Source organism: Agromyces molybdatiresistens (assembly GCF_052748445.2).
The window spans coordinates 2,949,637-3,175,355 of sequence record NZ_CM188258.1 but is presented as its reverse complement, the minus strand read 5'-3'; the positions used below and the strand labels follow the sequence as shown (position 1 = coordinate 3,175,355).

Here is a 225,719-nt window from a genome sequence, read left to right as displayed (position 1 = left end):
TGCCGAACGGCACCTACGAGGTCACGACCTGGGCCGGCGACCTCATCGCCGGCAACACCACGAACTGGGACGTCGAGGGCACCACGTTCTCCGGCCCGCGCACGAGCTCCGGCGCCATCCACGAGCAGTTCTTCGAGGCGGTCCAGGTCGCCGACGGACAGCTGAACATCCGCGTCCCCGGCGGTGACGGCCGCATCAACGGCATCCGCGTCCAGACCCCGCTCGCCGCCCCGGCCGGCCTCACCGCATCCGAGATCGACGCCGACGGCGACCTCTCGGTGACGCTCGAGTGGCAGTCGGTGCCGGATGCCACGGGGTACGCGATCTTCCGGGCGACCCCGGGCGGCGTGCTCGCCGAGCTCTCCCGGGTGACGGACGGCGCGACCACGACGTTCACCGACGACACCGTCGCGCTGGGCGAGACGTACGAGTACGCGGTCGCCACCGTGAAGGGCGAGCGCGTCTCCCGGGCGAGCGAGCCGATCGAGGCATCCGTCGTCGACCCGGATGTCGCGGCGCCCGCGACCCCGACCGGCATCGAGACCAGCGCGATCGGTCGCGACGAGCTGACGCTCGAGTGGACCGACCCGGGCGACGCCGTGCTGTGGAAGGTGTACCGCTCGACGCGCGAGGACATCCCGTTCGACCTCGTCGCGACGGTCGAGGAGCCGACGTTCACCGACACCGACGTGCTCACGACGCGGCCGTACCTCTACCGGCTGGTCGCACTGAACGCGGGCGGTACCTCCGAGACGTCCGAGACGTACGCGACCGAGGTCGCGACGACGCTCGTGCGCCAGGCCGAATACCTCGACCGCGCTCCGGTCGCGGTCGAGCTCGGCGACGGCGAGGGCGTGTACCTCGGCTGGCGCCTGCTCGGCCTCGACGCGCGCGACCTCGGCTTCACGGTCCACCGCGACGGCGAGCGGATCACCGACGAGCCGGTGACGGGTGCGACGAACCTCGTCGACCCCGACGGCACCGCCGAGTCGACGTACCTCGTGACGGTCGACGTCGACGGACGCGAGGTCTCGGTCACCGACGACTTCGGCGTGTGGAGCGACCAGTTCCTCGACGTGCCGCTCGACCGGCCGGCCGGCGGCACCACCCCGACCGGGCAGGAGTACACCTACTCGCCCGGCGATGCGAGCGTCGGCGACCTCGACGGCGACGGCGAGTACGAGCTCGTCTTCCAGTGGTACCCGTCGAACGCGAAGGACAACTCCCAGTCGGGCTACACCGGCAACGTCTACCTCGACGCGATCGAGCTCGACGGCACGAAGCTGTGGCGCATGGACCTCGGCGTGAACATCCGCGCGGGTGCCCACTACACGCAGTTCCAGGTGTACGACCTCGACGGCGACGGCCGCGCCGAGGTGTCGTTCAAGACGGCGGATGGCACGACCGACGGCGTCGGCACGGTCATCGGAGACCCGTCGGCCGACCACCGCAACTCGAGCGGCTACATCCTGAGCGGGCCCGAGTACCTCACGGTGTTCGACGGCGCCACGGGCGCGGCGCTCGACACCGTCGACTACCTGCCGGGCCGCGGCAACGTGTCGTCGTGGGGCGACGGCTACGGCAATCGGGTCGACCGGTTCCTCGCCGGGGTCGGAACCTTCGACGGCGAGCGGCCGAGCCTGCTGTTCACGCGCGGCTACTACACGCGATCGGTGCTCGTCGCGTGGGACTTCCGCGAGGGCGAGCTCGTCGAGCGCTGGACGTTCGACTCGAACGACGCCGGCTCGCAGTACGAGGGGCAGGGCAACCACCAGCTCGTCACCGCCGACGTCGACCGCGACGGCCTCGACGAGGTCGTGTTCGGTGCCATGACGATCGACGACGACGGCACGCCGCTCTACAACACGCGCCTGTTCCACGGCGACGCGCTGCACGTCGGCGACCTCGACCCGGCGCGACCCGGCCAGGAGGTGTTCGGCGTGCACGAGTCGCCGAGCGGCAACGGCGGCGTCATCGCGTCGTTCCGCGACGCGGAGACCGGCGAGATCGTCTGGAAGACCGACGGCAGCCGCGACACGGGTCGCGGTGCAGCCGCCGACATCGACCCGACGAGCCCCGGCGCCGAGGCGTGGAGCATCGGCGGCGACGCCGCGTGGAACTCGCCGGTCGGCTCGCTGAAGTCGGCCACGGGCGAGGAGCTCTCGACCGACATCCCGGCCGCGAACTTCGTCACCTGGTGGGACGGCGACCTCACGCGCGAGATCACCGACCACGACTACGACGCGACGACCTCGACCGGCGTGCCGACCGTCTCGAAGTGGAACCCCGAGACCTCGAGCGCGGGGCGACTGCTCACGGCCGAGGGCATGTCGACGAACAACACGACCAAGGGCACCCCGATGCTCCAGGCCGACCTGTTCGGCGACTGGCGCGAGGAGCTCGTCGTGCGGCATGCGTCCAACGACGCGCTGCGCATCTACACGACGACGGATGCCACGGAGCACCGCATCCCGACGCTCATGCACGACCCGCAGTACCGGCAGGCGGTCGCGTGGCAGAACACGTCGTACAACCAGCCGCCGCACCCGTCGTACTTCATCGGCGAGGGGATGGCGGAGCCGCCCATGCCGTCCATCGCATACGCGGGCGAGCCCGCCGCCGATGTGACGGCGCCCGAGATCACGGGACTTCCGGAGGGGACGGTCGTGGACAGCGAGCCGCTCCAGCTCGCGATCGGCGCGACGGATGCCGAGAGCGGCATCCGCTCGGTGTCGGTGACGATCGGCGGCGAGGAGGTCGCGCCCGACGCGACCGTCGATCTCGCCGAGCTCGGGCTCGCGGGCGAGGTGACGGTCGTGGCGACCGCGACGAACCACGCCGGCCTGACGGCCGAGGCGTCGTCGACGCTGCTCGTCGTGCCCGACACCGGGGCGACCTCGGCGCCGGGACGCGCGAACCTCTCGAACACGAGCGGCTGGGAGTACGGCCTGCACGACGGGAACTACGACGTCGTGATGAACCTGTGGTCGGGCACGCCCGGCAGCATCTTCCGGCTGTACGAGAACGACGAGCTCGTGCTCACCCGGGTGCTCGACGCCACGGGGGCGCTGCCGCAGACCGCCGGCCTCACGATCGAGGGCAAGCCGAACGGCACGTACGTCTATACGGGCGAGCTCATCAACTCGGTGGGCGCCACGGCGACGACGTCGACGACCGTGAAGGTGACGGATGCCGCGCCGGGCACGCCGGTCGTCAGCCACGACAACGCCAACGGCAAGGCGTCGTCGTTCACGGCGACCGCGAACCTGTGGTGGGGCACGAACGCGACCTCGTACCGGTTCGAGCTCGACGGCGTCGTCGTCGGCTCGGGCTCGCTCGTCGCGTCGACGCCGAACGCGCAGTCGGCGTCGGTCCAGCTCACGGATGTCGCGCCGGGCACGCACACGCTCGTCGCGGTGTTCGCGAACGCGAACGGCGAGACGGCGTCGAAGCCCGTCAAGGTCACCGTGAAGTAGGCGGGATCGCCGCGCGAGGGGTCGGGGGCGGATGCCTCCGGCCCCTCGTCGTCTGCGGTGCTGAGGCGAGTACGCAGGATGAGCGGCGACAGGTCGCCGGTGCACCGACCTCGGCGCGGCTGATCCTGCGAACTCTCGTCGCCCGGTGGACGACGGTCGCCATCGCGACGGTCACGTCCGATTCCCGCCGACGGATGCCGCGCGGCGGGCGCCCCGACGCGCGAGAATCGAGGCATGACCCGTCGGCACGCCACGCTGCGCACGTCGCTCGGCGACCTGCTCGTGGTCGGCGGCGACGAGGGGCTCGCCGGGCTGTACTTCCCGGGCCACTGGCATCCGCCCGCAGCCGACTCGATCGGCACCGAGGTCGATGCACGCGGCGACGAGCTGTTCGGCCGGCTCGGCACGGAGCTCGACGAGTACCTCGCGGGACGCCGCATCCGCTTCGACCTGCCCCTCGCGCCCGCTGGCGACGACTTCCAGCACGCGGTGTGGGCGATGCTGCGCGAGATCCCGTACGGCTCGACCGTCACGTACGGCGAGCTCGCCGTACGGCTCGGCGACCGGAACCTCGCCCGGCGCGTCGGCGGGGCGGTCGGGCGCAATCCGATCAGCATCCTCGTGCCCTGCCATCGCGTGGTCGGCGCCGACGGGTCGCTCACCGGCTACGCCGGCGGCCTCGACCGCAAGCGTCGGCTGCTCGAACTCGAAGGCGCCGAGGTCGTCGCGCAGCGGCAGCTGTTCTGAGGGGCGCGGCGGCGAGGGCCGCAACGCAGTCGGCGAGATCGGCGGGGGACCCAGGTCGGAGTGCCGCTCGTTCGGCGACGATCGCAGGATGAGCGGGATCACACGTCCCGGTGCCGGCCTCTGCATCACCTCATCCTGCGAACTCGCGGCCGGTGGCGCGGGAGCCGGTGCGAATTCGCAGGATGAGACGGGCGCAGCGTCTCGAGAGGCGCCCGTGCGTCTCCTGATCCTGCGAACTCGCGGGGCTGGGGTGCCGGTGCAGGCGCGGGGACGGATGCCGCGGCTCAGCCTGCCGTGACGGCCGCCGCGGCGAGCAGCAGGCCGGCCGCGCACGCCCAGACCCGCAGGCGCGCCCCGCGACGCCACAGCTTCTCGGCCGCGAGCAGGCTCGCCACCACGATCGACGCGACGAGCGGATGCCCCGCCAGTGCCAGCACCGTCATCGCCGGGCCGCACGCGACCACGCACACGAGCCCGTTGCGAAGCCCGAACGCGCCTGCCGACCGATACGCCGCGGCGCCGCGCAGGCGGATCGGCGCGGTGCGGCAGCAGCGTGCGAGGGCGACCCGCTTGGCGGGCGCGAGCTCCCAGAGGGCGGCGGCCACCGTCGCGGCGACGAGCACCGCGCGGGTCGGCGCTCCGAGCACCGCGATCGCGGCGGCCGTCGCCGCGAGGACGACGGCGCCGAGCGCCAGCCATGCCGCGAGGTAGGCGCCCGCGAACGTCGCGACCATCGCGGCCCGTCGCGCCGGCCGGCTCACGTCGGCCACGTACCGCACCGATGGCAACGCGGTGGGCAGCATCATGGCCGCCGCCATGAACGCCCACATGGCGAGGCCCGCGCCGAGGCCGGCCGCGCTCGCGGCGGAGCCGAGCGTCGGCGCCGCGGCATCCGAGGCCGCCTCGAGCGTCCCCGCTGCGGTGAGCGGATGCCGGTGCCCCGCCGCCCCGGGCCCACCCCAGGTCGCGCCGCTCGCGACCGAGAGCGCCAGCCACGCCGACCACGCGGCGACCGCGACGCCGAGAAGTGCGATCTCCTCGCGCCGTCGTGTCGCGAGCCAGGCGCCGATGCCGAGGGCGCGCGCGGCCACCACGACGGACCAGCCCGCCCGGCCGTCCGCGCCCCGCGCGGCAGGCACGGGCCGACCCGGCGGAGCGGGTACGGCCCGACCCGGCGGAGCGGGCTCGGCCCGACCCCGCGGAGCGGGTACGGCCCGACCCGGCGGAGCGGGCACGGCCCGACCTGGCGGAGCGGGCACGGCTCGACCCCGCCGAGCAGGGCCGTTCGTGACCAGGGCGTTCGCCGACATCCGTCACCCCGCGAAGACGTCGATGCTGCCGATCGTGAGGTCGGGATCGGGGGAGCGGTCCGACGGCTGCCCGCCGAGGCGGAGCGCGACCCGCGCGACGGACGGGTTCCACGTGCTCGCCGCGATGAGGTCCTCGACGATCTCCGTGATCTCGAACGTGAACGACAGGCCGTGCTCGGAGTCCGGCTCGTCGGCCCGCTCGGCGCCGAACGTCGGCAGCGTCGCGACGAAGCGCGCCGCCTCGGGGTCGTCGCCGTCGGGGTCGAGGTAGAGCGCGTAGATGCGGTCGGAGTTCTGCGTGACCGACACGTGCTCGACGCGGATGAAGTACCGCGTGGGCGGCTCCGCCGCGCCCGCCTCCTCGTCGGCGACACCGAACGGGCCGCGCTCGGCCGGCTCGCGTCGCGCCGGCGGCGGAGGGGCGTCGAGCGGCAGCTCGAGCGTCGGCGACTCGCCTCCGGAGAGGCGGAGCGTGCGATCCAGGGCGCCGATGCGCTCGACCCTCCGCTGCTGCCGCTCGGGAAGGGGCTCGGGCGGCGGTCCGGCGGGCTCGTCGGCCCCGGCAGCACCGGCCCCGGGCGGGCGACGCCGCGCCGCGGCATCCGCCTCGCCCCCGTCGACGCCGAAACCGCCCCCGGCGACCGGCGCAGGCGGCTCGGGCACGCCGCCGGGACCGGCGGGCACGGGAACCGGCACCGGCGCGAAGACCCCGGCGAGCGCACCCACCCACTCGGGCTGCAGCACGCCCAGCACGAACACCGGTGCGGGCTTCGACAGGTCGTCGTAGGCGTACCCGAGGGGCCCGGTGTCGACGACGTCCGACGGATGCCACGGCTCGACGGTGGCGTCGAGCTGGAGGAACGGGAACGGCTCGTCGAGGTACGCGGTCGCGGTCTCGTCTCGTCCGACGCCCTGCGTGACCCGCCACACCTCCCAGAGGCGGTCGATGTTCGCGTGGTGCAGCCAGAACACCGGGTCGCGCCCCGCCACCGCCGGGTCGAGCATGTTGCCGCCGACGGAGTTGTGCACCGCGTTGTGCGGGGATCGTTCGAGCTGGCCGGTGCCGCCCGCCGCCTGATGGGTCGCGAGCGTGCGCTCGCCGCCGAAGGTCGTGTTCGCGAAGCGGTCGAAGACGCCGCTGAACGGCAGGTTGCGGTCGAGCCAGCCGGAGGTGTCGAGCGACGCGGGATCGATGAGGGTGTCGACGAGCGTGCGCTCAGGATCGAACAGCGCGTTCGGTGCGCCGTCCGGACGCTGCGGCGACCGGAACGGGTGCGGCAGGAACGCGGTGGCGGGCCGATGGTAGTTCCAGTACGGCAGCGCCCACGTCGCCTTCGTGTCGTCGTCGACGTCGGGCAGGCCCGCGATCACGTCGATCAGGATCCGCTCGAAGTGCGCCAGGTAGATGCGGTGCCACGGCAGGAAGTACCACGTGCCGTGCTGGCAGTTCGCGAGCAGCGGGTCGGCGACCGCGAACGGGGTGCCGTGCAGCGCGGCCTGGTAGTCCCACCGAGCCGGCGCCGTCCGGGCCGGATCCTGCAGGGCGGCGACCGCGCGCTCGTACGCATCGACGAACGGATGCCACGGGGCATCCGCCGTCGGCTGCAGCGCCCAGATGTCGTGCCGCACCCGCACCGTCGCGGGCGCCGGCCGCTCGACGGCCGCGGCGATCTCGTCGAGGCGCTGCACGGTGAGCGGCCCGACGTCGGGGAACGGGTTCGCGACGCCGAGTTCCTCCACCTTGAAGCGCACGACCGCGCTCTCGGTCTCGTCGCCGTATTCGCTGTCGACGCCGTGCACCGGCAGCAGGTCGGGCTGCCAGAGGAGCAGCGCCTCCTGCACCCTGCCGACCGCCGGACCGACCCGGTTCTGCGTCTTCGAGATGCGCTCCGGCGCGCCGCCGGCGATGAGCTCGAGCAGGTTGTCGCCTGCGAACAGCTGCGAGGTCAGCATGATGGGCCCCCGTTCCCTCATGCGGAGGCGGCCCGCGGCGCCCGGCGCGCCGCGGCGCGCTCCGATCGGCTGCAGGCTACTCCCGTGCGGGGATCGATTCCCTCCGGGCTGGCCCGGAGACGGCAGGGGATGGGCGGGGCACCGATCGAACCGGCAAGCGATGGGTTCGACGCGTCACGGCTCGCGGAATCACGCGGGCACGAACGCGTCGAGGTGCCGCTGGAGCGCCGACCCGATCGGATCATCGATGGCCGCCCCGGCGGCCCGGGTCGGTCGACGGGTCGTCGGGCGGGGCGATCACCGACTGGGGTCGGACCGCGGCGGTTGGCGCCCCGTACATGCGAAAGCAGGACGAGCCGCGCCATCCCGTCGCCTGGATGGGCCATGAAGCGGCTCATCCTGCGAACTCGATCGGGCAACCCGGTGCGGCGTCGGTCAGAGGTGATGCGAAAGCAGGATGAGGTGCGTCACATGCTCCGAGGAGGTGCCTGTCGAGCGGCTCATCCTGCGAGTTCGCCTGAGCGGGTCGAGGGCAGCTACGGGGTGATCGCCCAGGGCGAACGCGAGGACGAAACGCTTAGCACTCGATGATGGAGAGTGCTAATCTCATACCAAGTTGAGTCGAGGTGACTCAACTCCTGAACCGACGAAGAACATCCACGTGAGGAGACGCTCATGGCAATGACCTGGGACCCGTTCCGCGACCTCGACCGTCTCGCGGCGAGCATGATCGACTCGAGCCGCGGGCCGCGCATGATGCCGATCGACCTGCACCGCGACGGCGACCACTACGTCCTGTCCGCCGACCTGCCCGGGGTCGACCCCGGCTCGATCGACATCGACGTCGACGGCCAGCTGCTCTCCATCCGCGCCGAGCGCACGCTGCGCAACGACGAGAACGTCCGCTGGCTCGTCCACGAGCGCCCGAGCGGCTCGTTCCTGCGTCAGCTCACCCTCGGCGAGGGCATCGACACCGCCGGCATCAGCGCGCACTACGACAACGGCGTGCTGAGCGTGATCATCCCCGTGTCCGAGCGTGCGAAGCCGCGCAAGGTCGAGGTGCGCTCCGCGGCCGGCGACGTCGTGACCCCCGAGGTCACCTCCGGCGGCAACTGATCGGACCGGGCCGGCTCGCGGGCGCGAGTCGACCGATGAACCCAGGCGGGGCGGATGCGCGGCATCCGCCCCGCCTCGTCGTGCACGGATGACACGCGCCGCGGCCCGGCGCGCGACGATTCGGGCATGCCGGGCGCAACGGGCAGCGGAGAACCGGTCGAAGCCGTACGATCGGCGTACGCGCGAGCCCCGCGCGCCAGCCGAAATCCGCACAGCGCCAACCCCGCGGCACCCCGCCGTCCGCCGACACGACGCCCCCGATCCCCCTCGGAGCCCCCCGTTGAGAGCCCCCGCCGATGACGAGCCAACGCCGGACTTCGACGCGCCCGGCCGGGAATCCCGCCGTGCGGGCACGGGAGATCAGCTGCGGGTGCGGCGACGCGAGCGCAGCGCCGACGACCGTGAGCTCGACCACGACGACGACGTCGACGACGATGCGGCCGCACTCGAGCGCGACCGCTGGGCCATGCGTGCGAGCGCACACCCGGGGCGCCGCCCCCGTCGCCGGGCGGCAACCCTCACCCTCGATCCGGACGAGCACCACGACCCGGACCGACGCCGGTACTTCCTGAGTTCGATCCAGCCCAGCGGCGACTACGAGGCCGTCATCGTCGCGATCACCGACGGCGCGCGCCGCCGCTACTTCAGCTCGCGCGACGGCTCGCACTTCATCGAGGTCGACGAGCTCTCGTTCGAGCAGCGACGCAAGAGCGGCTCGCGTTCGATGCTCGAGATCGGCGAGCACGAGTTGCGCGAGCTCGAGGGCGCGCTCATCTTCGTGCGGCCGCTCGACGGGCGCGACCCGATCGCCGAGGTCGCCGCCGCGAAGAAGGCGTCGCTCGAGGCGACGCGTCCGATGGCGATCGTGCCGGAGGCGCCGGTCGATCGCGGCCCCGCTCCCAGGGCGGCGGGCGAGGCGATGACGGATGGCGCAGCCGGCGCCCCACGCGACCCGGACGCGGTCGTGGCGGACGTGCCGTCCGAGGTCGAGGAGGCCGAGACCGACCCCGAGGCGAGCGAGCCGGGCGTGCGGCGACGCTCGACGTTCGAGCCCGTGCGCGAGCCCGTCGAACCGGCTGAACCGGCTGAACCGGCCGAATCGCCCGAACTCACCGAATCGCCCGAACTCACCGAATCGCCCGAATCGCCCGAATCGCCCGAATCTCGCGAGCCGACCGAGCCGACCGAACCGACCGAACCGACCGAGCCGGCCGAGCCGGCCGAGTGGGCGGAGTCCGCGGCAGCCCGCCCGGATCTCGGCGCAGGAACGGAGCAGGACGCGGCGGAGTCCGCCCCGGCAGCTGCAGCGGGCGGAGCGCCCGCAGCCGCCGAGCCGGATGAGGCCGCCGGATCCCCGTCATCCGCCTCGACGGCGGTCGCGCCGCCCGGCCCGGTCGAGCCGGCACCCCCGGCCCACCCCGTGGTGGCGCCTCCCGCGCCGCCCGTCGCCTCCGCACCGCGCCGTGGGCCCCTCACGGCGCTCGAGGCCGTCGCCCAGGTCGCGCTCGCGAAGGGCATCGCATTCGCCGCGCATCGCGGTCAGCTCGACAAGAGCGGCACCCCGTACATCGACCATCCCGGACGCATCGCCGAGCGCTTCGACCCGGCGACCGATCCGATCGCGGCAGCCGCCGCCTGGCTGCACGACGTGCTCGAGGACACGCCGATGACCTCGCGCGAGCTCTTCGAGGCGGGCATCCTGCTCGAGATCGTCGGCGTCGTCGAACTGCTCACCCGTCGGCCCGAGGTCACGCCCGACGAGTACTACGCGCGCATCCGGCGCCATCCGGTCGCGCTTCGCGTGAAGCTCGCCGACATCGACGACAACACCGCGCCGTGGCGGCTGCGCCGCCTCGACTTCGCCAAGCAGCAGCGCCTCGCCGAGAAGTACCGCCACGCGCGTCGCGCGCTCGGCGTGGAGTGACGCGCCGGGTCGGACGGCGCGTCCCTCACCTCGGGACCTTCGCCCCGTGCGGCGAGCGGTCGCCGGCGGGTACCGTGTGGCCCGCGGCCGGCCGAGCCGTGAGACAAGAGCGGGAGCACCGGGTTTCAGGCGGCCTTCCCTTCGGGGCTGCGCCAAGCAGAGCACGGCTGGTCCCACCCGCCGCCGGACGCCCGTGAGCGCTGCGGGGCGCGTGCGCGACCGCCGAGGGTCCCGAACCGCGCGGACCCCGGGCGGCCCGCGCTACTCCTCGACGCCCGGATCGCCGCCCTCGAGGCCGCCGTCGGTCGACTCGGTCATGGGCTCGTCGCTCTCGGGGTCGCCGGGGGTCTCCTCGGCGGGCATCGGCTCGTCGCGGACCTCCTCGTGCTCCTCGTCGGCGCGTCCGGTGCCGCCGGGGTTCGTCGATTCGCTCACGGTGTCCTCCTCGTCTCGCTGGGCATCCTGCGAGCAGGCTACGTGCGGGCCGGGCCGTCCGCACGGGGTTGACGACGCTCGAAGACGAGCACGCGCAGCAGCAGTTCGAGCGAGTGCTGCACGCGATCGTCGGGCCAGCCCTCCGGGTCCTCGACCGACTTGATCTCGTACCCGCGGCAGTAGAGATAGAGGATGTCGGCGATGCGCGCCGCCTCGTCGCGGTCGGCGTCACGGGCGCCGTCGAGGAAGCTCTCGTACGTGGCATCCGTCACCGACCGCAGCAGTTCGTAGGCGCTGTCGTGGCCGGCGCGGACGTCGGCGATGACCTCGATCCAGAGGCTCCGGAACACGGACTCCTCGGGGGAGGAGGTGCACATCCAGCGCGTGAGCGCCGCGAGACGCTCGACCCCGAGGAGCCCGCCCAGCTCGTCGCGGCGCTCGGCATCCCACTGCGCGCGGGCGTGCTCGAGCGCGTTGGCCATGAGCTCGGCGCGGCTCGGGACGAAGTGGGTGATGAACGCGGTCGAGCGGCCGAGTCGCTCGGCGACCGCGCGCAGCGTGACCGCGTGCGTGCCGCGCTCCTGTGCGACCTCGACCGTGGCGCGCGCGATGTCGGCCAGACGCTCGGTCGTGTCGACTTCGGCCGGCAACGGCGGCTCCCTTCGGCCTGGTCGGATGCCGCGTGCCGGCAGGCCGCGCAGCGACCGGACGGTGCCCGGCTCGGGTGACGGGCGAGAGACGGACGCCGCGGCATCCGCTCGTTGACATCCCGCCGCGCACCACACTAACGTCACTGCAGGCGTTGTCAAACACTGTTTGAAAAAGATGGAGGGTCGCGTGGCGGCGAGCAGCGGAGTCGCGAAGGACGGGGTCGAGGGCGGTGCCGTGAACGGGGGCGTCTCGTTCTGGATGCAGCAGGTCGGCGTGCCGGCGGAGCGCCCGCCGCTCGCCGGCGACCTCGATGTCGACGTCGCGATCGTCGGCGGCGGCTACACCGGGCTCTGGACCGCGTACTACCTGAAGCGCGAGCAGCCCGACCTCCGCATCGCGGTGCTCGAGCAGCGCTTCGCCGGGTTCGGCGCATCGGGGCGCAACGGCGGATGGCTCACCAACTCGGTCACGGGCGGGCGCGAGCAGTACGCGAGGAGCCACGGTCGCGACGCGGCGATCGCGCAGCAGCGCGCGCTCAACGAGACCGTCGACGAGGTGATCCGGGTCGCGGCGGCCGAGGGCATCGACGCCGGCATCCACAAGGGCGGCGAGCTCGAGATCGCCACCGCCCCGGCGCAGCTCGCGCGCCTGCGCACCGCGGCGGCGGCGGAGCGCGAATGGCCCGCGACCGACGTCGTCGAGCTCGATGCGCGCGAGGCCGCCGCCCGCGTGAACGTGGCGGGCGTGCTCGGCGGGCTGTGGCATCCGCACTGCGCCCGGGTGCACCCCGCGAAGCTCGCGCTCGGGCTCGCCGCTGCGGTCGAGCGGCTCGGCGTCGCCATCTACGAGGGCACGCGGGTCACCGGGCTCGCGCCCGGCGAGGCTCGCACCGAGCACGGCACCGTGCGCGCGCAGCACGTGCTCCGTGCGACCGAGGGCTTCACGCCGAACCTGGCGGGCGAGCACCGCACGTGGCTCCCCATGAACTCGTCGATGATCGTGACCGAGCCGCTCGCGGCATCCGTCTGGGATGAGATCGGCTGGGACGGCCGGGAGACCCTCGGCGACTTCGCGCACGTCTACATGTACGCCCAGCGCACCGCCGACGACCGCATCGCGTTCGGCGGTCGCGGCGTGCCCTACCGCTACGGCTCGCGCGTCGACGTCGACGGCGCGACCCAGCCGCGCACGATCGAGAGCCTCACGGCCCTGCTGCACCGGTACTTCCCGGCCGCGGCGGATGCCGCGATCGATCACGCCTGGGCCGGGGTGCTCGGCGTCCCGCGCGACTGGGCCGCGACCGTCGGGCTCGACCGCGCGACCGGCCTCGGCTGGGCCGGCGGATACGTCGGAACGGGCGTCACCGCGACGAACCTCGCCGGGCGCACGCTCCGCGACCTCGTGCTCGGCCGCGACACCGACCTCACGCGGCTGCCGTGGGTGAACCACCGGGCCAGGCGCTGGGAGGTGGAGCCGCTCCGCTGGCTCGCCGTGCAGGCGATCTACACCGCGTACCACGCCGCCGACCGCGCCGAGCTGCGCGGGCGGGCCTCGACGTCGCCGATCGCGAAGGTCGCCGACCTCGTGGCCGGGCGCTGACCCGGCCCGCCCGCAGCTCGCGTGGGATGTGCAGGCGACCGTGCGCACGCTCGACGTGATCGTCGACGACTGACGCTCGCCGCCGACCCGTGCATGACGATCCGGAGGACGGCGTGCTGGGCGGCCGCGTCGCCCGGGTTCTCATGCGCGAACCACTCCGGTCGGAGCATGCGAGCGGTTGTGGCGCCGGAGTGTGCCGGGGGAGTACCGTGCGGATCAGCGGAGCGGACCTTCGCTCCGAGGCGGGAGCGTCGAACATGGAACTCGCTGCGTCGTCATCCGGGAGCGGACTCGGAACCGCCCTGCTGCCCGTCGTCGCCCTCGTCGCATCCCTCGTCGCCGCCGGCGCAGTCGGCTCGCTCATCGTGTCGTGGCTCGGCCGCCCACGCGACGACGTGATCCCGTCCACCACCGATCCCGAGACGGTCGGCCTGCTCCCCGTCGGATACGTGTCGGGCCGCGCGTCGAATCGCTGGCTGCCGGCGACGGTCGTGGAGCTCGCGCTCGCCGGGGCGATCACGATCGAGGACCGCCGCGACGGGGCGCGCGAGGGGAGCGCCCGCGACATCCGCCTCGTGTTCGGGGCCGACCTGCCCGCGGTGCATACCAGCGAGTCGGCGGACGACACGGCCGACCTCGTCATCGCGATGTTCGCGCCCGGGCTGACGGGCGGCACGGGCGTCGTCGCGCACGGAGCGAGCATCCCGGCGGACCGGGTCGTCGTCCGGAACGGGGAACTCGTGTCGACGACGCGCCGTCGATTCGGCGCCGCGGCCGACGTGTACCGGGACCCCCGCCCGGTCGGACGCTTCCGGGCAGCGACGATCGGCGGGGCCCTGGCGGTCGGGCTCGGGCTGCTCGCCGTGCTCCTCGGCGAGGGCGGCGCCGACTCGATCGCGTGGATCGCGATCGCGATCGGCGCCGTCGCGCTCGGGGTGCGGGCATTGATGCCGCGGTGGATCCCGTTGAACGCGGCCGGCCTCGCGCTGCGCGCGAACGCCGCGCGCCGTCGCGACGAGCTCGCCGCGCTCGACGTGCGCGATCCTGCGACGGCCGAAGCCGTGCTCCCCTGGGCCGTCCTGTTCGACCAGGCCGACGTGGTCGCGCGGATCGCGGACGTGCTCGGCAGCCGCGAGATCGCGCCGCGGTGGTACTCCGCCCCGGAGGGGTACCGACCCGATCGGGTCGCGTCGTGCCTCGCCCTGACGAGCGCCGCGCTCGTGCAGCCGATCACCGTCGGCGTCGGGTCGGGCGACGGCCGGTTCGGCGTGCCGCTCACCGAGGAGTACTGGGTGAAGCAGCTCCGCGGCGGGTACTTCTGGGATCACGGCCGGTTCGGCGGCTTCGCCTACGACAGCTCCGGCAACTTCGACGGGCTCGGCGGCGGCTTCGACGGCGGCGGGTTCGACGGCGGCGGGTTCGACGGCGGCGGCGGCGGTGGCGACGGCGGAGGCGGCGGCGGCCCGTGATACCAGCGCTCGCCGTTGCGGGCGCGGTGATGTCACGAGCCTCGCCCGGAGCGCCGAGCGCGACGGCCCGAGGTGATCAGGCCGGCGACACCGACGGGAACGTCCAGCTCCCGTCGACGACCTCCGGGCGCGGGCGGTACATCCGCACGATGTAGTTCCAGCCGTCCATGATCCCGATGCGGTTCGGGCGCCCGTCGTCGGGGCCGCCGAAGTTCACCGTGACGCTGCCGTCGTCGTTCGGCGTCGCCGTCACGCTGTTCACGCTGACCAGACCGTCGGTCTCCTCCATGAAGCCGTCGGGGTTGTACACCGTGATCGACCAGAACGCGTCGACGGGCACGTCGCCGACGGTCAGCGACGTGGCACCCACCGGCAGCCCCGGCTCGACGTTGAGGTAGAACGCCTCGGAGGTCGGCAGGCCGCCCCAGCCGGCGGCAGTGCCGAGGAGGTGGTGGACGGGATCGACCTCGTCCTGGCGTCCGAACGAGCGGGTGAATCCGCCGACGCCGCGCGCGAGCGTGAGGAGCGCGGTCCGGGTCTCGGTGAGCGAAGCCTGGTCGTAGTCGGGCGTCGGGAACGGGTCGGCGGATGGCGCGTCGAGCGCGAACGCGTCCTGCAGGGCGTTCACTGCGGCCACGTCCGCCTCGTCCTCGGGATCCACGAGGATGCGCGGGACCACGACGACCCAGCGCGTCCCGAGGTCGTCGGCGTGGAGGCGGTGCGTTCCGGGCTCGTGGAACACGACGGGGATGTAATGGTCCTCGTTCACGACCATGACCGAGAGGTAGCGGTCGCCCGCGTCCGGGATGGTCAGGCTCGCGCCGTCCGAGACGTCGACGACGGCCATGCTGTAGAGCGTGTCGCGGTTCTGCCGGATGACCGGCTGGTTGTCGAGCGGCGTCGGCACGCGGTTGTGCATCCACTTCGCCGTCCCGCCCGCCTGCCCCGCGAGCTCCGCGAAGGTGCGGTTCGTCTCCGCTCGCGCGAAGTTGTCGACGTTCACGTGTTCCGCCATCGTCATCCCCCTGATCGGCTGCCGGTCGGGCTCAGCCTAGGCGGCGGGCGGATGCTTCGGGGGAACCCGACGCGAACGCCGGCGGAGTCGGCCGCGCCGTTCGCGGCCGTGCGCGGCGGCGCGACGCCGGCCCGGTCTCATGCCTCGACGAACCTCCGGCCGTAGAGCCGCTCGGCGTTCCGCCACGCGACCCCTTCGGCGATCCGGGTGGCCTCGTCGACCGGCCAGCCGTGATCCGCGACGTATCCGCCGAGCACCCGCGCCGCGGCATCCCGCCACAGGCGCGCCCCCAGCAGCACGCGCTCGGGCACGCCCCACGCGTCGCTCGAGAACAGCACCCGCGAGAACGGCGCGAGGTCGAACGCCTCGCGCACCACCGAATCGGCGTTCGCCCCGAGGAAGCCGACCGCGAGCCCGACGTCGACGAACACGTGCGGGAACACATGGGCGAGCCAGCCCGCCTCGCGCACGAACGGGGAGCAATGCAGGAACGCGATCCGCCCGCCGGTGCCGGCGGTCGCCGCGACGAGTGCCTGCATGCGCGCCGGGTTCGACGCCTCGAGCACGAGGTCGGCGTCGCCGAACCCGGCGTGGACCTGCAGCACCGCGCCGCGCTCGAGCGCCCACCAGATGAGGTGGCGGATGATGGTCGGGTCGGTCAGGCGAGGGCGAGCGGATGCCGCGGGGCCGGCGTCGCCCGCGCCCGCGCGCTCGGAGGCGGACCAGACGTCCGCGGCCGAGCGCACCTCGACGGCGGTCGGACGCGCGGGGTCGAGCCCGAGCCCGCACCGGTGAGCGGCGACGGTCTTGAACGCGACCGCCTCGGCCGCCGCCGCCTCGAGCGCCGGCCCGAGCCGTGCGACGAACTCGCCGCCCGAGGAGCTCTCCGCGAGCACCCGCTCGGCGATGGTCTCGAGCCGGGCCACCCGGTGGACGCGCGCGTCGGCGAGCCGCGCCATCCGCTCGTCTGCCATCAGCAGGTCGGGCCGATGGCCGTCGTCGACGAGGTACGCGGCGATGCCCGACGCGCGGAGCAGCCGGCGCGCGACCTCGTCGGCGCCGAGCGTGCGGCGTGCCGCGAGGTAGGCTGCCGGGCTCGCGAAGCTCGGCAGCCCGAGGAGCGGTGCGCAGTGCCGACGCAGCGCGAATCCCTGGCCGCTGTCGAAGACGTCGGCGACCGAGGCGGCGTGCTCGGCCTGCGTCAGCGCGTCGAGCAGGTCCGCCTCGGTCGGGTCGGGCAGCAGGCCGTGCGCGTGGTGGTCGACGAGCGGCATCCGCTCGATCGCCTCGGCCAGGCGCTGCTCGGCATCCGCGCTCATGTCGCGATCCTCTCGCGAACGAGCGGTCGCGACTACCCGAGTCGCTTCTCGAACCAGAAGTCGGCGTACGGCTCGCCGTTGAAGTCCGGGATCTCGTCGTACCCGTGCGTGCGGTACATCGCGATCGCCTCGGTGAGCGTGCGGTTCGTGTCGAGCCGCACGACGCGCGCGCCGAGCCGCAGCGCGGCCTGCTCGATCTCGCGGAGCAGCCGGCCGCCGAGCCCGAGCCCGCGCGTGCTCGACGCGACCCAGAGCCGCTTGATCTCGGCCGGCTCGTCGCCGTGCAGCTTGAGGCCGACGCAGCCGACCGGTTCGCCATGGAGGAACGCGACGAGGAACGTGCCGTGCGGCTCGCGGAACTCGTCGTCGGGCGTGGGGCGAGTGTGCCCGGGGTCGAAGCCGAGGTCGAAGCGCTCGGCGAGCTCGGCGAAGTACGCGGCGACGCTCGCACGCGCCGCCGGATCGGACGGATCGACGACGCGCACCTCCACGGCCGACGCCGTCATGAGCCGCTCCACCTCGTCCATCGCCGCGAGCAACCGGTCCCGCTGCCGATCGGTGAGCGGGTCGAGGATGCCGTCGACGAGCGCGTCGGACGACCGGTCGAGCTCGGCGCGCTCCACCACGCCCTCGCCCGTGAGGTGCGCGACGCGCACCCGTGAATCGGATGCCGCGGCCTCGACTCGCACGAGTCCATCGGCCTCGAGCGCGCGCAGCTGCCGGCTGAGGTACCCGGAGTCGAGGTCGAGTCGCTCCCGCAGTTCGCGGAGCTCGGCACCAGTGCCGCCTGCCGCGCCGATCTCCCACAGCAGTCGCGACTGGCCGAGCGGGCGGCCGCGGGCGAGGTACCCCTCGTCGAGAGCGCCGATGCGCTCGGTCACCGTGCGGTTGAAGCGGCGCACCCGGGCGATCGCCTCGCCGTGAGCTGGAGCCGTACCATTCATATCTCTGACTCTAGTCAGAGAACGTCGACGCGCGCACCCGCTGGGAACGCCGTCCGCATGAATATCCGGCCGATGCCCGCCTCCGGCGCTGCATCCGGGATCTTCAAGCACGAATGCATCGGCAGGCATGACGGATCCGCACGAAAACCTGCGACCTTTCCGCCGGTGTCTTGACGGAAAAATCGAGGCTCCGTTTGATGAACGCGAAGCACAAACGGGGAACCCGGCGCCGCGTCGAGACGATCGACCGAGCAGGCGGCCGGGCGACGCCCCATGGTCGCGCGCACCCTCGGTGCGCGGACCCTGCTGCGCGCCCGCGCGGCGACTTCGATGGAGAAGGAGCACACCTGATGCGATGGAGATCAGCCAGCCTCGGGGCTGCGGCGGCGCTCGCCGCGGCCGGCCTCGTCGGCGGGGGCCTGCCGGCCTTCGCCGGACCCCCGGTCGCGGCGGAAGCGGCCACGGCGGCCACGGCAAGCGCGGTGACCGACCCCGGCACCTACACGAACCCGGTCACGGCCGGCGTCGTCGACACGTTCCCCGACCCGGCGATGATCCGCGGCAAGGACGGCGCCTGGTACGCCTACGGCACCACCAACCCGATCTTCAACAGTGTCGGCGAAGCGGGCGAGCACATCCTCCCGGTGCTCCGCTCGACCGACCTGGTCGACTGGGAGTACGTCGGCGACGTCTACCCGGCGGACGAGCTGAAGCCCGGGTACTGGGCGTCCGGCACGCGGCCGTGGGCTCCCGACATCCGCTACATCGACGGGCTCTACCACCTGACGTACTCGCTCTCGAACGGCGGCGTCGCGCTCCTGACCTCCGAGACGCCCACCGGCCCGTGGACCGATCACGGCCTGTACTTCGGCGGCGCGCAGGTCGCGGGCTGCCCGACGGGCAACATCGACCAGGCGATCTTCACCGACTCCGACGGCACGCACTACCTCTACTGGGGCAGCTACGACGTCATCTGCGTCTCCGAGCTGACCGCCGACGCGACCGAGCTCACCGGCGAGGTCACGCAGATCGCGCAGGGTCGACGGATGGAGGGCGGCTACGTCGTGCAGCGCGACGGCTGGTACTACCTCATGTACTCCGACGCCGGGTGCTGCGACGGCGCCTTCAGCGGATACACCGTCAAGGTCGGGCGCGCCGACAACCCGAGGGGCCCGTTCGTCGACGACCACGGCGTGGATCTCATGGCCCTCAGCAGCAAGGGCGGCTACGTGCTCGCCTCGAACGGAAACGGCTTCGCGGGACCCGGGCACAACGCCATCCAGACCGACCTGTCGGGCCAGGACTGGATGGTTTACCACGCCATCCCGACCGACGATCCCGACTTCCCGACCGTGCAGACGCGGGCGGGCAACCTGAACCTCTCGAAGCGGCCGCTCATGATCGACCGCCTCGACTGGATCGACGGATGGCCCGTGGTGAACGCCGGCGCCGGACCCTCGAGCGGCGAGCAGGTCGCGCCCGCCACCGAGCCCGTGCTCGGCACCGACTTCGACGGCGGCGTGCCGAGCGCCTGGCCGCTGCGGGGTGACGGCTCAGTGGCGACGGCGAGTGAGACCGACTCGGGCGACTTCGCACACGTGATGCCGGCCGCCGGCACGACCGAGGTCGTGACCGACGACGAGGTGAGCGGCGACCTGCGCGTGCAGGCCGACCTCCGATTCGGCGAAGCGGATGAGGCCGGCTCCGCCGGCACCGCCGCACTCCGCGTCGGCGCCCGCGGGCAGAACGGCGCCTCGGCCACGATCGACCGCGAGTCCGGCGAACTCCGCCTCGAGGTCCGGCAGGGCGCTCGCACGACGGTCGACTCCGCGCCGCTCCCGGCCGACTTCGCGTACGACGCCTGGCACGTCGTCGGCGTCGAGTGGCGCGGCGACTCGGTCACGGCGGACGTGTCCGGCGACGCGTTGCGCGAACCGCTCGCCGAGGTCGCGGTCACCGTGCCGAAGAACGCCGTCTCGGAGGGGCCGATCGGCATCGCGGCGTCCGGTGCATCCGTCGACGCCGACAACCTCAGCGCTGCGGCGCTGTACGCGCCCGTCACCGAGCGGGTCGCCGACCCGGAGCTCGGCGAGCTGCTGCCCGAGTACTCCGACGAGTTCGGCACGGCGGGAGCGCCCGCCGAAGCGGATGACGCGTGGGGCTGGGTCCGCAAGCCGGCCTCTGGGCCGACGGTGACGGACGGCTCGCTCGTCTGGCCGACGCAGTCGGCCGAGCTGCACACCGGCAACAACACGGCCTCGGTGCTGCTCCGGGACGCGCCCGAGGGCGACTTCGTCGTGGAGACGAAGCTCACCTTCGACGGCACGCGCGGCAACCAGCAGGCGGGACTCGTGCTCTACGAGCACGACGACCGGTACGTGAAGCTCGCCCACTCGATCCTGCCGCTGAACCGCAAGCCGGGGCAGTTCCTGCACGAGGTCGAGTTCGGCAAGGAGGCGGAGCGTCCGACCACGCCCACGCCGACCGCGGTCGCGAACGCACCCATGTTCGGAGCCGCGCCCGCCGAGACGACCTGGCTGCGCGTGTACGCGCAGGTCGACGAGGATGCCGGCGAGTGGGAGTTCCGCATGGCGTCGAGCACCGACGGCGAGGACTGGCAGTGGGGCGGCGTCTGGACGTTCCCGGTGCAGGGCGACATCCGGATCGGCCTGATCTCGATGAACGCCACGGGTGCGACGGCGGAGTTCGACTACGTGCGGACCTACGGCATGGGCGGCGACGATCGGGTGTTCCCGGTCAGCTGGCCCGTGGCGATGCCCTACGGCACGGCCGATGCGCGCGAGGAGCTCATGCCCGACGACGAGAACTCGATGGTGCTCGACCTCGAACTGCGCCCGCACGACGAGGAGCTCGGCCGGGTGTGGATGCGGGACACGTACGTGAACCGCTTCGAGGTCGACGGCGAGACGATGTACGTCGCGACCGGCACGACGCGCGCGGAGGGCCTCGAGAAGGCGGGCCCGTGGAACGACGGCATCTACGTCTGGACGGCGCCCGCGCTCGACGGGCCGTGGACGCTCGCCGACACGACGGGCCTCCGGCCCGACCAGCCGAAGGGCAAGGTCTGGTCGCCCGAGTTCGTCGACGAGAACACTGCCGACCGGGTCGTCGTCGCCGACTGGCAGGCGTACAAGAACCCCGACGACCCGGCCGCCAAGGCAGGCAACGCGTGGGCGCCCGAGCTTCACTTCATCGACGGCAAGTGGTACCTCGTCGCGTGCATGGGCGACAAGTCGACGCTCACGGGCTCGTTCATGCTCGTCAGCGACGGCGGCCCCGAGGGGCCGTACCGGAACATCGAGGGCAGCGTCGAGCACCCGCTCGGCGAACCCGTGCGGGCGAGCAACCCGCAGTACTACCACATCGATGGCGGGCTCTTCGACGATGGCGACGCGACGTACCTGGTGCTCCACAACGACCTGTACGCGAAGATGACGCCGGACATGGAGAACCTGGAGACGCCGACGAGCCTGCCGACGTTCACGCAGCGGAAGTACTCGCCCGAGCCTTACCTCGAAGGCGCGACCGTCACGAAGGTGGGGGAGACGTACTACCTGATGCACGCGGCATGGGCGCTGAAGGGCGGCACGGCGGATGATCCGACCTGGTCCTACCTGCCGAACACGGGCGCGAAGGACCAGTACGACGCGATCGTGGCGACCTCCGACTCGTTCGAGGGCCCGTACTCGGTGCGGCGAACCCTCGGCGTCGGGGCCGGCCACAACAACATGTTCGTCGACGACGACGGCACCGTCTGGGCGACATTCTTCCGGAACCCGAACTTCGGGCACTGGGCGGATCCGTCGCGCATCGACGACGCCGCGGTGCCGGGCGTGGTGCGCCTCGAGCAGTCCGGGCCGACCGGGGAGGTGCTCACAGTCGCCCGGTCGGCCGACTGAGACGCGCGCACGGCCGGGGCGTCCACCTTCGGGTGGGCGCCCCGTTCGCGTGGCGCGAGCGGACGCGGCATCCGTTCTGCAAGGACCGCAACCGATATCGGAAGTTTTTCTGCCGGGTTGTTGACGGAAAAATTCGCAGTTGAGAGTCTTGCACGCATGTCGACGACGACCGGAGTCCACGCCCTCGTGAGGCGGACCCACGAGGAGCGCGTGCTCGCCGCCCTCCGGGCCCACGGTGCGCTCAGCCGCGGCGAGCTCGCGAAGCGCGTCGGGCTCAGCCGCACGACGCTCTCCGAAATCACGGCGAACCTCCTCCAGCGGGGTGCGATCATCGTCGCCGACACGGATGCCGCGACTCGCGCCGGCAGCGGCCGCCCCGCCGAGCGGCTCGCCCTCGACCCCGACTCCGGCCAGTTCCTCGGCGTCGACTTCGGCCACCGCCGGGTCCACGTCGCGGTCGCCGATGCGTCGCACGAGATCATCGCCCAGGGCGTCGAACGCTACGACGACGACCCGCCGTGGGCCGAGCGCCTCGAGATCGCGTTCGACCTCATCGACCGCCTGAGCCGCGACACGGGCGTCCACTTCGGCGCCCTGCAGTCGATCGGCATCGGCGTACCCGGACCGTACACGGGCGCTCGGGCCGGCATGCCCGCGGTGAGCTGGAAGAACCAGCTCGCGCCCGACGGCGTCGACCTCGCGTTCGCCGAGCGCTTCGGCGCCCCGGTCGTCGTCGACAACAACACGAGGCTGGCCGCGCTCGCCGAGGCGATCAGCCGCCCCGACGCGGTCGACAACCTCATCTACCTCCGCCTCTCCGACGGCGTGGGCGGCGGCCTCGTGGTGTCGGGCCGGCTCGTGACGGGCTCGCGCGGCTTCGCCGGCGAGCTCGGGCATGTGACCGCGAACCCGTCCGGTGCGGCGTGCCGATGCGGCAAGCGCGGATGCCTCGAGACCATCGCCTCGGTCCCCTCGATCCTCCGGGCGTGCGGCGAGGCCGGCGCCGACGTCGAGACGCTCGACGACCTCGCGGAGGCCGTCGCCAAGGGGGATCCGGCGGTCGACGCGGTGCTCCGCGAGGTCGGCTCGTCGGTCGGGCGCGTGCTCGGCGCCGCCGCCATGACCCTCAACCCGCGCGAGGTCGTGATCGGCGGCGAGATCGTCCGCATCGCGCCCGTGCTCGTCGAGCAGGCCGCGGCGACCCTCCGCTACGAGCTCTACTCGATCCCCTCCGACCAGCCGCACATCGTGCGGGCCGCGCAACTGCGCGACAGCGACGGCGCCCTGGGCGCGATCGCCGCGATCTTCCACCAGTCCCCCCTCCTCGCCGGATACCCCGACCCCGCGGCATCCGCCGAACCCGTTCAGCAGCAAAGGAGCGCACTGTGAACGCCACGCACACCCCCACCCGGTGGGAGGTCGCGCCATGACGGAGGTCCGCATGTCCGAGGCACCGTCGCGCGCCGACATCCAGCCGTACACGATGAGCTCCTCCGCCGTGCACGAGCACCTCCCGGCCGACGGGCCCCACCCGCAGAAGCCGGCCCGCGCGTCGCGTCGCCGGATGAGCACGCGCACCAAACTGCTCATCCTCAACGCCGTCTCGATCGTCGGCGGTATCGCCATCTGGTGGGCCCTCGCCCTGAACGGCTTCCAGCTGCCGACGCCGCCCGAGGTCGTCGAGAAGGCGATCCAGCTCTGGAACGCCGGCATCCTCCAGGAGGACATTCTCGCGAGCCTCGGCCGCGTGCTCGCCGGTTTTCTGCTCGGCTCGGCGGCGGCCATCCCGGTCGGCTTCCTGATGGGCTGGTACACCGTGGCGCGGGGTCTCTTCGAGCCGTGGATCCAGTTCTTCCGCACCATCCCGCCGCTCGCGCTGCTGCCGCTCGTACTGGTGCTCCTCGGCATCGGCGAGGTGCCGAAGATCGTCGTCATCTTCCTCGCCGCCTTCCTCGCGTGCGTCATCTCGACGTACCAGGGCGTCGTGAGCGTCGACAAGACGCTCATCAACGCGGCCCGGGTGCTCGGCGCGAAGGACGGCACGATCTTCGCCCGGGTCGTCGTCCCGGCGTCGACGCCGTTCATCCTCGTCGGCATGCGCGTCGGCCTCGGCTCCGCATGGGCCACGCTCGTCGCCGCCGAGCTGCTGGCCGCGCAGGCCGGCCTCGGGCGACGGATGCAGGAGGCGCAGATCTACTACGACCTGGCGACCATCTTCGTGGGCATCGTCCTGATCGGCATCCTCGGCCTCGTCATGGACCGCCTGCTCCTCTTCGCCGAAACCAAGCTGACCGGATGGCAGGAACGCCGATGACCACCATGAACCCGGCGACGGCCACCGCCGCCAAGATCTCCGTCCGCGAGGTCACGAAGACCTTCCCGCTGAATGGCGAGGAGTTCACCGCCCTCGACCGCGTCTCGATCGACATCGCCGACAACGAGTTCGTCACCGTAGTCGGGCCCTCGGGCTGCGGCAAGTCGACGCTCATGAACGTGCTCGCCGGACTCGAGACGCCCACCGCGGGCGAGGCGCTCGTCGACGGGCGATCGGTCTCCGGGCCCGGCCCCGAGCGCGGTGTGATCTTCCAGCAGTACGCGCTCTTCCCCTGGCTGTCGGTCCGCAAGAACGTCGAGTTCGGCCTCAAGGTGAACGGCGTGCCTCGAGCCGAGCGCCGCGAACGAGCAGAGCACTTCATCGAGATGGTCGGACTCCAGCAGTTCGCCGACGCGCTCCCGAAGATGCTCTCGGGCGGCATGAAGCAGCGGTGCGCGATCGCCCGCGCCTACGCGGTGAACCCCTCGATCCTCCTGATGGACGAGCCGTTCGGCGCACTCGACGCCCTCACCCGCGTGAAGCTGCAGGAGCAGCTGCTCGAGACGTGGAGCCGAGAGAAGCGCACCGTGATGTTCATCACGCACGATGTCGACGAGGCCGTGTTCCTCGCCAACCGCGTCGTCGTGATGGCTGCCCGGCCGGGCCGGATCTACGACGTCATCGAGGTCGACCTTCCATACCCCCGCACGGAGGACGTGCGGCTCAGCCCGGAGTTCGGCGAGCTGCGCAACCGCGTCTGGCACGCGGTCTACCACCAGGAGCCCGGCACCGCTGCCGGAACGGCGTCGCACTGACGCCGGTCGCCTCCGGCCGCGCCCCCACGCCTGACCGCGTCGACCGACCCCCCACCGATCCGCACCACCCCCAACCCCAACCGCATCACCCCCAACCCCACGAAGGGAAGCACAGCCATGCGAATTTCCAGGAAGCTCCTCGGCACCGCCGCCGTCGGCGCCGCCGTCGCACTCCTCGCGACCGGATGCGCCTCGGGCGACGGCTCGAACGACTCGGCCGCCGCCGAGAGCGAGTACGACGACGTCCTCGAAGTGAAGTTCGGGTACATCCCCGACTTCAACGGCACGAGCCTCCTCGCGATCGCCGAGGACCAGGGCTACTGGGAGAAGTACGGCCTCGACGTCGAGACGCCGTCGTTCACCAACGGTCCGCTCCAGATCCAGGCGCTCGGCACGGGCGACCTCGACTTCGGCTACATCGGGCCGGGTGCCTTCTGGCTGCCCGCCAGCGGCGAGGCGAAGATCATCGCCATGAACACGCTCGGCCAGTCCGACCGTGTCGTCGGCCAGCCCGGCAACGAGTCGATGGAGGACCTGCGCGGCAAGACCGTCGCGGTGCCCGAGGGCACGTCCGGTGACATGATCCTGACGCTCGCCCTCGAGGACGCGGGAATGACCAAGGACGACGTCGAGCTCGTGCCCATGGAGCCGTCCGCAATCGTCTCGGCACTGGCATCCGGCCAGGTCGAGGGCGCCGGCTTCTGGTACCCGGCCCTCGCCACCGTGAAGGAGCAGGTGCCCGACCTCGTCGAGATCGCGCAGAACTCCGACTTCGAGGACACCGTCGCCTTCCCGACTGCGTTCGTGGCCGGCAACGACGTCGTCGAGAACGAGCCCGAGAAGGTCGACCGCGTGCTGAAGGCACTGCGCGACGCGATCACCTTCCGCTACGAGAACCCCGACGAGGCCGTCGAGCTGACCGCGGCGTACAACGCCCTGGACGCCGAGGCGGTGGCCGCGGATGCCGCGAACAACAAGGTGCTCTCGCTCGAGGAGCTCGACACCCTCACCGAGGACGGCAGCGTCGACTCGTGGCTGAACGGCATGCAGGACTACTTCGTGGCAGCCGGCAAGCTGACCGAGGTCGCCGAGCCGTCGTCCTTCTACACCGGCGACCTGTTCCTGCAGGCGGGCGAGTAGTCACGCCATGGAGCCGAGCAACATCCTCTTCCTCATGACCGACCAGCACCGGGCGGACACGCTCGGGGCGTACGGCAACGCGATGGCGGCGACGCCGGTGCTCGACGAGCTGGCCCGCACGGGCACGCGCTTCGACCGCTGGTACACGCCGACCGCGATCTGCACGCCGGCTCGCGCGAGCCTGCTGACCGGCCAGGCCCCCTTCCGCCACCGCGTGCTCGCGAATCACGAACGCAACGTCGGCTATCTGGAGGACCTCGCCGAGGGCAGCTTCACCTTCGTGGAGGCGCTCCGCGAAAGGGGCTACAACACGGGACTCGTCGGCAAGTGGCACGCCGGCACCGAGAAGAACGCCGCGGACTTCGGCTTCGACGGCCCCGACCTTCCCGGATGGCACAACCCCGTGGAGAACGAGGACTACCTCGGCTACCTGGCGGAGCACCACCTGCCGCCGTACGCGATCAGCGACCGCATCCGCGGCACCCTGCCGAACGGTGGGCCGGGCAACCTGTTGGCTGCCCGGCTCCACCAGCCGGTGGAGGCGACGTTCGAGTACTACCTCGCGACGCGCACGATCGAGCTGCTCGAGCGGTACGCGGCCGACGGTGAGCGCGATGGCACGCCGTTCTTCCTCGAGCTGAATTTCTTCGGTCCGCACCTGCCGTACATCGTGCCGAACGAGTACTTCGACAAGTTCGACCCGGCAGAAATCGAGCTGCCGAAGTCGATCGCCGAGACCTTCGAGGGCAAGCCGCCGGTGCAGCGCAACTACAGTGCGCACTGGACGTTCGACACCATGCCGATCGAGGTGACACGCAAGCTCATCGCGGTCTACTGGGGGTACGTCGCCCTCATCGACGAGCAGATCGGCCGCGTCATGGAGGCGCTCGAGCGGCTCGGACTGGTCGACGACACGGCCGTGTTCTTCACGTGCGACCACGGCGAGTTCACGGGCGCGCATCGGTTGCACGACAAGGGTCCGGCGATGTACGAGGACATCTACCGCACGCCCGGTCTCCTCCGCATCCCCGGCGGACCGGCCGGGCAGGTGCGCACCGAGTTCGTGAGCCTGCTCGACTGCACGGCGACGATCCTCGAGCTCGCGGGCATCGACCCGTCGCCGGCGGTCGACTCGCGCAGCCTCGTTCCGTTGGCCGCGGGCGAGCAACCCGAGTGGGCCGACGACATCGTCTGCGAGTTCCACGGGCACCACTTCCCGTACCCGCAGCGGATGCTCCGGAACGACCGCTACAAGCTGGTCGTCAACCCCGACTCGGTCAACGAGCTGTACGACCTGCACGTCGACCCCGACGAACTGCTCAACGTCTACGAGCACCCCGAGCAGCGCGGCATCCGCAACACCATGATGCAGCGCCTCTACGGGCTGCTCCGCGATCGCGGCGACAACTTCTACCACTGGATGACCACGATGTACGACGTCGGCGAGGTCGACTACGACCCGACGCAGAGCGGGCTCGACGAGACGACGTACCAGGCGGGAGAACGAGCGGATGCCGCGGCATCGGTCGCCGTCGCGCCCGTCGAGCCGGCGGGCAGCGAGCGGCGGTCCGCATGACGGCGCAGCGCCGGCCGAACATCGTCATGATCCTCACCGACGACCACGGATCGCAGGCGATCGGCGCGTACGGGTCGGTGCTCAACGCGACGCCGCGCATCGACGAGATCGCCGCGAGCGGATGGCGCTTCGACCACTGCTTCGCGACGAATGCGCTCTGCTCGCCGAGCCGCGCGTCGATCCTCACGGGCACGTACAGCCACGTGAACGGGGTGTCGACGCTCGTGACGCCGATCGATGCGAGCCAGCCGACGTTCGTCTCGCAGCTGAAGTCCGCCGGGTACCGCACCGCGATGGTCGGCAAGTGGCACATGGGCGAGCACGAGGGCTCGACGCCCGAGGGGTTCGACTACTGGGACATCCTCATCGGGCACGACGGGCAGGGGGAGTACTGGGACCCGCTGTTCCTCTCGGCCGACGGCGAGCGGATCGTCGAGGGCTACGCGACGGACCGCATCACCGACCTCGCGTTCGACTGGCTCGACTCCCTCGAGGGCGACGACCCGTGGTGCGTGCTGATCTACCACAAGGCGCCGCACCGACCGTGGGAGCCGAAGCCCGAGGACGCCTCGCGCTTCCGCGACCGCGTGCCCGTGCCGTCCACGTTCTGGGACGACTACGACACGCGGTCGTCGTCCACCCGGCGCGCACTCATGCGCCTCGCCGACAACCTGAACGAGGAGGACCTCAAGGTCGCGCCGCCCGAGGGGCTCTCGTACGAGGAGCTCGCGCTGTGGAAGTACCAGCGGTTCATGGAGGACTACCTCGCGTGCGTGGCATCCGTCGACGACAACGTGGGCCGCGTGATCGACCGGCTCCGTGAGCGCGGCGAGTTCGACGACACGCTGCTCATGTACGCCTCGGACCAGGGGTTCTTCCTCGGCGAGCACGGCTGGTTCGACAAGCGGTTCATGTACGAGGAGTCGCTGCGGATGCCGCTCGTGCTGAGCTGTCCGCGGGCGCTCGAGGGCGGGCGGGTGTTCGAGGGCATCGTCACGAACGTCGACTTCGCGCAGACGATTCTGGATGCCGCCGGTGTCGCGCCGCATGATCGGATGCAGGGTCGCAGCTTCTGGCCGGACCTGCTCGGCTCGCCGGAGTCCCCGGCCGCCGAGGGAATGTACTACCGGTACTGGGAGCACGACGACACGTTCCACCACGCGCCCGCGCACTACGGCTACCGCACGCATCGGTACAAGCTCATCTACTACTACAACGACGGGCTCGGGCTGCCCGGCACCGGGCCGTTCACGTATCCGCCCGAGTGGGAGCTGTACGACCTCGAGCGCGACCCGGAGGAGATGCGGAACGTCGCGCACGATCCGGCCTACGCGGAGGTGCGCGCCGAGCTCGAGCGCGCGATGTGGCTCGAGCAGGGGCGCCTCGGGGACACCCCGCACCCCAGCCAGCCGCGACCCGCGGGCGTCCCCGCCGCCGCGAGCGGCACCGCTGCCGCGAGCGGCACGGCCGCCCTCCATTCCGCATGAGGATCCGGGCGATGCCCGCCTCCGGCGGCCCGACGCCCGGATCCTCATGCGCGGAGGTGGCCGAGGCGACGCCTGAGGTACCTCAGACGCGGCTGCGAGGAGGCCGGGGGCGAAGATACGACACCCGCCCGATACATCCGACCCACCTCAGCGAGGACCCTCAGTGCAGGTGGTCATCACCACCACGCACGAAGGGATCGGGTCATGGACCTCGCACACGGCTTCCTCGCACAGCAGATGACCGAGCACGACCAGCGCGACGCCGAGCGCCGCGCCGAGCGGGACGTGCGGCGCGCCGAGCGCCGGGCGGTCCGCGTCGAGCGGCGCCACGCGCGCCGGGCCGCGCACCTCGCCCTCGCGCGATGACGTCCGACCCGGTGACCGGCGTGCCGGCTCAGTCGCCGGCGTTCACCCGCACCGACGGGATCCACTCGACGTCGACGCTCGACGGGTCGATGCCCGCCGCCGTGAGGCGATCGGTGAAGGCCGAGACATCCGGAGCCTCATCGCCGCCCGTGATGCGCACGAGGTAGGACAGCGCGGAGACGTAGTCGACCGAGATCACGTCGAGGTCGTTCGTGAGCGCCCACGCCTCGGCCGCCTGCGAGATGTTCGACTGCTGGGTGTTCAAGGTCGTCGTCACCAGCGTCGACAGCGACAGCGGGATGGCGACGAGCACGAGCATGCCCGCGATCGCGAGGTTCGACCGCTTGCGGTTGACGGCCTTCACGCCCGGCTGCGGCGCCTGGTGACCGATCCGGCCCCAGCGCTGCACCCGGTAGACCGCCATGATCACGACGCCGGTGCCGAGGATCGCCGCGACGTTCGCGACGAACAGGATGAGCGAGCCGACCGAGCTGCCCCAATCTCCCGACTCGGCCGCGATGCCGACCACGACGAGCGGCGGCACGAGCGAGATCGCGATCGCGACGCCGGGGAGCGTGTCGGAGATGTCCTTGCGGACGAGCGCGATCGATCCGACGGCGCCGGTCGCGAGCGCGGCGAGCAGGTCGATGAGCCCGGGGGTGGCGCGCGCGGCGACCTGCGAGTTCGTCTGCTCGGTGAGCGGCGTGGCGGCGAGGAGGCCGACCCCGTAGCCGATCGCGATCGCCGCTGCGGCCCCGCCGATCATCAGGAGCAGGGACAGGGTGAGGTTGCGGCGGTCGCCGAGCACGGTCGCGAGCATCGTGCCCTGGATGGGCAGCATCATCGGGGCGACGATCATCGCGCCGATGACGGTGGCGGTCGAGTCGCCGACGACGCCGGCCGCGGCGATCACCGACGAGAGCGTGAGCAGGATCCAGAACCGCTGGATCTTCCGCGTGCGCTTCGGGCCGTCGAAGAACACCGAGTCCCGCATGTCCTCGATGCGGTTCAGCGCATCGGACGGCGGCGGCGGGTAGATCGGCTCGGGTTCCGCCGGCGATGGCTGCGACATGGGTGGGCTCCTCGGCTCGGACCGGGACCGTCACGGTCTTCGAGCCGAGCGTACGACGAGGGGCGACGGATGCCACGGCACCGCCGCGCGCGACCGGTCGTGTCGCGGCATCCGCCCCATCCATTCGCTCGCCGCACGCGCGAAGCGGGCCCGCCCCCGAGGGGACGGGCCCGCCTGCGTCATCCGATCCGGATGGTGGAGCGTCGGCTCACGGGTTGACGACGTGGACCGTCATCGTGCCGGCCTCGTTCTGCTCGGTCACCGTGACCTCCACACCGGCGCCCGCGACGATGACGCCGCCGAGCGGGTTCGACGAGTGGAAGAACGCGTTCACGTCGGCGTCGGTGAACGTCGGCTTCTGCATCGTCGTCCCGTCGGAGCCGACCGCGGCGATGTAGTCCACCTCCTGGCTCTTGCCCTTGCCCACGAGGACCTCCTTGTGCAGGGAGACGGCGTCGATCGTGTCGAGGCCGAAGGTCGCGTCGAACGGCTGGCGGCGGTTGCTCGGCGCCGTGCCGTCCGCCCAGGTGAACTTCGCCGGGTTCGCGTCCACCGGGAGCGCGAGGCCGTGGCCCTGGTGCTCGATGGTGTTGTTGTCGCTGTACGCCTCGTCGATCGCCCACACGAGCATGCCGTCCTGGAACGGGAAGTGCTCGACGTGGTCGGGTGCCGTGTAGCCCTTGTCGAACTGGTAGGGACCGTGCTCGAGCGTCGCGTCGTAGTCGACGTAGGTGCGGTTCTCGACGAGGTAGTAGCGGTCGCCCTCGCTCGTCTCCGTGCCGGTCGACCGCTTGAAGCCGCCGCCCGCCGCGGTCCAGCCGTTGTCGCCCGACTCGACGTCGTCGGTGAGCAGCGTGGTGCCGCCGCTCTTGATGACGATGTCGTCGAGGAACGCGCCGGCGTAGTGCACGCCGCCGTCGGTCTGGTAGCGGAAGCGGAACTGCGTCTCGGCACCACCGGGAACGCTGTAGCGGAGCGTCGACCAGCGGCCGTTCGACGAGCCGTCGAGCGGCTTGCCGACCTGGGTCCAGTTCGCGCCGCCGTCGGTCGAGACCTCGGCGTAGAGGTAGTCGTAGCCGGCCTCGATGTCGTACCAAGCCTTGGCCGTGACCGTCGCCGAGCGCACGCCGGTGAGGTCGAGCGTGCGGGTCAGCGTCGTGTTGAGGTCGTCGGCGCTGCCGGTCCACCACGCGTAGGAACCCGAGTTCGGGGCGGTGTAGGTGCTCTCGATGCCCGCGTCGGCGACGTCGATGACGAGCGCCTGCTCCTGGTCAGCCACCTGGCGGGCGGCCGGGCTGAGCGTGAACTCGCCGGCGTCGCCGGCGCCCTCGTCGACGACCGCGTAGTCGAGCCAGCCGAGCTGGAGCTTCTCCCACGGGCCCATGTAGTTCGGCTTGGTCCCGATGTCGTCGGTGCCGTCGCCGAGCCACGACCCGCTCGACATGAGCGTCCAGAACGACGTCGAGTTCTCGCCGCCCGCGGTGTCGTAGAAGTCGGGCAGGCCGAGGTCGTGCGCGTACTCGTGCGCGAAGACGCCGAGGCCGCCGTTCTCGGGCTCGACCGTGTAGTCGCCGATCCAGAAGCCGGAGTCGCCGATCTCGGTTCCGCCGAACTTCACCTGGGTGCCGTCGACGGTCGGGCCGGTCTGCCCGAAGTCCGTCGAGTTGACGTACCAGCGGTGCGACCAGATCGCGTCCTCGCCCTGGGCGCCGCCGCCGGCATCCTCGCCCTCGCCGGCGTGCACGGCCTGGAAGTGATCGAGGTAGCCGTCGGGCTCGTCGAAGTTCCCGTCGCCGTCGAAGTCGTAGCGGTCCCACACGTCGAAGCTCTCGAGCTCGGCCTGGATCTCGGCCATCGTCGCGCCGTCCGCGACGCGCGACTCGTACCACGCGTCGGCCGAGTCGGCGATGAACTGCCACGCCCCGCCGTAGTCCTCCACGCTGTTGTCGCCGTACGTCGAGGCGTTGCCGGGCACCTGCACCCAGTCGCTCACCTCACCGTCGACGGTGTAGTTCCCCGCCGACTGCTTCGAGTAGAAGTCGGCCATCGACTCGCCGTCGCCGAAGAAGAGGTCGTCGTAGTACGCCTGGTCGAAGTCGGCGCGCCAGTGCGTGCTGTTGTTCACCGTGCGGTCGGGCTCGGCGATCTCGTTGTGCAGCGGGCCGGGCGTCGTGCCGAGCTTGCCGCTGCCCTGGTCGCCGAACTCGGCGAGGATCGTGAACAGGCGCCCCGTGCCGGAGACGGCGGCCTGGTAGTACTTGTCCTCGGCGAGCTGCACGACGCCGTCCTCGCCGGGCGAGGCCTGGCCCGACAGGATGAGCTCCTGCGCGGCCTTGCGGCGCTCGTCCTGGCGTTGCGTGAGCGGGCCGGGGCGGTTGTCGGGTCGGGCGGCGACCGCGGAGGTCGACTCGGTAGGGGAATCGTTCGCGGGAACGGCGATCGCGGCCGGGCCGAAGGCGGCCCCGGCGACCATCGTCGCGCTCGCTGCGGACACAGCGAGCCATCCGCGCGTGCGTTGCTTCACATGCGCTCCTAACAGGGAATTCGCCCGGGATTCCCGGGCAAGTGAAAGGGACGCTAACACGCACCCCCGACCGGGGGGAAGAGTGCCGAGGGGTCTTGACGATCCCTCGGAAATGGGGCACTCGGATGTCGCAGCATCCGCCGCCCGTTGCGGCGCGTGCGCACGAATCGGGCGCCTGCTCCCGACGCAGGCGTCGATTCGTGCGCACCCGGCCGCGATCGCGAACGCGGTCAGGCGGCCGCGCGCTGCCCCTCGACGAGGTCGCGGAGCGCGTCGACGAGCGGCGTCGTGGGCCGCCCGATGAGGCGTGCGAGGGTGTCGTCCGACCCGGCGAGGTCTCCGCGTGCGATGCCCTCGTCGATCGACGCGACGAAGCCCGCGGTTCCCTCGTCGAGGCCCGCGGCCACCAGCGACGCGATCCGCTCCGCGGGGGCCTGGTCGACGAACGCGACGTCGCGCTCGAGCACCTCGGATGCCGCGGCCGCGAGCTCAGCGAAGCTCCACGGTGCGTCGCCGCCGAGCTCGTACACCTCGCCGACGTGCCCGTCCTCGAGGAGCACGACCGCGGCCGCCTCGGCGTAGTCGCGGCGCGCGGCCGACGCGACCCGGCCCGAGCCCGTCGCGGCGGCGATCACGCCCGTCGATGCGGCGACCGCGACATCCTGCGCGTAGTTCTCGGTGTACCAGTTGTTGCGGAGGATCACGGCCGGGACGCCGACCTCGGTGATGACCTCCTCGGTCCCGCGATGCTCGGCCATGAGCGCGAGCTCGCTCGTCGCCGCCTTCGGTCCGCTCGTGTAGGCGAGCTTGCCGATGCCGGCCGCCTTCGCGGCCTCGATGACGTTGCGGTGCTGCGCGACGCGCTCGCCGAAGGCCGTGCCCGAGACGAGCAGCACGGCGTCGACGCCCTCGAGCGCCGGCGCGATGGTCTCGGGGCGGGCGTAGTCGAGTTCGACGGTGCGGATGCCGCGTGCCGCGAGGTCCGCGATCTTCGCCGTGTCGCGTGCGCCCGCGATGACGTCGGCGGTGGCGGCGCCGCGCTCGAGCAGGGCCTCGACGACGAGGCGGCCGAGGTGGCCGGAGGCGGCGGTGACGAGGATGGTCATGGGAACTCCCTTTCGATCGGTTCACCGTGGCGCAACCGCACCGAGCTGCCATACCTTCCCTTTCGGCGGTACCCACTTTGAAGTAAGGTACCCACGTGACGGTGAGTCTTGCGCAGATCCGGGAGACATCCGGCGACGTCTTCACGGACGGCTGCCCCACTCGCGTCGTGCTCGACCACATCATGAGCAAGTGGGGCGTGCTCGTGCTGCTCGCGCTGACCGACGGCACCCTCCGCTGGGGCGAGCTGCGCCGCGAGGTGGAGGGCATCAGCGAGAAGATGCTCGCCTCGACGCTGCGCACGCTCGAGGCCGACGGGCTCGTCGCGCGCACGTCCTACCCCGAGGTGCCGCCTCGCGTCGAGTACGCGCTCACCGACCTCGGCCGGGACCTCATGGACCGCATGCTCCCGCTCGTCGAGTGGGTCGCGGCGCACGCCGACGGCATCGTCGCGCGCTGACCGGGGGCGGCCGCCCGCCCTCGCCCTCCCGCCCTCGCCCACCCGGCGGACGCGGGGGCGGCGAGGTCACGCGAATCGACCCTGGGCGGCGGCTCCACGTCGATTCGCGTCACGTCACCGGGACGGGCGTCAGCCGACGTCGACCTCGATCGTGTCGCCGACCGCGATGCGGTGCCCGCCCGAGGCGGCGCCCTCCGCGCCGCCGTCCTCCAGTTCGGGAATGATCCGGATCCCGAACCACGTCGCGCCGTCCCACTTCCGGTGCCGCGCGAGCGTCCGGATCGGCTCCTTGCCGCGGGCGAGCGTCACCGGGTCGATCGTCGTCATCACGCAGCGATCGCAGATCTCGCCGAAGCGGAAGCGCACGCCGCCGATGCGGACGTGCGTCCACGAGTCCTCGGCGAACGGGATCTCCCCGTCGATGACGACGTTCGGGCGGAAGCGCACGACGTCGAGCGGCGGCACGTCCTCCGGCGTCCAGGCGTTCAGCTGCGCGAGCGACGCCTCGCTGACGAGCAGCAGCGGGCCCGCGTCGGCGAGCGAGAGCCCCTCGCCGGGGCGGCCGCCGTGCGCCGGGTTCACCGGGCGCTGCACCGGGTCGGGCTGCCAGACGAGCCGCAGCGGCATCCGCATGCGATCGCTCAGCCACGCGTCGGCCTCGTCACCCGCGGGCAGCGCCTCGTGCTGGCGCGAGTGCCCGACCGGGATCGGCGCCGCTCCGATCGGCGGGTCGACGCGCAGTGGCTCGCCGGCGCCCGGTGCGGCGAGGAGCAGGCCGCCGTCGGCGAGCGGTTCGGCCGTGAGGCCGAGCAGCGCCTTCGCCTCGCGCGCGGTCACGGGCGCGCCAGCCGGATCGACCACGCCCCACCGCCGGTCGCCCTCGAGCCCCCACGGGCGCACGATCGCCGAGCCGACGTCGAGGCCCGCGAACGACTTCACCGGGTGGAGACGGAGGCGGGTCACGCGCATCCGCTCACGCTAGCCGACGTGTCGGCCGCGCGTGCGAGCATGGACCACATGCCCGCCGACCGACCGCACGACTGGCGCGCGGCGCTCGCCGGGCTCGATGCGGCCTCGAGCTCCGACGCGGCCGATTCGACGACGGATGCCGCGGCCGCGCGCGGCACGGGCGACCTCCGCCCGCTCGGGCTCCAGTTCGAGCTGCGCCGCCGGATCACCAGGCGCAGCGGCGAGTGGCGCGGACCGCGCGACGAACCCGCACGCCGGGCGTCGGCGGTCGACCGGCTCGCCGTCCGCCCGGTCGCGCAGGGCGCCCGCGGCGCCTGGATCAAGAACGGCCTCACCTGGCAGAACATCGCCTACCAGGCCTCATCGGCGGGCGTCGACCCGGCGCAGTCGCGGTGGTTCGCGCAGTTCGCGCTGCTCAAGGGCACGACGCCGTCGGTGCACGTCTACGGCTCCGAGTGGATCACGGTCGACGAGTTCGAGAGCCCGCTGCTGTGGCCGCTGCTCGTCGAGGCGGGGCGGCTCGGCATCGCGCTCGTCGGGTCGGATGTCACGCCCTCGGTCGTGCTGCACGGCGCGGCCGGGATCGGGCTCGACGCGAGCCGCGCCGACGGCGACCTCGCGCTGACGCCGACGCTCACGCTCGACGGTGAGGCGCGGCCGCTCGCCGGGGCGGCCGTCGGAATCCGCTCCGTCGCCGCGCACGGCCTGTACCGCTTCGACCTCGATGCCGGCCGCATCGAGCTCGCACCGGTCCTGTCCGGCCTGGGCGCCGCCGAGCTCGCGCTGCTCGCCGCGCCCGAGGCGATCCGCGTCCCCGCCGCCGAGGTGCCGGAGTTCCTGACGATGCACGTGCATCCGCTCGCCCGCACGCTCGCGATCACGAGCCGCGACGACACGTTCGAACTGCCGCCCGCGCCGCCCGCGACGCTCGTGCTCGACGCCCGCTACGAGCCCGACGACGTGCTGCGCCTGGCCTGGCGGTGGGAGCACGCCGACGGCCGGACCTCCGAGGTCGACCCCGCGGCCGAGCTCGATCCCGAGATCGACGACGACCTCGTCGCACGCGTCGCGGACGAGCTCGGCTGGGTGCCGTTCGAGGCGGTCCTCCTCCGCGGCATCGACGCCGCCGAGTTCGCGGTCGAGCGGATGCCGCGGCTCGAGGAGCTCGCAGCGCGCAGCCCCAGTCCGTTCCGCATCGACGTGCGCGGCGAACGCCCCGACTACCGCGAGGCGACGGAACGGCCCGAACTCGCGGTCTCCCTCGTCGAGAGCCGCAAGCGCGACTGGTTCGACCTCGGCGTCGTCGTGACGGTCGCCGGCCGGAAGGTGCCGTTCATGCCGCTGTTCCGCGCGCTCGCGACGGGCCGCAAGCGGCTGCTGCTCGTCGACAAGAGCTACCTCTCGCTCGACCTCCCCGTCTTCGACGAGCTCCGCGACCTCATCGAGGAGGCCGGCACGCTCGACGAGTGGGAGACCGGCGTCCGCATCCACCGCAGCCGCTCGAGCCTCTGGGCCGACTTCGAAGACCTGGCGGATGTCGCCGAACCTGCGCTCGAATGGCGCGAGACGGTCGCCGGGCTCGAGCGCGGCGCCGTCCCCGAACTCCCGCCTCCGGCGGGGCTCGCGCTCCCGCTCCGGCCCTACCAGCTCGACGGGTTCCGATGGCTGGCGTTCCTGCACGCCAACCGCCTCGGCGGCGTGCTCGCCGACGACATGGGCCTCGGCAAGACCGTCCAGTGCCTCGCGCTCGTGCAGCACGCGCTCGAGGGCCGAGCGGCCGCCCGCGACGGCGAAGCACCCGAACGCCCGTTCCTCGTCGTCGCCCCCACCTCCGTCGCGTCGAACTGGGTGCGCGAGGCGGCGCGGTTCACGCCCGGGCTGCGCGTGGCATCCGTCACCGCGACGACCGCCAAACGGCGCACCGGCCTCGCCGAGATCGCGGCCGACGCCGACCTCGTCGTCACGACCTACGCCGTGCTCCGGCTCGAGGCGGAGGAGTTCGGTGAGCTCGAGTGGGACGGGCTGATCCTCGACGAGGCGCAGTTCGTGAAGAACGCGGCGACGCGCGTGCACGAGGCGGCACGCGGCATCCGGGCGCCCTTCCGCATCGCCGTCACCGGCACGCCGCTCGAGAACCACCTCGGCGAACTGTGGGCGATCCTCCGGATCGTCGCGCCCGGGCTGTTCCCGTCGCGTCGCGCGTTCGACGAGCGCTACCGCCGCCCCATCGAGGAGGACGGCAACGGCGAGCGCCTCGACCGGCTGCGTCGGCGCATCCGCCCGCTCGTGCTGCGCCGCACGAAGGAGGCCGTCGCCCCCGAGCTGCCGCCGAAGCAGGAGCAGGTGCTCGAGGTCGACCTCGCGCCCGAGCACCGGCGGCTGTACGACCTCGTGCTGCAGCGCGAGCGGCAGAAGCTCCTCGGGCTCGTCGACGACCTCGACCGGCAGCGGTTCATCGTCTACCGCTCGCTCACGCTGCTCCGGCTGCTCGCCCTCGATGCGAGCCTCGTCGACGCCGACCGCCACGCCGGCATGCCGTCGGCGAAGCTCGACGCGCTCTTCGAGCAGCTCGACGACGTGCTCGCCGAGGGGCACCGCGCGCTCGTGTTCAGCCAGTTCACGTCGTTCCTCGACCGGGTGACCGAACGGCTGGATGCTGCTGGCGTGCCGTACGCGCACCTCGACGGGTCGACGCCCGCGCGCCGCCGCGACGCGGAGGTGGCGCGCTTCCGCGCCGGCGAGGCATCCGTCTTCTGCATCAGCCTGAAGGCCGGCGGCTTCGGCCTGAACCTCACCGAGGCCGACTACGTGTTCCTCATGGACCCGTGGTGGAACCCGGCGAGCGAAGACCAGGCGGTCGACCGCGCGCACCGCATCGGGCAGGACAAGCAGGTCATGGTCTACCGGCTCGTCGCCGCGGGCACGATCGAGCAGAAGGTCATGGAGCTCAAGGCGAAGAAGGGCGAGCTCGCGGCATCCGTGCTCGACGACGGGGAGAGCCTCAGCGTCGCGAGCCTCGACGCCGACGACCTGCGGGGCCTGCTCGAGGGGTAGCCGGAGCTCCGGACGCGTGACGCCTCAGGCCACCGGCGGTGCGTGCGTCGTTGCGCGCTGCTCGGCCATCCGCACGCGCTCCGCCGCCCGGAGCCGCCGGATCCACTTGTCGCCCTCGACGGCGACGACGACGAAGAGCAGCAGGACGAGGCACTCGAGCCACTGCCATCCGGTGAGCGACACCGTGCCGAGCAGGCGCTGCAGGAATCCGAGCTCGGTCGAGAGGATGATGATCAGCACCGGCCAGACGAGGAGCTTCGCGACCGCCGCGATCGGCGCGACGAGGCCCGACTCGGGGGAGCGGCGCATCATGAGCGCGCTGAGCACCGTGCCGAAGCCGACGATGACGTACGCCATCGTCATGGACGCGCTGGGCTCGTCGGGACTCGGCGCATCCGGTCCCCACACGAGCGGCACCAGCGAGACGAGGAAGACCACGAGGCCGTACCCGAGCCACTCCGCGACGGCGTGCGGGTTCACGATCCCGAGCCGCGGGTCGCGCGGCGGATGGGACATGGTCGCCGGCGGCGGGGCGTCGGCGGCGATCGCGAGCACCGAGAAGAGCGTCACGAAGAAGTTGAGGAAGAGCACCTGCGCGGGGAAGAGCGCGACGCCGTCGGCGATCTGGAACGCGCTCGCGGCGAGGAACAACAGGATGAGGCTGATCAGCTGCGTCATCTGGAAGCGCAGGAACGCGGTGATCTTCGCGTAGACGATGCGGCCGAGCTCGACGGCATGGACGAGCGTGGCGAAGTTGTCGTCGGTGAGCACGAGCTTCGCGGCCTGCTTGGTAACCTCCGAGCCCGAACCCATCGCGACGCCGACGTCGGCCTGCTTGATGGCCGCGGCGTCGTTCACGGCGTCGCCCGTCATCGCGACGATCGCGCCCTGCGCCTGGAGCAGCCGGACGAGCCGGAGCTTGTCGTCGGGCGTGACCCGCCCGAACACGTGCAGGTCGGGCAGCCGTTCGGTCAGCTCCTCGTCGCTCATCCCCTGCAGCTCGGCGCCGCTCACGGCACCGCGGCCGAGGCCGAGCTCGCGGCCGATCGCACCGGCGGTGACCGCGTGGTCGCCGGTGATCATGCGCACCTCGATGCCCGCCGACGCGGCGACCTCGACGGCCGTCTTCGCCTCGGGCCGCAGCGGATCGACGATGCCGACGAGCCCGATGAGCGTGAGCTCGCCGACCCACGACATCGGGTCGGCCGCGACGCGGCCCTCGTCGGCGTCGTCGAGGAACCGTGCCGCGAACGCGAGCGTCCGCAGGCCCTGGGCCGACATGCCCTCGAGCTCGCGCGTCGCGGCGTCGGCGTCGACCGGCTCGACCTCGCGGTCGGTCGTGAGCATCGACGTGCAGCGCCCGAGGACGACATCCGGCGCCCCCTTCACGAGCAGCACGAGGCGCGTCTCGCCGCGCACCGGCATGCGCTGCAGCGTCGCCATGAACTTGTAGTCGGAGTCGAACGGCACCTCGGCCAGGCGGGGGAAGTCGCGGCGCGCGGCATCCGCGTCGATGCCGAGCTTCGCGCCGAGCACGATGAGCGCGGCCTCGGTCGGGTCGCCCACGACGACGCCCTCGGTCGACACCGTGGCGTCGTTCGGCAGGCTGATCGCGAGCCCGAGCGTCTTCGCCTCGACGGGCTCGTCGGTCGCACCGAGCATCTGCCCGGTGAACGAGTAGCCCTCGCCGGTCACGCGGAAGTGGTCGCCGCCCATCCACGCCGTGCGCACGGTCATCTCGTTCATGGTGAGCGTGCCGGTCTTGTCGGAGCAGATCGCGCTCGTGGCGCCGAGCGTCTCGACGTCGTTGAGGGATGCGACGATCGCGCGCTCCGCGGCGAGCTTGGACGCACCCCATGACAAGAGCCCCTGGACGAACACCGGCAGGCCCGTCGGGATCGCCGAGATCGCGACCGCCGTGCCGAGGAAGAGCAGCTCCTCGACGCTCTGCCCGCGCACCGCGCCGATCACGATGATCACGAGCACGGCTCCCCACGCGATGAGCCCGAGCACCTTCGTCAGCCCGTCGAGTTCGCGCTGGAGCGGCGACTTCCCCGAGTCGACCTCGGTGAGCAGCGACGCGATGCGGCCCATCTGGGTGCGCATGCCCGTCTCCGCGACGACGATCCGCGCCGTGCCACGGGTCACGGAGGTGTTCTGGAACACCATCGCGGTGCGGTCGGCGAGCGCCGTGTCGGCCTCGTTCGCGGTCGGGCCCTTCGGGATCGGCAGCGACTCGCCCGTCAGCGCCGCCTCCTGCGTCTCGAGGTTCGCCGCGCGCAGGATGCGCCCGTCGGCGGGAACGAGGTCGCCCGCCTCGAGGTCGACGATGTCGCCCGGCACGAGCCCCGTGGCATCCACCAGCCGGATCGAGCCGTCGCGGAGCACGCGCGCCCGCGGGGTCTGCAGCTTCGCGAGCGCGTCGACGCTGCGGCGGGCCTTCAGCTCCTGCCGGGTGCCGCTGATCACGTTGTAGAGCACGAGGATCGCCACGATGATCGCGGTCGAGACCTGCCCGATGAGCAGTGACACGATCGCCACGGCGATGAGCATCAGCGTCATCAGCTGGCCGACCTGGCCGAGGGCGATGCGCCAGGCGTTCGGCGGCGGGGCGCTCACGAGGGCGTTCGGCCCGACGTCGGCGAGCCGGGCCGCCGCGTCGGCGTCGGCGAGCCCGCGGGCGGCGTCGCTCCTCGCCTCCGCGACGGCGTCGTCGGGCGGGAGCGACCACCAGGCGGTGCCCGGCTCCTCCGGCGACGGCGACTGCGGCGATTGCGGTGACTGCGGCGTGGTGTCGATGCTCACCGGACCCCCTCGGGAACTCGTCTGGGCACACCCTAGCGGCGGCGGGGGCCGGGCACACCAGAATGGACGGCGGAGGTCGACGATGATCACGCACGAGGTCCTGAACCAGGCTCCGCCCCGCGAGGGCGTCGACGAGTTCGCGGCGAACGCCCCACTCGTCGAGGCGGTCGCGCGGTGGGGGACGGCGGCGCACTCCGGCGGTGCGGCGGGCTCGACGGGCGGTGAGGCCGGCTCCGCCGGCGAGGCGACGGATGCCGCGTCCCGCGCGCTGCACGACCTCGGCCGCCTGGTCGGCTCGGCGGCCTTCCAGCGCGATGCCGAGCTCGCGAACGCGAACCCGCCGCGGCTCGTCGCGCACGACCGCTGGGGCGAGCGCATCGACGAGGTCGAGTACGACGAGTCGTACCACCGCATCATGTCGGCGGCGACCGCCGCGGGCGCGCACACGTCGGCGTGGGCCGACCCGCGGCCGGGCGCGAGCGTCGATCGGGCGGCGGCGTTCCTCCTCCTCGCGCAGGTCGAGCCCGGGCACGCGTGCCCGATCTCGATGACCCACGCCGCCGTCCCGACGCTCGAGCGCGCGGCCGACGGGTTGCAGGCCGAGTGGATGCCGCGGCTGCTGAACCGCGAGTACGAGCCCGGGCTCGGCGGCGCGGCAGCCGCGCCCAAGCGCTCCGCGCTCGTCGGCATGGCGATGACCGAGAAGCAGGGCGGGTCCGACGTGCGCGCGAACACGACCCGCGCCGTGCCGCGCGCGGGAGGCGGCATCCGCTCGGACTGGGGCGCCGAGTACGGCCTGACCGGGCACAAGTGGTTCTGCAGTGCACCCATGAGCGACGCATTCCTCGTGCTCGCGCAGGCGCCGGGCGGGCTCTCGTGCCTCTTCGTGCCGCGGGTGCTCCCCGACGGCACGCGCAACGTGTTCCGCATCCAGCGCCTGAAGGACAAGCTCGGCAACCGCTCGAACGCGTCGAGCGAGATCGAACTCGACGACACGAGCGCCTGGCTCGTCGGCGACGAGGGTCGCGGCGTGGCCACGATCGTGCAGATGGTCACGCGCACGCGGCTCGACTGCGTGCTCGGCACCGCGGCCGGCATGCGGCAGGCCGTCGCCGAGGCCGCATGGCACGTGAGGCACCGCCGCGCCTTCGGCGCGCTCCTCGTCGACCAGCCCGCGATGGCCGCGGTCGTCGCCGACCTCGCGCTCGAGTCGGAGGCGGCGACGATCACGGCCGTGCGGCTCGCCCGGGCGTACGACATCGACGCATCGGAGTCCGGGCAGGCGTTCCGGCGCCTCGCGACCGCCGTCGCCAAGTTCTGGATCTGCAAGCGGGGCCCCGACCACGCGGCCGAGGCGCTCGAGTGCCTCGGCGGCAACGGCTACACCGAGGGCTTCCCGCTCGCGCGGCGTTATCGCGAGCAGCCGCTGCTCGCGATCTGGGAGGGTTCCGGCAACGTGATCGCGCTCGACGTCCTGCGTGTGCTCGCCCGCGAGCCCGAGGCGTTCATGGCGTTCTTCGACGTCGTCGGCGAGGCGGCGGGGGAGCATCCCGCGTTCGACCTCGCGCTCGCCGAGGCGCGCGCCGTCGTCGGCGAACTGAGCGGGGCGGATGCCGCGACCGCGGCGTTCCGCGGGAGGGAACTCGCCGAACGACTGGGGCTCGTGCTCCAGGCGTCGCTGCTCCTGCAGCACTCGCCGGGGCCCGTGGCCGACGCGTTCGTGCGCTCGCGGCTCGAGGGCGACGGCGGGTCGATGTACGGCGCGCTGCCGCCCGGCGTCGACGTCCGCGCCATCCTCGCCCGCGCATGACCGTCGCGACCGTGCGTGGCGTCGCGTTCGGCCGACGCGAGAGGATGGCCGCATGAAGGATCGCGCGAACTGGCTCGTCGTCGCGCAGTTCGTCCTGCTCGCCCTCCTGCTGCTCCCGGGCGACCCGCTCTGGGCAGGGCAGCAGGCGACCGTGCTCGCGGTGCTCCTCGTGATCACGGGGCTCGTGCTCTCGGGGGCCGGCGTGATCGCGCTCGGCCGCGACCTCGTGCCCTGGGTCGAACCGCGCGAGGGCGCCGCGCTCCGGACCGACGGCGTGTTCCGGCTCACGAGGAACCCGATCTACGTCGGGCTCCTCATCGCGACCGCCGGCTGGGTGATCTGGCGGGCGCGCGTCGAGCTCATCGTGGTGTGGGTGCTCCTCGCCGTCGTGCTCATCGTCAAGGCCCACCTCGAACAGCGCCGGCTCCTCGAGCGCTTCGGCGACGAGTACCGCGAGTACGCCGACCGGACGCCGCTGCTGCTCTGGGCCCGCGGCATCCGCTGATCGCGCGCTACGGAACCGGTTCGCCGGCCCCCGCCGTCGCGGCATCCGTCGCCGACTCGGGCGTCGCCCGCATCGGACCGGCTTCGAGCAGCCCCTCGATCGCCCGCAGCGGGATCGGAGCCCAGTCCGGGCGGTTCCGCGTCTCGTAGATCGCCTCGTAGACCGCCTTGTCGAGCTCGAACGCCGCGAGCAGGTCGCGGTAGACGCTGAGGTCGATCCCGGATGCCGCGACGTACCCGTCGAGGAAGGCCTGCCGAGCGGATGCCGCCCACGCGCGCGCGTCGGCCGCCTGTTCCGGTCTCGCGAGCCCCGTCGCGCCGGCGACGTAGTCGAACGAGCGCAGCATGCCCGCGACGTCGCGGACCGGCAGGTCCGGTCGTCGGCGCTCGGCCATCGGCCGCATCGGCTCGCCCTCGAAGTCGAGCAGGAACCATCCGCGCCCGGGCGCGAGGATCACCTGGCCGAGGTGGAGGTCGCCGTGCACGCGCTGCAGGTCGGGCCAGGCGCCGGCCTCGGCGCGCGCGTAGAACGAGGCGATCGCGGCGCGGTGGGGCTCGAGCGCCGGCACCTCCGCGACGGCGATGGTCAGCCGCCGGTTCCAGGCGGCCGCGACGGCCGCGATCAGTTCGGGCGCGGCGGGCTCGCGGCCGAAGCTCGCGCCGAGCGCGGCGTGCACCTCGGAGACGGCGACGCCGAGCGCACGCGCCTCAGCGGAGAAGTCCCGACCGGATGCCGCGGCGAGCAGCGCCACGCGCCAGGCGTCCTCCACGCCGGGCAGGAACTCCTGCGCGAACGCGAGGTGCCCGCGGGCGCGGCCCTCCGGGCGGCCGACGTCGTCCCATTCGCCGATGACGTCGCCCACGACCGGCGGGATGTGCGGCGAGCCCGAGGCCGCCAGCGCGGACTGGAGGGTCACGTCCGGGTTCTCGCCGTGGTGCAGCTGCCGGAACACCTTGCAGATGACGGGCGCCGCGCCGTCGGGGCGGTACACGATCGACGTGTTCGACTGCTCTCCGCCGAGCACGGTCGCGGGCACCTCGTCCGCCCGACCGGGCAGCCCGTCGGCGTCGGGACCGGAGGCCGGGTGACCGACCGCGGACGCGCCGTGGGCGACCGCCCTCGCGCCCGTGCGGATGAGCGACAGCAGCCCGCCCGTGAACGCGGGGTCATGGGGTCCGTCGTAGACGTGCGTGCCGTCCGCGAGCACGCCGACCAGGTGCGCCTCGGCGCCGGCGACGGACCCGGGTCTCTCGACGATCGGGACCTGGTAGAGCACCGGCGGCTCCGCGGCGTCGTCCATCACGAGGAGCGACAGCGCCCGGACGCCCGGCTCGGTCGCCGGCAGCTCCCATGCGCCGATCCTCCGGAGGATCGGGGCGCGACCCTTGCCGCCGAACCACCGTTGCTCCGGCATCCAGGCCGCGATCGCCCCCAGCGCGCCGTCCATGCCTGAACACTAGGGCGGCGCGGTGCCGTGCGCGAGGCGCCACGCGTCGGTCGTCCCCCGGACTGGGTGGTTCGGCCGCGGAGCGCGGTGTCCGGCGCGTGGAAGCCGTGCCGCGGCATCCGCTCGGCCCGTGGGTCGGTCAGGTGAAGCGGTCAGGCGAGGCGGTCGGTGCCGCGGTCGCGTCGTCGCCTGCGCGGCTCGTCGAGGCCGAGGTGCACGCGCGTGTTGCGGCGCTCGATGACGATGAACAGCGAACCGACGAGCCACAGCGGAACCTGCGTGAGGAAGGCCGTGCGGAACGCCTCGAGCGTGTAGGTGTCTGGCGTGCCGGCGCCCTGCGCGTCCATCGCGATGCCGATGAGCAGGATCGCGAGGAGCGCCGCGAGGAACCCGCCGACGTTCGTGATGCCCGTCGCCGTGCTGAGTCGGTGACTCGGGTTGAAGGTGCGCGCGTGGTCGAAGCCGATCATCGACCCCGGTCCGCCGGTGCTCATCGCGAACGCCAGCACGAACAGCAGCCAGAGCGGCGCGGGCCCCGGCCAGAGGATGACGGCGAGCCACGCCACGAGCTGGATGCCGATCACGGGCAGGACCAGCAGGCGCGATCGGTTCGTGGGGTGTCGGATCGACAGCGCGCCGATGACCGGGCCGACGAGGATGCCGAACACGACGTACACCGTGAACAGCAGCGACGCCATCGCGGGCGTCAGGCCCTCCCCGACCGTGAGGAACGGGAAACCCCAGAGCAGCACGAACGCCGTGCCCGAGAACGGGGTCGTGAAGTGCGACCAGAACGCCAGCCGCGTGCCCGGGTGCGCCCACGACTCGCGGAAGCCCTGGCGGAGGTCGGCCGACGAGCGCACGACGTGGATGGCGCCGGTGACCGTGTCGACCGAGACGTCCTCGACCCGCCCGGGCGGCCGGTTGCGGATCACCGCGAACGTGAGCACCGTGAACAGCGCGCCGAGTCCGGCGAGCGAACCGAACGCGATCGTCCAGCTCGTCGCGTGCAGCAGCGCCGCGAGCGGCAGCACGGCGAGGATCTGCCCCGACTGGCCGACGAGGCCGGTCAGCTGCACCATGAGCGGCGCCTGCCGTTCCGGGAACCACACGGCGATGACGCGCAGCACGCTCGGGAACACCGCGGCGTCACCCGCGCCGAGCAGCATGCGCGCGAAGATCGCCCAGCCCACGTCGGGCGCGAACGCGAGGACCAGCTGGCCGATCCCCATGAGCGCCATGCCGATCGTGATGATCGGGCGTGCACCGAACCGGTCGAGCAGCAGGCCGACGGGGATCTGCATGCCGCCGTACACGGCGAGCTGGATCACCGCGAACATCGACAACGTCGAGGCGTCGGCGTCGAACCGGAGCGCGGCGTCCACGCCGACCGCCGACAGCGACGAGCGGTTCGTGACCGAGACGATGTACGCCGCGACGCCGACACCCCACACCAGCCACAGGCGCCACGTCGGGGCGATGGGGAGCGGAGTGGGGATCGTCACGGCCCTTCGAGGCTACCCCGCCGCGTGCCGGGAGACGGCGGAGCCCGGGTCGGATCGTCTCCGGCCCGGGCTCCCGTCGAGTCGTTCAGCTCAGGGGTGCGTCGGCGGCCGCGTCAGCGGCGCCCTCCAACCCGAGGAGCGCCTCACCGGGCGTGCCGCCTGCGGCCTCGGCCTCCATCGCGAGCTCGGCGTCGACGTCGTAGGCCGCCTGCTCGAACTGCGAGTTGTAGAGGCGGTAGTACGCGCCCTGCGCGGCGATGAGCTCGTCGTGCGTGCCCTGCTCGACGATGTCGCCGTGCTCCATCACGAGGATGAGGTCGGCGTCGCGGATCGTCGACAGGCGGTGCGCGATGACGAACGACGTGCGCCCCTCGCGGAGCGCCGCCATCGCATGCTGCAGCAGCAGCTCGGTGCGCGTGTCGACCGAGCTCGTCGCCTCGTCGAGGATGAGCACGCTCGGTCGGGCCACGAACGCCCGCGCGATGGTGATGAGCTGCTTCTCGCCGGCCGAGACGTTGGAGGCGTCCTCGTCGAGCACGGTGTCGTACCCGTCGGGCAGCGAGTGCACGAACCGGTCGACGTAGGTCGCTCGCGCCGCGGCGACGATCTCGTCGTCGGTCGCGTCCTGCCGGCCGTACCGGATGTTCTCGCGGATCGTGCCGCCGAACAGCCACGGGTCCTGCAGCACCATGCCGGTGCGGGCGCGGACATCGTGACGCGTGAGCTCGGCGATGTCCTGGCCGTCGATGAGGATGCGACCGCCGTCGAGCTCGTAGAACCGCATGACGAGGTTGACGAGCGTGGTCTTGCCGGCGCCCGTGGGACCGACGATCGCCACCGTCTGCCCGGGCTCGACGCGGAACGACAGGTCGCGGATCAGCGGCCGGTCGGGCGTGTACGAGAAGGCCACGTGGTCGAACTCGATCACGCCGCGCCCCTCGACGGCCGCGGGAGCGTCGGCGGCGTCGGCCTCCTCCTCGTCGGCGTCGAGCAGCTCGAAGACGCGCTCGGCCGAGGCGGTGCCGGACTGCACGACCGCGGCCATGCCGCCGAGCTGCGAGAGCGGCTGGGTGAACTGCTGCGAGTACTGGATGAACGCCTGCACGTCGCCGAGCCGGAGCTGGCCGCCGGCGACCATGAGGCCGCCGAGGACCGCGATGCCGACGTAGGTGAGGTTCCCGATGAACATCATGCCGGGCATGATGATGCCGGCGAGGAACTGCGCCTTGAACGCGGCCTCGTAGAGCTCCTCGTTCTCCGCGCGGAACTTCTCGCTCGCGTCGCGCTCGCGGCCGAAGACCTTCACGAGCGCGTGACCCGAGAACGACTCCTCGACCCGCGCGTTCAGGCGCCCGACCTTCCTCCACTGGATGCCGAAGGCCGCCTGCGACTTCGGGCCGATGACGCCGAAGATGACCGCCATGAGCGGCAGCGCGACGAGTGCGACGAGCGAGAGCTGCCACGAGATCGAGAACATCATGACGAGCACGCCGATCACCGTGAGGATGCTCGTCAGCGCGCTCGAGAGCGACTGCTGCATCGTCTGGGTGATGTTGTCGATGTCGTTCGTGACGCGCGAGATGAGCTCGCCGCGCTGGGTGCGGTCGAAGTAGCTGAGCGGCAGGCGGTGGACCTTCGCCTCCACCTGCTCGCGCAGCCCGTACATCGCCCGCACCATGATCACGTTGATCACGTAGCCCTGGATCCAGGACAGGATCGACGCCACCACGTAGAGCAGCAGCACGATCACCACGAGCTGGCTGAGGCGCACGAAGTCGATGCCCTCGCCGGGTGTGAGCGTCGCGGCGGAGACGATGTTCGCCAGGTCCTCCTGGCCGGTCGCGCGCAGCTGCTCGACGACCTGCTCCTGCGTGACGCCTGCGGGCAGCTGCAGTGAGATCCAGCCCTCGAAGATGACGTTCGTCGCCTCGCCGAGCACCCTCGGCGCGATGACCGTGAGCACGACGCCGATCGCGCCGAGCAGCGAGACGAACGCGAACGACCACTTCCAGGGGGCGAGGAGGCCGAGCATCCGGCGGAAGCTGCGGCCGAAGTCCTGCGCCTTGCCCGGGGCCACCGAGTCCCACGAGCCGGAGTTGATGCGCGCCTCCTCGGCGAGCTGCTGCTCCTCGAGCTGCTCGAGCGTCGGCTGGCTCGCCTCGGCGAGCGCCACCTCGGCGCGACCGCGCGCGCCGCGGCGCTTCGGGGTTCCGTTGTCGCGGCTCATGCCTGGGTCTCCACTCCGAGCTGGGATTCGACGATCTCGCGGTAGGTCTGGCAGGTCTCGACGAGTTCGTCGTGGCGGCCGAGGCCGACCACGCGGCCGTCCTCGAGCACGACGATACGATCGGCGTCGGTGATGGTCGACACGCGCTGCGCGACGACGACCTTCGTCACCTCCGGGAGCTCGCGCCACAGCGCCTGCCTGAGCCTCGCATCGGTCGTGAGGTCGAGCGCGGAGAACGAGTCGTCGAACACGAGGATGTCGGGGCGGTGCACGATCGCGCGTGCGATCGCGAGGCGCTGGCGCTGCCCGCCTGAGACGTTCGTGCCTCCCTGCGAGATGCGGCCGTCGAGCCCGCCCTCCATCGCGGCGACGAAGTCGCGGCCCTGGGCGATCTCGAGCGCGTGCCAGAGATCGTCGTCGGTGGCCTCCTCCCGCCCGAAGCGCAGGTTGGACGCCACCGTGCCGGCGAACAGGAACGGTCGTTGGGGCACGAGTCCGATCGTCTTCCAGAGCTCGTCGAGGTCGGCCTCGCGCACGTCGGCGCCGTTCACGAGGACGGCACCCCCGGTCACGTCGAAGAGTCGCGGGATGAGCGAGACGAGCGTGGTCTTGCCGGCACCGGTCGAGCCCACGATCGCGATCGTCTCTCCCCGCTCGGCGCGGAAGGACACGCCCTCGACGACCGCGTGCTCGGCGCCCGGGTACGCGAACGCGACATCCCGGAACTCGACCGTGCCCGGCGTCGGGAACTCGGAGACCGGCCGCTCGGGTCGCGGCAGGGTGGTCTCGGTGGCGAGCACCTCGCCGATGCGCTCGGCGGAGACCGCGGCGCGCGGGATCATGATCGTGGTGAACGCGGCCATGAGCACGCCGCCGAGGATCACGCCGACGTACTGCATGAACGCGAAGAGCGTGCCGACCTGCACGTTCCCGGCGTCGACCTCGGCCGCGCCGAACCAGATCACGCCGATCACGGTGAGGTTCAGGACCAGCATGAACAGCGGGAACAGCGTGATGAACAGCGTGCCGACGCGGCGCCCGACGTCCATGATGTCGTGGTTCGCGACCTCGAACCGCTGCTGCTCGATGGGCTCGCGGACGAACGCGCGGACCACCCGGATGCCGGTGAGCTGCTCGCGCATCACCCGGTTGACCGCGTCGAGGCGCTGCTGGAAGCTCCGGAACAGCGGCACCATCCGGCTGATCACGAGCGCCGCGACCACGAGGATCGTGAGCACCGAGGTCCAGATCAGCCAGCTGAGCCCGACATCCTGCTGGAGGGCCATGATGATGCCGCCGACCGCCATCAGGGGCGCGCTCACCAGCATGGTCGCGCCCGTCATGGCGAGCATCTGCACCTGCTGCACGTCGTTGGTGTTGCGGGTGATGAGCGAGCCCGGCCCGTAGTGCGAGACCTCGCGCTCGCTGAAGCCGCTCACCTTGTCGAAGACGTCGTTGCGGATGTCGCGGCCCACGCGCATCGCGGCCTTGGCGGCGAAGTACGTCGCGATGATCGCCGCGATGATCTGCCCGAGCGAGATCAGCAGCATGAAGGTGCCGGTCGACCAGATGAAGCCGGTGTCGCCCTTCGACACGCCCTCGTCGATGATGTCGGCGTTCAGGCTCGGCAGGTAGAGCGTGGCGAGCACCGACAGGAACTGGAACAGGAGCACGCCGGCGATGAGCCACCGGTAGGGCTTGAGGTAGCGGATGAGGAGTCGTCCGAGCATGGTTCTCCGCGAGGTGCGTACAGGGTCTGCGAGCGCGGGATTCCGCGTCGTCGGGCTCGGGCCGTCGCCCGAGTCGCATCGTCAATACTGCATCCAAGCGGATGCCGCCGACATAGGTCGGACGGCCGATATCGCTGACGGCTGAATCGAACCGGAGACTCCCACCCGGTCCGATCCCGTTCTCCGGACGCCCCCGCCGATCGGTGCGCTTCTCAGGAGGAGACGCCGAGGGAGCTGCGACACGCCGGGACACTCCTGAGAAGAGCAGGCCCGGAGCGCGGCGCGCGGCGCCGCACATGATGATGGGACGCGCACCCCCGCGATGCGCGCCCCATCAGTCCACGGCCGTTACGAGCGGAAGGCGTCCTTCACGTTCTCGCCGGCCTGCTTGAGGTTGGCCGAGGTCTGCTCGCCCCGGCCCTCTGCTTCGAGTCGCTCGTCGTCGGTCGCCTTGCCGGCGGCCTCCTTGGCCTTGCCCTTGAGCTCCTCGGCCTTGTTGCCGATCTTGTCGGACTCACCCATTCGGGGCCCCCTTCCGATCGTGCGCCGCGTTCGGGTGCGACGTCGACGGCAACGTTACGAGGACCGCCGGACCGTTCCCAGCCCTTGTCACCGGCGGACGCCTCTGCTAGCGGAGCAGGGCGCCGGGTCGGGTCGCGGATCGCACGCACCGTATCGAGGACGCGGGCTCGGCCTCAGGGTACGGATGCGGACGATCCTCGCCCCCGCCCCCGCCCCCGCCCCCGCCCCCGCCCCCGCCCCCGCGCACCGAGGCACGGCGCGCGACGAGCCGGCGCAGTGACGACCGCACCCGGCGGCCTCCGCACCCGGCGCGGCCTCCGCTACAGCGGCCGCGTGAATCCGACCCGATGCTCGCCCGGTCCGTCGTAGTCCCGCCACGCGGGGACGCCGTCGACCATCGTGTCGCCCGTGAGCTCGAAACCCATCGCGAGGTGGAACCGCTGCGAGCGGACGTTCGGCGGACCGGTGATGGCGTCCACCCGAACGCAGCCGCGCTCCCGCATGGCCTCGAAGAAGCGCTCGTAGAGGGTGCGGGCGAGGCCGGTGCGGCGCTGGTCGGGGCGTACGCCGACGAAGTGGATGTACGCGACCTCGGGCTGCGACTGGGATCGGAATCCGACGAGGAACCCCGCGAGCTCGCCGTTCCCGTCCTCGACGATCGTCGAGGTGTCGGCGAAGTGCTGGAAGAAGAGGCGCGGGAGCAGCATCGCGAGCCGTTCGCCGCCCGGCCGCTCCCACCACGGGCCGATGACGGCGACGACGCGGGCGTGGTCGCGGACCTCGGCGCGGCGGAACGAGAGCGACGGATGCCGCGGGTCTGCGTCGAGGCGGGGGGCGGGCGCGTCGCTCATCCCTCGATGATGCTCCACGCGAGCCGCCGCGGCACGCGCGGTGGTCCGGCGACCCCGGCCGGGCTGTCTACCCTTGACGGGTGACCCGAGCCCTCCTCGCCCGCCCGCGTCGGGCCACCGCCTCGCGGCGCACGCTCGGGTTCGGCGTCGGCGCGGCGGCGCTGCTCGTGCTCCTGTCGGTGCGGGTGCTCGCGCCGGCCGGGACCGGCGATGCGCTCTCCGACGGCGTGCGCGACGGCATCACCCTCGCGATCAGCGTCGTGATCGAGTCCCTCCCGTTCGTCTTCCTCGGCATCGTGCTCTCGATCGCGGTGCAGCTCTTCCTGCCGGCCGACCTCCTGATGCGCCGCCTTCCGCGCACGCCGTGGCTGCGGCGGGCGGTCGTCTCGCTGTTCGGCGTGCTCCTGCCGGTCTGCGAGTGCGGCAACATGCCGCTCGCTCGCGGCCTGATGCTGCGCGGCCTGTCGGTCGGGGAGTCCATGACCTTCCTCCTCGCGGCGCCGATCCTGAACCCGGTGACCATCGTGGTCACCTACCAGGCGTTCGGCTGGGAGGACGGGATCCTCGCGTGGCGCATCGTCGGCGGGTTCCTGATCGCGAACCTGGTCGGGTGGCTCTTCAGCCGCCATCCCGATCCGATGCAGCTCCTGACGCCGGGCTTCCAGGCCGCGTGCGCGCACGCCGCCGACGAGGCGCACGACCACTCCGGCCCCGGCTCCGGCCCCTCCGTGTCGTCGGTGCGTGCCCGCCGCGCGGTGCGCATGTTCGCCGAGGAGAGCTCGGCCATGCTCCCGGCGCTGTTCGTCGGCTCCGCGATCGCCGGCGCCGTGCAGATCGTGATCTCGCGCGAGGTGCTCACGAGCGTCGGACAGGACGCGGTGTGGTCGGTCGTCGCCCTCATGCTGCTCGCGTTCGTGATCTCGATCTGCTCCAACGTCGACGCGTTCTTCGCGCTCGCCTTCGGCTCGACGTTCCTCCCGGGCGCCATCATCGCGTTCCTCGTGTTCGGCCCGATGGTCGACATCAAGATGCTCGCCCTCATGCGCACGACCTTCACCGCGCGCACCCTCGTCCAGCTGACGACGGTGGTCGCGCTCGGATCCCTCGCCATCGGCCTGGGGGTGAACGCGCTTGCGTGAGTTCCCCGACCGCTGGCAGGGCGTGATCCTCGCCGCGATCGGCGTGGTCGCGACCGGATGGCTCGCCGCCACCGGGCGACTCGGGCTCTACATCCACCCCCGCTACTTCGTGTTCACCGTGGTGATGGCGGTCGTCGCGACGGCGTTCGTCGTCGCGGCGTTCGCCGTGCTCGCGGTCGGTCGTCGACGGGCGACGGATGCCGCGGGCACGCTCGATGCCGAGGACCCGGCCCCGCTCGGCGCCGACGACGAGCACGACCACGAGCACGGCCCCACCGCCCGGAGCAGGTCGGCGTCCGTCCGCCGACGCGCGGCGAGCCTCGCCGGCGCGGCCGTCGTCCTCGCCGCCGGGGTCGCGCTGCTCGTCCTGCCGCCCGCGACGCTCTCGACCGCGACCGCCGAGAATCGCGAGCTCAACTCGGTCGCCGCCGTCGGCGACGCGCCCACGGAGCTCGTCGGCGGCGACACGTCCGCGTTCACGGTGAAGGACTGGGCGCTCGTGCTCCGGCAGGGTCCCGACCCGGCCGACTTCCCCGGCGCCGTCGAGCTGACCGGGTTCGTGCTCCCGTCGCCGGACAGCGACGACGTCTTCTACGTGACCCGCTTCACGGTCACCTGCTGTGCGGTGGACGCGCAGCCCGTCGGCGTGCCCGTGCACCTGCCCGGCTGGCAGGAGCGGTTCGCGGCCGACGACTGGGTCGCCGTGGAGGGCCGGATCGCCGCGGCCCCGGCGGATGCCGCCGTGCCGACGGTCCTCGTGCCGGAGACGATCGAGCCCACCGGCGAACCGGAGACGCCGTATGTCCACTGACGCCGCCCGCCGGCGCTTCACCCGGCTCGTCGTCGCGATCGTGACGGCGCTCGGCCTGCTCGTCGTGGCGCTCGGCGCGGCGAACGCGTTCCGCGGACCGCGGGTCCTCGAGACCCTCGCCGCGGTCGACGACGCCGCGAGCGTGGCCGGCGCGGTCGTGGAGTTCCGCCTGAACCAGCCCGTCGCCGCGCCCGATGCCGGTGCGCTCGAGGTGAGCCCGGCCGCCGGCGCCGAGGTGAGCGTCGACGACCGCGTCGTCCGCGTCGTCTTCGATGCGCCGCTCCTGCCGTCCACCGACTACGTCGTCGAGGTCGCGGGCGTCCGCTCGAGCTCGGGCGGTCCGGAGTCCACGCTGCGGCACGGGTTCCGCACGGACGACGAGGCCATGCACGTGCTGCAGCGCGTCGACGGCGGCGACGACCGGGTGGTCCGTCGAGCGACCGGGGGCGGCGAGACGGAGGTCGTGCTCGCGCTGCCCGTCATCGAGGAGTTCGCGCACGCGGGCGACGTGGTCGCGGCGATCGAGGAGCGACCGGATGGGACCGAGGGCCTGCGATTCGCCGTCGCCGGCCAGTCGACCGCTCCCGCCGAGCTCGTGCTCCCGCGCTCGGGCGGGCTCCGCTCGCTGCAGGCGTCGTCGACGAGCGGTTGGATGGGGGTCCTCCTGGAGGACGACCGGGGATCGGGCACGCTCCACCTGGTGGATGTCTCCGACACGGCGGCCGGCTCGCCGGCGCCGGTCCTCGGCCTGGACGGCGAGCCCGTCGAGGTCTCCGAGTACGCCTTCGTGCCCGGCGCGGCCTCGGTCGTGGTGCTCGATCGGAGCGGGGCGATGCTCCTCGTCGACGCGACCGGCCTGCGGCCGGCGGCGCCGCTCGGCTCGCACGCCCGGATCCTGGGGTTCGTCCCCGGCACCAGCACCGTCGTGGTCTCCGACCCGGACCGCGTCGCCGCGATCGACCTCGCCTCGGGCGAGACCGTCACGCTCGACCTGCTGCTTCCCGACCTTCCGGAGGGCGCCTACCCCGGACGCGTGAGCCCGCTCGACGACGGCGGCGCCCACCTGCTCGAGGTGCTCCTGGGCGACGGCGGCGCGGGGTTCGCGTCGCTGCTCGCCCGGGTGGACGCCGACGGCACGGCGATGCTCTTCCCGCCGCCGGAGGGCAGCCGCGTGATCGGCCACTGCCCGGCCCCCGGCGGCGCGCTCGTCGCCGTGGAGACGGCGCCGGTCGCGAGCGCCGGCGGGGAGACCGGGTCATCGGACGCCGACGCCATGACCACGCTCGTCGAGGTCGGCACCGGGCGGGTCGTCCTCAGCCTCCCGGGCGGCGAGTCGGACTGGTGCCGCTGACGGGGTTCAGCCCCCGAGTGCCACACCGAGGGCCGCGCATGCCACGACGAGGGATGCGACGGCCGTCAGCACGCTCGCGGCCGTGAGCACGCGAACCCGCGGGTCGGCGACCGGTCCGCCCCATGGCCGTTCCGTCCGCAGGGGCACCGTCGCAGTGTCGGGGAGTCGCTCGGGCAACCGCATCGTCGCATGCATCGCGGGCTCCTCGGCCGTGCGCGCCGCCTGGGCACGGGGGTCGCGGGCCGACACCTCGGCGGCCGACGTGTGGGGCGTCCATCCCGTGCCGTCCCAGTACCTGAGCGTGTTCGGCTCGGTCGGGTCGCGGTGCCACCCCGCCGACGCGGGATCGGAGGCGGTCACGCCGCTCCGGCGCGGCGCGCCCGCACGGCGCGCACCGAGAGCTGGGCCGCGGCGGCGACGAGCAGCGCGGCGAAGAGCCATCCGCCCACCGCAGGGGGGATGAGGAAGGCGAGCGCGACGCCCGGAAGCGACGCGACCGTCGCGGCGATGCCGACGACGAGCGCCACGCGCAGGTCGACGAGCCCGCCGCGGAGGTTCTTCGCCGAGCCGCTCACCGCGGTCGGGATCATCGCGACGAGCGACGTGCCGCGGGCGATGAGGTCGCCGAGGCCGAAGATCGTCATGAACGCGGGGACCATGATGAGCCCGCCGCCGACGCCGAAGAGCCCCGAGGCGATGCCGACGACGAGGCCGAGCGCCACGAGCCCGAGGGCGGGACCGGGCTCGAGCGGCACCGGGTCGGCGGCGCGGTCGGGGGTGCCGAGCGCGAGGCGGACGGCGACCACGACGAGCAGTGCGATGAACATCCACCGCAGCCACTCGAGCGGGAGCCGAGCGAGCAGCGTCGCGCCGATCCATCCGCCGGCGATGCCGCCGACCGCCACGAGCCCCGCGGCCACGAGGTCGACCTGGCCGTTCACGAGGTACGCGATCGAACCGGCGACGGCCGTCGGCACGATCGCGGCGAGCGAGGCCGCCGAGGCGCGGCGCTGGTCCATCCCGGCGAGCAGCATCAGGAGCGGCACCATCACGATGCCGCCGCCCACGCCGAAGAGCCCCGAGAGCAGGCCGCCGAGCACTCCGACGACCGCCAGGCGCCAGGCGGCCGGGCGGGCGGGCGCGGCGTCGGCGGGATCGGGTCCGGGGGTCGGCACCCGGTCACTCTAGCGGCGGCGCGGGCCGACGACCGACGGGGACCGGTGCCCATCCCGGGTCGCGATATGACGCGCGCCCCTGTGCTCGGGCGTGGTCGATGCGATACGCTCGGAGTTCCTCCACATACGCGGGCGCCCGCCCGTATCACGATCGATTGCCCGGAGGCGGCACGTTCCGCAGGCATGACCCGAGACCGAGGGCAACGCGTGCGACGCACGGCCGGTCCCTCGGACCCACCGCCCGTCGGCATCCGTCGTCGGGCCTGCGGACGGCCGAACGGCCGAACGTGACGGGCCGAACCGTTCGGCCCGGTTCGAACGAAGGACACAGCAGCATGGCAACCGGAACCGTCAAGTGGTTCAACGCCGAAAAGGGCTTCGGCTTCATCGCTCCCGCCGATGGGAGCCCCGACGTCTTCGCCCACTTCAGCGCCATCACGGGCAGCGGCTACCGCTCGCTCGAGGAGGGCCAGAACGTCGAGTTCGACGTGGTCCAGGGCCAGAAGGGCCTCCAGGCGGAGAACATCCGCGCGATCTGATCGCGCGCGGGCGATGCCGCCCGCACTTCCCGGACGCCGGGTCGGACACGTTCCGGCCCGGCGTCCGGCGTCTCCGCGGTACCCGCGCGCCGCCGACGGACCGCGTCCGCCCGGGACTCGTGCGGAGGCCGGCGTGTGACGAGGTGCGGCGGCGGTTCGCCGTCTCCTCCCAGCGTGCGCCGATAGATTCGACATCCCGGATGAAGGAGTCAACATGCAGTGCCCCACCGACGGCGCCGTGCTCGTGATGAGCGAGCGCAGCGGCATCGAGATCGACTACTGCCCGACGTGCCGCGGCGTGTGGCTCGATCGCGGCGAACTCGACAAGATCATCGAGCGCGCGGCGCGGGAGTTCGCATCGCCCGGCGGTGCCGCAGCGGTCCCGCCGGCGCCGCAGGCCGCACCGCAGCAGCCGGCGCCGCAGCAGCAGGGGTATCCGGCGGACCCGATGGACGCGCTCCGGCAGGCCCCGGGCGGCTACGACGACCGTCGGTACGACCGCGGCTACGACCAGGGGTATCCGCGGCGCAAGAAGAAGGACAACTGGCTCTCCGAGCTCTTCGACTGACGAACTCGCACGCCCGCACGAGGGCGCCCGGCCCTCCGGTCGGGTGCCCTCGTCGTTTCCGGTCAGCCGGCGGGCGCCGCCTCGCCGTCGCCCGCGGCCGACCCGCCGCCCGCAGGTGTCGGCTGACCGATGTTCACCATCCACTGAACTCCGAAGCGGTCGGTGAGCATGCCGAACGCGTCGCCCCATGGCGACGTCTCGAGCGGCAGCACGACGTCGCCGCCCTCGGCGAGGCCCTCCCAGTAGCCGCGCAGCGTCTCCTCGTCCTCCGGGCCGCCGCTCAGCGACACCGCGAAGTTGGTGCCCGCCTCGTAGGGCATCTCGTTGGGGGTGTCGGCGCCCATGAGCGTGAGGTGCTCGGCGACGAGTTGTCCGTGCATGATCTTGTCGGCCTCGGCGGCCTCGTCGCCCTGGCCGAAGTCGGCGAACGTGCTGAGCGTCAGCTCGCCCCCGAGCACCGATCGGTAGAACTCCATCGCCTCGCGAGCCTGGTCGCGGAAGCTGAGGTACGGGTTGAGCGTGACGGACATGGCGTCTCCTTCAGCGTCGAGGGCGGGGCGCAACGCACCCGCACGGCAGATCATGCACCTCACGGCCGACATCCGCGAGAGGTGTTGACGGGCCGGGTGGACGAGCGTACGTTAACAACCACTGAGTTGATAAAGCGATTGGTTGAATAATGGATGCCGCAGCCGCCGACGAACGGCTCGACCGCGCCTTCATGGCGCTGGCCGATCCGGTGCGGCGCAGCATCGTCGCCCGGCTCAGCCGTGGGCCGGCGACCGTGACCGAACTCGCCGAACCGTTCGACATCACCACCCAGGCGGTGTCGAAGCACATCCAGGTGCTCGAGACCGCCGGCCTCGTCACCCGGAGCCGCGACGCCCAGCGTCGCCCCGTGCACCTCGACGCGGCCGCGCTCGAGACGCTCACCGAGTGGATCGACCGCTACCGCCTCATCCACGAGCAGCGATTCCGTCGCCTCGACGCGCTGCTCGCCTCCGCCGACGGCTCCGACGCCGCGGCATCCGCCGAACAGGATTGAGATCATGACCACCGAGACCACCAACCCCGTCACCATCGACGCACCCGAGGGCCTGCCCTACGTCGACATCGAGCGCGTGTTCGACGCGCCCGTCGCGGCCGTCTTCGACGCCCACCGCGACCCCGAGAAGGTCCGGCAGTGGCTCGGGCCGCGCGGCTACGAGATGCAGGTCGAGCGCTGGGACTTCCGGCCGCAGGGCGGCTACCGCTACGTCCACGTCGACCCCGACGGCAACCGCTGGGCGTTCAACGGCACGTTCCACTCCGTCCGCGAGAACGAGTTCGCCGTGCAGACGTTCGAGTTCGAGGGCGCTCCGGATGTCGTCAGCCTCGAGTCGATGACCTTCGAGGACCTGGGCGACGGCCGCACGCGCCTGCGCGGCCACTCCGTCTACCCGACCGTCGAAGCCCGCGACGCCATGGTCGAGCACGGCATGGCCAAGGGCGTGACCGAGGGCTACGAGCGACTCGACGGCCTGCTGGCCGGGTGAGCCGCGGCATCCGCCACCGCACCAACGGAAGGAGCACCCCATGGACTGGACCCTCGAGGTCGTCATCGTCCCGGTCGCCGACCTGGATCGCGCGATCGAGTTCTACCGCGACCGCGTCGGCTTCGCGCTCGACCACGACACCCGGGCGGGCGAGCACCGGTTCGCGCAGCTCACGCCGGCCGGCTCGGGCTGCTCGATCGTGATCGGCACGCTGCCGGCCCAGAGCGAGATGGCGCCCGGGTCGCTGAAGGGCCTCCAGCTGGTCGTCGCCGATGCCGAGGCGGCGCGCGCCGAGCTCGTCGCCCGCGGGGTCGACGCGGGCCCCGTCCAGGTCATCGACCCGCGCGACGGCGGCACGTTCTTCGGATTCGCCGACCCCGACGGCAACACCTGGGCCGTCCAGCAGATCCGCGCGCGCGGCGAGCGACCGCTCATCCCGGTCGAGGCGCGCGGTCGGTTCGGCGACGAGCAGGGCGCCGACGGGCCGACCGCCTGAACGCGGCACGTCTGCTCGGGTGCAGGCCACCGGTCCGGAATCGGACCTCGACGGACCGGTGGCCCGCGCCGCACGATGGGAGCATGCCCTCGCCCGAGATCCTGCGGTACGCCGCGTTCACGACCGACCCCGCCGGCGGCAACCCCGCCGGCATCGTGCTCGACGCCGGCGGCCTCGACGAGCCCGCCATGCTGCGCATCGCGGCCGAGGTCGACTACGCCGAGACGGCGTTCCTGACGAGCACGGCCGAGGGCGCCGTCGCACCCCGCGGCATCCGCTACTTCTCGCCCGTCGCCGAGGTGCCGTTCTGCGGACACGCGACGGTCGCGACCGCGATCGCCCTCGCCGAGCGCGAGGGCGTCGGCACGGTGCGCTTCGCCACGCCGGTCGGCGAGGTGCGGATCGACACCGAAGAGGTCGACGGACGCCTCGTCGCGTCGTTCACGAGCGTCGAACCGTCGGTCGAGGCCATGCCCGGCGACGTCCTCGCCGAACTGCTCGACCTGCTCGGGCTCGATCGTGCGGCGCTCGACGAGCGTCACCGGCCCGCGATCGCGTACGCCGGCAACCGTCACCCGGTCCTGGTGGTCGCGGATGGCGCGGCCTTCGACGCGTTCACGTTCGACCCGGTCGTGGCGCGCACCCTGATGGACGCGCGCGGCTGGCCCGCGACGATCACGGTGCTCCACCGCGAGCCGGACGCTCCCGACGGCGGGCTGCGCTTCGAGGCCCGCAACGTGTTCCCCGTCGGGCGTATCACCGAGGACCCGGCGACCGGCGCCGCGGCCGCCGCCGTCGGCGGGTACCTGCGGGAGTCCGGCGCCGTGCGGCCGCCGGCCCGGGTGCGCATCGCCCAGGGTCGTCACGTCGGTCGGCCGAGCGAGCTCGTCGTCGACATCCCGGAGCACGGCGGCATCGTCGTGAGCGGGTCGGCGGTGCCGATCGCGGCGCCGTGACCGTCCTCGCCGTCACGACCACGCCCACCACCCTGCGCCCGCGATTAGGCTCGGACGGGACATCCGTCGAAGAGGAGCAACGCATGCAGACCCGCACCCTCGGCCGCACGGGCCGCACCGTCTCGGTCATCGGACTCGGCACCTGGCAGCTCGGCGCCGACTGGGGTGAGGTCGACGAGGCCGACGCGCTCGCCGTGCTCGACGCGTCGCACGAGGCGGGAGTCACCGTGTTCGACACGGCCGATGTCTACGGCGACGGGCGATCCGAGACGCTCATCGGCCGCTGGCTCGCGGCGAACCCCGACGCCGGCGTCGCCGTGGCGACGAAGATGGGGCGACGCATGCCTCAGGAGCACGACAACTACGTCCTCGACCACTTCCGCGCCTGGACCGATCGGTCCCGCCGCAACCTCGGCGTCGAGACGCTCGACCTCGTGCAGCTGCACTGCCCGCCGACCTCCGTATACTCCGACGACGCGGTGTACGACGCGCTCGACACGCTGGTCGCCGAGGGCGCCGTCGCGGCGTACGGCGTGAGCGTCGAGAAGGTCGACGAGGCGCTCGCCGCCATCGCGCGCCCGAACGTGGCCACGGTGCAGATCATCCTCAACGCGTTCCGGTTGAAGCCGGTCGAGGAGGTCCTGCCGGTCGCGACGCAGTACGGCGTCGGCATCATCGCGCGCGTCCCCCTCGCGAGCGGGCTGCTCTCGGGCCGCTACACCATGGACACGGAGTTCGCGGCGAACGACCACCGCTCGTACAACCGGCACGGCGAGTCCTTCGACGTCGGCGAGACGTTCTCTGGCGTCGACTACGCGACCGGCGTGCGCGCGGCGTCCGAGTTCTCGGCGCTCGCGCGCGAGGCGGCACCGGAGGCCACGCCGGCGCAGGTCGCGCTCGCGTGGGTGGCCGGGCAGGACGGCGTCTCGACCGTCATCCCGGGCGCGCGCAACCCCGAGCAGGCCCGCGCGAACGCGGCCTCCGGCTCGCTCGGGTTGCCCGAGTCGTTCGACGCGGCCGTGCGCGAGCTGTACGACCGCGAGATCCGCGCCTCGGTGCACCACCGTTGGTGATCGGGCGGAACCCCCGGGACGGATCGACGTCGTTCCCCTCGGGTTCCGCCGCTCGGCCGGCCGGCGGTGACGCATGATCGACATCCTCACCGGGTTCGCGGTCATCGCGCTCGCCGTGGTCGTCGGCTGGATCGCCGCCCGCACCGGCGTGCTCGGCCCGAACGCGCGGCCGGTGCTCGCGCGCCTCAACTTCAACGTCCTCTCGCCCTTCCTGCTGTTCTCGGTGCTGTCGACCGCCGACGTGCAGGCGCTGTTCTCGGCGCTGCTGCCGGTGTCGGCGATCGCCGCGGTCTCGGTCATGCTCGTGTTCGTCGCGGTGTCGATGCTCGTCCTGCGGCGCGGAATCGCGCGCACGACGATCGGCGCGCTCGCGAGCGGCTACGTCAACGGCAACAACATCGGCATCCCGATCGCGCTGTACCTGCTCGGCGACGCGGCGTACTCGGCGCCGATCGTGCTGCTGCAGCTGCTGCTCTTCGCGCCGGTGGCGCTCGCGGTGCTCGGCGCGGCCGTCGAGGGCCGGACCTCCGTCCGCGGCATCCTGCGCTCGACCTTCACGAACCCGATCATCATCGGCTCGCTCCTCGGTGTGCTCGTATCGGTGTCGGGCCTCGAACTGCCGCCCATCGTGCAGGATCCGATCCACCTCATCGGGCAGGCGGCCGTGCCGCTCATGCTCATCGCGTACGGCATCTCGCTGCACGGCACGCGGCTCCTCGAGCCCGGCACGGGGCTGCGCGACGTCGTGATCGCCGCGACGCTGAAGCTCGCGATGATGCCCGTGGTGGCGTGGGCCGTGGGGGCCTTCGTGTTCGGCCTCGACGGGCGGGACCTCTCCGCGGTCACGGTGCTCGCGGCGCTGCCGACCGCGCAGAACGTGTTCACCTTCGCACAGCGCTACGAGACCGCAGAGGTGGTGGCGCGCGACACGGTGTTCGTCACGACGGTCGGGTCGGTGCCCGTGCTGCTGCTCGTGACGGTGCTGCTCGGCTGACCGGCCCGCCACGCGGCATCCGCTCGCACCGCGTCGGCGCGACCGCCGCGCCCCAGCACGCGGCATCCGCCTCTCGTCGATGTGCCCGGTTCCGTCGTGACGGTCGGAGGCGCGAGGATGGTGCAACGCACCGAGGCGAGGAGACCCGAATGCCCTTCCTGCGCGATGGCGGCGCCCCGCTCGTCGAACTGCCGCTCGCCCAGCGGCCGGCCGACGGCTACCGGTTCGCGCTGCGCGAGCCCGTCGTCTACCTCGACGAGCCGAGCGGACGCCGCTACCGCGCCCCGGCCGCCGGCGAGGCACCGCCGCCCGCCGGCATCACCGACCTCGCGTCCGTGCCGACGCCCCTGTGGGGGCTCATCGCGAGCTACGGACGCCAGTCGGCCCCGGCGATCCTGCACGACGCGCAGTCGCTCGCGGCGGCCGCGCTCGACGACCCGGCCGCCGCGCTCGCGCAGCGCCGGGAGGACGACGACGTGTTCCATCGGGCGCTCCGCGAGCAGGGCGTGCCCGTGCTCCGTGCGCGCCTGATGTGGGCGTGGGTCTCGGCCGACCGCGAGCGCACGTACGCCGGATGGCGCGGATGGCTCCTGCTCGGCCAGGTCGCGCTCGGCGTGATCGCGGTCGTGGCCGCGGTCGTGCTCGCGATCATCGCCCATCCGGCATGGCTCCTGCTCGCCGTCGCGCCGGCGCTCGCCGCGTTCGCCTGGGGCGGGCTCGCGCGCCTCGTCATCGCGCTCACCTACCCGCTCGCGCTCCTCGGGCCCGTGCTCGCGGCGCAGCTGCTCGCCGTCGGCGTGTTCCGTGTGGTCGAGGCCATCGTCGAGCTCATCGCGGGCGGCGACGTGCGCTCGGTCGTCCGGCCGACCGCGGTCCCCGGGCCGGAGGGCCGCGAGGGGGGCGCGGCATGACGCGCGAACCCGGCCCCGTCGTCGTGATGGGCGTCTCCGCCTCCGGGAAGTCGACGATCGGGGAGCGGCTCGCCGATCGCCTCGGCGTGCCCTTCGTCGACGCCGACGACGTGCACCCGACGGCGAACGTCGAGAAGATGCGCGCCGGCATCCCGCTCGACGACGCCGACCGTCGACCGTGGCTCGACCGGGTCGGCGAGGTGCTCGCCGGGTCCGCACGGCCGGGGATCGTCGTCGCCTGCTCGTCGCTGCGACGCGCGTACCGCGACCGCATCCTCGAGGCGGCGCCCGCGACGCGGTTCGTGCACCTCGATCTCTCGCGGGAGGAGCTCGCCGCGCGGGCCGGCGCCCGACCGGACCACTTCATGCCGCCCACGCTCCTGGCGTCGCAGCTCGCGACGCTCGAGCTCCCCGCCGGCGACGAGCCCGCGCTCGTGGTCGACGCGTCGGCCCCGATCGACGAGGTCGTCGAGGCCGCCGCCGCGTGGGTCGCAGGCGGCGGCGACGGCGAGGCCGGCGGGCGGCCTCGCGCCTGAGGGGCGTCGCGGCACCTTCAGGGCTACCCCTGATGCCCGCGACCAGCCCGCTCCGTAGCGTTGCTCCTGGTCGAGCACCGCGGACATGCAGGGGGAACTGTCTCCTCGGCGCCGACCGGAGAGCCGGCCGCGCCGAGCCCGACCCGAGCGGGCGGCGCGGGCCGGCTCCCCCCGGATCCGACCGTGCGGCGAGCGCCTTGGGGGAGGCGCCGCCGCACGGCGTCGGTCCGACGGCCGGCACCCGGCCGCCCGGGCGGCCGTGCGCGCGGGCGCCCGCGACCGCCCCGCATGCGGCAGACTCGAACGGGTGACCCCCACCCTCCTCGACGCCGCCCCGCGCCCGTACGACGCCGATGCCATGTACGACGCGTTCGTCGAGTGGGCCGAGGGTCGAGGTTTCGCCCTCTACACCGCGCAGGACGAGGCGGTGATCGAGCTCGTCTCGGGCGCGAACGTGATCCTGTCGACGCCCACGGGCACGGGCAAGTCGCTCGTCGCGGTCGCCGCCCACGCGGCATCCGTCGCGCGCACCGCCGCCGACCGCGATGCGGGCCGACCGTGGGGCCGCACCTACTACACGGCGCCGATCAAGGCGCTCGTCAGCGAGAAGTTCTTCCAGCTCGTCGACATCTTCGGCGCCGCGAACGTCGGCATGGTCACGGGCGACAGCTCGGTGAACGCCGAGGCGCCGATCATCTGCTGCACGGCCGAGATCCTCGCCAACCTGGCGCTCCGCCAGGGCGCGGATGCCGCGGTCGACCAGGTCGTGATGGACGAGTTCCACTACTACGGCGACCCCGACCGGGGCTGGGCGTGGCAGGTGCCGCTCATCACGCTGCCTCGCGCGCAGTTCGTGCTCATGTCGGCCACGCTCGGCGACGTCACGGCGATCGCCGACGACCTCGCGCGACGCACCGGCCGCGACACCGCCCGGGTGACGGGGGTGGAGCGGCCCGTGCCGCTGCACTTCTCGTACGCGAAGACGCCCGTGCAGGAGACCGTCGAGGACCTCCTCGCGACGAAGCAGGCGCCCGTCTACATCGTGCACTTCTCGCAGGCGGCCGCGATGGAGCGCGCGCAGGCGCTCTCGTCGATCCGCGTCGTGACGCGCGAGCAGCGCGACGAGATCGCCGAGGCGATCGGCGGGTTCCGGTTCACGACCGGATTCGGCAAGATCCTCTCGCGTCTCGTGCGCGCCGGCATCGGCGTGCACCACGCGGGCATGCTGCCGCGCTACCGCCGACTCGTCGAGACGCTCGCCCAGCGGGGCCTGCTGCGCGTGATCTGCGGCACCGACACGCTCGGCGTGGGCATCAACGTGCCGATCCGGTCGGTCCTGATCACCGCGCTGTCGAAGTACGACGGGCAGCGGATGCGCCAGCTCTCCGCGCGCGAGTTCCACCAGATCGCGGGGCGCGCGGGTCGTGCGGGCTACGACACCGCGGGCACGGTCGTGGTGCTCGCGCCCGACCACGAGATCGAGAACGAGACGGCCGTCCGCAAGGCGGGCGACGACCCGAAGAAGCTGAGGAAGATCGTCCGCAAGAAGCCGCAGGCCGGGTTCGTCACGTGGGGCGAGGGCTCGTTCGAGCGCCTCGTCGCCGCGGAGCCCGAGCCGCTCGTGCCGCAGCTCTCGCTGAGCGCGGCCATGCTCATCAACGTCGTCGGCCGCGGCGGCGACGTGGCCGGCGCCATCCGCTCGCTCGTCTTCGACAACCACGAGCCGCGCCCCAGGCAGGTCGAGCTCGCGCGCCGCGCACTCGGCATCCTGCGCACGCTGCGCGATGCGGAGGTCGTCCGCATCACGCCGGCCGTGGAGGCCGGACGCGCCTACGGCGTCGACCTCAGGCTCACGGTCGACCTGCAGCCGAACTTCGCGCTCAACCAGCCGCTGTCGCCGTTCGCGCTCGCCGCGATCGAGCTCCTCGACCCGGAGACGAGCGAGCAGGGCACCGGCCACTACTCGCTCGACGTCGTGTCGATCATCGAGTCGACGCTCGACGACCCGCGCCCGATCCTCTCGCAGCAGCAGTACAGGGCCCGCGGCGAGGCGGTCGCCGCCATGAAGCGCGACGGCGTCGAGTACGACGAGCGGATGGCGCTGCTCGAGGAGGTCACCTGGCCGAAGCCGCTCGACGAGCTGCTCGCGCACGCGTTCGAGACGTTCGCGTCGAGCCAGCCGTGGGTGCGCGACTTCGAGCTCAGCCCGAAGTCGGTCGTGCGCGACATGTTCGAGCGGAGCATGTCGTTCGGCGAGTACGTGTCGTTCTACCAGCTCGCCCGGAGCGAGGGGCTCGTGCTGCGCTACCTCTCCGATGCGTTCCGCGCGATCCGCCAGACGGTGCCCGACGAGCACAAGGACGAGGAGCTGCTCGACCTCATCGAGTGGCTCGGCGAGCTCGTGCGGCAGGTCGACTCGAGCCTCGTCGACGAGTGGGCCGAGCTCGTCGACCCGCGCTCGCACCTGCCCGAGGACGAGGCGCCGGTCGTGCCGCCCGCGCCGCCGTCGGTGGTGACGAACCGCCGCGCGTTCACGGTGCTCGTGCGCAACGAGCTGTTCCGCCGCGTGCAGCTCGCCGCGCTCGAGCGCGACGAGGAACTCGCCGAGCTCGACCCCGACGTCGGCTGGCCCGACGTGCTCGACCGCTACTACGGCGAGCACGACGACATCCTCACCGGCGGCCCGGCGCGATCGCCGCGGCTCGTCACGATCGACGAGACGGATGCCGCGGCCGGCACCTGGCGCGTCGAGCAGGTGATCGACGACCCGGCCGGCCACCACGACTGGCGCATCCGCGGCGAGGTCGACCTCGAGGCGTCGGCCGAGGAAGGGTTCGCGGTCGTGCGGATCGCCGAGGTCGTCCGGCTCTGAGGGCCGCGCTCGGCGCCGGTCCGCCGGCTCGGAACATCGCGGTCCGCGTGTACGCGGTGGAACCGATCGCGACGGCGGGGCGTCAGGCCAGCGCGAGGAGCCCCGCGGCGACGAGGGCGAGTGCGAGGCCGGCCCACTGCACGGGCGCGATGCGCTCGCGCAGCACGAAGGCCGCGAGCAGGATCGTGCCGGCCGGGTACATCGCGCCGAGCACGGCGGCCACGGCGAGGTCGCCCGCCCGGATGCCGAGGAGCAGCAGGACGTTCGCCGTGGCGTCCACGACGCCGCACGCGAGCGCGAGGGCGAGCGCGGTGCGCAGCGCGCTCGAGCCCCGCGGCGCGCGCGGCGCCGCCTCGGGCGGCGCGGGCGGCATCGCACGGGGCGCCGCGACCCGGAGGGCTGCCGAGCGTGCGCGCACCGTTGCGAGCAGCGCGACGGTTCCGAACGCCGCGAACAGCAGGATCGCCGAGACGACGCGGTTGGCGACGAGCGGCACGACGCCCGAGGCATCCGCGGTGCGGGAGATGACGATGTAGTAGCCGCCGATGGCGAGGCCGGATCCGACCGCGAGCAGCAGGCCGTGCGCGCTCGGCCGCACGGCGCCGCGCTCGGGCACGAACCCGACGAGCACCACCGCGACGAGTGCGATGCCGATGCCCCACACGCCGAGCGGGCCGAACCGCTCGTCACCGACGAGCGTTCCCCAGAGCATCGGCGTGATCGCCGACATGAGTGCGGTCAGCGGCGAGAGGATGCTCATCGGGCCGATCGCGAGGCAGGCGTAGAGCAACGCGATCGCCACCGCGCCGACCACGCCCGAGAGCGCACCCCAGCCGACGTCGGCCGCCGTCCACTCGCCGCCGAGCACGGGCAGCGCCGCGAGCATCGTCACGAGACCGGCGACCGCCGCGACGGCGGTCGCGAGCAGCGCCCCGAGGCGACGTGCGGCCAGGCCGCCGAGGAAGTCCGCCGCGCCGTAGACGATCGCACCGGTGAGCGAGAGGACGGCGGTGAGCATCGGGGATCAGCCTAGACGCGACCGCCGATCCTGCTCATCTGAGCGACGACCTCTGCTCATCCGAGCAAAATCGGCCCGATCCGTTGAACGCCGGATGACGAACGGGTCAAGTCCCTTCCCACCGTCGCGACCGCGCCTTAGGCTGCGGATCAGTGCCTGCCATACCCGGGGCGGGCACGTGCGACGCCGGGGGAGCGCAACGGCAGGTCTCCCGCATCCGTCCTTGCAGAGGAGATCACGCAATGCAGCAACGTTCCCCCGGTGCGGCCCGAAACCGCGCCACGTCCACCCGCGGCCGTCGCGCCGCCGGCGTCCTCGCCGGCGCCACCGCGCTCGCGCTGGCCCTCGGTGGTGCCGTGTCGGCGCAGGCCGCACCGTCGCCGAAGGGCTTCGAGTCCCGGTCGGTCGACATCAACCTCTTCACCATCAACGACTTCCACGGTCGCATCGAGCAGGCGGGCACTGCCGCCGGCATCGCCCGGCTCTCGAGCGCCGTCGATCACTTCCGTTCGCAGAACTCGAACACCGTCTTCGCCGCCGCCGGCGACATGATCGGCGCGTCGACGTTCACCTCCTTCATCCAGGACGACGTGCCCACGATCGAGGCGCTCAACGCCGCGGGACTCGACGTCAGCTCCGTCGGCAACCACGAGTTCGACAAGGGCTTCGCCGACCTCACCGACCGCGTGATGCCGCTCGCCGACTTCGAGTACCTCGGCGCCAACATCTACGACAAGGCCACGGGCGAGGTGGCGCTGCCCGAGTACTGGCTCCAGAAGTTCCAGGGCGTGACCATCGGCTTCGTCGGCGCCGTCACCGACGAGCTCCCCTCGCTCGTGAGCCCCTCGGGCATCGAGGACATCACGGTGGGCAGCCCGGTCGAGGCAGCCAACCGCGTCGCCGACGAGCTCAGCGACGGGAAGAAGGGCAACGGCGAGGCCGACATCGTCATCATGCTCGTGCACGAGGGTGCGGCCACGACGAGCATCGAGTCGGCGACCGACCCGAACAGCCGGTTCGGCGACATCGTCCTGAACGCGAACGACAACATCGACGCGATCGTCTCGGGCCACACGCACCTGCCGTACAACCACGTGATCGACGGTCGCCCCGTCATCTCGAGCGGCCAGTACGGCGAGCGCTTCAGCAACATGGAGATCAGCTACGACCGCGCGACGAAGTCCATCACCAAGATGGAGAACACCCTCTACACGATGGCGACCGCGTTCGACGCGAACAACAACGTGACGGCGTGGCTCTACGAGCCCGACCCCGAGATCGTCCCGATCGTGACCGCGGCCACCGAGATCGCGAACGAACTCGGCAGCGTGGTCATCGGCGAGACGTCGGCCGCACTCAACCGGGCGCAGCGTCCGGGCGTCGTGAACGGTCAGCCTGCGCTGGTCGAGAACCGCGGCGGCGAGTCGACGCTCGGCAACCTCGTGGCGGATGTGCAGCTCTGGGCTCTCGAAGCCGATGGGACGCGGGACGTGGACATCACCTTCATGAACCCGGGTGGCCTCCGCGCCGACATCGACGCGGGTGAGACGACCTACCGCGAGGTCGCCAACGTGCAGTCGTTCGCGAACACGCTCGTCACGCTCGACCTCACCGGTGCGCAGATCAAGGGCATCCTCGAGGAGCAGTGGCAGCCCGCGGGTGCGTCGCGACCCTTCCTGAAGCTCGGCGTCAACGAGGGTCTGACCTACACGTACGACCCGACCGCCGCGCAGGGCTCGCGCATCAGCGAGATCTTCCTCGACGGCGTGGCGCTCGACCCGGCGGCGACGTACTCGGTCGGTGCCAACTCGTTCCTCGCCTCGGGCGGCGACAACTTCGTCACCTTCCGCGACGGCGTGAACAAGGCCGACAGCGGCAAGATCGACCTCGAGGCCATGGTCGACTACTTCGAGACGTTCGGCACCGTCACGCCCGACTACGCGCAGCGCGCGGTCGGCGTCGACGTCGTCAGCGTCGCGGGCGGCCAGGCCACGGTCGACCTCTCGTCGCTCGACTTCAGCACGACCGAGCCGAAGGCGGGCACGGTGACCGTCTGGCTCGACGACGTCGAGGTCACGACGGTCGCGGTCGACCCGTCCTTCCCGAACCCGGCCACGTTCGATGAGATCGGCCGCGCCTCGGTGACCTTCGCCATCCCGGCGGGTGCCACCGCGGACTCGCGGTTCATGATCACGACGCCGACCGGCACGACGAGCTCGTTCACGCTCCCGCTGTGACCTGAGCGCGATCGACGCGAACGGCCCCGGGCGACTCGCCCGGGGCCGTTCCCGTGCCCGACGGGCGGTTAGGCTGGTCGGGTGACTTCACGGGGTGCACGCGCGGCGCGCGGCGCGGCCATCGCCGCGTTCGCGGTGCTCGCCGCATCCCTCGCGCACACCGTCGGGGGCGGCACCCCGCCGGGCCCGATCGCCCTGGCGCTCGCGCTCGCGTTCTCGATCCCCGTCGCGATGGTCGTCGTCGGCGGGCGGATGCCGCTGATCCGCGCCTCGGTCGCGGCGCTCGTCGCGCAGACCGCCCTGCACCTGCTCTACTCGGTGGGCGCGGCCGGGACCGCCGGGCCGGCGGCATCCGTCGACCCCCACGCGCTGCACGCGAGCGGCGCCATCCCACTCGACGCGTTCGTCGCGGTCGACCACGGCCACGCGGCGATGCCCGTCGCGCACGTGGCGGCGGCCGCCCTCACCGTGGCGTTCCTCGCGGTCCTCGGCCGGGCCCTCGCCGTCGTCGTCGCGGTGGCCGGCGCGCTCGCGCGCGGCATCCGCCTGCTCGTCGCCGCCATCACGGGCGCGCCCGCGCCGGCCGGTCACGACCTCCGCCCACCGGTCGAGCGTCGAGCCGGTCCGCCGCGTCTCGGCATCCTGCTCCTCTCCATGCTCCGGCACCGCGGCCCGCCCGCGACGGTCGCGGCCGCCTGAGCGGTCACGCACCCGGAATCCGTTCGCGCCGACGCGCCGAACCACTGCCGACGAACACGGCACCGCGTCCGCGCACCCCATTGGAGAAGAAGCACACCCATGCGATCCATCACCCGCACCACCGCCGCCGCCGCGACCGCCCTCGGCGCCGGCACCCTCCTCGCCCTGGCCGCGCCCGTCGCGGCGCAGGCGCACGTCGTCGTCACCCCGAGCTCGACCGCCGCGGGCTCGTACGCCGTCCTCGAGTTCGCCTCGGGGCACGGCTGCGACGGCTCGCCCACGACCTCGTACGCCGTCGAGATCCCCGAGTCGATCCTCTCGGTGACGCCCACGATCAAGCCCGGCTGGGAGGTCGAGAAGGTCATGGTCGAGCTCGACGAGCCCGTCGAGGGCGCACACGGCGACGTCGTCGCCGAGCGCGTCGGCCAGGTCGTGTACACGGCCGGGACGCCGCAGCCCGACGGCTACCGCGAGACCTTCGAGATCCAGGTGCTGCTGCCCGAGGATGCCGCGGGCGAGCTCCTCGAGTTCCCGGTGCTGCAGTCCTGCGTCGAGGGCGAGAACGACTGGAGCGAGTCGGCCGGCTCCGACGGCGCGGAGCCCGAGAGCCCCGCGCCGGCGATCGAGGTGACCGAGGCGACGGGCGACGCGCACGGCCACGCCGAGAACGAGTCGGAGGAGGCTTCCGACGAGCACGAGGCCGAGGAGACCGCGGCGACGCAGGGCTCGGTCGACGTGGTCGGACGCGTGCTCGGAATCACCGGCCTCGCGGTCGGCGCGGCCGGGCTCGTCGTCGCGATCGCCGCGACGCGACGGAAGAAGGCCTGACGACCATGTCGCGCCGGAGCATTCGGCTCGCCACGGCCGGGGCGGCGCTCGCCGCCCTGGCCGGGGTGGCCGGCCCCGTCTCGCCGGCATCGGCCCACAACACGGTCATCGCGATCTCGCCAGACGGCGAGGAGACCGTCGTCGAGCAGCCCGGGACCGTCTGGCTCGAGACGAACGACGCCCTGATCGACACCGAGGGTGCCGCGGCGATGGACGTCGTCGGGCCCGACGGCCGCCACTACGCGACCGGGTGCGCGGCGGTCGACGGTCCGATCGCGAGCGTGGCGGCCGAGCTCGGCGAGCCGGGCGAGTACACGGTCGTGTGGCGCGTCGTGTCGGCCGACGGCCACCCGATCTCGGGCGACTTCTCCTTCGACTGGGAGCCCGCCGACGGGCAGGCGCTCGCCGAGGGGGCGGCGGAGTCGCCCTGCGCCTCGACGACCGGATCGGGCGATGCGGAGGGCACGGACGCCGAGGTCGACGACGAGGCGAGCACGACCGGCTCGGGTGCGACGACCGATCTCATCTGGATCGGCGCCGGCGCCGTCGCGGTGATCGCGGCGGCGCTCGTCGCGTTCCTCTTCGTGCGACGCCGGCCCGGACACGATGCCGCGACGGAGGCCGCCCCGTCGGACGAGACATCGACGGAACCGGCCGAGGCCCACGACGCCCCCGACGGCGACGTCCCAACGGCCGACCGAGCGGACCTTCCCGAGGACGACGGCCGGACCCGCTGACGCGTGGACCGGCGCCGACGTGATCGTCGGCGCCGGCCCGCGCGTGCGCCGACCCGAGGCGGCAGCGCAGCCCGCAGCGCGGGCCGTCCTCGCTGCGCCGCACCTCCGCCCGCTGCCTCAGGCGCCGGAGAAGGCGTCCGGCGGCAGCGCGGTCGCGCCGTCCTCGATGGCCCGGACGAGGCGGTCCGCGACGGCGGCCGGCTCGTGCCCGGGTGGGAATCGCGGCGCCGTGCCGAACAGCGGCCGCCCGGCGAGGCCGGTCTCGGTGTGGCCGGGACGCGCGTCGACCAGGCGGATGCCGCTGCGCCGCAGTTCCCGACCTGCGGCCGTCATGTACGCCGCGAGTGCGGCCTTCGACGCCGAGTAGCTGGCGAGCCCGGCGGTCGGCAGCTCCGAGACGATCCCGCTGAGCGTGAGCACCACGGGTTCGCGGCCCTCGGCGGCCGCCTCCCGCAGCGCGGGCAACGCGGCCGAGACGATCCGCATCGGCGCGAGCGCGTTCACGGTGAACAGCGTCTCGAGGTCCTGCGCGGCCGTGGCGGCGACGTCGTCGAACGCGACGACGCCGGCCGCCACGACGATCACGTCGAGGCCGCCGAGCGCGTCCCGCGCCCGGCCGACGATCTGCTCGGGGGCGTCCTCCTCCACGAGGTCCATGGCGATCGTCGCGCCGAGGTCCGAGCGCTCGCGAAGGCGCTCCTCGTCGCGCCCGTGCAGCGCGAGCCGTGCCCCGCGTTCCGCGAGCCGGTCCGAGATCAGCGTGCCCAGTGCGCCCGTCGCACCGACGACGAGGACGCGGGCGTGCTCGAGGGTGGTCATGGCGCGAGCCTAGGTCGGCCGGTACCGGTCGGCGCCGACTTCACAGGACTCTCGCACCGCACCCGTCCTCCCCAGCCGTCGCCGACGGTCCGGACCGATCGGCAGGACCTGCCGGTCGGTGCCGCCGGGTAGGGTCGTCGGGTGAGCTGGAGCGAGCACCCCGACCCCGCCGACGCGGCGCCGTGGGCCGACGAGGTCCCGTGGGACCCGGACGAGCTCGCGCCGCCCGACGACGAGTGGGCGCCTCCGCCTCCGTCCGAGACGGCGGGCCGTGCCGTCGACGACGACCGGATGCCGCGGGGCGGCGCCCCGGCCGCGGCACCGGTCCGCTTCGACTCGGCCGTCGATGCGCTCCGCACGGTGTACGGCTACGACGCGTTCCGCGGCGAGCAGGCGGCGATCATCGACCACGTCGCGGGCGGCGGCGACGCCGTGGTGCTCATGCCCACGGGCGGCGGCAAGAGCCTCTGCTACCAGGTCCCGGCGCTCCTCCGCGAGGGCACGGGAGTCGTGGTCTCGCCGCTCATCGCCCTCATGCACGACCAGGTCGACGCGCTCGTGCGCAACGGCGTCCGCGCGGGCTACCTCAACTCGTCGCAGTCGCCCGCCGAGCGCGCCGCCGTCGAGCGCGCGTACCTCGCGGGCGAGCTCGACCTGCTCTACGTCGCGCCCGAGCGCCTCGGCTCCGAGCAGACGAAGCGGTTCCTCGAACGCGGCACGATCGCGCTCTTCGCGATCGACGAGGCGCACTGCGTCGCCCAATGGGGCCACGACTTCCGCCCCGACTACCTGGCGCTCGCCGAGCTCGCGGAACGCTGGCCCGACGTGCCGCGCATCGCCCTGACCGCGACCGCGACCGAGGCGACCCACCGCGAGATCACGGAGCGGCTCTCGCTCCGCGACGCCCGGCACTTCGTCTCGAGCTTCGACCGGCCGAACATCCAGTACCGGATCGCGCCGAAGCTCGACGTGCGCCGGCAGTTGCTCGACTTCGTGCGCACGGAGGGCCGCGACGCCGACGGCACCCCGGTCGCGGGCATCGTCTACGCGCTGTCGCGGGCGAGCACCGAGAAGTTCGCGGCCTTCCTCGCCGCGAACGGCGTCGACGCGATGCCGTACCACGCGGGCCTCGACGCCGCGACGCGTCGCCGCACACAGGAGCGCTTCCTCCGGGAGGACGGGGTGGTCGTCGTCGCCACCATCGCGTTCGGCATGGGCATCGACAAGCCCGACGTGCGCTTCGTCGCCCACGTCGACCTCCCGAAGTCGGTCGAGGGCTATTACCAGGAGACCGGGCGTGCCGGTCGCGACGGCCTGCCGTCGACGACCTGGCTCGCGTACGGCCTGCAGGATGTCGTGCAGCAGCGCCGGATGATCGACGAGAGCCCCGGCGACCTCGCGCACCGCCGCCGCCTCGCCGCCCACCTCGACGCCATGCTCGCGCTCTGCGAGACGGTGCAGTGCCGCCGGCAGAACCTGCTCGCCTACTTCGGGCAGCAGAGCGCGCCCTGCGGCAACTGCGACACGTGCCTCGAGCCGCCCGCCTCGTGGGACGGCACGGTGGCATCCCAGAAGCTCATGTCGACGATCGTCCGGCTGCAGCGCGAGCGCGGGCAGCGCTTCGGTGCCGGGCACCTCGTCGACATCCTGCGCGGCAAGCGCACCGCCCGCGTCGAGCAGTACGGCCACGATGCGCTCGCGACGTGGGCCATCGGCGCCGATCTCTCGCAGGCCCAGTGGCGTGGCGTCGTCCGCCAACTGCTCGCGCAGGGCCTCCTGCAGTCGGTCGGCGAGTACGGCGTGCTCACGTTGACGGATGCCTCGGCCGACGTGCTGTCGGGCGAGCGCGAGGTCGCCTTCCGCACCGAGCCCGAGCGTCCGACGCGCTCGTCGCGCTCGTCGCGTGCCGCGGCGCCCGCGGCAGCCGATCTCGAGCCGCGCGACGCCGAGCTGTTCGAGGCGCTGCGCGCCTGGCGTGCGGGTGAGGCGCGCGAGCAGGGCGTGCCCGCCTACATCGTGTTCGGCGACGCGACGCTGCGCGCCGTCGCGGTGCGGCGTCCAGGCGGCGTGGCCGAACTCGACGGCATCTCGGGCATCGGCGCGAAGAAGCTCGACGCGTACGGCGAGGCCCTCGTGCGGGTCGTCGCGGAGCACGCCGGGTGAGCGAGGTCCCGGGTCGCACGTGCGGCGATCCGCCCGAGAGAGGCTCCGCGGCACCGGAGCCGTCGACGACTCGAGCGCCGCGATGCTCGCGCTCGCATGCCCGCCGTCGCTAGCATCGGCCCCAGGGGTCGCCACCGGGGCGGCGCGGATTCGGGGGAACGCAGATGTCGACAGCACAGGGCAGCCGGCCCACCACGATCACGATCATCGGCGTCCTCGCGTTCGTCGCGGGCGCGATCGACATGATCTCGGGCGTCATCCTCTTCTTCCTCCTGCCCAATCAAGAGGTCGTCGACGGCTTCGGCGGGACCGGGCCGCTCATCACGGCGGCGATCGGCTCGATCATCGTCGGCCTGATCACCGCCGTCCTCGCGGGCGGCCTGCTGCGGGGCAGCCAGCCGGCCCGGCTCATCGTCACGGTGCTCCAGGTGTTCTCGCTCATCGGTTCGCTGTTCATGGCCGTCGCGTACCTCGGCTTCCCGGTCGGCGAGTGGATCGGCCTCGCCGTCTCGGCGATCGTCCTGATCCTGCTCTGGACCCCCAAGGCGAGCGCGTTCTTCACGCGGTGACGCGGCCGACACGATGAACCGATCACCGGATCGACGGAACGAGGAGCGGACATGACCGGACAGGGCATCGAGGGCGTTCGGCGCCCGGCGGCGGTGACGGTGGTGGGCGCCCTCGTGTGGGTGAACGCCGCACTCGATCTCGTGGCGGGCTTCTTCCTGCTCACCCTCGCGACCATCGGCGGCGACGACGCCGCGACCCGAACGACGTGGGCGATCATGGGGTCGGTCTCGTTGATCCTCGGCGCGATCGCGGCCGTCGTCGCCTTCGGGCTGATGCGCGGCAACCCGGTCGCTCGGATCGCGATCACCGTGATCGAGGTCTTCTCGATCGTCGCGTCGGTGGGCGCCGCGGTCGCGAACCCGTCGGGAGCGGTGAACGAGGTGGTGAGCGCCCTGGTCGCGGTCGCCATCCTGCTCCTGCTGTGGTCGGGGGAGTCGACGCGCTTCTTCCGCGGACTGGCGCCCGACCAGCCCGCGGACGGCTGAGCCGCCGAGATACTTGTCGATCATCCAAGGTCGAGACCTCCTCGGTTTGTAGGGTTCTGCAATCGCGCTCGGATGCCGCGAAGCGGCGTTTGTAGGCGACGGACGCAGTTCTCACGCCATCCGGCGCGCCGCCGTACCGTGAAATCCAGCCCTATTCCGCGTACGAAGGACGAACCGACGATGGTCGACACGGCATCCCGAACCGACGCTGCTCCTGTTCCCAGCACCGAGCGCCCCGGCACGCCCGAGCGCGCCGCGGCCGCGACCCCGGCGAACACCCCGATCGACGCCAGCGCGGCTCCGGTCGTCGACGTCGACGCGCTCGCCCGGCAGCTGCTCGGAACCTGGCCCGAGGCGCGCCTCGCCGCGCGCGAGCGCGCCGCGCGGTCCGAGTTCCAGCGCGTCGACGGGCAGGACATGGCCGCGCACCGCGAGCGGGTCCTCGGCCAACTGAGGCTCCTCGTCGAGTCCGGTGCCGTGCACAAGGCGTTCCCGACCTCACTCGGCGGCGCGGACGACCACGGCGGCAACATCGCCGCATTCGAGGAGCTCGTGCTCGCCGACCCCAGCTTGCAGATCAAGTCGGGCGTGCAGTGGGGCCTCTTCGGGGCCGCGGTGCTCCACCTCGGCACCGCGAAGCATCACGAGAAGTACCTCCCCGGCATCATGAGCCTCGAGGTGCCCGGTGCGTTCGCCATGACCGAGACCGGCCACGGCTCGGATGTGGCGGCCATCGGCACGACGGCCACCTACGATCCGGAGACCGAGGAGTTCGTCCTGAACACGCCGTTCCGCGGCGCGTGGAAGGACTACCTCGGCAACGCGGCGCTGCACGGGATCGCAGCGGTCGTCTTCGCCCAGCTGATCACGAAGGGCGTGAACCACGGCGTGCACGCCTTCTACGTGCCGCTCCGCGACGAGGCCGGCGAGTTCCTGCCGGGCATCGGGGGCGAGGACGACGGGCTCAAGGGGGGACTCAACGGGATCGACAACGGCCGTCTGCACTTCACCGACGTCCGCGTGCCGCGCGAGGACCTGCTGAACCGCTACGGCGACGTCGCCGCCGACGGCACGTACTCGAGCCCGATCTCGAGCCCGGGCCGCCGGTTCTTCACGATGCTCGGCACCCTCGTGCAGGGTCGCGTCTCGCTCGACGGCGCCGCGACGATCGCGAGCGCGATGGGCCTCGCGATCGCGATCACGTACGGCACGCAGCGACGGCAGTTCAACGCCGGAAGCGACACCGACGAGGAGGTGCTGCTCGACTACCAGCGGCACCAGCGTCGCCTGCTGCCGAAGCTCGCCACGACCTACGCGCAGTTCTTCGCGCACGACGAGTTCCTCGTGAAGTTCGACGCGGTCTTCTCGGGCGCGGCCGACACCGACGACGACCGCCAGGACCTCGAGACGATCGCCGCGGCGCTCAAGCCGCTGTCGACCTGGCACGCGCTCGAGACCCTGCAGGAGGCGCGCGAGGCCTGCGGCGGCGCGGGCTTCCTCGCCGAGAACCGCCTCGTCGGACTCCGCCAGGACCTCGACATCTACGTCACGTTCGAGGGCGACAACAACGTGCTGCTGCAGCTCGTCGCGAAGCGACTGCTCACCGACTTCTCGAAGCAGTTCGCGAAGGCGGACGCCGGCGCCATGGCGCGCTACGTCGTGGCTCAGGCCGCCGACCGCGCCTACCACGGCACGGGCCTCCGCCGGCTCGCCCAGACCGTCGCCGACTTCGGCTCGACCGCCCGCTCGGTGCACGAGCTCCGCGACGAGGAGACCCAGCGCGAGCTGCTGACGGACCGCGTCGAGGCGATGATCAGCGAGATCGCCGGCCGCCTGCGCGATGCCCGCAGGCTGTCGAAGCCCGAGCAGGCGGCGCTCTTCAACCGCAACCAGAACGAGCTCATCGAGGCTGCTCGCGCCCACGCCGAGCTGCTGCAGTGGGAGGCGTTCACGCGCGGGCTCGCCCGCACGGAGGACCCGGGCACGAAGCAGGTGCTCACCTGGCTCCGCGACCTGTTCGGCCTCGGCCTCCTCGAGAAGCACCTCTCGTGGTACCTCATCCACGGGCGCCTGTCGCCGCAGCGTGCGCAGGCCGTGTCGGCCTACATCGACCGGCTCGTCGAACGTCTGCGTCCGTACGCGCTCGACCTCGTCGACGCCTTCGGCTTCGCACCCGAGCACCTGCGCGCGTCGATCGCCTCGGGCGCCGAGCAGCAGCGACAGGACGAGGCCCGCGCCCACTACGCCGCGCAGCGCGCGGCCGGCACGCTGCCGACCCCCGAGAAGTCGGAGAAGGCCAAGCGGTAGCGGATGCCGCGTGAGGCGGGCCGGGCGCGCAGCGCCCGGCCCGCCTCACGTGCAACGGGGTCAGCGTCGCGGCGTGCGCGGCGAGTCCTCGTCCTCCCCGGGCGGCTTCATGATCGCGCCGGCGGCGAGCCCGACGGCGAGGCCCGCGGCGAGCCACAGCCAGAACCCGGTCCAGAGGCTCACGACGAGTCCGATGATGAGCCCCACGACGAGCCCGACGATCAGCTGGCGTCGGCGAGCGGGGGAGAGCGGTGCGCGTTCGGGCATGGTGCCAGCGTAGGCGGCGCGGTCAGATCAGGCCGAGCGCGCGCACGGCCTCGCGTTCGTCGACGAGTTCGGCCACCGAGGCGTCGATGCGCTCGCGCGCGAACGCGTCGATGCCGAGCCCCTCGACGACCCGCCACGCGCCGTCATCGGCGACGACCGGGAACGACGAGATCAGCCCCTCCGCGACGCCGTATTCGCCGTTCGACCAGATCGCCGCACTCGTGCGACCGCGATCGCCCGTGCCGAGCATCCAGTCGCGCATGTGGTCGATCGTCGCCGACGCCGCCGACGCCACCGACGACGAGCCGCGCACCGCGATGATCTCCGCGCCGCGCTTGGCCACGCGGGGGATGAACTCGTCCGCGAGCCACTCGTGCGCGGCATCCGTGCCGCCGAGCCGGGCGGCGAGGAGCGCGGGCACGGGGTCGCCGTCGGCCGTCGCGTGCGCGACATCCGGGAACTGGGTCGCCGAGTGGTTGCCCCAGATCGTCACGCCGCGCACCCCGCCGACCGGCGTGCCGACCGCGGCGGCGAGCTGGCCGAGAGCCCGGTTGTGGTCGAGGCGGGTGAGCGCCGTGAATCGGTCGTTCGGCACGTCGGGCGCGTGCGACGCCGCGATCAGCGCGTTGGTGTTGGCGGGGTTGCCGACCACGACGACCTTCACGTCGTCGGCGGCGTGGTCGTTGATCGCGCGGCCCTGCGGCCCGAAGATGCCGCCGTTGGCCTCGAGGAGGTCGCCGCGTTCCATCCCGGCCGTGCGCGGCCGGGCGCCGACGAGCAGCGCGGCGTTCGCGCCCTCGAACGCGACTGCCGGATCGGCCGTGACCTCGACGTGCGACAGCAGCGGAAACGCGGAGTCCTGCAGTTCGAGGGCCGCACCCTCGGCGGCGCGCAGCCCCTGCGGGATCTCGAGGAGATTCAGGCGCACGGCGGTGTCGGGCCCGAGCAGTGCGCCCGAGGCGATGCGGAAGAGCAGCGCGTAGCCGATCTGCCCCCCGGCGCCGGTGATCGTGATCGTGACCGGTCTGCGGCTCATGGCTCCGAGCCTACGCCGTGGCGGTCACCACCCCATCGAGCCGGGACCGCCCTTGAACGGGCCCGCCACTCGGGCGGTGATCCAGCCGCCGTAGAAGCCGCCGGGCTGCGGGCTGACCCGTTCGCCGTCGACCGTGCAGGCGTCCATCGGGGCCGCGTAGACGGCGACGCGATCGCGGAGCGCCTCGAATCCCCGCGACGGGGTCGGGTAGTTCCACGCGGCGCGGCCTGCAGTGCGCTCGCCGCCGACGACGTCGAAGTACCTCGCCGCGCCCTTGAACTCGCAGAACGACGCGCCCGCCGCCGGCACCAGCGCACCCGGCGCGAACGCGTCCATCGGCAGGTAGTAGACGGGCGGATGGCTCGTCTCGAGCACGCGGACGACGTCGCGGGTGTCCACCACGCGTTCGCCGCCGAGGTCGATCGTGACGCGCACGTCGAGGTGCTCGGCCCGCGGCGGCCTGGGGTAGTCCCACACGGACTCCTGGCCGGGGCCGACCGGATCGGGGACGGGGCGCATGACCGCACGGTAGGCGGCGACGCTGGGAGGGCGCCGACACCGTCGCGCCCGGATGCCGGGGCGGCGCGCCGCGAGCGCGCCATCCGCTCGTCCACTACCGTGAGCGGACAAGGGGGAACGATGAGGGAACTGTATCCGGAGATCGAGCCGCTCGAGACGGGGATGCTCGACGTCGGCGACGGCCAGCACATCTACTGGGAGGTGTCGGGCAATCGCGACGGCAAGCCGGTGGTGTTCCTCCACGGCGGCCCCGGCGGCGGCACGAGTCCCGCGCACCGTCGCCTCTTCGACCCCGCGAAGTACCGCATCGTGCTGTTCGACCAGCGCGGGTGCGGCCTCTCGATCCCGCACGCCTCGGAGCCCGGCGCCGTGCTGTCCGCGAACACGACCTGGCACCTCATCGCCGACCTGGAGCGCCTGCGCGCGCACCTCGGCATCGATCGCTGGCAGGTGCTCGGCGGATCGTGGGGCAGCGCGCTCGCACTCGCGTACGCGGAGACGCACCCCGAGCGCGTGACCGAGCTCGTGCTGCGCGGCATCTTCACGCTGCGCCGGCAGGAGCTCGACTGGTTCTACGAGGGCGGGGCGTCCGCGATCTTCCCGGACCTGTGGGAGGACTTCCTCGCGCCGGTGCCGATCGGCGAGCGCATGCACCTCATCGAGGCCTACCATCGGCTGCTGACCGATCCCGATCCGGCGGTGCACCAGCCCGCCGCGATCGCCTGGTCGCGCTGGGAATCCTCCACCATCACACTGCTGCCGCAGGCCGACACCATCGCGCGGTTCACGTCGCCCGAGTACGCCACCGCATTCGCGCGCATCGAGAACCACTACTTCCGCCACGGCGGCTGGTGGGCCGAGGGCCAGCTCATCCGCGACGCGCACCGGCTGCGCGGCATCCCCGCCGTGATCATCCAGGGGCGGTACGACATGTGCACGCCCGTGATGACCGCCTGGGACCTGCATCGCGTCTGGCCCGAGGCCGAGTTCCGGATCATCGACGATGCGGGCCACGCCTTCGACGAGCCGGGGATCCTCGACGCGCTCATCGCGGCGACGGATCGCTTCGCCGGCGACGGAGAGGAGCCGGGCGGCGGGTTCGGTGGCCCGGGCGACGGGCACGTCGAGGGCGGCGAGCCCGAGGGCGACGGCGCGGAAGGCGAGCACGGGGAAGTCGCGCAGGACGTCGAGGACGACGAACGCGAGGAGCTCGACGACGGTGGCGTCGACGCGTCAGATGACGACGGCACGGACGACGACGTCGATGACCATCACGACGACGACACCGACGACGTCGACGACGTCGACGACGTCGATGACGATGACGACGACGATGACGATGACGATGACGACGATGACGACACCGACGATGACGACGACACCGACGATGACGACGACACCGACGATGACGACGATGACGATGACGACGGCACCGACGACGATGTCGGGGACGACACCGACGACGATGACGATGACGACGGCACCGACGACGATGACACCGACGACACCGACGAGGATCGGCCGTCGAGCGTAGCGCCCGACGACGCCGAGCGGAAGGCGCAGGCCGTCGACGAGCCCGAGCGGTAGTTTCGTGCCATGACGTTCAATCCCAAGGCGGACATCGGCGGCGGCAAGACCTCGCGCCGCGGACGCAACACCGGGATCGCCGTCGGCGGCGGCCTCGGAGTGCTCGCCGTCGTGCTCATCGGATCGTTCCTCGGTGTCGACCTCACGGGCTTCCTCGGCGGTGGGACGGGAGGCTCGACGGGCGAGGACTCGTCGCTCGAGCAGTGCCAGACCGGCCAGGACGCCAACGAGCAGATCGACTGCCGCATGAAGGGCGCGGATGCCTCGCTGGACGCGTACTGGTCGGAGGTGTCGCCGAGCATCGGCGTCGACTACGTGCGGCCGCAGGGCTTCGTGCTCTTCAGCGACGCGGTCGCGACCGGCTGCGGCAACGCCTCATCGGCCACGGGCCCGTTCTACTGCCCGCCCGACCAGACGATCTACATCGACACCTCGTTCTACGACCAGCTCGAGCAGCGGTTCGGCGCCGAGGGCGGCCCGCTCGCCGAGATGTACGTCGTCGCGCACGAGTACGGCCACCACATCCAGAACATCGCGGGCGTGCTGGACTCGACGCGCGACGGGCAGACCGGGCCGACCTCGAATGCGGTGCGCGTCGAGCTGCAGGCCGATTGCTTCGCCGGAGCCTGGGCCGGCGCAGCGGCGACGACGGAGGATGCGAACGGCGAGACGTTCCTCCAGCCGATCAGCCGCGACGAGTACCAGCAGGCCATCGATGCCGCGGCCGCAGTCGGCGACGACCGGATCCAGGAGGCGACCCAGGGTCAGGTGACCCCGCACACCTTCTCGCACGGCACGAGCGAGCAGCGCGTGCGCTGGTTCGCGGCGGGGTACGACGAGGGCGTCGGCGTCTGCAACACGTTCGAGGTCGACGGTTCCGAACTCTGACCCCGGCGGGCCCGGTCAGCGACCGACGGCGTCGACGAGGATGCGGCCCAGCTCGGCCGGTCGCGTGAACTGCGGCCAGTGGCCGGTCGGCAGGTCCACGTAGTCGACGTCGCGCATCGCGGCGAGCTCGCGGACGAACGGTGCGCCCTCCGCCACCCAGGCGAGGATCTGCGAACTGGGGTACTCGCACGTGATGATCGTCGTCGGCACGTCGAGCCGGCGCTCGTCGGCCAGCCGCAGCGGGTCGGTCGCGACGGCGGCCGGCTCGGGGATCGCCCGATCGCGGAACCGGCGGCGGAGCTCGTCGTCGAGATCGGCGAGCATGCCCTCGCCGAACGCCGACCAGTCGGGCAACGGGATCTCGTCGCCGACGACGGGCAGCTCGTCGTTGATCGGATCGCCGTCGCTCATGGGCGCCGCATCGACGTAGACCACGCGGGCGACGCGATCGGGCCGGGCGTCGGCGACCGCCTGCGCGACCGTGCCCCCGCCCGAATGCCCGACGAGCACCACGCGCCCCTCGAGCTCGTCGACGAGGCCGAGCACGGCGTCGACGTGGTCGGCGAGGCCGATGCCGGCGCGCGCCGCGTCGGGCCGCTCGAGGCCGGGAAGGGTCACCGCACGGACGCGATGCCCCGCCTCCTCGAGGGCGGGGGTCACCTCGTTCCACGAACTCGCATCGAGCCAGAAACCGGGGATGAGGATGACGTCCATACCCCGGACGTTACCGGGTGCCGCCGACGCCGGCCGTGACCTCGACCTCCGGAGCGCGCACCGGACGTGCGGCGCCGCGCCGCGGCATCCGTCGACTGCTCGCGAGAGCGAGGAGCACGATGCCGGAGGCCAGGACGGCGAGCCCGAGCACGGCCGTCGTGGGCAGGCGCTCCTGGAGCACGAGCACGCCGAGCAGTGTCGCGGTGAGCGGTTCGGCGAGCGTGAGCGTGGCGACGGTCGCGGGCGTCAGGCGCTTCAGCCCCGCGCCGAAGAGCAGGTAGGCCGCGGTCGTCGTCACGAGCCCGAGCCAGAGCGCCATCGCGAGGCCCTCGCCGGTGGCGAGCCAGGCCGTCTCGGTCGCGAGCAGCACGGGAAGGCTCACCGCCGCGGCGGCGCCGAACATGGCGCCCATGCTCGCGGGCGACGTCCACCCGCGGTCCAGGAGCGACTTGCCCGCGAGCGTGTACACCGCGTACGAGGCCCCGGCGCCGACGGACGACGCGACGCCGAGCGGGTCGGCGGCGGTGGGTCCGGTGCCCGAGGCCGACGCCAGCACCGCGACCCCGACGGTCGCGAGCGCGGTGGCGAGGACCCAGGTCGGCCCGGGGAACCGCCGGCGCAGGACCCAGTCGAGCACGCCCGTGAGGACCGGAGCGGAGCCGAGCGCGACCACGGTGCCGATCGCGACGCCGTTGGCGGCCGTGCCCGCGAAGAACGCGGGCTGGTACGCGAGCACGCCCGCGGCGCCGATCAGGACGACGACCCAGGCGGGGCCGCGGGGGACGCGGTCACCGGACGTCGGCGCGACGGATGTCCCGGTCGCGTCGCGCCGACGTCCGGCGACGTGCATGGCGAGCGCCACTGCCGCGAGGGCGCCACCGCCGATCAGGATGCGCGCCGCGCCGACCGAGAGCGGATCGGCCTCGGGGCCGAGCGCCTGCGCGGTGCCGGTCGTGCCGAAGCAGACGGCGGCCGCGAGCACGAGCAGCACGGAACGCATGGGCTCGATTGTTCCACAATCCCCGTCGCCCGTGAAGATCACCGCACGATCGGATCGGGCCGCCGCCGGGCCCGATAGGATTCCGGGGGTCGCCTCGCCGCGGCATCCGTCACGTCATCGCCGAGGGGGCGCGCGACCCGGCGCACGGTGCCCGCACCGCGAGCGGCCTGCCACCACCCGGAGGAGGACCAGTGCGCGCCGTCATGTACCGCGGATTCGGCGACGAGCCCGAACTCGTCGAGGTCGACCGACCCGCCTGCCCGCCGCGCGGCGCCGTGGTGCGCGTGCGCGCGACCGGGCTCTGCCGCAGCGACTGGCACGCGTGGATGGGCCACGACGCCGGCATCGCGCTGCCGCACGTCCCCGGCCACGAGTTCGCCGGCGAGATCGCCGAGCTGGGTTCCGAGGTGACGGATGCCTCGGGCTGGGCCGTCGGCGACCGCGTCACCGCGCCGTTCATCTGCGCGTGCGGGCGATGCCGCGAGTGCCTCGCCGGAAACGAGCAGGTCTGCGACGCGCAGCGCCAGCCCGGCTTCACGCACTGGGGCTCGTTCGCCGAGTACGTCGTCGTCGACGAGGCCGAGCTCAACCTCATCCCGCTGCCCGACTCGCTCGGCTTCGTCGAGGCCGCCTCCCTCGGCTGCCGGTTCGCGACCGCCTACCGTGCGATCATCACCCGGGGTCGCCTGCACCCCGGCGAGCAGGTGGCGGTGCACGGATGCGGCGGGGTCGGCCTCTCGGCGATCATGATCGCCGTCGCGGCCGGCGTCCCGGTCTACGGCGTCGACGTCTCGGACGCCGCGCTCGCCGCGGCCGCGGAACTCGGCGCGACGCCGATCCGCGGCGGCGAGGGCGCGGCGGAGCGCGTGCGGGAGGCGAGCGGCGGCGGCGTCGACCTCTCGGTCGACGCGTTCGGCAGCCCCGCGACCTCGTTCGCCTCGGTCCGCAGCCTGAGGAAGCGCGGACGGCACGTGCAGATCGGCCTCATGCTCGCCGGCGACGCGACCGCGGCGATGCCCATGGACGCCGTGATCGACGGCGAGCTCGAGATCCTCGGGAGCCACGGCATGGCCGCGCACGAGTACCCCGACATGCTCGGCGCGGTCGCCTCCGAGGCCTTCCGCCCCATCGAGCTCGTCGGTCGCACGATCGCGCTCGAGGCGGTTCCCGAGGCGCTCGCCGCGATGGGGCGGGCCGGGGGAGCGGGCTCGGGCATGACCGTCGTGGAGCTGTAGCCCGTCGGCGGAGTGGCCGGCGCGGGCTCGCGTCTCAGGCGACGTCGGGCAGACGGCGGGGCCGCGGCGCTCGGGCCGGCGTCGCCGGTGCCGGGATGGGCACGGGCGCTGTCCGCCGGATCGGCGCCGCCGCGGGCACCTCGACCGGCTCGGCAACGATCACGAGCCCGTCGCGCGAGGACGCGGCATCCGCCAGCAGCACGAGCCACGCCCGGTTCATCGCCGGTCTCCCCCGTTCCGAGTAGCGGAACTCGAGCGCGACCGACGGGCCGAGCCAGAGTCCGACCTCGCGTCCGTCGACGGTCGCGGTGAAGGCGAACGACTCCCGGCGGCGAAGCTTGCCGAGCACGACGACCTGGAGATGCGCGAGCGTGCGGTCATCCAGGGGAACCGACAGGCGGCTGTCGTAGACGAGTGAACCCATCTCGGCCGGACTCCTTCCGACGGCGGGGGTGGTGCGGGGTACGCGGGCGGCGCCGACCTCGCGGTCCCCCTCCGTCGAGTTCGCGCCGCCCGCAATGCAGACGCTAGGTCGTGCCTCGACCGGCGCGAGGACGCGGTGGTGAACTGTTCCGATTCCGGATATCCATCGCGCGTGTCACGACGTACACTTGCCGAACCCGGCACACCCCCGACGCCGGTCAAGAGGATGGTCATGGTCGGACTCGCCCGGTCCGCGTTCGACACGCGCGACCCCGAAACCGCATGTCGCGCGTTCGAGCCGATGGTGCCGCGCCTCGCGTTCGGTCGCGCCGACCCGGGCCGATTCCGGGTGCGGCTGCGATTCGACGCCGCGCCGTCGTTCACCGTGATCGAGTACGCGTTCGCCGCCCCCGCCGCATCCGTCGCCGGTTCCGACGACCTCGTCGTCATCTCCGCCAAGGGACGCGACTTCGCGCTGCAGCACGGGCGATCGACGGTCGACACGACCCTGCCGTACCTGCAGCCGCCGGAGGGGCTCGCCGCCCGGTGGGATGGCGTCGCCGCCCGGGCGATCATGCTGGACCGGGCGGGCGTCGCGGCGGTGGCGCGCACCATCACGGGCGAGCCGTCGACCGAGCCGGGCTTCGTCGACGTGGCGCCGCGCAGCCCGGACCTCGGGCGCCACTGGGAACGGATCGCGCATCGAGTCCGGTCGGCGATGCTCGCCGCGCCCGAGGCGTTCGCGGAGCCGGTCGTGGCGCAGGCCGCGTTCGCGCGCCTCGCGGTCGCGTACGTGTACGCGTTCCAGGCCGTCCGGCTCGACCTCGAGGGGCGACGGATGCCGGTGGGCCCGCGGTCCGCGATCGTGCGGGCCGCCGTCGACCACATGCACGCGCATGCGGCGGAGCCCATCACCGTACAGGCCGTCGCCGACGCCGTGCACATCTCGTCGCGAGGACTGCACGCCGCGTTCGTCGCGGAGTTCGGCCGGTCGCCGTCGGAGTACCTCCGCGACATCCGCCTCGCGGGCGTTCGCGACGAGCTGCGTTTCGCGCCGCCGGCCGACGGCGTCGCCGCCGTGGCGCGCCGCTGGGGGTTCGTGCACCTCTCGCGCTTCGCCGAGGCGTACGCCAGGGAATTCGGCGAGCTGCCCTCGGCGACGGCGGGCGCGACGGCGGGTGCGCGGCGGCGGCCGCCTACAACCGCTCGAGGATGAAGTCGACCCGCGCTTCGGGATCGAGTGCGGGGACGCGGACCACCGGGATCGGCAGCGACAGGTAGACCTCGAGCAGGAGCTCGTGGATGCGGTGCTGCGCCGCGGCATCCTCGGTCCTGGCGTAATCGCGATGCAGCGGCAGCAGGTCCATGACGAACGCCTTCCGGTATGGCACGTGGGCGAGCGCCTCGAGGAGCGCCGGCGACGGTTCGAGGCCGAGCAGGCGGTGGTACGCGAGCGAGTCGGGGACCGCGCGGTCGAGGAAGACGAGCTCCTCGGGGTCGAGCTCGGACTCCTGCGCGAGCTGGAGGGCGAGGACGTTGAGCTGGAACTCGCCCTGACGGGAGCGGATCTCCTCGACCGAGTGCCCGCCGAGCCGCATCAGGTCGATGTAGTGACGGCTCTCCTCGATCGTGGTGCGGTAGCCGCGCTGCCGGAGCAGGTCGACCGTCGTGGTCTTGCCCGAGCTCGGACCTCCCGTGATCACGTACCAGCGCGTCATGCCGACCCCCACTCGGATGTCCCGTGAACGGATCGTATCGCCGAGCGAACTTCCCATGTGGATTCCGCGATTGCCGCCGCCGCGGCACCGGAGTAACATTCGCGCCGGGCGGGGCGGAAGCCGGTTCGGGGGATCGGGGCATTCCGCGCCACGGCAGTCGGGGGAAGGCATGCCGAACACCGTCGATCAGGCGATCGCCTTCGCGAAGGCGCACCCGACCAAGGACGTCGGGGATGGCGGGCCGTCGTGGGCGGCATGGTGCGCGGCACTCGTGTACTGGGCCGGCGGATTCGGGCGGTCGTTCGAGACTGCGATGATCGCCGGTTCGAATTCGGGAACGCTCAACGGGGACTGGCGGAAGGCGCCGCGCGGCGCCATCCACTATTGGGCCGGCGTCTTCATGAACGGTGTCGAGTGCGGCCATACGGCGATCGATATCGGCGGGGGCAACCACACCCTGCTCATGGCATCGTCCCGCGTCGACAACTTCGGCACCGCGATCGGGACGATCACCTTCGAGGACTACAACCAGCCGAGCTACCGCGGCTGGTCGATGAGGTGGGGCTCCGAGACGCTGGCGGGAGTGGACCTCCTCGGGCGTCCGAGACCCGACGATGAAAGGGACGACGACATGACCTTCCGCATCGTGAACCCGACCGACCCGGGAGACAACGCGCTCTACGCGCTCTCCGACTCGGGGCGCTGGGTGAAGATCAGCAACCCGGCGGATCTCGTGCTCCTGCAGAAGTTCCGCGATGGCGATATCGGCGACATCACCAAGGGCCAGGTGAGCATCATCAGGCAGTACCTGAGCAAGTTGTCGCCGACCGCGCCGCCGTTCGACGCGCAGGCGTTCGCCGCGGCGGTCGCGAAGCGACTCGTCGGACGGATGAACGATTCGATGGACGTCGAGCAGGCCGTGAACGAGGCCATCGAGGAGCAGGTGCCGCCGCTGGAGGAGGAACCGCTGATCGTGCGGCCGGGATGACTCGGGCCGTCACGCTCGTCATGAAGCGCGCACCGCACCGAGAAACAGAAGAACCCCCGGTCTCCCGGGGGTTCTGACTGTGGCTCCGACCGGCATCGATCCGGTGACCTTTCGATTTTCAGTGAGCCTGGGCGGTTTTCGCTCAGTTCTTGTGGTTGCGATATCGCGCTGATCAGGGATTCCTCCAACCGGTCGCAGTTAGTTTCAGTTCGTCTTCGCGCATTCAATGGCACATTAATGGCACAAGAATCGCGGGTTCACCCGGTCGAGCAATCCGGCCGCGGTGTTCGATTTTTTCGATTTATCCGCGTAGTATGAGCGGCATGAGCACCTCGACCGACGTGCCGCGCGGGGCACGCAAGGCACACACCTACCTCCCTGAGGCGGACGCCCGCGAGGAACTTCTCGACTTCGCCGAGCTGCTGCGCGAGCTCGAGGTGTACATCGGGCAGAGCTCGTCGAACGCCGCCCTCGTGGATCCGCATGGCAATGCTCGTCCCATCCCGGACGAAATCTTCCGCATCCTCGACCAGGTCACGAACGCACTCGCGGCGGGCGATGGCATCACGATCGTCCCGCAGGGCATGACCATGACGACACAGCAGGCCGCGGACTTCCTCGGGATCAGCCGGCCGACGCTGGTCAGGCTGCTGGAGGCCGGTGACATCCCGTTCGACCAGCCCGGCCGTCATCGCCGCGTCAGGCTTGAGGACCTCGTCGCCTACCAGGCGAACTTCCGCGCCGAGCGGCGCGCGGCGCTGCGCGAACTGCAGCGTGCGAACGTGGGAGCGAAGGTTCAGGTCGGCAACCCCGCCGACGTGAAGCGCCTCTCGGAGCTCGACGGGGAGTGAGCTTCCCGGCCTTCTTCGATACCAACGTCCTCTACGGGGCGCTCCTCAACGATTTCATCCTGGAACTCGCGGACCGCGGACTCTATCGCCCGCTGTGGTCGAAGGACGTTCTGTTCGAACTCGCGAAGAACCTGGTGAAGAACGGTGAGGACCCGGCGCTCGTCGCTAAGCGGGTCGGAACCATGGAGCGCTACTTCGCCGACGCGATGGTCACCGGATACGACGACATGGTGCCGGCGATGACCAACGACCCGAAGGACCGTCACGTCCTCGCGGCCGCCGTCCGCGGTGGTGCCGAGCTGCTCGTGACCTTCAACACAGGGGACTTCCCGGCGGACTCCGTCGAGCCTTTCGATCTCGACGTCGTCCATCCGGATGACTTCCTCCTCGACCAGCTCGACCTGTATCACGCGCCCACGCTCCGCGCTCTAGTCGAACTCGTCGAGGGTTACGACTCCCCAGCCATGACCGTCGACGATTTCCTGCTCGCGCTCACCCGCGCTGGCGTTCCGAAATTCGTGGAGGCTGCGCGCGCGAAGCTCTATTGATCCGATTGGGTTGAATGAGTAGGAGTTCGAAGGCCGTCGCTCGGGCTGAGCCCGCAACTTCGGGGAGCACTCCGAATTAGTCGGACACAGCGGACCCCGCGACACTCATCCGCGATGGCAGTAGGTCGAGAATCCAGTGGCGCGTCGTTGTCCAACCCAGGAACATCCGCGAGTCGCTGCCTCGATCACCAACGGCAGCGAGTCGCAAGCCGTCCAGGAGGGTGCTCATGGCAAGCGAACTGCCATGCGCGTGGCGGGCGGCGCTCACTGCCTCGAGCATCTCGTGCGTTGAGACGAGGCTGAGGTAGAAGACTGCTTGCCGCCATGCGTAGGCGGCATCCTTGATGGTCGCCAACGGCCGATGCTGCTGTCCTGCGAGTGCGAGGAGTCGTGCAACGCGTTCGAACGCGGCGCTGGCAAGAGCGTCCCATGGGTGAGTCGGCAGGATGCCGGCTTCGACGAGCGCCGCCAGGTTATGCGTGGTCAGAATCTGCGCTTGCTCGATCACGGCCCCGTTGTGCGCCACGGACCATCGATCGTGGGTCGCCGCGCCCGCCCGCGCGAAGCACAGGTCGCCGAAAGTCGGTCCAATCGGCGGCTGGACGCGTGCACGCGGCCAATCTGGACGCGACCATGCTCGACGGGGCCGCGTGGATGGCTGCGTCGGTTCGGCGAGCGCGACAATCTGTGCCCAATCAATCGCGTAATAGCGTTCGTACAGCGAGCCTGACAGCGTTCGCGCAGCGACCTGCGCGGACCGCCGGAACTTGTCCGAGAACCGACCCATGAAGATGTCGGCGGCCAGTTCCTCGACGAGTGGAATGTCTCGACCAGCGGTCGCCATCAGCTGCTGAAGCTCTTGGATCAGCGGATTCGGGAGGATAGTTGCAGGGAATGCGTCGAGCGCGAGAGCACCGACACGCCTGAGGACTGCCGTCGCTTCGTCTGCCGCGCCACGGCCGTGCCCAAGCGTGACCTTGACCCACGGCAGCTCTGTGAGCTGCACCTGCTTCTCCAGGTTCACGAGGAGGAGCGACCGCCGCCGGCGGAACGCTCGATAGTTCGCGGCAGACAGGCGCGCGAGGGCAGGGTCGCCGAACGTTGACGCCACGACGGTGCCGCTGATCTGCGGAACCAGGTCCGCGAGCACCTCTGCCGAGGGAATGACACCCTCGCTCACGAGTTGTTCCACCGGGGCGGAATGGGCCCGAGCAAGGACGCGGTCCACGACCGGAGGCATCGGACTTCCGCCGGGGATCCCGGACGCGGCGGCCTCGGACGGGCCAACGGGCAAACTGAATGCGCTCGGATTTGCAATGCCCCGCATCGGATCGAGGCCCTCGAGCCGCGATGAGGCAAGCCGCGCGAGCTGGGCATGGCTTGGGGTAGCCGCTACTTGGTTCTGAGCAGCGCGGACGGCTGCGTGCTCGGAACTGCCGGGGATGCCCCGCTTGGCAACCATTGAAGTGATGACGTGATGCAGGAGCCCGAGTCGGCGAGAACTCAGAGTCCGGCCCTCGACGAGGTCCCGCGTAGACGCGAGCAGGATCGCAAGGTTGTCCTTCGGCCTGCGGTGCTTGGTGCAACGCGTGTGGACCGTTGCGAGGCGGTCATACTCGGCGAGAATGCTGGCCGCATCGCTCAACCAGTCGGTGGCCGGCCGCGTGTTGAGGCGTTGGCCGTCGAGCAGTTCCAGCATGTGCGTGAGCACCCGGTCGGCGAGTGGATTCCAGACTGCAAGGGCCTCGCGCTGGGTCTCGACTCGCTCGCGATCTCGCCTGCTGACGAGTGCTTGGCGTGCATCGCCCGCCGAAAGTCGGAAGACGTGATCCGGGGGCGACTGCGTCGCCGCCGCACGCTTGGGCGCGAAGCGGAGTTTCTCGGAGTACGGCGCGATCGCTTCGAGGAGTTCGAGGGCACCGGCACGGTCACCCGAACGCACGAGCCACGCGACTGTCAGCAATGCAGCGTCTTCAGGAACCTCGACTGTGTACGTGCCACTGTCGAGCAATTCGTACAGCTCCTTGAGGCCGGCGTCGGTCAAGTAGTGACCGAACAGCAGCCGACGCGCGGGGTCCAACCCAAGGCGCCGTGCCTCGGCTATCTCGTCCGCGGCGATCGGACCTGCAGCGACGGCGTTGCCTGTTGCGAATCCACCACGGAGAACCTCGAGTGTGACCCACGCGGGGAGTCCCGACACAGGCGTCCGCGACCCGACCATGACGTCGGCGTTGGCCATCGCACTGATGGCGTGTGACCAACGAGCGGCCCGATTGTCGGCGCGCCGACGAACGTCCGGGTCCTCGTGAGTCGTTGCCGTCAGGAAGGCGTTGCTCAATTGGCCGATTGCGTAGCCGTTCATCTCGTCCAAACTTCGTCGTTCCGCCGACGTGGCAGGTTCTGCCCCTGCGCCCTCCGGGTCCAGAGCCCGGTGCTCTACTACTGAGCTACACGCCGCAACGAAGCAACCTTAGCTGGAGAACTCCGTTCGCCCGTTTGCCCGCGATCGCGCCGCGGCTATAGACCGAGACCGCGGCGCTGCGGTGTTCGGCCGCGATCGGCGGCATCGGGCGGCGGATGAATCCTCCGGTGTGATGGTTCACCGCTCCTCGACAGCCCAGCCACCGACTCTCGCGCTGCGGCCGTCGCGCTCACGAGTCCCCGATCCGAGCGGTCCCGCTCGAGCGCGAGCGTGAACTGCTCACGAGCGTCATCCAGATCGGATGCCACGACATGCAGCCGATTGGCATCCCGCCCCCGCGTCATCCCCACATACACGCTCGCCGCATCCATGCTGTCGCTCAGCACAGTGTGCGATTCGAGCAGGCTGGCGCCTTGTATCCCAAAAGCGGTCGAGGCATACGCGAGATGGGTGTGCTCTGTTACGTACTCCGCCGGCAGTCGCACAGTCCGCGGCCTCGTACCGGCGCCCGACTCCTTCGCCCAAATCGCTCCGTCGTCGGTCACGCTGTGAACGACCCACGTTTGCCGATTCGCCACTCGTGCTGTCGAGTCGTTCTTACGCGTCTGAATCACGTCGCCGGGCCCGATGCTCAACCCGTCCTTGCCGGTCGCCGTGCGGGCGTCGTCGACCTCACCATCGCGCACGCGCTGGCTACGAACGCGCTCGTTCAGCTCTCGCGCCTCTTCGTTCGTCGCAACCGTGATCGCGTCATCGTCCCGTCTCTCGCGAGCGAGCGTATCGAGCAGCTCATCCGGGCTTCGATGCATGACGACGAGTCCACGTGCCTGCAACTCCTCGAACAGCGACGAAGGATCATCCCCTCGACGCATCCGGATGGTGAGCACGGCGTACCCGGGGTCGGTGAATCGGTGCACGGTCGTCATGCTGTGCACGCGGGGGAGGAGTTGTGCGGCGATGTCGAGCACGCCGCCGCGGCCGACCGCGGCGAGCTGCGCCCGATCGCCGACGAGCGCCAGCGTTGCGCCGTACTCGTCGGCGACGGCCAGGAGCGCGAGCGCTGTGTCCTGGTCGAGCATGCCGGCTTCGTCGACGACGATGCGCTCACCACGGGCGAGTCGAGCGGATGCCGCGGGGCCGGCGTATGGGGCATCCGTCTCTGGGTCGCGATCACCGACGGCGAGCCGAGTCCAGACGCCGTCGCGATTCCACCGCCAGCCGTACGCGTGCACCAGCTTCGCGACGCTGTCGGCCGTGATCCCGAGTTCCTGGTGCGCGACATCCGCCGCCTTCTTCGTCGGAGTGACCACCCGTGTCGCGCGACCCTGTGAGGCAGCCGTCGCGACCGCGGCCGCCAGCATCGTGGTCTTGCCCGCGCCCGCGGCGCCCTCCACGACAACGAGCGGGTCGGCGGACGCGACCGCGGCGGCGGCCCTCGCCTGCGCCGGATCCAGCCCCAATCGGCGTGCGATGCGGCCCACGTCCGGCGGACGGTTTCGGGATTTGGTTGCGCGCGCACCGAGGAGATCGCGTAGCCGGGTCTCGCAGGCGATGACGCGCACGCTGGTCAGGTGAGCGACGTGCTCGGGCGCAGGGCCATCCGGCGGAAGGACGGACAAGCAGTCCTCACTCGCCAACCGAGTCGCAAGCATGATCAGCTCGCGCAACGGCCGCGGGGCGGTTCGCACGCCGGCCTTTGTGATGATCCGCGTGGCTTGGTCTTGAATGTCGTGCACCGTCCAGGTCGATGCGGCTGCCGCGCACCGGTCGAGTGCTCGGGATGCGACATCCTGAACTCGAAGTTCATCGAGCGCAATCGGCATGTGCGCCGACTCGCGCTCGAGATCGGAGCGATAGCCGGCATCCTCAAGCTCCGCCTGCCAAGCCGACTCGCACCCGAGCGTGGTTGGCCTCTTGTGCGGCCGTTCGTGGTCCCAGGCCATCGCCGCGAGTCGCGACAACGCGGCCGGTCCAGGCTCCTCATCGGGATGCTCGAGACGCCAGTCCTTCTCGAAACGCGACAGGTTGCGCGCAACCTGCTCGGCGCGTTTGCTCATCACCGCGTTGAACGGCCGCAACTCGGCCACTTCGCCGGTCACGGGATCGAGCGTGAGGCCGTGCGCGTCGAGGGCGGCCGCGAGTTGCGGATGAGCAGCGATGACGGCCGTGCCGAGCGAGCGGATCGCACCCTGCTGCCGGAACAGCGCCGCCGTGTCGAGGGCCCGCCACGCATCGTCGGCCCACACTCTCGTGCCCACCTGGAAATGGATGTGGCGGTGCGGGTCTCCGGCGCGCGATGTCTTGTGCGAGACGGCTACGGTCTCGAGTTGTTCGACCGGCACCACCCGCTGCGCGCCGCGCGGTCCGACTCGGGTGACAGAGTGCTGACCGAGCCAAGCGCGGATCTCTGCGACCGCATCGCGCTGGGCAGCGTCGAGCGCTTCGGAAACCTCGGGGTGCAATGCTGCCGCGATCGACAGGGACTTGGGCGCGTTCACGACCATCTCCGCGAAACGCGGCGAGCCATGGCGGCCGTCGCCGGGCAAACGGGGCTTGCCCATCGCCTCACCGGTCAGCGGGTTGACCCAGTCGACCCACTGCGCGTACTCGTCGGGCGTCAGGGCGCCCTCGCCAATCACCTCGCCGGCGCTATCGACGACAGAGAACTCGGCGAGGGATGGCCCGCCCTCGAGGTAGTACTCGTCCGCGCGCGATCGATCCGACTCGAGGTAGCGGCGCGCGTCTGCTCCGGAACTCCGGTACAGGATCACGCCGCCCTTCATTGCCGCCTCCGAGCTAGCTCAGGTTCTTGCAACTACCTACGGTAGCATACGTCCATTCAGAACTGGAGCGAGTGCATACGTTGTTGCGGTGGAGTCGATCTAGCATCCGGGGCGGGCGGTCGCGGGGTCTGGATGCGATCCGACTAGCATCTAGCCGATGGATGTTTCTGAGGACGTCGATGCGCTAGGTTCAAGGTCTCGGCCACCTGTAGGCATCCCTATCCACGAGATCGTGCTGTATGAGGCGCTGGACCGGCACGCTGCCCGGCTCTTCCCGCCAGGTGCTGGCCGGAGTACCTACATCATCACTGAGCCGGAGCTTGGATTCGGTCGACCGGACGCAATATTGCTAACCATCTCGTCCGTGTCCCTGAGTGCGTTCCGTCGTCGAGGGCTTCGTTTGCCGAGCTTGAACGCGGCGAAGAGTCTGAGCGGCGAAGGAAGCAGCCTCACTGAGCGGCATGCACGAACGCTCTCGCGTGATCTGGAGCGCGCCGGATGGTCCGAGCATGACCTGCGCATGGCCAGTGGCATGGTGGCCGATGCGCTTGCGGTCGAGGCCAAGTTGGGTGAGTGGCGACGTGCAATCCGTCAGGCAGCTGCCTACCGCGTGGGTACAGGACGTTCGGCGGTGTTGCTCCCTGGCCACGTGGGAGATCGAGTTGACGTTCGGAACCTGGAGACCCACTCCGTCGGGCTGCTTCTCGAAGAAGACAGGTCGATCAGATGGAAGCTGGCCGCACCCAGGTCGGAAGTCAGTGTCAGTCGCCGGGCATGGTTGACGGAGCTATTGCTTCGCGGCCTCGATTCAGACGCAGCTCACAGGGTCACCTGATCGGCGAACATAGTGAGCGCTTCCCGATACGCTACGACACGATTTCTGTAGCTCGGGTCAGGCAGAAGACCGGCCGCGCCAATCGAGTCCCATAGCTCAATGGCCCTCTCCAAGCTATTCATAACCGCGCCGACTCGAGCTGCTGCATCGGATTCGCCACTCAGGATCGCTGCGCGTGACGATAATGCCACCATGTGTTCCACTTGAGCGTCAACTCGGCCCAGCTCATCGAATGGAGTCGCTTCGAAGCGAGCGATCTCTGACGCCGTGAAGATTGCATCGCGCAGCCGCGACTCAAAGAGCAGCGCTGTCTCGGTCTCGGCTCGGGGAACCGACCAAAGTCGCTTCAAGTGTGTCCGGACGGCCGGGGCCCGCCCGCCGCTAGCAGGTGACATCCATTTGGAAGAACTGAACTGGCGCAGAGTGTATGACCACCCGGCTCCCATCGCGTCCGCACCAACCGCCAGTCCGAGCAGTCCCTCGAAATCCGTGAATCCCCAAGTGACTTCGAAGTCGTTGAGTTCACCGAGCGCGTGAATCAGCCGGAGTAGATTGCTAAGTTTTGTGGGCGCCCACGGCGTGGGTGGGTAGTTCGTCGAGCCTCGACTAATGAGCAGGTAGAAGCCGCGTACCGGAAGTGAAGTGGCGACGTTCAGCCAGCGCTCGATCGACAGCCAATCAGAAAGTCCGGCCTCATCAACTGCGAGCGTTGCGACTGTCCGATCTGCACCCCATGCTTGGCTTGCCGTGCGCGCGAACTGAACCGAGAGCGGAGTCCAGATGTCTGCGAACGAGTCTTGTAGAGGGCCCGGAGCGATCCAACGACCTTCTGGGTTGACGGAACCATTCAGCCGTCCAACCTGATCGACGTGGGCTGCGATTGACTGCGCGTCTTGCGCCCACGAAAGCCCGTCGAATGCCAGCCCGTGACTCTCGTGATTGCGGCCCCGACCTCCAGGTTGGGTCGAATAGAGGTATGTCTGCGGATCGATTAGGACATTGAGGCCGTTGTCCCGAGTCCACTGAGCCGTATCCGCAAGCGCACGAGAGTCCTCGTCGCCGGGGCTGAGAATCACACCGCCTAGGTGGCCACCGCTGAGGACGGCAGGCAGCTTCATTCCCTTTCCGTATCCCTGTTGAATGTAGAAGGTCATTTGATACCCAGCTTCTCCATTGGCAGTTCGGGCGTGCGGTAGCGGCCGTAAATGGCCGGCGATAGTAGCCGTCCCAGGACCTCACGGACGTCGTCATCGAGGTCATCGTTCGCAAGGTCAGCCGGGGTGAAGCCAACCAGCGCCTGCAGGTACGCGCCTGCGGAAATGCCCGGGCGATAGAAGGGGTGCGTACCTCTGACGGCCTCGAGAACCGTCAGCCCGATCAGGTACTGGTCCGTTCGAAAGTCGATCTGCGCGTTACGTCGTTGTTCGAACTGCTCGGGCGCTGCGTAACGTGGGGTTTTCGGTGAGGCAAGTTCGGAATCGGTGAGCGCCGACATCTCGGTGACGAGTACAAGGCCGAGGTCTAGGAGGACTGGGGTTCCATCGCCGTCGTACGCGATGTTGCCTGGCTTGATGTCGCGATGCACGATCTTCTCAGTACCCCACAGCGCGGCCGAGGCCTTTAGAAGTGAGATCAGGAGGCTCCGAATCTCTGCGCGATCGAGTGGGCCATCCACGAGGCGGTCCTCGAGGGTGCCACCGCTGTAGAAGGGTTCTTCAAAGCAGAGGTAGCTGGACTCACCGATCCTCACGACGGTTGGTGCGGAGATCAGCGAGACGACGTGGGGGCTATCCACGGACCCCATACTCGAAATCTCGCGAGCCGTTCGATCAGGCATCTGGTCAAGGTCGAACTCGTCTGGTTCATCGCTGATCGGAGAGCTATAGATCACCTTCAGGACGTGTGTGCCCTGATCAGTTGACGCGCGGTATGCCACCTTGAACGAGCCCTGCCCGAGCGCTGGGGTCGTGAGGTTGAGGCCCGGGAAGGACGCGCGCACTTCGTCGTCAGTAAATGGGAGTGGGGGAAGCTGGGGCACCTTCGACTCCTTTTGGCGTGCAGGGCGCTGTAATTGGGACGCGGCAGTCGAGCTTCAACCGTTTGTGTCAGGGCCAGACATGATCCTAGAGGGACGGAATGTTTCCGCTCGCTGTACGGTGCACGTGTGTCGGGCCCGGTTATTCAGAAGGGCGCTGGTCGCCGCTCCAACTTGAGCTTCTAGCCGGCGCGGCCCCGACGCCCGGGTGGCAGCAGACCGCGCTCGCGGGCTCTTGTGACCCAACCCTGTGCGGTGGAGAGGGCGACGCCGTTGACCTTCGCCATCGTCGAGCTCGGGTTGGCGTCGCCTTGCTGCGTCAGCCGGCCGTGCTGCAGCGCGACCAGTTCGTAGAAGTCCGGCACCTTCTTCGGGTCGCCCAGCGGCTTGAGCAGGTCGCGCTCGCTGACTTTGCGGCCAGACGGCAGCACGATCTTGCCGCCGGTGATCGTCTCGGTGCGCTTCATCGCGAAGAGGCGCTTGTTGATCGCGGCCTCGATGCGCGCGGTTGGCAGCTCGCGGAGCAGTTGGCTCGTGATCGGGTCGCCCGGGCGCCAGGGGAGATAGATCACGCCGGTGATTCGGATCTCCTCGGGCACGGCGAAGAGCTGGCGCTGAAGGCGGATCATCACGCGAGTATGTGTGGCCTCATGCTCGAGGTAGCGCCACCGCCCGTCGATCGTCTCGTTCTCGGTCGAGGTGCGCTGGGCGTTCAGCTGCGACTCGGTTGTCGCGCTGTCGTCGTATCTGAGCACCGCATCGATCTGCGCACTCGCATCGTCGTCGCGCTCGCCCGGGAAGGGGCTGGGCAGGTGCCAGCCTTCGGGCAGGTCTTCGGCGAGCAGCAGGCCGTCGTGCGGCACATTGCCTGGGCGGTGCGGGGAGTCCGGCATGCGACGAGTCTAGCCACACAACTCAGATACTTGCCGAAACCCGTGCGCGGAGATAATCTCAGGTACTTGCAAATAGCCGCGCATGGGTCGGCATGCACGAGATGCCAGCAGGCGGCCGATGAGTCGAGGGGGAGCGTTATGGCCGATACCGCGTGGAGGGTCGAGTATCTGAGCCGAGTCGAGGCGGCCGAGCGGTGTCGCATCCCGGTCTCGAGCTTCGACAAGCTGCGCCACGACGGGCTCATCCCCGAGCCCGACGCCCGCATGGGCAAGCACCTGCTCTGGAGCGCCGACACGATCGACGAGCTGCTCGCGCGGGGTGGAACGGATCACTGATGGCCGGGCGGCCGACGAAGGACACCCCGTCGCGGGTCGATCCGCGCACGGGCCGGCCGCTGCCCGAGGGCATCCGCTGGCGCGCCGACCGGCAGCGCTACCAGATCCGCGTCGTCGGCCCGAGTGTCGAGGGCGGCGCCGCCGAGCGCTCCCGAACCTTCCTGACGCTCGCCGAAGCCAAGCGCGAGCTGGCCAAGATGGTCGCCGGTCGCAACCCGAACGGCTCGATGACGCTCGACCAGTGGCACGAGAAGTATTGGCCGGCGATCGAGGCGTCCATCCGACCGGCTACGGCCCGCAGCTACGGCGTGGCCTGGCGCCTTCGCGTGAAGCCGAGCCTCGGCCGCCATCGGCTCGAGGACATCACCTCGCCGATGATCGAGTCGGCGATGGTCGCGTGGTCGGGCGGGGCATCCGCCAAGAACGATGCACTCGCGGTGCTCTCGCGGCTGCTCGATGGCGCCCGCCGCTCTCGGTTCATCGACTACAACCCGGCGCGCGAGGTGAAACGGCCGAGTATGCGCGAGTCGATTTCGCCGGTCTCGCGTGCGCTGACCTTCGACCAGATCCGCATCATGCTCGAGCTGGTGCCCGATGGCGTCTACCGACGCTACCTCGCGGCGCTGGTCTACACGGGCATGCGGGCGGGGGAGGCCACCGCTCTTCGGGTCGGCGACATCGACTTCGGCCGCGGTGTCATCCGTGTCAGCCGGTCGTTGAGCCCGGGCATGCGTGGCGAGCTCATCGAGCAATCACCGAAGAGTCACAAATCGCGGGACGTCCCGCTGATCGACGCGCTGCGTCCGTATGCCGAGGCTGCGGCACGCGGAAAGCGTGCGAGCGACCTGCTCTTCGACGGCGCCGACGGTGGGCGCCTCACGAGCCACAACGTGCGCCGAGCCGTCGACTGGGACGAGTTGCGCGTCGCGATCGGCAGACCGGACCTGCGCATCCATGACCTGCGCCACACGTTCGCGACGATCCTCTTCGACGCCGGCGCGAGTGCACCTGACGTGCAAGCTACGCTCGGCCACTCGAGCCTCCAAGTCACCGAGCGCTACTCACGCGCGCGAGAGGGAGTCGCGCTCCGCGCCGGCGCCGCACTCAACGAGGCGATCAGAGCCGACGGTCTCAAGCCCAGCGGCGACCCGGGTATGGCACACGAGGATGCCCCGGCCCGGCGTTAATGGCACAACAATGGCACACGCTCACCGCAGGCCAGGCCCGACTGCCTCGTGAAACGACGAAACCCCCGGTCGCCCGGGGGTTTCACTTGTGGCTCCGACCGGCATCGATCCGGTGACCTTTCGATTTTCAGTCGAACGCTCTACCAACTGAGCTACAGAGCCTCGGGGTGCCGAAGCACCTCGATGATAAGGAGAAAGCCCCTTCTCTCGAAAGGGAAAGGGCTCGTCGCCTGAGCGACCCTGACGGGACTTGAACCCGCGACCTCCGCCGTGACAGGGCGGCACGCTAACCAACTGCGCCACAGGGCCTCGTAAAGAAGCTGTTCAATTGTAAACCCATCGTCTGGGTGACCCCAACGGGATTCGAACCCGTGCTGCCGCCGTGAAAGGGCGGTGTCCTAGGCCGCTAAACGATGGGGCCGGAAGGTCTCGCCCGAGGGCTCGACCGCCGAGAAGAAAGCATACGCATACCTCGCCCAGAATCCAAAACGGGCCCGACGAGACACGCCACTCGCCGCGGAAATGCCCGATCCGCGGTCGATCCGAACCTAGTGTGGCAGGGCCACTGCCCGCATGGCGGGTACGCGAGCGCGGTGCCGGCCGGCCCGCGCGGATGGGGAGTCATGCCGCGGAACGATGCACGCCGAGCCCCCAGGGGGTCGCGGATGCGCGCGCTCGCGGGCGCGCTCGTGATCGTCTTCGCCGCGACCGCCGGCGTGGTCGCGAACCCGATCGCCGCGACCGCGGCCGACTACCCCACGTGGGAGGAAGTGCAGAAGGCCAAGGCGAACACCAGGGCTGCGGCGCAGGCGGTCGACGAGATCATCGGCCTCATCGCCGACCTCGAGGCCAACGTCGAGGCGACCCGCGCCGAAGCCCAGCGCCGCACCGAGGAGCTCCTCGTCGCGCAGCAGGAGTACGACGACGCCGTGCGCCGCGCCGACGAGATCCAGGCGCAGGCCGACGAGGCGAGGATCGAGGCCGAGGAGGCCGAGACGAACGCCGGACAGCTCGCGGCGCAGCTCTACCGGACCGGCGGCTCCGACCTCGGCGTGAACCTCATGTTCGACGCCGGCGACGCCGCCCGCACCGACGAGCTGCTCGCCAAGCTCGGATCGATGGAGAAGCTGGTCGAGCGAACCGCGGACATCTACGAGCAGGCCAGGGAGGCCGGCAACACCGCGCAGTCGCTCGCCGACCAGGCCGAGGTGGCGCGGGCCGAGCGCGAGAAGCTCCGGATCGCGGCCGAGCAGGCGCTCGCCGCCGCGCAGGCCGCGCAGGCCGCGGCCGAGGAGGCGCTGGCCGAGTCCGAGGAGAAGAAGATCGAACTCGACCAGCAGCTCAAGTTCCTCAAGGACAAGGAGGCGAAGACCGCCGCCGCGTACCAGGAGGGTGAGCGCAAGCGGAAGGAAGAGGAGGAGCGTCGACGGCGCGCAGCGGCGGCCGCGGCCGCAGCTGCGGCGGCAGCAGCTGCCGCAGCCGCAGCGGCCGGCGGTGGCGGCAGCAGCAGCGGAGGCGGCGGCGGCGGCCAGACCGTGTCCTCCGGCTGGTCCAAGCCCGCCTACGGCTGGATCTCCGGCAGCTACGGCCCGCGCCAGGTCATCTGCAGCGGCGGCTACTGCTCGAACTCGTTCCACTACGCGACCGACCTGGCGACCGGGTGCTCGGCGCCGATCTACGCGGCGAACTCCGGCACCGTGGTCTACGCGGGCTGGTCGGGCAGCTACGGCAACTTCATCAAGATCGACCACGGCGGCGGCATCTCCACCGGGTACGCGCACATCCGCGAGGGCGGCCTGTTCGTCGGCTACGGCCAGCGGGTGAGCTCCGGGCAGGTGATCGCCTCGAGCGGCACGACGGGTGCGTCCACCGGATGCCACCTGCACTTCGAGGTCTACAGCGGCTGGAGTCGGATCGACCCGGTCCCGTTCATGGCCGCGCGCGGCATCTCCCTCGGCTGAGGCCGGCGCCCGGCCGGCGCGGCGCGACGAGGGGGCGAGCCGTCAGGCTCGCCCCCTCGGTGCGTGCGGGCGGATGCCGCGGCATCCGCTCGGGCTCAGTGGCCCGGGTAGGCCTCGATCGCCTTCGCGATGAGCGACTCGGCCTCGGCGGCGTTCGCCCAGCCCTCGGTCCTGACCCACTTGCCGGGCTCGAGGTCCTTGTAGTGCTCGAAGAAGTGCTCGATCTCCTTGCGCGTGAACTCGGGGATCGTGTCGACGTCCTGGATGTGGTCCCAGCGGGGGTCGCCGGCGGGCACCGCGATGACCTTCGCGTCGCCGCCGCCGTCGTCGACCATGTTGAAGACGCCGACCGGGCGCACCTTCACCCCGACGCCGGGGAACAGCGGGTACTGGGTGAGCACGAGCACGTCGAGCGGGTCGCCGTCGTCGCCGAGCGTGTTCTCGAAGAAGCCGTAGTCGGTCGGGTACACGAAGTTCGTGTAGAGCACGCGGTCGAGGAACACCCGGCCGGTCTCGTGGTCGACCTCGTACTTGTTGCGGCTCCCCTTGGGGATCTCGATGACGGCGGCGTACTCGCCCATGTGCTCTCCTCGTTTCGGATGGTGGAGTCGTGGAAGTCTCGGGAGCCGGAGCGGCTCCGGGTCGACGCGCGCCCGGATCGGCGCCGCGAGCGACGGAATAAGGTTACGTGATGCCCTCGGAGCGCCGACCCCGACTGACGCCGCCGATCGCCGACGTGCGACGCGCGGTGCGTGCGGTGCTCGCGCCGAGCGACGATTCGCCGCTCGCCCTCGTCGCGCTCTCGGGCGGTCCCGACTCGCTGGCGCTCGCTGCTGCGGCGGCCTTCGAGGCGCCGAGATCCGGATGGCGCGCCGGCGCCGTCGTCGTCGACCACGGGCTTCAGCCGGGTTCCGCCGAGACCGCGGATGCCGCGGCAGCCGTCGTCCGCGACCTCGGCCTCGATCCGGTGCTGGTCGAGCGGGTCGTGGTTGGCGCCGCACCCGGTGGCGACGGTCCCGAGGGCGCCGCCCGCTCCGCCCGGTACGCCGCATTGGACGGCGCCGCCAGCACGACCGGCGCCGAGGTCGTGCTGCTCGGCCACACGCTCGACGACCAGGCCGAGACGGTGCTGCTCGGGCTCGCGCGCGGCTCGGGGGCGGCGAGCCTCGGCGGCATGTCCGCGCGCTCGGGCCGATACGTGCGGCCGCTCCTCGGAATCCGTCGCGCGACGACACGGCAGGCGTGCCTCGACGCAGGCCTCGCGCCGTGGGACGACCCGCACAACCTCGACCCCGCGTACGCGCGCGTGCGCGTCCGGGAACGGGTGCTGCCCGTGCTCGAGGCCGAGCTCGGCCCCGGCGTCGCCGACGCGCTCGCCCGCACCGCGGAACAGCTCCGCGAGGACGAGCAGGCGTTCGCCGACCAGATCGAGGAGTTCATCGAGGAGGTCTGCGAGCCCGCGGAGGCGGGCATCGCGATCTCGGCGCCCGTGCTCGCGGCGAATCCGGCCGCGCTGCGGCAGCGCATCATCCGGCACGTCGTGGACAGCGAGTTCGGGGTGTCGCTGAGTCGCGTCCAGACGCTCGAGGTGGCCCGGCTGGTCACCGACTGGCACGGGCAGGGGCCGATCGACCTGCCCCGCGGCATCCGGGCCACCCGGGCCGGCTCGCACGTCGTCATCTCGGCCACCGGATCGACCGAGGTGCTGCCGCACGATCACTGACCGCCACGGCGTAGGCTCGTGACATCCGTTCGCCCAGACGCACGAAAGAGGAGCACGGGATGGATTCGCGCGAGATCGAGGCCGACCTGACCGAGGTGCTCGTCACCGAGCAGCAGATCCACGACAAGCTCGCCGAACTCGCGCGCGTCATCGAGGTGGACTACGAGGGCAAGGACCTGCTCCTCGTCGGCGTGCTGAAGGGTGCGGTCATGGTCATGGCCGACCTCGCGCGCGAGCTGCGGTCGCACGTGACCATGGACTGGATGGCCGTCTCCTCCTACGGGGCCGGCACGCAGTCCTCGGGCGTGGTGAAGATCCTCAAGGACCTCGACTCCGACCTCTCCGGGCGGCACGTGCTCATCGTCGAGGACATCATCGACTCGGGCCTCACGCTCAGCTGGCTCACCGGCAACCTCGCCTCGCGCGGTGCGGCCTCGATCGAGATCTGCGCGCTGCTGCGCAAGCCGGATGCCGCCAAGGTCGAGATCGACGTGAAGTACCTCGGCTTCGACATCCCCAACCGGTTCGTCGTCGGCTACGGGCTCGACTTCGCGGAGCGGTACCGCAACCTGCGGGACGTCGCGATCCTCGCCCCGCACGTCTACAGCTGAGGCCCGACCGGCGCGCCGATCGGAGTCGTCCATGGCTGAGGCGGAACGCCGCACCAGGGTGAAGGACGCGGGGGCCGCCTTCGCGAGCAACTGGCGCAACCGCGACCTGCGCCGCGCCCAGCTCAGCTTCCTCGGCGCATGGACGGCGGAGTGGGCGTTCACGGTCGCCCTCGGGATCGTCGCGTATCGCGACGGCGGCGCCGCAGCCGTCGGGCTCGTGGGCCTGCTCCGGATGCTTCCGTCAGCACTGCTCGCGCCGCTGCTCTCGCCGATCGCCGATCGCGGGCGCAGGGAGCGCGTGCTGATCCTGGTGTCGGTGGTCCGAGGAGCCGCGACCGCGGCCGCGGCCGTCGTCGTCGCCGTGTCGGGTCCCGCATCCGTCGTCTACGCGCTCGCCGTGGTCTCCACGATCGCGGCGACGCTGTACCGGCCGGCGCACTCCGCGCTGCTTCCGTCGCTGTGCCGCACGGGATACGAGCTCGCGAGCGCCAACATGGTGCGCGGGCTGCTGGACTCGGCGGCGACGGTCGCCGGGCCCCTGCTGGCGGCGGTGCTGCTCCAGTTCACGGGGGTCGACGTCGTGTTCGCCGTCGCCGCCGCCGCGTCGTTCGCGGCCGCCGCCCTGCTCGTGCGGCTCCGCTACGACGCTCCGCCTCGCCCGTCGGCGCCGGAGCGCCCGAACATCGGCCGGGAGGCGCTCGAGGGGCTCCGCGCGGTCGGACGGGACCGGGACCTCGTCCTGATCCTCGGCCTCGCGGCGGCGCAGTCCCTCACGCGTGGCGCGCTGACGGTCCTGTCGGTGGTCGTCGCCATCGAGCTCATCGGCACGGGCGAGCCCGGCGTCGGCGCCCTCATGACCTCGGTCGGGGTGGGCGCCGTGCTCGGGTCGCTCGGTGCATCGCTGCTGATCGGGACCGGGCGGCTCGGCGGATGGTTCGCCGTCGGCGTGGCGCTCTGGGGACTCCCGATCGCGCTCGTCGGCGTCTTCCCCCAGCAGGCGGTCGCGCTCGTGCTGCTCTCGTTCGTCGGCGTCGGCAACGCCCTCATCGACATCGCCGGCTTCACGCTCATCGGCCGGATCGCGCCCGACGAAGTGCTGGCACGCGTGTTCGGCGTGCTCGAGAGCACGGTCGCGGTGTTCGTCGGGATCGGGGGCGTCGTCGCGTCGGCGCTGATCGGATGGTTCGGGATCCAGCCCGCGCTCGTCGCGATCGGGCTCCTCTGCCCGGTGCTCGCGGCGGCGTCCTGGTGGCGCCTCCGCGGGCTCGACCGGGTCGTGGCCGCACTCGACCGCGAGATCGGGCTGCTGCGACGCGTCGACATGCTGTGCATGCTGCCCCTCCCCTCCGTCGAGCAGCTCGCACGCGGCCTCGAGCCCGTGTCCGTGGCATCCGGGACGACGGTGTTCGCACAGGGCGACCCCGGCGACCGCTACTACGTCATCGAGTCGGGCGAGGTCGACGTCGTGCGCGACGGACGCCGCGTGGCCGAGCTCGGGCCGGGGGAGGGCTTCGGCGAGATCGCGCTCATGCGCCCGACGGGGCGGATGGCGACCGTTGTCGCGCGGAGCGACCTCCGGCTGCAGGCGCTCACGTCCGACCGGTTCCTGCCGGTGGTGATGGGATACACGCCGAGCGCTGAAGAGGCGACGGCGACGGTCGACGACATCCTGTCGCAGTACGAACCGGGGGACACGCCGGGCGAGGGGTGAGGGCGCGGCGCGCTTTCAGCGGCTGTGCCCGTGGTCCGCTTCGCGCGCTGCGCGCTTTCAGCGGCTGTGCCCGTGGTCCGCTTCGCGCGCTGCGCGCTTTCAGCGAACAGGCAGCAGGTGTCCAGTGGCCAGAGGGTAGCCTGCTAGCACCATGAACATGAAGAAGATCCTGCGCGGGCCGGTCCTCTACATCCTGCTGGCCATCGTCGCGGTCTGGATCGGGTCGACGCTCATCACCCAGTCGGGCTTCCGCGAGGTGTCGACCCAGAAGGGGCTCGAGCTCCTCGACGACGGCAAGGTCGCGGCCGTCAAGATCGTCGACGTCGAGAATCGCGTCGACCTCACGCTCGCCGAGGCCGAGGACGACCTCGGCACGCAGGTGCAGTTCTACTACGTGACCCCGCGCGGCGACGACGTCATCGCGGCGGTCGACGCGGCGAACCCGGCCGACGGATTCGACGACGAGGTCCCGCAGCCGAACTGGTTCCTCTCGATGCTCGGCATCCTGCTGCCGCTCGTGCTCATCGGCCTGTTCTTCTGGATCATCCTCTCGGGCATGCAGGGCGGCGGCAATCGCGTCATGCAGTTCGGCAAGTCGAAGGCGAAGCTCGTCTCGAAGGAGAGCCCCAAGGTCACCTTCGCCGACGTCGCCGGGGCCGACGAGGCCATCGAGGAGCTCCACGAGATCAAGGAGTTCCTGAAGGAGCCTGCGAAGTTCCAGGCCGTGGGCGCGCGGATCCCCAAGGGCGTCCTGCTCTACGGGCCGCCCGGAACGGGCAAGACCCTGCTGGCGCGCGCGGTCGCCGGCGAGGCGGGCGTGCCGTTCTACTCGATCTCGGGTTCCGACTTCGTCGAGATGTTCGTCGGCGTCGGCGCGAGCCGCGTCCGCGACCTCTTCGACCAGGCCAAGCAGAACGCGCCGGCGATCATCTTCGTCGACGAGATCGACGCGGTCGGTCGCCACCGCGGCGCCGGGCTCGGCGGCGGGCACGACGAGCGCGAGCAGACGCTGAACCAGCTGCTCGTCGAGATGGACGGCTTCGACCCGAAGACCAACGTCATCCTCATCGCGGCCACCAACCGACCCGACATCCTCGACCCGGCCCTGCTGCGCCCCGGCCGCTTCGACCGCCAGATCGGCGTCGATGCGCCCGACCTCAAGGGCCGGCAGAAGATCCTCGAGGTGCACTCGAAGGGCAAGCCCCTCGCCAACGGCGTCGACCTCGAGGTGCTCGCGCGCAAGACGCCGGGCTTCACGGGCGCCGACCTCGCGAACGTCCTCAACGAGGCCGCGCTGCTCACCGCCCGCTCGAACGCGCAGCTCATCGACAACCGCGCGCTCGACGAGGCCGTCGACCGCGTGATCGCCGGTCCGCAGCGTCGCACGCGGGTGATGAAGGACAAGGAGAAGCTCATCACGGCTTATCACGAGGGCGGCCACGCCCTCGCGGCGGCGGCGATGAACCACACCGACCCCGTGACGAAGATCACGATCCTCCCGCGCGGCCGCGCGCTCGGCTACACGATGGTGCTCCCGCTGGAGGACAAGTACTCCGTGACGCGCAACGAGCTGCTCGACCAGCTCACCTACGCGATGGGGGGCCGCGTCGCCGAGGAGATCGTGTTCCACGACCCGTCGACCGGCGCGTCCAACGACATCGAGAAGGCGACCGCGACCGCGCGGAAGATGGTCACCGAGTACGGCATGTCGGCCAACGTCGGCGCCGTGAAGCTCGGCCAGTCGCAGGGCGAGGTCTTCCTCGGCCGCGACATGGGCCACCAGCGCGACTACTCGGAGGAGATCGCCGAGACGGTCGACGTCGAGGTGCGCACGCTCATCGAGCAGGCGCACGACGAGGCCTGGCAGGTGCTCAACGACAACCGCGACATCCTCGACCGGCTGGCGGCCGAGCTGCTCGAGAACGAGACGCTCGACCACAACCAGATCGCCGAGATCTTCAAGGATGTGCGGAAGCTCCCCGAGCGCCCGCTCTGGCTCTCGAGCGACCGGCGACCGGTCTCCGACCGCCCGCCGATCCCGTTCCCCAGCCAGAAGGCGCCGATCGACCAGGGCGCCGTCGACGGCGGAGTCGACTCGGGCACGCCGGTCGAGGAGGCCAAGGCGTCGCGCACGCCGAGCACGAAGCCGCGTCCCGCCACGGCGTGAGCCGCGGTCCGGGCGCAGAGGAGGGTGCCATGACGGGGTTCGATGCCGACCGCATCGAGCGCGCCGTGCGCGAGCTGCTGTTCGCCATCGGCGAGGACCCGGACCGGCCGGGACTCGAGCGCACGCCGCAGCGCGTCGCCGAGGCGTACGCGGAGTACTTCAGCGGCATCGGCGCAGACCCGCTGGCGCATCTCGCCGACACGGTCGCCTCGGGTGACACGGCCGCGGGCGTTCCCGCGACCTCCGACGCGGTGGTGCTGCGCGACCTCGCCTTCCGCTCGGTGTGCGAGCACCACCTGCTGCCCTTCACCGGCACGGCGCACGTCGCGTACGTCCCGGGCGACCGGATCGTCGGGCTCGGCCGGATCCCCGCGGTGATCGACACGATCGCCAGCCGCCCGCAACTGCAGGAGCGCATCGCCGAGGAGGTCGCCGATGCCCTGGTCGCCGGGCTCGACCCGCGCGGCGTGCTCGTCGTGATCGACGCGGTCCACGGGTGCGTCACGTCGCGCGGCGCGCGCCAGGAGCGCAGTTCGACGGTGACGGTCGCGAGTCGCGGCGAACTCGCCGAGCCCGCGGCGAGGGCCGAGATCATCGCGCTGATCGGATCGGGACGCGGTGCCTGAGCCGGTCGCCCGCGACGAGCGCGGCGCGGGCGCGCCGGTCCACCGGGCGTCCGGACCGCTCATCATGGGCGTCGTCAACGTGACGCCCGACTCGTTCAGCGACGGCGGGCGCTGGTTCGACGCCGACGCGGCGATCGCGCACGCGACCGAACTCGCCGCGCAGGGCGCCGACGTGCTCGACGTGGGCGGCGAGTCCACGCGGCCCGGCGCCGCGCGCGTCGACCCCGAGGAGGAACTGCGCCGGGTCATCCCGGTCATCCGCGGTCTCGCGGCTCGCGGGTTCCGGGTGAGCGTCGACACCATGCGCGGCTCGACCGCCGCGGCCGCCGTCGACGCGGGGGCCGAGATCATCAACGACGTCTCGGCAGGGCTCGCCGACCACGACATGGCCCGGATCGCGGCCGACTCCGGCGCGACCTACGTGGCGATGCACTGGCGCGGCCACTCCGACCGGATGGACGACCTGGCCGAGTACGGCGACGTCGCCCGCGACGTGCGCGACGAGCTCTCCCGGCGCGTCGACGAGCTCGTCGCGGCGGGCGTCGCGGTCGAACGGCTCATCCTCGACCCCGGACTCGGCTTCTCCAAGCGCGCCGAGCAGAACTGGGAGCTGCTGGCGAACCTCGACGTCCTCGCCGAGCTCGGCCTGCCGGTGCTCGTCGGGGCCTCGCGCAAGCGGTTCCTCGGCGCGCTGCTGCCCGACGGGGCGCCCGTCGAGGACCGCGACCTCCCGACCGCGGTCGTCAGCGTGCTGGCGGCGCAGGCGGGCGCCTGGGGGGTCCGCGTGCACGACGTCGCCGGAACGCGCGTCGCACTCGACGTCGCCCGCGCATGGCAGAGTGGACGACGTGGCCAGCACTCGTGATCGGATCGCCGTCACCGGCATCCGCGTGCGCGCGAACCACGGCGTCTTCGACTTCGAGCGCGAGCAGGGGCAGGAGTTCGTGATCGACGTCGAGGTCGCCGTCGACCTCGCCGCTGCGGCATCCGGCGACGAACTCGCCCGCACCGTCCACTACGGCGAGCTCGCGGTCGCGGTGGCCCGCGCCGTCGAGCGCGACCCGGTCGACCTCATCGAGACCGTCGCCGAGCGCGTCGCCGTCGTCGTCCTCGGGTTCGAGGGCGTCGAGGAGGCGACCGTCACCGTGCACAAGCCGCAGGCGCCCATCGAGGTGCCCTTCGACGACGTCGCCGTCACCGTCGTGCGGAGCCGCGCGTGACCCGGGCCGTGATCGCGTTCGGCGCCAACCTCGGCGACCGCGAGGCCGCCATCGCCTCGGCCACGCGGGAGATCGCCGAGGCGGAGGGCAACCGCCTCGTCGCCGTCTCGCCCGTCTACGAGAGCGCGGCCGTCCGGCTCGACGGCGTCGACCCGGACGCCCCGCGGTACCTCAACGGGGTGATCGTCATCGAGACCGACCTCGAGCCGCATGCGCTGCTCGACCTGCTCCAGCGCGTCGAGACCGAGCACGGCCGCACGCGTGAGACGCGCTGGGGCGACCGCACGCTCGACCTCGACCTCATCGACCTGGGCGGCCTCCGGCTCTCCGACGATCGGCTCGAGCTCCCGCACCCCCGGGCGTGGGAGCGGGCCTTCGTGCTGCAGCCGTGGCTCGACGTCGAGCCCGACGCCGAGATCGCCGGGCGCGGGCCCATCGCGGCGCTGCGAGCCGAGGCGACCGACGAGGTGGTGCGCCGGTGAAGCGCACGCACGCCTCCACCCTCGTCGTGTTCACGGTGGTCGGCCTCGCGGTCGGCTACCTCGGCGAGCTCGCGCTCGTCTCGGGCGGCGCGACCGCGCTCGTGCCCCCGATCTCGCTCGCGGTCACGCTCTTCGGCATCGGAGCCATCGTCGTGCTCGTCGCCTGGCCGATCCGCCAGGCGGTGCGCGGCGAGGCGAAGCGCCGGGTCGACCCGTTCCGCGCCGCCCGCATCGCGGTCCTCGCCAAGGCGAGCAGCGTCACGGGCGCACTCGTGCTCGGCGTCGGCGTCGGCATCACCCTCTTCCTGCTCTCGCGCAGCGTCCTGCCGCCGTCCGGGACGATCTGGATGGCGCTCGCGACCGCGATCGGCGCGGCACTGCTGCTCGCCGGCGGCCTCATCGCCGAGTACTTCTGCACGCTTCCGCCCGACGACCCCGAAGAGGAGGGTTCGGCGCATGCCTGACCCCGACGACACCGCATCCGACGCCCCGGAGCACGGCGGGGCGCTCGCCGACGACCCGTCGGCCGCGCACGTCGACGACGACTGGCGACGCGTCTCGCCGAAGCACGTCGTCGTCGAGGTCGTCGGCTCGTTCATCGGAGCGGGCCTCACCGTCGCGGTGCTCCTCGTCGTCGGCGCGTGGTTCGAACTGCCGTGGGCGACGTGGGCGGGCGTCGCGATCGGCGTGATCGCGCTCGTGTCGATCGCGTTCGAGCCGCGTCGCGTGAGGTCGATCGGGTACCGCCGGCGCGCCGACGACCTCGTCTTCCGCCGGGGGATCATGTTCCAGCGCCAGGTCGCGGTGCCGTACGGGCGGATGCAGCTCGTCGACATCACGCGCGGCCCGGTGTCGCGCGCGCTCGGCCTCGCCGACCTCAAGTTCGTGACCGCCGCCGCGGCGACCGCCGTGACCCTGCCCGGCCTGCCGATCGACGATGCCGAGCAGCTCCGCGACGAGCTCGTCGCCCTCGCCGAGACCCGCAGGGCGGGCCTGTGACCGAGCCCGCGGTGCGCGCACCGATCGGCCCGCTCGCCGACGGCGAGTGGCATCGGCTGCATCCGTCGAGCCCGCTGCTGCGCGGCGGGCTCGTGTTCCTCGCCGTGCTCGGCTTCGTGATCGCGAACCTCAGGGAACGCGTGGTCGAGGTGTTCGTCCTGCTGTTCGCCCCCGGCGCCGAGGCGCCGGGCGGATCCCCCGAGTTCGGCGGCGACTGGGGCGAGGACCCGATCACGGGCATCGTCACGCACGGGCTCGTCGGCTGGGCGCTGCTCGGCCTCGCCGTGGTCATCGTGCTCGTCGTCCTCGGCTTCTGGCTCGCCTGGCGCATGCACACCTTCCGGGTCACCGAGGAGGCGCTCGAGGTGCGCAGCGGCATCCTGTTCCGGTCGCACCGGAGTGCGCGACTCGACCGCATCCAGGGCATCAACGTGGCCCGTCCCGTCTTCGCGCGACTCTTCGGCGCTGCCAAGCTCGACGTCTCGGTGGCCGGGCAGTCGGGCAACGTCGACCTGTCGTACCTCGGCTCGGCGCAGGCCGATCGCCTGCGCGGCGACCTGTTGCGCCTGGCGTCCGGCGCTCGCCGGACCGATCAGGCGGGGCCCGGTGCAACGGACGGCGCGGGCGCGGAGGCCCCGGCTCCGGCGACGACGGATGCCGCGGCCGACCTCGACCACCTGCCCGGCGCGCCGACCGCCGTCGGTCGGGCGGGGGCGGTCGTCGGCCGTCGCGTCGACGAGTTCCTGGCCCCGGAGCTCGATCCCGACCTCGCCCCGCCGGAGTCCGTCGTGCGGCTGCCGCTGCCCCGGGTGATCGCTTCGGCGTTGCTCGGCGGCTCGATGATCTGGCTCGTCGCGATCGTGGCGATCATCGTCATCGCGTTCGCCACGGGTGCGGTGTGGATGCTCTTCACGTTCATCCCGGCCGCGATCGGCGTGATCAGCTACCTCTGGTCGCGGATCACGGGATCGCTGCGCTACTCGATCGCCGGGACCCCGGACGGCGTCCGCATCGGATCGGGCCTGCTCTCGACCGCCAACCAGACCATCCCGCCGGGTCGCGTCCACGCCATCGAGGCGTCGCAGTGGCTGCTCTGGCGGGCGTTCGGCTGGTGGACCGTCCGCGTCAACGTCGCCGGGCAGTCGATCTCGCAGGCGGCCGAGTCGGCCCGCCGCACGCTCGTCCTCCCCGTCGGCACGGCCGACGACGTGCGCCGCGTCATCGGCCTGCTCGCGCCCGATGCGCTCGACGAGCTCGCGCCGCTGCTGGATGCGGGACTCGCGGGCACCGGACCGGCGCAGGGGTTCACCTCGGCGCCGCGACGCGCGGCCTGGATCCGCCCGTTCTCCTGGCGGCGGATCGGCATCGCGGTCGAGGGCGGCACGGCGGTGCTCCGCAGCGGATGGCTGCTCCGCCGCCTGGTGCTCGTGCCGCTGGCGCGCATGCAGTCGGTCGCCGTCGCAGCCGGTCCCGTGCGTCGCGGCCTCGGGCTGGAGTCGCTGCGCATCCACACCGTCGTCGGCCCGATCACGCCCGAGGTCCCCGCGCTGAGCCGCGACGACGCGGCAGCGGCGTTCGGCGCGATCGCATCGGAGGCGGTCGACCGCGCGCTCCGCGACCGCAGCGACCGGTGGGGGGCCGAGCATGCGTCCTGACCAGCGCGCCGGACGACTGGGCGTCGGCACGATCGGCGCCGGGCGGGTCGGGGCCGTCCTCGCATCGGCTCTGGGCGGCGCGGGCCACGCGCTCACGGGCATCGCGGCGGTGTCCGACGCGAGCCGCGAGCGGGCGGCCGCCATGCTGCCCGAGGTGCCGGTCCTCCCGCTTCCCGAGATCGTCGAGCGCAGCGAACTCGTGCTCCTGGCCGTGCCCGGCGACGAGCTCGGCTCCCTCGTCGACGGCCTCGCGACGGCGGGCGCCTGGCGACCCGGCCAGCTCGTGGTCCACACCGCGGCCGCGCACGGGGTCGGCGTGCTCGAACCCGCGATGCGAGCCGGCGCGATCCCGCTCGCCATCCACCCCGCGATGTCGTTCACCGGCACGAGCGTCGACCTCGGTCGGCTCGCGGGCACGTGGTTCGCGGTGACCGCCCCGGCCCCGGTGCTGCCGATCGCGCAGGCGCTCGTCGTCGAGATGGGCGGCGAGCCCTTCGTCGTCGCCGAGGCCGACCGGCCGGCGTACGCCGAGGCCATCGACACGGCGGTCTCGTTCTCCACCGCGATCGTCGACCAGGCCACGGGCATCCTCGAGGGCATCGGGATGCGGCGGGCCGGCGCCGTGCTCGCGCCGCTCGTGCGCAGCTCCGTCGAGAACGCGCTCGCGCGCCACGACCCGGGGCCGCTGGTCGACGGGGCGGCTACGATCGACGGGGCCGACGACGAGCGGCCGTCGGGAGGTACGGCGTGACGGGCGACGACGAGCGGGCACCCCGCGCCGGCGGCACCGCGACGGCCGCGGGCGGAGCGACCGGCACCGGCGCGACGGTCGGCGCCCCAGAGGTGCACGCCACGATCGGCGGGGTCCGCGACGCGGTCGCCGCGCTCCGCGCCGCAGGGTGCACGGTCGCGTTCGTGCCGACCATGGGCGCGCTCCACGAGGGCCACCTCACCCTGGTGCGCCGCGCACGCGCGATCGCGGACGCCGTCGTCGTGTCCATCTTCGTGAACCCGCTGCAGTTCGGCGCCGGCGAGGACCTCGACCGCTATCCGCGCACGCTCGACTCCGACCTCGGCGCGCTCGCGCGCGAGGGCGCCGACCTCGTGTTCGCACCGACCGCCGACGAGATGTACCCCTACGGCGCGGTCGAGACGAACGTCACCGCCGGCCACGTCGGCACGCTGTACGAGGGCGCGTCGCGGCCGGGCCACTTCGACGGCATGCTCACCGTCGTCGCGAAGCTGTTCCACATCGTGCGGCCCGACATCGCGGTCTTCGGGCAGAAGGACGCGCAGCAGGTCTTCCTCGTCCGGCGGATGGTCGCCGACCTCAACGTGCCGCTCGCGATCGAGATCGTGCCGACGGTCCGTGAACCCGACGGCCTCGCGATGTCCAGCCGCAACCGCTACCTCGACGCCGACGGCCGGCGCACCGCGCTCGCCCTGTCCGAGGCGCTCGCCGCCGCCGGGGCGGCCGCCGGCGACGGGCTCGACGAGGTGCTCGCCGAGGCGGCGGGAGCGTTCGGCGACCACGACGGGATCGAGCTCGACTACCTCGTCGTCGTCGACCCGACGACCTTCCTGCCCGTCGACGACGGCGCGACCGGCCGGGCCACCGTGCTCGTCGCGGCGCGGGTGGGCGGCACGCGGCTCATCGACAACGCCGACATCGAGCTCGGCTGAGCCGCGGCATCCGGCTGCCCTTCAGGTCGGCGCGACGCGGCGGGATACGCTGGTGGCTGGCATCCCCTCGGATGCGCACCCCACCGACCACCCCCACACCGGAGACGCCATGGCCGACGAGACCACGCACGAGCCGACCGCCGAGGAGATCTCGGAGCAGAAGGCCGTGCGACTGGCCAAGCGCGAGCGGCTCATCGCCGACGCCGCCGACCTCGGCGACGGCGCCTATCCGGTCTCGGTCCCGGTCACCACGACGATCCCCGAGGTTCGCGCGCGCTTCGTCGGCCTCGGCGTCGACGAGCGGAGCGGCGAGACGGTGGGCGTCTCCGGTCGCGTCGTGCACCTCCGCAACACCGGCAAGCTGTGCTTCGCGGCGCTGCAGTCGGGCGACGGCAGCCGCATCCAGGCCATGGTCTCGCTCGGCGAGGTGGGCGAGGAGGCGCTCGCGGCCTGGAAGGACCTCGTCGACCTCGGCGACCACGTCTTCGTCGCGGGCGAGGTGATCACGAGCCGCCGCGGCGAGCTGTCGATCATGGCGACCGAGTGGCGGATGGCGGCGAAGGCCATCAACCCGCTGCCGAACCTGCACAACGAGCTCTCAGAGGAGACGCGCGTGCGCAGCCGTTACCTCGACCTGATCGCCCGCGAGCAGGCGCGGCGCAACGTGATCGACCGCGCCACGGTCAACGCGAGCCTGCGCTCGACGTTCGCGAACCTCGGCTTCATCGAGGTCGAGACGCCCATGCTGCAGGTCATGCACGGCGGCGCATCGGCGCGCCCCTTCGTCACGCACTCGAACGCGTTCGACACCGAGCTCTACCTGCGCATCGCGCCCGAACTGTACCTCAAGCGCGCGGTGGTCGGCGGCATCGAGCGGGTGTTCGAGATCAACCGCAACTTCCGCAACGAGGGCGCCGACTCGACGCACAGCCCGGAGTTCGCGATGCTCGAGGCGTACCAGGCGTACGGCGACTACCACTCGATCGCCGACCTCACGCAGAAGCTCATCCAGGATGCCGCGTACGCGATCGCCGGCTCGCACGTGGTCACCTGGGCCGACGGCACCGAGTACGACCTCGGCGGCGAGTGGGACCGCCTGTCGATGTACGGCTCGCTCTCCGAGGCCATCGGCGAGGAGATCACGCCCGAGACGCCGATGTCGCGCCTGAAGGAGCTCGCCGACGCGGTCGAGATCGAGGTCGACCACCCCCTTCCCGGCAAGTACGTGGAGGAGCTCTGGGAGCACCACGTGAAGTCGGGCCTCACCCGGCCGACGTTCGTCATGGACTTCCCGCTCGACACCTCGCCCCTGGTGCGCCAGCACCGCTCGATCCCCGGCGTCGTCGAGAAATGGGACCTCTACGTGCGCGGCTTCGAGCTCGCGACCGGCTACTCGGAGCTCGTCGATCCCGTCGTGCAGCGCGACCGCTTCGTCGAGCAGGCCCGGCTCGCCGCGGGGGGCGACCCCGAGGCGATGCGCCTCGACGAGGAGTTCCTGCGTGCGCTCGAGTTCGGCATGCCCCCGACGGGCGGCATGGGCATGGGCATCGACCGCCTGCTCATGGCGGTCACGGGGCTCGGCATCCGCGAGACGATCCTGTTCCCCCTGGTCAAGTGAGGCGGATGCCACGATGAACGACTACCTTCCCAAGAACGAGCTCGAGCCCGAGCGCGACCCGAAGCAGCCGTCCTTCGCGCGGATCGCGATCTGGGTGATCGTCGGCGCCGTGGGCCTCTACCTCCTCGGTTCCGGCATCTGGGGCATCGTCACCGCCGGCTGAGGATTCCGCGGGTATTCTGGAACGGCTATGGACGATTTCTGGCTGAACGCGATCTGGTCGCTCGCGCCGACCGTGCTGATCGGACTCATCTTCTGGTTCGTGATGCGCTCCCTGCTCCGCGCCGACCGGACGGAGCGCGACGCGTACGCCAAGATCGAGGCCGAGGAGCGTGCGAAGCTCGCCGACGAGCAGCACCGAACCGCGTAGCCGGGCATGACGGCAGCGCAGATCACGGCGATCGTCGCCCTGCTGGTGCTCGTCGTCGACATCGTCGTGCGCGTCGTCGCGATCATCGTCGTCCCGCGCAATCGCCGGCCCACGGCGGGCATGGCGTGGTTGCTCGCGATCTTCTTCATCCCCTACCTCGGGGTGCTCTTCTTCCTCCTGATCGGCAACCCGAAGCTTCCGAAGGCCCGGCGGGAGAAGCAGGCCGAGGTCGATCGGTTCATCCGCGAGAGCACGCACGGCGTCGAGCAGATCAGCGACCAGACCGATTGGCCCGACTGGTTCGAGGGCGTCGTGCGCCTGAACCGCAACCTCGGGGCGATGCCGCTCATCGGTCACAACAGCGCGCGGCTGATCGGCGACTACCGGGCGTCGCTCGACGCGATGACCGAGGCCATCGCCCGGGCGCGCCGGTACGTGCACGTCGAGTTCTACATCCTCGCGTACGACGCGACGACGGCCGGCTTCTTCGACGCGCTCGGCGACGCCGTGGAGCGCGGGGTCGAGGTGAAGGTGCTCCTCGACCACATCGCCTCGCGGCGGTCGAAGGGGTACCGGCGCACCATCCGTCGACTCACCGACATGGGCGTCGACTGGCGCCTCATGCTCCCGGTGCAGCCGTTCCGCGGCAAGTACCAGCGCCCCGACCTGCGCAACCACCGCAAGATCCTCGTCGTCGACGGCGAGGTCGCGTTCATGGGCTCGCAGAACATCATCGATCGCAGCTACAACAAGCGCACGAACATCCGGCGGGGACTCAAGTGGCAGGAACTCGTGGCCCAGGTCGAAGGGCCGATCGTGTCGGGCCTCGACGCGATCTTCGCGACCGACTGGTACCTCGAGACCGGCGAGGCGCCGTCGCGCGAGGAGCTGATCCCCTTCGCGCAGCCGCCGGCCGAGCAGAACCTCGACTGCCAGGTCGTGCCGAGCGGTCCCGGGTACCAGAACGAGAACAACCTCAAGCTCTTCCTCGCGCTGCTCTACGCCGCGCGCGAGCGCATCATCATCACCTCGCCCTACTTCGTGCCCGACGAGGCGATGCTCCGTGCGATCAGCGGCGCCACGCAGCGCGGCGTCCACGTCGAGCTCTTCGTCTCCGAGATCGGCGACCAGGCGCTCGTCTACCACGCGCAGCGCTCGTACTACGAGGCCCTGCTGCGGGCGGGCGTGCGGATCTACATGTACCGGGCGCCGTTCATCCTGCATGCGAAGCACTTCACGATCGACGACGACGTCGCCGTGATCGGCTCGAGCAACATGGACATCCGGTCCTTCGAACTCAACATGGAGGTGTCGCTCCTCGTCCGCGGCGCGTCGTTCGTCCGCGAGATGCGCGCGGTCGAGGACGGCTACCGACGCGACAGCCGTGAACTCGGCCTCGAGGAGTGGATGCGGCAGCCCCTCCGGTCGACCGTGCTCGACAACCTCGCGCGACTCACGTCCGCGCTGCAGTAGGTCGACGGAATGGCCGGGCGCGCGCGTCTCCTCCTCCCGGTCGTCGTCGCCGCAGGTGCGACCCTCGCGGCGGCGTTGCATGCTCCCGGATGGGTCCCTCCCCCCGGGAGCGCGGCCGGTGCCCCGGCCGCGGATGACCGCGTCTCGCCGCTGCTCGCCTCGCCGCTCGTCGCGCCGCCGACGAGCTACCCCTTCCAGCCCGAGCTTGCGACGGTCGCCGACGATCCGACCGATGCGTCGATCGACCGCGGCGTCATCCCGTACGACGAGATCGCGCCGAAGCTCAACGGCCTGACCGCTGTCAGCGACCGGATCTCGGTGCAGGTCGTGGGGGAGTCGGCGCTCGGCCGCGACATCCACCTGGTCACCCTCACGGCGCCCGAGGACGCCGACGAGACGAAGCGCCAGACGACCTACCGCGAGATGATCACGCACGACCCGGCGGCCGCGGCGAAGAGCGCGTCGCTGCTGGCGGACTACAAGGTGCCGATCTGGTTCAACGCGAACATCCACGGCGACGAGTGGGAGGGCACCGACGCCCTGCTCGAGTACATCGAGCACCTCTCGACCGCGCCGTACGCCGAGGTGGCGGACGTGCTCGAGCACCACCGGCTCTACTTCACCGTCGCCAACAACCCCGACGGCCGGGCGCTCGGCCGGCGCGCGACGGCCGACGGGTTCGACGCCAACCGCGACATGATCACGGGCGCGACCAGCGAGGCGCGCATCATCCGCGACCTGTCGCGCGTCATCCGGCCGACGTTCTACGTCGACCTGCACGGCTACACGAACGTGCTGCAGGTCGAGCCCTGCGGTCCGCCGCACGGTGAGAACTACGAGTACGACCTCTTCCTCCCGCACGCGTACGCCGCGGCGCTCGAGGTCGAGGAGGCCGTGACCATGGCCGACATCCCCGGCAACACGTACCTCGACCGCACCACGAACCGCGTGACGACCGAGAACACCGGCAACATCCGGATCCCCTACCGCGACCTCCGCGCGGGCTGGGACGACTGGCCGCCGATCTTCACGCCGCAGTACGTGGCCTACCACGGCGCCGTCGCCAACACGGTCGAGCTGCCGCTCGGGCGTGTGAGCCCGTCGAGCGATCCGAGGAACGCGGCGAACTCGGCCGTCAATATCGACGTCGCGGGGGTCGTGATCGCCGCCTCCGTCGACTACGCGCTGGAGCACTCCGCCGCGCTGCTGTCCAACCAGATCGAGATCTTCCGCCGTGGGCTCGCGGGCGAGCCGCTCGTCGAGATCGCGGCCGACGTCGATCCGGCCGAGGTGGCCGAGCCGAGCCAGTGGGCCCGGATCTGGGATGGGACCGACGTGAACTCGGCCGAGTTCCCGCGCGCGTACGTCATCCCGGCCGGCGCCGCGCAGCGATCGGCGACGGACGCCGCGAACCTCGTCGACCAGCTCATCGCGAACGGCATCGAGGTGCAGCGGGCCTCCGCGGCCTTCACGGCCGACGGCACCAGGTACGAGAGCGGCTCATACCTGGTCGACATGCACCAGCCGCTCCGCGGCATGGCCAACGTGCTGCTCGCGGACGGCTCGGACGTCTCGGACCGCGTTCCCGAGACGTACGACATCTCCGCCTGGAGCCTGGCTCTCCTGTGGGGCGCCGACGTCGACGCGGTCGGTTCGACGGGCGATCCCGCCCCGGAGGCCGAACTCGAGGACGTCGCCGAGGCGGCTCCCACCGGCTCGGTCCCGGTCGACGGCGCGTACCTCGAGCTCGCCACGCCCGGCGTGGCCGAGTACCGGGCGGTCAACGCATTGCTCGAGTCGGACGTCCCGGTGTCGGCCTTCGCCGACGGCTCGGTCGTCATCGAGGCGGATGCCGCGGGGCGGGCCGCCGCCGTGGAGGTCGCCGACCTCACCGGCGTCGCGTTCACGGCGTCCGACGGATCACGGCTGGGCGTCGAGGAGAGCACCGGGCTCGACGACCTCACGATCGCGTACTCGGGCGGCGTCGACGAGCTGAAGACGCTGCGGGAGCTCGGGTTCGAGGATCCGATCGCGATCTCGTCGGCCACGCTGGCGAACGGCACGGCGGGCCTCGACGCGGTCGACGTCCTCTGGATCGGCGGCGCCCTGGTCTTCTCGTCGTCGCATGCCGTCGGCCGGGCCGAGGTCGAGGAGTACCTGGCGGCCGGCGGCGGCGTGGTCGGCGAGGGAACGGCGATCGCGGGCTTCGCGAACGCGTTCGGCCTCGTGACCTCGACGGCGAGTTCCGGAACGAGGGGGTCGAACGGCATCGCGTCGGTCGACCCCGTCGACGGCGGTCTCCTCGGCACGTACCCGCAGGACACGGCGTTCGTCTCCCCGGCGGTCTGGTACTCGAACCTCGGCGCGAACGCCGTGGTCGAGCAGACCTACGCGGCCGACCCGTTCATCTCGGGTCACTGGCGCGACTCGACGGGTCGTTCGACGGCGGACGCCGCGGGGCGTGCCTCGGCCGTGTCCGCCGAGACCGAGGCGGGCAACCGCGTGCTGATGTTCGGCACGTCGATGAACTTCCGGACCCACCCGGTGGGGCAGTTCGGCCAGATCGCGCGCGGGCTGTTCTGGGCCGGCAGCGAGGGCGCAGAGGTCCCCGCTCCGTAGTTCGACGGATGCCACGGGAGGCGTCGCTCGGGACGCGTTCCCGGCCGGGGCGGTCGCATGTCCGGACCGGAAGCTTCTTCGCTTCTGTGGGAATTTCTGCGAATGTCTTGCTTTCTATGGGAACAGCGAGGTAAGCTCACACAAACGCAGGTTGAACGACGAGCTGGCACGGAGGCCGCATGTACGCGATGGAGCGACACGAGCACATCCTCGACGCACTCGCCCGGACCGGGCGGGTCTCGGTCGCCGGCCTCGCCGACGAACTCGACGTCACCGCCGAGACCATCCGCCGCGACCTCGACGCGCTCGAGCAGGCCGGGCACCTCCGACGCGTGCACGGCGGCGCCGTCGGCACCGGCCGAGCCAGCCTCGCCGAGACCACGGTCCTCGAGCGCACGGGCCAGCGGGCCGAGGCCAAGCGCGCGATCGCGCGCGAGGCGATGGCCCTCGTGCCGCCGACCTTCACCGGGTCGATCCTGCTCGACGCGGGCACGACCACCGGCGCGCTCGCCGACGCGCTCGCGGGCTGGCAGCCCGCGTCCGGCACGCCGCCGCTCACGGTGTACACGAACTCCGTCCCGATCGCGGCGCTCCTGCACGGCAGTCGCGACCTCGTCGTCCGGATCATCGGGGGCACGATCCGCGGCATCACGAGCGCCGCGGTCGGACCGTCGGCGATGGCGCAGCTCGCCGAGATCCGCCCCGACATCGCGTTCATCGGCACGAACGGCGTGAGCGCCGACTTCGGCCTCTCGACGCCCGACGAGCTCGAGGCCCAGGTCAAGCAGGCGATGGTCGACCGCGCCAGGCTCGCCGTCGTCCTCGTCGACTCGTCGAAGCACGACGACGAGGCGCTGCAGCGCTTCGCCGCCCTCGACGAGGTCGACGTGCTCATCACCGACGCGCCGCCCGGTCCCGCGCTCGCCGTCGCACTCGACGAGGCCGAGGTGGAGGTGCGGGTCGCATGATCGTCACGCTGACCGCCAACCCGTCGCTCGATCGCACCGTCGAGCTCGACCGGGTACTCGCCCGTGGCGAGGTGCAGCGCGTCGCCCGCAGCGTCGAGGAGCCCGGCGGCAAGGGCGTCAACGTCACCCGCGCACTCGTCGCGGCCGGCGCCGACTCGGTCGCCGTGCTGCCCGGCCGGTCCGACGATCCGCTGATCCTCGCGCTCGCCGCGGCCGCCCTCCCGGTCGTCACCGTTCCCATCGCCGGGCGACTGCGCTCGAACATCACGATCACCGAGCCCGACGGCGTCACCACGAAGCTCAACGAGCCCGGCCCCGCGCTCGACGACGACGAGCAACGCGCCCTCATCCGCGCCGTGGTCGAGCGGTCGGCGGATGCCTCGTGGCTCGTGCTCGCCGGCTCGCTCCCGCCGTCGCTGCCCGACGACTTCTACGTCCGGGTCGTCCGCGACGTGCGCGCCGCGGGTGCGTCCGCACGCATCGCCGTCGACACGTCCGGCGCCCCGCTCGCCGCCCTCGTCGACTCCGGCGAGGAGATCGACCTGATCAAGCCGAACGGCGAGGAACTCGCCGAGCTGACCGGCGAGATCGACCCCGACGCCCTCGAAGCCGACCCCGAGCGGGTCGCCGGGCTTGCGGCGGGGCTCGCGCCCCGCGGCATCCGCTCGGCCCTCGTCACGCTCGGCTCACGGGGCGCCGTCCACGTCGCGGCCGGGGGCGCCTGGTTCGCCCCCGCGCCGCGGATCGATGCGCGCAGCACGGTCGGCGCGGGCGACAGCTCGCTCGCCGGCTTCCTGCTCGCCGTGACCGAGGGGGTGGGGCCCGACCGGGCGCTCGCCCAGGCGGTCGCACACGGAGCGGCCGCCGCGTCGCTTCCCGGGTCGGCCGTGCCCAGCCGGGCGCAGGCCGACGCGTCCGCCATCACCGTCACCAGAATCCGGGGCGCCGTCGCCCCGGCCGTCCACTAGGAGGAATCGATGTCCACCGTCATCGACCAGCGACTCGTCAGCCTCGACGAGCCGATCGGCGCCGACAAGGCCGCCGTCATCCGGGCCCTCGCCGACGCCGTCGTCGCCGCGGGCCGCGCCACCGACACCGACGCGCTCTTCGCCGACGCGTGGGCTCGCGAGGAGAAGGACTCCACGGGCGTGCCCGGCGGCATCGCCATCCCGCACGCGAAGTCCGACGCCGTGACCGAGCCCACGCTCGCGGCGGCCCGGCTGCCCGAGGGCGTCGACTTCGGCTCGTTCGACGGGCCGGCCGACCTCGTGTTCCTCATCGCCGTGCCGACGGCCTCGACGCAGGACCACCTCGCAGTGCTCTCGACGCTCGCCCGCTCGCTCATCCGCGAGGACTTCGTGGCGTCGCTGCGCTCCGCACCCGACACGGCGGCCTTCGTCGCGCTCGTCGACGAGGCGCTCGCGCCCGAGCCCGAGGCGGCGCCCGCCGCAGCGCCCGCCGCGACGGCGGGTGCGCCGGCCGGCGCTGCCGGTGCTGCGGCCGGCACCGCGGCCTCCGCATCCGCCGAGCCCGCGGCATCCGCCCACGGCAGCGGCGCGCCGGTGCTGATCGCCGTCACCGCGTGCCCCACCGGCATCGCCCACACCTACATGGCCGCCGACGCGCTCGCCGCGGCCGCCAAGCGCGAGGGCGTCGAACTGCACGTCGAGACCCAGGGCTCGTCGGGCTCGACGCCGCTGGCGCCCGAGGTCATCGCACGGGCCGATGCGGTGATCTTCGCCGTCGACGTCGACGTGCGCGACAAGAGCCGCTTCGCCGGCAAGCCGGTCGTCCAGGGCCCCGTGAAGCGCGGCATCGACCACCCGACCGAGATGATCGACGAGGCCCTGGCCGCCATCGCCGACCCCTCGGCACCGCGCGTCACCGGCGAGGCGACCGCGACCGCGACCGCCGCGGCCGCGAACGAGCACTTCGGGCAGAAGGTGAAGCGCGTGCTCCTCACGGGCGTCAGCTACATGATCCCGTTCGTCGCCGGCGGCGGCCTGCTCATCGCGCTCGGCTTCCTCTTCGGCGGGTACGACATCACCGAGACGGCGGGCGAGATCGTCACGACGAACAGCCTGTTCGACCTTCCCGAGGGCGGCCTCCTCGTCTACCTGGGTGCCGTGTTCTTCCAGATCGGCGCGATCTCGATGAGCTTCCTGGTTCCGGCGCTCGCGGGCTACATCGCCTACGCGATCGCCGACCGGCCCGGCATCGCGCCGGGCTTCGTGGCCGGATCGGTGGCGGGCCTGATGGGGGCCGGCTTCATCGGCGGCCTAGTCGGCGGCCTGCTCGCCGGATGGGTGGCCCTGATGTTCGCCCGGCTCGACGTACCGCGCTGGCTCCGCGGACTCATGCCGGTCGTGATCATCCCGCTCGTCGCGTCGATCGTGGCCTCGGGGCTGATGATCGTCGTGCTGGGCGGTCCCATCGCCGCGTTCTCCACCGCGCTGAACGACTGGCTCGCCGGCCTGTCCGGTGCCGCCGCGGTCGTGCTCGGCCTGATCCTCGGCGCCATGATGGGCTTCGACCTCGGCGGCCCGGTGAACAAGGTCGCGTACTCCTTCGCCGTCGCCGGACTCGGCGCCGCGACGGTCGAGAACCAGGCGCCGCTCATGGTGATGGCCGCCGTCATGGCGGCGGGCATGGTCCCGCCCCTCGCGATGGCGCTCGCCACCGTGCTCGACCGCAAGCTGTTCACCCCGGTCGAGCGCGAGAACGGCAAGGCCGCCTGGCTGCTCGGCGCGGCGTTCATCTCCGAGGGCGCGATCCCGTTCGCCGCGGCCGACCTGTTCCGCGTCATCCCCGCGATGATCCTCGGCGGCGCGGTCGCCGGCGCGATCTGCATGGGAATGGGCGTCACCTCGCAGGCCCCGCACGGCGGCATCTTCGTGTTCTTCGCGATCGGCAACCTGCTGTGGTTCGTGCTCGCGATCATCGCCGGATCGGTCGTCGGAGCGCTCGTCGTCATCGCGCTCAAGCGCTGGGCGCACCGCCGCACCGTCCGCGAGGAGGTCGCGGAGGGCGAGCCCTCGATCGTCGCGGCCTGAGCGGCACGGCATCCCGGCGGCCGGCACCCATCGCGGTGCCGGCCGTCGGTCGTGCGTGCGGTGCGACGCCGCTGCCGAGGGTTGCCCTCGGGGTCGCGCGGCGCCCGCGACCGAGACGAGCGGATGCCGCGGCTCAGCGCCGCGGCTTGAGCCGCACGGTCGGGAGCTCGGGCGCCGGCAGCGGGTCTCCGTCGTAGCCGCCGACGACGCCGAACGGGCCGTCGGGGTCGTTGCGCGCGATCACGTCGGACTGCCACCGGCGACGGAACTCGACGATCTCGTCGTGCGAGCGGCCGATGAAGTTCCACCACATGACGAGCTCCTCGCCGAAGGGCACGCCGCCGAGGAGGACCACCCGCACGGGGTCGGCGTCGGCACGCAGGCGCACCCGCTCGTGCCCGCGCTCGAGGTGCGCGAGCTGCGCCCACGGCACCTCGGTCGCGGCATCCGTGCCGGGCACCTCGACGAACGCCGGACCGGCGTCGACCAGCAGGCCGTGCTCGAACGTCGGGTCGAGCGCGAGCTCGACCGTGCCGCCCGCCGGGAGATCGACCTGCGCGCCGAGGAGCGGGGAGAACACCGTGACCGGGGCGGCCGCGGCATCCGTGGTGGTTCCGTCGCCCGCCAGCTCGCCGACGAAGACGCGCACGGTCGCATCGCCGACCCGGAACGGGGTCGTGTCGGCGTGTTCGAAGAACGGCGCGATCGAGCGCGCATCGTCGGGCAGCACGACCCAGAGCTGCACCCCGTGCAGGCGCGTCGTGCCCGGCGTCGACACCTCGGAGTGCGAGATGCCCCGGCCGGCCGTCATCAGGTTCACGCCGCCCGGTCGGACCAGCTCGTGGCTGCCCGTCGAATCGCGGTGCTCGATCTCGCCCTCGAACAGCCAGCTCACGGTCTGGAGCCCCGTGTGCGGATGCGGCGGGACCACCATGCCGCCCGTCTCGGCGACCTCGTCGGGGCCGTAGTGGTCGGCGAAGCACCAGGCGCCGATCGTCGTGCGCCCGCGCTGCGGGAGGGTGCGGCGGACGGGCATCGCGCGCGGTCCGCCGAGGGGGACCTCGCGGTACTCGTACACGTCGACGCCGGGGCCCGTGGCCTCGTCGGGCGGGCAGAGCAGTTCGACGGGATCGCGCTCGAGGTTGCTCATGCCCGAATCCTACGCGCGGGGCGGTAGGGCCGGAGGTCCCGATCCCGGCGTCGTGTCCGTGGAAGCATGACCGCCATGACCGTGCTCACCGACGTCCGCCGCACCCGTCGCCTCGCGCTCGCCGGGGCGGCGATCGCCTCGGTGCTCCTGCTCACCGCGTGCAATCCCGGCTCGGGAGCGGTCGAGGACTTCCCCGGGCTGCCCGTCGCCGAGGAGGAGGCCGAGGCGGAGGCCGGCGGGGAGGAGACCGACCTCGGCGGATCCACCGAGGACCAGACCGATGAGGAGGACACCGTCGAGGTGCCGGAGCCGACGGGCGACGAGCCGTACGTGCAGTACCTCGACGACGGCGGCAAGCTCGCGATCACGATCTGGGGCTCGTCGACCTGCCCGGTCGTGCCGACCGAGCTGAAGGTCGTCGCAGAGGCCGGCGAGGGCAACGCGGTCGAGGCGGTGCTGCCGGAGCCCGAGACCGGTCCGTGCACCGCGGACTTCGTCCCGCACACCACCGTCTTCTGGACCCCCGTGTTCACCACGACGACCGAGCCGCTCGAGGTCACGATCGGCGACCAGGTCGTGACGGTGCCGATCAAGTAGCGGCCGATCCGTCGGGCCGGCCGACCGCGCGGACCGGGCGCTCCGGGTCGCCGGCCCCTCAGCCGTGCCCGAGCGTGAGGTCGACGAACAGCTCGCTCGCGACGCGTTCGAGGTCGTCGCGCACGTCGGCGGGGTCGCCGCCCGGCGGAACACGCACCACGATGTGCGCCTCGAAGAGCCGCCCGCCGGCCATGGGCGCGTCGCGCTGGCCCGTCGTCATGGTCTCGATGCTCAGCCCGTGCCGAGCGAGCACCGCGGAGACGTCGCGCACGATGCCCGGGTGGTCGTTGCCGATCAGGTCGATCCGGAAGGGCGTCCACGCGGCGGATGCCTCGGCCGCAGTCCGCGCGTCGACGCCCGGGTGCGCCGAGACCTCCATGAGCCCGTCGAGCCCGTCGAGCGCGGTGCGCAGCGCGGCCTCCTGCTCCTCGGGGACCTCGACGACGACGATGCCGGCGAACTGCCCCGCGAGCTCGGCCATCTGGCTCTGCTCCCAGTTGCCGCCGTGCTCGCCGACGACGTCGGCGAGCGCCTCGACGAGTCCGGCGCGGTCGTCTCCGATGACGGTCAGCACGAGTCTGGGCATGCGTGCATCCAACCATGCGCCGGATCGCGCGTCGAGGGTGTCAGCGGCCGGTCGCCGGCGCCGGCGGGCCTGCGTCGGCGGCGGGCCCCGCGGCATCCGCTCGACGCAGCACCAGCAGTTCGCCGATCTCGCAGTCGAGCACGCGACAGATCGCCTGCAGCGTCGAGAAGCGGATGGCGCGCGCCCGGTCGTTCTTCAGCACGCTGAGGTTCACGACGCTGACTCCGACGAGCTCGGCGAGCCGAGTGAGCGTCAGGCCGCGGTCCGCGAGCAGCTCGTCGAGCCGGCAGTGGACGTCGTGCGCCTCGTCGACCTCGGCCGGCGCCATCAGACGAGCCCCTCGGTGTCGCGCTGCAGGCGCTCGCCGACGGCGAAGGCGGTCGCGATGATCGCGACGACGAACGCCCCGAGGACGTACGGCATGAGGTCGACGCTCATGATCACGTTGTCGAACTCGCGGTCGGAGATGCGCGCGAACGCCCCGTTGGCGGACATATTGCGGAAGAACGGCACCGCGGCGGCCCCGAGCAGCCCGACGGTGCCCGCGGTGCCGACGAGCCGGGTGTTGCGCCGGCTGAACACCCGGCCCCTGAGGGTCGAGGCGCTGAGCAGGACCAGGCAGGCCACGACCGCCGCGACGGTGACGGCGAAGAGCACCTCGGCCACGACGAGGGCGACGAGCGACGCACCGGGCAGCTCGTCGGTGAAGAGGTACGCGCGGTCGAGCTCGACGGTGACGGGCGCGCCGCCCGGGCCGATCGGCGCCTCGGCGGGCGTGCCGGCGAACTCGGCGAGCACGCGGACGTCGCGGGAGGTGAGTGCATCGACGATTCGCAGGACGGCCCCGACGACGGCCCAGGCGACGATCCCCACTCCGGCGACGATGAAGGCCCGGATGCCGATCGTGTCGGCGCGCGAGGGGGTCTGGGGTGCGGTGCGGAGGTTCAGGTCCACGGCGAGGCCTTTCATATCGAGGAACGATAATAACGATATTCGATATGGTACGGATGCCGCGCGACACTGTCAACCGGCCCGAGCCGCCACGAGGCATCCGATCGGCTCGTCGCGACGAACCACGTCACGGGGCGTGCGCCCATGGCGAACACCGGCCCACCACGCAGCGACGGTCGTTACCGTTGAACGTAACGACGCCCCTACCCGGCGTCGGCGAGGAGTTGAGATGTTCGAGAGATTCACGGACCGAGCCCGTCGTGTCGTCGTCCTGGCCCAAGAAGAGGCCAAGATGCTGAACCACAACTACATCGGCACCGAGCACATCCTGCTCGGCCTCATCCACGAGGGTGAGGGCGTGGCCGCCAAGGCGCTCGAGTCCCTGGGGATCTCCCTCGATGCCGTCCGCGAGCAGGTGCAGGACATCATCGGGCAGGGCCAGCAGCAGCCGACGGGGCACATCCCGTTCACCCCGCGCGCCAAGAAGGTGCTCGAGCTGAGCCTGCGCGAGGCGCTGCAGCTCGGCCACAACTACATCGGCACCGAGCACATCCTCCTCGGCCTCATCCGCGAGGGCGAGGGCGTCGCCGCCCAGGTGCTCGTGAAGCTCGGCGCCGACCTCAACCGCGTGCGCCAGCAGGTCATCCAGCTCCTCTCCGGGTACCAGGGCAAGGAGCAGGTGCAGGTCGGCGCGAACGAGCAGCAGCAGCCGCAGGGCGGCTCGCAGATCCTCGACCAGTTCGGCCGCAACCTCACGCAGGCCGCGCGCGAGTCGAAGCTCGACCCGGTCATCGGCCGCGAGAAGGAGATCGAGCGGGTCATGCAGATCCTCTCGCGCCGCTCCAAGAACAACCCCGTGCTCATCGGCGAGCCCGGCGTCGGCAAGACGGCGGTCGTCGAGGGCCTCGCCCAGGCGATCGTCAAGGGCGAGGTGCCCGAGACGCTGAAGGACAAGCAGCTCTACTCGCTCGACCTCGGCTCGCTCATCGCCGGTTCCCGCTACCGCGGCGACTTCGAGGAGCGCCTCAAGAAGGTCACCAAGGAGATCCGCACGCGCGGCGACATCATCGTCTTCATCGACGAGATCCACACCCTCGTGGGTGCAGGCGCCGCCGAGGGCGCGATCGACGCCGCGTCGATCCTCAAGCCGCTGCTCGCCCGCGGCGAGCTCCAGACCATCGGCGCGACGACGCTCGACGAGTACCGCAAGCACTTCGAGAAGGATGCCGCGCTCGAGCGCCGCTTCCAGCCGATCCAGGTCGCCGAGCCCTCGCTCCCGCACGCGATCAACATCCTCAAGGGCCTGCGCGACCGCTACGAGGCGCACCACAAGGTGTCGATCACGGATGGCGCGATCGTCGCGGCGGCGAATCTCGCCGACCGCTACATCAGCGACCGGTTCCTGCCCGACAAGGCCATCGACCTCATCGACGAGGCCGGCGCCCGCCTGCGCCTGTCGATCCTGTCGTCGCCGCCCGAGCTGCGCGAGTTCGACGAGAAGATCGCCGTGGTCCGCGCCGCGAAGGAGACCGCGATCGAGGAGCAGGACTTCGAGAAGGCCGCGTCGCTGCGCGACGAGGAGAAGAACCTGCTCGGCGAGCGGCTCCGCCTCGAGAAGCAGTGGAAGTCGGGCGAGGTCAAGACGACCGCGGTCGTCGACGAGGGCCTGATCGCCGAGGTGCTCGCCCAGGCCACCGGCATCCCCGTCTTCAAGCTCACGGAAGAGGAGTCGTCGCGACTGGTCTTCATGGAGAAGGCGCTGCACGAGCGCGTCATCGGGCAGGAGGAGGCGATCTCCGCACTCTCGAAGACGATCCGCCGCACGCGCGCCGGCCTCAAGGACCCGAAGCGCCCCTCGGGGTCGTTCATCTTCGCGGGTCCGACGGGCGTCGGCAAGACCGAGCTCGCCAAGGCGCTCGCCGAGTTCCTCTTCGACGACGAGTCGGCGATGATCTCGCTCGACATGTCGGAGTACGGCGAGAAGCACACGGTCTCGCGACTGTTCGGCGCCCCTCCCGGCTTCGTCGGCTTCGAGGAGGGCGGTCAGCTCACCGAGAAGGTGCGCCGCAAGCCGTTCTCGGTCGTCCTGTTCGACGAGATCGAGAAGGCCCACCCCGACATCTTCAACTCGCTCCTGCAGATCCTTGAGGAGGGCCGCCTCACCGATGGCCAGGGCCGCGTGGTGGACTTCAAGAACACCGTCATCATCATGACGACGAACCTCGGCACGAAGGACATCTCGGGCGGCCCCGTCGGCTTCCAGGTCGAGGGCGACACCCGCACGGGCTACGACCTCATGCGTGCGAAGGTCAACGAGGAGCTGAAGAAGCACTTCAAGCCCGAGTTCCTGAACCGCGTCGACGAGATCATCGTGTTCCCGCAGCTCAGCAAGGAGGAGCTGCTGCAGATCGTCGACCTGTTCATCAAGCGTCTGGGTGAGCGCATGCTCGACCGCGACATGACCGTCGAGCTCACCACCGCGGCGAAGGAGCGTCTCATCGAGGTCGGGTTCGACCCGACGCTCGGCGCCCGTCCGCTGCGTCGCGCGGTGCAGCACGAGGTCGAGGACCGCCTGTCCGAGAAGATCCTGCACGGCGAGCTCAATTCGGGCGACCACGTGCACGTCGACTTCCGCGACGGCGAGTTCGTCTTCACCACCACCCAGCGGGCCCTGCCCGTCGGCGTCGGCGTGAACACGGGCGCGGCCCTCGGCACCGGACCGGCGACGCCCGACCTGGCGGCCGGCCAGTAACCCGGGTTCCATCACGACGGGGCGGATGCTGCGGCATCCGCCCCATCGTCGTCTCCGGGGGCCGACGTGGGAACCACCTCCCCGTCAACGGGTGCCTCGTCGTGCGCGACGGGGATATCGTCGAAGGATCGTTCCCCGGGCGAGGACTGCGAGGCGATCGACGATGAGCCACCAGCTGCTGGACTGGGCCGAGGCGAGCCTGCCGGAGATGCTCGCCGACCTCGAGCGGCTGATCCGGGTCGAGTCTCCGTCGGCCGATATCGAGGCCGTCGCGCGCTCGGCCGACGCGGTCGCCGCGATCGGCGAGCATCGGCTCGGCTTCGCACCCGAGCGGATCGTGATCCACGGGTGCACGCACCTCCGCTGGCACCTCGGGTCGCCGGAACCCGACGCCCCGCGCGTCCTGCTGCTGGCGCACCACGACACCGTGTGGCCGATCGGCTCCCTCGAGACCCATCCGTTCTCCCTGCAGGACGGCGTGATCCGGGGGCCGGGCTGCTTCGACATGCTGACCGGCCTGGTCATGGCCGTCCACGCGGCCGCGCACCTCGGGCACCTGCCCGACGCGGCCGTCACGCTGCTCGTCACCGGCGACGAGGAGCTCGGATCGCCGTCCTCGCGCGAGCTGATCGAGCAGGAGGCGGACGGCTGCGTCGCCGCGCTGGTGCTCGAGGCGAGCGGCGACGGCGGTGCGCTGAAGATCGGACGGAAGGGCACGTCGAACTACCGCGTCGACATCACCGGTCGAGCCGCGCACGCGGGCCTGGAGCCGGAGAAGGGCCTGAACGCGACGGTCGAGCTCGCGCACCAGGTCGGCGTCGTCGTGGGGTTCGCCGACGCCTCGGTCGGAACGTCGGTCACACCGACCCTCGCACGCGGCGGCACGACCGTGAACACCGTGCCCGCGCACGCGTCGTTCGACGTCGACGTGCGGGCGCTCACCGCGTCCGAGCAGCATCGCGTCGACGCGGCGTTCCGCTCGCTCGCGTCGGCCACCGGAGCGCGCATCACGGTGCACGGCGGGGTCAACCGTCCGCCCCTCGAGGTCGCCGCCACCGAAGGCGTGTGGAACCGTGCGCGCGCCGTGGCGAACGAACTCGGCCTCGACCTGCCCGACGCGATCGTCGTGGGCGGGGCATCCGACGGGAACTTCACCGCCGGGGTCGGCGTGCCCACGCTCGACGGCCTCGGTGCCGTCGGCGGCGGGGCGCATGCCGACCACGAGCACGTGATGGTCGCCGACATCCCGATCCGCAGCGCACTGCTCGTCGGGCTCATCCGCGACCTGCTCGGGATCGACGCGCACGCGAGGGACGCCTAGGCCGACCGCCCGTCATGCCGCGCCCCGCGCGCGCAATACGATGAGCGGATGACGCAAGCCTCCATCACCGTGCGCCGAGCGCGCACGCCAGACGTGCCGAAGATCGTGGACCTCGTCGAGCCGCTCGTGGCCCGTCGGATCCTGCTCGGCAAGGAGCGCGTCGACCTGTACGGCGCGGTCCAGGAGTTCCGCGTCGCGGAGACCGCGGACGGCGTGGTGGTCGGCTGCGGAGCGCTGCACGTCATGTGGGAGGACCTCGGGGAGGTCCGCACGCTCGCGGTGCACGACGAGTGGCTGGGTCACGGCGTCGGCCACGCGCTCCTGTCCGCACTCGAGGAGGACGCACGCGAACTCGGCCTCAGCCGGCTGTTCTGCCTCACGTTCGAGGTCGCGTTCTTCGGCCGGCACGGGTTCGAGGACATGGGCGCCGAGACGGTAGATCCGACGCTGTACGCCGAACTCGTGCGCTCGCACGACGAGGGCGTCGCGGAGTTCCTCGACCTCGCACGCGTCAAGCAGAACACCCTCGGCAACACGAGGATGCTGAAAGTCCTCTGAGCGTTCCTCACCCGCATCCGGGCACGCCGCACGACCGCGTCGGCGGGCCCGCCGAGCCGCCGTAGCCTGAGCCCATGTCGACCAACCGTCCCGCGCCAGGGCGCCTGCCCGCCTCCGTGTACCGACGTCGTCGGCTCATGGTGCTCCTGGGGCTCGTCGCGGTGATCGTCGCGGTCGTGCTCGTCTTCGTCCGGCCGGGCGCGAGCCAGGGCGACGACGTCGGAGCGACGACGCCCCCGAGCACCCCGGCCACTTCGGGCCCGGCCACCGACGAGGCGGCGGCGACGGATGCCGCGGAGCCGCCGGCGACGGAGGCCGCCGAGCCCGCGGCCGATGGCGACCCCTGCCGTGCCGAGCAGGTCACGGTCGAGGCGGTGACCGACAAGGCCGTCTACGCCGCGGGCGAGCAACCGAAGCTCTCGGTCACCATCACGAACACCGGGTCGAACGTCTGCGTCCTGAACGTCGGAACCGCGGCCCAGGTGTTCACGATCACGAGCGGTGCGGACACGTACTGGACCTCGACCCACTGCCAGGTCGACCCCGTCGACGCCGAGGTCTCGATCGAGCCCGGCACGCCGGTGTCCTCGAGCGAGCCCATCACGTGGGACCGCACCCGGTCGAGCGCCGACACGTGCGGCGGCGAGCGGGCGACGGTTCCCGCGGGCGGGGCCTCGTACCACCTGAGCGTGGCGGTCGACGGGTTCGAGTCGTCGACGTCGAAGCAGTTCCTCGTCTACTGACGCGACCGCCGGCGGATGTGTCCGCGTGTGACGCGCTGCCGTTGATCCGGCGAGGAATCCTCAGCAGGATCGGACCGGACCAACCACCCTCCGGTCCACGGGGTCCGCGGTGTCACCTCGCGCCGCGGGCCCCCGACCGCGAGCGGATGCGCGGCGGCCGCCTCGGTAGGCTGGGGTGATGGCCGGTGCGAAGCGTTCGAAGCCCAAGCAGCCCGTCGAGTTCCGCTCGCAGGCGCTCGCCGAGGCCCTCGAACGTCAGGACATGGCGGCGGTGGCACTCGCGCTGCGGAACGGCAACACGATCGTGCCGCTCATCAAGCCCGGGCCGCGCGACACCCCGCTCGACGGCGGCGAGGTGTGGACCTACCGCGACCCGAACACGGGCGAGGTCGCGCTGCTGCTCTTCAGCGACGCCGAGCACAAGCCGGCGAACCTGCCGCCCGCGGTCGGCCTGCAGAGTCCGGCCTGGCTGAAGACGTTCCTCACGCGGTACCAGTCGACGATCACGACCGTCTTCCTCGACATCGCCGGACCGCACCCGATGCAGGCGTCGCCCGCCGAACTGCTGAAGGCGCTCGAGGTCTAGCCGCCCCGCCCCGGATCAGAACGCCGCGTCGAGCTCGCGCTCGCGCGCGCCCGAGGCGGCCATCATCGCCCGTTCGACGGCCGCGCGCACGCTCCCGAGCTCGTCGTCGAGGAGCGCCCGGTAGCCGAGCCGCGCGGCCTCGGCCGCACGCTGCCGTGCCGACGCGACCGGTCGCACCTCGCCGGCGAGGCTGATCTCGCCGACCGCGGCGAGGTCGTGGGGCACCGCGCGGTCGCGCATCGCGCTCGCGATCGCGACGGCGATCGCGAGGTCGGCCGCGGGTTCGACGAGTCGCACGCCGCCCACCGTGGAGACGTAGACGTCGTGTTCGCCCAGCTGGCGGAGGCCGGCTCGGCGTTCCAGCACGGCGATGATCATCGCGACGCGCGACGGGTCGACCCCGTTCACCACGCGCCGCGGCTGCGGGGCCTTGGTGCCGACGACGAGCGCCTGCACCTCGACGGGGAGCGCGCGACGGCCCTCGAGCGCGACGGTCACGCACGTGCCGCTCACGGCGTTCCGCGAGCGGCTGAGGAAGAGCCCGGACGGATCGGGCACCTCGGCGATGCCGTCGCCCGTCATCTCGAAGCAGCCCACCTCGTCGGTCGGCCCGAAGCGGTTCTTGAGCGCCCGGACGAACCGCAGCGCGGTCTGCCGGTCGCCCTCGAACTGGCAGACGACATCGACGAGGTGCTCGAGCAGGCGCGGGCCGGCGATCGTGCCGTCCTTCGTGACGTGGCCGACGAGCAGCACGGGCAGCTGCCGCTCCTTGGCGACCCGGATGAGCGTGGAGGCGACCTCGCGGACCTGGCTCGGCTGGCCCGGGAGCCCGTCGGAGAGCGCGCTCGAGACGGTCTGCACCGAGTCGACGACGAGCAGCTCGGGGGAGACCTGGTCGACCTGGCCGAGGATCGTGGCCAGGTCGGTCTCGGACGCGAGGTAGAGCTCGTCGTGCAGCGCACCCGTGCGCCCGGCTCGCAGGCGGACCTGCGCCGTCGACTCCTCGGCGCTGACGTAGAGCACGCGGCGGCCGGTCGCGGCGACGCGGGCGGCGACCTCGAGCAGCAGCGTCGACTTGCCGACACCGGGCTCGCCGGACAGCAGGATGGCGGCGCCCGCGACGATGCCCCCGCCGAGCACCCGGTCGAACTCGCCCACCCCGCTCGGTCGGTGCGTCGCATCGTCGCTCTCGACGATCGCCGAGATCGGCCGGGCGGCGCGACCCGCGCTCGGCACCACGGCCTGCAGGCCCCGGACGATACCCGTCTCGGTGCCCGCCTCGACGACCGTGCCCCACTGCTGGCACTCGGCGCACCGGCCGACCCACTTGACGGTGCTCCAACCGCATTCGGTGCATCGGAACGCGGTGGTGGGTTTCGCCATGCCCTGAGACTAGGGCCGGCCCCCGACATCCGCCGGGACATCCGCCGCCGTGGCCGGGGCGGGCCCTGGGGCATCCGTCACCGCCCGCACCGACGCCGCGGGCGCGAGAGAGTCATCGACGGGGAACCGGGCCTCGAGCGACGCCAGTACGGCGGGCCGGAAGGCGTCGGCCCACACCTGGTACCCGTGGTCGTTGGGGTGGAACCAGTCGTTCGCGAAGTGCGTGAAGATGCGCCGCCACCCGCGGACCCGGGTCTCGCGGTGGAGGCGCACGACCTCGAGGCCGCGCTCGGCGGCCACGCGCCGGAGGATGAGGTTCGCGACCGCCACCTTCCGCTCGTTGTGCGGGAAGTAGAAGAACGGCAGGTCGGCCACGAGCGCGTGCGACGGGACCGCGGCGAAGATCTCGCGGAGATTCCGCTCGAAGGCCTCCTGATCCCACTTCGCGATGTCGTTCGCGCCGATCGAGACGGTCATCACGTCGGGTCGGAACTTCGCGAGCTTCGGCAGCTGGTCCTGCACCGCCAGCGAGGTCGTCGCGCCGGAGACGCTGAGGTTCACGACCCTGACGGTCCGCCCCGTCGTGTCGCGCATGAGCCGTGCGAGCAGGCCCACGTAGCTGTGATCGGGGCGGCTCGCTCCGATGCCCTGCGCCGCGCTGTCGCCGAGCGCGACGTAGAGGATCTCGCCGCGGACCTTGGCGTGATCGCGCCACCACTTCGAGTGCACCGGCAGGGTCTCGTTCAGGATGAGGCTGTTCTCGGTGATCCGCGCCCGGAAGCGCCGCCACGTCGCGCGCACGGCGAGCGCCACTCCCGCGATGAGCGCGATCGGCACGAGCGCAGCGATGACGGATGCCGCGGGCGGACGTTCGTCGACCATGGCGCGACGCTATGGCCGGTGTCTGAACGGGCGCTGAACGAGGACCGAGCGGGCGGAACCGTCGCGGCCGGGCGGGGACCGCCGCGACATCCGCTCGTTTTGGCACCTCGCGCCGGGGCCGCTATCATCGATCTCGGTACCGTGTCCGAGCGGCCGAAGGTGCAACTCTCGAAAAGTTGTGTGCGTGAAAGCGCACCGTGGGTTCAAATCCCACCGGTACCGCCGACCGAACGCCCCGCATCCGAGTGATGCGGGGCGTTCGTCGTTCCGGCCCGGAGTGCGCTCCGCCGGCCTCACCACCCGCTCCGCGTGGGCGTGTGCCCCTCGCGCGCCTCGTCCGGCATCGGCATCTCGGCGCGGAGGCCGAGCAGGCGGACGGCGCGGCCGGTGTCGCGTTTCGCTGCGAGGTCGAGCACGTGCGCGAGGACCTCGTCGTGGTCGCTGGTCGGCGGTCGCACGCGGCGGCTGAAGGTCTTCGTCGTGAACGGCACGTAGCGCACCTTGAGCGTCAGCCCGATCACGGGCCGGCCCTCGGCGGCGACGTCGTCGAGCACGTGCGCGACCAGCTCGCGCAGGGCGGCCTCGACCTCGGCGGGTTCCGTGAGGTCCTGCTGGTACGTCGTCTCGCGGCTGTGGCCGCGTGCGACCCAAGGGGTGTCGTCGACCACGCGCGAGCCCTCGCCCCGGCCGACGAGTCGGTACCAGGGACCCATGCGCGGGCCGAACTCCCCGACGAGCACGTCGAGATCGGCGCCGGCGAGCTGCGCCACGGTCTCGATGCCGTGCGCGGCGAGCCGCCGGGCGACGCGAGAGCCGACACCCCACAGGGCGGTGACCGGCCGCTCGCCCATGACCGGCATCCAGTTGGCGGCGGTGAGCCGGAACACGCCCTGCGGCTTGCCGAACCCGGTCGCGACCTTCGCTCGCAGCAGCGTGTCGCCGATGCCGACGCTGCAGTGCAGGCCGGTGCTCTCGAGCACCTCGCGTTGGAGGTCGCGAGCGGTCGCCTCGGGGAAGGCGGCGGTCACCCCGACGAACGCCTCGTCCCAGCCGAGCACCTGCACGACGGCGCCCGGGTGCCCGCGAAGCGTCTCCATGACCCGCGCGGATGCCGCGGTGTAGGCGCCGGCGTCGACCGGGAGGATCACGGCGTCGGGCGCCTTCCGGGCGGCGATGCGCAGCGGCATCCCCGACCCGACGCCGAACTCGCGCGCCTCGTACGACGCGGTGGAGACCACGGCGCGCTCGGTCGGGTCGCCGCGTCCGCCCACGATCACCGGCCGGCCCGCGAGTTCCGGATGCCGCAGCACCTCGACCGCGGCGATGAACTGGTCGAGGTCGACGTGCAGCACCCAGGCGTCGGTGCGTTGCCCCATGCGGCCAGACTCCACGGCGCGCGAGCGTCGCGCAAGCGACCCGCGGGCGCGCACGCCACGCTCGCCTCGGCTCGCGCGGGATACCGCCCCGGAACACACCCGTGCAACCTCTTGCACTCAGGAAGCATTCAGGAGGACAGTTGGCACCAAACGGAAGGAGAATCGATGAGTTTCCTCGCATTCCTGCTCCTCGGCCTCATCGCCGGAGCGATCGCCAAGCTGATCCTGCCCGGCAAGCAGGGCGGCGGCTGGTTCATCACCCTCCTGCTCGGCGTCATCGGCGCCCTGCTCGGCGGGTGGCTCGGCAGCGTGCTCTTCGGGGTCGGCCTGGAGGAGTTCTGGGACCTCAGCACGTGGCTGCTCGCCATCGGCGGTGCCATCGTCGTGCTGCTGATCTACGGACTCATCGTCGGTCGACGCAAGACCGCCTGATCCACGAAGCTCCACCCGAACGGCCCGGTCGACCTCGCGTCGGCCGGGCCGTCGGCCGTCCGGGCCCGTTGCGGCGTCCGGGCCCGATCGCCCACTCGGAACGAGTGCTCAGGCTGCGGCGCGCGCCTCGGCGAGCTCGACGAAGCGACGCAGCATGCGCTGCGGTTCGGTGACGGATGCCGCGCGCACGCGCTCGCTGAGGGCGTCGAGCTCGTGCGCCGGGAAGTACCCGTGGTGCCGGTACACGCCCGCCCGGGCGATGAAGTCGGCCGCGGAGACCTCGGGGTGGAACTGCGTCGCGTACACGTTCGCGCCGACCCGGTACACCTGCACCGGGCAGCCCGCGGAGCGGGCGAGGTGCACGGCGCCGTCGGGCAGGCGGCTCGTCGCCTCCTTGTGGCCGACGAGGGCGTCGAAGCGGGCGGGCAGGCCCGCGAGCAGCGGGTCGGTCCGGCCGGTGTCCGTGAGCGTGATCTCGACGGGCGCCGCCTCCTCGCCGTGGAGCGTCCCCACCTCGCCGCCGAGCACGCGGGTCAGGATCCCGATGCCGTAGCAGGTGAAGAGGACCGGATGGTCGGTGGCGACCGCGCGTTCGGCGAGGCGTGCCAGGTCGGCCTCGACGCGGAGCTGCGTCGCGTGCTTGCCGTCCTCGGCCGTCGTCACGTTGTACGGGCTGCCGCCGACGATGATCCCCGAGTAGCGACGCGGGTCGAGGTCGCCGATCGACTCGACGTCGAGCCGGATGTGGTCGAGCCGGCCGGCGTCGAGCCCGGAGGCGCGGCGCACGGACTCGTACTCGGGGCCGACCGCCTCGATCTCGGGTCGCGCGGACAGGAAGAGGAAGTCGTTCGGCAGGGTCATCGGCGCTTCCCGCCCTTCTTCCGGGCCTGGCCCCCGGTGCGTCGGCCGCCGCCCGAGCCGCCTCCGCGGCCGCGGGTGCGCACGGGCCGACCCGACGCGGCTCGACCGCGCGGACCTCCGTCGCGTCGTTCGGTACGCGCGTCGCGAGCATCGTCGGCCTCGGCCGGCGCGCCGCTCCGCGAGCTCCGCGCCGTCCGGCCGCGGACCACGCCCACGAACTCCTGGATGTCGTCGTCGTCGCGCTCGACGCGCCACACCAGCGCGATGCGCGTGGCCGCGGCATCCGTCACCGGGACCGCGACGACGTCGCGGCGGTGGTGCAGCCGTGCGACGCCGTGCGGGAGCATCGCCCACCCCGTGCCCGCCGCGACGAGTTCGACGGTCATCGCGGGGTCCGCCTGCTCGGGCGCCCGCGGTTCGTCGGCGAGGTCGGCGAGCACGAGCCCCTCGGCGTCGGCGAACGCGTGGTCCTTGGGGAGCACGGCGACCGCGATCTCCTCCCAGAGCGGGATGACGTGCAGGCCCTCCTCCTCGACGGGCAGGCGCACGAACGCGAGGTCGGCCTCGCCCGCGTGCACGTCGGCGAGCTGCTCGGGCTCATCGACCCGCGTCGCCTCGAGCGGCAGGTCGGGCCGTCGTTCCGCCCACGCACGGAGCCACTTCGCAGGGCTCACCCCCGCGACGTACCTCAGCCGCAGCGACACGTCCGTCCTCATTCCCGCCGCGCGCGCGGCGCTCTCAGGGTAACGCGGGGCGACCCGGTCAACCGGTCCGATGCGCGCCGAGCCGCCGACGCGACTAGCGTGGAGGGGTGAACGCCGACAAGCCCCGCCAGTCCCAGTCGATGAAGCCGGAGACGGCGGCCAAGAAGCTCGGCGTCCTGCTCGACGCGACGCCCGAGGAGTTCCGTTCCTCATCCGTCACGCGCGACCAGCTCGCCGCACTGCAGGCCGACCCGCCCGAATGGCTGGCGACCCTGCGCCGCGAGGGCCCGCACCCGCGGACCGTCGTCGCCGCGAAGCTCGGCGTCTCGAACTCCGGTCTCGCCCGCGCGGGCATCAGCGACCCCCTCACGACCGCCGAGATCAAGGCGCTGCTCGAGGCGCCGCCCGCGTGGCTCGTCGAGGAGCGCGCCCGTCAGGCCGGCGTCCGCGCCGAGAAGCGCCGCATCGCCGAGCGCGACGCCGAGCGCTCGGCGCGCGGCGACGACGGTCGCGGTGGCGGTGGCGGCGGCTCGGGCGTCTGAGCCCAGCGCGCGCCGCGCTCCGAGCGGCGTTCAGGCCGCGTAGCGCGCCGCGAGGAACGCCCGCACATCGCCGATCTCGCGGTCGGACACGGAGTGGCCGAGCCCCTCGTACACGCGCTGGTCGAGCGACGCGTGCTCCGGCAGCCACTCCTGCGTGCGCACCACGGAGCTCGCCGGGATCACCTCGTCGGCCGTGCCGCGCCCCCAGAAGACGGGCGGCGCGAGCTCGGCCATCCGCTCGTCGCCCTCGCGCGCGCCCGGCAGCGCGAACCCGGCGAGGCTCACCGCGAACGCGAACCGGTCGGGTGCGCGCCGCAGCAGCTCGAGCGCCATGGCGCCGCCCTGCGAGAAGCCGAGCAGGCCCACGGAGGTCTCGCCGGGCGCGACCCGGTCGAGCCACTCGATGATCGCGGTCGTCGCCTCGTCGGCGCCGGTCATCGCGAACTCCTCGCCCTGCGCGAGCAGTGGGAACCAGGCGTGCCCGTAGCCGGTGGAGATCGGCGCGCGCAGCGACGCGATCGCCGGCTCGAGGGGCAGGTACGGGCTCAGCCCGAAGAGGTCGCCCTCGTGCGAGTTGTACCCGTGCAGGAGCACCAGGAGCGGTCGCCCCTCCCGGTCGGACGGCGAGGCCGACCACATCACCGCCTCGTCGTCGATCCGCATCCGGGCATCGTACCCCGGGGCACGTGGGGCAGAATCGACCCATGGCCGTACGCACTCCGGACCCGGACTGGAACCCCGACGACGAACCCGTCGTGCAGCCGCCCGCGAACCCGGGCTGGCTCTCCGACCTCGAGCTGGCCGAGATCCGCGGCCGGCTGCCGCTGCTCTACGTCGAGGCGGTGCCCGTGCGCGTCGACGGCGTCGGGCAGGTCACCGAGGTGGGCGTGCTCCTCCGCGCGAATGCGGTCGGCGAGATGACGCGCACGCTCGTCTCCGGCCGCGTCATGTACGGCGAGACCATCCGCGACGCGCTCTTCCGCCACCTCGAGAAGGACCTCGGGCCGATGGCGTTCCCGCTGCTGCCCGCGAGTCCGGTGCCCGCCACGGTCGCCGAGTACTTCCCGATGCCGGGCATCTCGCCGTTCACCGACGAGCGCCAGCACGCGGTCTCGCTCGCCTACGTCGTGCCCGTCACGGGCACCTGCGAACCCCGCCAGGACGCCCTCGAGGTCACCTGGGTCTCGCCGGCCGAGGCCGCGAGCGACGCGTTCTGCGCCGAGATGGAGGGCGGACGGGGCGTCCTGCTGCGTCGCGCGCTCGCCGCGTCCGGCGCGCTCGACTGAGCGGATGCCGCGGCGCCCTCCGGCACGCGGCGTCCCGCCCCACCGAGCGGCCGTGCGCGTCAGCGCACCATCCGCACCTCGTGGATGCTCTCGCCGAGGAACGGCTCGTCGTGCGAGGCGCCGTCGGCCGTGAAGCCGTTGCGCTCGTAGAAGTGGATCGCGTGCTCGTTCGCCGACGGCACCCAGAGGTAGACCGAGTCGTCGCCGACGGCGGCGTCGAACAGCTTCTGCCCGATGCCCATGCCGTGGTGCGAGTCGAGCAGGTGGATGAAGAAGAGCTCGCGCTCGCGGGGCGCGTCCGCGTCGCGCGCGGGCCCGGCTCCGGCGAACCCGACGATCTCGCTGTCGACGAGGGCGGCGACGTGCGTGAACTCCTCGCCCTGGCTCATCCAGTGCGTCCAGAGTTCCGCCATGCGGCGCGGGGAGAGGTTGGCGAGCGTCGCGGCGCTCACCAGCTGGTCGTAGTCCTCGTGCCAGCACTGCGCGTGGACCCGGCCCAGCGCCTCGGCGTCGGAATCGCGGATGGGACGGATGACGACATCGGCAGCGACCTCGGTGCTCATGCGGCACAGGCTAACCCGGGCCACCGTCGCGGGCGAAATCGGCGACGGCCCCGTCACCCTCCACGGGTGCGGGGCCGTCGACGGCGCGATCGGGGCTCAGCCCTGCGCGCGGCGGTTGGTCCGCGCGCTGCGGTTCGGCGAGACGAGGCTGCCGACGCGCAGGGGCTGCTTCTGCGATCCACGAGCGGATGTCGCGCGCTGCGCGCCCGTCGTCTGACCGCCGCGCGACTGGCCGCCGCCCTGCTTCGGCGCGTGCGCCTTCGCCTCGGCGGGGCGGCCCGAGCGGTCGCGGCGCGGCGCGGCGGGAGCGACGTCCGACTGGCCGCCGCGGCCGCGGCTGCGCCGGCCCTGGCCGGCCGGCTGGGCGACGCCGCCGGCGCGCTCCTCGCGCGCGGCGCGCTTGCGCTGCGCGTTCGCGCCCTGCGAGCGACCGCCGCCCTGCTGGGGCTTCGCGTCGCGCGGTGCGGGCTTGACGTACGGGGCGACCTGGCCGACGAGCTGCACGACCTCAGGCGAGGCCGGCGCAACGCGCTTCGGAGCGACGCGGATCTCCGCCTTCCGGAGGAGCTTGCCGAGGTCGTCCATCTGGCCGGGCAGGGCGATCGTCACGACGTCGCCCTCGCTGCCGGCGCGCGCGGTGCGGCCCGAGCGGTGCAGGTACGCCTTGTGCTCCATGGGCGGGTCGACGTGGATGACGAGCTCGATGTCGTCGACGTGCACGCCGCGCGCGGCGACATCCGTGGCCACCATGACCTTGACCGACCCGTCGCCGAAGGCGGCGAGGTTGCGATCGCGCTGCGGCTGCGAGAGGTTGCCGTGCAGGTCGACCGCGGGGATGCCCTGCTCGGTGAGCTTCTTCGCGAGCTTCTTCGCGTGGTGCTTCGTGCGCATGAAGAGGATGCGGCGGCCGGTGCCGGACGCGAGCGTCTTCACGAGCTCGTGCTTGGCGTCGGTGTCGGCGACCTCGAACACGTGGTGGGTCATCGCCGCGACCGGGGAGTGCGCCTCGTCGACCGAGTGGAGCACCTCGTTCTGCAGGTAGCGCTTCACGAGCCGGTCCACGCCGTTGTCGAGCGTCGCGGAGAACAGCAGGCGCTGCCCGCCCGCGGGGGTCTTGTCGAGGATGCGCGTGACGACCGGGAGGAAGCCCAGGTCGGCCATGTGGTCGGCCTCGTCGAGCACCGTGATCTCGACGGCGTCGAGCGTGACGAAGCCCTGCTTCATGAGGTCCTCGAGGCGACCGGGCGTGGCGACGACGATGTCGACGCCGGCACGGAGCGCGTCGACCTGGCGCTTCTGGTTGATGCCGCCGAAGATCGTCGTGACCTTCAGGTCGTACGCGGCGGCCAGCGGCTCGAACGTCTGCATGATCTGCGTCGCGAGCTCGCGGGTCGGTGCGAGCACGAGGCCGAGCGGCCGGCCCGCGCGGCGACGGCCGCCGGCCAGGGTCGTGCCGAGGCGCGCCACCATGGGCAGCGCGAACGCGATGGTCTTGCCCGAGCCGGTCTTGCCGCGCCCGAGCACGTCGCGTCCGGCGAGCGTGTCGGGCAGGGTGTCGGCCTGGATGGGGAAGGGCGTGGTCTTGCCGTCGGCGGCGAGGACCGCGACGAGGGGAGCGGGCACGCCGAGCGCGCCGAAGGTGATGTCGGTCAAGGGGGTCCGTTTCGGGATGGCACGGCCGGATGCGCCGGTGCACGAGGCGGCAGCGGCGGATGGACCCGGCGGTGGGTGGTGGCGAAGACGCCGGTCGGCGAATCCGTTCGCCGTATGAAGTCATCGGGCGAGAAGCCCGGAAGCGTGTCTACGACGCAGGCGGCGCGTTCGTCGCGCACGCCGCGGACCACCATAGCAGGCGCCGGCACCGCGAACCTGAGCGCGGACGCGCGACGGGTCAGCGCGGCATCCGCTCGCCGACCGGGACGGGCTCGCCCAGCGTATTGCCCTGGGGTGCGAGCGGGCACGACCACGACGGGTCGTACGCGCACGACGGGTTGTAGGCGAAGTTGAAGTCGACGACGAGGCTGTCGTCGTTGCCGCCCGAGCCGAGGTCGGCGCCCTTCGCGGTGTCGAGCACGTAGCGCCCGCCGCCGTACGTGCCGCCGGGGGCGCCGGCGAGGCCGTCCTTGACCGGAAGGAAGATGCCGCCGCCGTACGACGTCAGCCGCCAGACGTCGAGCGTGCCGAGGTAGGGGAGCCGCACCGTCCCGACGAGCGAGAACGGGATCTTCCCGTCGTTCGAGCTGTCGACCACCATCCGCTGCGGCTCGTCGGGACGGCGCACCTCGAGCTCGAACCGCCAGTCGGGGTCGTACGGCGCGATGTCCAGCCCGGTGAACCGCGCGCGGTCGTCGGGAAGCAGCGGCGACTGCGGATGCCCGCCGAACAGCTCGTCCCGCCCCGACCGCCACAGTTCGTGGCCCTGCGCCGGATCGTGGACGCTGAGGTGCCGCACGCCCGCGTAGAGCGAGAAGACGTGCCGTCGCCAGTCGGCGAGCTGCAGCGCGCCGAGGGAGGCGGTCACGGGGTGCTCCCGCGATCGGCGCGCGGCGCGGCGCCGGCGACCCCGGTCCGGCGTGCCTCGGCACGCGCCGCGTCCGCCGTGCCCGGCGGGTCGTACGCCCACGTCGGCGCGAGCTGACGCAGCCGCCGCCCGCGGTACTGCCAGAACGCCCACGTCGGGTACCAGTAGAGCGCGTCGAGCGCGCCCGCGCTCGCGCGGAGCTGGTCGCGGTACAGCGTCCGCCCGTCCGGGAGCGGCGAGATCGCCATGCGGTGGTCCCAGTGGCGGAAGGCCGCGAGCGGCCCGGTGACCGCGCCGCCCGAGTCGCGGAGCATCCGCACCCCGGAGGGCAGTCCGCCCGGGTAGGAGACGTCGACGTACTCCTCGCCGCTCGGCGCGATGCCGAACGCGAGCGAGCGCATCCGGTGCGGCCCCTCGGGCCACGTGGCCGGGAACCCCTCGGCCTCGAGCGACTCGAAGTCGAGCCACGGCGCGACGACCTCGCGAAGCACGGCCGGGCTGCGGATGGCGCGCCACGCGGCATCCGCATCGCAGTCGAGGGTCAGCTTCAGGAGCACCCGCATGGCACGACCCTAGGGGCCGACGGATGGCACGGCAAAGCCTCCGCGCCGGATTCACGGGCGTCGCACGGCGGCCACCCGGCCGGCGCCCGGGCGATCCCGCTAGGCTCCCGCCATGGCCGACGCCGCTGTTTGGCTGCCCTCCCTCGTCGTGTTCGGCACGGCCGCGGTCGCGTTCGTCGCGGGCGTGGTCGGGCTCCGACGGCTGGGGGAGCGACGCGAGGCCCGCGACGCCGATGCGGCCCGCGAGCTGGAGCGGACCGCGAAGGCCCGATTGGTCGGCGCCGACGAGGCCGTACGCGACGCGACGCAGGAGATCCGCTTCGCCGAGGCGCAGTTCGGGCCCGAGACGGCGCGCGAACTCGGCCAGGCGGTCGAGCGGGCCCGCGGATGGCTCCGCGAGGCGTTCCTCCTGCAGCAGCGGCTCGACGACGCCGAACCCGGCACCGCCGCCGAGCGCCGCGCGTGGAGCACGCGCATCGCGTCGCTCTGCGCGTCGGTCGAGGGCGCGCTCGCCGACGCCGGGTCGGTGCTCTCCGCGCGGCGCGCCGCCGAGCGCGGCGCGGTCGACGACGCCCCCGCCCTGCGCGAGCGCGAACGGCGCCTGGCCGCGAGGCGAGCAGATGCCGTGTCCGCCCTCGAACGGCTCGGCACCCGGTTCTCGGCATCGGCGCTGGCCGGCGCGCAGGGCGCGCTCCGCCGGGCCGACCACGACCTCGCCGCCGGGTCGGCGGCACTCGACGAGGCCGAGCAGCGGCTCGCGGACGCGCCGGGAGCGCCGGTCGCTGGGATCCTCGACCGGTCCGCGCACGCGCTGCAGCGCGCCGAGCGCGAACTCGACCGGGTGGAGCACGTCGAGCTCGAGCTCGCCCGGGCGGCGGAGGAGGCCGGCGCGGAGGCGGCGTCGCTCGACGAGGAGCTCGTGGCCGCGCGGCGCGAGCGCGATGCGGCCGCCGATGCCGACGTCGGCTCCGCGCTCGCCGTCGTGATCGGCGAGGTCTCCCCGCTGCTCGTCGGCCGCGAGGGCCGCGCCGCCGACCCGTTCTCCGAGCGCGACCGGCTGCGGGCCGCGCGCGACCGGCTCGAGGCGGCGCGCGCGACGGCCCGCCGCGCCCAGGACCGCCTCGACGGCGCCCGGGGCGCCCTGCCCGGGGCGATCGCCATCGCCGAGAGTCAGATCCGCGTGGCGGGTGAGGCGCTCGAACGCGCGCGGGCGTTCGCCGGCGCCGACGCGCGGACCCGGCTCGCCGAGGCGGAGCGGCAGCTCGGCATCGCGCGCCGCGAGCCCGACCCGGTGGCCGCCCTCGATGCGGCGCGGCGGGCCGCGTCGCGCGCGAGCGACGCCGAGGCCCTCGCGCACTACGCTGCGCTGCACCGCTGAGCGGCGCGCGGCGCGCCCGGCGCAGTGCGTCCGCCCGGGGCGACGACGCTACTTGGCGCCCGCGATGAGGATGTCGGCGCCCGAGGTGTACGACGCGTCGTCGGAGAGCAGGTAGGCGACGGCCCCGGCGATCTCGTGCGGCTCGCCCGGCCGCCCCATCGGGATGTTGCCCGCGCGCTCGTCGGGCGCGTTCGGCCGCCCCGCGGCCGCGTGGATCTCGGTGCGCGTCGTGCCCGGCGACACGGTGTTCAGGCGAACGCCGACGCGCGCGAACTCCTTCGCGAGCCCGACCGTCATGATGTTGAGCGCGGCCTTGCTCGCCGCGTAGGGGATGTAGGTGTTCGGCGCTCCGTGCGTCGCCGCGCCTGAGGAGATGTTCACGATCGACCCGCCGTCGCCGCCGTGGTCGGTCGCCATGTGCGCGATCGCCGACCGGCAGAGCACCATGGGTGCGAGCACGTTGATCCGGAACACGAGCTCCGACTCCTCGATCGATCCGTCGAGGAACGGCCCGATGAGGCCCGTGATGCCCGCGTTGTTCACGAGCCCCGTGACCCGGCCGAACCGGGCGACCGCTTCGGGGACGATCTCGGCCGCGCGGTCGAGGTCGGCGAGGTCGAGCTGGAGGAGCTCCACGCGCGCACCCGCCGCGCGGCATCCGTCGGCCACCGCCTCGGCCTCGTCGCGCCGCTCGCGGTAGGTGAGCACCAGGTCGTGGCCCTCGGCCGCGAGCCGCTCGGCGATCGCGCGGCCGATGCCGCGGCCGCCGCCGGTGATGATCGTCACGGGTCGCGCGTCGACATTCGAGGTCATGCACCCACCCTACGAGTGGGCCCGCCGGCGGCCATCGCGTAGCCTGACGCGGTGAGCGAGACCACCCAGCCCTCCACCGTCTCCGCCCCGCCCGCCGCGCAGGCGAAGTACCAGGTGCGCTTCGACCAGGGCGCCGACGGCGTGCGGCGGATCGCGCAGGGCGCGGACGTGCTCGTGTGGGTCGACCAGGTGACGGATGCCGCGCTCGCCGCGGACGACCCCGCCGCAGCGGCCCTCGTGCCTGACGCGGCCCTCGCCGATGCGCCCGGGACCGTGGTCGTCGCGGCCCTCGGCGACGCCGCGGCGGTCGCCGCCTGGATCCTCGCCGAGCAGGAGCGCCTCGGTCGCCGCGCATACCTCGCGATCGTGGCCGCCGGGCGGGCCGACGGCGGCTTCGCCGCCGACGACGTGCTCGCGGCCGGCGCGGTGATCGACGCGCTCACCGAGCTCGGCATCGACGACACCTCGCCCGAGGCGGCCGTCGCGTGCGCGTCCTACACCGGACTCCGGCGGGCGGTCGCGCACCTCGCCACGGCGTCGGTCGCCGGCCGAGAGGCGATCGCCGCGGGAGCCGAGGCCTCGGTGCTCCGCCGGGCCGCGAGCCGTGACGACGCCGCGACCGTGCGAGTGGTCAGGCGGCGCTGAGCGCGACCTTGCCCGACTTGCGCGCGCGATGCGCACGGACCTTCGCGCGGTTGCCGCAGCGCTGCATCGAGCACCACCGGCGGCTCGCCGCCCGGGAGGTGTCGAGGTAGACGATCCCGCAGCCGCCGGCGCAGATGCGCACGCGGCCGTGGTTCGCCTCGCCGAAGCAGTCGACCGCGTCGCGCGCGATCGTCGAGAGCGCCTGCCCGACGGTCTGCACCGAGCGCCCGGCCTGGCGCGAGCCGCCGGCGAGGGTCGGCGGGATGTCCGGGGTCGCGGCGTACAGGTTGACGACGTCGATGTCGGCCGTCGCGAGCTCCTCGCCGCGGCCCGCCGCGAGCGCCAGGCGAGCGATCGCGTCGCGCAGCGAGGAGGCGTCGAACAGGTCGCGCGAGCGCGCGGGCGCGACGGGCATCGGGAAGCGGTCGCGCATCCACGCGGTGAGGTCGTCGGGCGAGTTCAGCCGCGCGGGCGCGACGGCGACGACGACGGGGATCCCTCCGGTGTAGGCGAAGTCGAGCGCGAACGATCCGGAGTCGAACCACCATCGCCCGCTGTCGTCCGTGAACCACTGGCCGACGGGGATCGAGACGGTCGAGACGGGCACCGGACCAAACTACCCGTTCGCATGGCGCGCGTTCGCCATGCGTCGTGCGGCACGCGCGTCATGCGTCGTGCGGCACGCGCGTCATCGGTTGCATCATCGGTTGCGTCGTCGGGCACGGCGCCGGTCGGTGGGCGCTTCCGGCGGCCGCGTCAGTCGCCGGCCGCGCTCGCCGCGGCCCGGCGCATGGCCGTGGTGATCTCGCGGCGGTGCCACACGATGAGGTTGCGCCGGTCGAAGCCGCGGCGGCAGAGCCCGCAGCTGAGCGGCCGGCTCGGCTCCCGGTAGCGGTAGTGCTCGTGCCCGACCGGGCAGCGGCCGACCCATGGTGCGAGCTCGTCGGCGACGGCGCCGTCGTGCGTGCGCCGGCCGACGTAGCCGAGGTCGGCGGCGATGCTCGCCCACCGCGGGCCGTGCCCGGCGCGCGGGCCGGCGATCGCATGGGCGACCTCGTGCAGGAGGATCTGGTGGATCTCGTCGTCGTCGTAGCGGGCCGCGAGGTAGCGGGAGACCGAGATGCGCTTCTCGGTGTAGTTGCAGAGCCCGGCACGCTTCTTGGCGTTGTCGAAGCCGAAGCTCCACGCGTGCGGATCCAGGTGCAGGGCGATGAGCGCCTCCGCCCAGACCCGAACCCTCGCGAGATCCGCCATGCGATCGAGGATATCCCCGGGAGTACCGGCAGCGGCCGGATCCAGGGGTCCCCCGAACGGGGGACCGGCTCGAGGTCGACGCGACCGGGCCCGTCGGAGACCGGGCTCAGCCGGCGTCCTCGACGGGGATCCGTACGAGGCGGTCGTCCCCGTCGCGCGGCGTTCCCCGGCCGTCGGTGTTGCTCGTCAGCGCCCAGAGCTCGCCGTCCGGCCCCGGCACCACGTCGCGCATCCGCCCGAGCTCGCCGACGAAGGCGGCGTCCACGTCGCTCGGCGAGGTGATCGCGGGCGAGGCGAACCACAGCCGCTCACCGCGGAGCGCCGCGAGCACGATCGTGTCGCCCACGATCGCGATCCCCGACGGGCTCGCCTCGGAGGTCGGCCACTGCACGGCCGGGTCGCGGAACCGGTCGTCGCCCGCGCGCCCCTCCACGACGGGCCACCCGTAGTTCTCGCCGGGCTCGATGCGATTGAGCTCGTCCCACGTCCGCTGTCCGAACTCCGCCGCCCACATGCCGCCCGCGGCATCCCATGCCAGCCCCTGCGGGTTGCGATGGCCGAGGCTCCAGACGAGCGTGTCGAACGGGTTGCCCGGCGCCGCCCCGCCGTCGGGCGTCATCCGCAGGATCTTGCCGCCGAGCGAGTCCCGGTCCTGCGCGAGGTCGCCGTCACCGGCGTCGCCCGTCGTGGCGTAGAGGTAGCCGTCCGGCCCGACCGCCAGGCGCCCGCCGTTGTGCCGGCTGCCGCGGGGGATGCCGTCGAGCACGACCTCCGGTTCGCCGAGTCCCAGTTCGCCGGGTTCACCCGTGAGCGGCATCCGCACGATGCGGTTGTCGTCGTCGCTCGAGAAGTACGCGAAGACGGATGCCGCGTCGGCGCCGTCTCCCGGAAGGTGGGCGAGTCCGAGCAACCCGCCTTCGCCGCCCGCGACGACCCCCGGAACGACCGCGACCTCCCGGAGCCGGCCGTCGGCGAGCACCTCGACGATGCGACCCGCGTCGCGTTCGCTCACGAGCACGCCGCCGTCGGGCAGCCGCAGGATCGACCACGGAGCCTCGAGCCCGTCGGCGAGCGTCTCGGCCTCGCCGACGGGCCGCACCGCGGGCGGGGCGGACACCGCCGGCGGGGTGGTCTCGGACGAGCCCGGCGGGTTCACGACCGGACCGGAATCGGGCTCCGGCGCGCAGCCCGCCACGAGGATCGCGGTCGCGGCGAGCAGGGCGGTCGTCGCCGCGCGCACCCCCGGGCGCGCGCGCCGCGATCCCGTCGGTCCGAGCACCATCGGCGACCTCCTCCGGGTTCGCGCGTCGTCACGACCCCGCCCGCCCAGTCTGCGCGAGGGCGCGGGAGAATGGGAGCATGCAGCGCGCGATCGACCTCAACGCCGACCTCGGCGAGTCGTACGGCGCCTGGAGCATGGGCGACGACGAGGCCATGTTCGGCGTCGTCTCGAGCGCGAACGTCGCCTGCGGGTTCCACGCCGGCGACCCGCTGACGATGGTGCGCAGCGCGCGGCTCGCCGCCGCGCACGGGGTGGTGCTCGGAGCGCACCCGGGCTATCGCGACCGCGCCGGCTTCGGGCGGCGGGCCCTCGATGTCTCCGTTGACGAGCTTGCGGCCGAGCTCCTCTACCAGCTCGGCGCGCTCGACGGCATCGCGCGGACCGTCGGCGTGAGCGTCGCCTACGTCAAGGCGCACGGAGCGCTGTACCACCGCCTCGCGGCGGACCGGTCCGCCGCGGCCGCCGTGGCCGACGCGCTCGCCGCGGCCGCCCCGGGCGTGGTCGTGCTCGGGCCGCCCGAGAGCGAACTCGAGCGTGCGGCGTCGAGCGCCGGCATCCGCTACGCCCGCGAGGCGTTCATCGATCGCGGCTACCTCGCCGACGGCCGGCTCGTGCCGCGCGATCACCCCGACGCACTCGTGCACGACCCCGCGCGGGCCGCCGATCGCGCGCTCGAACTCGTCGAGACCGGCGGCATCGCCGCGGCCGACGGCGCCCGCGTCGAGCTCGCACCCGACTCGCTCTGCCTGCACGGCGACACCCCCGGATCGGTCGGCATCGCGCGCGCCGTGCGGGCGGCGCTCGCGACCGCCGGTCATGACGTGCGGCCCTTCGCATGAGCCGCGGCGAGCCGAGGCTGCTGCCGTCGGGGCACTCCGCGATCCTCGTGGAGTGCGACGACCTCGACGGGGTGCTCGCGCTGCACGATGCGCTCGCGCGGTCGGTGCCCGACGGCGTGGTCGAGCTCGTCCCCGCGGCGCGGACGTTGCTCGTCGCGGTCGACCCGGAGCGGCTGCCGCTCGAGTCGGCGGCGAACTGGATCCGCCGCGCGTGGCGCGCCGCGGCGGCGGGCGACGCGGCCGTCCGGGCCCAGGTTGCCGACGCCGCTGCCCGCGCTGCCGCCGCTGCCCGCGCCGCCGGCGCCGCCGGCGCCGCCGGCGCCGCCCGCGCGGCTGACGCTGCCGCCGCGGCCGACCTCGCCCGCGCGAACGGCGAGCCCGGTGCCAGCGTCCCGGCCCCCGGCACCGACGACCTCGTGCTCGACGTCGACTACCGCGGCGCCGACCTCGCCGACCTCGCCGCGCACCTCGGCGTGACGCCGGAGCACCTCGTGGCCCGGCACGTCGCGGCCCGGTGGCGCGTCGCGTTCATCGGCTTCGCGCCCGGCTTCGGCTACCTCGTCGCCGACGACTGGCCGTTCGACGTGCCCCGGCTCGACGTGGCGCGCACGCGCGTCCCGCCGGGGGCGGTCGGGCTGGCCGGGGCCTTCTCGGGGGCCTATCCCCGTGAGAGCCCGGGCGGCTGGCGCCTGATCGGGCGCACGGATGCCGCGCTGTGGGACCCCGACGCCGACCCGCCGGCACTCCTCGTGCCCGGGCGCGGCGTGCGCTTCCGGGAGGCCCGCGCATGACGCTGCTGCGCGTCGAGGCGACCGGCGGCCGGGTGCTCGTGCAGGACCTCGGCCGACCGGGCCTCGCGCACCTCGGCGTCGCCCCGTCCGGGGCGCTCGACCGCGGGGCGCTCGCGCTCGCGAACCGGCTCGTCGGCAACCCCGACGGACTCGCGGGGCTCGAGGTCGTGCTCGGCGGCTTGCGGTTCGCGCCCGACCGCGACCTCTGGTTCGCCGTGACCGGCGCGTGGGGCTCCGTGCGCGTCGCCGGCCGCGAGGTCGGGCCGTACCGGGCGGCGCGCGTGCGCGCGGGCGAGTCGGTCGAGCTCGGCGCCGCCGACCGCGGCCTGCGCTACCTCGTCGCTGTCCGCGGCGGGATCGACGAGCCGCCAGTCCTCGGGTCGCGCAGCCGCGACACGCTCGCCGGCATCGGGCCGGAACCCGTCGCCGCGGGGCGCGTGCTCGCCGTGGGGCTCGAGCCCGCGGCATCCGTGCCCCTGCTCGACGACGACGCCGCCTACCCGCCGCCGACCGGCGCGATCACGCTGCGCCTCCTCGCGGGGCCGCGGGCCGACTGGCTGACGGATGCCGCGCTCGCCGCGCTGCACGAGGCGCGCTGGCGCGTCTCGGCGTCGGCCGACCGGGTCGGTGCCCGGCTCGAGGGTCCGGCGCTCGAGCGGCGCATCGCGCACGAGCTCGTGAGCGAGCCGACCGTCGCGGGCGCGATCCAGGTCACGGGTGCGGGCGTGCCCACCGTGCTGCTCGCGGACCGGCCGGTGACCGGCGGCTACCCCGTCGTCGCGATCGTGGATCCCGCATCGCTCGACCGGCTCGCGCAGGTGCGGCCCGGGCAGGAGGTGCGCTTCCGCCACGCGTGATCCGGCGGCGGGCGCCGGCGCCTCCGACGCGGCGCCTACGGCTTCGCGAGGAAGACGGAGCGTGCCGGCGGCGGCGACGGCACCGCCGTGGCATCCGTCACCACGGGCGCGCCCGCGATGAACCGGGTCAGCTCGGCGCCCTCGACGAGCTTCGCCGGCGCCGGATCGCTCGCGAGCCGGCGGGGCATCGAGTCGAACGGCAGCGGCTCGTCGGAGGCGTACATGACGACGTTGCCGAATCGCCGGCCCTTCAGCATGCCGGTGTCGGCGGCGATCGCGACGTGCGCGTACACGTGCGCCAGGGTCGCCGCCTGCGCGCGCGCGAACGCCAGCCCGGCGCCGTCGGCGACGTTCACCGCGACGATGCCCCCGGGCGCGAGCCGCGGCGACACGAGCCCGTGGAACTCGGCGCTCGTCACGTGCGCGGGCGTTCGCGCACCGGAGAAGATGTCGACGACCGCGAGGTCGACCGCGCCGTCGAGCCCGGCCGGCAGCTTCGCGAGCACCTCGCGCGCGTCGCCGTGGCGCACGCGCACCTGCGCGCCGCGCGGGAACGGCAGGTTCGCCCGGACGAGGTCGACGAGGTCGGACTCCAGCTCGATCACCTGCTGCCGCGAGCCGGGCCGCGTCGCGATGACGTAGCGGGGCAGCGTGAACGCGCCGCCGCCGAGGTGCAGCGCGGTGACGGGCCGGCCCTGCTCGCGCACCAGGTCGATCGCGTGCCCGATGCGGCGCACGTACTCGAAGCCGAGCCACTCTGGTTGCTCGAGGTCGACGTGCGACTGCGGGGTGCCGTCGACCGTGAGCGTCCACGAGCCGGGGCGGGTGCGCGACTCCTCGAGTCGGGCGAGGTGTCCGCTCACGGAGAGGCGTCGTTCGAGTTCCGGCACGGATGCCACGCTACCCGCGCCGGCTCAGCACGCGCCCCACAGCACCACGTCGAGGCGTGCGCCCTGGAGGACCTCGGCGGGGAACGGGCCCGCCGCGCGGAGCCGTTCGATCACGCGCGGCGGGACCGACGGGCCGGCGACGATCACGGCGTTGCCCTCCTCGGAGCCGGCGAGCACCTCGGGCGGTCCCGCGACGAGCAGGTCGGCCGCGGGGTCGGCGCGCGCGATGCCCCGCGCCTGCGCGGCGAGGCGCGGCCCGCCCGCGGCGTCGGCCACGTTGACGACGAGGAGTCCCGTCGGCCCCAGCCGGCCGAGGCACGCCCCGAGGAACGCGGGGTCGTCGACGAATGCCGGAGCGTCGAGGCGCGAGTACAGGTCGACGATCACGAGGTCGAACCGCAGGCCGGCGTCGAGACGCGCGAGCGCGTCCCGAGCGTCGGCGACCATGAGCGAGACGCCCGATCCCTCGGGCAACGGCAGCCGCTCGGTGACGAGCGCCACGACCCGCGCGTCGGCGTCGACCACCACCTGCCGCGAGTCCGGCCGCGTCGCGGCGACGTACCGAGCGAGGCTCATGGCGCCGCCCCCGAGGTGCAGCACGGCGATCGGGGCACCGGGGTCGGCGACGGCGTCGATCACGTTGCCGATGCGCCGGACGTACTCGAAGAAGAGCCGCGTCGGCTGCTCGGCGTCGACGTGCGACTGCGCGGCGCCGTCGACGAGCAGCGTCCAGCCCGTCGACGAGAACACGTCGCGCTCGAACTCGATTGCGGGCGCCATGGGGGCATCGTCGCACGCGGGCGCGCACGATGGCCAGCGGGCGGGGACGGGCGCCGACGCCCGTCGATGGTCCGGCCGGATCGAGCGGATGGCGAGGGGCTGACGCTTCGTCCGACGACGACCTCAGACCGAGGCGGACACCCGACCGAGCGGCGACCGGATGGCGCGTGCCGCCTCGTCGGGCGAGATCGCACCGTGCAGGCGCAGCCACTCGATCGCGCGGCGACGGTCGTCGAGCAGGTGGGCGCGCTCATCGTCGGGGATCCCGTCGAGCGCGGCGCCGAGTCTCCGCTCGCGCTCCAGCCGGGCGGCGGTCGGCTCGTCCGCGTCGGTCCCGGTTCGCGCGGCGGTCCGGCCGGGCCCGACGGTCTCCAGCGCGCCGGTGCCCGGCCGTGCCGCGGCATCCGTCGCCCCTCGCCGCCGGGCCGCGGGCCGGCCGGTCACCCCGACCAGGGCGCCGAGCAGGGCGACGACGATCGCGAGGGCGAACCACGCCGGCCAACCCGGAACGTCCTGACGGATGCCGACGAGCCCGGTCCCCACGGCGATCAGCGCCGCGAGCACGGCCGTGATCGCGCCGATGCCGCCGGTGTCGGGCCGACCCCGCGCGGCCCTGACGAGCAGCACGACCTGCACCGCGCCCGCCACGAGGAGGGAGATCCCCGCGATCGGCACGGCGATCGACCCGTCGACGTCGCGGATGCCGAACGGGTCGCCGACGAGCGCCGTGAGACCCCAGGCGGGGGCGGCGATGACCGGGAGCGCGACGAGCGCGGCGATCACGATCCCTGCGCCGAGTGCGAGGCGGATGCCGCGGCGCTGGGCCAGCACGCCGGCGGCCGCGGGGCCGAGCGCGCGGAGCGCGTCGGGGTGGTCGCGGAGCACGTGCGCCTCGAGCTCGTCCCAGTCGACGCGTGCTCCGCGCGGCAGGGTGCGGACCCAGTCGGACGCGTTCGGCGTCCGCGAGGCTCGGCTCATGCGCCGGCGGCCGCGTTCGCGCCGGAACCGGGTCGCGTCTCCGACGGCGACGGCCACGCCTCGACGTCGGCGCGGGTCGCGGCATCCTCCGGCAGGGGCAGAGCCCCCCAGTCCTGCCCGCCTCGCACCCGGCCGAGCGACCGCGTGACCGCGCGCACGTCGTCGATGACGTGGGGGAGCAGGTCGGGCAGCGTCGGCTCGAGCGTCACGAGCACCATCGTGGTGTCGTCGGCGAAGCAGGCCTGCGTGCCGATGAGGTGCTCGGCGCGCGCCGCGGCGCCGACGCCGGCACCCGTGTCGGCGGCGCCGGGCAGCGCGTCGCCGTGCACCCATTCGACCCCAGGGCCGAGGCGCGCGCCCGCGACGTGCTCGGGGTGCGCCGCGCGGTTCGCCCGCAGCGCGTGGGCGATCGCGGCGCGGCCGGGCGAGGCGAGCACCGAGACGCGCACGGTGACGGGCATCGGCACCACGGCCGGCCAGTGCAGCAGCACGAGGTGGTCGTCGCCGCGACGGTCGAGCGCGTGCGCGAGCATCGACGGCACGAGGTCGGGCGACCCGCCGGGCCAGGCCGCGCCGAGCGCGAGCACCCGAGAGGACGTCGTGGCGACCCACGCGTCGCGGGACGCGGCATCCGTCACGGGCGGCACCTCGACCCAGCGCTCGCCGACGTCGGCGACGAGTTCGTCGGCGCTCACGCGCCCCCGCCCCCTGCCGGCGGGAGCCAGCGGAGGGTCGCCACGTGCGCGTCGATCGTGAAGCGCGTCGCCGCGAGCAGCGGGTCGTCATCGGGGGTCTCCGGCTCGTGCGGCAGCACGGCCGTGAGCAGCAGGGCGCGTCGCCGCCCGCTGCCCGGCACGGGCGTGAGGTAGCGGACGGTGGTCACGCCGATGCGCACGCCGTCCTCACTGCGAACCTCGCGCTCCTCGAGCCGGATGAAGCGCTTGTCCTCGCCGAGCGGGGTCGCGCCGCGCGCGATCAGGCCGGCCACGAACTCGTCGAGCGTCGCGCCGTCGAGGCCCGACTGCACGGACGCCGTGACCGAGGCGGGGACGAACGGCACGCCGTCGCCGCTCGAGGTCTGCAGCATGACCGCGACGCCGCCGCTCTGCCGCAGCCCCGTGAAGGCGTTGGTCACGGCCGCTCGGGCCGCCGCCCACAGGTCGGGACGGTGCGCGGCGGCGAACCGCGAGCGCAGGTCGGCGAGCAGTCGGTCGCGCGCCTCGTCGGTCGCATCGAGGCGCGACCAGCCTTCGGGCAGCATCATCGTGAACTCGGGGTCGCGGGCCGCACCCAGCGCCTCGCGCAGGCTTCCGGTCATCGAGCGAGCCTATCGATCCGCGCCGACGACGCCGTCGTACAGGCTGCTCCAGAGCCCCTGGCCGGTGCCCCACGAGAGACCCGTGTTCACACGGCCGAGCTGCGTCCAGATGGTGCCGATGACGATGTCGGCGGGCGCGCCCGAGGCGGCCGCCGAGGCGGCCTTTCCGGTGAACAGCCGGGCGAGCGAGTCGACGAGGCGCCCGTCGGTGCCGTGGTTGCGGACGAGGTGCGAGAGGCCGTTCCGGATGCCCACGACGCCGGAGCCCGAGAACCGGAACGCGGCGGTCCCCGAACCGAAGACCGTCGAGATCTCGGTGCGGATGGCGCTGCGCCCCGCTCCGGTGAGGAGCCCGCCGAGCACCGAGTCGGCGAACTTCGCCGACCCGAGCTTGCCGAGGCTGCCGAACGGGATGACCGCGATGCCGGCGAGGATCACCTCCTTCCAGCCCGTGTCGCCCCTCGCCTTCTGGTAGACGGTGAGCACGAGCGTCGCGATCGAGACGATCGCCGCGAGGGCGGCCACGAGCGGGCCGCCGACGATGATCGCCGCGATCGTGAGCACGATGCCCACGATCTTCAGGACCTCGAGCGTGCCCGCGACGAACCCGTCGACCCGGTCCCAGAACCCGTCCTCGATGCGGCCGTCGAGCACCTCGCCGACGTTCGCGGCGGCGTGCTCGAACGCCTCCTCCCAGGTGTCGACGTCGCGGTCGAAGAGCTCGGCCTCGTCCTCCCACGCGTCGTATGCCGCCTGCCGAGCGCGATCCTGCGCCGCGGCCGCCGACGCCTCGTCGCCCTCCGGGTCGCTCGGGGTCAGGTACGGCGGGCGCTCGCCCTCGAGGAAGCCGGGCGTGGCGAGGTAGTCCTGCCAGAGCTCGTCGCACGTCTCGGCGCGCCGGTCGATCCGGGGCTGGACCTCGGCGAGCGCCTCGCCGTAGGCCCGCACGACGGGGCCCGTCGGCCGGTACATCTCGCCGGCCCGTCGGAGCTCCTCGTGCACGTCGCCGACGACGTCGCGGAGCTCGGCCATCGCGAGCCCGCGCTGCCCGGCGGCGCCGTCCGCGATCGCTCGGAGCGTGGCCGCGCTCTCGATCATGTCCGTGCCGAGCTGCTCGATCTCCGAGCCGCGGCGGATGATGGTCGACGGCGTGCCTTCGAGGCGGCGGATGGTCCGGCCGCGTGGCGAGGTGGGGTGCATGGCGGGTCCTTCCGGGGCGGGTCCGGGTCAGTCCTGTTCGAACCCGGCGGCCGTCTCGCGGTCCCAGGCGCGGAATCCCTCGAGCACGCCGTGCACGTGCTCCTGCACGCCGGCGACGTCCTCGGCGAGGTTCGCACGGCGGTTGTTCCAGCGGTCCTCGAAGTCCTCGACGGCCTCCCGGAGGTCGTTCCGGCCGAACGGATCGCCGATGGCGTCCTCGAGGACGTCGGCCCGCGACTCGGCCTGCTGCAGCTCGGCCGTGATGGACTGCAGCTTCGCATCCAGTTCGGCGAGCTCCCGGTAGCTCACGACGACGTCGGTCATGCCGGCTCCTTCCCGTCCGCGGGTCACGGTATCGGGGGAGCGGGGCCGGGCTCCATGGGGAGCGATCCCCATGCGGGTCGAGGCGGCACGATCGCCGCGGCGAGCGGATGTCGCGGGCTCCAGGGAGTGCCGAATGGCGCCTCCACCGGGGCGTCCTCCCGCGGTTCGCGCGGGTTATACCCGAGATGCGCAGACAAATCAAGAATCCAACTGGACACGGCGCGTCATCCGGTCTATGCTTGACCTTTGCGCTCCCAGACCCACTATGCCTTCATATTGCGGTCGGCTTCTGCGTGCCGGGTCTCCCGGCATCCGCACCACGTCTGAGGGGTCAACTCCACCACCACCGACAGTGAACCGGCTCCGAGAGGGGCCATGGAGGTCATTTCCTTGGCTGCTGCGCGCAACGCATCCACGCCCACCCCCAAGAACGGACGCGGTGCAAGCCGCCTCTCGTTCGCGAAGGTCACAGACACCCTCACCGTACCCGATCTCCTCGCCCTGCAGACCGAGAGCTTCGACTGGCTCGTCGGCAACGAGGCGTGGCGGGCCCGCGTCGAGGAGGCCGTCGAGTCCGGCCGTCAGGACCTTCCCGAGGCCACCGGCCTTGAGGAGATCTTCGAGGAGATCTCGCCCATCGAGGACCTCGGCGAGACCATGCAGCTCTCGTTCTCCAACCCCGAGCTCGAGCCGCCGAAGTACACCATCGACGAGTGCAAGGAGAAGGGCAAGACCTACTCCGCTCCGCTGTACGTCAATGCGGAGTTCATGAACCACCTCACCGGTGAGATCAAGACCCAGACGGTCTTCATGGGCGACTTCCCGCTCATGACCCCCAAGGGCACGTTCGTCATCAACGGCACCGAGCGCGTCGTCGTCTCGCAGCTCGTCCGTTCGCCCGGCGTCTACTTCGAGCGCACGCCCGACAAGACCTCCGACAAGGACATCTACTCGGCGCGCGTCATCCCGAGCCGCGGTGCGTGGCTCGAGTTCGAGGTCGACAAGCGCGACCAGGTCGGCGTGCGCATCGACCGCAAGCGCAAGCAGTCGGTCACCGTCTTCCTGAAGGCGCTCGGCCTCACCTCGGAGGAGATCCTCGAGGAGTTCGCCGGCTACGAGTCCATCGCGCTCACCCTCGAGAAGGACAACATCCTCACGAAGGAGGAGGCGCTCAAGGACATCTACCGCAAGCTCCGTCCGGGCGAGCAGGTCGCGGCCGAGGCTGCGCGTGCGCTCCTCGACAACTTCTACTTCAACCCGAAGCGCTACGACCTCGCCAAGGTCGGCCGGTACAAGATCAACAACAAGCTCGGCCTCGAGGCGCCGCTCACCGACTCGGTGCTGACGGTCCAGGACATCGTCGCCACGATCAAGTACCTCGTCGCCCTGCACGAGGACCGCCCGACCCTGCCCGGCCGCCGCGGCGGCAAGGCGGTCGACATCCGCCTCGACGTCGACGACATCGACAACTTCGGCAACCGCCGCATCCGCGCGGTCGGCGAGCTGATCCAGAACCAGGTCCGCACGGGCCTCTCCCGCATGGAGCGCGTGGTCCGCGAGCGCATGACCACGCAGGACATCGAGGCGATCACGCCGCAGACCCTGATCAACGTCCGCCCCGTCGTGGCCGCGATCAAGGAGTTCTTCGGGACCTCGCAGCTCTCGCAGTTCATGGACCAGAACAACCCGCTGGCCGGCCTCACGCACAAGCGCCGCCTCTCGGCGCTCGGCCCCGGCGGCCTCTCGCGCGACCGCGCGGGCGTCGAGGTCCGCGACGTGCACCCCTCGCACTACGGCCGCATGTGCCCGATCGAGACGCCGGAAGGCCCGAACATCGGCCTCATCGGCTCGCTCGCGTCGTTCGCGCGCATCAACTCGTTCGGCTTCATCGAGACCCCCTACCGCAAGGTCGAGGGCGGCAAGGTGACCGACCGGATCGACTACCTCACCGCGATGGAGGAGGACGACTACATCGTCGCCCAGGCCAACGCGCCGCTCGACGGCAAGGGCCACTTCATCGAGGAGCGCGTGCTCGCCCGCCGGAAGGGCGGCGAGGTCGACCTGTTCCCGGCCGACGAGATCGGCTACATGGACGTCTCGCCGCGCCAGATGGTGTCGGTCGGCACGTCGCTCATCCCGTTCCTCGAGCACGACGACGCGAACCGCGCCCTCATGGGTGCGAACATGCAGCGCCAGGCGGTGCCGCTGCTGCGCAGCGACTCGCCGTTCGTCGGCACGGGCATGGAGGGCTACGCCGCGATCGACGCCGGTGACGTCATCACCGCCGACCGTGCGGGCGTCGTCACCGAGGTCTCGGCCGACGCGGTCACGCTGCAGCTCGACGAGGGCGGCACGCAGACCTACTACCTGCGCAAGTTCGACCGCTCGAACCAGGGCACGTCGTACAACAACCGCGTCGTCGTCTCCGCGGGCGACCGCGTCGAGGTCGGCGAGGTCATCGCCGACGGTCCCGCGACCGACAACGGCGAGCTCGCGCTCGGCAAGAACCTCCTCGTGGCGTTCATGCCGTGGGAGGGCCACAACTTCGAGGACGCGATCATCCTCAGCCAGAACCTGGTGAAGGACGACGTCCTCTCCTCGATCCACATCGAGGAGTACGAGGTCGACGCCCGCGACACCAAGCTCGGCAAGGAGGAGATCACCCGCGACCTCCCGAACGTGAGCCCCGACCTGCTCGCCGACCTCGACGAGCGCGGCATCATCCGCATCGGCGCCGAGGTCCGCCCCGGCGACATCCTGGTCGGCAAGGTCACGCCGAAGGGCGAGACCGAGCTCTCCGCCGAGGAGCGCCTGCTCCGCGCGATCTTCAACGAGAAGAGCCGCGAGGTCCGCGACACGTCGCTCAAGGTCCCCCACGGCGAGCAGGGCACGATCATCGGTGTCAAGGTGTTCGACGCGCAGGACGGCGACGACGAGCTCGGCTCGGGCGTCAACCAGCGCGTGGTCGTCTACATCGCCCAGAAGCGCAAGATCACCGAGGGCGACAAGCTCGCCGGCCGTCACGGCAACAAGGGCGTCATCTCGAAGATCCTGCCGGTCGAGGACATGCCGTTCCTCGCCGACGGCACGCCGGTCGACGTCATCCTCAACCCGCTCGGCATCCCCGGCCGGATGAACTTCGGCCAGGTGCTCGAGACCCACCTCGGCTGGGTCGCCAAGCAGGGCTGGAAGGTCGACGGCAACCCCGAGTGGGCCAAGCGCCTGCCCGAGGTCGCCCGCGAGGCCGAGCCCGGCACCAAGGTGGCCACGCCCGTGTTCGACGGCGCGCTGGAGGAGGAGATCGCGGGTCTGCTCGACTCGACGCTCCCCAACCGCGACGGCGAGCGGCTCATCGACTCCAGCGGCAAGACGCAGCTGTTCGACGGCCGTTCGGGCGAGCCGTTCCCGTACCCCGTGTCCGTGGGCTACATGTACATCCTGAAGCTGCACCACCTGGTCGACGACAAGATCCACGCCCGCTCGACCGGCCCGTACTCGATGATCACCCAGCAGCCGCTGGGTGGAAAGGCGCAGTTCGGCGGCCAGCGCTTCGGCGAGATGGAGGTGTGGGCGCTCGAGGCCTACGGCGCCGCGTACGCCCTGCAGGAGCTCCTCACGATCAAGTCCGACGACATCCTCGGCCGCGTCAAGGTGTACGAGGCCATCGTCAAGGGCGAGAACATCCAGGAGCCCGGCATCCCCGAGTCCTTCAAGGTGCTCATGAAGGAGATGCAGTCGCTGTGCCTGAACGTCGAGGTCCTCTCGGCCGACGGCACCGCGGTGAGCCTCCGCGACACCGATGACGAGGCCTTCCGCGCAGCGGAGGAGCTCGGCATCAACATCTCCGCGCGCTTCGAGTCGTCGAACATCGACGAGATCTGATCCGCCAGGCATACGAGAACGACTTCAGGAATCTAGGAGAGAAATTGCTCGACGCAACGACGTTCGATGAGCTCCGTATCGGCCTGGCGACCGCCGAGGACATCCGCAAGTGGTCCTACGGCGAGGTCAAGAAGCCCGAGACCATCAACTACCGCACGCTGAAGCCCGAGAAGGACGGGCTCTTCGGCGAGCAGATCTTCGGACCCAGCCGCGACTGGGAGTGCGCCTGCGGCAAGTACAAGCGCGTCCGCTTCAAGGGCATCGTCTGCGAGCGATGCGGTGTCGAGGTCACCAAGTCCTCGGTCCGCCGCGAGCGGATGGGCCACATCGAGCTGGCCGCGCCCGTGACGCACATCTGGTACTTCAAGGGCGTGCCCTCGCGCCTCGGGTACCTGCTCGACATGGCGCCGAAGGACCTCGAGAAGGTCATCTACTTCGCCGCCTACATGGTGATCGACGTCGACGACGAGGGTCGTCACGCCGACATGCCCGGCCTCGAGAACGAGCTCCGCCTCGAGATCAAGGCCATCGGCGACGCCCGCGACGCTCGCATCGCCGAGCTCATGCAGCGCAAGGAGGAGGAGCTCGCGGCACTCGAGGCCGAGGGCGCCAAGTCCGACCAGAAGAAGCGCGCCGAGGCTGCGGCCGACAAGGAGATGTCCGGCGTCCGCAAGTCGGGCGACGAGCAGATCGCGCACCTCGAGCGCGTGTGGGAGGACTTCCGCACGCTGAAGGTCGGCGACCTGAAGCCCGAGGACTCGGTCTTCCAGGAGCTCCAGGACCGCTTCGGCATGTACTTCGAGGCCTACATGGGCGCCGAGGCGATCAAGAAGCGCCTCCTGTCGTTCGACCTGGCCGCCGAGGCGGAGGACCTCCACCTGCAGATCGCCGAGGGCAAGGGCCAGAAGAAGATCCGCGCGATCAAGCGGCTCAAGGTCGTCAACTCGTTCCTGCAGACCGGCAACTCGCCGGCCGCGATGGTCCTCGACGTCGTCCCGGTGATCCCGCCGGAGCTGCGTCCGATGGTCCAGCTCGACGGCGGCCGCTTCGCGACCTCCGACCTGAACGACCTGTACCGCCGAGTGATCAACCGCAACAACCGCCTCCGTCGCCTGCTCGACCTCGGCGCGCCCGAGATCATCGTGAACAACGAGAAGCGGATGCTGCAGGAGGCCGTCGACGCGCTGTTCGACAACGGCCGCCGCGGCCGCCCCGTGACCGGTACCGGCAACCGCGCCCTGAAGTCCCTGAGCGACATGCTCAAGGGCAAGCAGGGTCGCTTCCGCCAGAACCTGCTCGGCAAGCGCGTCGACTACTCGGGCCGTTCGGTCATCGTCGTCGGCCCGCAGCTGAAGCTGCACCAGTGCGGTCTGCCCAAGCAGATGGCGCTCGAGCTCTTCAAGCCGTTCGTCATCAAGCGCCTCATCGACCTCAGCCACGCGCAGAACATCAAGGCTGCCAAGCGCATGGTCGAGCGTTCGCGCCCGCAGGTGTGGGACGTGCTCGAGGAGATCATCCGCGAGCGCCCCGTGCTGCTGAACCGTGCGCCCACGCTGCACCGCCTCGGCATCCAGGCGTTCGAGCCGCAGCTCGTCGAGGGCAAGGCCATCCAGCTCCACCCGCTCGTCTGCGCCGCGTTCAACGCGGACTTCGACGGCGACCAGATGGCCGTGCACCTGCCGCTGTCGGTCGAGGCGCAGGCCGAGGCCCGCATCCTCATGCTGGCGTCGAACAACATCCTCAAGCCGTCGGACGGCCGTCCGGTGACCCTGCCCTCGCAGGACATGATCATCGGCCTGCACCACCTGACGACGGTCATCGAGGGCGGCGCCGGTGAGGGCCGTGCGTTCTCGTCGATCGCCGAGGCGATCCTCGCGTTCGACCAGAACCGTCCGGGCGAGCCCGTGCTCGACCTCGGCGCGACGGTGAAGATCCGCCTCGACGACCTGCACTTCGCCGAGGGCCAGGAGCCCGAGGGCTTCGTCGCGGGTCAGCCGTTCCTGATGGAGACGACCCTCGGTCGCGCCCTCTTCAACGAGGCGCTTCCCGCGGACTACCCGTACTTCAACGCGCAGGCCGGCAAGTCGCAGATCTCGCAGATCGTCAACGACCTCGCCGAGCGCTACCCGAAGACCGAGGTTGCCGCGACGCTCGACCGGATCAAGGACGCCGGCTTCCGCTGGGCGACCCGTTCGGGCGTGACCGTCGCGCTCTCCGACATCGTCGAGCTGCCGCAGAAGCGCGAGATCGTGTCGAAGTACGAGAAGCAGGCCGCGAAGGTCCAGTCGCAGTTCGAGAAGGGTCTCACGACCGACCTCGAGCGTCGTCAGGAGCTCATCCAGATCTGGACCAAGGCGACCGACGAGGTCGCGAAGGCCATGCAGGAGGAGTTCGCGGCGAACCAGGGCAACACCATCAACCGCATGGTGACCTCGGGCGCTCGTGGTAACTGGCTGCAGGTGCGCAACATCGCCGGCATGCGAGGCCTCGTGAACAACCCGAAGGGCGAGATCATCCCGCGTCCGATCATCTCCTCGTACCGCGAGGGGCTGAGCGTGGCGGAGTACTTCATCGCCACGCACGGTGCCCGCAAGGGCCTGGCCGACACGGCCCTCCGTACGGCCGACTCGGGCTACCTCACGCGTCGTCTGGTCGACGTCTCGCAGGACGTCATCATCCGCGAGGACGACTGCGGCACGGGCAAGGGCCTCGAGATGCCGATCGCGGCGGTCGACGCCGCGGGCACCCTGGTGCGCGACCCGAACGTCGAGAACTCGGTGTTCGCCCGGTCGCTCGCCGCGGACGCGGTCGACGCCAAGGGCGAGGTCGTCGCCGAGGCGGGCGAGGACGTGGGCGACGTGCTCATCGACAAGCTCGTCGCGGCCGGGGTCGAGTCGATCAAGGTCCGCTCGGTCCTGACCTGCGAGTCGGCGGTCGGCGTGTGCGCGAAGTGCTACGGCCGTTCGCTCGCGACGGGCAAGCTCGTCGACATCGGCGAGGCGGTCGGCATCATCGCCGCCCAGTCCATCGGCGAGCCCGGCACCCAGCTCACGATGCGCACCTTCCACACCGGTGGTTCGGCCTCGGCCGACGACATCACGCAGGGTCTTCCCCGCGTGCAGGAGCTCTTCGAGGCCCGTACCCCCAAGGGTGCGTCGCCCATCGTCGAGGCCCCGGGCCGCATCACGATCGACGAGACCGAGAAGCAGCGCAAGGTCATCCTCACGCCCGACAACGGCGACGAGCCCATCGCGTACAACGTGCTCAAGCGTTCGACGCTGCTCGTGGAGGACGGCCAGCACGTCGAGCTCGGCCAGCAGCTGATCGTCGGCACGGTCGACCCGAAGGAGGTCCTCCGGGTCAAGGGCGTGCGCGAGGTGCAGAAGCACCTGGTGAACGGCGTGCAGGACGTGTACCGCTCGCAGGGCGTGCCGATCCACGACAAGCACATCGAGGTCATCGTCCGGCAGATGCTCCGCAAGGTCACGGTCGTCGACCACGGCGACACCGACCTGCTGCCCGGTGAGCTCGTCGACCGCTCGCGGTACAACGAGATCAACCGGACCGCGCTCACCGAGGGCCGGAAGACCGCGTCGGCGCGCCAGGAGGTCATGGGCATCACCAAGGCCTCGCTCGCGACCGAGTCGTGGCTGTCGGCGGCGTCCTTCCAGGAGACGACCCGCGTGCTCACGCAGGCCGCCATGGAGGGCAAGTCCGACCCGCTCGTCGGCCTCAAGGAGAACGTGATCATCGGCAAGCTGATCCCGGCCGGTACGGGCCTCGCCAAGTACCGGAACGTCACCGTCGAGGCGACCGAGGAGGCGAAGGCGGAGCGGTACCCGAACCGCATCTTCGCCGACGACGCGTCGTTCACCGAGGGCGACCTCAGCTTCGTCGACTTCGACTCGTTCTCGAGCGACGACTTCACCCCCGGCAACTACAGCTGATCCACGCGGGCGGCGGCCACGCCGCCGCCCGCGATCGCACGAACGGCCCCGGAGCGATCCGGGGCCGTTCGTCGTCCGATCCGGCGCACCTGATGACGACACTCAGGTGCGCGGGCTAGTATCTCGGGCGGTCGCCCCATCCGAATCCGACCCGGAGCCCACATGCCAGACGCCGCCCCCGCCTCCCGCCGATCGAGGACGCTGCTCATCGTCGCCGCGTCCGCGCTGGTGATCGCGGTCGTCGCGCTCGTCGCCGCGCTGGCGCTGCCTGCGCCGGGCAGCGAGTCGGCCGAGCCGACCTCGCAGTCGCGCCCCGCGCCCTCCGCCGAGATCGCCCCCTCGCCGGTGGCGGTCCCGACGCCGGAGCCGGTCCGCGACGAGCGCATCCCGACCGACTGCGCGGCGATCTACACCTTCGACTGGTCCAGCACCTTCGCGCCCGGGTACGTCCTCAACCCCGAGTGGTCGACCGCCGACGGCGCCCCCGCGCTGTTCGGCACGGACGACCCTGGCGCCCTTCCGATCCTGCAGGAGACCTCGCAGCTCACGTGCTCCTGGCTTCCGCCCGAGGGCGGCGACGGACGCATCGGACTCGTCACCGACGTGGCGAGCCTCGACGAGGCGCAGACCGCCGCCGTGATCGCGGCGTTCCAGGCCGCCGGCCAGGAGTGCTACCAGGAGGAGGGCGGCACGCGCTGCATCGCCGAGTGGGAGGGTGTCGCGGGCTCCGCCGGCGAGTCGCACTTCATCCGCGAGGGGCTCTGGATCGCCACGCGCTGGGACGGCCCGGCCGTGAGCGGCTACACGCTCGACATCGCCGCACAGCTCTTCGCCTGATCCGCGTGAGCGGGCGCGAGCCCGACGCGCCGTTCCGAACGGCGCCGCCACGACCGCGAAGCGCCGCGCGCGATCCGCGCCCGAACGGTGCCGCATTGCTAGAGTGAGCCGCACCACGGGCGGTACGGTCCTGCCCGGAAGGAGCGGACGATGAGCAGCACGACCCCCGGATCCGAGCCCGACCGCCGCGATCTCGACGGCGACGGCCTGCCCGATCGGCCCGTCGCCGACGACGGAACGACCGCCGCGGAGACGCCCTCCGTCATGGATGCCACGACCGATGACGTGTCCGCCGCGCAGGCGGAGGTGGACCCGACGGCTCCCGATGCGGAGCACGTCGACCGCGTCGAGCACCCGGATGCCGCGACCGACCCGACCACGTCCGGCGATGAGGAGCACGCGTTCACCGGAACCGAGGGTGCGGCCGAGTCCTCCGCCGAGCCGACGACCGTCGCGCCCGAGGCGTACGACCCGCTCGCGGACCGCGATGATGCCCCCGTCGAGCGCTCGGAGCTCGACGCCGCCGTGGAACGGGCACGTACGGAGCATCCGCCGGTCGACGACACCACCGAGATCGACGAGACCCCCGAGCCCGTGCGCGCCCAGGAGGTCCGCCGTGAGACCGGCGTGCCGGAGACCGTCGGCGCCGCGGGCATCGGTGCCGCGGCCGGAGCGGGCGCCGCGACCGCGGCCCCCACGGCCCCCGCACCGCCGGCTCCGCAGACGATCTACGTCCAGGCGCCGACCCCGCCGCGCGAGAAGGGAAATCGCGGCTTCGGCGTGCTCGTCGGGCTCATCGCCACGGTCGCGTTCGCGCTGCTCTACGCCGGCATCTCGTACCTGGTGATCACGTGGTACGGCGCGGGGCGGGGCGACGGGGTCCGCGTCTACACCGAGTTCCTCGCGCAGCCCGTGTTCTGGATCCCGGTGATCTTCTTCTTCCTGGCGTTCGCGCTGCTCGCCGCGATCCTCAACCGGGCCGCATGGTGGGCCTGGGCGGTGTTCGGCCTGGGCGTCGGAATCCTCGTGTACCTGTCCTACATCGGCGGTGCCCTGCTGACCGTCGCGGCGTGGCAGTTCACCCCGCAGCAGGCTGCGGACTTCATCGCCGAGCGCTGGGTCGACCCGTTCGCGATCATCGCCTTCATCGTCGCGCGCGAGCTGCCGATCTGGTTCGGCGGCTGGATCGCGGCACGCGGCCGGACGGTCGGGGAGCGCAACATCCGGGCGCGCGAGGAGTACGACCGGCAGCTCGCGGCAGGCCCGCGGCCGGTGACCTCCGCGCGCTAGCGGAGGCTGCGCTCCGGGTACCCTCGTCTGGGGTGCGCTCGCCAATGGTGAGCGCTCCCCATCGACGTGGCGCACCCGGCCTGCTTGGGTGGCTCCCTGACCCTGCACACCCGAGGAGCGCTGTTGAGCATCACGATGCAGACCGCCGAGCCCGTCCCCGGCACCGGTCCCGACGGTCGGCCCGACCCCGCGTACGCCGCGGCCCTCGGGCTCGTGCCCGCTCCGAACGGTCGTCGTTCCGCCGCGTTCACGATCGACGCGGCCGTGTGGGTGCTCGTCGCGGTGCCGGCGGTGATCGGCTGGGCGCAGCTCGTCGTCGCAGTGACGGCGACCGGCGCCGGGGCGTTCCAGAGCGCGGCGGATGTCGCGGCGCTCGTCGGCCCGCTCGTCCTGGTCGGCGTGGGGCAACTCCTCGTCGGCGTGCTCGGCATCGTCCAACTCGCGCTGCACGGTCGTCGCGGGGTGACGATCGGCAAGGCCTCGGTCGGCCTGCGCTCGGTGAACGTCGCGACCTTCGAGCGGCCGGGGTTCTGGCGCGTGACGCTCCGCGCCCTCGTGCTCTGGTTCTCGCAGGCCGTGCTGCCCGTCATCGGCCCCGCCCTGTGCTTCAGCTCGGGTCTCTGGGATCCGGAGGGCCGCGGCCGAAGCTGGCTCGACCGGATCGGGCGCTGTCTCGTGGTCGACGCGAGGAACGGGCTCGACCCGTTCGATGCGAAGGCGTTGCGCCACGCGCGCCGGCAGGTGGAGTCGGAGCCGCTCGCGCGGCGGGCGACCCTGCCCTCGCTGGCGTCCGAGCGCGGCGTCGACGAGCGCACGTTCATCCCGGCGGCGCGATCGAGCTCAGGCGTGGTCGCCGCGCCGCCGTCCTCGCAGGGCGCGTCGGAGGCCGCGCCCGGCGGGTGGACCCCGCCGCCGCTCGGTGCGCCGGCCCCCGGGCCGGCTCCCGGGCCGTCTCTCGGGCCCGCAGCCACGCTCGTCTTCGCCGACGGCGCGCGGATCGCGGCATCCGGCACCATCCTGCTCGGGCGCGGCCCGGCGCGGAGCGACGCCGACCCCGCCGACGCGGCGCTCGTCCCGCTCACCGACCCCACCATGGGGCTGTCGAAGACGCACGCCGCCGTCGAGGTCGACGGCCGCGGCATCCGCGTCACCGACCGGTGGTCGAGCAACGGCACGTCCCTCGTCGACGCGGCCGGCGTCGAGCGCGAGCTCGAGCCCGGCGTGCCGCACGTCGTGCCGCCGGGCTCGGCGGTCCGCCTGGGCGGACTCGAGTTCCGCGTCGAGGCGGTGCGCGCATGAGGCTCAAGCTCGGGCTGCGCCGTCAGTCCGGCGCCGGGGTCGACGTGGTCGTCACGGCCGACGCGACCGCCACGGTCGGCGACGTCGCGCGCGCCGTCGCCGAGACCGACCCCGCCGCGGCGCACCTGCCCGCCCACCCCGGCCCGCTGACGCTCGCCGTCGCACCGCCCACCTCTTCCGAACCCGTCGTGCTCGACCCGGGCACGCTCGCCGCCGACGCCCCGATCGGGTCGGGCTTCAACGCGGCCGTCGTCTCGCCGGCGGCACGGACCGCGGCGACCGACGCCCCGGTCGCCGTCATGCACGTGCACTCGGGCCCCGATGCCGGACGCGAGTTCCCGGTGCGCCGCGGACACGGCGTCATCGGCCGCGCCGCCGACGCCGACGTCGTGCTCGCCGATCCGCTCGTCTCGAAGCGGCACGCCCGCGTCGAGGTCGACCAGGCGGTCGAGCTCGTCGACCTGAACTCGGCCAACGGCCTCCTCGTCGACGGCGGCCAGGTCGCGCGCGTGCGCGCGCTCCCCGGCGTCCGGGTCACGATCGGCGACACCGTCGTCTCGTTCAGCGCCGTCGCCGGCACGGATGCCGCGACCGACCCCGTGCTCGAGCGCGGCGGGGCCCTGATGTTCAACCGGTCGCCCCGCGTCGAGGCGCGGTACCCGGGCACCGCGCATCCCGAGCCGCGCGTGCCGAGCGAGGAGACGCCCCGGCTCTTCCCGTGGCCGATGATCGCCTCGCCGGTGCTCATGGGCCTCGGCATCTTCGCGATCACGCAGCGGCCTGCGTCGCTCCTCATCGTCGTGCTGACGCCGATCATGCTCCTCGCCAACTACATGGGCCAGCGCATGGGCAGCGGCAGGAAGCTCCAGCGCGAGGTCGAGACGTTCGAGGTGCGGCTCGAGGAGCTCGAGGAGCAGCTCGAGCGCGAGCGGCACGTCGAACGCGAGCGCCGCCACGACGAGACGCCGCCGGTGGCGACCGTGTACGAACAGGCGATGCGCCTCGGCCCGATGCTCTGGACCCGGCGCCCCGAGCACTGGAACTTCCTCGCGCTGCGCCTCGGCGTCGGGCGCGCCCGCAGCCGGAACTCGATCCGCGACTCCGAGGGCGCGAGCGACGGGATCCCGAAGTACGCGAGGCAGGTCGACGTCCTGCGCGAGCGCTACCGCGACATCGACGACGTGCCGGTCATGGAGCTCCTGCCCAGCTCGGGCGCGCTCGGCATCGCCGGTCCGGCGAATCACGCCGCAGACGCGCTGCGCGGCCTCGCCGTGCAGCTGTTCGGACTGCACGCGCCGAACGACGTCGTCGCGGCCGCGATCGTCGACCCCGCCTGGAGCCGCGAGCTCGACTGGCTGAAGTGGCTGCCGCACACCTCGGGGGAGCGGAACCCGGTCGCGGGGGCGGCGCTCGCCGACAGTGCGTCGGCGGGCGCGGCGCTCCTCAACTCGCTGGAGGAGCTCATCCTGCAGCGCCTCTCCGCGGCACCGGTCCGTCGTGGACCGCTCGCCGACGAGGACGGATCGATGGCACGCGGGTCCCGCATCGGCACGCCGGGCGGGGTGCGCGAGGAGGCGCGACCCGACTCCGCCCTCATCCTGATCGTCTCGGCCGAGGCGCCCGTCGATCGCCCCCGGCTCGTCCAGCTGATCGAGCGCGGTGCGGAGGTCGGCATCCACGCGGTCTTCGTCGCCCCCACGGTCGAGTCGCTGCCGGCCGCGTGCCGCACCTTCGTCGACGTCGCGAACGGGCTCGACCGCGCCCGGGTCGGCGTCGTGCGGTCGGGCGTCGACTACGCCGACGTCGCGGTCGAGGGCGTCTCGCTCCGCTACGCCGAGGTGTTCGCCCGCCGGCTCGCGCCGGTGGTCGACGCCAGCACGGTCGTCGAGGACTCGAGCGACCTGCCGCGGAGCGTCTCGATGCTCTCGCTGATCGGCGGCGAGATGGCGCACGACGCCGAGAGCGTGGTCGAGCGGTGGCGGCAGAACGCCTCGATCATCGACCGTTCGGGCGCGAAGCTGCCGCGCCTCAGGCGGGCGGGGACGCTCAAGGCCTTCGTCGGGCAGGGCAGCCCGGACGCCATGACCCTCGACCTGCGCACGCAGGGTCCGCACGCGCTCGTCGGCGGCACGACCGGCGCGGGCAAGTCCGAGTTCCTGCAGGCGTGGGTGCTCGGCATGGCGGCCGAGTACAGCCCTGACCGGGTGAGCTTCCTGTTCGTCGACTACAAGGGCGGCTCGGCGTTCGCCGACTGCGTCGAGCTGCCGCACTGCGTCGGGCTCGTGACCGACCTCAGCCCGCACCTGGTGCGTCGCGCACTCACGAGCCTTCGCGCCGAGCTGCACCACCGCGAGCACCTCTTCAACCGGAAGAAGGCGAAGGACCTGCTCGAGCTGGAGAAGCGGCAGGACCCGGAGACGCCGCCCGCGCTCGTCATCGTGATCGACGAGTTCGCCGCCCTCGCGGGCGACGTGCCCGAGTTCGTCGACGGCGTCGTCGACATCGCCCAGCGCGGCCGCTCGCTCGGCATCCACCTGATCATGGCCACGCAGCGCCCGGCAGGCGTCATCAAGGACAACCTGCGCGCGAACACCAACCTCCGCGTCGCGCTGCGCATGGCCGACGAATCCGACTCGCGCGACGTCGTCGGCGACGGCGTCGCAGCGGGGTTCGATCCCGGGATCCCGGGTCGCGGCATCGCCAAGACCGGGCCGGGACGACTCGTGCCGTTCCAGTCGGCGTACGCCGGAGGATGGACGAGCGACGAGCCCGGGGCCGCCGACGTGCGGCTCGCCGAGCTCCGCTTCGGCTCCACGATCGTCTGGGAGCGCGAGGGCGTCGCCGACGACGACGTGCACGCGGGCGACCCCGGGCCGAACGACCAGAAGCGCATGGTGGACGCGTTCATCCGCGCCGCGACGGCCGCCGGCATCCCGGCGCCACGGCGCCCCTGGCTCGACGACCTCGCCACCACCGTCGCCGTCGAGGAGCTTCCGATGCTCGGCGACGGCGAGGTCGTGTTCGGCCTCGCCGACGTGCCCGAGCGCCAGCTCCAGGCGCCCATGTCGTTCGTCCCCGACCGCGACGGCGCGATGCTCGTGTACGGCACGAGCGGCTCCGGCAAGTCGACGCTGCTTCGCACGCTCGCCGTCTCGATCGGCATGCGCCCCGAGCTCGGCGGCACCGAGGTGTACGGGCTCGACTTCGGTTCGGGCGCGCTCCGTTCGCTCGAGGCGCTGCCGCACGTCGGCTCCGTCATCGCGGGCGACGACCCCGAGCGCATCCAGCGGCTCCTGCGTACGCTCGACGAACTGCTCGATCGCCGCGGGCGGGCGTTCAGCGCGGCGAACGCGGCCAGCCTCACCGAGTACCGCGAGCTCAGCGGCATCCGCGAACCGCGCGTGCTGCTGCTCATCGACGGTTTCGCGCAGTTCAAGGCCGACTGGGACTCCACGACGGTCCGGATGCCGTTCTACAACATCGTCATGCGGCTGCTCGCCGAGGGCCGGCCGCTCGGCGTGCACGTCGTCGCGACCGCCGACCGCTCGGGCGCGGTGCCGACCGCGGTGAGCGCGAACGTCACCAAGCGCATCGTGCTCCGCCTCTCGGACGAGAGCGGCTACCAGGTGCTCGGCGTGCCGAAGGACGTGCTCGACGATCGCTCGGCGCCGGGCCGGGCGATCGTCGACGGGCTCGAGACGCAGGTCGCCGTGCTCGGCGGCACCGCGAACGTCGCCGAGCAGACGAAGGCGCAGGGTGCGCTCGCCGACCGCCTGCGTGCGGCCGGGGCCGTCGAGGTCGCACCCATCCGGTCGCTTCCGGCGTCCTTCGGCGCCCACGAGCTGCCGAGCTCGATCATGGGCGAGCCGGCCCTGGGGCTCTCGGATGACACGCTCGCACCGATCGGCTTCGAACCCGTCGGCACGTTCGCGATCACCGGTCCGCCGCAGAGCGGCAAGACGACCGCGATGCGCGCCGTCATCGACGCCGTGCGCCGCCACGACCCCGAGGTGCGGCTGTTCCACATGGCGGGTCGCCGCGCGGCGCTCGCCGGCCACGTGGACTGGATGCGCAGCGCCACGAGCGTCGAGGACGTCAAGGCGCTCGCCCGCGAGCTCCTCGACGTGATCGGCGATCCCACCGTGCCCGGGCGCTACCTCATCGCGGTCGAGAACGTGACGCAGTTCGCCGACTCCGACGCCGAGCGGCCGCTGAAGGAGCTCTTCCAGGCCGTCAACCGCAGTGACCACTTCCTCGTGGGCGACGCCGACGTGGCGAACCTGTCGAGCGGGTTCGGATTCGTGGGCGACTTCAAGGCCGGACGCCGCGGCGTCGCCCTGAGACCCGACGCCTACGACGGCGACTCGGTCTTCAAGACGCCGTTCCCGAAGGTCAAGCGCTCCGACTTCCCCGAGGGTCGCGGGATCTTCGTCCAGAACGGCCGCGTCACGACCGTCCAGATGCCGCTCGTCGGATGATCGAGTGCGGCGGCCGCGGCACCCGGCCGGATCGACCCGGCGGGTGGGGAGTGCTCCCCATGGGCCGTCGCCCGAGGCATCCGTAGTCTGTTGACACCGGCTCGCAGTCGCGGGCACATCCCGAACGAAGGAAGGTTCCACCATGGCTGCAGACTTCGGCGCCTCGTACGGCGAGATGGAGGCGATGGCGAGCAAGCTGTCCGATGCGCGCGACGACATCCAGTCGCAGCTCGACCAGCTCAAGAGCTCCGTCGACAACCTGCTCGGCAACGACTTCAAGACCCAGCACGCCTCGGGCAAGTTCGGCCAGGGCTACGAGGAGCTCACCACCGGCCTGAAGAACGCCGTCGACGGCATCGGCGAGATGGGCGAGGCCCTCCGCGGCATGATGCAGGCGATCCAGGACCTCGACCAGCAGCTCGCCGGTCGCTGACCCTCCGCCGTGCGGCGGCCGGCCACCCGCCGGCCGCCGCACGGCGTTCCACCGCACGCCCCGTGATCATCAGGTGAGGAGCACCCGTGGGAGACGGAGTCGAGATTCCGCTGACCTCGATGCAGGAGCTGGACCAGGCCCTGAAGGACATCGTGGTCGAGTTCGACGAGGCCGGCGGTCGCACCGGCCGGCTCGTCGAGGCCATCGGCCGGCCCATGGGCCGTTCGGGCCTCCGCGACGCCGCCGACGAGTTCGAGGCCGCGTGGGACGACAAGCGCGAGACGCTCAAGGGGCACCTCGTCGAGCTCCAGCAGCGGGTCGAGGCCGTGAAGGACGGCTGGGCGTCGCTCGACCGCGACCTCGCCGCCCAGCTCGAGACGACGTGACGGACTGAGCATGGGCGACAGCGCGTATTTCCACCGGTTCATGCCGGACTCGCCGAAGGGTCGCGAGATCGAGCGGCTCGAGGGCGACGCCTCGGACATCATCGAACGCGGCACCGCGATCGAGGACCTCGGCCTGCGGATGCAGAAGGCCGCGAGCACGCTCCGTCTGATCGCCGACGGCCAGGTCGGCCGGGGCGAGTCGCTCGACGCGGTCCGCGACCAAGCCGAGGAGGTGCACGCCGACCTCCGGACCGCGGGACTGCGCTACTCGCCGAGCGGCACTGCGCTGCGCGCCTACGGCGAGGCGGTCGCCGACGTGCAGTGGCGGCTGGACTCCGCGGTCCGCCGGTGCGAGGAGCTGTGGGAGACGGTGCGCAGCCGCGCCTCGGCGGTCGACGAGGCCGACGGCACCCCGGCCGACCCCGACGGCTCCACCTCCACGCGCGACGATGCGCAGGCCCAGGCCGACGGCGCGCTGCAGACGGCCGAGGAGGAGTGGCGCGAGGCCGCCGCGACGTTCGACGGCTTCTACGACACCTGGGATGCCGCGTACGACGCCGCGCTCACCGGTCTCGAGGAGGCGAACGAGGACGGCGTCGAGGACGGATTCTGGGACGACGCGCTGCCCGTCCTCGACTTCATCGTCGAGGTGCTCGAGGTCGTGGGTCTCGTGCTCTTCGTCGCCGCCCTGATCGTCGGCGGCCCCCTCGTCGCGATCCTCGCGACCGCCGCCGCGCTCATCACGCTGGCCGCCACGATCGTGCTGTACGCGAAGGGGCGGAAGAACGGCATGGACCTCGGGCTCGCGATCGTGGGCGTCATCCCGTTCGGCAAGCTCGGACGCATCTTCGCCGCGGCAGGCGAGGGCAGCGCCTTGGCACGGGTCGGCAAGCCGATCGGGCTCTTCCTCGGGTTCGACGACGTCAGCGCCCTGCGCACGCATGTCGGCACCATCGGCCGCAACGCGGCGGATGCCTGGAACGCCGGTGACAACCTCGTCCCGTGGGTCCAGACGTCGGTCGTGAGCCAGATGGTGCGCGAGACCTCGGCGGGATGGCGGTACGTGATGGAGACCACGCAGCTCTCGAACAGCTCCGACGTCTTCCTGGGTCGGCTCTGGGGCGTCGGGGATTCGCTCGCGGACTCCGTCGACTCGGGCGCAGCGGGCATCGTCGACATCGTGGCCGGCTCCAAGCAGCCGTGGGCGCAGGGCATCCAGATCACCGACTTCATCACCGGCGAGGTCGCCGAGTCCGCCGAGGATCGGCTGGTGGACTCGTGGCGGTGAGTCTCCGCGACGAACTGACCGGTTCCGCCCGCACGCCGGTCCCGCCGTTCGTGCTCCTCCTGCCGCCCGGGTGGGTCTCGGTCGAGCCGACCCGGGAGACCTTCGACGAACTGCTCGGCGCGGTCTCCGCGAAGATGCGCGCGGAGCACCGCCCCGACCTCGATGCGCGGTTCCGAGCCCTGGTCCGGCGTGCGTCCGACGAGTTCCTGCGCCGCGATCCGGTACGGCTCGTCTACCAGCGTTCGGTGCCCGCCGACCGGATGCTCCCGCTCGCGATCACGGCCGCGCGGGTCGTCGGGGCCGCCGGGGCGACGCTCGACGGGCAGGTCGCCGAACTCGTGCGGACCCGCGGTGCGCGGCCGCTGGACGACGCCCGCGTCGTCATGCGCTGGACGTCGGACTCGTCGCACCGGATCGACGGAGGGATGCTCCGGACGCGCTCGTTCGACTACCTCGTCGCCATCCCCGGGACGGGCCGGCGCGAGGCGCTCGTGTTCACGGCGGTCGTCCCCCTCGCCGCGGGCGGCGAACGCCTCGACGACGAGACCGCGGAGGAGTTCGGCCTGCTCGCCGATGCCATCCTGGCGACCTTCCGCTGGAGCGGCGCCTGATGCGGTTCGAGATCTCGTACGACGAGCGCGTGTGGGCGGTCATGCCCGAACCGGATGCCGCGGCCGACGGCCTCTGGATCGCCGAGCAGCGCATGCGCCTCGCCAACGGACCGTTCGGCGCCCACCTCGCGGCGTTCGAGGGCGCCGCACGCGAGGCGCTGGCACGCCGCCGGACGGGCGGTGTCACCTCGCTCTTCTTCCGCCCGGAGTCGGTGCCTGCGACGGGCGTGCTCCACGTGGGCCTCGTCGAACGGCGGGTCGACGAGCGCGAGGGTGCGCTCGCCTGGCTGCCTCCGGGCACGACGCCGCGGATCGACCCGGCGGTCGCGACCTTCGAGACCGAGCTCGTGCGTCGCGGGCAGCGCATCGCCTACGTGAGCGATCGCGACGCCGCCGACGGCGCCCCGCTCGCCGGTCTCGTGTACGGCCTTCCGCTCGACGACCTCACGGGCTACGTGGTCGCCGAGGAGGCGCACAGCGACGTCATCGGGCTCATGCAGGCGCACGCCGACGCGATCGTCGGGTCGCTGAAGCTCGTCGCATGAGCCAGGGGACGGCGGCCGAGTGGGCCGAACGCGCCGACTCGACGGCGCTCGCCGTCCGCCGCGACGAACTCGACCGTCGTGCGCTGGCGGGGCTGCCCGAGACGCGCGACGCGCTCGCGGCGCTCGGCCTCCGCTCGGCTCGTGAGCTCCGGCAGTGGCGCGAGCGCCGGCTCGCGCAGCTCGCCGACGAGGAGCCCGGCGTCGCCGCCATCCTGATGCCCCACCACGCGGTGACGGCCGGATACGTCGTGGCATCCCTGGCCGTCGCGGTGGCGTACGCCCTGTTCTTCAGCCGGGGGAACCTCGGCCTCGAGTCCGAGGTGGTCGCGTCGGCCGTCGCGCTCGCCATCGGCGCGGTCGTGATGGCGTTCGTCGTGCCTTGGTCGCCCCGTCGGCGCGTGACGGCGGGCGACACGACGATGGCGTGGATCGTCGCCGGCTTCGGCGCGTCGGCCTCGGTCGCGACGGCCGTCCAGGCCGGACGTGCCGGAGGCGGACTGGTCGTCGCGGTCGTGGTCGCCCTCCTGAGCGGGATCGCCCTCGTCGGCATGGCCGTGACGACGACGCTCCGACGAGTGCGGATTCCGCGGGCCGTCAGGGAGCACGAGGCGGCGCGGGTGGCGGAGGTGCGCGAGGAATTCGGCGATGCGGTCGCCCGAGCGCGACGCGACGGCGGCGATCAGGTCGCGGCGGCCCTCGCGCGGTCGGATCCGGAGGCCGTGGATCACGCCAGGGCGGAGCTCGCCGCCGCCTACGACGTGCTCGTCCGCCGCGGCCTGATCGCCGCGCCGGCCGTTCCGCACGAACCGGGGCTGCTGCTCATCGACGACCCGGTCGGGCGTGCGGCCCGCGCGATCGGCCTGCCCGACCGCGACCCGCTCGTTCCCGCGCTCGCCCGCACGCGCTGAGCGGCGAGGGGGAGTGCGGCGGCGGCGTGTGCTGCGGGCGATCCGGGCGGGCCGCGACGCACCGGCGTAGGCTCGGAGAATGGCGTCGAACCCGGTCTCCGCATGGCCCGTCGCCGGCTTCGCGGCCGCCCTCGACCTCGCGCTCATCGTCGCGACCTTCGGGTTCGTGAGCCTGCTCGCCGACCTCGAGCCGATCCCGGATCCCGCCGCAGGGCGGCTCGTCGGACCGATCACGATCGGCGCGGCCGTCGGCGCGCTCCTGCTGCTCCTCGGGACGACCCTCGGGCGGGGGATCCGGTCGTGGTCGCTCGCGGGCCTCGCGCTCCTCGTCACCTGGGCGACGGGCGTGGTCGCGGGCACGATCGCGTACGCGGCATCCACCGGGACGATCCTCGCCGCGTTCCTCTTCGCGCTGTCGTTCATGTCGGTCGGGTTCGGCCTCATCATCCCGATCGCCAGCGCGCTCGTGGCGCTGCTGGCCGCCGTGACCGTCCGCGCGGGCGAGGGCGGAGTCGAGCGGCCGAGGTGGCCGTGGGAGCGCGACGACGAGCAGTGATCCGGACCGGCCGCAGCCGGACATCCGTTCACCGCTTCGCCGTCGCACGCGCCCGCCGGCAGTAGGGTGAACCGCGTGGAGGGATCGGTCGAGGCCCGGGTGAGCCACGAGGTCGACCGCTGGCTGGCGTGGCTCCCGCGGTGGCGGCCGGGCACGCATCGCGGTCGGGTGCGCCTGTGCACGCGGTGCTTCGGCTCGCCGATCCTCGCGGCGGCCGGGCTCGACGTCGACGTGCCGCACCCGGTGCAGCACGCGTTCTCGATGCGCATGAAGGGCATCATCGACGGCGCGGTCGACGATTACACCGCCAGGAACCTGCCCATGCTCCATCGCGAGATCCGGCTGGCCGAGGAGCGCAAGGCGCGGCGCCCCTATCGAGCGGGCGAGGGCCTCGATCCGGAGTTCCTCGGCCTCGACCTCGACCCCGACCCGACGCCCGGCGAACCGTTCCTGTTCACCCTGCAGGGACTCGAGGCGGATGCCGCGGCCGAGGCCGCCGAGCCCGCGCCACGTCCCTTCACGCCGCAGGAGAAGGAGGCCCTCCGCGAGGAGGTGCGCCTCGCCGACGACTTCGCCAAACAGCTCGGCCGGCGGATCTGCGCCGAACTCGCCAGGCACCGGCAGCGCATCGCGAACGCCGTCGAGCGGCTGGTCGAGCCGCAGGTGGCCGAGCTCCTCGCCGACCTCGACCGCGAACTCGACGCCCCGGGCTGGTCGAACTGAACGGGCGGCGGCCGCCGGATGTTCGCCGTGGGCGTGCGGCGGCCATTTGACCGCATCGTGACGCCGGATTACCATTGGTCGGGTGTGCGCGTTGCCGCGCGCTCGTGCCGTGCCCGCGGATCCTCCGATCCCCGCGACCGGAACGGGTTCTCACAGGGCGCACACCAGGGCACCGGCCGCACGGCCGGGACGCCCCCACGGCATACCCACCACTGAAGGCAGCGCCGCTCGGCGGTGCCGGTGGGTCGTGATGTGAAATCCATCAACGCTGTCACCGTGCAGCACCAACAAGGAGAAGCAGTGCCAACCATTCAGCAGTTGGTCCGCAAGGGTCGCTCGCCGAAGGTCACCAAGACCAAGGCTCCCGCCCTGAAGGCCAACCCCCAGCAGCGCGGCGTGTGCACGCGTGTGTACACCACCACCCCGAAGAAGCCGAACTCGGCGCTCCGCAAGGTCGCTCGCGTGAAGCTCTCGAACGGCACCGAGGTCACCGCCTACATCCCCGGTGAGGGCCACAACCTGCAGGAGCACTCGATGGTGCTCGTCCGCGGCGGTCGTGTGAAGGACCTCCCGGGTGTCCGCTACAAGATCATCCGCGGCGCCCTCGACACGCAGGCCGTCAAGAACCGCAAGCAGGCTCGCAGCCGCTACGGCGCGAAGATGGAGAAGAAGTAATGCCTCGCAAGGGACCCGCTCCGAAGCGCCCCGTCGTCGCAGACCCCGTCTACGGCTCGCCGGTCGTCAGCCAGCTCGTCAACAAGATCCTCGTCGACGGCAAGAAGGACCTCGCCCAGCGCATCGTCTACGAGGCGCTCGAGAACGTCGCGAACAAGTCCGGCCAGGACGCCGTCGCGGTCCTGAAGAAGGCCCTCGACAACGTGCGCCCGACCCTCGAGGTCCGGTCGCGCCGCGTCGGCGGCTCGACCTACCAGGTCCCCGTCGAGGTCAAGCCGCACCGTGCGAACACCCTGGCGCTGCGCTGGCTCACCAGCTACGCCAAGGCCCGCCGCGAGAAGACCATGACCGAGCGTCTCACCAACGAGATCCTCGACGCCTCGAACGGCCTGGGTGCCGCGGTCAAGCGCCGCGAGGACACCCACAAGATGGCCGAGTCGAACCGCGCGTTCGCCCACTACCGCTGGTAGCGGGCCGAGCGGATGCCGCGGGCCTCGCGCTCGCGGCGGCCACGCGGCATCCGCTCACCCCCCACCCTTCCCTTCCTGAACATCCGGAGGAACCCCGTGGCACTTGACGTGCTCACCGACCTGAACAAGGTCCGCAACATCGGCATCATGGCGCACATCGATGCCGGCAAGACCACCACGACCGAGCGCATCCTGTTCTACACGGGCGTCAACCACAAGATCGGCGAGACGCACGACGGCGCCTCGACCACCGACTGGATGGAGCAGGAGAAGGAGCGCGGCATCACCATCACGTCCGCCGCGGTCACCTGTTTCTGGAACAAGAACCAGATCAACATCATCGACACCCCCGGTCACGTCGACTTCACGGTCGAGGTCGAGCGCTCGCTCCGCGTGCTCGACGGCGCGGTCGCCGTCTTCGACGGCAAGGAGGGCGTCGAGCCCCAGTCCGAGACCGTGTGGCGCCAGGCCGACAAGTACGACGTCCCCCGCATCTGCTTCGTCAACAAGATGGACAAGCTCGGCGCGGACTTCTACTTCACCGTCGACACGATCGTGAAGCGCCTCGGCGCGAAGCCGCTCGTGCTGCAGCTCCCGATCGGCGCCGAGAACGACTTCATCGGCGTCGTCGACCTCATCGAGATGCGCGCACTCGTCTGGCCCGGCGACGCCAAGGGCGACGTGACGATGGGCGCCAAGTACGAGGTGCAGGAGATCCCGGCCGACCTGAAGGACAAGGCCGAGGAGTACCGCCAGCAGCTGCTCGAGACCGTCGCCGAGACCAGCGACGAGCTGCTCGAGAAGTTCTTCGGCGGCGAGGAGCTCACGGTCGCCGAGATCAAGGGCGCGATCCGCAAGCTCACCGTCAACAGCGAGATCTACCCCGTGCTCTGCGGCTCGGCGTTCAAGAACCGCGGCGTCCAGCCCATGCTCGACGCCGTCATCGACTTCCTGCCGTCGCCGCTCGACGTGCCCGCAGTCCAGGGCCACGACGTGCGCGACGAGGAGAAGATCATCGAGCGCCACGCCGACGCGACCGAGCCGTTCTCGGCGCTCGCGTTCAAGGTCGCGGTGCACCCGTTCTTCGGTCGCCTCACCTACGTGCGCGTGTACTCGGGTCGCCTCGACTCCGGTGCCCAGGTCATCAACTCGACCAAGGGCAAGAAGGAGCGCATCGGGAAGATCTTCCAGATGCACGCCAACAAGGAGAACCCGGTCGACTCGGTCACCGCCGGCAACATCTACGCCGTCATCGGCCTCAAGGACACCACGACCGGCGACACCCTGTGCGACCCGGACAACCAGGTCGTCCTCGAGTCGATGACCTTCCCGGAGCCCGTCATCGAGGTCGCCATCGAGCCGAAGACCAAGGCCGACCAGGAGAAGCTCGGCACGGCCATCCAGAAGCTCGCCGAGGAGGACCCGACCTTCCGCACCGAGCTCAACCCGGAGACCGGCCAGACGGTCATCAAGGGCATGGGCGAGCTGCACCTCGACATCCTCGTCGACCGCATGAAGCGCGAGTTCAAGGTCGAGGCGAACGTCGGCAAGCCGCAGGTCGCCTACCGCGAGACCATCAAGCGTGCCGTCGACCGTCACGACTACACCCACAAGAAGCAGACGGGTGGCTCGGGCCAGTTCGCGAAGATCCAGTTCAAGCTGGAGCCGCTCGAGGTCGAGGGTGACAAGACCTACGAGTTCGAGAACGCCGTCACGGGTGGTCGCGTCCCGCGCGAGTACATCCCGTCGGTCGACGCGGGCTTCCAGGACGCGATGCAGGTCGGCATCCTCGCCGGCTACCCGATGGTGGGCGTCAAGGCGACCCTCGTCGACGGTGCCGCCCACGACGTCGACTCCTCGGAGATGGCGTTCAAGATCGCCGGTTCGATGGGCTTCAAGGAGGCCGCTCGGAAGGCGAACCCCGTCCTGCTCGAGCCGCTGATGGCCGTCGAGGTCCGTACTCCCGAGGAGTACATGGGCGACGTCATCGGCGACCTGAACTCGCGCCGCGGCCAGATCCAGTCGATGGAGGACGCCGCCGGCGTGAAGGTCGTGCGTGCGCACGTCCCGCTCTCGGAGATGTTCGGCTACATCGGAGACCTGCGGTCCAAGACCTCGGGCCGCGCGGTGTACTCGATGGAGTTCGAGAGCTACGCGGAGGTCCCGAAGGCCGTGGCCGAGGAGATCGTCCAGAAGAACAAGGGCGAATAAGCGCCCGAACGCACGGACCGACAGGTTCGCGTAACATAACAACACAACCCCGTAGCACACCGGTCGCAATCCGGCGCCCGGTGCTGCTACACGGATCCTGAGGAGGACCCACAGTGGCTAAGGCCAAGTTCGAGCGGACCAAGCCGCACGTCAACATCGGAACGATCGGTCACGTCGACCACGGCAAGACCACGCTCACCGCAGCGATCTCCAAGGTGCTCGCCGACAAGTACCCGTCGGCCACCAACGTGCAGCGCGACTTCGCGTCGATCGACTCCGCTCCCGAGGAGCGCCAGCGCGGCATCACGATCAACATCTCGCACGTCGAGTACGAGACGCCGAAGCGCCACTACGCGCACGTCGACGCCCCTGGTCACGCCGACTACATCAAGAACATGATCACCGGTGCGGCCCAGATGGACGGCGCGATCCTCGTGGTCGCGGCGACCGACGGCCCGATGGCCCAGACGCGCGAGCACGTGCTGCTCGCCAAGCAGGTCGGCGTGCCCTACCTGCTCGTCGCGCTGAACAAGGCCGACATGGTCGACGACGAGGAGATCCTGGAGCTCGTCGAGCTCGAGGTCCGCGAGCTGCTCTCGTCGCAGGGCTTCCCCGGCGACGACGCTCCGGTCGTCCGCGTCTCGGGCCTCAAGGCGCTCGAGGGCGACGAGAAGTGGGTCAACTCGGTCCTCGAGCTCATGGAGGCCGTCGACGACTCGATCCCCGACCCCGTGCGTGACAAGGACAAGCCGTTCCTCATGCCGATCGAGGACGTCTTCACCATCACCGGTCGTGGCACGGTCGTCACGGGTCGCGCCGAGCGCGGCACGCTGAAGATCAACTCCGAGGTCGAGATCGTCGGCATCCGCCCGACGCAGAAGACCACGGTCACGGGCATCGAGATGTTCCACAAGCAGCTCGACGAGGCCTGGGCCGGCGAGAACTGCGGTCTCCTGCTCCGCGGCACCAAGCGCGAGGACGTCGAGCGCGGCCAGGTCGTCGTGGCCCCGGGCTCGGTCACCCCGCACACGAACTTCGAGGGCACTGCCTACATCCTCTCGAAGGACGAGGGCGGCCGTCACAACCCGTTCTACGCGAACTACCGCCCGCAGTTCTACTTCCGCACCACCGACGTCACCGGCGTCATCACGCTGCCCGAGGGCACCGAGATGGTCATGCCCGGCGACACCACCGACATGACGGTCGAGCTCATCCAGCCGATCGCCATGGAGGAGGGCCTCGGCTTCGCCATCCGCGAGGGTGGCCGCACGGTCGGCGCCGGTACCGTCACGAAGATCATCAAGTAGTTCTTCGCGATCGCGACCTGCAAGGGGTCGGGCCCTCGGGCCCGGCCCCTTCGTCGTGTCCGGTAGCACAGCGGCGCCACCGCGTCCAGATCCGGGCACGGCATCCCTTCCGAGGACCCCTCGGGTTAGCCTTGTCCGGATGGTTCCCCCGTCGATCCGAACGCGAGCCGCCGTGCGGCCCGAGATCCAGGCTCTCCGCGCCCTCGCGGTGGGTGCCGTCGTGCTGCACCACGGGTGGCCCGCCGTGGCCCCGGCCGGCTACATGGGGGTCGACGTGTTCTTCGTCGTGTCGGGCTTCCTCATCACCGCGCTGCTGCTGCGCGAGTCCGCCCGCACCGGGCGGATCTCCCTCCGGGACTTCTACCTCCGTCGGGCTCGGCGCATCCTGCCCGCCGCGATGGCCGTGCTCGCCGTCGTCACGGTGCTCACCTCCCTCGTCGTGCCTCGATCGGAGTGGCGCGCCTACTTCCGCGAGGTCATCGCGAGCGCGCTCTACTTCGAGAACTGGCTGCTCGCCGCGGACTCGCAGGACCCGGCGCGCGACGACCTGGCCTCGACTCCCGTCCAGCACTTCTGGTCGCTCTCGGTCGAGGAGCAGTTCTACCTCGCCTGGCCGCTGCTCATCATCGCCGCCATCGCGTTCGCCGCGCGCCGGGCGCGCGACCCGCGACGGGCGCTGCTCGTCGTGCTCGGCACCGCGACCGTCGCATCGTTCGCCTGGAACGTCGCCCTGACGGCCCAGGACCACAACCTCGCGTACTTCTCGACCTTCACCCGGGTCTGGGAGTTCGGCGTCGGCGGCATCCTCGCCATCCTCGCGCCGGAGGTGCGCCCCGGGCGCGAGCGGACGAGGGCGGTGACCGGATGGCTCGGCCTCGTCCTCATCGCCGTGCCGATCGCGACCTTCCGCTCGCCCGAGGTGTTCCCCGGGCTCGTCGCGCTCGTCCCCGTCGCCGGCGCGCTCGCGGTGATCTGGGCCGGCATGCCCGCGGCACCGTGGTCACCGGCTCGCGTGACCGGTCTCCCGCCGGTCCAGTGGACCGGCGACATCTCGTACTCGCTCTACCTCTGGCACTGGCCGATCTTCATGTTCGTGCCGTTCTTCACGGGCATGCCGAGTCCGCCTTGGCTGATGGTGCTCCTCGTGGTCGCCTCGTTCGCCGTCGCGGCGGCCTCGAAGCGCTGGATCGAGGACCCGGCCCGGTTCGGGGGCGTCAGATCTCGATGCCGTCGATCGTCGTCCGAAGCTCGATCGCGCCGTCGACGCTCCGCGCGACCGTGCACGCCTTCGCGATCGCGCGCGCCATGATCCCGGCGAGCTTCTCGCGTTCCGCCGGCTCGAGCGCCGAGAGGTCGACGATGATCTCCTCGTCGATCTCCCGGTAGCGGTTGTCGTCCTCCGAGGTGCCGTGCGCCCACACGGTGATCGCGACGTCGTTCCCCAGTCGACGGGCGGCGACCGAGTCGGCGCTCATTCCCGCGCACCCCGCGAGCGCGAGCTTCAGCAGCTCGCCCGGCGTGAAGTGCCCGGGCGCATCGACCGGGCCGATGAGCACGGTCGACCCGCGCTCGTTGAGGCCCTCGTACGTGCGCGTGCCGGTTCGCGTGACCGACACGCTGCCCGGTCCGATCCGCTCGCCGACCGCGTGCGCGTGCTCCGTCATCGAGTCCTCCCTCGGCTCACCGTCCACCGATTCCACCACGCCGAGGGCCGCCGCGGCATCCGCTCGACTGTGAGGATCCGGTGAGCCGCCCGGTCGCGACACGCCCGGGTTGCACGGAAGCACCCGGATATGGCAAACTCGTTGAGTTCAACATTTCGAACGGCGTGCCTTGCTGCGCTCCGTTCGGATCACTGCCAGGCAGTGCATAGCCACCGAAGCTCCACGGAGCCCCACGGGTCAGGCTAGGCCGCGGGCAGCAGGACACACAACCGACCACCACCATTTCGAGCATGGGTTCGCACCTGCATGCCCATGCCCGTTTTCGCGAGTGCGACACGCCCGAGCGCGGGGGTCGGTTGGGGCTCGAAGGTCGAGCGTGCCGAGGCCACCGCGCAAGCGGGGTGGCTTCGACAGGCTCGATCACCGGCCTTTGACAGAAGAACAGTGGTGCTTCACATGAAGTGGCTACGCGGCGTCCGATGCCCTCGGAAGGGGTAAGACGCCTTGACAGAGAGAGAGTCAGCAATGGCGGGACAGAAGATCCGCATTCGACTGAAGTCGTACGACCACGAGGTCATCGACACCTCGGCGCGGAAGATCGTCGACACGGTGACCCGCGCGGGCGCCACGGTCGTCGGCCCCGTGCCGCTTCCGACGGAGAAGAACGTGGTGTGCGTCATCCGTTCGCCCCACAAGTACAAGGACAGCCGCGAGCACTTCGAGATGCGCACCCACAAGCGCCTGATCGACATCGTGGACCCGACGCCCAAGGCCGTCGACTCGCTCATGCGTCTCGACCTTCCGGCCGACGTCAACATCGAGATCAAGCTCTGAGGTACGACATGTCCACCACTGCAAAGAACGTGAAGGGTCTGCTCGGCACCAAGCTGGGCATGACCCAGGTGTGGGACGAGAACAACAAGCTCATCCCGGTCACCGTCATCGAGATCGCCCCCAACGTGGTCACCCAGCTCCGCACGCAGGAGCGCGACGGCTACGCGGCCGTCCAGATCGCCTCGGGCGCCATCGACCCCCGCAAGGTCACCAAGCCCCTCAGCGGTCACTTCGAGGCCGCCGGCGTCACGCCGCGCCGCCACGTGACCGAGGTGCGCACCGCCGACGCCGCGGACTACGCGCTCGGCCAGGAGCTCACCATCGACGGCACCTTCGAGGCCGGCCAGCTGGTCGACGTCGTCGGCACGTCGAAGGGCAAGGGCTTCGCCGGTGTCATGAAGCGCCACAACTTCGCGGGCGTCTCCGCGTCGCACGGTGCCCACCGCAACCACCGCAAGCCCGGTTCGATCGGTGCGTCCTCGACCCCGAGCCGTGTCTTCAAGGGCATGCGCATGGCCGGTCGCATGGGTGGCGAGCGCGTCACCGTCCTCAACCTCCGCGTGCACGCCGTCGACGCCGAGAAGGGCCTGCTGCTCGTCAAGGGCGCCGTCCCGGGCGCGCGCGGCCGTCTCGTGTTCGTCCGCAACGCTGTGAAGGGAGCCTAAATTGGCTACCGCCGACAACACCATCGACGTCCTCGACGTCACCGGGAAGAAGTCCGGCTCGATCGAACTGCCCGCCGAGCTCTTCGACGTGCAGACCAACGTGCCGCTGATCCACCAGGTCGTCGTCGCCCAGCTCGCCGCCGCGCGTCAGGGCACGCACAAGACCAAGACCCGCGGCGAGGTCTCCGGCGCCGGCCGCAAGCCCTTCAAGCAGAAGGGCACGGGCCGCGCCCGCCAGGGCTCGATCCGCGCGCCGCACATGACCGGCGGTGGCGTCGTCCACGGCCCGCAGCCGCGCGACTACTCGCAGCGGACCCCCAAGAAGATGATCGCCGCGGCTCTGCTCGGCGCGCTCTCCGACCGCGCTCGCGGCGGCCGCATCCACGCGGTCGAGGCGCTCGCAGGCGAGACCGCGAAGACGAAGGACGCCGTCGCGCTCCTCGCGTCGGTCGCCCCGTCCAAGCACCAGCTCGTCGTGCTCGCGCGCGACGAGGAGCTGTCGGAGCGTGCGGTCCGCAACATCCCGACCGTGCACGTGCTGCCGGTCGACCAGCTGAACGCCTACGACGTGCTCGTCTCCGACGACATCGTCTTCAGCAAGGCCGCGCTCGAGGCGTTCATCGCCGCGAAGACGGCGAAGAAGGAAGAGGTCTCCGCATGAGCGCCGCGCACAACAAGGACCCCCGCGACATCATCATCGCGCCGGTGGTCTCGGAGAAGAGCTACAACCTGATCGACGAGGGCAAGTACACGTTCATCGTGGACCCCCGCTCGAACAAGACGGAGATCAAGCTCGCCATCGAGAAGATCTTCAACGTCCAGGTCGCCTCGATCAACACCCTCAACCGTCAGGGCAAGACGCGTCGCACCCGCTTCGGCATGGGCAAGCGCAAGGACACCAAGCGCGCGATCGTCACCCTCAAGTCCGGCTCGATCGACATCTTCACGAACGTCGGCTAAGGAGCAGAGGAACCTCACTATGGCTATTCGCAAGTACAAGCCCACGACCCCGGGTCGTCGCGGTTCGTCGGTCGCCGACTTCGCCGAGATCACGCGCTCGACGCCCGAGAAGTCGCTGCTCCGCCCGCTCTCGAAGTCCGGTGGTCGCAACAACCAGGGCCGCATCACCACCCGCCACGTCGGCGGCGGCCACAAGCGCCAGTACCGCGTCATCGACTTCCGTCGCAACGACAAGGACGGCGTGCCCGCCAAGGTCGCGCACATCGAGTACGACCCGAACCGCACCGCGCGCATCGCGCTGCTGCACTTCGTGGACGGCACCAAGCGCTACATCATCGCTCCCGACAAGCTCAAGCAGGGCGACCTCGTGGAGTCGGGCCCGGCCGCCGACATCAAGCCCGGCAACAACCTGCCGCTGCGCAACATCCCGACCGGTACCGTCATCCACGCCATCGAGCTCCGCCCCGGCGGCGGCGCGAAGATGGCCCGCTCGGCCGGCGCCTCGGTGCGCCTGGTCGCGAAGGACGGCCCCTACGCGCAGCTCCGCCTGCCGTCGGGCGAGATCCGCAACGTCGACGCGCGCTGCCGCGCGACCGTCGGCGAGGTCGGCAACGCCGAGCAGTCGAACATCAACTGGGGCAAGGCCGGCCGCAAGCGCTGGAAGGGCGTCCGCCCGACCGTCCGCGGTGTCGCGATGAACCCGATCGACCACCCGCACGGTGGTGGTGAGGGCAAGACCTCCGGTGGTCGTCACCCGGTGAGCCCCTGGGGTCAGCCCGAGGGTCGCACCCGTCGCCCCAACAAGGAGAGCGACAAGCTCATCGTCCGTCGTCGCACCGTCGGCAAGAAGCGCAAGTAGGAGTAAGAGAAGATGCCTCGCAGCCTCAAGAAGGGCCCCTTCGTCGACGAGCACCTGCTTCGCAAGGTCGCCACGCAGAACGAAGCGGGTTCGAAGAACGTCATCAAGACGTGGTCGCGTCGCTCGATGATCGTCCCGGCCATGCTCGGCCACACGATCGCCGTGCACGACGGCCGCAAGCACATCCCGGTGTTCGTCACCGAGACCATGGTGGGCCACAAGCTCGGCGAGTTCGCACCCACCCGCACCTTCCGTGGACACGTGAAGGACGACAAGAAGGGCCGCCGCCGCTGACGCGGTGGCGTGAAGGAGGAGAGAAATGGTGGAGTCGATCGCCCGCGTGCGTCACATCCGCGTGACCCCCATGAAGGCCCGCCGCGTCGTCAACCTGATCCGCGGCAAGCAGGCACAGGAGGCCCTGGCCATCCTGAAGTTCGCCCCGCAGGGTGCGAGCGAGCCGGTGTACAAGCTCGTCGCCTCGGCCATCGCGAATGCTCGCGTCAAGGCCGATGCCACGAACACCTACCTGGACGAGCAGGACCTCTACGTGAAGACGGCATTCGTCGACGAGGGCACCACCCTCAAGCGATTCCAGCCGCGCGCGCAGGGTCGTGCCTTCCGCATCAACAAGCGCACGAGCCACATCACCATCGTGCTCGGCACGCCCGAGGAGGGTACGAAGTAATGGGTCAGAAGGTCAACCCGTACGGCTTCCGTCTCGGCATCACCACCGACCATGTGTCGCGGTGGTTCTCCGACTCGACGAAGCCCGGACAGCGCTACGCCGACTACCTCGCCGAGGACGTCAAGATCCGTCGCCTGCTCCAGACGTCGCTCGACCGCGCGGGAGTCTCGCGCATCGAGATCGAGCGCACCCGCGACCGCGTCCGCGTGGACATCCACACGGCTCGCCCGGGTATCGTGATCGGCCGCCGCGGCGCCGAGGCCGAGCGCATCCGCGCCGACCTCGAGAAGCTCACCGGCAAGCAGATCCAGCTCAACATCCTCGAGGTCAAGAACCCCGAGGCCGACGCCCAGCTCGTCGCGCAGGGCATCGCCGAGCAGCTCTCCGCACGCGTGGCCTTCCGCCGCGCGATGCGCAAGGGCCTGCAGGGCGCGCAGCGCGCCGGCGCCAAGGGCGTCCGCATCCAGGTCTCGGGCCGCCTCGGCGGCGCCGAGATGAGCCGCTCGGAGTTCTACCGCGAGGGTCGCGTGCCGCTGCACACGCTCCGCGCGAACATCGACTACGGCTTCTACGAGGCCAAGACCACGTTCGGCCGCATCGGCGTGAAGGTCTGGATCTACAAGGGCGACATCACCAACAAGGAGCTCGCCCGCGAGCAGGCCGCCCAGAAGCCGTCGCGTGACCGTAACGACCGTCGCCGCGCGCCCCGCGCGCAGGAGGCGGCCGCAGCAGGAGTTGAGGCATAACCATGTTGATTCCCCGTCGAGTCAAGTACCGCAAGCAGCACCACCCCGGCCGTTCGGGCCAGGCCACCGGCGGCACGAAGGTCTCCTTCGGCGAGTACGGCATCCAGGCCCTGAGCCCCGCTTACGTGACGAACCGTCAGATCGAGTCCGCTCGTATCGCCATGACGCGTCACATCAAGCGTGGCGGCAAGGTGTGGATCAACATCTACCCCGACCGTCCGCTCACGAAGAAGCCGGCCGAGACCCGCATGGGTTCCGGTAAGGGTTCGCCCGAGTGGTGGGTCGCCAACGTCAAGCCGGGCCGGGTCCTCTTCGAGGTCTCGGGCGTCTCCGAGGAACTCGCTCGCGAGGCCATGACCCGTGCAATCCACAAGCTGCCCCTCAAGGCACGCATCATCAAGCGCGAGGAGGGCGACGCATAATGGCCGTCGGTTCCAAGGAGCTCGCTGTGACCGAGCTCGACACCTTCGAGGACGAGCGTCTCGTCGACGAGCTGAAGAAGGCCAAGGAGGAGCTGTTCAACCTCCGCTTCCAGGCCGCCACCGGTCAGCTCGAGAGCCACGGCCGCCTGCGTGCCGTGAAGCGCGACATCGCCCGCATCTACACGGTCATCCGTGAGCGCGAGCTCGGCATCCGTGCCACGCCCGCGCCGGTCGAGGCGCCCGCAGCGCCCGCGAAGAAGACGAAGAAGGCCAAGGCCGCTGAGGCGACCGAGGCCGAGACGAAGGAGGCCTGATCATGGCTGAGACCAAGAAGGCTGCGGCCGAGGTCGCCGAGACGGCCGAGCTCGTCCGCGGGTACCGCAAGGTCCGTCGCGGCTACGTCGTCAGCGACAAGATGGACAAGACCATCGTCGTCGAGGTCGAGGACCGCGTGAAGCACCCGCTGTACGGCAAGGTCATCCGCCGTACGTCCAAGGTCAAGGCGCACGACGAGCAGAACACCGCCGGCATCGGCGACCTCGTCGTGATCTCCGAGACCCGCCCGCTCAGCGCCACCAAGCGCTGGCGCCTGGTCGAGATCGTCGAGAAGGCCAAGTAAGCCCCCGGGCTTGCTTCCCAGAAGGAGTACGAAGTGATTCAGCAGGAATCCCGGCTCAAGGTCGCCGACAACACGGGCGCCAAGGAGCTGCTCACCATCCGCGTGCTCGGCGGTTCCAGCCGCCGCTACGCGGGCCTGGGCGACGTCATCGTCGCCACCGTCAAGGACGCGATCCCGGGCGGCAACGTGAAGAAGGGCGATGTGGTCAAGGCCGTCATCGTCCGCACCGTGAAGGAGACCCGTCGCCCCGACGGCTCCTACATCAAGTTCGACGAGAACGCCGCGGTGATCCTCAAGAACGACGGTGACCCCCGTGGCACCCGCATCTTCGGGCCGGTCGGCCGGGAGCTTCGCGACAAGAAGTTCATGAAGATCATCTCGCTGGCGCCGGAGGTGCTGTAACCATGGCGAAGATCAAGAAGGGCGACCTCGTCGAGGTCATCTCGGGCCGCAGCCAGGCTCGCGGTGGAGACCGCGGCAAGCAGGGTCGTGTCATCGAGGTCCTGGTCGACCAGAACCGCGTCGTGGTCGAGGGCGTGAACTACGTCACCAAGCACGTTCGCGTCGGCCAGACCCAGCGCGGCACCAAGACCGGCGGCATCGAGACCCATGAGGCCCCGATCCACGTGTCCAACGTCGCGATCGTCGACCCGGAGACGAAGAAGCCGACCCGTGTCGGATTCCGTACCGAGACGGTCACCAAGGACGGCGTCGAGAAGACGGTCCGCGTCCGCTACGCCAAGAAGTCAGGTAAGGACCTGTAATGACTGACACCGCGACTGCCGCGCCGGCTGGCAAGATCCAGCCGCGCCTCAAGCAGAAGTACAAGACCGAGATCACGAAGGCCCTGACCGAGGCGAACGGGTACACCAACCCGCACCAGGTCCCCGGCCTGACGAAGATCGTCGTCAACATGGGTGTCGGCGAGGCCGCGCGCGATGGCAAGGTCATCGACGGCGCCATCGCCGACCTCACGAAGATCACCGGCCAGAAGCCGCAGGTCACCAAGGCCCGCAAGTCCATCGCGCAGTTCAAGCTGCGCGAGGGTCAGCCGATCGGTGCGCACGTCACGCTGCGCGGCGACCGGATGTGGGAGTTCCTCGACCGCCTGCTCTCGCTCGCGCTGCCCCGTATCCGCGACTTCCGCGGCCTCTCGGACCAGCAGTTCGACGGCACCGGCAACTACACCTTCGGTCTCACGGAGCAGTCCGTGTTCCACGAGATCGACCAGGACAAGATCGACCGCGTCCGCGGCATGGACATCACCGTGGTGACCACCGCCAAGTCGGACGACGAGGGTCGCGCGCTCCTCAAGGCGCTCGGCTTCCCGTTCAAGACGGTCGACAACGCGTAGTAGACTCTACGAGTTTGTGCCCGCACGGGTCGGGCTCCGGGAGGAATCCGGGAGCCCGCCCGGCACGGCATTCGGGGATGCGCAACCGCGCATCTCCACCACCACAGGTCAGTCCCCGTGTAACGGGTCCTGAAACCTGGTGAACGTAAGGAACCACTGTCATGACGATGACCGACCCGGTCGCTGACATGCTGACGCGCCTGCGCAACGCCAACTCCGCGCACCACGACACCGTGTCGATGCCGCACTCGAAGCTCAAGGGCCACATCGCCGAGATCCTCAAGTCCGAGGGATACATCTCCGGCTTCGAGGTCGCCGACGCGCGCGTGGGCAAGACGCTGACGCTGCAGCTCAAGTTCGGCCCCAACCGCGAGCGTTCGATCGCGGGCATCAAGCGCGTGTCGAAGCCCGGCCTCCGCGTGTACGCGAAGTCGACCGAGATCCCCAAGGTGCTCGGCGGCCTCGGCGTCGCGATCCTGTCAACTTCCAGCGGTCTGCTGACCGACCGCCAGGCCGAGAAGAAGGGCGTGGGTGGGGAAGTCCTCGCCTACGTGTGGTAGATCCATGTCACGAATCGGACGACTTCCCATCGACATCCCCGCCGGTGTCGACGTCAAGGTCGACGGCCGCGCCGTCACCGTGAAGGGCCCGAAGGGCGAGCTCGCGCTGACCGTCGCGCAGCCCATCGAGGTCAAGGTCGAGGACAACCAGGTCCTCGTCACGCGCCCCGACGACGAGCGCGAGTCGCGCTCGCTGCACGGTCTCACCCGCACCCTCATCGCCAACGACATCCTCGGCGTCACCCAGGGCTACTCCAAGGGCCTCGAGATCGTCGGCACCGGGTACCGCGTCGCGCAGAAGGGCAGCGCGGTCGAGTTCGCGCTCGGCTTCTCGCACCCGGTCACCGTCGAGCCGCCGGCCGGCATCACGCTGACCGTCGAGGGCAACAACAAGATCACCGTCTCGGGCATCTCGAAGCAGGCCGTCGGTGAGACCGCCGCCAACATCCGCAAGATCAAGAAGCCCGAGCCCTACAAGGGCAAGGGCATCCGCTACGCCGGCGAGGTCGTGCGTCGCAAGGCCGGAAAGGCTGGTAAGTAATCATGGCCGTCAAGAGCAAGTCGGCTGCGCGTTCGCGCCGCCACACCCGGCTTCGCAAGAAGATCGTCGGCACCGAGCTGCGTCCCCGTCTCGTGGTGACGCGTTCGGCCCGCCACGTCTTCGTGCAGGTCGTCGACGACAGCAAGGGCCACACCGTGGCATCCGCCTCGACCATGGAGGCCGACCTCCGTGCATTCGAGGGTGACAAGACCGCCAAGGCGAAGAAGGTCGGCGAGCTCGTCGCCGAGCGTGCGAAGCAGGCCGGCATCGACGCAGTCGTGTTCGACCGCGGCGGCAACAAGTACGCCGGTCGCGTCGCCGCGATCGCCGACGGAGCGCGAGAGGCAGGACTGAGCCTGTGAGCACTGCAAGCACTGAGAATCAGGGCACTGTGAAGGAGACCGACGTGGTCGCAGAGGCACCCGTCGAGACGGCAGCTTCCTCGGAGCCGCCGCGCAACGAGCGCGAGGGCCGTCGTGGCGGCCGCGACCGCGGCCAGGGCCGCGACCGTCGCGACCGCGACGCCGAGAAGAGCCAGTTCCTCGAGCGCGTGGTCACCATCAACCGCGTCTCCAAGGTCGTCAAGGGCGGCCGTCGCTTCAGCTTCACGGCGCTCGTCGTCGTGGGCGACGGCAACGGCCTGGTCGGCGTCGGCTACGGCAAGGCGCGCGAGGTCCCGACCGCGATCTCGAAGGGCGTCGAGGAGGCGAAGAAGAACTTCTTCCGCGTCCCCCGCGTCGGCGCGACCATCCCGCACCCCGTGCAGGGTGAGGCGGCCGCCGGTGTCGTCCTGCTGCGCCCGGCGTCGCCCGGTACCGGTGTCATCGCCGGTGGCCCGGTGCGTGCCGTGCTCGAGTGCGCCGGCATCCACGACGTGCTGAGCAAGTCGCTCGGTTCGTCGAACACCATCAACATCGTGCACGCCACGGTCGAGGCGCTGAAGCAGCTCGAGGAGCCCCGCGCCGTCGCCGCCCGTCGTGGTCTCGACTACGACGAGGTCGCGCCGGCCCGTCTCCTGCGTGCCGAGGCCCAGGCGGCCGAGGCCGCCGCAGCAGCGAAGGCAGGTGCCTGATGGCCAAGCAGCTCAAGGTGACCCAGATCAAGTCCAAGGTGAGCGAGAAGCAGAACCAGCGCGACACGCTGCGCAGCCTCGGTCTCAAGAAGATCGGCCAGAGCGTCGTTCGCGAGGACACCCCCCAGGTGCGCGGCTACGTGAAGACGGTCGCCCACCTCGTGACGGTTGAGGAGATCGACTAATGGCCGACGAGAAGAAGGACGTCGCCGCCGAGGAGACCCCGAAGAAGGCTCCCGCGAAGAAGGCCGCCGCGAAGCCGGCTGCCGAGAAGAAGGCCGCCGCGAAGCCGGCTGCCGAGAAGAAGGCTCCGGCCAAGGCCGCCGCCGAGTCCGACGACGCGAAGGCCGAGAAGGCCCCCGCGAAGAAGGCGCCGGCGAAGGCCCCGGCCAAGAAGGCCGCCGCCAAGAAGGAGTCCGAGGACGTCGTGCGCGAGCCGGTGCTCAAGGTGCACCACCTGCGCCCGGCCCCCGGTGCCAAGAAGGACAAGACCCGCGTCGGACGCGGTGAGGGTTCGAAGGGCAAGACCGCCGGTCGCGGCACCAAGGGTTCGAAGGCCCGCAACAACATCCGCCCCGGCTTCGAGGGCGGCCAGCTTCCGTACCACATGCGTGCGCCGAAGCTCCGCGGCTTCAAGAACCCGTTCCGGGTCGAGTACCAGGTGGTCAACCTGGACAAGCTCGCCGAGCTCTACCCGAAGGGCGGCGACGTCACCGTCGCCGACCTCGTGGCGAAGGGTGCGGTCCGCAAGAACGAGCGCGTCAAGGTGCTCGGCAACGGCGACATCCAGGTGAAGCTCAACGTCGAGGTCGACAAGGTCTCCGGCTCCGCGGAGCAGAAGATCGTCGCCGCCGGCGGCTCGGTCAAGTAAGGCCACTGCACCACACACGGAATTCGAGCCTGTCGGGACCTCGCGTATGATTCACGGGGGTCTCGACAGGCTCGAGCCGCATTCATGCTGACTGCGGCGTCAGTAACAGGAGGACGAGTGTTCAACGCCATCGGGCGGATCTTCCGCACCCCCGACCTTCGCCGGAAGATCGGGTTCACGCTGGGCATCATCGCCCTGTTCCGCCTCGGCTCGTTCATCCCGGCGCCGTTCGTGGACTTCGGCAACGTCCAGCAGTGTCTCGCGGCGAACCAGGGTGCGTCGGGCCTCTACGAGCTCGTCAACCTGTTCTCGGGCGGCGCCCTGCTCCAGCTGTCGATCTTCGCGCTGGGCATCATGCCGTACATCACGGCCTCGATCATCGTGCAGCTGCTGCGCGTGGTCATCCCGCACTTCGAGACCCTCTACAAGGAGGGCCAGTCCGGCCAGGCCCGTCTCACGCAGTACACGCGCTACCTGACGATCGCGCTCGGCGTCCTCCAGTCGACGACGCTCATCACGGTGGCCCGCTCGGGCGCGCTGTTCCCGGCGAACTCCGACCCCGCGTGCTCGCAGCTCATCACGAACGACGCCTGGTACGCGATCCTGCTCATGGTCGTCACCATGACCGCCGGCACCGGCCTCATCATGTGGATGGGCGAGCTCGTCACCGAGCGCGGCGTCGGCAACGGCATGTCGCTGCTCATCTTCACCTCGATCGCCGCGACGTTCCCGACCTCGCTCTGGGCGATCGGCGTCGCCCGTGGTTGGGACGTCTTCGCACTCGTGATCGCGATCGGCCTGCTCGTGGTCGTCGCGGTCGTCTTCGTCGAGCAGTCGCAGCGCCGCGTACCGGTCCAGTACGCCAAGCGCATGGTCGGGCGCCGCACGTACGGCGGCAACAACACCTACATCCCGATCAAGGTGAACATGGCCGGCGTCGTGCCCGTCATCTTCGCCTCGTCGTTGCTCTACCTGCCCGCGCTCATCGCGCAGTTCAACCAGCCCGCGGCGGGCGAGGAGCCGCAGCCCTGGGTCGTCTGGATCACCAACTACCTCACGCAGGGTGACCACCCGCTCTACATGCTCCTGTACTTCCTGCTCATCGTCGGCTTCACGTACTTCTACGTCGCGATCACGTTCAACCCCGACGAGGTCGCCGAGAACATGAAGAAGTACGGCGGGTTCATCCCCGGCATCCGTGCCGGCCGACCGACCGCCGAGTACCTCGACTACGTGCTCACGCGCATCACGCTCCCCGGCTCGATCTACCTGGGCCTCATCGCGCTCCTGCCGCTCGTCGCGTTCTCGTGGTTCGGCGCGAACCAGAACTTCCCGTTCGGCGGCGCGTCGATCCTGATCATCGTGGGCGTCGGCCTCGAGACCGTGAAGCAGATCGACGCCCAGCTCCAGCAGCGCCACTACGAAGGACTCCTCCGATGACGCAACGCTCCTCCGCCCGCTTCCTGATCGTCGGCCCGCAGGGCTCGGGCAAGGGCACGCAGGGCGTGCTCGTGGCCCAGGCGTTCGGCGTCCCGCAGGTGGCCACCGGCGACATCTTCCGCGAGAACGTCACGGGCGGCACCGAGCTCGGCAAGCGCGTCCAGGCGATCATCGAGGCCGGCGACCTCGTGCCCGACGCGCTGACGAGCGAGCTCGTGCGCGACCGCCTCGAGCAGTCGGATGCCGCGCGCGGCTTCCTCCTCGACGGGTACCCGCGCAACCGCGGGCAGGTCGACGACCTCGAGGCCTTCCTCTCGGGCCGGGGCGAGTCGCTCGACGCCGTCATCGAGCTCGAGGTGCCGCGCGACGAGTCGATCACCCGGCTCCGACAGCGCGCCATCGACCAGGGCCGCACCGATGACACCGAAGAGGTCATCGCCAACCGACTCGCGATCTACGAGCGCGAGACGGCTCCCATCCTCGACGTCTACCGCGAGCACGGCCTGGTCGTCCGCATCGACGGCGTGGGCACGCTCGACGAGGTCACCGAGCGCATCTTCGCGGCGCTCGCCGAGCGCGGCCTGCAGCCGAACGGCGACGGCGCAGCCCGTCGCAGCGCCGGCGCCGCGTAACCGGCGCACCGGGTGTTCGGCCGACTGAGGCTCAAGACCCCCGCCGAACTCCGTGCCATGGTGCCGGCCGGCGAGGCGACCGCGGCGCTGCTCGCGGCCGCGCGCGAGCGGCTCGTGGTCGGCGCGACCCCGCTCGAGCTCGACGCCATCGCCGACGCGGTGATCGCCGCCCGCGGCGGTCGCTCGAACTTCCGGCTCGTCCCGGGCTACGGCCACGCGCTCTGCGTGTCGGTCGACGACGACGTCGTGCACGGCATACCGGGCGACCGCCCGTTCCGGCCCGGTGACATCGTCTCGGTCGACGGCGGTGCCGAGGTCGACGGATGGAACGGCGACGCCGCGTTCACCGTGGTCCTCCCGGACCCGGCCCGCCCCGACGTGGTGCTCGCGCGCGAGCAGCTCGCCGCGGCGGCCGATCGGTCGCTCTGGGCCGGGATCGCCGCGCTCGCCTCGGCGAGCCACCTGAACGAGGTGGGTGACGCCGTCGAGGCGTCCGTCGAGGCCTCGGGCGACTACGGCATCCTCGAGGGCTACGGCGGCCACGGCATCGGCCGCGCGATGCACGAGGATCCGTCGGTCTACAACCACGCGGTGCGGGGCCGCGGGCCGCGCGTGCGGCCCGGGCTCGTCGTCGCGATCGAGCCGATGATCACCTCGGGCGACCCGGCGACGTTCGTGCGCGACGACGGCTGGACCGTCGCGACCGCGGACGGCGGCGACGGCGCGCACGCCGAGCACAGCGTGGCCGTGCACGCCGACGGCATCTGGGTGCTCACGGCTGCAGACGGCGGGGCCGCCGGGCTCGCCCCCTACGGCGTGCGGCCCGTGCCGATCCCCTGACCGCCCGCTGCGCGGCATCCGTCAGGTCGACGGCATCCGTCAGGTCGACCGCATCCGTCAGGTCGACATGAGGCCGGACAGCTCCGCCAGCAGGCCGGTGTAGTCGTTCGCGCCGCGGACCAGGCGGCGGACGTTCTCCGGCTCGGAGAACGCCTCGACGAACTGGTCGAAGACCGCCTGGAACTCGGCTCGTCCGTCCTCGGCGAACGCGATGAGCGCGACCACGTGCACGTTGGCATCGCCCCACTCGATCGCCCGCTCGTCGATCGCGATCGCGATCGCGCTGCGGGTCGCGGTCATCGCCATGGCGTGGGGAACGGCGAGGAGGTCGGTGAATGCGGTCGACGACATGCGCTCGCGCTCGAGGGCGCCCTCGACGTACGCCTCGTCGATGACGCCCGCGTCGATGAGCCGGTCGCCGAGCAGGCGGATCACCGCCTCGCGGTCGCGGCCGCCGACACCGCGTACGAAGAGCTCGGGGCCGATCGTGTGCGAGAGCGTGGAGGCCAGCCGCGCGCGACGTCGGCCGCGGCGGAGGCGGGCGACCTCGGCGCGGACGCGGTCGATGTCGTCGGCGGTAGGGAAGGGCGCGACGGTGACGACGGCGGGCATCGGCGAGGCGGGCGCGAGCACCGCGACGACGAGATCGGCCTCGGAGGGGTCGCCGTCGACCAGGTCGGCCTCGTCGCCGAGCGCGCCGCGCAGCCGGTCGACGAGCAGCTGCCGGGCGTCGTGGTACTCCGGCACGTCGACCGCGACGCGGACCACGTCCCCACGCGAGCGGGTCCGCTCGAGCTGCGCGCCGAGGTGCATCGCGAGGTAGGCGATCTCGTCGTCGTTGACCGTGATGCCCTCGAGTCGCGCGAGCTCGCTCGCGAGGTACACCGCGAGGTCGTAGATCATCGGGTACGCCGACTTGATGGACGCGGTCAGCGGATTGCGCGAGTAGCTCTGCTCGGCGGCGCGCGCGGCGAGGTTCTCGACGTGGAGCGCGAGGCGCTCGATGAAGCGGTCGTCGCCGAGCTCGACGAGCCAGTCCCGGGAGATCCGCGCCACGATCTCGCGGACGACCTCGTCGCGGGCGGGCCCGATCCGGGAGGTGGCGACGCGCGTGCCGACCAGGCGCGCGAGGTGCTCGAGCTCGGCGGGCGGCAGGCGGACGTCGAACTCGGCGCGCACGCGTCGGTCGAGGAGCACGGCGAGGTCGGACCGCGCGGTGCTCGGGGCACCGCCAGCGTCGCCAGGAGCCGCCCCGGTCGGCACGGTGCCGGTTGCGGAGGTCGCCGCTCCGCCCGTCGGGCCGAGCACGCGATCGCGTCCGACCCGGTCGAGCGCGATCGCCACGTGCAGCAGCACGTCGTCGAGCGCGTACTCGTTGGGCGCGTAGCCCGCGTCGCGCAGGCCCGAGACCAGCGCGGTGCGGAAGGGCTCCATCGATGGGAATCCGGCGCGGAGGGAGGAGAGGTCTCGGATGCCGCGCCGGCTCTCCTCGCGCACGAGCGAGCCGAGGAGCCGGCGCATCGCGGTCTCCGGACCGACGAGCTGAACCCGGCTGCCGTCGCGCGCCAGCGAGAGGCCCGTGCCCCGCAGCCGGGCGCGCACGCGCCCGAGGTCGGCCTCGACCGTCGACTCGCTGACGTGCGCCGTCTCGGCAACCTCGTGCACGTCGAGGCCGTCCGGCGCGTCGACGAGGTCGCGGATGAGGCTGGCCCGCCGGCCGTCGGGACTCCCGGCAGCGGCCGTCGCCGACCGCGCGTGCAGCACTCGCGCCCACGCGGACCGGTCGAGGCGGTACCCGTCGGGTCCCGACTCGACGACCACCTCGCCCGTGCGGTTGGCCTGCGCGACGTAGGACCGGACCGTGCGGTCGGACACGCCGAGGCGATCCGCGAGCCGCGCCGCCGTCACCGCGCCGTCGTCGTCGGCGAGGGCCTCGACGAGGCGCTCCCAGTTCTCCGGCACGTTCCGCTCGCTTTCGATCCCCGCGACCATCGCCCGCTCGGCTCGCACGTGCGTCGGGCGGGGTGCAGCCCAGTCAACCACCTGCCGCCGCGGCGGGGGAGCGGTTGCCGCGCATCTTCCGGGGGCCCGGAAAGCGATCTGTTGGCGGCGGCCGCGGCGACCGGAGCAGACTCGGGATGTTCGCGGCATCCGCCGTGACCGATCGAAGAGGACCGGGCGAAGCCGGGCGAGGAGGCAGGCGATGCGGATCGTCGTGGTGTGCGGAGCGGGTGCGTCGAGCACCTTCGCCGCGCTGCGCATCAGACGCGCCGCCGAGGCGCGCGGCATCGCCGCCGACGTCCGGGCGGCGGGGGAGCAGACCCTCGCCGAGGCGCTCGCTGGCGCCGACGCGCTGCTCGTCGGCGTGCACCTCGTGCCGCAGCTCGGATCGGTGCAGCAGCTCGCGCTCGAGGCATCCGTGCCCTTCGCCGTGCTGCCCGACGAGACCCGCACGCTGGACGGCGACGCGGCACTGGATCTCGCGATCGCGATCGCCGGAGCCCGAGCATGAACACGCCCACGCCGCGCAATCCCGTTCCCTGCGCGAGGCCGCGGGTCTATGGTGAACACGGGAACGGACACCAGCGACGGAGGCCGGAGACATGGTGGAGCGCACTGTTCGAGTCGGATCGAGCCACGGACTGCACGCCAGGCCGGCCAAGCTGTTCACGCAGGCCGCCGCAGCATCGGGGGCCAGTGTCACGATCACGAAGGCGGGAGGCGCTCCCGTCAACGCGGCGAGCATCCTCGCCGTCATCTCGCAGGGCATCGACCACGGCGACGAGGTCACCGTGGCCGTCGACGGCGGCGACGAGCAGCGCGTGCTCGACGAGCTCGTCGAGCTGCTCAGCACCGATCACGACGAGTAGCCCGAGGCGTCCGTCGCCCATCGAACCGAACGGGGAGGGCGAGTGATGGAGTTCAGAGGCACCGGCATCGGCCAGGGCGTGGCCGTCGGACCGGTCGTACGGATGGCGGAGCGGCTGCCGGAACCGGTTGACCGACCGAGCCACCTCGATCCGGCCCGCGAGGAGGAGCGAGCCCGCGCGTCGGTGTCGGTCGTCGCGGACGACCTGCAGCGGAAGGGCGCGCAGGCCGGCGGCGCCGCGCAGGACGTGCTCGAGGCGCAGGCGATGATGGCCGAGGACCCGACCCTCATGGACGACGTCGTGAAGCGGCTCGCCGAGGGCAAGACCGCCGAACGCGCCGTGTTCGAGGCGTTCGCCGCGTTCCGCGACCTGCTCTCGTCGATGGGCGGCTACATGGGCGAGCGCGCCGCCGACCTCGACGACGTGTCGCAGCGCGTGGTCGCGCACCTGCTGAAGGTGCCGGCGCCGGGCGTGCCGAACCCCGGCCACCCGTTCGTGCTCGTCGCGCGCGACCTCGCACCCGCCGACACGGCCCTCCTCGACCTGACGCAGGTGCTCGGCCTCATCACCATCGACGGCGGCCCCACCTCGCACACCGCGATCCTCGCCCGCGAGAAGTCGATCGTCGCGGTCGTCGGGGCAGCGGATGCCGCGGGCCTGGCCGACGGCGACACCGTGATCGTCGACGCCGAGAACGACCTCGTCGTCCAAGGGCCGGCTCCCGACGAGGTCGTGGCCGCGCAGGAGCGGATCGCCGAGCGCGCGGCGCGCGCGGCCGCTCCGATCACGCCCGGTGCCCTCGCCGACGGCACCCCGGTGCCGCTGCTGGCGAACCTCGGCTCGGCCGACGGCGCCGAGGAGGCGATCGCCCTCGGGGCTGAGGGCGTCGGGCTCTTCCGGACCGAGTTCCTGTTCCTCGACGCGAACACCGCGCCATCCGTCACCGACCAGCAGGCGCAGTACACGCGCATGCTCTCGGCGTTCGCCGGCAAGAAGGTCGTCGTGCGCGTGCTCGACGCCGGAGCCGACAAGCCCCTGTCGTTCCTCAACGACGCGCCGGAGGAGAACCCCGCGCTCGGCCTGCGGGGGATCCGCGCCCTGCGCCACTCCGAGGTCATCCTGCGCGAGCAGCTCACCGCGCTCGCCGCGGCGGACGCCGCGACCGACGCCGACCTGTGGGTCATGGCGCCGATGATCGCCACCGTCGAGGAGACGCGGTACTTCACCGGGCTCTGCCGCGAACTCGGCATCAAGGTCGCCGGCGTGATGGTCGAGACCCCGTCGGCGGCGCTGATCGCGGCACACATCCTGAAGGTCGCCGACTTCGCGTCGATCGGCACGAACGACCTCACCCAGTACACGATGGCGGCCGACCGGCTGCTCGGCACGGTCGCGAACCTGCAGGATGCCTGGCATCCGTCCGTGCTCCACCTCGTCAAGCACGTCGGGGATGCCGGCCGCGTCGACGGCCGTCCCGTCGGCATCTGCGGCGAGGCCGCCGCCGACCCGCTCCTCGCCGTGGTCCTCGTCGGCCTCGGCGCCACCTCACTGTCGATGTCCGCATCGGCACTCGCAGACGTCCGCGCCTCCCTCGCGCGGTACACCCGGGAGGATGCCGAGCGCATCGCCCGGGCAGCCCTGGCCGCAGAGGGAGCGGCCGAGGCGAAGCAGGCGGCGAAAGCGGCCGCCGAGTCCGCACCCACCCCCACCGGCACGACCGTGCCGTGACCTGCACTGGAGGCAGCCATGACGACGACGTCAGCTGAGGCGAAGCGACCCGGGGGAGCCCGAGTCCACGTCCAGAGATTCGGAACCTTCCTCAGCGGCATGATCATGCCGAACATCCCCGCGCTCATCGCGTGGGGCATCTTCACCGCGTTCTTCATCGGCGTCGGATGGACGCCGAACGCGGACCTCGCGACCATCGTCGGTCCGTTCATCCACTACCTGCTCCCCATCCTGATCGGGTACACGGGCGGCTCGATGGTGTACGGCATCCGCGGCGGGGTGGTCGGCAGCATCGCGACCTTCGGGGCGATCGCCGGGTCCGACCTGCTGATCGCCCAGGTGAACGCGACCCTCCCCGAGGACAACCAGCTCGGGCAGATCCACATGTTCATCGGCGCCATGATCCTCGGACCGCTGGCGGCCTGGACGATGAAGCGGCTCGACTCGATCTGGGAGGGCAAGGTCCGCGCGGGCTTCGAGATGCTGGTGAACATGTTCTCGGCCGGCATCTGGGGCTTCGTCATGGCCGTCGTCGGGTTCTACCCGGTCGCGTGGCTCGTGAACGGCATCATGAACGCCCTCTCGACCGCGGTGAGCTGGCTCGTCGAGACGAACCTGCTGCCGCTGACCAGCATCATCATCGAGCCGGCGAAGGTGCTCTTCCTGAACAACGCGATCAACCACGGCGTGCTCACCCCGCTCGGCCTCTCGCAGGCGGCCGAGGAGGGCTCGTCGATCCTGTTCCTGCTCGAGGCGAACCCCGGCCCCGGCGTTGGCCTGCTGCTGGCGTTCACGTTCTTCGGCATCGGCGCGGCGCGCGCGTCGGCACCGGGAGCGGCCGTGATCCAGTTCTTCGGCGGCATCCACGAGGTGTACTTCCCGTTCGCGCTGATGAAGCCGATCCTGATCCTCGCGCTCATCGCCGGCGGCATGACCGGGGTCACCACGAACATGCTGCTGGACGGCGCCCTCCGGGCTCCGGCCGCGCCGGGCAGTATCATCGCGGTCCTCGCGCAGACCGCTCCGGGAGCGTACTTCGCCGTGATCCTCTCGGTGATCCTGTCGGCGGCCGTGACGTTCGCCATCTCCGCGGTCATCCTGCGGGCGTCGCGCAAGCGCGACCTCGAGGCGATGGCCGTCTCCGACGACGCGTTCGGCGCCGCGATCACGCAGACCGAGGCTGCGAAGGGCAAGAGCTCCGACGCGCTCTCGAACCTGCGCGGCGGTGCGGCGACCCAGGCAGGCGGCGCCGGCGGTGCCGCGACCGGCACGATGCGCGAGATCAAGAACGTCGTGTTCGCCTGCGACGCCGGAATGGGTTCGTCGGCGATGGGCGCGAGCGTCCTCCGCAACAAGATCAAGAAGGCGGGCATCGAGGATGTCACGGTCGTCAACAAGGCGATCGCGGCCCTCGACTCGTCGGCGGATCTCGTGATCACGCAGAACCAGCTCACGGAGCGGGCACGTCACCAGACGCCCGATGCCGTGCACATCTCGGTCGACAACTTCATGAACTCGCCGAGGTACGACGAGGTGGTCGAACTGATCGAGGCGCAGAGGGAGCGCTGATGAGCATCACCCGATGACGCGACGCCCGGGTCGCGACGCCGCACCGCCTGCGGCGTCCGCGGCCCGGGCGATCCCGTCGTCGGTCCACCCGCGCGATCGAGCGCGAGGCCCGCTGCACGACCCACCAGAAACGCCGAGGAAGAAGGAGTTCCGATGACCGACCAGATCCTGTCGCCCGAGAACGTGCGCATCGTGCCGGGCGGCGCGACGCGCGACGAGGCGATCCGTGCGGCCGGCCGCATGCTCGTCGACACCGGAGCCGTCGACGAGGCGTACGTGGACTCGATGCTCGAGCGCGAGTCGACCGTCTCGACGTACATGGGCAACTGGCTCGCCATCCCGCACGGCACGAACGAGGCGAAGGACCTCATCAGGAAGTCGGCGCTCACCCTGCAGCGCTACGACGAGCCCATCGACTGGGGCGGTGAGGAGACCCGGTTCGTGGTCGGCATCGCGGGGATCGGCGACGAGCACCTCGAGATCCTGTCGAAGATCGCCATCGTGTTCTCCGACGAGGACCAGGTGAACACCCTGCTGGCCGCGGGCTCGAGCGAGGAGTTGCACGCGCTGCTCTCCGAGGTGAACGACTCGTGAAGGCCGTCCACTTCGGCGCCGGCAACATCGGCCGCGGCTTCATCGGGCTGCTGCTCCACGACGCGGGCTACGAGGTCGTGTTCGCCGACGTGAACGCCGAGCTGATCGATGCGCTCGCGGCATCCGATCACTACACGGTGCACGAGGTGGGCGTCGGCGCACGCGACCTGGTCGTCGACCGGTACCGCGCGATCAATTCCCAGACGGATGGCGCCGCCCTCGCCGCGGAGCTCGCCGACGCCGACGTGCTCACCACGGCCGTCGGCCCGAACATCCTGCGCTTCATCGCGCCGCACGTGCTGCAGGCGCTGCGCGACCGCTCGCCCGACGCGCCTCCCCTCGCGGTCATGGCGTGCGAGAACGCGATCGACGCCACGAGCCTGCTGCGCGAGGAGACCCGGCACCTGGCCGGCCCCGACGAGTGGCTCGAGCTCGAGCGGCGCGCGGTGTTCGCGAACACGGCCGTCGACCGCATCGTGCCGGGGCAGCCCGAGGGAACCGGACTGGACGTCACGGTCGAGACGTTCTCCGAGTGGGCGATCGAGGAACCGCCGTTCGGCGACGCGCCCCCGGTCATCCCCGGCGCGCACTTCGTCGACCGGCTCGGGCCGTACATCGAGCGCAAGCTGTTCACCGTCAACACCGGGCACGCCTCGACGGCGTACTTCGGCTTCCTCGCCGGGCACGACCGGATCGCCGAGTCGCTGGCCGACCCGTCGGTCGCCGAACGTGTCGAGCGGGTGCTGCACGAGACCTCGGCGCTCATCGTCGCCAAGCACGGGTTCGGCGAGGGCGAGATGACCGAGTACCGCGAGGTCATCCTGTCGCGCTTCCGCAACGAGTCGCTGCCCGACACCGTCGAACGGGTCGGGCGCCAGCCGCTTCGCAAGCTCTCGCGGCGCGAACGCTTCATCGCCCCTGCCGCCGAGCTCGCCGAGCGAGGGCTTCCGGTGGACGGGCTGCTCGCCGCCGTCGAGGCGGCGCTCGGCTTCGACGTGCCGGCCGACGCGGAGAGCGTCGAGCTGCAGGAGCGGCTGCGCGCGGACGCACCCGCGACGTTCGTCCGCGAGGTGTGCGGCATCGAGCCGGGACATCCGCTGCACGACGCACTCGTCGAGGTGGTCGAACGCCGAAGCGCAAGCTGACACGCGGCCCGACTGGCGAATCAGGACTGATTCGCCTATAGTTGACCCTTGGTGTTTTGCACGCCCGCTTCGGCATGCCCGATGGCATCCGTGGGCGTGCATCATCATCGCACGACCGAATACCCAAACTCCAAGCGATAGTGAGGCTATGGCCAAGAAAGACGGCGTCATCGAGATCGAAGGCTCGGTCATCGAGGCACTCCCGAACGCCATGTTCCGGGTGGAGCTGACCAACGGGCACAAGGTGCTCGCCCACATCTCCGGGAAGATGCGCCAGCACTACATCCGCATCCTCCCCGAGGACCGCGTGATCGTGGAGCTGAGCCCGTACGACCTGACCCGCGGCCGCATCGTCTACCGCTACAAGTAAGGGCTGTTCGGAAAGTAACGACCCGCGGCACCCCGCGGGTACGAGGACAGCGAAAAAAGGAACCACGACTGTGAAGGTCAACCCCAGCGTCAAGCGCATCTGCGACAAGTGCAAGGTCATCCGCCGCCACGGGCGCGTCATGGTGATCTGCGAGAACCCGCGCCACAAGCAGCGCCAGGGCTAGTCCCGCGCCGACGTGATCGAACACGGCACTTCCAAGAACCCGCGCCGCTGAGGCGCCGGGGGACACCCTCGGACGGAGGCCGAGGCACCGGAAGTGCTCCACACCTCCGACACATCCAACAGGAGAAGCCACCATGGCACGTCTGGCAGGAGTCGACATCCCGCGCGAGAAGCGCGTGGAGATCGCACTGACCTACATCTACGGCGTCGGTCGTACCCGCGCGCTGGAGACGCTCACCGCGACCGGCATCGACGGGAACATCCGCGTCAAGGACCTCAGCGACGACCAGCTCGTCGCGCTCCGCGACCACATCGAGGGGACCTACAAGGTCGAGGGCGACCTCCGCCGCGAGGTGGCCGCCGACATCCGCCGCAAGGTCGAGATCGGCTCCTACGAGGGCATCCGCCACCGCCGCGGCCTCCCGGTCCGCGGCCAGCGCACCAAGACGAACGCTCGTACCCGCAAGGGCCCGAAGCGCACCGTCGCCGGCAAGAAGAAGCCCGGCCGCAAGTAACCGCTCGCGCCAAGATCTAGGAGATTTCGACAATGGCAGCACCCAAGGCGGCTACTCGCAAGCCGCGCAAGAAGGAAAAGAAGAACATCGCCGTGGGCCAGGCCCACATCAAGTCGACGTTCAACAACACCATCGTGTCGATCACCGACACGACCGGTGCCGTGATCAGCTGGGCCTCGTCGGGCGGCGTCGGCTTCAAGGGCTCGCGCAAGTCGACCCCGTTCGCCGCGCAGCTCGCCGCCGAGTCGGCCGCGCGCCAGGCGCAGGAGCACGGCATGAAGAAGGTCGACGTCTTCGTCAAGGGCCCCGGCTCGGGCCGCGAGACCGCGATCCGCTCGCTCCAGGCCGCGGGCCTCGAGGTCGGCAGCATCAACGACGTGACGCCGCAGGCGCACAACGGCTGCCGCCCGCCGAAGCGCCGCCGCGTCTAGCACTCCCATCCCGGTGATCGAGTAGGCCGCAGGCCGGTTCGAGATCGAAGGTCTCGATTCGCGCCCGGCTGCGCCGGGCGCTACTCGACCACCGGGTCACGTTCTCTCACACAACTCAAGATCCTCGAACTCGCAGGTGTCATATAGCGGACACCCTGCCGAAAGGAATCACCAGTGCTGATCGCACAGCGTCCGACGCTCACCGAAGAGAACATCTCGGAGTTCCGTTCGCGTTTCGTGATCGAGCCCCTCGAGCCGGGCTTCGGTTACACCCTGGGGAACTCGCTCCGTCGCACCCTCCTCTCCTCGATCCCCGGCGCCGCCGTGACGAGCATCCGCATCGACGGCGTGCTCCACGAGTTCTCGACCGTGCCGGGCGTGAAGGAGGATGTCACCGAGATCATCCTCAACATCAAGAACCTGGTCGTCTCCAGCGAGCACGACGAGCCGATCACCGCGTACCTGCGCAAGCAGGGCTCGGGTGAGGTCACCGCCGCCGACATCTCCGCTCCCGCGGGCGTCGAGGTGCACAACCCCGAGCTGGTCATCGCGACCCTCAACGAGTCGGCGAAGTTCGAGCTCGAGCTCACGATCGAGCGCGGCCGCGGCTACGTGTCGGCCAGCCAGAACCGCAACGAGTACTCCGAGGCCGGCCAGATCCCGGTCGACTCGATCTACTCGCCGGTGCTCAAGGTCACCTACCGCGTCGAGGCGACGCGTGCGGGCGAGCGCACCGACTTCGACCGCCTCGTGGTCGACGTCGAGACGAAGTCCGCCATCTCCCCGCGCGACGCGATCGCGTCGGCCGGCCGCACGCTGACCGAGCTGTTCGGCCTCGCGCGCGAGCTCAACAGCGCCGCCGAGGGCATCGAGATCGGCCCCGCGCCGGTCGACGCCGTGCTCTCGAGCGAGCTCTCGATCCCGATCGAGGACCTCGACCTGTCGGTCCGCTCCTACAACTGCCTCAAGCGCGAGGGCATCAACACGGTGTCCGAGCTCGTGGCACTGTCGGAGTCGCAGCTGATGAACATCCGCAACTTCGGCCAGAAGTCGGTGGACGAGGTCAAGGACAAGCTCACCGAGATGGGCCTCTCGCTCAAGGACTCGGTCCCCGGCTTCGACGGCGCCCACTTCTACACGGGCTTCGACGACGAGAACTAGCAGGCCACGGGCCGCACCAACCCCACACCACTGGAGATAACGAACCATGCCGAAGCCCACGAAGGGCCCCCGCCTCGGAGGCGGACCCGCGCACGAGCGCCTGCTGCTCGCGAACCTCGCCGCCGCGCTGTTCACGCACAAGCGGATCACCACGACCGAGACCAAGGCCAAGCGCCTCCGTCCGTTCGCCGAGCGCCTGGTGACCTTCGCCAAGCGCGGCGACCTGCACGCGCGCCGCCGCGTGCTCGCCGTGATCGGCGACAAGTCGGTCGTCCACGAGCTGTTCGCGGTCATCGCGCCCCAGGTCGCCGACCGTGACGGCGGCTACACCCGCATCACGAAGATCGGCAACCGCAAGGGCGACAACGCCCCCATGGCCGTGATCGAGCTCGTGCTCGAGCCGGTCGAGCCGAAGCAGCGCGCCGCCAAGCCGGCCGCCGCGCCGGTCGCCGACGAGGCGCCCGCCGAGGAGGCCCCGGCCGAGACGCCCGAGGCCGAGGTGACCGAGGCCGAGGCCGCGGTCGACGAGGCCGCCGGCGCCGAGGCGTCGGAGGAGTCGTCCGAGGCTCCCGCCGAGGAGACCGAGGCCGCCGAGGCGAAGTAGCCCCGCGCATCCCGCACCCGGAGCCCCCGCAGCGACCAGCTGCGGGGGCTCCGTGCGTCCGCGTCACGCGGCGGCGGGCACCGTAGGCTTGGCTGCGTGGGAGGACAGGGATGACGCTCAGGATCCGGCTCGACCTCGCCTACCAGGGCACGGGGTTCGCCGGCTGGAGCCGGCAGCCGTCGCTGCGCACGGTCCAGGGGGTGCTCGAGGACGCCCTCGCCACGCTGTTCCGTCGCGAGGGTGCTGTGCCGCGCCTGGTGGTCGCCGGGCGCACCGACGCCGGCGTGCACGCGACGGGCCAGGTCGCGCACCTCGACGTCGAGCCCGACGCGTTCGCCGCCGTGACTCGACCGAAGCGGGGCGACGCGGCGGGCGGACCGGCCGACGACCCGTTCGGAGTGTTGCTGCGCCGGATCACCGGCATCCTCGGCTCCACCGACGACGACGTCGTGGTGCGCTCGGCGCGCCCTGCGCCCGACGGATTCGACGCCCGGTTCTCCGCGGTCTGGCGCCGGTACGCCTACCGGGTGGCCGATCTCGCGGCCGACCGCGACCCCCTGCAGCGGCATCGGACCGTCTGGGTCCCGCGCCGGCTCGACGCGGAGGCGATGGATGTCGCCGCGCAGACGCTGCTGGGGCTCGGCGATTTCGCGGCGTTCTGCAAGCCGCGAGAGGAGGCCACGACCATCCGCACGCTGCAGTCGTACCGGTGGCGACGCGACGCCGACGGCGTCCTCGTCGCGTCGCTCCAGGCGGATGCGTTCTGCCACTCGATGGTTCGTGCGCTGGTCGGCGCGTGCCTCGCCGTGGGCGAGGGGCGGCTGGATGTCTCGGGACCCGCGGCGCTCATGCAGGCGGGCGAGCGGACCAGCGCGTTCAAGGTGCTCCCGGCCAGGGGGCTGACGCTCACGGAGGTGGGCTATCCGCCGGACGAGGAGCTCGCGGCCCGGGCCGAGCAGACGCGGGCACGTCGTGAATTGCACGCGAGCGGTCTCGTCGGCTAAGATCTCCCTTTGGTGCCGTCGACTGCGTCGGTACCCGATGTTGAGCCCTCCACCGGAGCGTTCCACCCGCATCGCGGGCGAACCCCATCGGAGCGGGATTCACGAACCCCTCACTCGATCAGAAAGCAGCACTACTGTGACGCGCACCTACACCCCGAAGGCGAACGAGATCCAGCGCGACTGGGTCGTCATCGACGCCACCGACATCGTGCTCGGCCGCCTCGCGAGCCACGCCGCCTCGATCCTCCGCGGCAAGCACAAGGCGATCTTCGCGAACCACGTCGACACCGGCGACTTCGTCATCATCGTCAACGCCGGCAAGGTCGCCCTGACCGGCCAGAAGCTCGAGCAGAAGAAGGCCTACCGCCACTCCGGCTACCCGGGCGGCCTCAAGGCCGTCGGCTACGCCGAGCTCCTCGAGAAGAACCCCGTCCGCGCCGTCGAGAAGGCGATCCGCGGCATGCTGCCGAAGAACTCGCTCGGCCGCGCCCAGATCAAGAAGCTGAAGGTCTACGCCGGCCCGGAGCACCCCCACGCGGCCCAGCAGCCGAAGCCGTACACCCTCACCCAGGTCGCCCAGTAAGCCCGGCGCAGAGCGAAAAAGGACTCAGACACCACCATGGCGAAGATCGCAGACCAGATCGACCAGGCTCCTGAGAGCTACACCACCGAGTCGGCTCCGGCCGCCGCTCCCGCGGCGCGCCCCGTGCTGAACGTCTCGGGCGCGGCCGTCGGCCGCCGCAAGCAGGCCATCGCGCGCGTGCGCGTCGTGCCGGGTGCGGGCACCATCACGGTCAACGGCCGTGAGTTCGCGGACTACTTCCCGAACAAGCTCCACCAGCAGCTCATCACCGACCCGTTCACCGTGCTCGAGCTCTCCGGCTCGTACGACGTGACCGCGCGCATCACCGGCGGCGGCCCCTCGGGCCAGGCCGGCGCGCTCCGCCTCGCGATCGCGCGTGCGCTGAACGAGATCGACCGCGAGAACAACCGTCCGACCCTCAAGAAGGCCGGCTTCCTCACGCGCGACGCCCGCGTCATCGAGCGCAAGAAGGCCGGTCTCAAGAAGGCGCGCAAGGCGCCCCAGTTCTCGAAGCGCTAGTCTTCGGAATCCTGGATGCCCCGGCTCTTCGGAACCGACGGGGTCCGGGGCCTGGCCAACCGTGAACTCACGGCTGACCTGGCCCTGGGCCTCGCCCAGGCGGCTGCCGCCGTCCTCACGCAGGGTCGGCACGCCGACGAACTGCGCGCCGCGGGCCGCCGTCCCGTGGCGGTCGTGGCTCGCGATCCGCGCGTCTCCGGCGAGTTCCTCACCGCCGCCGTGTCGGCCGGCCTCGCCAGCTCGGGCGTCGACGTGCTCGACGCCGGCGTCATCCCCACGCCTGCGACGGCATTCCTCATCGACAGCATCGGCGCCGACTTCGGCGTGATGATCTCCGCGTCGCACAATCCGGCTCCCGACAACGGGATCAAGTTCTTCTCGTTCGGCGGCACGAAGCTCCCCGACGAGGTCGAGGACCGCATCGAGTCCCACCTCGGCAGGCAGAAGCTCGCCCCGACCGGCGACGGCGTCGGCCGGATCCGCCGCTTCGCCGACGCCGAGGACCGGTACGTCGTCCACCTGCTCGGCACGCTGCCCAACCGGCTCGAGGGGCTGAAGGTCGTCCTCGACTGCGCCCACGGCGCGGCGGCCGGCGTCTCGCCGGAGACCTTCCGGGACGCCGGGGCCGAGGTGATCGTGATCGGCGCCGATCCCGACGGCATGAACATCAACGACGGCGTCGGCTCGACCCATCTCGAACCGCTCCAGCGAGCGGTGCTCGAGCACGGCGCCGACCTGGGCATCGCGCACGACGGCGACGCCGACCGCTGCCTGGCCGTCGACGCCGAGGGCCGGGTGGTCGACGGCGACCGCATCATGGCGATCCTCGCGGTGTCGATGCACGAGCGCGGCATGCTCACCGACGACACGCTCGTCGTGACCGTGATGTCGAACCTGGGCCTGAGGCGCGCGATGGCCGAGCGCGGCATCCGCGTCGTCGAGACCCGGGTCGGCGACCGCTACGTGCTCGAGGCGCTCGCAGAGGGCGGGTTCGCGCTCGGCGGCGAGCAGTCGGGTCACGTGATCATGACGGAGTTCGCCACCACCGGCGACGGCGTGCTGACCGGGCTTCACCTCGCGGCCGAGGTGGCGCGCACGGGCAGGACGCTGGCCGAGCTCGCCTCCGTCATGACGGTCTACCCGCAGGTGCTCGTCAACGTCCGGGACGTCGACCACCACGGCCTGGACGACGACGCCGGCATCGCCGATGCGGTCCGCGAGGTCGAGGCCGAGCTCGGCGACACGGGCCGGGTGCTGCTGCGCCCCTCCGGCACCGAGCCGATGGTCCGCGTCATGGTCGAGGCGTCCGAACAGGATGCCGCCGACGCGCACGCGGCGCGGCTGGCCGAGGTCGTCCGCACACGCCTGGCGCGCTGAGGCGCGCCGACCGTGCACCGGTCGCTCAGAGCTTCCGGAGCAGCACCCTGGACACGGTGTGGTCGGCGTCCTTGCGGAGCACGAGCGAGGCGCGCGACCGGGTCGGCCGGATGTTCTGGAGCAGGTTCGGCTCGTTGATCGACTGCCAGATCGAGCGCGCCCGTGCGCGCGCCTCGTCCTCCGTGAGGCTCGCGTACCGATGGAAGTACGAGCGCGGATTCGAGAAGGCGCCGCGCTGGAGCTTGAGGAAGCGCTCCTCGTACCAGCGCGCGATGTCGCGCGTTCGGGCGTCGACGTAGATCGTGAAGTCGAAGAGGTCGCTGACGGCCAGGCGGTGCCCGGGGCCCGGGGGCTGGAGCACGTTGAGGCCCTCGATGATGAGCACGTCGGGGCGCCGCACGGTGATCTGCGCGTCGGGCACGATGTCGTACGCGAGGTGCGAGTAGAACGGCGAGCGCACCTCGGGCGCACCGGCCTTCACGTCGCTCACGAACCGCAGCAGCGCACGTCGGTCGTACGATTCGGGGAACCCCTTGCGGGCCATGAGCCCGCGGCGCTCGAGCTCGGCGTTCGGGAACAGGAAGCCGTCGGTGGTGACGAGCTCGACGCGCGGCGTGTGCTCCCAGCGCGCCAGCAGTTCGCGGAGCAGTCGGGCGATCGTGGACTTGCCGACTGCGACGGAACCGGCCACACCGATCACGAACGGCGTCGATTCGAAGCGTTCGCGGAGGAAGGTGCTCGTGACCTCGTGCAGCGCCTTCGTGCCTCCGACGTAGAGGTTGAGGAGCCGGCTCAGCGGCAGGTAGACCTCGGCCACCTCGGTGGGATCGAGGGGCTCGCCGAGGCCGCGCAGCTGCACGATCTCCGTCTCGCGGAGGGGCGACGGCATCGACGGCGCGAGGGCCGCCCAGGAGGCGCGGTCGAGTTCGACGAACGGGGAGATCTGCGGCGTGTGCGTCGACGGGCTCTGCGGATCGGGCACCGGCACAGTCTAGTGCGGTGCGGGAGGCGGGGACGGGCCATCCGTCGTGGCGCAGGGCGCTCGATCGGGCCCGGCCGACGCCCAGTCGCGCGTGGCTACAATCGAGCCCATGTGTGGAATCGTCGGATACGTCGGAGAGCGCAACAGCCTCGACGTCCTCATGGGCGGCCTGCGACGCCTCGAGTATCGCGGCTACGACTCGGCCGGAGTTGCCGTCGTCGGTGACGCGGGTGAACTGGAGTTCGCCAAGCGCGCCGGCAAGCTGCAGGTGCTCGCCGACGAACTCGAGCGGCACCCGGTGCACCGGGGCGGCACCGGCATCGGGCACACCCGGTGGGCGACCCACGGCGGCCCCACCGACCGGAACGCGCACCCGCACCTCGGCGACGACGGCCGCCTCGCCCTGATCCACAACGGCATCATCGAGAACTTCTCCGAGCTGAAGGAGGAGCTCGTCGCCCGCGGCGCCGCCTTCGCCTCCGAGACCGACACCGAGGTCGCGGCCGTCCTCCTCGGCGAGCTCTACCGCGAGACCGGCGACCTCCGCGAGGCGTTCCGCAGGACCGTCGCGCAGCTCGAGGGCGCGTTCACGCTCCTCGCCGTCCACGAGGACGAGCCCGGACTCGTCGTGGGCGCGCGACGCAACTCGCCCCTGGTGATCGGCCTCGGCGACGGCGAGAACTTCCTGGGGTCGGATGTCGCGGCCTTCGTCGAGTTCACCAAGCGCGCCGTCGCGATCGGACAGGACCAGATCGTGGCGATCACCGCCGACGGCGTGACCGTGACCGACTTCGACGGCGCGGTCGTCGAGGTCGAGCCCTTCGACGTCGCCTGGGACGCCTCGGCCGCCGAGAAGGGCGGCTGGTCCTCGTTCATGCGCAAGGAGGTCTCCGAGCAGCCCGATGCCGTCGCGAACACCATCCTCGGCCGTGTCGTCGACGGCGTCGTCACGATCCCCGAGCTCGAGGGGTTCGGGGATGACGAGCTCCGCGACATCCGCCGCATCACGGTCATCGCGTGCGGCACGGCGGCCTACGCCGGCATGGTGGCGAAGTACGCGATCGAGCAGTGGGCGCGCGTCCCCGTCGAGGTGGAGCTCAGCCACGAGTTCCGCTATCGCGACCCGGTGATCGACGAGCACACGCTCGTCGTGTCGATCAGCCAGTCGGGCGAGACCATGGACACGCTGATGGCGGTCAAGTACGCGCGCGAGCAGGGGGCCCGGACCATCTCGGTCTGCAACACCCAGGGCGCGACGATCCCGCGCGAGTCCGACGCGGTCGTGTACACGCACGCCGGGCCCGAGGTCGCGGTCGCATCGACGAAGGCGTTCGTCGCGCAGATCACGGCGCTCTACCTCTTCGGACTGCACCTCGCGCGCGTCCGCGGCACGCTCACCGAGTCGGAGCTGGCCGTCCAGATCGGCGAGCTCCAGGCGATCCCCGCGAAGATCGAGACGGTGCTCGAGCAGGCCGACCGGGTGGGCGAGCTCGCCCACTGGATGAGCGACACGCGCTCGGTGCTCTTCCTCGGGCGGAACGTCGGGTACCCGATCGCGCTCGAGGGTGCGCTGAAGCTCAAGGAGCTCGCGTACATCCACGCCGAGGGCTTCGCCGCGGGCGAGCTGAAGCACGGTCCGATCGCGCTCATCGAGCCGGGCCAGCCGGTCTTCGTGGTGGTTCCGAGTCCGCGCGGCTCGGCGAACCTGCACCCGAAGGTCGTCTCGAACATCCAGGAGATCCGGGCGCGCGGTGCGCGCGTCATCGCGATCGCCGAGGCCGGGGATGCCGCGGTGCTGCCGTTCGCCGACGAGGTGATCCGCATCCCGCTCGCGGCGCCGCTGTTCGAGCCGCTCCTCGCGGTCGTGCCGCTGCAGATCTTCGCGATGGAGCTCTCGCAGGCGAAGGGGCTCGATGTCGACCAGCCGCGGAACCTGGCGAAGTCGGTCACGGTCGAGTGATGCGGGTCGGGCGCCGGCCGGTCCGGCGCCCGGACGCCCGGCGAGTGCGGCAGACTCGAACCGTGAGGTCGGAGATGGACGAGTGATCGCGGGCATCGGCATCGACGTCGTCGACATCGCGCGCTTCGCGCGGTCGCTCGAGCGCACCCCGGCGCTGCGCGACCGCCTGTTCGCTGAGAGCGAACGCGACCGCCCCGCCCGCTCGCTCGCCGCGCGGTTCGCAGCGAAGGAGGCGCTGATCAAGGCCCTGGGGGGCCACGCCGTCATCCGGTGGCACGACATGCGCATCGTTCAGGACGAGGACGGCAACCCCGACTTCGCGCTGTCCGGTGCGCTCTCCGCTCACGTCGTGTCCCTCGGCATCGACCGGGTCCACCTCTCGATGAGCCATGACGCCGGCATCGCGAGTGCGTTCGTCGTGCTCGAACGCGGGGTCGGTCGCGTCGCGACCTCACGCGAGGCGCTCGCCGCCCCCGATCTCGCCGAGGAGGCCGAGTGAACCCCCGACACGTCATCTCGCCGTTCCGCGAGGCGCTCATCGACCTCGACGCCGTCCGCGAGAACGTCGCCGCGATCGCCCGAACCGTCGCGCCGGCCGGGGTCATGGCCGTGGTGAAGGCCGACGCCTACGGTCACGGTGCCGCCCAGGTCGCACGCGCCGCGCTCGCCGGGGGCGCCGCCCGGCTCGGCGTCGCCGACCTCGACGAGGCCCTCGCATTGCGCGACGCCGGCATCGACGCGCCGGTCCTCGCCTGGCTGCACGACCCCGCCGCGCGCTTCGAGACGGCCATCGTCCACGACGTCGACCTGGGCGTCTCGTCGCTCGCCCAGCTCGAGGCCATGGCGGATGCCGCGGTCTCCGCTGGTCGCGTGGCGAACGTGCACCTCAAGCTCGACACCGGTCTCAGCCGGAACGGCATCCCGCGGGTCGACTGGGACGAAGCCGTCGCCCGCGCCGCGGCGATCGAGGCCGCGGGTCGCGTGCACGTGCGCGGCCTCTTCAGCCACCTCGCCAACACCTCGCCGGAGGAGGACGCCGCGCAGCTCGCCGCGTTCCTCGACGGCGCCGCCGCGGCCGAGCGCGCCGGACTCTCGCCGGAGCTCCGCCACCTCGCCTCCACGGCCGCCGCGCTGCGGGTGCCCGAGGCCCGCCTCGACATGGTGCGGATCGGCATCGGGATCTACGGCGTGCCGCCGTTCGGCGACGGCACGACGGCGGCCGACCTGGGCCTGAGGCCGGTCATGACCCTGCGCGGCCGCGTCGCCGCCGTGCGGCGCGTGGAGCCCGGCACGGGCGCCTCGTACGGGCACACGTGGCGGGCGTCGCGTCCGACCACGCTCGCGCTCGTCCCGCTCGGCTACGCCGACGGGATTCCGCGGCAGGCGTCCGGGCGGGCGGAGGTCGCGATCGGCGGTGCCCGGCATCGGATCGCCGGACGCGTGGCGATGGACCAGTTCCTCGTCGACGTGGGCGAGACCGAGGTCGCCGTCGGCGACGAGGTCGTGCTCTTCGGCGACCCGGCCGCGGGCGCGCCGTCGGCCGACGACTGGGGCGACGCCGCGGACACCATCGGCTACGAGATCGTCACCCGCATCGGGCAGCGCGTCCCCAGGACGCACATCGGGGGCGCCTGATGCGCCGCGCCGTCCCGGACACCGAGGCGATGGAGGCGCTGGGTCGCGAGCTCGGCCGGGTACTCCGCGCCGGGGACCTCGTCATCCTGACCGGCCCACTCGGCGCCGGGAAGACGACCCTCACGCGCGGCGTCGGAGCGGGCCTCGGGGTCCGCGGACCCGTGCAGAGCCCGACGTTCGTGCTCGCACGCACGCACCCGAGCCTCGTCGGCGGCGCGCCGCTCGTGCACGTCGACGCCTACCGGCTCGGCGGCGCGGCGGAGCTCGAGGATCTCGACCTCGACTTCGCGCGCTCCGTGGTGGTCGTGGAATGGGGCGCCGGGCTGCTCGACGACGTCGCCGACTCGTGGCTCGAGGTCGTCATCGCCCGACGACGCGGGCACGAGGGCGCGGGCGTGCTCGACGAGGAGGACCGCGGCGTCGCCGCCCCGGAGCTGGACGCGGACGAGCCGAGGACGGTCGAGCTGCGCGGGCACGGGCCGCGCTGGGCGGGAACCCCGTACGCCGTCCAGCCGCAGCTCGAGGACTGATCGCGGGCCCGCCGCTCCGGGCTCCCGGCGGCCGCGCAGCGACGCGCATCTAGGCTTGATGCCATGCTCCTCGCGATCGACACGTCCACCGGGACGAGCGTCGCCGTGGTCGACCTCGACGGCGGGATCCTCGCCGAGACCGGCACGAACGACACCATGCGACATGCCGAACTCATCGGCGACGGGATCCGCGACGTGCTCGCCCGCGCCGGCGTCCGGCCGGTCGAGCTCTCGGGCGTCGCCGCCGGCATGGGGCCCGGGCCGTTCACGGGCCTCCGCGTCGGCATCGCCGCGGCACGCGCGTTCGCGCTCGGCGTCGGCCGTCCGGTGGTGCCGGTCGTGAGCCACGACGCCGTCGCGCACGGGTGGTATGCCGCGGGCGGTGCGGGCCCGCTCCAGGTGGTGACCGACGCGCGCCGTCGCGAGTCGGCCGTCACCGACTACGACGGCCTCGACGCCGACGGGCTGCCGGTCCGGCTCGCCGCGCCGCGCCTCGAGCCGCGCGACGCGGTGCCGGCGCCCCGCGGCATCCGCCTCGACGCCGACACCGTCTCGGCCGGTTCCCTCGGGCTCGTCGCCGAGCTCGCCCACGCCGCAGGGCGGCTGCCCGTCGCGAGCGACGAGGCGCTCTACCTGCGCGCTCCCGACGTCACCCCCTCGACCGGCAAGCGGGTGCTGCGATGAGCCTCATGCTGCGCCGCGCCGGGCTCGACGACCTCGACGCGATCATGCGCCTCGAGCGGGCCACCTTCGCGAGCGACGCGTGGCCCGAGTCCGCCATGCGGAGCGAGCTCGTCGCGCCGCACACGCACTACCTCGTCGCCGTCGACGACGCCCGGCCCGACGAGCCCGTCGCGTACGCCGGGCTGCTCGCGCCCCGCGGCTCGGGCCAGGGCGACATCCAGACGATCGCCGTCGACGCCGCGCATCGGAGGGCGGGCCTCGGCCGCGCGCTCATGCACGCGCTGATCGACGAGGCCCGCCGACGCGACGTCGCCGAGCTGTTCCTCGAGGTCCGCGCCGACAACCCGTCGGCGCGGAACCTGTACGACTCGCTCGGCTTCGTCGAGATCGGCGTCCGGCGCGGCTACTACCAGCCCGACGGCGTCGACGCGATCGCGATGCGGCTCGACGTGCCGCCCGCCGTCGCGCGCCCGGCGGCGGAGATCGTCGCGCCGGCCTCCGCCGGCCCCCGCCGCAGCACCTCGGGAGGACCGCAGTGAACCGCGACGCGCCGCTCGTGCTCGGCATCGAGACCTCCTGCGACGAGACCGGCATCGGAATCGTGCGCGGCACCGAGCTGCTCGCCAACGCGATCGCCTCCTCGATGGACGAGCACGCCCGCTACGGCGGCGTCGTGCCCGAGGTCGCCGCGCGGGCGCACCTCGAGGCGCTCGGTCCCACCATCCGTGCCGCGCTCGCCGAGGCATCCGTACGTCTCGACGACCTCGATGCCGTCGCCGTGACCAACGGGCCCGGCCTCGCCGGCGCGCTCATGGTCGGCGTCGGTGCGGCCAAGGCGCTCGCGCTCTCCCTCGAGAAGCCCGTCTACGCGGTCAACCACCTCGTCGGCCACGTCGGCGCCGATCTGATCGGCGACCGGCCGCTCGAGACGCCGAGCGTCGCTCTGCTCGTGTCGGGCGGGCACACGTCGCTGCTGCTCGTGCGCGACCTCGACTCCGACGTCGTTCTGCTCGGCGAGACCATCGACGACGCCGCGGGGGAGGCCTTCGACAAGGTCGCCCGGCTCCTCGGTCTGCCGTACCCCGGCGGACCCGAGATCGACCGCGCCGCGGTCGGCGGCGACCCCGATGCCATCCGGTTCCCGCGTGGGCTCACGCGCCCAAAGGACCTCGAGCGGCACCGGTACGACTTCTCGTTCTCGGGGTTGAAGACCGCGGTCGCCCGCTGGGTGGAGCAGCGCGAGGCCGCGGGCGAGCCGGTGCCGCTGGCGGATGTCGCGGCGAGCTTCCGCGAGGCCGTCGTCGACGTGCTCGTGTCGAAGGCGATCGCCGCCTGCACCGACCTCGGCGTGCCGCGGCTGCTGCTCGGCGGCGGCGTGGTCGCGAACCGACGGCTGCGCGAGGTGGCCGAGGCGAGGGCGGATGCCGCTGGCGTCGCGCTGCGGATCCCGCCGCTGTCGCTCTGCACCGACAACGGTGCGATGATCGCCGCGCTGGGCGCGCGCCTCATCATGGCCGGCCACGAGCCGTCCTCGCTCGGGTTCGGAGCCGACTCGACGCTGCCGGTGACCGACATCCGGAGCTGAGACCGCTCGTCCGCTGATGCGAAGCGGTCCCCACCGCGGCACGTGGCCGGTGCGCGCTATGGTGAGCGAAGACCCCGCGATCGCCGGGTAGACGACCCGCGCCGCGAACGTTGACAGCGCCCTGCGGCGCTGCCAGCATTGCCGGGTCCGCGCATGCACGAGAGGAAACCGCACCATGACCGACCCCAACACGCCCGACCCGAACGCCTCGAACGTCCCGCCGCCTCCTCCCGCTCCGCCGGCGCAGCCCGCGTACGGCTCGACCCCGTCGTACGGCACCAGCCCGTCGTACGGGGCGCCCGCGACGCAGCAGAAGACCAACGTGCTGGCGATCGTCTCGCTCGTCTCGTCGTTCTTCATCTCGCTCGTCGCCATCATCACCGGCCACATCGCGCTGAGCCAGATCAAGAAGACGGGCGAGCAGGGCCGCGGCCTCGCGATCGCCGGCCTCATCATCGGCTACATCGGGCTCGTGGTCGGGATCATCCTCGCGATCGTCTGGTTCGCGATCCTCGGTGCCGCGATCAGCAGCGGCAACGTCACCTCGTACTGATCCACCCGCTGCACGGAAGGGGCTCGGCATGAGCGATCCCACCAACCCGGACCGACCGACGGAGCCGGCACCGCCGACGCCGACGGAGCCGACCGTCCCGGTGGAGCCTGCCGAGCCCACCGTGCCTGCGGAACCCGTCGAGCCGACGGTTCCGACCCCGCCGACCGAGCCGACCGTTCCGCTCGAGCCCGAACCGGAGCCCGTGCCGCCCGCCGCGCCCGAGCCGCCCGGCACGCCCGAGCCGCCCGGCACGCCCGAGGTCCCGGGCGCGCCCGTGCCGCCGAGCGCGCCGGAACCCCCGGCGCCGCCCGCTCCGCCCAGCGCGCCGCCGCCCGCGGCTCCGGGGCCGCCGGCCATGCCGTACGGGGCCCCCGCCGCGGCGGCGACCCCGCCCGTGCCTCCGGCGCCGCCCGCGTCGGGACCGTACGATCCGCCGACGTCGAGCCCGGGGGGCATCGGGGCACCGATGTCGCCGACGGGCGCGTACGCCGGATACGGCTACGCTGCGTCCTCCACCACCGCGCCCGCGCCGTCCAGGCCGACCCCGGTGCTCAGCCTGATCTCGCTCATCGCGGGCATCATCGGCATCGTCGGCTCGCCCGTCGCCATCATCCCGTTCGTCGGCGGTGTGCTGCAGCTCATCGTGCCCGCCGCCGCCGTCGTCCTCGGTTTCCTCGGGCGCAGCAGGGAACCGGCCGCGAAGGGCATGTGGCTGACCGGCCTCATCCTCGGCTTCGTCGGCATCGGCATCGCACTGCTCTCGTTCATCCTCTGGGGCCTGCTGTTCTCGATCGGGAACGGGTTCGGGTACGGGTACGGCTACTGAGGTGAGGGCGTGACGGACGAGCGGATGCCGCGACCGGCCGAGCCCGGGCGGAATCCGCCCGGCGTTCCGGGTCCGGGCGGCGCGGCGCAGGGCGCACCTCCGAACGCCGCTCCCGCGCCCGACGCTCCCGCGCCCGACGTTTCCGCGCCCGACGTTTCCGCGCCCGACGCTCCCGCGCCCGACGCTTCCGCGCCCGACGCTCCCGCGCCCGACGCGCCCATGCCACGCGGACCGGAGCGTCCGGGATCGGCCGACGCGCCGACCGCGGCGCCCGAGCGCGAGTTCGACGTCCCATACGACACGGGGGCGCTGCACGGCCTCCCGACCGGCCAGCTCCTCGCCGTCGGCCGACCGATGCCCGAGGCGTTCGAGACCGGGTACGAGGAGGAGGAGGAGCAACGGCGCGTCTACAGCCAGGTCGCCGCGGTCATCGGCAGCCTCGGTGCGGCCGCATCGCTCTTCGTGGGCTGGATGCTGCCGCTGTCACTCGCGGCGATCGTCTTCGGCGTGCTCGGGCTCCGACGTGAGGAGCACGGCAGGACCCTCGCGTTCGTCGGCATCGGCACCGGCGTGGCGGGTCTCGTCTTCTCGGGCGTGTGGATCGGCTACTACGCGATCGTCTTCGGCGCGATCTCGACCGCCTGAGGTTCCGGGGGCGCCTACAGGCGCTCGACGAGGATCGCCACGTGGCGGCCCTCCTCTCGCGTGAGCACCACGGTCGCGGCGGCATCTCCCTTGAGCTTGAGTCGCGTCCGGAGGGCGGCCGGATCGACGTCGACCCCGCGCTTCTTGATCTCGAGCGTGCCGACGCCGCGCTCGTGCAGCGCGCGGCGGAGACTGCGTTCATCCGCGGGCAGGCGTTCGATCACTCGGAAGCCCCGTGCGAACGGCGTGTCGACCTCGCGGTCGCCGGTGAGGTACGCGATGCCCTCGCTCAGCATCCACGCGCCCATCGAACGCGCCAGGTCGCCGATGAGCCGGGCCCGGATCACGGCGCCGTCGGGCTCGTAGAGGTAGTCGCCGAGGGGGCCGACGGGGGCGTCCTCGCTGTCGGCGGGGGCGACGAGCTCGTCCGCGCCGTCGCCGCGGATGACCAGCGCGGCGCGTCCGACGCCCGCGCGCGCGAGCGCGCCGGTCCAGACGACGAGTTCCACGACGTCGCCGTCGACGGAGACCCACTGCGCCTCCGTCCCGTCGGGGATGACGTCGCGATCGGTGCCCGGGCCGAGCTTGACGCCCACCGGCATCCGTTCGGCGAGGCCGAACACGAAGTCGAGCGAGGGCGAGTAGTCCGCGGCATCCGAGAGTCTCGTCGTCGTGCCGCCGGCGATCGTCCGTCGCGCCGGGTCGAGCCAGGCGGCGTCGATGCCGCCGAGTGCGACGTCCTCGGCGCGGGCGTGGAGCACGTGCACCCTCGGGAAGGGGGTGAGGTTGAACGCCGCCACGGCCGCGGTCACCTCGTCGGCCTCGGCCGCCGTCACCTCCAGGTCGACCGCGGCGAGGGCGAGCGCGTCGCCGCCGATACCGCAGCCGAGGTCGGCGACGTGCCCGAGCCCCGCGCGGGCGTACCGGCCGGCGTGGAGCGCTGCGACCCGGAGTCGGGTCGCCTGCTCGAGCCCCGGCTCGGTGAACAGCATCCGGTCGGCGAACTCGCCGAACTTGGCACGTGCCTTCGAACGGAGCCGGGACTGGCTCAGCACCGCTGCGACGAGCCCGGGATCGTGGCCCTGCTTGCGGAGGTCGGCCACGGTCTTCACGACATCGGCCCTGGACGAGTACGGCGGCAGCGAGTCGAGCAGGGCGAGGCCCTC

216 protein-coding genes, 5 tRNA genes and 2 pseudogenes (2 of these 223 only partly in view) are annotated in these 225,719 nt (G+C 71.8%); 154 read left to right on the top strand and 69 right to left on the bottom strand.

Going from position 1 to position 225,719, the window contains the following annotated elements; all coding sequences use genetic code 11:
- Together ACULK2_RS14650 and ACULK2_RS14645 are read left to right on the top strand one after the other, a co-directional pair.
- A protein-coding gene (locus tag ACULK2_RS14650) for a rhamnogalacturonan lyase family protein (RefSeq protein ID WP_445968571.1) crosses the window boundary here: on the top strand, positions 1-3,476 show its 3' portion. Its footprint begins 331 nt before the window's first position; only the last 3,476 of its 3,807 coding nucleotides appear in the window; its start codon lies off the left edge, out of view; the stop codon is at positions 3,474-3,476.
- Between the two features lie 234 nt (positions 3,477-3,710).
- Positions 3,711-4,223, top strand: coding sequence for a methylated-DNA--[protein]-cysteine S-methyltransferase (locus tag ACULK2_RS14645; RefSeq protein ID WP_445968570.1), 513 nt, complete (start codon positions 3,711-3,713; stop codon positions 4,221-4,223).
- 284 nt (positions 4,224-4,507) lie between these two features.
- On the opposite strand, the gene ACULK2_RS14640 is transcribed toward ACULK2_RS14645, so the two are convergent.
- The gene (locus ACULK2_RS14640; RefSeq protein WP_445968569.1) at positions 4,508-5,362 is read right to left on the bottom strand and encodes a copper chaperone; all 855 of its coding nucleotides are present in this window, start codon (positions 5,360-5,362) and stop codon (positions 4,508-4,510) included.
- Between the two features lie 174 nt (positions 5,363-5,536).
- A complete protein-coding gene (locus ACULK2_RS14635; RefSeq protein WP_445968568.1) occupies positions 5,537-7,486 on the bottom strand; it encodes a tyrosinase family protein in 1,950 nt (649 codons plus the stop codon).
- Between the two features lie 675 nt (positions 7,487-8,161).
- Between ACULK2_RS14635 and ACULK2_RS14630 the strand changes: the two genes are divergently transcribed.
- Together ACULK2_RS14630 and ACULK2_RS14625 are read left to right on the top strand one after the other, a co-directional pair.
- Positions 8,162-8,602 (top strand): Hsp20/alpha crystallin family protein, encoded by a 441-nt coding sequence (locus tag ACULK2_RS14630; RefSeq protein WP_445968567.1) that lies wholly within the window; start codon positions 8,162-8,164, stop codon positions 8,600-8,602.
- Between the two features lie 280 nt (positions 8,603-8,882).
- A complete protein-coding gene (locus tag ACULK2_RS14625) occupies positions 8,883-10,526 on the top strand; it encodes a hypothetical protein (protein ID WP_445968566.1) in 1,644 nt (547 codons plus the stop codon).
- A gap of 261 nt (positions 10,527-10,787) precedes the next feature.
- Here the strand turns inward: ACULK2_RS14625 and ACULK2_RS14620 are convergent, their stop codons facing one another.
- Both ACULK2_RS14620 and ACULK2_RS14615 read right to left on the bottom strand, forming a co-directional pair.
- The gene (locus ACULK2_RS14620) at positions 10,788-10,961 is read right to left on the bottom strand and encodes a hypothetical protein (RefSeq protein ID WP_445968565.1); all 174 of its coding nucleotides are present in this window, start codon (positions 10,959-10,961) and stop codon (positions 10,788-10,790) included.
- 38 nt (positions 10,962-10,999) lie between these two features.
- Positions 11,000-11,611, bottom strand: coding sequence for a TetR family transcriptional regulator (locus ACULK2_RS14615; protein WP_445968564.1), 612 nt, complete (start codon positions 11,609-11,611; stop codon positions 11,000-11,002).
- Between the two features lie 259 nt (positions 11,612-11,870).
- Between ACULK2_RS14615 and ACULK2_RS14610 the strand changes: the two genes are divergently transcribed.
- The gene (locus ACULK2_RS14610; RefSeq protein WP_445968651.1) at positions 11,871-13,211 is read left to right on the top strand and encodes an NAD(P)/FAD-dependent oxidoreductase; all 1,341 of its coding nucleotides are present in this window, start codon (positions 11,871-11,873) and stop codon (positions 13,209-13,211) included.
- A 257-nt stretch (positions 13,212-13,468) separates the two neighbouring features.
- Positions 13,469-14,680, top strand: a complete 1,212-nt coding sequence (locus ACULK2_RS14605; protein WP_445968563.1) for a hypothetical protein — start codon at positions 13,469-13,471, stop codon at positions 14,678-14,680.
- A 76-nt stretch (positions 14,681-14,756) separates the two neighbouring features.
- On the opposite strand, the gene ACULK2_RS14600 is transcribed toward ACULK2_RS14605, so the two are convergent.
- From ACULK2_RS14600 to ACULK2_RS14590, 3 genes are all read right to left on the bottom strand, one after another.
- Positions 14,757-15,695 carry a DUF1254 domain-containing protein gene (locus tag ACULK2_RS14600; protein WP_445968562.1) on the bottom strand — a complete coding sequence of 313 codons (939 nt, stop codon included), beginning with the start codon at positions 15,693-15,695 and terminating at the stop codon, positions 14,757-14,759.
- A 137-nt stretch (positions 15,696-15,832) separates the two neighbouring features.
- The gene (locus ACULK2_RS14595) at positions 15,833-17,014 is read right to left on the bottom strand and encodes an amidohydrolase family protein (RefSeq protein WP_445968561.1); all 1,182 of its coding nucleotides are present in this window, start codon (positions 17,012-17,014) and stop codon (positions 15,833-15,835) included.
- 32 nt (positions 17,015-17,046) lie between these two features.
- Positions 17,047-17,958 (bottom strand): bifunctional helix-turn-helix transcriptional regulator/GNAT family N-acetyltransferase, encoded by a 912-nt coding sequence (locus ACULK2_RS14590; protein WP_445968560.1) that lies wholly within the window; start codon positions 17,956-17,958, stop codon positions 17,047-17,049.
- A gap of 350 nt (positions 17,959-18,308) precedes the next feature.
- On the opposite strand from ACULK2_RS14590, the gene ACULK2_RS14585 reads away from it, so the two are divergent.
- The 8 genes from ACULK2_RS14585 to ACULK2_RS14550 all read left to right on the top strand — a co-directional run bounded on the left by ACULK2_RS14585 (position 18,309) and on the right by ACULK2_RS14550 (position 29,576).
- A complete protein-coding gene (locus tag ACULK2_RS14585; RefSeq protein WP_445968559.1) occupies positions 18,309-21,878 on the top strand; it encodes a family 43 glycosylhydrolase in 3,570 nt (1,189 codons plus the stop codon).
- A gap of 156 nt (positions 21,879-22,034) precedes the next feature.
- Positions 22,035-23,267, top strand: a complete 1,233-nt coding sequence (locus ACULK2_RS14580; protein ID WP_445968558.1) for an ROK family transcriptional regulator — start codon at positions 22,035-22,037, stop codon at positions 23,265-23,267.
- A 52-nt stretch (positions 23,268-23,319) separates the two neighbouring features.
- Positions 23,320-24,192, top strand: coding sequence for an ABC transporter permease (locus ACULK2_RS14575; protein ID WP_445968557.1), 873 nt, complete (start codon positions 23,320-23,322; stop codon positions 24,190-24,192).
- A complete protein-coding gene (locus ACULK2_RS14570) occupies positions 24,189-25,007 on the top strand; it encodes an ABC transporter ATP-binding protein (protein ID WP_445968556.1) in 819 nt (272 codons plus the stop codon). Before ACULK2_RS14575 ends, ACULK2_RS14570 begins: the two co-directional genes overlap by 4 nt.
- Positions 25,008-25,124: 117 nt before the next feature.
- A complete protein-coding gene (locus ACULK2_RS14565; RefSeq protein ID WP_445968555.1) occupies positions 25,125-26,147 on the top strand; it encodes an aliphatic sulfonate ABC transporter substrate-binding protein in 1,023 nt (340 codons plus the stop codon).
- Positions 26,148-26,154: 7 nt separating this feature from the next.
- A complete protein-coding gene (locus ACULK2_RS14560) occupies positions 26,155-27,723 on the top strand; it encodes a sulfatase family protein (RefSeq protein ID WP_445968554.1) in 1,569 nt (522 codons plus the stop codon).
- Positions 27,720-29,210, top strand: a complete 1,491-nt coding sequence (locus ACULK2_RS14555; RefSeq protein WP_445968553.1) for a sulfatase family protein — start codon at positions 27,720-27,722, stop codon at positions 29,208-29,210. Before ACULK2_RS14560 ends, ACULK2_RS14555 begins: the two co-directional genes overlap by 4 nt.
- Positions 29,211-29,414: 204 nt before the next feature.
- Entirely contained in the window at positions 29,415-29,576 is a 162-nt protein-coding gene (locus tag ACULK2_RS14550) for a hypothetical protein (protein WP_445968552.1), read from the top strand.
- 28 nt (positions 29,577-29,604) lie between these two features.
- Here the strand turns inward: ACULK2_RS14550 and ACULK2_RS14545 are convergent, their stop codons facing one another.
- The 3 genes from ACULK2_RS14545 to ACULK2_RS14535 all read right to left on the bottom strand — a co-directional run bounded on the left by ACULK2_RS14545 (position 29,605) and on the right by ACULK2_RS14535 (position 34,278).
- Positions 29,605-30,648, bottom strand: coding sequence for a DUF389 domain-containing protein (locus ACULK2_RS14545; protein WP_445968551.1), 1,044 nt, complete (start codon positions 30,646-30,648; stop codon positions 29,605-29,607).
- Between the two features lie 208 nt (positions 30,649-30,856).
- Positions 30,857-33,172, bottom strand: a complete 2,316-nt coding sequence (locus tag ACULK2_RS14540) for an immune inhibitor A domain-containing protein (RefSeq protein WP_445968550.1) — start codon at positions 33,170-33,172, stop codon at positions 30,857-30,859.
- A 230-nt stretch (positions 33,173-33,402) separates the two neighbouring features.
- A complete protein-coding gene (locus ACULK2_RS14535; protein ID WP_445968549.1) occupies positions 33,403-34,278 on the bottom strand; it encodes an SDR family oxidoreductase in 876 nt (291 codons plus the stop codon).
- Positions 34,279-34,373: 95 nt separating this feature from the next.
- Between ACULK2_RS14535 and ACULK2_RS14530 the strand changes: the two genes are divergently transcribed.
- Entirely contained in the window at positions 34,374-34,736 is a 363-nt protein-coding gene (locus tag ACULK2_RS14530) for a winged helix-turn-helix transcriptional regulator (RefSeq protein WP_445968548.1), read from the top strand.
- Between the two features lie 129 nt (positions 34,737-34,865).
- On the opposite strand, the gene ACULK2_RS14525 is transcribed toward ACULK2_RS14530, so the two are convergent.
- The gene (locus ACULK2_RS14525; RefSeq protein ID WP_445968547.1) at positions 34,866-35,705 is read right to left on the bottom strand and encodes an MOSC domain-containing protein; all 840 of its coding nucleotides are present in this window, start codon (positions 35,703-35,705) and stop codon (positions 34,866-34,868) included.
- Positions 35,706-35,753: 48 nt separating this feature from the next.
- Between ACULK2_RS14525 and ACULK2_RS14520 the strand changes: the two genes are divergently transcribed.
- Positions 35,754-38,759, top strand: coding sequence for a DEAD/DEAH box helicase (locus tag ACULK2_RS14520; RefSeq protein WP_445968546.1), 3,006 nt, complete (start codon positions 35,754-35,756; stop codon positions 38,757-38,759).
- 24 nt (positions 38,760-38,783) lie between these two features.
- Here ACULK2_RS14520 and ACULK2_RS14515 read toward each other — a convergent pair whose 3' ends face one another.
- A complete protein-coding gene (locus ACULK2_RS14515) occupies positions 38,784-41,564 on the bottom strand; it encodes a cation-translocating P-type ATPase (protein ID WP_445968545.1) in 2,781 nt (926 codons plus the stop codon).
- An 82-nt stretch (positions 41,565-41,646) separates the two neighbouring features.
- On the opposite strand from ACULK2_RS14515, the gene ACULK2_RS14510 reads away from it, so the two are divergent.
- Complete coding sequence (locus tag ACULK2_RS14510; protein ID WP_445968544.1) at positions 41,647-43,374, top strand: acyl-CoA dehydrogenase family protein; 1,728 nt, start codon at positions 41,647-41,649, stop codon at positions 43,372-43,374.
- A gap of 52 nt (positions 43,375-43,426) precedes the next feature.
- Positions 43,427-43,879, top strand: coding sequence for a methyltransferase family protein (locus ACULK2_RS14505; protein ID WP_445968543.1), 453 nt, complete (start codon positions 43,427-43,429; stop codon positions 43,877-43,879).
- 7 nt (positions 43,880-43,886) lie between these two features.
- Here the strand turns inward: ACULK2_RS14505 and ACULK2_RS14500 are convergent, their stop codons facing one another.
- The 6 genes from ACULK2_RS14500 to ACULK2_RS14475 form a co-directional block, all read right to left on the bottom strand.
- Positions 43,887-45,326: a maltokinase N-terminal cap-like domain-containing protein gene (locus ACULK2_RS14500; RefSeq protein WP_445968542.1), complete on the bottom strand. Its 1,440-nt coding sequence runs from the start codon at positions 45,324-45,326 to the stop codon at positions 43,887-43,889.
- A 152-nt stretch (positions 45,327-45,478) separates the two neighbouring features.
- Positions 45,479-46,831 (bottom strand): MFS transporter, encoded by a 1,353-nt coding sequence (locus ACULK2_RS14495; protein WP_445968541.1) that lies wholly within the window; start codon positions 46,829-46,831, stop codon positions 45,479-45,481.
- An 85-nt stretch (positions 46,832-46,916) separates the two neighbouring features.
- Entirely contained in the window at positions 46,917-49,058 is a 2,142-nt protein-coding gene (locus ACULK2_RS14490) for an ABC transporter ATP-binding protein (RefSeq protein ID WP_445968540.1), read from the bottom strand.
- Positions 49,055-50,788 carry an ABC transporter ATP-binding protein gene (locus ACULK2_RS14485; RefSeq protein WP_445968539.1) on the bottom strand — a complete coding sequence of 578 codons (1,734 nt, stop codon included), beginning with the start codon at positions 50,786-50,788 and terminating at the stop codon, positions 49,055-49,057. The genes ACULK2_RS14490 and ACULK2_RS14485 overlap by 4 nt, the downstream gene beginning before the upstream one ends.
- A gap of 348 nt (positions 50,789-51,136) precedes the next feature.
- Complete coding sequence (locus ACULK2_RS14480) at positions 51,137-51,310, bottom strand: CsbD family protein (protein WP_430647370.1); 174 nt, start codon at positions 51,308-51,310, stop codon at positions 51,137-51,139.
- Positions 51,311-51,630: 320 nt separating this feature from the next.
- Positions 51,631-52,161, bottom strand: a complete 531-nt coding sequence (locus tag ACULK2_RS14475; RefSeq protein ID WP_501044931.1) for a GNAT family N-acetyltransferase — start codon at positions 52,159-52,161, stop codon at positions 51,631-51,633.
- An 80-nt stretch (positions 52,162-52,241) separates the two neighbouring features.
- Here ACULK2_RS14475 and ACULK2_RS14470 point away from each other — a divergent pair, with 80 nt between their 5' ends.
- Genes ACULK2_RS14470 through ACULK2_RS14460 form a run of 3 tightly spaced genes read left to right on the top strand, consistent with a single transcriptional unit; the run spans position 52,242 to position 55,462 of the window.
- Positions 52,242-53,300, top strand: a complete 1,059-nt coding sequence (locus ACULK2_RS14470; RefSeq protein WP_445968538.1) for a permease — start codon at positions 52,242-52,244, stop codon at positions 53,298-53,300.
- Complete coding sequence (locus tag ACULK2_RS14465; protein ID WP_445968537.1) at positions 53,293-54,111, top strand: TIGR03943 family putative permease subunit; 819 nt, start codon at positions 53,293-53,295, stop codon at positions 54,109-54,111. The genes ACULK2_RS14470 and ACULK2_RS14465 overlap by 8 nt, the downstream gene beginning before the upstream one ends.
- Complete coding sequence (locus ACULK2_RS14460) at positions 54,101-55,462, top strand: hypothetical protein (RefSeq protein ID WP_445968536.1); 1,362 nt, start codon at positions 54,101-54,103, stop codon at positions 55,460-55,462. The genes ACULK2_RS14465 and ACULK2_RS14460 overlap by 11 nt, the downstream gene beginning before the upstream one ends.
- A 6-nt stretch (positions 55,463-55,468) precedes the next feature.
- On the opposite strand, the gene ACULK2_RS14455 is transcribed toward ACULK2_RS14460, so the two are convergent.
- Together ACULK2_RS14455 and ACULK2_RS14450 are read right to left on the bottom strand one after the other, a co-directional pair.
- Entirely contained in the window at positions 55,469-55,822 is a 354-nt protein-coding gene (locus ACULK2_RS14455) for a DUF2510 domain-containing protein (protein WP_445968535.1), read from the bottom strand.
- A complete protein-coding gene (locus tag ACULK2_RS14450) occupies positions 55,819-56,637 on the bottom strand; it encodes a sulfite exporter TauE/SafE family protein (protein ID WP_445968534.1) in 819 nt (272 codons plus the stop codon). Before ACULK2_RS14450 ends, ACULK2_RS14455 begins: the two co-directional genes overlap by 4 nt.
- 335 nt (positions 56,638-56,972) lie before the next feature.
- Here ACULK2_RS14450 and ACULK2_RS14445 point away from each other — a divergent pair, with 335 nt between their 5' ends.
- Both ACULK2_RS14445 and ACULK2_RS14440 read left to right on the top strand, forming a co-directional pair.
- Complete coding sequence (locus ACULK2_RS14445) at positions 56,973-57,176, top strand: cold-shock protein (protein WP_400996499.1); 204 nt, start codon at positions 56,973-56,975, stop codon at positions 57,174-57,176.
- Between the two features lie 214 nt (positions 57,177-57,390).
- A complete protein-coding gene (locus ACULK2_RS14440; RefSeq protein ID WP_445968533.1) occupies positions 57,391-57,744 on the top strand; it encodes a TFIIB-type zinc ribbon-containing protein in 354 nt (117 codons plus the stop codon).
- A 62-nt stretch (positions 57,745-57,806) separates the two neighbouring features.
- Here the strand turns inward: ACULK2_RS14440 and ACULK2_RS14435 are convergent, their stop codons facing one another.
- Positions 57,807-58,274 (bottom strand): VOC family protein, encoded by a 468-nt coding sequence (locus ACULK2_RS14435; protein ID WP_445968532.1) that lies wholly within the window; start codon positions 58,272-58,274, stop codon positions 57,807-57,809.
- Between the two features lie 149 nt (positions 58,275-58,423).
- Here ACULK2_RS14435 and ACULK2_RS14430 point away from each other — a divergent pair, with 149 nt between their 5' ends.
- From ACULK2_RS14430 to ACULK2_RS14390, 9 genes are all read left to right on the top strand, one after another.
- Positions 58,424-58,789, top strand: a complete 366-nt coding sequence (locus ACULK2_RS14430; RefSeq protein WP_445968531.1) for an ArsR/SmtB family transcription factor — start codon at positions 58,424-58,426, stop codon at positions 58,787-58,789.
- A gap of 4 nt (positions 58,790-58,793) precedes the next feature.
- The gene (locus ACULK2_RS14425) at positions 58,794-59,279 is read left to right on the top strand and encodes an SRPBCC family protein (protein ID WP_445968530.1); all 486 of its coding nucleotides are present in this window, start codon (positions 58,794-58,796) and stop codon (positions 59,277-59,279) included.
- Positions 59,280-59,319: 40 nt separating this feature from the next.
- On the top strand, positions 59,320-59,775 hold the full coding sequence (locus tag ACULK2_RS14420; RefSeq protein ID WP_445968529.1) for a VOC family protein: 456 nt from the start codon (positions 59,320-59,322) through the stop codon (positions 59,773-59,775).
- An 83-nt stretch (positions 59,776-59,858) separates the two neighbouring features.
- On the top strand, positions 59,859-60,731 hold the full coding sequence (locus tag ACULK2_RS14415; RefSeq protein ID WP_445968528.1) for a PhzF family phenazine biosynthesis protein: 873 nt from the start codon (positions 59,859-59,861) through the stop codon (positions 60,729-60,731).
- An 83-nt stretch (positions 60,732-60,814) separates the two neighbouring features.
- Positions 60,815-61,804 (top strand): aldo/keto reductase, encoded by a 990-nt coding sequence (locus ACULK2_RS14410; RefSeq protein WP_445968527.1) that lies wholly within the window; start codon positions 60,815-60,817, stop codon positions 61,802-61,804.
- Positions 61,805-61,877: 73 nt separating this feature from the next.
- Positions 61,878-62,798, top strand: coding sequence for an AEC family transporter (locus tag ACULK2_RS14405; RefSeq protein ID WP_445968526.1), 921 nt, complete (start codon positions 61,878-61,880; stop codon positions 62,796-62,798).
- A 149-nt stretch (positions 62,799-62,947) separates the two neighbouring features.
- Complete coding sequence (locus tag ACULK2_RS14400) at positions 62,948-63,709, top strand: DUF1353 domain-containing protein (RefSeq protein ID WP_445968525.1); 762 nt, start codon at positions 62,948-62,950, stop codon at positions 63,707-63,709.
- Positions 63,706-64,245: a gluconokinase gene (locus ACULK2_RS14395; RefSeq protein ID WP_445968524.1), complete on the top strand. Its 540-nt coding sequence runs from the start codon at positions 63,706-63,708 to the stop codon at positions 64,243-64,245. The genes ACULK2_RS14400 and ACULK2_RS14395 overlap by 4 nt, the downstream gene beginning before the upstream one ends.
- A 358-nt stretch (positions 64,246-64,603) precedes the next feature.
- Positions 64,604-67,117 carry a DEAD/DEAH box helicase gene (locus ACULK2_RS14390; protein ID WP_445968650.1) on the top strand — a complete coding sequence of 838 codons (2,514 nt, stop codon included), beginning with the start codon at positions 64,604-64,606 and terminating at the stop codon, positions 67,115-67,117.
- 82 nt (positions 67,118-67,199) lie between these two features.
- On the opposite strand, the gene ACULK2_RS14385 is transcribed toward ACULK2_RS14390, so the two are convergent.
- Positions 67,200-68,135 (bottom strand): EamA family transporter, encoded by a 936-nt coding sequence (locus ACULK2_RS14385; RefSeq protein WP_445968523.1) that lies wholly within the window; start codon positions 68,133-68,135, stop codon positions 67,200-67,202.
- Between the two features lie 242 nt (positions 68,136-68,377).
- Here ACULK2_RS14385 and ACULK2_RS14380 point away from each other — a divergent pair, with 242 nt between their 5' ends.
- From ACULK2_RS14380 to ACULK2_RS14365, 4 genes are all read left to right on the top strand, one after another.
- Complete coding sequence (locus tag ACULK2_RS14380) at positions 68,378-70,372, top strand: bifunctional metallophosphatase/5'-nucleotidase (protein WP_445968522.1); 1,995 nt, start codon at positions 68,378-68,380, stop codon at positions 70,370-70,372.
- An 81-nt stretch (positions 70,373-70,453) separates the two neighbouring features.
- The gene (locus tag ACULK2_RS14375) at positions 70,454-71,071 is read left to right on the top strand and encodes a hypothetical protein (RefSeq protein ID WP_445968521.1); all 618 of its coding nucleotides are present in this window, start codon (positions 70,454-70,456) and stop codon (positions 71,069-71,071) included.
- A 99-nt stretch (positions 71,072-71,170) separates the two neighbouring features.
- Positions 71,171-71,899 carry a YcnI family protein gene (locus ACULK2_RS14370; protein ID WP_445968520.1) on the top strand — a complete coding sequence of 243 codons (729 nt, stop codon included), beginning with the start codon at positions 71,171-71,173 and terminating at the stop codon, positions 71,897-71,899.
- 5 nt (positions 71,900-71,904) lie between these two features.
- Positions 71,905-72,636, top strand: coding sequence for a copper resistance CopC family protein (locus ACULK2_RS14365; protein WP_445968519.1), 732 nt, complete (start codon positions 71,905-71,907; stop codon positions 72,634-72,636).
- A gap of 117 nt (positions 72,637-72,753) precedes the next feature.
- On the opposite strand, the gene ACULK2_RS14360 is transcribed toward ACULK2_RS14365, so the two are convergent.
- The gene (locus ACULK2_RS14360) at positions 72,754-73,455 is read right to left on the bottom strand and encodes an SDR family NAD(P)-dependent oxidoreductase (protein ID WP_445968518.1); all 702 of its coding nucleotides are present in this window, start codon (positions 73,453-73,455) and stop codon (positions 72,754-72,756) included.
- Positions 73,456-73,746: 291 nt separating this feature from the next.
- On the opposite strand from ACULK2_RS14360, the gene recQ reads away from it, so the two are divergent.
- The 4 genes from recQ (at position 73,747) to ACULK2_RS14340 (ending at position 78,980) form a co-directional block, all read left to right on the top strand.
- On the top strand, positions 73,747-75,618 hold the full coding sequence (recQ, locus tag ACULK2_RS14355; RefSeq protein ID WP_445968649.1) for a DNA helicase RecQ: 1,872 nt from the start codon (positions 73,747-73,749) through the stop codon (positions 75,616-75,618).
- A gap of 164 nt (positions 75,619-75,782) precedes the next feature.
- Positions 75,783-76,187 (top strand): hypothetical protein, encoded by a 405-nt coding sequence (locus ACULK2_RS14350; protein ID WP_445968517.1) that lies wholly within the window; start codon positions 75,783-75,785, stop codon positions 76,185-76,187.
- Between the two features lie 51 nt (positions 76,188-76,238).
- On the top strand, positions 76,239-76,673 hold the full coding sequence (locus ACULK2_RS14345) for a hypothetical protein (RefSeq protein ID WP_445968516.1): 435 nt from the start codon (positions 76,239-76,241) through the stop codon (positions 76,671-76,673).
- A gap of 180 nt (positions 76,674-76,853) precedes the next feature.
- A complete protein-coding gene (locus ACULK2_RS14340; protein WP_445968515.1) occupies positions 76,854-78,980 on the top strand; it encodes an acyl-CoA dehydrogenase family protein in 2,127 nt (708 codons plus the stop codon).
- A gap of 60 nt (positions 78,981-79,040) precedes the next feature.
- Here the strand turns inward: ACULK2_RS14340 and ACULK2_RS14335 are convergent, their stop codons facing one another.
- From ACULK2_RS14335 to ACULK2_RS14325, 3 genes are read right to left on the bottom strand one after another with little or no spacing between them, the layout of a single operon-like run.
- On the bottom strand, positions 79,041-79,247 hold the full coding sequence (locus tag ACULK2_RS14335) for an HPP family protein (protein WP_445968514.1): 207 nt from the start codon (positions 79,245-79,247) through the stop codon (positions 79,041-79,043).
- Between the two features lie 22 nt (positions 79,248-79,269).
- Positions 79,270-80,283 (bottom strand): malate dehydrogenase, encoded by a 1,014-nt coding sequence (locus ACULK2_RS14330; protein WP_445968513.1) that lies wholly within the window; start codon positions 80,281-80,283, stop codon positions 79,270-79,272.
- Positions 80,284-80,307: 24 nt separating this feature from the next.
- Positions 80,308-80,802, bottom strand: a complete 495-nt coding sequence (locus ACULK2_RS14325) for a DUF427 domain-containing protein (RefSeq protein ID WP_445968512.1) — start codon at positions 80,800-80,802, stop codon at positions 80,308-80,310.
- Between the two features lie 120 nt (positions 80,803-80,922).
- Here ACULK2_RS14325 and pip point away from each other — a divergent pair.
- Together pip and ypfJ are read left to right on the top strand one after the other, a co-directional pair.
- Positions 80,923-81,873, top strand: a pseudogene (gene pip, locus ACULK2_RS14320) (prolyl aminopeptidase); the annotation flags it as partial.
- Positions 81,874-82,398: 525 nt separating this feature from the next.
- Entirely contained in the window at positions 82,399-83,277 is an 879-nt protein-coding gene (ypfJ, locus tag ACULK2_RS14315) for a KPN_02809 family neutral zinc metallopeptidase (RefSeq protein ID WP_445968511.1), read from the top strand.
- Between the two features lie 15 nt (positions 83,278-83,292).
- Here the strand turns inward: ypfJ and ACULK2_RS14310 are convergent, their stop codons facing one another.
- Together ACULK2_RS14310 and ACULK2_RS14305 are read right to left on the bottom strand one after the other, a co-directional pair.
- Positions 83,293-83,991, bottom strand: a complete 699-nt coding sequence (locus ACULK2_RS14310) for an alpha/beta fold hydrolase (protein ID WP_445968510.1) — start codon at positions 83,989-83,991, stop codon at positions 83,293-83,295.
- Positions 83,992-84,001: 10 nt separating this feature from the next.
- Positions 84,002-84,991 carry a DMT family transporter gene (locus ACULK2_RS14305; protein WP_445968509.1) on the bottom strand — a complete coding sequence of 330 codons (990 nt, stop codon included), beginning with the start codon at positions 84,989-84,991 and terminating at the stop codon, positions 84,002-84,004.
- A gap of 191 nt (positions 84,992-85,182) precedes the next feature.
- Between ACULK2_RS14305 and ACULK2_RS14300 the strand changes: the two genes are divergently transcribed.
- Positions 85,183-86,226: an alcohol dehydrogenase catalytic domain-containing protein gene (locus ACULK2_RS14300; protein ID WP_445968508.1), complete on the top strand. Its 1,044-nt coding sequence runs from the start codon at positions 85,183-85,185 to the stop codon at positions 86,224-86,226.
- A gap of 34 nt (positions 86,227-86,260) precedes the next feature.
- Here the strand turns inward: ACULK2_RS14300 and ACULK2_RS14295 are convergent, their stop codons facing one another.
- Positions 86,261-86,650 carry a DUF7882 family protein gene (locus tag ACULK2_RS14295; protein WP_445968507.1) on the bottom strand — a complete coding sequence of 130 codons (390 nt, stop codon included), beginning with the start codon at positions 86,648-86,650 and terminating at the stop codon, positions 86,261-86,263.
- Between the two features lie 231 nt (positions 86,651-86,881).
- Here ACULK2_RS14295 and ACULK2_RS14290 point away from each other — a divergent pair, with 231 nt between their 5' ends.
- Entirely contained in the window at positions 86,882-87,865 is a 984-nt protein-coding gene (locus ACULK2_RS14290; protein WP_445968506.1) for a helix-turn-helix transcriptional regulator, read from the top strand.
- On the opposite strand, the gene ACULK2_RS14285 is transcribed toward ACULK2_RS14290, so the two are convergent.
- Positions 87,846-88,367, bottom strand: a complete 522-nt coding sequence (locus ACULK2_RS14285; RefSeq protein ID WP_445968505.1) for an AAA family ATPase — start codon at positions 88,365-88,367, stop codon at positions 87,846-87,848. The genes ACULK2_RS14290 and ACULK2_RS14285 overlap by 20 nt on opposite strands.
- Positions 88,368-88,536: 169 nt before the next feature.
- On the opposite strand from ACULK2_RS14285, the gene ACULK2_RS14280 reads away from it, so the two are divergent.
- The 3 genes from ACULK2_RS14280 to ACULK2_RS14270 all read left to right on the top strand — a co-directional run bounded on the left by ACULK2_RS14280 (position 88,537) and on the right by ACULK2_RS14270 (position 90,754).
- A complete protein-coding gene (locus tag ACULK2_RS14280; RefSeq protein WP_445968504.1) occupies positions 88,537-89,355 on the top strand; it encodes a hypothetical protein in 819 nt (272 codons plus the stop codon).
- A gap of 323 nt (positions 89,356-89,678) precedes the next feature.
- Positions 89,679-90,206: a helix-turn-helix domain-containing protein gene (locus ACULK2_RS14275; protein ID WP_445968503.1), complete on the top strand. Its 528-nt coding sequence runs from the start codon at positions 89,679-89,681 to the stop codon at positions 90,204-90,206.
- Positions 90,203-90,754: a PIN domain-containing protein gene (locus tag ACULK2_RS14270; RefSeq protein ID WP_445968502.1), complete on the top strand. Its 552-nt coding sequence runs from the start codon at positions 90,203-90,205 to the stop codon at positions 90,752-90,754. Before ACULK2_RS14275 ends, ACULK2_RS14270 begins: the two co-directional genes overlap by 4 nt.
- 76 nt (positions 90,755-90,830) lie before the next feature.
- Here ACULK2_RS14270 and ACULK2_RS14265 read toward each other — a convergent pair whose 3' ends face one another.
- From ACULK2_RS14265 to ACULK2_RS14240, 6 genes are all read right to left on the bottom strand, one after another.
- Positions 90,831-93,116, bottom strand: coding sequence for a hypothetical protein (locus ACULK2_RS14265; RefSeq protein WP_445968501.1), 2,286 nt, complete (start codon positions 93,114-93,116; stop codon positions 90,831-90,833).
- A 23-nt stretch (positions 93,117-93,139) separates the two neighbouring features.
- A tRNA-Gln gene (locus tag ACULK2_RS14260) sits at positions 93,140-93,211 on the bottom strand.
- Positions 93,212-93,271: 60 nt separating this feature from the next.
- Positions 93,272-95,959 (bottom strand): MobF family relaxase, encoded by a 2,688-nt coding sequence (gene mobF, locus ACULK2_RS14255; protein WP_445968500.1) that lies wholly within the window; start codon positions 95,957-95,959, stop codon positions 93,272-93,274.
- A gap of 819 nt (positions 95,960-96,778) precedes the next feature.
- Positions 96,779-97,948 carry a hypothetical protein gene (locus tag ACULK2_RS14250; RefSeq protein ID WP_445968499.1) on the bottom strand — a complete coding sequence of 390 codons (1,170 nt, stop codon included), beginning with the start codon at positions 97,946-97,948 and terminating at the stop codon, positions 96,779-96,781.
- Positions 97,945-98,832: a protein kinase domain-containing protein gene (locus ACULK2_RS14245; protein ID WP_445968498.1), complete on the bottom strand. Its 888-nt coding sequence runs from the start codon at positions 98,830-98,832 to the stop codon at positions 97,945-97,947. Before ACULK2_RS14245 ends, ACULK2_RS14250 begins: the two co-directional genes overlap by 4 nt.
- Positions 98,833-99,011: 179 nt before the next feature.
- A complete protein-coding gene (locus ACULK2_RS14240) occupies positions 99,012-99,722 on the bottom strand; it encodes a hypothetical protein (protein ID WP_445968497.1) in 711 nt (236 codons plus the stop codon).
- A 138-nt stretch (positions 99,723-99,860) separates the two neighbouring features.
- Between ACULK2_RS14240 and ACULK2_RS14235 the strand changes: the two genes are divergently transcribed.
- Positions 99,861-100,058, top strand: a complete 198-nt coding sequence (locus ACULK2_RS14235) for a hypothetical protein (protein WP_387086809.1) — start codon at positions 99,861-99,863, stop codon at positions 100,056-100,058.
- Complete coding sequence (locus ACULK2_RS14230) at positions 100,058-101,245, top strand: tyrosine-type recombinase/integrase (RefSeq protein WP_445968496.1); 1,188 nt, start codon at positions 100,058-100,060, stop codon at positions 101,243-101,245. Before ACULK2_RS14235 ends, ACULK2_RS14230 begins: the two co-directional genes overlap by 1 nt.
- An 89-nt stretch (positions 101,246-101,334) precedes the next feature.
- Here ACULK2_RS14230 and ACULK2_RS14225 read toward each other — a convergent pair.
- The 3 genes from ACULK2_RS14225 to ACULK2_RS14215 all read right to left on the bottom strand — a co-directional run bounded on the left by ACULK2_RS14225 (position 101,335) and on the right by ACULK2_RS14215 (position 101,666).
- Positions 101,335-101,407, bottom strand: a tRNA-Phe gene (locus ACULK2_RS14225).
- 73 nt (positions 101,408-101,480) lie between these two features.
- Positions 101,481-101,554: transfer RNA gene (locus tag ACULK2_RS14220), tRNA-Asp, on the bottom strand.
- Positions 101,555-101,593: 39 nt separating this feature from the next.
- A tRNA-Glu gene (locus tag ACULK2_RS14215) sits at positions 101,594-101,666 on the bottom strand.
- Positions 101,667-101,910: 244 nt separating this feature from the next.
- Between ACULK2_RS14215 and ACULK2_RS14210 the strand changes: the two genes are divergently transcribed.
- A complete protein-coding gene (locus tag ACULK2_RS14210; protein WP_445968495.1) occupies positions 101,911-103,206 on the top strand; it encodes a peptidoglycan DD-metalloendopeptidase family protein in 1,296 nt (431 codons plus the stop codon).
- 95 nt (positions 103,207-103,301) lie between these two features.
- Here ACULK2_RS14210 and ppa read toward each other — a convergent pair whose 3' ends face one another.
- A complete protein-coding gene (gene ppa, locus ACULK2_RS14205) occupies positions 103,302-103,787 on the bottom strand; it encodes an inorganic diphosphatase (protein ID WP_445968494.1) in 486 nt (161 codons plus the stop codon).
- 110 nt (positions 103,788-103,897) lie between these two features.
- Between ppa and tilS the strand changes: the two genes are divergently transcribed.
- From tilS to ACULK2_RS14100, 21 genes are all read left to right on the top strand, one after another.
- Positions 103,898-104,929, top strand: coding sequence for a tRNA lysidine(34) synthetase TilS (gene tilS / locus ACULK2_RS14200; protein WP_445968493.1), 1,032 nt, complete (start codon positions 103,898-103,900; stop codon positions 104,927-104,929).
- 59 nt (positions 104,930-104,988) lie between these two features.
- Positions 104,989-105,540 (top strand): hypoxanthine phosphoribosyltransferase, encoded by a 552-nt coding sequence (hpt, locus tag ACULK2_RS14195; RefSeq protein WP_445968492.1) that lies wholly within the window; start codon positions 104,989-104,991, stop codon positions 105,538-105,540.
- A 31-nt stretch (positions 105,541-105,571) separates the two neighbouring features.
- Positions 105,572-107,251, top strand: a complete 1,680-nt coding sequence (locus tag ACULK2_RS14190; protein WP_445968491.1) for an MFS transporter — start codon at positions 105,572-105,574, stop codon at positions 107,249-107,251.
- A gap of 151 nt (positions 107,252-107,402) precedes the next feature.
- Positions 107,403-109,418, top strand: coding sequence for an ATP-dependent zinc metalloprotease FtsH (ftsH, locus tag ACULK2_RS14185; RefSeq protein WP_445968490.1), 2,016 nt, complete (start codon positions 107,403-107,405; stop codon positions 109,416-109,418).
- A 29-nt stretch (positions 109,419-109,447) separates the two neighbouring features.
- A complete protein-coding gene (gene folE / locus ACULK2_RS14180) occupies positions 109,448-110,044 on the top strand; it encodes a GTP cyclohydrolase I (RefSeq protein WP_445968489.1) in 597 nt (198 codons plus the stop codon).
- Entirely contained in the window at positions 110,037-110,909 is an 873-nt protein-coding gene (gene folP, locus ACULK2_RS14175) for a dihydropteroate synthase (protein WP_445968488.1), read from the top strand. Before folE ends, folP begins: the two co-directional genes overlap by 8 nt.
- Positions 110,893-111,264 (top strand): dihydroneopterin aldolase, encoded by a 372-nt coding sequence (folB, locus tag ACULK2_RS14170; RefSeq protein WP_445968487.1) that lies wholly within the window; start codon positions 110,893-110,895, stop codon positions 111,262-111,264. Before folP ends, folB begins: the two co-directional genes overlap by 17 nt.
- Entirely contained in the window at positions 111,261-111,746 is a 486-nt protein-coding gene (gene folK, locus ACULK2_RS14165; RefSeq protein ID WP_445968486.1) for a 2-amino-4-hydroxy-6-hydroxymethyldihydropteridine diphosphokinase, read from the top strand. Before folB ends, folK begins: the two co-directional genes overlap by 4 nt.
- Complete coding sequence (locus tag ACULK2_RS14160) at positions 111,743-112,210, top strand: DUF3180 domain-containing protein (RefSeq protein WP_445968485.1); 468 nt, start codon at positions 111,743-111,745, stop codon at positions 112,208-112,210. Before folK ends, ACULK2_RS14160 begins: the two co-directional genes overlap by 4 nt.
- Positions 112,203-112,745, top strand: a complete 543-nt coding sequence (locus tag ACULK2_RS14155; RefSeq protein ID WP_445968484.1) for a PH domain-containing protein — start codon at positions 112,203-112,205, stop codon at positions 112,743-112,745. The genes ACULK2_RS14160 and ACULK2_RS14155 overlap by 8 nt, the downstream gene beginning before the upstream one ends.
- Complete coding sequence (locus tag ACULK2_RS14150) at positions 112,742-114,400, top strand: PH domain-containing protein (RefSeq protein WP_445968483.1); 1,659 nt, start codon at positions 112,742-112,744, stop codon at positions 114,398-114,400. The genes ACULK2_RS14155 and ACULK2_RS14150 overlap by 4 nt, the downstream gene beginning before the upstream one ends.
- Complete coding sequence (locus tag ACULK2_RS14145; RefSeq protein ID WP_445968482.1) at positions 114,390-115,151, top strand: Rossmann-like and DUF2520 domain-containing protein; 762 nt, start codon at positions 114,390-114,392, stop codon at positions 115,149-115,151. Before ACULK2_RS14150 ends, ACULK2_RS14145 begins: the two co-directional genes overlap by 11 nt.
- A 104-nt stretch (positions 115,152-115,255) precedes the next feature.
- A complete protein-coding gene (gene panC / locus ACULK2_RS14140; protein WP_445968648.1) occupies positions 115,256-116,083 on the top strand; it encodes a pantoate--beta-alanine ligase in 828 nt (275 codons plus the stop codon).
- Positions 116,084-116,192: 109 nt separating this feature from the next.
- Entirely contained in the window at positions 116,193-117,701 is a 1,509-nt protein-coding gene (gene lysS / locus ACULK2_RS14135; RefSeq protein WP_445968647.1) for a lysine--tRNA ligase, read from the top strand.
- A gap of 13 nt (positions 117,702-117,714) precedes the next feature.
- Positions 117,715-117,864: a hypothetical protein gene (locus tag ACULK2_RS14130; protein WP_445968481.1), complete on the top strand. Its 150-nt coding sequence runs from the start codon at positions 117,715-117,717 to the stop codon at positions 117,862-117,864.
- Between the two features lie 27 nt (positions 117,865-117,891).
- Positions 117,892-118,071, top strand: a complete 180-nt coding sequence (locus ACULK2_RS14125) for a hypothetical protein (RefSeq protein ID WP_430647790.1) — start codon at positions 117,892-117,894, stop codon at positions 118,069-118,071.
- A 6-nt stretch (positions 118,072-118,077) separates the two neighbouring features.
- Positions 118,078-119,544 carry a cardiolipin synthase gene (gene cls / locus ACULK2_RS14120; RefSeq protein ID WP_445968480.1) on the top strand — a complete coding sequence of 489 codons (1,467 nt, stop codon included), beginning with the start codon at positions 118,078-118,080 and terminating at the stop codon, positions 119,542-119,544.
- A gap of 9 nt (positions 119,545-119,553) precedes the next feature.
- Positions 119,554-122,163 (top strand): M14 family zinc carboxypeptidase, encoded by a 2,610-nt coding sequence (locus tag ACULK2_RS14115; protein ID WP_445968479.1) that lies wholly within the window; start codon positions 119,554-119,556, stop codon positions 122,161-122,163.
- Positions 122,164-122,342: 179 nt separating this feature from the next.
- Positions 122,343-123,131 carry a DeoR/GlpR family DNA-binding transcription regulator gene (locus ACULK2_RS14110; RefSeq protein WP_445968478.1) on the top strand — a complete coding sequence of 263 codons (789 nt, stop codon included), beginning with the start codon at positions 122,343-122,345 and terminating at the stop codon, positions 123,129-123,131.
- Positions 123,128-124,099, top strand: a complete 972-nt coding sequence (locus tag ACULK2_RS14105) for a 1-phosphofructokinase family hexose kinase (RefSeq protein ID WP_445968477.1) — start codon at positions 123,128-123,130, stop codon at positions 124,097-124,099. The genes ACULK2_RS14110 and ACULK2_RS14105 overlap by 4 nt, the downstream gene beginning before the upstream one ends.
- A gap of 9 nt (positions 124,100-124,108) precedes the next feature.
- A complete protein-coding gene (locus ACULK2_RS14100; RefSeq protein WP_445968476.1) occupies positions 124,109-126,184 on the top strand; it encodes a PTS fructose transporter subunit IIABC in 2,076 nt (691 codons plus the stop codon).
- Positions 126,185-126,317: 133 nt separating this feature from the next.
- On the opposite strand, the gene ACULK2_RS14095 is transcribed toward ACULK2_RS14100, so the two are convergent.
- Positions 126,318-127,334 carry a pirin family protein gene (locus tag ACULK2_RS14095; RefSeq protein ID WP_445968475.1) on the bottom strand — a complete coding sequence of 339 codons (1,017 nt, stop codon included), beginning with the start codon at positions 127,332-127,334 and terminating at the stop codon, positions 126,318-126,320.
- A gap of 75 nt (positions 127,335-127,409) precedes the next feature.
- Between ACULK2_RS14095 and ACULK2_RS14090 the strand changes: the two genes are divergently transcribed.
- Positions 127,410-127,931 carry a hypothetical protein gene (locus tag ACULK2_RS14090; protein ID WP_445968474.1) on the top strand — a complete coding sequence of 174 codons (522 nt, stop codon included), beginning with the start codon at positions 127,410-127,412 and terminating at the stop codon, positions 127,929-127,931.
- A 58-nt stretch (positions 127,932-127,989) separates the two neighbouring features.
- Here the strand turns inward: ACULK2_RS14090 and ACULK2_RS14085 are convergent, their stop codons facing one another.
- From ACULK2_RS14085 to ACULK2_RS14075, 3 genes are read right to left on the bottom strand one after another with little or no spacing between them, the layout of a single operon-like run.
- Positions 127,990-128,517 (bottom strand): glycine cleavage system transcriptional repressor, encoded by a 528-nt coding sequence (locus ACULK2_RS14085; protein ID WP_445968473.1) that lies wholly within the window; start codon positions 128,515-128,517, stop codon positions 127,990-127,992.
- A gap of 40 nt (positions 128,518-128,557) precedes the next feature.
- Complete coding sequence (locus ACULK2_RS14080; RefSeq protein WP_445968472.1) at positions 128,558-128,845, bottom strand: helix-turn-helix domain-containing protein; 288 nt, start codon at positions 128,843-128,845, stop codon at positions 128,558-128,560.
- Positions 128,845-129,486: a hypothetical protein gene (locus ACULK2_RS14075; protein WP_445968471.1), complete on the bottom strand. Its 642-nt coding sequence runs from the start codon at positions 129,484-129,486 to the stop codon at positions 128,845-128,847. The genes ACULK2_RS14080 and ACULK2_RS14075 overlap by 1 nt, the downstream gene beginning before the upstream one ends.
- A 211-nt stretch (positions 129,487-129,697) precedes the next feature.
- On the opposite strand from ACULK2_RS14075, the gene ACULK2_RS14070 reads away from it, so the two are divergent.
- The 5 genes from ACULK2_RS14070 to ACULK2_RS14050 all read left to right on the top strand — a co-directional run bounded on the left by ACULK2_RS14070 (position 129,698) and on the right by ACULK2_RS14050 (position 135,428).
- Positions 129,698-132,220, top strand: coding sequence for an ATP-dependent Clp protease ATP-binding subunit (locus ACULK2_RS14070; protein ID WP_445968470.1), 2,523 nt, complete (start codon positions 129,698-129,700; stop codon positions 132,218-132,220).
- A 163-nt stretch (positions 132,221-132,383) separates the two neighbouring features.
- A complete protein-coding gene (locus tag ACULK2_RS14065) occupies positions 132,384-133,541 on the top strand; it encodes a M20 family metallopeptidase (RefSeq protein ID WP_445968469.1) in 1,158 nt (385 codons plus the stop codon).
- A 48-nt stretch (positions 133,542-133,589) separates the two neighbouring features.
- Entirely contained in the window at positions 133,590-134,099 is a 510-nt protein-coding gene (locus ACULK2_RS14060) for an amino-acid N-acetyltransferase (RefSeq protein WP_445968468.1), read from the top strand.
- A 74-nt stretch (positions 134,100-134,173) separates the two neighbouring features.
- Positions 134,174-134,842 (top strand): hypothetical protein, encoded by a 669-nt coding sequence (locus tag ACULK2_RS14055; protein WP_445968467.1) that lies wholly within the window; start codon positions 134,174-134,176, stop codon positions 134,840-134,842.
- Between the two features lie 178 nt (positions 134,843-135,020).
- Positions 135,021-135,428, top strand: coding sequence for a dehydrogenase (locus ACULK2_RS14050; protein ID WP_445968466.1), 408 nt, complete (start codon positions 135,021-135,023; stop codon positions 135,426-135,428).
- A gap of 15 nt (positions 135,429-135,443) precedes the next feature.
- Here ACULK2_RS14050 and radA read toward each other — a convergent pair whose 3' ends face one another.
- Positions 135,444-136,811: a DNA repair protein RadA gene (gene radA / locus ACULK2_RS14045; protein WP_445968465.1), complete on the bottom strand. Its 1,368-nt coding sequence runs from the start codon at positions 136,809-136,811 to the stop codon at positions 135,444-135,446.
- A gap of 9 nt (positions 136,812-136,820) precedes the next feature.
- Positions 136,821-137,693, bottom strand: coding sequence for an SGNH/GDSL hydrolase family protein (locus ACULK2_RS14040; protein WP_445968464.1), 873 nt, complete (start codon positions 137,691-137,693; stop codon positions 136,821-136,823).
- A 135-nt stretch (positions 137,694-137,828) separates the two neighbouring features.
- Here ACULK2_RS14040 and ACULK2_RS14035 point away from each other — a divergent pair.
- A tRNA-Ser gene (locus ACULK2_RS14035) sits at positions 137,829-137,915 on the top strand.
- 71 nt (positions 137,916-137,986) lie between these two features.
- On the opposite strand, the gene ACULK2_RS14030 is transcribed toward ACULK2_RS14035, so the two are convergent.
- On the bottom strand, positions 137,987-139,069 hold the full coding sequence (locus ACULK2_RS14030) for a DNA polymerase IV (protein WP_445968463.1): 1,083 nt from the start codon (positions 139,067-139,069) through the stop codon (positions 137,987-137,989).
- Between the two features lie 165 nt (positions 139,070-139,234).
- Between ACULK2_RS14030 and ACULK2_RS14025 the strand changes: the two genes are divergently transcribed.
- The gene (locus ACULK2_RS14025; RefSeq protein WP_445968462.1) at positions 139,235-139,501 is read left to right on the top strand and encodes a GlsB/YeaQ/YmgE family stress response membrane protein; all 267 of its coding nucleotides are present in this window, start codon (positions 139,235-139,237) and stop codon (positions 139,499-139,501) included.
- 108 nt (positions 139,502-139,609) lie between these two features.
- Here the strand turns inward: ACULK2_RS14025 and ACULK2_RS14020 are convergent, their stop codons facing one another.
- Together ACULK2_RS14020 and ACULK2_RS14015 are read right to left on the bottom strand one after the other, a co-directional pair.
- A complete protein-coding gene (locus ACULK2_RS14020; RefSeq protein ID WP_445968461.1) occupies positions 139,610-140,362 on the bottom strand; it encodes a glutamine amidotransferase in 753 nt (250 codons plus the stop codon).
- Positions 140,359-141,066, bottom strand: coding sequence for a LysR family transcriptional regulator substrate-binding protein (locus ACULK2_RS14015; protein ID WP_445968460.1), 708 nt, complete (start codon positions 141,064-141,066; stop codon positions 140,359-140,361). Before ACULK2_RS14015 ends, ACULK2_RS14020 begins: the two co-directional genes overlap by 4 nt.
- Positions 141,067-141,206: 140 nt before the next feature.
- On the opposite strand from ACULK2_RS14015, the gene ACULK2_RS14010 reads away from it, so the two are divergent.
- Entirely contained in the window at positions 141,207-141,608 is a 402-nt protein-coding gene (locus ACULK2_RS14010; RefSeq protein WP_445968646.1) for a DUF5997 family protein, read from the top strand.
- A 30-nt stretch (positions 141,609-141,638) separates the two neighbouring features.
- Here ACULK2_RS14010 and ACULK2_RS14005 read toward each other — a convergent pair whose 3' ends face one another.
- Positions 141,639-142,271: an alpha/beta hydrolase gene (locus ACULK2_RS14005; RefSeq protein WP_445968459.1), complete on the bottom strand. Its 633-nt coding sequence runs from the start codon at positions 142,269-142,271 to the stop codon at positions 141,639-141,641.
- A gap of 41 nt (positions 142,272-142,312) precedes the next feature.
- Here ACULK2_RS14005 and ACULK2_RS14000 point away from each other — a divergent pair, with 41 nt between their 5' ends.
- Positions 142,313-142,894 (top strand): NUDIX hydrolase family protein, encoded by a 582-nt coding sequence (locus ACULK2_RS14000; RefSeq protein ID WP_445968458.1) that lies wholly within the window; start codon positions 142,313-142,315, stop codon positions 142,892-142,894.
- A gap of 59 nt (positions 142,895-142,953) precedes the next feature.
- Here the strand turns inward: ACULK2_RS14000 and ACULK2_RS13995 are convergent, their stop codons facing one another.
- The 4 genes from ACULK2_RS13995 to ACULK2_RS13980 form a co-directional block, all read right to left on the bottom strand.
- Positions 142,954-143,457, bottom strand: a complete 504-nt coding sequence (locus ACULK2_RS13995; protein WP_445968457.1) for a GNAT family N-acetyltransferase — start codon at positions 143,455-143,457, stop codon at positions 142,954-142,956.
- Between the two features lie 96 nt (positions 143,458-143,553).
- Entirely contained in the window at positions 143,554-145,110 is a 1,557-nt protein-coding gene (locus ACULK2_RS13990; protein ID WP_445968456.1) for a DEAD/DEAH box helicase, read from the bottom strand.
- Positions 145,111-145,348: 238 nt separating this feature from the next.
- Entirely contained in the window at positions 145,349-145,978 is a 630-nt protein-coding gene (locus ACULK2_RS13985; RefSeq protein WP_445968455.1) for a DUF1684 domain-containing protein, read from the bottom strand.
- Positions 145,975-146,541 (bottom strand): hypothetical protein, encoded by a 567-nt coding sequence (locus ACULK2_RS13980; RefSeq protein ID WP_445968454.1) that lies wholly within the window; start codon positions 146,539-146,541, stop codon positions 145,975-145,977. Before ACULK2_RS13980 ends, ACULK2_RS13985 begins: the two co-directional genes overlap by 4 nt.
- 112 nt (positions 146,542-146,653) lie before the next feature.
- Between ACULK2_RS13980 and ACULK2_RS13975 the strand changes: the two genes are divergently transcribed.
- Positions 146,654-147,919 carry a hypothetical protein gene (locus ACULK2_RS13975; RefSeq protein WP_445968453.1) on the top strand — a complete coding sequence of 422 codons (1,266 nt, stop codon included), beginning with the start codon at positions 146,654-146,656 and terminating at the stop codon, positions 147,917-147,919.
- A 48-nt stretch (positions 147,920-147,967) separates the two neighbouring features.
- On the opposite strand, the gene ACULK2_RS13970 is transcribed toward ACULK2_RS13975, so the two are convergent.
- Positions 147,968-148,732, bottom strand: coding sequence for an SDR family NAD(P)-dependent oxidoreductase (locus tag ACULK2_RS13970; protein WP_445968452.1), 765 nt, complete (start codon positions 148,730-148,732; stop codon positions 147,968-147,970).
- A gap of 51 nt (positions 148,733-148,783) precedes the next feature.
- Between ACULK2_RS13970 and ACULK2_RS13965 the strand changes: the two genes are divergently transcribed.
- Entirely contained in the window at positions 148,784-149,377 is a 594-nt protein-coding gene (locus tag ACULK2_RS13965) for a 2-phosphosulfolactate phosphatase (protein WP_445968451.1), read from the top strand.
- Here the strand turns inward: ACULK2_RS13965 and ACULK2_RS13960 are convergent.
- The 3 genes from ACULK2_RS13960 to ACULK2_RS13950 form a co-directional block, all read right to left on the bottom strand.
- Complete coding sequence (locus ACULK2_RS13960) at positions 149,364-149,984, bottom strand: CGNR zinc finger domain-containing protein (protein ID WP_445968450.1); 621 nt, start codon at positions 149,982-149,984, stop codon at positions 149,364-149,366. The genes ACULK2_RS13965 and ACULK2_RS13960 overlap by 14 nt on opposite strands.
- Before the next feature lie 149 nt (positions 149,985-150,133).
- Complete coding sequence (locus ACULK2_RS13955; protein WP_445968449.1) at positions 150,134-150,631, bottom strand: SprT-like domain-containing protein; 498 nt, start codon at positions 150,629-150,631, stop codon at positions 150,134-150,136.
- A gap of 106 nt (positions 150,632-150,737) precedes the next feature.
- Complete coding sequence (locus ACULK2_RS13950; RefSeq protein WP_445968448.1) at positions 150,738-151,913, bottom strand: PQQ-dependent sugar dehydrogenase; 1,176 nt, start codon at positions 151,911-151,913, stop codon at positions 150,738-150,740.
- A gap of 77 nt (positions 151,914-151,990) precedes the next feature.
- On the opposite strand from ACULK2_RS13950, the gene ACULK2_RS13945 reads away from it, so the two are divergent.
- From ACULK2_RS13945 to ACULK2_RS13935, 3 genes are read left to right on the top strand one after another with little or no spacing between them, the layout of a single operon-like run.
- Complete coding sequence (locus ACULK2_RS13945; RefSeq protein WP_445968447.1) at positions 151,991-152,752, top strand: LamB/YcsF family protein; 762 nt, start codon at positions 151,991-151,993, stop codon at positions 152,750-152,752.
- On the top strand, positions 152,749-153,543 hold the full coding sequence (locus ACULK2_RS13940) for a 5-oxoprolinase subunit B family protein (RefSeq protein WP_445968446.1): 795 nt from the start codon (positions 152,749-152,751) through the stop codon (positions 153,541-153,543). The genes ACULK2_RS13945 and ACULK2_RS13940 overlap by 4 nt, the downstream gene beginning before the upstream one ends.
- Positions 153,540-154,400: a 5-oxoprolinase subunit C family protein gene (locus ACULK2_RS13935; RefSeq protein ID WP_445968445.1), complete on the top strand. Its 861-nt coding sequence runs from the start codon at positions 153,540-153,542 to the stop codon at positions 154,398-154,400. The genes ACULK2_RS13940 and ACULK2_RS13935 overlap by 4 nt, the downstream gene beginning before the upstream one ends.
- Positions 154,401-154,435: 35 nt before the next feature.
- Here ACULK2_RS13935 and ACULK2_RS13930 read toward each other — a convergent pair whose 3' ends face one another.
- From ACULK2_RS13930 to ACULK2_RS13900, 7 genes are all read right to left on the bottom strand, one after another.
- Positions 154,436-155,290 carry a spermidine synthase gene (locus ACULK2_RS13930; protein WP_445968444.1) on the bottom strand — a complete coding sequence of 285 codons (855 nt, stop codon included), beginning with the start codon at positions 155,288-155,290 and terminating at the stop codon, positions 154,436-154,438.
- Between the two features lie 24 nt (positions 155,291-155,314).
- Positions 155,315-156,070, bottom strand: coding sequence for a spermidine synthase (locus tag ACULK2_RS13925; protein ID WP_445968443.1), 756 nt, complete (start codon positions 156,068-156,070; stop codon positions 155,315-155,317).
- A gap of 123 nt (positions 156,071-156,193) precedes the next feature.
- Entirely contained in the window at positions 156,194-157,048 is an 855-nt protein-coding gene (locus ACULK2_RS13920; RefSeq protein WP_445968442.1) for a hypothetical protein, read from the bottom strand.
- Positions 157,045-157,743: a hypothetical protein gene (locus ACULK2_RS13915; protein ID WP_445968441.1), complete on the bottom strand. Its 699-nt coding sequence runs from the start codon at positions 157,741-157,743 to the stop codon at positions 157,045-157,047. Before ACULK2_RS13915 ends, ACULK2_RS13920 begins: the two co-directional genes overlap by 4 nt.
- Complete coding sequence (locus ACULK2_RS13910; RefSeq protein ID WP_445968440.1) at positions 157,740-158,366, bottom strand: NUDIX hydrolase; 627 nt, start codon at positions 158,364-158,366, stop codon at positions 157,740-157,742. The genes ACULK2_RS13915 and ACULK2_RS13910 overlap by 4 nt, the downstream gene beginning before the upstream one ends.
- Positions 158,367-158,375: 9 nt before the next feature.
- Complete coding sequence (locus tag ACULK2_RS13905) at positions 158,376-159,566, bottom strand: hypothetical protein (protein ID WP_445968439.1); 1,191 nt, start codon at positions 159,564-159,566, stop codon at positions 158,376-158,378.
- A 27-nt stretch (positions 159,567-159,593) separates the two neighbouring features.
- Positions 159,594-159,890: a hypothetical protein gene (locus ACULK2_RS13900; RefSeq protein WP_445968438.1), complete on the bottom strand. Its 297-nt coding sequence runs from the start codon at positions 159,888-159,890 to the stop codon at positions 159,594-159,596.
- A gap of 390 nt (positions 159,891-160,280) precedes the next feature.
- Between ACULK2_RS13900 and rpoB the strand changes: the two genes are divergently transcribed.
- The 19 genes from rpoB to ACULK2_RS13805 all read left to right on the top strand — a co-directional run bounded on the left by rpoB (position 160,281) and on the right by ACULK2_RS13805 (position 187,045).
- A complete protein-coding gene (gene rpoB / locus ACULK2_RS13895) occupies positions 160,281-163,772 on the top strand; it encodes a DNA-directed RNA polymerase subunit beta (RefSeq protein WP_445968437.1) in 3,492 nt (1,163 codons plus the stop codon).
- A gap of 44 nt (positions 163,773-163,816) precedes the next feature.
- Entirely contained in the window at positions 163,817-167,719 is a 3,903-nt protein-coding gene (gene rpoC / locus ACULK2_RS13890; RefSeq protein ID WP_445968436.1) for a DNA-directed RNA polymerase subunit beta', read from the top strand.
- A gap of 162 nt (positions 167,720-167,881) precedes the next feature.
- The gene (locus ACULK2_RS13885; RefSeq protein ID WP_445968435.1) at positions 167,882-168,556 is read left to right on the top strand and encodes a hypothetical protein; all 675 of its coding nucleotides are present in this window, start codon (positions 167,882-167,884) and stop codon (positions 168,554-168,556) included.
- 150 nt (positions 168,557-168,706) lie between these two features.
- A complete protein-coding gene (locus ACULK2_RS13880) occupies positions 168,707-169,846 on the top strand; it encodes a hypothetical protein (RefSeq protein ID WP_445968434.1) in 1,140 nt (379 codons plus the stop codon).
- A gap of 123 nt (positions 169,847-169,969) precedes the next feature.
- A complete protein-coding gene (locus ACULK2_RS13875; RefSeq protein WP_445968433.1) occupies positions 169,970-171,145 on the top strand; it encodes an RDD family protein in 1,176 nt (391 codons plus the stop codon).
- The gene (locus ACULK2_RS13870; protein WP_445968432.1) at positions 171,142-175,623 is read left to right on the top strand and encodes a type VII secretion EssC family protein; all 4,482 of its coding nucleotides are present in this window, start codon (positions 171,142-171,144) and stop codon (positions 175,621-175,623) included. The genes ACULK2_RS13875 and ACULK2_RS13870 overlap by 4 nt, the downstream gene beginning before the upstream one ends.
- Before the next feature lie 142 nt (positions 175,624-175,765).
- Complete coding sequence (locus tag ACULK2_RS13865; RefSeq protein WP_400996246.1) at positions 175,766-176,056, top strand: WXG100 family type VII secretion target; 291 nt, start codon at positions 175,766-175,768, stop codon at positions 176,054-176,056.
- An 86-nt stretch (positions 176,057-176,142) separates the two neighbouring features.
- On the top strand, positions 176,143-176,442 hold the full coding sequence (locus ACULK2_RS13860) for a hypothetical protein (RefSeq protein WP_445968431.1): 300 nt from the start codon (positions 176,143-176,145) through the stop codon (positions 176,440-176,442).
- Positions 176,443-176,452: 10 nt separating this feature from the next.
- Positions 176,453-177,730 carry a hypothetical protein gene (locus ACULK2_RS13855; RefSeq protein ID WP_445968430.1) on the top strand — a complete coding sequence of 426 codons (1,278 nt, stop codon included), beginning with the start codon at positions 176,453-176,455 and terminating at the stop codon, positions 177,728-177,730.
- Positions 177,727-178,341 (top strand): hypothetical protein, encoded by a 615-nt coding sequence (locus tag ACULK2_RS13850; RefSeq protein ID WP_445968429.1) that lies wholly within the window; start codon positions 177,727-177,729, stop codon positions 178,339-178,341. Before ACULK2_RS13855 ends, ACULK2_RS13850 begins: the two co-directional genes overlap by 4 nt.
- Positions 178,341-178,886, top strand: a complete 546-nt coding sequence (locus tag ACULK2_RS13845; protein ID WP_445968428.1) for a hypothetical protein — start codon at positions 178,341-178,343, stop codon at positions 178,884-178,886. The genes ACULK2_RS13850 and ACULK2_RS13845 overlap by 1 nt, the downstream gene beginning before the upstream one ends.
- Positions 178,883-179,794, top strand: a complete 912-nt coding sequence (locus ACULK2_RS13840; RefSeq protein ID WP_445968427.1) for a hypothetical protein — start codon at positions 178,883-178,885, stop codon at positions 179,792-179,794. Before ACULK2_RS13845 ends, ACULK2_RS13840 begins: the two co-directional genes overlap by 4 nt.
- A gap of 79 nt (positions 179,795-179,873) precedes the next feature.
- Complete coding sequence (locus tag ACULK2_RS13835) at positions 179,874-180,350, top strand: DUF6121 family protein (RefSeq protein WP_445968426.1); 477 nt, start codon at positions 179,874-179,876, stop codon at positions 180,348-180,350.
- Between the two features lie 75 nt (positions 180,351-180,425).
- Positions 180,426-181,073, top strand: a complete 648-nt coding sequence (locus ACULK2_RS13830; RefSeq protein WP_445968425.1) for a spermidine/putrescine ABC transporter substrate-binding protein — start codon at positions 180,426-180,428, stop codon at positions 181,071-181,073.
- Positions 181,074-181,373: 300 nt separating this feature from the next.
- Entirely contained in the window at positions 181,374-181,748 is a 375-nt protein-coding gene (gene rpsL / locus ACULK2_RS13825) for a 30S ribosomal protein S12 (protein ID WP_022889720.1), read from the top strand.
- Complete coding sequence (rpsG, locus tag ACULK2_RS13820; RefSeq protein WP_067948599.1) at positions 181,748-182,218, top strand: 30S ribosomal protein S7; 471 nt, start codon at positions 181,748-181,750, stop codon at positions 182,216-182,218. The genes rpsL and rpsG overlap by 1 nt, the downstream gene beginning before the upstream one ends.
- 96 nt (positions 182,219-182,314) lie before the next feature.
- Positions 182,315-184,429, top strand: coding sequence for an elongation factor G (gene fusA / locus ACULK2_RS13815; protein WP_445968424.1), 2,115 nt, complete (start codon positions 182,315-182,317; stop codon positions 184,427-184,429).
- 113 nt (positions 184,430-184,542) lie between these two features.
- Positions 184,543-185,736, top strand: coding sequence for an elongation factor Tu (tuf, locus tag ACULK2_RS13810; RefSeq protein WP_166548732.1), 1,194 nt, complete (start codon positions 184,543-184,545; stop codon positions 185,734-185,736).
- A gap of 139 nt (positions 185,737-185,875) precedes the next feature.
- Positions 185,876-187,045 carry an acyltransferase family protein gene (locus ACULK2_RS13805; protein WP_445968423.1) on the top strand — a complete coding sequence of 390 codons (1,170 nt, stop codon included), beginning with the start codon at positions 185,876-185,878 and terminating at the stop codon, positions 187,043-187,045.
- Here ACULK2_RS13805 and ACULK2_RS13800 read toward each other — a convergent pair.
- On the bottom strand, positions 186,951-187,400 hold the full coding sequence (locus tag ACULK2_RS13800; protein ID WP_445968422.1) for an OsmC family protein: 450 nt from the start codon (positions 187,398-187,400) through the stop codon (positions 186,951-186,953). The genes ACULK2_RS13805 and ACULK2_RS13800 overlap by 95 nt on opposite strands.
- Before the next feature lie 525 nt (positions 187,401-187,925).
- On the opposite strand from ACULK2_RS13800, the gene rpsJ reads away from it, so the two are divergent.
- The 23 genes from rpsJ to map all read left to right on the top strand — a co-directional run bounded on the left by rpsJ (position 187,926) and on the right by map (position 200,500).
- A complete protein-coding gene (gene rpsJ, locus ACULK2_RS13795) occupies positions 187,926-188,234 on the top strand; it encodes a 30S ribosomal protein S10 (protein WP_017201594.1) in 309 nt (102 codons plus the stop codon).
- Positions 188,235-188,242: 8 nt separating this feature from the next.
- A complete protein-coding gene (gene rplC, locus ACULK2_RS13790; RefSeq protein ID WP_445968421.1) occupies positions 188,243-188,899 on the top strand; it encodes a 50S ribosomal protein L3 in 657 nt (218 codons plus the stop codon).
- A 1-nt stretch (position 188,900) separates the two neighbouring features.
- On the top strand, positions 188,901-189,560 hold the full coding sequence (gene rplD, locus ACULK2_RS13785; protein ID WP_445968420.1) for a 50S ribosomal protein L4: 660 nt from the start codon (positions 188,901-188,903) through the stop codon (positions 189,558-189,560).
- Positions 189,557-189,859: a 50S ribosomal protein L23 gene (gene rplW / locus ACULK2_RS13780; RefSeq protein WP_155052791.1), complete on the top strand. Its 303-nt coding sequence runs from the start codon at positions 189,557-189,559 to the stop codon at positions 189,857-189,859. Before rplD ends, rplW begins: the two co-directional genes overlap by 4 nt.
- Positions 189,860-189,878: 19 nt before the next feature.
- A complete protein-coding gene (rplB, locus tag ACULK2_RS13775; RefSeq protein WP_155842506.1) occupies positions 189,879-190,718 on the top strand; it encodes a 50S ribosomal protein L2 in 840 nt (279 codons plus the stop codon).
- Between the two features lie 12 nt (positions 190,719-190,730).
- Entirely contained in the window at positions 190,731-191,012 is a 282-nt protein-coding gene (gene rpsS, locus ACULK2_RS13770; RefSeq protein ID WP_376950094.1) for a 30S ribosomal protein S19, read from the top strand.
- 25 nt (positions 191,013-191,037) lie between these two features.
- Positions 191,038-191,403, top strand: coding sequence for a 50S ribosomal protein L22 (gene rplV, locus ACULK2_RS13765; RefSeq protein WP_092668524.1), 366 nt, complete (start codon positions 191,038-191,040; stop codon positions 191,401-191,403).
- A complete protein-coding gene (gene rpsC / locus ACULK2_RS13760; RefSeq protein ID WP_155052794.1) occupies positions 191,403-192,149 on the top strand; it encodes a 30S ribosomal protein S3 in 747 nt (248 codons plus the stop codon). The genes rplV and rpsC overlap by 1 nt, the downstream gene beginning before the upstream one ends.
- A gap of 2 nt (positions 192,150-192,151) precedes the next feature.
- Positions 192,152-192,571 carry a 50S ribosomal protein L16 gene (gene rplP / locus ACULK2_RS13755; RefSeq protein ID WP_129233336.1) on the top strand — a complete coding sequence of 140 codons (420 nt, stop codon included), beginning with the start codon at positions 192,152-192,154 and terminating at the stop codon, positions 192,569-192,571.
- Positions 192,571-192,885 (top strand): 50S ribosomal protein L29, encoded by a 315-nt coding sequence (gene rpmC / locus ACULK2_RS13750; protein ID WP_445968419.1) that lies wholly within the window; start codon positions 192,571-192,573, stop codon positions 192,883-192,885. Before rplP ends, rpmC begins: the two co-directional genes overlap by 1 nt.
- 2 nt (positions 192,886-192,887) lie before the next feature.
- Complete coding sequence (rpsQ, locus tag ACULK2_RS13745) at positions 192,888-193,190, top strand: 30S ribosomal protein S17 (RefSeq protein ID WP_445968418.1); 303 nt, start codon at positions 192,888-192,890, stop codon at positions 193,188-193,190.
- Positions 193,191-193,223: 33 nt separating this feature from the next.
- Positions 193,224-193,592 carry a 50S ribosomal protein L14 gene (rplN, locus tag ACULK2_RS13740; RefSeq protein ID WP_129233339.1) on the top strand — a complete coding sequence of 123 codons (369 nt, stop codon included), beginning with the start codon at positions 193,224-193,226 and terminating at the stop codon, positions 193,590-193,592.
- Between the two features lie 2 nt (positions 193,593-193,594).
- Positions 193,595-193,954 carry a 50S ribosomal protein L24 gene (rplX, locus tag ACULK2_RS13735; protein ID WP_155052797.1) on the top strand — a complete coding sequence of 120 codons (360 nt, stop codon included), beginning with the start codon at positions 193,595-193,597 and terminating at the stop codon, positions 193,952-193,954.
- The gene (gene rplE / locus ACULK2_RS13730; RefSeq protein ID WP_445968417.1) at positions 193,954-194,544 is read left to right on the top strand and encodes a 50S ribosomal protein L5; all 591 of its coding nucleotides are present in this window, start codon (positions 193,954-193,956) and stop codon (positions 194,542-194,544) included. Before rplX ends, rplE begins: the two co-directional genes overlap by 1 nt.
- Before the next feature lie 161 nt (positions 194,545-194,705).
- Positions 194,706-195,104 carry a 30S ribosomal protein S8 gene (gene rpsH, locus ACULK2_RS13725; protein WP_129233342.1) on the top strand — a complete coding sequence of 133 codons (399 nt, stop codon included), beginning with the start codon at positions 194,706-194,708 and terminating at the stop codon, positions 195,102-195,104.
- A 4-nt stretch (positions 195,105-195,108) separates the two neighbouring features.
- Complete coding sequence (rplF, locus tag ACULK2_RS13720; protein ID WP_155052800.1) at positions 195,109-195,645, top strand: 50S ribosomal protein L6; 537 nt, start codon at positions 195,109-195,111, stop codon at positions 195,643-195,645.
- A gap of 2 nt (positions 195,646-195,647) precedes the next feature.
- Positions 195,648-196,007: a 50S ribosomal protein L18 gene (gene rplR, locus ACULK2_RS13715; RefSeq protein ID WP_430647865.1), complete on the top strand. Its 360-nt coding sequence runs from the start codon at positions 195,648-195,650 to the stop codon at positions 196,005-196,007.
- Positions 196,008-196,051: 44 nt separating this feature from the next.
- Positions 196,052-196,717 carry a 30S ribosomal protein S5 gene (gene rpsE / locus ACULK2_RS13710; protein WP_445968416.1) on the top strand — a complete coding sequence of 222 codons (666 nt, stop codon included), beginning with the start codon at positions 196,052-196,054 and terminating at the stop codon, positions 196,715-196,717.
- A complete protein-coding gene (gene rpmD, locus ACULK2_RS13705) occupies positions 196,717-196,902 on the top strand; it encodes a 50S ribosomal protein L30 (protein ID WP_430647867.1) in 186 nt (61 codons plus the stop codon). Before rpsE ends, rpmD begins: the two co-directional genes overlap by 1 nt.
- On the top strand, positions 196,902-197,588 hold the full coding sequence (rplO, locus tag ACULK2_RS13700) for a 50S ribosomal protein L15 (protein ID WP_445968415.1): 687 nt from the start codon (positions 196,902-196,904) through the stop codon (positions 197,586-197,588). The genes rpmD and rplO overlap by 1 nt, the downstream gene beginning before the upstream one ends.
- A gap of 117 nt (positions 197,589-197,705) precedes the next feature.
- Positions 197,706-199,028: a preprotein translocase subunit SecY gene (gene secY, locus ACULK2_RS13695; RefSeq protein WP_445968414.1), complete on the top strand. Its 1,323-nt coding sequence runs from the start codon at positions 197,706-197,708 to the stop codon at positions 199,026-199,028.
- A complete protein-coding gene (locus ACULK2_RS13690; RefSeq protein ID WP_445968413.1) occupies positions 199,025-199,660 on the top strand; it encodes an adenylate kinase in 636 nt (211 codons plus the stop codon). The genes secY and ACULK2_RS13690 overlap by 4 nt, the downstream gene beginning before the upstream one ends.
- Before the next feature lie 57 nt (positions 199,661-199,717).
- The gene (gene map, locus ACULK2_RS13685; RefSeq protein ID WP_501045000.1) at positions 199,718-200,500 is read left to right on the top strand and encodes a type I methionyl aminopeptidase; all 783 of its coding nucleotides are present in this window, start codon (positions 199,718-199,720) and stop codon (positions 200,498-200,500) included.
- Positions 200,501-200,557: 57 nt separating this feature from the next.
- Here map and ACULK2_RS13680 read toward each other — a convergent pair whose 3' ends face one another.
- Positions 200,558-202,462, bottom strand: coding sequence for a BglG family transcription antiterminator (locus tag ACULK2_RS13680; RefSeq protein ID WP_445968411.1), 1,905 nt, complete (start codon positions 202,460-202,462; stop codon positions 200,558-200,560).
- A gap of 241 nt (positions 202,463-202,703) precedes the next feature.
- Here ACULK2_RS13680 and ACULK2_RS13675 point away from each other — a divergent pair, with 241 nt between their 5' ends.
- The 16 genes from ACULK2_RS13675 to glmM all read left to right on the top strand — a co-directional run bounded on the left by ACULK2_RS13675 (position 202,704) and on the right by glmM (position 215,153).
- On the top strand, positions 202,704-203,012 hold the full coding sequence (locus tag ACULK2_RS13675; protein ID WP_445968410.1) for a PTS sugar transporter subunit IIB: 309 nt from the start codon (positions 202,704-202,706) through the stop codon (positions 203,010-203,012).
- A gap of 91 nt (positions 203,013-203,103) precedes the next feature.
- Positions 203,104-203,370, top strand: coding sequence for an HPr family phosphocarrier protein (locus tag ACULK2_RS13670; protein WP_445968409.1), 267 nt, complete (start codon positions 203,104-203,106; stop codon positions 203,368-203,370).
- A gap of 45 nt (positions 203,371-203,415) precedes the next feature.
- A complete protein-coding gene (ptsP, locus tag ACULK2_RS13665; protein ID WP_445968408.1) occupies positions 203,416-205,098 on the top strand; it encodes a phosphoenolpyruvate--protein phosphotransferase in 1,683 nt (560 codons plus the stop codon).
- A gap of 18 nt (positions 205,099-205,116) precedes the next feature.
- A complete protein-coding gene (locus ACULK2_RS13660; protein WP_445968407.1) occupies positions 205,117-206,667 on the top strand; it encodes a PTS mannitol transporter subunit IIBC in 1,551 nt (516 codons plus the stop codon).
- 153 nt (positions 206,668-206,820) lie between these two features.
- Entirely contained in the window at positions 206,821-207,261 is a 441-nt protein-coding gene (locus ACULK2_RS13655) for a PTS mannitol transporter subunit IIA (protein ID WP_445968406.1), read from the top strand.
- Positions 207,258-208,406 (top strand): mannitol-1-phosphate 5-dehydrogenase, encoded by a 1,149-nt coding sequence (locus ACULK2_RS13650; protein WP_445968405.1) that lies wholly within the window; start codon positions 207,258-207,260, stop codon positions 208,404-208,406. Before ACULK2_RS13655 ends, ACULK2_RS13650 begins: the two co-directional genes overlap by 4 nt.
- A gap of 148 nt (positions 208,407-208,554) precedes the next feature.
- Positions 208,555-208,776 carry a translation initiation factor IF-1 gene (infA, locus tag ACULK2_RS13645; protein ID WP_011186713.1) on the top strand — a complete coding sequence of 74 codons (222 nt, stop codon included), beginning with the start codon at positions 208,555-208,557 and terminating at the stop codon, positions 208,774-208,776.
- A gap of 70 nt (positions 208,777-208,846) precedes the next feature.
- On the top strand, positions 208,847-208,960 hold the full coding sequence (rpmJ, locus tag ACULK2_RS13640) for a 50S ribosomal protein L36 (protein WP_056734976.1): 114 nt from the start codon (positions 208,847-208,849) through the stop codon (positions 208,958-208,960).
- A gap of 133 nt (positions 208,961-209,093) precedes the next feature.
- Positions 209,094-209,474 (top strand): 30S ribosomal protein S13, encoded by a 381-nt coding sequence (gene rpsM / locus ACULK2_RS13635; RefSeq protein ID WP_344378130.1) that lies wholly within the window; start codon positions 209,094-209,096, stop codon positions 209,472-209,474.
- 32 nt (positions 209,475-209,506) lie between these two features.
- A complete protein-coding gene (rpsK, locus tag ACULK2_RS13630; protein ID WP_092668574.1) occupies positions 209,507-209,905 on the top strand; it encodes a 30S ribosomal protein S11 in 399 nt (132 codons plus the stop codon).
- A gap of 174 nt (positions 209,906-210,079) precedes the next feature.
- Complete coding sequence (locus tag ACULK2_RS13625; protein ID WP_445968404.1) at positions 210,080-211,066, top strand: DNA-directed RNA polymerase subunit alpha; 987 nt, start codon at positions 210,080-210,082, stop codon at positions 211,064-211,066.
- A gap of 46 nt (positions 211,067-211,112) precedes the next feature.
- Positions 211,113-211,670 carry a 50S ribosomal protein L17 gene (gene rplQ, locus ACULK2_RS13620; RefSeq protein WP_445968403.1) on the top strand — a complete coding sequence of 186 codons (558 nt, stop codon included), beginning with the start codon at positions 211,113-211,115 and terminating at the stop codon, positions 211,668-211,670.
- A gap of 110 nt (positions 211,671-211,780) precedes the next feature.
- Positions 211,781-212,674 carry a tRNA pseudouridine(38-40) synthase TruA gene (truA, locus tag ACULK2_RS13615; protein ID WP_445968402.1) on the top strand — a complete coding sequence of 298 codons (894 nt, stop codon included), beginning with the start codon at positions 211,781-211,783 and terminating at the stop codon, positions 212,672-212,674.
- 136 nt (positions 212,675-212,810) lie between these two features.
- On the top strand, positions 212,811-213,257 hold the full coding sequence (gene rplM / locus ACULK2_RS13610) for a 50S ribosomal protein L13 (RefSeq protein ID WP_129234477.1): 447 nt from the start codon (positions 212,811-212,813) through the stop codon (positions 213,255-213,257).
- A 36-nt stretch (positions 213,258-213,293) separates the two neighbouring features.
- The gene (gene rpsI, locus ACULK2_RS13605; protein ID WP_445968401.1) at positions 213,294-213,776 is read left to right on the top strand and encodes a 30S ribosomal protein S9; all 483 of its coding nucleotides are present in this window, start codon (positions 213,294-213,296) and stop codon (positions 213,774-213,776) included.
- A 15-nt stretch (positions 213,777-213,791) separates the two neighbouring features.
- Entirely contained in the window at positions 213,792-215,153 is a 1,362-nt protein-coding gene (gene glmM / locus ACULK2_RS13600; protein ID WP_445968400.1) for a phosphoglucosamine mutase, read from the top strand.
- Positions 215,154-215,178: 25 nt separating this feature from the next.
- Here the strand turns inward: glmM and coaA are convergent, their stop codons facing one another.
- Complete coding sequence (coaA, locus tag ACULK2_RS13595) at positions 215,179-216,135, bottom strand: type I pantothenate kinase (RefSeq protein ID WP_445968399.1); 957 nt, start codon at positions 216,133-216,135, stop codon at positions 215,179-215,181.
- A 109-nt stretch (positions 216,136-216,244) separates the two neighbouring features.
- Between coaA and glmS the strand changes: the two genes are divergently transcribed.
- The 10 genes and pseudogenes from glmS (at position 216,245) to ACULK2_RS13545 (ending at position 224,553) form a co-directional block, all read left to right on the top strand.
- On the top strand, positions 216,245-218,095 hold the full coding sequence (gene glmS / locus ACULK2_RS13590; RefSeq protein ID WP_445968398.1) for a glutamine--fructose-6-phosphate transaminase (isomerizing): 1,851 nt from the start codon (positions 216,245-216,247) through the stop codon (positions 218,093-218,095).
- An 82-nt stretch (positions 218,096-218,177) separates the two neighbouring features.
- Positions 218,178-218,522, top strand: a pseudogene (locus tag ACULK2_RS13585) (holo-ACP synthase); the annotation flags it as partial.
- A 68-nt stretch (positions 218,523-218,590) separates the two neighbouring features.
- The gene (gene alr, locus ACULK2_RS13580; protein ID WP_445968397.1) at positions 218,591-219,730 is read left to right on the top strand and encodes an alanine racemase; all 1,140 of its coding nucleotides are present in this window, start codon (positions 218,591-218,593) and stop codon (positions 219,728-219,730) included.
- Positions 219,730-220,260 carry a tRNA (adenosine(37)-N6)-threonylcarbamoyltransferase complex ATPase subunit type 1 TsaE gene (tsaE, locus tag ACULK2_RS13575; RefSeq protein WP_445968396.1) on the top strand — a complete coding sequence of 177 codons (531 nt, stop codon included), beginning with the start codon at positions 219,730-219,732 and terminating at the stop codon, positions 220,258-220,260. Before alr ends, tsaE begins: the two co-directional genes overlap by 1 nt.
- Positions 220,261-220,323: 63 nt before the next feature.
- On the top strand, positions 220,324-220,944 hold the full coding sequence (tsaB, locus tag ACULK2_RS13570) for a tRNA (adenosine(37)-N6)-threonylcarbamoyltransferase complex dimerization subunit type 1 TsaB (RefSeq protein WP_445968395.1): 621 nt from the start codon (positions 220,324-220,326) through the stop codon (positions 220,942-220,944).
- Entirely contained in the window at positions 220,941-221,483 is a 543-nt protein-coding gene (rimI, locus tag ACULK2_RS13565; protein WP_445968394.1) for a ribosomal protein S18-alanine N-acetyltransferase, read from the top strand. Before tsaB ends, rimI begins: the two co-directional genes overlap by 4 nt.
- Positions 221,480-222,529 carry a tRNA (adenosine(37)-N6)-threonylcarbamoyltransferase complex transferase subunit TsaD gene (gene tsaD / locus ACULK2_RS13560; RefSeq protein WP_445968393.1) on the top strand — a complete coding sequence of 350 codons (1,050 nt, stop codon included), beginning with the start codon at positions 221,480-221,482 and terminating at the stop codon, positions 222,527-222,529. Before rimI ends, tsaD begins: the two co-directional genes overlap by 4 nt.
- Before the next feature lie 175 nt (positions 222,530-222,704).
- Positions 222,705-223,082 carry a DUF4190 domain-containing protein gene (locus ACULK2_RS13555; RefSeq protein WP_445968392.1) on the top strand — a complete coding sequence of 126 codons (378 nt, stop codon included), beginning with the start codon at positions 222,705-222,707 and terminating at the stop codon, positions 223,080-223,082.
- A 28-nt stretch (positions 223,083-223,110) separates the two neighbouring features.
- Positions 223,111-223,908, top strand: a complete 798-nt coding sequence (locus ACULK2_RS13550; RefSeq protein ID WP_445968391.1) for a hypothetical protein — start codon at positions 223,111-223,113, stop codon at positions 223,906-223,908.
- A 219-nt stretch (positions 223,909-224,127) separates the two neighbouring features.
- Positions 224,128-224,553 (top strand): hypothetical protein, encoded by a 426-nt coding sequence (locus ACULK2_RS13545; protein ID WP_445968390.1) that lies wholly within the window; start codon positions 224,128-224,130, stop codon positions 224,551-224,553.
- A 14-nt stretch (positions 224,554-224,567) separates the two neighbouring features.
- Here the strand turns inward: ACULK2_RS13545 and ACULK2_RS13540 are convergent, their stop codons facing one another.
- Positions 224,568-225,719 carry the 3' portion of a class I SAM-dependent methyltransferase gene (locus ACULK2_RS13540; protein ID WP_445968389.1) on the bottom strand. 36 nt of this gene lie beyond the right edge of the window, so only the last 1,152 of its 1,188 coding nucleotides appear in the window; its start codon lies beyond the right edge, outside the window; its stop codon occupies positions 224,568-224,570.

Coding starts and splice junctions, on each gene's coding strand:
- ACULK2_RS14645 (WP_445968570.1), top strand. CDS start 3,711: ATGACCCGTCGGCACGCCACGCTGCGCACGTCGCTCGGCGACCTGCTC.
- ACULK2_RS14635 (WP_445968568.1), bottom strand. CDS start 7,486: ATGCTGACCTCGCAGCTGTTCGCAGGCGACAACCTGCTCGAGCTCATC.
- ACULK2_RS14630 (WP_445968567.1), top strand. CDS start 8,162: ATGGCAATGACCTGGGACCCGTTCCGCGACCTCGACCGTCTCGCGGCG.
- ACULK2_RS14610 (WP_445968651.1), top strand. CDS start 11,871: ATGCAGCAGGTCGGCGTGCCGGCGGAGCGCCCGCCGCTCGCCGGCGAC.
- ACULK2_RS14605 (WP_445968563.1), top strand. CDS start 13,469: ATGGAACTCGCTGCGTCGTCATCCGGGAGCGGACTCGGAACCGCCCTG.
- ACULK2_RS14600 (WP_445968562.1), bottom strand. CDS start 15,695: ATGGCGGAACACGTGAACGTCGACAACTTCGCGCGAGCGGAGACGAAC.
- ACULK2_RS14595 (WP_445968561.1), bottom strand. CDS start 17,014: ATGAGCGCGGATGCCGAGCAGCGCCTGGCCGAGGCGATCGAGCGGATG.
- ACULK2_RS14590 (WP_445968560.1), bottom strand. CDS start 17,958: ATGAATGGTACGGCTCCAGCTCACGGCGAGGCGATCGCCCGGGTGCGC.
- ACULK2_RS14585 (WP_445968559.1), top strand. CDS start 18,309: ATGCGATGGAGATCAGCCAGCCTCGGGGCTGCGGCGGCGCTCGCCGCG.
- ACULK2_RS14580 (WP_445968558.1), top strand. CDS start 22,035: ATGTCGACGACGACCGGAGTCCACGCCCTCGTGAGGCGGACCCACGAG.
- ACULK2_RS14575 (WP_445968557.1), top strand. CDS start 23,320: ATGTCCGAGGCACCGTCGCGCGCCGACATCCAGCCGTACACGATGAGC.
- ACULK2_RS14570 (WP_445968556.1), top strand. CDS start 24,189: ATGACCACCATGAACCCGGCGACGGCCACCGCCGCCAAGATCTCCGTC.
- ACULK2_RS14565 (WP_445968555.1), top strand. CDS start 25,125: ATGCGAATTTCCAGGAAGCTCCTCGGCACCGCCGCCGTCGGCGCCGCC.
- ACULK2_RS14560 (WP_445968554.1), top strand. CDS start 26,155: ATGGAGCCGAGCAACATCCTCTTCCTCATGACCGACCAGCACCGGGCG.
- ACULK2_RS14555 (WP_445968553.1), top strand. CDS start 27,720: ATGACGGCGCAGCGCCGGCCGAACATCGTCATGATCCTCACCGACGAC.
- ACULK2_RS14550 (WP_445968552.1), top strand. CDS start 29,415: ATGGACCTCGCACACGGCTTCCTCGCACAGCAGATGACCGAGCACGAC.
- ACULK2_RS14545 (WP_445968551.1), bottom strand. CDS start 30,648: ATGTCGCAGCCATCGCCGGCGGAACCCGAGCCGATCTACCCGCCGCCG.
- ACULK2_RS14535 (WP_445968549.1), bottom strand. CDS start 34,278: ATGACCATCCTCGTCACCGCCGCCTCCGGCCACCTCGGCCGCCTCGTC.
- ACULK2_RS14525 (WP_445968547.1), bottom strand. CDS start 35,705: ATGCGCGTGACCCGCCTCCGTCTCCACCCGGTGAAGTCGTTCGCGGGC.
- ACULK2_RS14520 (WP_445968546.1), top strand. CDS start 35,754: ATGCCCGCCGACCGACCGCACGACTGGCGCGCGGCGCTCGCCGGGCTC.
- ACULK2_RS14510 (WP_445968544.1), top strand. CDS start 41,647: ATGATCACGCACGAGGTCCTGAACCAGGCTCCGCCCCGCGAGGGCGTC.
- ACULK2_RS14505 (WP_445968543.1), top strand. CDS start 43,427: ATGAAGGATCGCGCGAACTGGCTCGTCGTCGCGCAGTTCGTCCTGCTC.
- ACULK2_RS14500 (WP_445968542.1), bottom strand. CDS start 45,326: ATGGACGGCGCGCTGGGGGCGATCGCGGCCTGGATGCCGGAGCAACGG.
- ACULK2_RS14490 (WP_445968540.1), bottom strand. CDS start 49,058: ATGAGCCGCGACAACGGAACCCCGAAGCGCCGCGGCGCGCGCGGTCGC.
- ACULK2_RS14485 (WP_445968539.1), bottom strand. CDS start 50,788: ATGCTCGGACGACTCCTCATCCGCTACCTCAAGCCCTACCGGTGGCTC.
- ACULK2_RS14480 (WP_430647370.1), bottom strand. CDS start 51,310: ATGGGTGAGTCCGACAAGATCGGCAACAAGGCCGAGGAGCTCAAGGGC.
- ACULK2_RS14475 (WP_501044931.1), bottom strand. CDS start 52,161: ATGAGCGACGCGCCCGCCCCCCGCCTCGACGCAGACCCGCGGCATCCG.
- ACULK2_RS14460 (WP_445968536.1), top strand. CDS start 54,101: ATGTCCACTGACGCCGCCCGCCGGCGCTTCACCCGGCTCGTCGTCGCG.
- ACULK2_RS14445 (WP_400996499.1), top strand. CDS start 56,973: ATGGCAACCGGAACCGTCAAGTGGTTCAACGCCGAAAAGGGCTTCGGC.
- ACULK2_RS14440 (WP_445968533.1), top strand. CDS start 57,391: ATGCAGTGCCCCACCGACGGCGCCGTGCTCGTGATGAGCGAGCGCAGC.
- ACULK2_RS14435 (WP_445968532.1), bottom strand. CDS start 58,274: ATGTCCGTCACGCTCAACCCGTACCTCAGCTTCCGCGACCAGGCTCGC.
- ACULK2_RS14430 (WP_445968531.1), top strand. CDS start 58,424: ATGGATGCCGCAGCCGCCGACGAACGGCTCGACCGCGCCTTCATGGCG.
- ACULK2_RS14425 (WP_445968530.1), top strand. CDS start 58,794: ATGACCACCGAGACCACCAACCCCGTCACCATCGACGCACCCGAGGGC.
- ACULK2_RS14420 (WP_445968529.1), top strand. CDS start 59,320: ATGGACTGGACCCTCGAGGTCGTCATCGTCCCGGTCGCCGACCTGGAT.
- ACULK2_RS14415 (WP_445968528.1), top strand. CDS start 59,859: ATGCCCTCGCCCGAGATCCTGCGGTACGCCGCGTTCACGACCGACCCC.
- ACULK2_RS14410 (WP_445968527.1), top strand. CDS start 60,815: ATGCAGACCCGCACCCTCGGCCGCACGGGCCGCACCGTCTCGGTCATC.
- ACULK2_RS14405 (WP_445968526.1), top strand. CDS start 61,878: ATGATCGACATCCTCACCGGGTTCGCGGTCATCGCGCTCGCCGTGGTC.
- ACULK2_RS14400 (WP_445968525.1), top strand. CDS start 62,948: ATGCCCTTCCTGCGCGATGGCGGCGCCCCGCTCGTCGAACTGCCGCTC.
- ACULK2_RS14395 (WP_445968524.1), top strand. CDS start 63,706: ATGACGCGCGAACCCGGCCCCGTCGTCGTGATGGGCGTCTCCGCCTCC.
- ACULK2_RS14390 (WP_445968650.1), top strand. CDS start 64,604: ATGTACGACGCGTTCGTCGAGTGGGCCGAGGGTCGAGGTTTCGCCCTC.
- ACULK2_RS14385 (WP_445968523.1), bottom strand. CDS start 68,135: ATGCTCACCGCCGTCCTCTCGCTCACCGGTGCGATCGTCTACGGCGCG.
- ACULK2_RS14380 (WP_445968522.1), top strand. CDS start 68,378: ATGCAGCAACGTTCCCCCGGTGCGGCCCGAAACCGCGCCACGTCCACC.
- ACULK2_RS14370 (WP_445968520.1), top strand. CDS start 71,171: ATGCGATCCATCACCCGCACCACCGCCGCCGCCGCGACCGCCCTCGGC.
- ACULK2_RS14365 (WP_445968519.1), top strand. CDS start 71,905: ATGTCGCGCCGGAGCATTCGGCTCGCCACGGCCGGGGCGGCGCTCGCC.
- ACULK2_RS14360 (WP_445968518.1), bottom strand. CDS start 73,455: ATGACCACCCTCGAGCACGCCCGCGTCCTCGTCGTCGGTGCGACGGGC.
- recQ (WP_445968649.1), top strand. CDS start 73,747: ATGCCGCGGGGCGGCGCCCCGGCCGCGGCACCGGTCCGCTTCGACTCG.
- ACULK2_RS14350 (WP_445968517.1), top strand. CDS start 75,783: ATGTCGACAGCACAGGGCAGCCGGCCCACCACGATCACGATCATCGGC.
- ACULK2_RS14345 (WP_445968516.1), top strand. CDS start 76,239: ATGACCGGACAGGGCATCGAGGGCGTTCGGCGCCCGGCGGCGGTGACG.
- ACULK2_RS14340 (WP_445968515.1), top strand. CDS start 76,854: ATGGTCGACACGGCATCCCGAACCGACGCTGCTCCTGTTCCCAGCACC.
- ACULK2_RS14335 (WP_445968514.1), bottom strand. CDS start 79,247: ATGCCCGAACGCGCACCGCTCTCCCCCGCTCGCCGACGCCAGCTGATC.
- ACULK2_RS14330 (WP_445968513.1), bottom strand. CDS start 80,283: ATGAGCCGCAGACCGGTCACGATCACGATCACCGGCGCCGGGGGGCAG.
- ACULK2_RS14325 (WP_445968512.1), bottom strand. CDS start 80,802: ATGCGCCCCGTCCCCGATCCGGTCGGCCCCGGCCAGGAGTCCGTGTGG.
- ypfJ (WP_445968511.1), top strand. CDS start 82,399: ATGACGTTCAATCCCAAGGCGGACATCGGCGGCGGCAAGACCTCGCGC.
- ACULK2_RS14310 (WP_445968510.1), bottom strand. CDS start 83,991: ATGGACGTCATCCTCATCCCCGGTTTCTGGCTCGATGCGAGTTCGTGG.
- ACULK2_RS14305 (WP_445968509.1), bottom strand. CDS start 84,991: ATGCGTTCCGTGCTGCTCGTGCTCGCGGCCGCCGTCTGCTTCGGCACG.
- ACULK2_RS14295 (WP_445968507.1), bottom strand. CDS start 86,650: ATGGGTTCACTCGTCTACGACAGCCGCCTGTCGGTTCCCCTGGATGAC.
- ACULK2_RS14290 (WP_445968506.1), top strand. CDS start 86,882: ATGGTCGGACTCGCCCGGTCCGCGTTCGACACGCGCGACCCCGAAACC.
- ACULK2_RS14285 (WP_445968505.1), bottom strand. CDS start 88,367: ATGACGCGCTGGTACGTGATCACGGGAGGTCCGAGCTCGGGCAAGACC.
- ACULK2_RS14280 (WP_445968504.1), top strand. CDS start 88,537: ATGCCGAACACCGTCGATCAGGCGATCGCCTTCGCGAAGGCGCACCCG.
- ACULK2_RS14275 (WP_445968503.1), top strand. CDS start 89,679: ATGAGCACCTCGACCGACGTGCCGCGCGGGGCACGCAAGGCACACACC.
- ACULK2_RS14265 (WP_445968501.1), bottom strand. CDS start 93,116: ATGAACGGCTACGCAATCGGCCAATTGAGCAACGCCTTCCTGACGGCA.
- mobF (WP_445968500.1), bottom strand. CDS start 95,959: ATGAAGGGCGGCGTGATCCTGTACCGGAGTTCCGGAGCAGACGCGCGC.
- ACULK2_RS14250 (WP_445968499.1), bottom strand. CDS start 97,948: ATGACCTTCTACATTCAACAGGGATACGGAAAGGGAATGAAGCTGCCT.
- ACULK2_RS14240 (WP_445968497.1), bottom strand. CDS start 99,722: ATGCCGGACTCCCCGCACCGCCCAGGCAATGTGCCGCACGACGGCCTG.
- ACULK2_RS14235 (WP_387086809.1), top strand. CDS start 99,861: ATGGCCGATACCGCGTGGAGGGTCGAGTATCTGAGCCGAGTCGAGGCG.
- ACULK2_RS14230 (WP_445968496.1), top strand. CDS start 100,058: ATGGCCGGGCGGCCGACGAAGGACACCCCGTCGCGGGTCGATCCGCGC.
- ACULK2_RS14210 (WP_445968495.1), top strand. CDS start 101,911: ATGCGCGCGCTCGCGGGCGCGCTCGTGATCGTCTTCGCCGCGACCGCC.
- ppa (WP_445968494.1), bottom strand. CDS start 103,787: ATGGGCGAGTACGCCGCCGTCATCGAGATCCCCAAGGGGAGCCGCAAC.
- tilS (WP_445968493.1), top strand. CDS start 103,898: ATGCCCTCGGAGCGCCGACCCCGACTGACGCCGCCGATCGCCGACGTG.
- hpt (WP_445968492.1), top strand. CDS start 104,989: ATGGATTCGCGCGAGATCGAGGCCGACCTGACCGAGGTGCTCGTCACC.
- ACULK2_RS14190 (WP_445968491.1), top strand. CDS start 105,572: ATGGCTGAGGCGGAACGCCGCACCAGGGTGAAGGACGCGGGGGCCGCC.
- ftsH (WP_445968490.1), top strand. CDS start 107,403: ATGAACATGAAGAAGATCCTGCGCGGGCCGGTCCTCTACATCCTGCTG.
- folE (WP_445968489.1), top strand. CDS start 109,448: ATGACGGGGTTCGATGCCGACCGCATCGAGCGCGCCGTGCGCGAGCTG.
- ACULK2_RS14155 (WP_445968484.1), top strand. CDS start 112,203: ATGCCTGACCCCGACGACACCGCATCCGACGCCCCGGAGCACGGCGGG.
- ACULK2_RS14145 (WP_445968482.1), top strand. CDS start 114,390: ATGCGTCCTGACCAGCGCGCCGGACGACTGGGCGTCGGCACGATCGGC.
- lysS (WP_445968647.1), top strand. CDS start 116,193: ATGGCCGACGAGACCACGCACGAGCCGACCGCCGAGGAGATCTCGGAG.
- ACULK2_RS14130 (WP_445968481.1), top strand. CDS start 117,715: ATGAACGACTACCTTCCCAAGAACGAGCTCGAGCCCGAGCGCGACCCG.
- ACULK2_RS14125 (WP_430647790.1), top strand. CDS start 117,892: ATGGACGATTTCTGGCTGAACGCGATCTGGTCGCTCGCGCCGACCGTG.
- cls (WP_445968480.1), top strand. CDS start 118,078: ATGACGGCAGCGCAGATCACGGCGATCGTCGCCCTGCTGGTGCTCGTC.
- ACULK2_RS14115 (WP_445968479.1), top strand. CDS start 119,554: ATGGCCGGGCGCGCGCGTCTCCTCCTCCCGGTCGTCGTCGCCGCAGGT.
- ACULK2_RS14110 (WP_445968478.1), top strand. CDS start 122,343: ATGTACGCGATGGAGCGACACGAGCACATCCTCGACGCACTCGCCCGG.
- ACULK2_RS14105 (WP_445968477.1), top strand. CDS start 123,128: ATGATCGTCACGCTGACCGCCAACCCGTCGCTCGATCGCACCGTCGAG.
- ACULK2_RS14100 (WP_445968476.1), top strand. CDS start 124,109: ATGTCCACCGTCATCGACCAGCGACTCGTCAGCCTCGACGAGCCGATC.
- ACULK2_RS14095 (WP_445968475.1), bottom strand. CDS start 127,334: ATGAGCAACCTCGAGCGCGATCCCGTCGAACTGCTCTGCCCGCCCGAC.
- ACULK2_RS14090 (WP_445968474.1), top strand. CDS start 127,410: ATGACCGTGCTCACCGACGTCCGCCGCACCCGTCGCCTCGCGCTCGCC.
- ACULK2_RS14085 (WP_445968473.1), bottom strand. CDS start 128,517: ATGCCCAGACTCGTGCTGACCGTCATCGGAGACGACCGCGCCGGACTC.
- ACULK2_RS14080 (WP_445968472.1), bottom strand. CDS start 128,845: ATGGCGCCGGCCGAGGTCGACGAGGCGCACGACGTCCACTGCCGGCTC.
- ACULK2_RS14075 (WP_445968471.1), bottom strand. CDS start 129,486: ATGAAAGGCCTCGCCGTGGACCTGAACCTCCGCACCGCACCCCAGACC.
- ACULK2_RS14070 (WP_445968470.1), top strand. CDS start 129,698: ATGTTCGAGAGATTCACGGACCGAGCCCGTCGTGTCGTCGTCCTGGCC.
- ACULK2_RS14065 (WP_445968469.1), top strand. CDS start 132,384: ATGAGCCACCAGCTGCTGGACTGGGCCGAGGCGAGCCTGCCGGAGATG.
- ACULK2_RS14060 (WP_445968468.1), top strand. CDS start 133,590: ATGACGCAAGCCTCCATCACCGTGCGCCGAGCGCGCACGCCAGACGTG.
- ACULK2_RS14055 (WP_445968467.1), top strand. CDS start 134,174: ATGTCGACCAACCGTCCCGCGCCAGGGCGCCTGCCCGCCTCCGTGTAC.
- ACULK2_RS14050 (WP_445968466.1), top strand. CDS start 135,021: ATGGCCGGTGCGAAGCGTTCGAAGCCCAAGCAGCCCGTCGAGTTCCGC.
- radA (WP_445968465.1), bottom strand. CDS start 136,811: ATGGCGAAACCCACCACCGCGTTCCGATGCACCGAATGCGGTTGGAGC.
- ACULK2_RS14040 (WP_445968464.1), bottom strand. CDS start 137,693: ATGGTCGACGAACGTCCGCCCGCGGCATCCGTCATCGCTGCGCTCGTG.
- ACULK2_RS14030 (WP_445968463.1), bottom strand. CDS start 139,069: ATGGGGCAACGCACCGACGCCTGGGTGCTGCACGTCGACCTCGACCAG.
- ACULK2_RS14025 (WP_445968462.1), top strand. CDS start 139,235: ATGAGTTTCCTCGCATTCCTGCTCCTCGGCCTCATCGCCGGAGCGATC.
- ACULK2_RS14020 (WP_445968461.1), bottom strand. CDS start 140,362: ATGACCCTGCCGAACGACTTCCTCTTCCTGTCCGCGCGACCCGAGATC.
- ACULK2_RS14010 (WP_445968646.1), top strand. CDS start 141,207: ATGAAGCCGGAGACGGCGGCCAAGAAGCTCGGCGTCCTGCTCGACGCG.
- ACULK2_RS14005 (WP_445968459.1), bottom strand. CDS start 142,271: ATGCGGATCGACGACGAGGCGGTGATGTGGTCGGCCTCGCCGTCCGAC.
- ACULK2_RS14000 (WP_445968458.1), top strand. CDS start 142,313: ATGGCCGTACGCACTCCGGACCCGGACTGGAACCCCGACGACGAACCC.
- ACULK2_RS13995 (WP_445968457.1), bottom strand. CDS start 143,457: ATGAGCACCGAGGTCGCTGCCGATGTCGTCATCCGTCCCATCCGCGAT.
- ACULK2_RS13980 (WP_445968454.1), bottom strand. CDS start 146,541: ATGCGGGTGCTCCTGAAGCTGACCCTCGACTGCGATGCGGATGCCGCG.
- ACULK2_RS13975 (WP_445968453.1), top strand. CDS start 146,654: ATGGCCGACGCCGCTGTTTGGCTGCCCTCCCTCGTCGTGTTCGGCACG.
- ACULK2_RS13970 (WP_445968452.1), bottom strand. CDS start 148,732: ATGACCTCGAATGTCGACGCGCGACCCGTGACGATCATCACCGGCGGC.
- ACULK2_RS13955 (WP_445968449.1), bottom strand. CDS start 150,631: ATGGCGGATCTCGCGAGGGTTCGGGTCTGGGCGGAGGCGCTCATCGCC.
- ACULK2_RS13950 (WP_445968448.1), bottom strand. CDS start 151,913: ATGGTGCTCGGACCGACGGGATCGCGGCGCGCGCGCCCGGGGGTGCGC.
- ACULK2_RS13945 (WP_445968447.1), top strand. CDS start 151,991: ATGCAGCGCGCGATCGACCTCAACGCCGACCTCGGCGAGTCGTACGGC.
- ACULK2_RS13940 (WP_445968446.1), top strand. CDS start 152,749: ATGAGCCGCGGCGAGCCGAGGCTGCTGCCGTCGGGGCACTCCGCGATC.
- ACULK2_RS13935 (WP_445968445.1), top strand. CDS start 153,540: ATGACGCTGCTGCGCGTCGAGGCGACCGGCGGCCGGGTGCTCGTGCAG.
- ACULK2_RS13925 (WP_445968443.1), bottom strand. CDS start 156,070: ATGGCGCCCGCAATCGAGTTCGAGCGCGACGTGTTCTCGTCGACGGGC.
- ACULK2_RS13920 (WP_445968442.1), bottom strand. CDS start 157,048: ATGAGCCGAGCCTCGCGGACGCCGAACGCGTCCGACTGGGTCCGCACC.
- ACULK2_RS13910 (WP_445968440.1), bottom strand. CDS start 158,366: ATGACCGGAAGCCTGCGCGAGGCGCTGGGTGCGGCCCGCGACCCCGAG.
- ACULK2_RS13905 (WP_445968439.1), bottom strand. CDS start 159,566: ATGCACCCCACCTCGCCACGCGGCCGGACCATCCGCCGCCTCGAAGGC.
- ACULK2_RS13900 (WP_445968438.1), bottom strand. CDS start 159,890: ATGACCGACGTCGTCGTGAGCTACCGGGAGCTCGCCGAACTGGATGCG.
- ACULK2_RS13885 (WP_445968435.1), top strand. CDS start 167,882: ATGCCAGACGCCGCCCCCGCCTCCCGCCGATCGAGGACGCTGCTCATC.
- ACULK2_RS13880 (WP_445968434.1), top strand. CDS start 168,707: ATGAGCAGCACGACCCCCGGATCCGAGCCCGACCGCCGCGATCTCGAC.
- ACULK2_RS13870 (WP_445968432.1), top strand. CDS start 171,142: ATGAGGCTCAAGCTCGGGCTGCGCCGTCAGTCCGGCGCCGGGGTCGAC.
- ACULK2_RS13865 (WP_400996246.1), top strand. CDS start 175,766: ATGGCTGCAGACTTCGGCGCCTCGTACGGCGAGATGGAGGCGATGGCG.
- ACULK2_RS13855 (WP_445968430.1), top strand. CDS start 176,453: ATGGGCGACAGCGCGTATTTCCACCGGTTCATGCCGGACTCGCCGAAG.
- ACULK2_RS13845 (WP_445968428.1), top strand. CDS start 178,341: ATGCGGTTCGAGATCTCGTACGACGAGCGCGTGTGGGCGGTCATGCCC.
- ACULK2_RS13840 (WP_445968427.1), top strand. CDS start 178,883: ATGAGCCAGGGGACGGCGGCCGAGTGGGCCGAACGCGCCGACTCGACG.
- ACULK2_RS13835 (WP_445968426.1), top strand. CDS start 179,874: ATGGCGTCGAACCCGGTCTCCGCATGGCCCGTCGCCGGCTTCGCGGCC.
- rpsG (WP_067948599.1), top strand. CDS start 181,748: ATGCCTCGCAAGGGACCCGCTCCGAAGCGCCCCGTCGTCGCAGACCCC.
- ACULK2_RS13805 (WP_445968423.1), top strand. CDS start 185,876: ATGGTTCCCCCGTCGATCCGAACGCGAGCCGCCGTGCGGCCCGAGATC.
- ACULK2_RS13800 (WP_445968422.1), bottom strand. CDS start 187,400: ATGACGGAGCACGCGCACGCGGTCGGCGAGCGGATCGGACCGGGCAGC.
- rpsJ (WP_017201594.1), top strand. CDS start 187,926: ATGGCGGGACAGAAGATCCGCATTCGACTGAAGTCGTACGACCACGAG.
- rplC (WP_445968421.1), top strand. CDS start 188,243: ATGTCCACCACTGCAAAGAACGTGAAGGGTCTGCTCGGCACCAAGCTG.
- rplW (WP_155052791.1), top strand. CDS start 189,557: ATGAGCGCCGCGCACAACAAGGACCCCCGCGACATCATCATCGCGCCG.
- rplB (WP_155842506.1), top strand. CDS start 189,879: ATGGCTATTCGCAAGTACAAGCCCACGACCCCGGGTCGTCGCGGTTCG.
- rpsS (WP_376950094.1), top strand. CDS start 190,731: ATGCCTCGCAGCCTCAAGAAGGGCCCCTTCGTCGACGAGCACCTGCTT.
- rplV (WP_092668524.1), top strand. CDS start 191,038: ATGGTGGAGTCGATCGCCCGCGTGCGTCACATCCGCGTGACCCCCATG.
- rpsC (WP_155052794.1), top strand. CDS start 191,403: ATGGGTCAGAAGGTCAACCCGTACGGCTTCCGTCTCGGCATCACCACC.
- rplP (WP_129233336.1), top strand. CDS start 192,152: ATGTTGATTCCCCGTCGAGTCAAGTACCGCAAGCAGCACCACCCCGGC.
- rpmC (WP_445968419.1), top strand. CDS start 192,571: ATGGCCGTCGGTTCCAAGGAGCTCGCTGTGACCGAGCTCGACACCTTC.
- rpsQ (WP_445968418.1), top strand. CDS start 192,888: ATGGCTGAGACCAAGAAGGCTGCGGCCGAGGTCGCCGAGACGGCCGAG.
- rplX (WP_155052797.1), top strand. CDS start 193,595: ATGGCGAAGATCAAGAAGGGCGACCTCGTCGAGGTCATCTCGGGCCGC.
- rplE (WP_445968417.1), top strand. CDS start 193,954: ATGACTGACACCGCGACTGCCGCGCCGGCTGGCAAGATCCAGCCGCGC.
- rpsH (WP_129233342.1), top strand. CDS start 194,706: ATGACGATGACCGACCCGGTCGCTGACATGCTGACGCGCCTGCGCAAC.
- rplF (WP_155052800.1), top strand. CDS start 195,109: ATGTCACGAATCGGACGACTTCCCATCGACATCCCCGCCGGTGTCGAC.
- rplR (WP_430647865.1), top strand. CDS start 195,648: ATGGCCGTCAAGAGCAAGTCGGCTGCGCGTTCGCGCCGCCACACCCGG.
- rpmD (WP_430647867.1), top strand. CDS start 196,717: ATGGCCAAGCAGCTCAAGGTGACCCAGATCAAGTCCAAGGTGAGCGAG.
- rplO (WP_445968415.1), top strand. CDS start 196,902: ATGGCCGACGAGAAGAAGGACGTCGCCGCCGAGGAGACCCCGAAGAAG.
- ACULK2_RS13690 (WP_445968413.1), top strand. CDS start 199,025: ATGACGCAACGCTCCTCCGCCCGCTTCCTGATCGTCGGCCCGCAGGGC.
- map (WP_501045000.1), top strand. CDS start 199,718: ATGGTGCCGGCCGGCGAGGCGACCGCGGCGCTGCTCGCGGCCGCGCGC.
- ACULK2_RS13675 (WP_445968410.1), top strand. CDS start 202,704: ATGCGGATCGTCGTGGTGTGCGGAGCGGGTGCGTCGAGCACCTTCGCC.
- ACULK2_RS13670 (WP_445968409.1), top strand. CDS start 203,104: ATGGTGGAGCGCACTGTTCGAGTCGGATCGAGCCACGGACTGCACGCC.
- ptsP (WP_445968408.1), top strand. CDS start 203,416: ATGGAGTTCAGAGGCACCGGCATCGGCCAGGGCGTGGCCGTCGGACCG.
- ACULK2_RS13660 (WP_445968407.1), top strand. CDS start 205,117: ATGACGACGACGTCAGCTGAGGCGAAGCGACCCGGGGGAGCCCGAGTC.
- ACULK2_RS13655 (WP_445968406.1), top strand. CDS start 206,821: ATGACCGACCAGATCCTGTCGCCCGAGAACGTGCGCATCGTGCCGGGC.
- infA (WP_011186713.1), top strand. CDS start 208,555: ATGGCCAAGAAAGACGGCGTCATCGAGATCGAAGGCTCGGTCATCGAG.
- rpsM (WP_344378130.1), top strand. CDS start 209,094: ATGGCACGTCTGGCAGGAGTCGACATCCCGCGCGAGAAGCGCGTGGAG.
- rpsK (WP_092668574.1), top strand. CDS start 209,507: ATGGCAGCACCCAAGGCGGCTACTCGCAAGCCGCGCAAGAAGGAAAAG.
- rplQ (WP_445968403.1), top strand. CDS start 211,113: ATGCCGAAGCCCACGAAGGGCCCCCGCCTCGGAGGCGGACCCGCGCAC.
- truA (WP_445968402.1), top strand. CDS start 211,781: ATGACGCTCAGGATCCGGCTCGACCTCGCCTACCAGGGCACGGGGTTC.
- rpsI (WP_445968401.1), top strand. CDS start 213,294: ATGGCGAAGATCGCAGACCAGATCGACCAGGCTCCTGAGAGCTACACC.
- glmM (WP_445968400.1), top strand. CDS start 213,792: ATGCCCCGGCTCTTCGGAACCGACGGGGTCCGGGGCCTGGCCAACCGT.
- glmS (WP_445968398.1), top strand. CDS start 216,245: ATGTGTGGAATCGTCGGATACGTCGGAGAGCGCAACAGCCTCGACGTC.
- tsaE (WP_445968396.1), top strand. CDS start 219,730: ATGCGCCGCGCCGTCCCGGACACCGAGGCGATGGAGGCGCTGGGTCGC.
- tsaB (WP_445968395.1), top strand. CDS start 220,324: ATGCTCCTCGCGATCGACACGTCCACCGGGACGAGCGTCGCCGTGGTC.
- rimI (WP_445968394.1), top strand. CDS start 220,941: ATGAGCCTCATGCTGCGCCGCGCCGGGCTCGACGACCTCGACGCGATC.
- ACULK2_RS13555 (WP_445968392.1), top strand. CDS start 222,705: ATGACCGACCCCAACACGCCCGACCCGAACGCCTCGAACGTCCCGCCG.
- ACULK2_RS13550 (WP_445968391.1), top strand. CDS start 223,111: ATGAGCGATCCCACCAACCCGGACCGACCGACGGAGCCGGCACCGCCG.
- ACULK2_RS13545 (WP_445968390.1), top strand. CDS start 224,128: ATGCCACGCGGACCGGAGCGTCCGGGATCGGCCGACGCGCCGACCGCG.